Source organism: Cognatishimia sp., from assembly GCF_049116455.1.
Lineage (GTDB): Bacteria > Pseudomonadota > Alphaproteobacteria > Rhodobacterales > Rhodobacteraceae > Cognatishimia.
Window position 1 is genome coordinate 518,489 of sequence record NZ_JAGDYW010000001.1, and the last position, 194,310, is coordinate 712,798.

The 194,310-nt window shown below is 53.2% G+C and carries 186 protein-coding genes and 1 tRNA gene (1 of these 187 running past the window's edge); 105 read left to right on the forward strand and 82 right to left on the reverse strand.

The features are described 5' to 3' along the window. The 5 genes in view from JXQ85_RS02520 to JXQ85_RS02540 are tightly spaced (at most 14 nt apart) and all read left to right on the forward strand, a layout consistent with a single transcriptional unit that may run on beyond the window. Positions 1-615, forward strand: the 3' portion of a protein-coding gene (locus JXQ85_RS02520; protein WP_421747275.1) for an NAD(P)/FAD-dependent oxidoreductase. It extends 597 nt beyond the left edge of the window; only the last 615 of its 1,212 coding nucleotides appear in the window; its start codon lies off the left edge, out of view; the stop codon is at positions 613-615. Further along, positions 615-1,388: an HpcH/HpaI aldolase family protein gene (locus JXQ85_RS02525; protein ID WP_421747276.1), complete on the forward strand. Its 774-nt coding sequence runs from the start codon at positions 615-617 to the stop codon at positions 1,386-1,388. Before JXQ85_RS02520 ends, JXQ85_RS02525 begins: the two co-directional genes overlap by 1 nt. Further along, positions 1,385-2,596 carry a pyridoxal phosphate-dependent aminotransferase gene (locus tag JXQ85_RS02530; protein ID WP_421747277.1) on the forward strand — a complete coding sequence of 404 codons (1,212 nt, stop codon included), beginning with the start codon at positions 1,385-1,387 and terminating at the stop codon, positions 2,594-2,596. Before JXQ85_RS02525 ends, JXQ85_RS02530 begins: the two co-directional genes overlap by 4 nt. A gap of 3 nt (positions 2,597-2,599) precedes the next feature. Continuing rightward, a complete protein-coding gene (locus JXQ85_RS02535; RefSeq protein WP_421747278.1) occupies positions 2,600-3,436 on the forward strand; it encodes an NAD-dependent epimerase/dehydratase family protein in 837 nt (278 codons plus the stop codon). Between the two features lie 14 nt (positions 3,437-3,450). After that, positions 3,451-4,158: an SDR family oxidoreductase gene (locus JXQ85_RS02540; protein WP_421747279.1), complete on the forward strand. Its 708-nt coding sequence runs from the start codon at positions 3,451-3,453 to the stop codon at positions 4,156-4,158. Between the two features lie 56 nt (positions 4,159-4,214). On the opposite strand, the gene JXQ85_RS02545 is transcribed toward JXQ85_RS02540, so the two are convergent. Then, the gene (locus JXQ85_RS02545; protein WP_421747280.1) at positions 4,215-5,105 is read right to left on the reverse strand and encodes a LysR family transcriptional regulator; all 891 of its coding nucleotides are present in this window, start codon (positions 5,103-5,105) and stop codon (positions 4,215-4,217) included. A gap of 144 nt (positions 5,106-5,249) precedes the next feature. On the opposite strand from JXQ85_RS02545, the gene JXQ85_RS02550 reads away from it, so the two are divergent. Genes JXQ85_RS02550 through JXQ85_RS02560 form a run of 3 tightly spaced genes read left to right on the forward strand, consistent with a single transcriptional unit; the run spans position 5,250 to position 9,245 of the window. Continuing rightward, positions 5,250-6,455, forward strand: a complete 1,206-nt coding sequence (locus JXQ85_RS02550; RefSeq protein ID WP_421747281.1) for an NAD(P)/FAD-dependent oxidoreductase — start codon at positions 5,250-5,252, stop codon at positions 6,453-6,455. Positions 6,456-6,483: 28 nt separating this feature from the next. Next, positions 6,484-7,869, forward strand: a complete 1,386-nt coding sequence (hglS, locus tag JXQ85_RS02555; protein WP_421747282.1) for a 2-oxoadipate dioxygenase/decarboxylase HglS — start codon at positions 6,484-6,486, stop codon at positions 7,867-7,869. Beyond that, positions 7,866-9,245 carry an FAD-binding oxidoreductase gene (locus JXQ85_RS02560; RefSeq protein WP_421747283.1) on the forward strand — a complete coding sequence of 460 codons (1,380 nt, stop codon included), beginning with the start codon at positions 7,866-7,868 and terminating at the stop codon, positions 9,243-9,245. Before hglS ends, JXQ85_RS02560 begins: the two co-directional genes overlap by 4 nt. 56 nt (positions 9,246-9,301) lie before the next feature. On the opposite strand, the gene JXQ85_RS02565 is transcribed toward JXQ85_RS02560, so the two are convergent. The 3 genes from JXQ85_RS02565 to JXQ85_RS02575 all read right to left on the reverse strand — a co-directional run bounded on the left by JXQ85_RS02565 (position 9,302) and on the right by JXQ85_RS02575 (position 11,410). Continuing rightward, entirely contained in the window at positions 9,302-9,823 is a 522-nt protein-coding gene (locus JXQ85_RS02565) for a CBS domain-containing protein (protein ID WP_421747284.1), read from the reverse strand. Between the two features lie 346 nt (positions 9,824-10,169). Then, complete coding sequence (gene nqrM, locus JXQ85_RS02570) at positions 10,170-10,403, reverse strand: (Na+)-NQR maturation NqrM (protein ID WP_421747285.1); 234 nt, start codon at positions 10,401-10,403, stop codon at positions 10,170-10,172. Positions 10,404-10,420: 17 nt separating this feature from the next. Next, on the reverse strand, positions 10,421-11,410 hold the full coding sequence (locus tag JXQ85_RS02575) for an FAD:protein FMN transferase (protein ID WP_421747464.1): 990 nt from the start codon (positions 11,408-11,410) through the stop codon (positions 10,421-10,423). 213 nt (positions 11,411-11,623) lie between these two features. Between JXQ85_RS02575 and JXQ85_RS02580 the strand changes: the two genes are divergently transcribed. From JXQ85_RS02580 to JXQ85_RS02610, 7 genes are all read left to right on the forward strand, one after another. Next, positions 11,624-12,967, forward strand: a complete 1,344-nt coding sequence (locus JXQ85_RS02580) for a Na(+)-translocating NADH-quinone reductase subunit A (RefSeq protein ID WP_421747286.1) — start codon at positions 11,624-11,626, stop codon at positions 12,965-12,967. A gap of 3 nt (positions 12,968-12,970) precedes the next feature. After that, complete coding sequence (locus JXQ85_RS02585; protein WP_421747287.1) at positions 12,971-14,170, forward strand: NADH:ubiquinone reductase (Na(+)-transporting) subunit B; 1,200 nt, start codon at positions 12,971-12,973, stop codon at positions 14,168-14,170. Further along, positions 14,163-14,969, forward strand: a complete 807-nt coding sequence (locus JXQ85_RS02590) for a Na(+)-translocating NADH-quinone reductase subunit C (RefSeq protein ID WP_421747288.1) — start codon at positions 14,163-14,165, stop codon at positions 14,967-14,969. Before JXQ85_RS02585 ends, JXQ85_RS02590 begins: the two co-directional genes overlap by 8 nt. Continuing rightward, complete coding sequence (locus tag JXQ85_RS02595) at positions 14,969-15,622, forward strand: NADH:ubiquinone reductase (Na(+)-transporting) subunit D (protein WP_421747289.1); 654 nt, start codon at positions 14,969-14,971, stop codon at positions 15,620-15,622. Before JXQ85_RS02590 ends, JXQ85_RS02595 begins: the two co-directional genes overlap by 1 nt. Further along, a complete protein-coding gene (gene nqrE / locus JXQ85_RS02600) occupies positions 15,622-16,230 on the forward strand; it encodes an NADH:ubiquinone reductase (Na(+)-transporting) subunit E (RefSeq protein WP_421747290.1) in 609 nt (202 codons plus the stop codon). The genes JXQ85_RS02595 and nqrE overlap by 1 nt, the downstream gene beginning before the upstream one ends. A 13-nt stretch (positions 16,231-16,243) precedes the next feature. Next, the gene (gene nqrF / locus JXQ85_RS02605) at positions 16,244-17,467 is read left to right on the forward strand and encodes an NADH:ubiquinone reductase (Na(+)-transporting) subunit F (RefSeq protein WP_421747291.1); all 1,224 of its coding nucleotides are present in this window, start codon (positions 16,244-16,246) and stop codon (positions 17,465-17,467) included. A gap of 122 nt (positions 17,468-17,589) precedes the next feature. After that, a complete protein-coding gene (locus tag JXQ85_RS02610; RefSeq protein WP_421747292.1) occupies positions 17,590-18,609 on the forward strand; it encodes a LacI family DNA-binding transcriptional regulator in 1,020 nt (339 codons plus the stop codon). 31 nt (positions 18,610-18,640) lie between these two features. Here JXQ85_RS02610 and JXQ85_RS02615 read toward each other — a convergent pair whose 3' ends face one another. From JXQ85_RS02615 to JXQ85_RS02635, 5 genes are all read right to left on the reverse strand, one after another. Further along, entirely contained in the window at positions 18,641-19,582 is a 942-nt protein-coding gene (locus tag JXQ85_RS02615) for a phosphoadenosine phosphosulfate reductase (RefSeq protein ID WP_421747293.1), read from the reverse strand. Next, positions 19,579-20,589: a hypothetical protein gene (locus JXQ85_RS02620; RefSeq protein WP_421747294.1), complete on the reverse strand. Its 1,011-nt coding sequence runs from the start codon at positions 20,587-20,589 to the stop codon at positions 19,579-19,581. The genes JXQ85_RS02615 and JXQ85_RS02620 overlap by 4 nt, the downstream gene beginning before the upstream one ends. Before the next feature lie 14 nt (positions 20,590-20,603). After that, positions 20,604-22,832 (reverse strand): glycosyltransferase family 2 protein, encoded by a 2,229-nt coding sequence (locus JXQ85_RS02625; protein WP_421747295.1) that lies wholly within the window; start codon positions 22,830-22,832, stop codon positions 20,604-20,606. A gap of 35 nt (positions 22,833-22,867) precedes the next feature. Continuing rightward, positions 22,868-23,920: a glycosyltransferase family 2 protein gene (locus JXQ85_RS02630; protein ID WP_421747296.1), complete on the reverse strand. Its 1,053-nt coding sequence runs from the start codon at positions 23,918-23,920 to the stop codon at positions 22,868-22,870. A 98-nt stretch (positions 23,921-24,018) separates the two neighbouring features. Next, positions 24,019-25,104, reverse strand: coding sequence for a zinc ABC transporter substrate-binding protein (locus JXQ85_RS02635; RefSeq protein WP_421747297.1), 1,086 nt, complete (start codon positions 25,102-25,104; stop codon positions 24,019-24,021). An 85-nt stretch (positions 25,105-25,189) separates the two neighbouring features. On the opposite strand from JXQ85_RS02635, the gene JXQ85_RS02640 reads away from it, so the two are divergent. From JXQ85_RS02640 to JXQ85_RS02650, 3 genes are read left to right on the forward strand one after another with little or no spacing between them, the layout of a single operon-like run. After that, positions 25,190-25,663, forward strand: coding sequence for a Fur family transcriptional regulator (locus JXQ85_RS02640; protein WP_421747298.1), 474 nt, complete (start codon positions 25,190-25,192; stop codon positions 25,661-25,663). After that, a complete protein-coding gene (locus JXQ85_RS02645) occupies positions 25,660-26,400 on the forward strand; it encodes a metal ABC transporter ATP-binding protein (protein ID WP_421747465.1) in 741 nt (246 codons plus the stop codon). Before JXQ85_RS02640 ends, JXQ85_RS02645 begins: the two co-directional genes overlap by 4 nt. Continuing rightward, complete coding sequence (locus JXQ85_RS02650; protein WP_421747299.1) at positions 26,393-27,190, forward strand: iron chelate uptake ABC transporter family permease subunit; 798 nt, start codon at positions 26,393-26,395, stop codon at positions 27,188-27,190. The genes JXQ85_RS02645 and JXQ85_RS02650 overlap by 8 nt, the downstream gene beginning before the upstream one ends. On the opposite strand, the gene JXQ85_RS02655 is transcribed toward JXQ85_RS02650, so the two are convergent. The 5 genes from JXQ85_RS02655 to serB form a co-directional block, all read right to left on the reverse strand. Continuing rightward, a complete protein-coding gene (locus tag JXQ85_RS02655) occupies positions 27,180-27,674 on the reverse strand; it encodes a DUF2478 domain-containing protein (protein WP_421747300.1) in 495 nt (164 codons plus the stop codon). The genes JXQ85_RS02650 and JXQ85_RS02655 overlap by 11 nt on opposite strands. 65 nt (positions 27,675-27,739) lie before the next feature. Next, entirely contained in the window at positions 27,740-28,519 is a 780-nt protein-coding gene (locus tag JXQ85_RS02660) for an isocitrate lyase/PEP mutase family protein (RefSeq protein WP_421747301.1), read from the reverse strand. Then, positions 28,516-29,580, reverse strand: a complete 1,065-nt coding sequence (locus tag JXQ85_RS02665) for a bifunctional transcriptional activator/DNA repair enzyme AdaA (protein WP_421747302.1) — start codon at positions 29,578-29,580, stop codon at positions 28,516-28,518. Before JXQ85_RS02665 ends, JXQ85_RS02660 begins: the two co-directional genes overlap by 4 nt. A gap of 106 nt (positions 29,581-29,686) precedes the next feature. Further along, positions 29,687-30,445: a TSUP family transporter gene (locus JXQ85_RS02670; RefSeq protein WP_421747303.1), complete on the reverse strand. Its 759-nt coding sequence runs from the start codon at positions 30,443-30,445 to the stop codon at positions 29,687-29,689. Next, entirely contained in the window at positions 30,446-31,324 is an 879-nt protein-coding gene (gene serB, locus JXQ85_RS02675; RefSeq protein WP_421747304.1) for a phosphoserine phosphatase SerB, read from the reverse strand. Positions 31,325-31,550: 226 nt separating this feature from the next. On the opposite strand from serB, the gene JXQ85_RS02680 reads away from it, so the two are divergent. The 3 genes from JXQ85_RS02680 (at position 31,551) to JXQ85_RS02690 (ending at position 35,096) form a co-directional block, all read left to right on the forward strand. Continuing rightward, entirely contained in the window at positions 31,551-32,696 is a 1,146-nt protein-coding gene (locus JXQ85_RS02680; RefSeq protein ID WP_421747305.1) for a phosphoserine transaminase, read from the forward strand. 92 nt (positions 32,697-32,788) lie between these two features. Further along, on the forward strand, positions 32,789-34,384 hold the full coding sequence (serA, locus tag JXQ85_RS02685) for a phosphoglycerate dehydrogenase (protein ID WP_421747306.1): 1,596 nt from the start codon (positions 32,789-32,791) through the stop codon (positions 34,382-34,384). 91 nt (positions 34,385-34,475) lie between these two features. Then, positions 34,476-35,096: a hypothetical protein gene (locus JXQ85_RS02690; protein WP_421747307.1), complete on the forward strand. Its 621-nt coding sequence runs from the start codon at positions 34,476-34,478 to the stop codon at positions 35,094-35,096. 348 nt (positions 35,097-35,444) lie between these two features. Here the strand turns inward: JXQ85_RS02690 and tdh are convergent, their stop codons facing one another. The 6 genes from tdh to JXQ85_RS02720 all read right to left on the reverse strand — a co-directional run bounded on the left by tdh (position 35,445) and on the right by JXQ85_RS02720 (position 41,841). Beyond that, positions 35,445-36,473, reverse strand: a complete 1,029-nt coding sequence (gene tdh / locus JXQ85_RS02695) for an L-threonine 3-dehydrogenase (protein WP_421747466.1) — start codon at positions 36,471-36,473, stop codon at positions 35,445-35,447. A gap of 26 nt (positions 36,474-36,499) precedes the next feature. Continuing rightward, on the reverse strand, positions 36,500-37,687 hold the full coding sequence (locus JXQ85_RS02700) for a glycine C-acetyltransferase (RefSeq protein ID WP_421747308.1): 1,188 nt from the start codon (positions 37,685-37,687) through the stop codon (positions 36,500-36,502). Positions 37,688-38,065: 378 nt separating this feature from the next. Continuing rightward, positions 38,066-38,629, reverse strand: a complete 564-nt coding sequence (locus tag JXQ85_RS02705; RefSeq protein WP_421747309.1) for a helix-turn-helix domain-containing protein — start codon at positions 38,627-38,629, stop codon at positions 38,066-38,068. 31 nt (positions 38,630-38,660) lie between these two features. Then, positions 38,661-39,440 (reverse strand): peroxide stress protein YaaA, encoded by a 780-nt coding sequence (gene yaaA, locus JXQ85_RS02710; RefSeq protein WP_421747310.1) that lies wholly within the window; start codon positions 39,438-39,440, stop codon positions 38,661-38,663. Between the two features lie 30 nt (positions 39,441-39,470). Continuing rightward, positions 39,471-41,507, reverse strand: a complete 2,037-nt coding sequence (gene recQ / locus JXQ85_RS02715; RefSeq protein WP_421747311.1) for a DNA helicase RecQ — start codon at positions 41,505-41,507, stop codon at positions 39,471-39,473. Positions 41,508-41,583: 76 nt separating this feature from the next. Then, positions 41,584-41,841, reverse strand: a complete 258-nt coding sequence (locus JXQ85_RS02720; protein ID WP_421747467.1) for a YggT family protein — start codon at positions 41,839-41,841, stop codon at positions 41,584-41,586. A 161-nt stretch (positions 41,842-42,002) separates the two neighbouring features. Between JXQ85_RS02720 and JXQ85_RS02725 the strand changes: the two genes are divergently transcribed. From JXQ85_RS02725 to arfB, 5 genes are all read left to right on the forward strand, one after another. Next, entirely contained in the window at positions 42,003-42,566 is a 564-nt protein-coding gene (locus tag JXQ85_RS02725) for an acyl-CoA thioesterase (protein ID WP_421747312.1), read from the forward strand. Between the two features lie 65 nt (positions 42,567-42,631). Further along, complete coding sequence (locus JXQ85_RS02730) at positions 42,632-44,005, forward strand: MFS transporter (protein ID WP_421747313.1); 1,374 nt, start codon at positions 42,632-42,634, stop codon at positions 44,003-44,005. Continuing rightward, positions 43,981-44,901 (forward strand): penicillin-insensitive murein endopeptidase, encoded by a 921-nt coding sequence (gene mepA, locus JXQ85_RS02735; protein WP_421747314.1) that lies wholly within the window; start codon positions 43,981-43,983, stop codon positions 44,899-44,901. Before JXQ85_RS02730 ends, mepA begins: the two co-directional genes overlap by 25 nt. Continuing rightward, positions 44,874-45,764 carry an esterase-like activity of phytase family protein gene (locus JXQ85_RS02740; RefSeq protein ID WP_421747315.1) on the forward strand — a complete coding sequence of 297 codons (891 nt, stop codon included), beginning with the start codon at positions 44,874-44,876 and terminating at the stop codon, positions 45,762-45,764. The genes mepA and JXQ85_RS02740 overlap by 28 nt, the downstream gene beginning before the upstream one ends. 379 nt (positions 45,765-46,143) lie before the next feature. Then, positions 46,144-46,563: an alternative ribosome rescue aminoacyl-tRNA hydrolase ArfB gene (arfB, locus tag JXQ85_RS02745; protein WP_421747316.1), complete on the forward strand. Its 420-nt coding sequence runs from the start codon at positions 46,144-46,146 to the stop codon at positions 46,561-46,563. A gap of 33 nt (positions 46,564-46,596) precedes the next feature. Here the strand turns inward: arfB and JXQ85_RS02750 are convergent, their stop codons facing one another. Further along, entirely contained in the window at positions 46,597-47,301 is a 705-nt protein-coding gene (locus tag JXQ85_RS02750) for a hypothetical protein (RefSeq protein WP_421747317.1), read from the reverse strand. Further along, positions 47,273-47,575 carry a hypothetical protein gene (locus JXQ85_RS02755; RefSeq protein WP_421747318.1) on the reverse strand — a complete coding sequence of 101 codons (303 nt, stop codon included), beginning with the start codon at positions 47,573-47,575 and terminating at the stop codon, positions 47,273-47,275. The genes JXQ85_RS02750 and JXQ85_RS02755 overlap by 29 nt, the downstream gene beginning before the upstream one ends. Positions 47,576-47,762: 187 nt before the next feature. Between JXQ85_RS02755 and JXQ85_RS02760 the strand changes: the two genes are divergently transcribed. The 3 genes from JXQ85_RS02760 to JXQ85_RS02770 all read left to right on the forward strand — a co-directional run bounded on the left by JXQ85_RS02760 (position 47,763) and on the right by JXQ85_RS02770 (position 50,202). Continuing rightward, complete coding sequence (locus tag JXQ85_RS02760; RefSeq protein WP_421747319.1) at positions 47,763-48,206, forward strand: hypothetical protein; 444 nt, start codon at positions 47,763-47,765, stop codon at positions 48,204-48,206. Positions 48,207-48,338: 132 nt separating this feature from the next. Then, positions 48,339-48,971, forward strand: coding sequence for a ribonuclease HII (locus JXQ85_RS02765; protein WP_421747320.1), 633 nt, complete (start codon positions 48,339-48,341; stop codon positions 48,969-48,971). Between the two features lie 121 nt (positions 48,972-49,092). Continuing rightward, complete coding sequence (locus JXQ85_RS02770) at positions 49,093-50,202, forward strand: site-specific DNA-methyltransferase (protein ID WP_421747321.1); 1,110 nt, start codon at positions 49,093-49,095, stop codon at positions 50,200-50,202. A gap of 210 nt (positions 50,203-50,412) precedes the next feature. On the opposite strand, the gene JXQ85_RS02775 is transcribed toward JXQ85_RS02770, so the two are convergent. Beyond that, the gene (locus JXQ85_RS02775; RefSeq protein WP_421747322.1) at positions 50,413-51,021 is read right to left on the reverse strand and encodes an enoyl-CoA hydratase/isomerase family protein; all 609 of its coding nucleotides are present in this window, start codon (positions 51,019-51,021) and stop codon (positions 50,413-50,415) included. Further along, positions 51,018-51,770, reverse strand: a complete 753-nt coding sequence (locus JXQ85_RS02780) for an SDR family oxidoreductase (protein WP_421747323.1) — start codon at positions 51,768-51,770, stop codon at positions 51,018-51,020. The genes JXQ85_RS02775 and JXQ85_RS02780 overlap by 4 nt, the downstream gene beginning before the upstream one ends. A 130-nt stretch (positions 51,771-51,900) precedes the next feature. Here JXQ85_RS02780 and JXQ85_RS02785 point away from each other — a divergent pair, with 130 nt between their 5' ends. The 3 genes from JXQ85_RS02785 (at position 51,901) to JXQ85_RS02795 (ending at position 55,676) form a co-directional block, all read left to right on the forward strand. Then, the gene (locus JXQ85_RS02785) at positions 51,901-53,409 is read left to right on the forward strand and encodes a hypothetical protein (protein WP_421747324.1); all 1,509 of its coding nucleotides are present in this window, start codon (positions 51,901-51,903) and stop codon (positions 53,407-53,409) included. Between the two features lie 151 nt (positions 53,410-53,560). Beyond that, positions 53,561-54,907 (forward strand): TldD/PmbA family protein, encoded by a 1,347-nt coding sequence (locus tag JXQ85_RS02790; protein WP_421747325.1) that lies wholly within the window; start codon positions 53,561-53,563, stop codon positions 54,905-54,907. Then, positions 54,894-55,676 (forward strand): 3'(2'),5'-bisphosphate nucleotidase CysQ, encoded by a 783-nt coding sequence (locus tag JXQ85_RS02795; protein WP_421747326.1) that lies wholly within the window; start codon positions 54,894-54,896, stop codon positions 55,674-55,676. The genes JXQ85_RS02790 and JXQ85_RS02795 overlap by 14 nt, the downstream gene beginning before the upstream one ends. Here the strand turns inward: JXQ85_RS02795 and JXQ85_RS02800 are convergent. Further along, the gene (locus JXQ85_RS02800) at positions 55,673-56,416 is read right to left on the reverse strand and encodes a glutamine amidotransferase (RefSeq protein WP_421747327.1); all 744 of its coding nucleotides are present in this window, start codon (positions 56,414-56,416) and stop codon (positions 55,673-55,675) included. The genes JXQ85_RS02795 and JXQ85_RS02800 overlap by 4 nt on opposite strands. 140 nt (positions 56,417-56,556) lie before the next feature. Between JXQ85_RS02800 and JXQ85_RS02805 the strand changes: the two genes are divergently transcribed. Together JXQ85_RS02805 and lpxK are read left to right on the forward strand one after the other, a co-directional pair. Continuing rightward, the gene (locus JXQ85_RS02805) at positions 56,557-57,774 is read left to right on the forward strand and encodes a 3-deoxy-D-manno-octulosonic acid transferase (RefSeq protein WP_421747328.1); all 1,218 of its coding nucleotides are present in this window, start codon (positions 56,557-56,559) and stop codon (positions 57,772-57,774) included. Then, positions 57,774-58,784, forward strand: coding sequence for a tetraacyldisaccharide 4'-kinase (gene lpxK, locus JXQ85_RS02810; RefSeq protein ID WP_421747329.1), 1,011 nt, complete (start codon positions 57,774-57,776; stop codon positions 58,782-58,784). Before JXQ85_RS02805 ends, lpxK begins: the two co-directional genes overlap by 1 nt. Before the next feature lie 35 nt (positions 58,785-58,819). On the opposite strand, the gene JXQ85_RS02815 is transcribed toward lpxK, so the two are convergent. Further along, positions 58,820-59,476 (reverse strand): DsbA family protein, encoded by a 657-nt coding sequence (locus JXQ85_RS02815; RefSeq protein ID WP_421747330.1) that lies wholly within the window; start codon positions 59,474-59,476, stop codon positions 58,820-58,822. Positions 59,477-59,490: 14 nt separating this feature from the next. Continuing rightward, complete coding sequence (locus JXQ85_RS02820; RefSeq protein WP_421747331.1) at positions 59,491-59,991, reverse strand: DUF721 domain-containing protein; 501 nt, start codon at positions 59,989-59,991, stop codon at positions 59,491-59,493. 86 nt (positions 59,992-60,077) lie between these two features. Between JXQ85_RS02820 and mutY the strand changes: the two genes are divergently transcribed. The 4 genes from mutY (at position 60,078) to JXQ85_RS02840 (ending at position 64,959) form a co-directional block, all read left to right on the forward strand. After that, positions 60,078-61,139, forward strand: a complete 1,062-nt coding sequence (gene mutY / locus JXQ85_RS02825; protein ID WP_421747332.1) for an A/G-specific adenine glycosylase — start codon at positions 60,078-60,080, stop codon at positions 61,137-61,139. Positions 61,140-61,202: 63 nt separating this feature from the next. Beyond that, positions 61,203-62,336 carry an alkane 1-monooxygenase gene (locus tag JXQ85_RS02830; RefSeq protein ID WP_421747333.1) on the forward strand — a complete coding sequence of 378 codons (1,134 nt, stop codon included), beginning with the start codon at positions 61,203-61,205 and terminating at the stop codon, positions 62,334-62,336. 146 nt (positions 62,337-62,482) lie between these two features. Beyond that, a complete protein-coding gene (locus JXQ85_RS02835; RefSeq protein WP_421747334.1) occupies positions 62,483-63,805 on the forward strand; it encodes a mechanosensitive ion channel family protein in 1,323 nt (440 codons plus the stop codon). After that, positions 63,802-64,959, forward strand: coding sequence for a TIGR03862 family flavoprotein (locus tag JXQ85_RS02840; protein WP_421747335.1), 1,158 nt, complete (start codon positions 63,802-63,804; stop codon positions 64,957-64,959). Before JXQ85_RS02835 ends, JXQ85_RS02840 begins: the two co-directional genes overlap by 4 nt. A 5-nt stretch (positions 64,960-64,964) precedes the next feature. On the opposite strand, the gene JXQ85_RS02845 is transcribed toward JXQ85_RS02840, so the two are convergent. The 4 genes from JXQ85_RS02845 to leuS all read right to left on the reverse strand — a co-directional run bounded on the left by JXQ85_RS02845 (position 64,965) and on the right by leuS (position 70,016). After that, complete coding sequence (locus JXQ85_RS02845) at positions 64,965-65,849, reverse strand: SRPBCC family protein (protein ID WP_421747336.1); 885 nt, start codon at positions 65,847-65,849, stop codon at positions 64,965-64,967. Positions 65,850-65,939: 90 nt separating this feature from the next. Next, positions 65,940-66,965 carry a DNA polymerase III subunit delta gene (gene holA / locus JXQ85_RS02850; RefSeq protein WP_421747337.1) on the reverse strand — a complete coding sequence of 342 codons (1,026 nt, stop codon included), beginning with the start codon at positions 66,963-66,965 and terminating at the stop codon, positions 65,940-65,942. Then, positions 66,962-67,459 (reverse strand): hypothetical protein, encoded by a 498-nt coding sequence (locus tag JXQ85_RS02855; RefSeq protein WP_421747338.1) that lies wholly within the window; start codon positions 67,457-67,459, stop codon positions 66,962-66,964. Before JXQ85_RS02855 ends, holA begins: the two co-directional genes overlap by 4 nt. Further along, positions 67,446-70,016, reverse strand: coding sequence for a leucine--tRNA ligase (gene leuS, locus JXQ85_RS02860; protein WP_421747339.1), 2,571 nt, complete (start codon positions 70,014-70,016; stop codon positions 67,446-67,448). The genes JXQ85_RS02855 and leuS overlap by 14 nt, the downstream gene beginning before the upstream one ends. Positions 70,017-70,186: 170 nt before the next feature. Here leuS and JXQ85_RS02865 point away from each other — a divergent pair, with 170 nt between their 5' ends. Further along, positions 70,187-71,446: a glycosyltransferase gene (locus tag JXQ85_RS02865; RefSeq protein WP_421747340.1), complete on the forward strand. Its 1,260-nt coding sequence runs from the start codon at positions 70,187-70,189 to the stop codon at positions 71,444-71,446. A 16-nt stretch (positions 71,447-71,462) separates the two neighbouring features. On the opposite strand, the gene JXQ85_RS02870 is transcribed toward JXQ85_RS02865, so the two are convergent. Next, positions 71,463-71,966, reverse strand: coding sequence for a DUF3576 domain-containing protein (locus tag JXQ85_RS02870; protein WP_421747341.1), 504 nt, complete (start codon positions 71,964-71,966; stop codon positions 71,463-71,465). A gap of 291 nt (positions 71,967-72,257) precedes the next feature. Between JXQ85_RS02870 and JXQ85_RS02875 the strand changes: the two genes are divergently transcribed. Next, complete coding sequence (locus JXQ85_RS02875) at positions 72,258-73,082, forward strand: porin (RefSeq protein ID WP_421747342.1); 825 nt, start codon at positions 72,258-72,260, stop codon at positions 73,080-73,082. Between the two features lie 109 nt (positions 73,083-73,191). Next, positions 73,192-73,845 (forward strand): YggS family pyridoxal phosphate-dependent enzyme, encoded by a 654-nt coding sequence (locus JXQ85_RS02880; RefSeq protein ID WP_421747343.1) that lies wholly within the window; start codon positions 73,192-73,194, stop codon positions 73,843-73,845. Here JXQ85_RS02880 and JXQ85_RS02885 read toward each other — a convergent pair. After that, positions 73,836-74,336: a L,D-transpeptidase family protein gene (locus JXQ85_RS02885; RefSeq protein ID WP_421747468.1), complete on the reverse strand. Its 501-nt coding sequence runs from the start codon at positions 74,334-74,336 to the stop codon at positions 73,836-73,838. The genes JXQ85_RS02880 and JXQ85_RS02885 overlap by 10 nt on opposite strands. A 5-nt stretch (positions 74,337-74,341) precedes the next feature. Beyond that, a complete protein-coding gene (ribA, locus tag JXQ85_RS02890) occupies positions 74,342-75,433 on the reverse strand; it encodes a GTP cyclohydrolase II (protein ID WP_421747469.1) in 1,092 nt (363 codons plus the stop codon). Between the two features lie 161 nt (positions 75,434-75,594). On the opposite strand from ribA, the gene JXQ85_RS02895 reads away from it, so the two are divergent. From JXQ85_RS02895 to JXQ85_RS02915, 5 genes are all read left to right on the forward strand, one after another. After that, positions 75,595-76,281 (forward strand): response regulator transcription factor, encoded by a 687-nt coding sequence (locus JXQ85_RS02895; RefSeq protein ID WP_421747344.1) that lies wholly within the window; start codon positions 75,595-75,597, stop codon positions 76,279-76,281. A 255-nt stretch (positions 76,282-76,536) separates the two neighbouring features. Then, positions 76,537-77,325 carry an exodeoxyribonuclease III gene (locus JXQ85_RS02900; RefSeq protein ID WP_421747345.1) on the forward strand — a complete coding sequence of 263 codons (789 nt, stop codon included), beginning with the start codon at positions 76,537-76,539 and terminating at the stop codon, positions 77,323-77,325. A gap of 74 nt (positions 77,326-77,399) precedes the next feature. Continuing rightward, entirely contained in the window at positions 77,400-78,314 is a 915-nt protein-coding gene (gene trxA / locus JXQ85_RS02905; protein WP_421747346.1) for a thioredoxin, read from the forward strand. 27 nt (positions 78,315-78,341) lie between these two features. After that, positions 78,342-78,977, forward strand: coding sequence for an LON peptidase substrate-binding domain-containing protein (locus tag JXQ85_RS02910; protein WP_421747347.1), 636 nt, complete (start codon positions 78,342-78,344; stop codon positions 78,975-78,977). Next, on the forward strand, positions 78,974-79,156 hold the full coding sequence (locus JXQ85_RS02915) for a Trm112 family protein (protein WP_421747348.1): 183 nt from the start codon (positions 78,974-78,976) through the stop codon (positions 79,154-79,156). Before JXQ85_RS02910 ends, JXQ85_RS02915 begins: the two co-directional genes overlap by 4 nt. Before the next feature lie 3 nt (positions 79,157-79,159). Here the strand turns inward: JXQ85_RS02915 and JXQ85_RS02920 are convergent, their stop codons facing one another. After that, complete coding sequence (locus JXQ85_RS02920; protein WP_421747470.1) at positions 79,160-80,410, reverse strand: UbiH/UbiF/VisC/COQ6 family ubiquinone biosynthesis hydroxylase; 1,251 nt, start codon at positions 80,408-80,410, stop codon at positions 79,160-79,162. A gap of 48 nt (positions 80,411-80,458) precedes the next feature. Here JXQ85_RS02920 and JXQ85_RS02925 point away from each other — a divergent pair, with 48 nt between their 5' ends. From JXQ85_RS02925 to JXQ85_RS02940, 4 genes are all read left to right on the forward strand, one after another. Next, the gene (locus JXQ85_RS02925; RefSeq protein ID WP_421747349.1) at positions 80,459-81,787 is read left to right on the forward strand and encodes an amidase; all 1,329 of its coding nucleotides are present in this window, start codon (positions 80,459-80,461) and stop codon (positions 81,785-81,787) included. A gap of 121 nt (positions 81,788-81,908) precedes the next feature. After that, positions 81,909-83,087, forward strand: a complete 1,179-nt coding sequence (locus JXQ85_RS02930; protein ID WP_421747350.1) for an aminotransferase class I/II-fold pyridoxal phosphate-dependent enzyme — start codon at positions 81,909-81,911, stop codon at positions 83,085-83,087. Positions 83,088-83,102: 15 nt separating this feature from the next. Beyond that, a complete protein-coding gene (locus JXQ85_RS02935; RefSeq protein WP_421747351.1) occupies positions 83,103-85,967 on the forward strand; it encodes a DNA translocase FtsK 4TM domain-containing protein in 2,865 nt (954 codons plus the stop codon). A gap of 91 nt (positions 85,968-86,058) precedes the next feature. Next, positions 86,059-86,676 (forward strand): LolA family protein, encoded by a 618-nt coding sequence (locus JXQ85_RS02940; protein WP_421747352.1) that lies wholly within the window; start codon positions 86,059-86,061, stop codon positions 86,674-86,676. Positions 86,677-86,715: 39 nt separating this feature from the next. Here JXQ85_RS02940 and JXQ85_RS02945 read toward each other — a convergent pair whose 3' ends face one another. Then, positions 86,716-87,303: a lytic transglycosylase gene (locus JXQ85_RS02945; protein WP_421747353.1), complete on the reverse strand. Its 588-nt coding sequence runs from the start codon at positions 87,301-87,303 to the stop codon at positions 86,716-86,718. A gap of 224 nt (positions 87,304-87,527) precedes the next feature. On the opposite strand from JXQ85_RS02945, the gene hspQ reads away from it, so the two are divergent. Further along, entirely contained in the window at positions 87,528-87,854 is a 327-nt protein-coding gene (gene hspQ / locus JXQ85_RS02950) for a heat shock protein HspQ (protein WP_421747354.1), read from the forward strand. A gap of 13 nt (positions 87,855-87,867) precedes the next feature. On the opposite strand, the gene ggt is transcribed toward hspQ, so the two are convergent. From ggt to JXQ85_RS02965, 3 genes are read right to left on the reverse strand one after another with little or no spacing between them, the layout of a single operon-like run. After that, complete coding sequence (gene ggt / locus JXQ85_RS02955) at positions 87,868-89,445, reverse strand: gamma-glutamyltransferase (protein ID WP_421747355.1); 1,578 nt, start codon at positions 89,443-89,445, stop codon at positions 87,868-87,870. Positions 89,446-89,491: 46 nt separating this feature from the next. Further along, complete coding sequence (locus tag JXQ85_RS02960) at positions 89,492-89,974, reverse strand: ATP-binding protein (protein ID WP_421747356.1); 483 nt, start codon at positions 89,972-89,974, stop codon at positions 89,492-89,494. Then, positions 89,971-90,309: an STAS domain-containing protein gene (locus JXQ85_RS02965; protein WP_421747357.1), complete on the reverse strand. Its 339-nt coding sequence runs from the start codon at positions 90,307-90,309 to the stop codon at positions 89,971-89,973. The genes JXQ85_RS02960 and JXQ85_RS02965 overlap by 4 nt, the downstream gene beginning before the upstream one ends. A 189-nt stretch (positions 90,310-90,498) precedes the next feature. Here JXQ85_RS02965 and JXQ85_RS02970 point away from each other — a divergent pair, with 189 nt between their 5' ends. The 6 genes from JXQ85_RS02970 (at position 90,499) to JXQ85_RS02995 (ending at position 99,048) form a co-directional block, all read left to right on the forward strand. Further along, positions 90,499-91,671 (forward strand): thiolase family protein, encoded by a 1,173-nt coding sequence (locus JXQ85_RS02970; protein ID WP_421747358.1) that lies wholly within the window; start codon positions 90,499-90,501, stop codon positions 91,669-91,671. A 72-nt stretch (positions 91,672-91,743) separates the two neighbouring features. Next, complete coding sequence (locus tag JXQ85_RS02975; RefSeq protein ID WP_421747359.1) at positions 91,744-92,211, forward strand: GAF domain-containing protein; 468 nt, start codon at positions 91,744-91,746, stop codon at positions 92,209-92,211. Positions 92,212-92,355: 144 nt separating this feature from the next. Next, complete coding sequence (locus tag JXQ85_RS02980) at positions 92,356-92,928, forward strand: helix-turn-helix domain-containing protein (protein ID WP_421747360.1); 573 nt, start codon at positions 92,356-92,358, stop codon at positions 92,926-92,928. Positions 92,929-93,092: 164 nt separating this feature from the next. After that, positions 93,093-95,540 (forward strand): GcvT family protein, encoded by a 2,448-nt coding sequence (locus tag JXQ85_RS02985; RefSeq protein WP_421747361.1) that lies wholly within the window; start codon positions 93,093-93,095, stop codon positions 95,538-95,540. Continuing rightward, positions 95,537-96,499 carry a GlxA family transcriptional regulator gene (locus JXQ85_RS02990; protein WP_421747362.1) on the forward strand — a complete coding sequence of 321 codons (963 nt, stop codon included), beginning with the start codon at positions 95,537-95,539 and terminating at the stop codon, positions 96,497-96,499. The genes JXQ85_RS02985 and JXQ85_RS02990 overlap by 4 nt, the downstream gene beginning before the upstream one ends. A 98-nt stretch (positions 96,500-96,597) precedes the next feature. Then, positions 96,598-99,048 carry a GcvT family protein gene (locus JXQ85_RS02995; RefSeq protein ID WP_421747363.1) on the forward strand — a complete coding sequence of 817 codons (2,451 nt, stop codon included), beginning with the start codon at positions 96,598-96,600 and terminating at the stop codon, positions 99,046-99,048. A gap of 3 nt (positions 99,049-99,051) precedes the next feature. On the opposite strand, the gene JXQ85_RS03000 is transcribed toward JXQ85_RS02995, so the two are convergent. Further along, a complete protein-coding gene (locus JXQ85_RS03000) occupies positions 99,052-99,372 on the reverse strand; it encodes a hypothetical protein (protein ID WP_421747364.1) in 321 nt (106 codons plus the stop codon). A 153-nt stretch (positions 99,373-99,525) separates the two neighbouring features. Here JXQ85_RS03000 and rarD point away from each other — a divergent pair, with 153 nt between their 5' ends. The 3 genes from rarD to JXQ85_RS03015 all read left to right on the forward strand — a co-directional run bounded on the left by rarD (position 99,526) and on the right by JXQ85_RS03015 (position 101,843). Beyond that, positions 99,526-100,413 carry an EamA family transporter RarD gene (gene rarD, locus JXQ85_RS03005; protein WP_421747365.1) on the forward strand — a complete coding sequence of 296 codons (888 nt, stop codon included), beginning with the start codon at positions 99,526-99,528 and terminating at the stop codon, positions 100,411-100,413. 37 nt (positions 100,414-100,450) lie between these two features. Beyond that, a complete protein-coding gene (locus JXQ85_RS03010; RefSeq protein WP_421747366.1) occupies positions 100,451-101,104 on the forward strand; it encodes an RluA family pseudouridine synthase in 654 nt (217 codons plus the stop codon). Between the two features lie 88 nt (positions 101,105-101,192). After that, the gene (locus tag JXQ85_RS03015; RefSeq protein ID WP_421747367.1) at positions 101,193-101,843 is read left to right on the forward strand and encodes a peroxiredoxin; all 651 of its coding nucleotides are present in this window, start codon (positions 101,193-101,195) and stop codon (positions 101,841-101,843) included. 68 nt (positions 101,844-101,911) lie between these two features. On the opposite strand, the gene pnp is transcribed toward JXQ85_RS03015, so the two are convergent. Together pnp and JXQ85_RS03025 are read right to left on the reverse strand one after the other, a co-directional pair. Further along, a complete protein-coding gene (gene pnp, locus JXQ85_RS03020; RefSeq protein WP_421747368.1) occupies positions 101,912-104,053 on the reverse strand; it encodes a polyribonucleotide nucleotidyltransferase in 2,142 nt (713 codons plus the stop codon). Positions 104,054-104,227: 174 nt separating this feature from the next. Continuing rightward, positions 104,228-104,557 (reverse strand): ArsR/SmtB family transcription factor, encoded by a 330-nt coding sequence (locus JXQ85_RS03025; RefSeq protein WP_421747369.1) that lies wholly within the window; start codon positions 104,555-104,557, stop codon positions 104,228-104,230. A gap of 58 nt (positions 104,558-104,615) precedes the next feature. Here JXQ85_RS03025 and JXQ85_RS03030 point away from each other — a divergent pair, with 58 nt between their 5' ends. Continuing rightward, positions 104,616-105,965 carry a pyridoxal phosphate-dependent decarboxylase family protein gene (locus tag JXQ85_RS03030; RefSeq protein ID WP_421747370.1) on the forward strand — a complete coding sequence of 450 codons (1,350 nt, stop codon included), beginning with the start codon at positions 104,616-104,618 and terminating at the stop codon, positions 105,963-105,965. 55 nt (positions 105,966-106,020) lie between these two features. Here JXQ85_RS03030 and rpsO read toward each other — a convergent pair whose 3' ends face one another. From rpsO to rbfA, 7 genes are all read right to left on the reverse strand, one after another. Further along, positions 106,021-106,290 (reverse strand): 30S ribosomal protein S15, encoded by a 270-nt coding sequence (gene rpsO, locus JXQ85_RS03035; protein WP_421747371.1) that lies wholly within the window; start codon positions 106,288-106,290, stop codon positions 106,021-106,023. A gap of 132 nt (positions 106,291-106,422) precedes the next feature. Continuing rightward, the gene (locus JXQ85_RS03040) at positions 106,423-107,367 is read right to left on the reverse strand and encodes a calcium-binding protein (RefSeq protein ID WP_421747372.1); all 945 of its coding nucleotides are present in this window, start codon (positions 107,365-107,367) and stop codon (positions 106,423-106,425) included. A 90-nt stretch (positions 107,368-107,457) separates the two neighbouring features. Next, entirely contained in the window at positions 107,458-107,724 is a 267-nt protein-coding gene (locus tag JXQ85_RS03045; protein WP_421747373.1) for a DUF5665 domain-containing protein, read from the reverse strand. Positions 107,725-107,743: 19 nt separating this feature from the next. Continuing rightward, positions 107,744-108,250: a DUF1643 domain-containing protein gene (locus tag JXQ85_RS03050; RefSeq protein ID WP_421747374.1), complete on the reverse strand. Its 507-nt coding sequence runs from the start codon at positions 108,248-108,250 to the stop codon at positions 107,744-107,746. Then, entirely contained in the window at positions 108,247-109,164 is a 918-nt protein-coding gene (gene truB / locus JXQ85_RS03055; RefSeq protein WP_421747375.1) for a tRNA pseudouridine(55) synthase TruB, read from the reverse strand. Before truB ends, JXQ85_RS03050 begins: the two co-directional genes overlap by 4 nt. 100 nt (positions 109,165-109,264) lie before the next feature. Further along, positions 109,265-109,993, reverse strand: coding sequence for a phosphodiester glycosidase family protein (locus tag JXQ85_RS03060; RefSeq protein WP_421747376.1), 729 nt, complete (start codon positions 109,991-109,993; stop codon positions 109,265-109,267). Then, entirely contained in the window at positions 109,990-110,415 is a 426-nt protein-coding gene (gene rbfA, locus JXQ85_RS03065; RefSeq protein WP_421747377.1) for a 30S ribosome-binding factor RbfA, read from the reverse strand. The genes JXQ85_RS03060 and rbfA overlap by 4 nt, the downstream gene beginning before the upstream one ends. 84 nt (positions 110,416-110,499) lie before the next feature. Between rbfA and dapB the strand changes: the two genes are divergently transcribed. Further along, positions 110,500-111,309 (forward strand): 4-hydroxy-tetrahydrodipicolinate reductase, encoded by an 810-nt coding sequence (gene dapB / locus JXQ85_RS03070; RefSeq protein WP_421747378.1) that lies wholly within the window; start codon positions 110,500-110,502, stop codon positions 111,307-111,309. Between the two features lie 27 nt (positions 111,310-111,336). On the opposite strand, the gene JXQ85_RS03075 is transcribed toward dapB, so the two are convergent. Together JXQ85_RS03075 and JXQ85_RS03080 are read right to left on the reverse strand one after the other, a co-directional pair. After that, the gene (locus JXQ85_RS03075; protein WP_421747379.1) at positions 111,337-111,714 is read right to left on the reverse strand and encodes a DUF983 domain-containing protein; all 378 of its coding nucleotides are present in this window, start codon (positions 111,712-111,714) and stop codon (positions 111,337-111,339) included. A 132-nt stretch (positions 111,715-111,846) separates the two neighbouring features. After that, positions 111,847-112,032: a DUF1674 domain-containing protein gene (locus JXQ85_RS03080; protein ID WP_421747380.1), complete on the reverse strand. Its 186-nt coding sequence runs from the start codon at positions 112,030-112,032 to the stop codon at positions 111,847-111,849. Between the two features lie 89 nt (positions 112,033-112,121). On the opposite strand from JXQ85_RS03080, the gene JXQ85_RS03085 reads away from it, so the two are divergent. The 7 genes from JXQ85_RS03085 to JXQ85_RS03115 all read left to right on the forward strand — a co-directional run bounded on the left by JXQ85_RS03085 (position 112,122) and on the right by JXQ85_RS03115 (position 120,772). Further along, the gene (locus tag JXQ85_RS03085) at positions 112,122-113,390 is read left to right on the forward strand and encodes an RsmB/NOP family class I SAM-dependent RNA methyltransferase (RefSeq protein ID WP_421747381.1); all 1,269 of its coding nucleotides are present in this window, start codon (positions 112,122-112,124) and stop codon (positions 113,388-113,390) included. 126 nt (positions 113,391-113,516) lie between these two features. Continuing rightward, positions 113,517-115,259 carry a heparinase II/III family protein gene (locus JXQ85_RS03090; protein ID WP_421747382.1) on the forward strand — a complete coding sequence of 581 codons (1,743 nt, stop codon included), beginning with the start codon at positions 113,517-113,519 and terminating at the stop codon, positions 115,257-115,259. A 15-nt stretch (positions 115,260-115,274) separates the two neighbouring features. Continuing rightward, positions 115,275-116,864 carry a bifunctional phosphoribosylaminoimidazolecarboxamide formyltransferase/IMP cyclohydrolase gene (purH, locus tag JXQ85_RS03095; RefSeq protein WP_421747383.1) on the forward strand — a complete coding sequence of 530 codons (1,590 nt, stop codon included), beginning with the start codon at positions 115,275-115,277 and terminating at the stop codon, positions 116,862-116,864. Positions 116,865-116,978: 114 nt separating this feature from the next. Further along, positions 116,979-117,449, forward strand: a complete 471-nt coding sequence (lspA, locus tag JXQ85_RS03100) for a signal peptidase II (protein WP_421747384.1) — start codon at positions 116,979-116,981, stop codon at positions 117,447-117,449. Positions 117,450-117,499: 50 nt separating this feature from the next. Beyond that, the gene (locus JXQ85_RS03105) at positions 117,500-118,015 is read left to right on the forward strand and encodes a DUF3035 domain-containing protein (protein WP_421747385.1); all 516 of its coding nucleotides are present in this window, start codon (positions 117,500-117,502) and stop codon (positions 118,013-118,015) included. Positions 118,016-118,118: 103 nt separating this feature from the next. After that, positions 118,119-119,480 carry a M16 family metallopeptidase gene (locus JXQ85_RS03110; protein ID WP_421747386.1) on the forward strand — a complete coding sequence of 454 codons (1,362 nt, stop codon included), beginning with the start codon at positions 118,119-118,121 and terminating at the stop codon, positions 119,478-119,480. After that, positions 119,477-120,772, forward strand: a complete 1,296-nt coding sequence (locus JXQ85_RS03115) for a M16 family metallopeptidase (RefSeq protein WP_421747387.1) — start codon at positions 119,477-119,479, stop codon at positions 120,770-120,772. Before JXQ85_RS03110 ends, JXQ85_RS03115 begins: the two co-directional genes overlap by 4 nt. A gap of 40 nt (positions 120,773-120,812) precedes the next feature. Here JXQ85_RS03115 and JXQ85_RS03120 read toward each other — a convergent pair whose 3' ends face one another. The 3 genes from JXQ85_RS03120 to deoC are packed head-to-tail and all read right to left on the reverse strand — an operon-like array spanning position 120,813 to position 124,831. Further along, on the reverse strand, positions 120,813-121,490 hold the full coding sequence (locus JXQ85_RS03120) for an NAD(P)H-binding protein (protein ID WP_421747388.1): 678 nt from the start codon (positions 121,488-121,490) through the stop codon (positions 120,813-120,815). Further along, positions 121,487-123,832, reverse strand: coding sequence for an aldehyde dehydrogenase family protein (locus JXQ85_RS03125; RefSeq protein ID WP_421747389.1), 2,346 nt, complete (start codon positions 123,830-123,832; stop codon positions 121,487-121,489). The genes JXQ85_RS03120 and JXQ85_RS03125 overlap by 4 nt, the downstream gene beginning before the upstream one ends. Before the next feature lie 6 nt (positions 123,833-123,838). Continuing rightward, complete coding sequence (gene deoC / locus JXQ85_RS03130; RefSeq protein WP_421747390.1) at positions 123,839-124,831, reverse strand: deoxyribose-phosphate aldolase; 993 nt, start codon at positions 124,829-124,831, stop codon at positions 123,839-123,841. Positions 124,832-125,014: 183 nt separating this feature from the next. Here deoC and JXQ85_RS03135 point away from each other — a divergent pair, with 183 nt between their 5' ends. From JXQ85_RS03135 to JXQ85_RS03150, 4 genes are read left to right on the forward strand one after another with little or no spacing between them, the layout of a single operon-like run. Next, entirely contained in the window at positions 125,015-125,968 is a 954-nt protein-coding gene (locus JXQ85_RS03135) for a metal ABC transporter solute-binding protein, Zn/Mn family (protein ID WP_421747391.1), read from the forward strand. A 24-nt stretch (positions 125,969-125,992) separates the two neighbouring features. Next, the gene (locus tag JXQ85_RS03140; protein WP_421747392.1) at positions 125,993-126,796 is read left to right on the forward strand and encodes a metal ABC transporter ATP-binding protein; all 804 of its coding nucleotides are present in this window, start codon (positions 125,993-125,995) and stop codon (positions 126,794-126,796) included. A 1-nt stretch (position 126,797) separates the two neighbouring features. Further along, positions 126,798-128,003 (forward strand): metal ABC transporter permease, encoded by a 1,206-nt coding sequence (locus tag JXQ85_RS03145; protein ID WP_421747393.1) that lies wholly within the window; start codon positions 126,798-126,800, stop codon positions 128,001-128,003. Further along, positions 128,000-128,926, forward strand: coding sequence for a metal ABC transporter permease (locus JXQ85_RS03150; protein WP_421747394.1), 927 nt, complete (start codon positions 128,000-128,002; stop codon positions 128,924-128,926). The genes JXQ85_RS03145 and JXQ85_RS03150 overlap by 4 nt, the downstream gene beginning before the upstream one ends. On the opposite strand, the gene JXQ85_RS03155 is transcribed toward JXQ85_RS03150, so the two are convergent. Then, a complete protein-coding gene (locus JXQ85_RS03155) occupies positions 128,923-129,390 on the reverse strand; it encodes an Lrp/AsnC family transcriptional regulator (protein WP_421747395.1) in 468 nt (155 codons plus the stop codon). The genes JXQ85_RS03150 and JXQ85_RS03155 overlap by 4 nt on opposite strands. 149 nt (positions 129,391-129,539) lie before the next feature. Here JXQ85_RS03155 and JXQ85_RS03160 point away from each other — a divergent pair, with 149 nt between their 5' ends. The 6 genes from JXQ85_RS03160 to JXQ85_RS03185 all read left to right on the forward strand — a co-directional run bounded on the left by JXQ85_RS03160 (position 129,540) and on the right by JXQ85_RS03185 (position 136,845). Further along, complete coding sequence (locus JXQ85_RS03160) at positions 129,540-129,974, forward strand: universal stress protein (RefSeq protein ID WP_421747396.1); 435 nt, start codon at positions 129,540-129,542, stop codon at positions 129,972-129,974. Between the two features lie 24 nt (positions 129,975-129,998). Further along, positions 129,999-131,555, forward strand: coding sequence for an alanine/glycine:cation symporter family protein (locus JXQ85_RS03165; protein WP_421747397.1), 1,557 nt, complete (start codon positions 129,999-130,001; stop codon positions 131,553-131,555). A 114-nt stretch (positions 131,556-131,669) separates the two neighbouring features. Further along, positions 131,670-133,568, forward strand: coding sequence for a DNA mismatch repair endonuclease MutL (gene mutL, locus JXQ85_RS03170; RefSeq protein WP_421747398.1), 1,899 nt, complete (start codon positions 131,670-131,672; stop codon positions 133,566-133,568). Then, positions 133,568-134,866, forward strand: a complete 1,299-nt coding sequence (locus JXQ85_RS03175; RefSeq protein ID WP_421747399.1) for a DNA recombination protein RmuC — start codon at positions 133,568-133,570, stop codon at positions 134,864-134,866. Before mutL ends, JXQ85_RS03175 begins: the two co-directional genes overlap by 1 nt. A gap of 82 nt (positions 134,867-134,948) precedes the next feature. Beyond that, complete coding sequence (locus JXQ85_RS03180; protein WP_421747400.1) at positions 134,949-135,275, forward strand: DUF3775 domain-containing protein; 327 nt, start codon at positions 134,949-134,951, stop codon at positions 135,273-135,275. A 112-nt stretch (positions 135,276-135,387) separates the two neighbouring features. Beyond that, positions 135,388-136,845, forward strand: coding sequence for an NAD-dependent succinate-semialdehyde dehydrogenase (locus tag JXQ85_RS03185; protein WP_421747401.1), 1,458 nt, complete (start codon positions 135,388-135,390; stop codon positions 136,843-136,845). A 68-nt stretch (positions 136,846-136,913) separates the two neighbouring features. Here the strand turns inward: JXQ85_RS03185 and gyrB are convergent, their stop codons facing one another. The 7 genes from gyrB to mutM form a co-directional block, all read right to left on the reverse strand. Next, the gene (gene gyrB, locus JXQ85_RS03190; RefSeq protein ID WP_421747402.1) at positions 136,914-139,331 is read right to left on the reverse strand and encodes a DNA topoisomerase (ATP-hydrolyzing) subunit B; all 2,418 of its coding nucleotides are present in this window, start codon (positions 139,329-139,331) and stop codon (positions 136,914-136,916) included. Between the two features lie 158 nt (positions 139,332-139,489). Beyond that, positions 139,490-140,590: a DNA replication/repair protein RecF gene (gene recF, locus JXQ85_RS03195; RefSeq protein ID WP_421747403.1), complete on the reverse strand. Its 1,101-nt coding sequence runs from the start codon at positions 140,588-140,590 to the stop codon at positions 139,490-139,492. Between the two features lie 58 nt (positions 140,591-140,648). Next, positions 140,649-141,767, reverse strand: a complete 1,119-nt coding sequence (dnaN, locus tag JXQ85_RS03200; protein WP_421747404.1) for a DNA polymerase III subunit beta — start codon at positions 141,765-141,767, stop codon at positions 140,649-140,651. 170 nt (positions 141,768-141,937) lie between these two features. Next, positions 141,938-143,353: a chromosomal replication initiator protein DnaA gene (gene dnaA, locus JXQ85_RS03205; protein WP_421747405.1), complete on the reverse strand. Its 1,416-nt coding sequence runs from the start codon at positions 143,351-143,353 to the stop codon at positions 141,938-141,940. Positions 143,354-143,836: 483 nt separating this feature from the next. Further along, a complete protein-coding gene (gene rpsT, locus JXQ85_RS03210; RefSeq protein ID WP_421747406.1) occupies positions 143,837-144,100 on the reverse strand; it encodes a 30S ribosomal protein S20 in 264 nt (87 codons plus the stop codon). A 302-nt stretch (positions 144,101-144,402) separates the two neighbouring features. Continuing rightward, entirely contained in the window at positions 144,403-145,179 is a 777-nt protein-coding gene (locus JXQ85_RS03215; protein WP_421747407.1) for an enoyl-CoA hydratase, read from the reverse strand. Between the two features lie 64 nt (positions 145,180-145,243). Next, on the reverse strand, positions 145,244-146,095 hold the full coding sequence (mutM, locus tag JXQ85_RS03220; RefSeq protein WP_421747408.1) for a bifunctional DNA-formamidopyrimidine glycosylase/DNA-(apurinic or apyrimidinic site) lyase: 852 nt from the start codon (positions 146,093-146,095) through the stop codon (positions 145,244-145,246). Between the two features lie 146 nt (positions 146,096-146,241). On the opposite strand from mutM, the gene ubiE reads away from it, so the two are divergent. Together ubiE and ubiB are read left to right on the forward strand one after the other, a co-directional pair. Next, positions 146,242-146,994: a bifunctional demethylmenaquinone methyltransferase/2-methoxy-6-polyprenyl-1,4-benzoquinol methylase UbiE gene (gene ubiE / locus JXQ85_RS03225; RefSeq protein ID WP_421747409.1), complete on the forward strand. Its 753-nt coding sequence runs from the start codon at positions 146,242-146,244 to the stop codon at positions 146,992-146,994. A gap of 1 nt (position 146,995) precedes the next feature. Next, the gene (ubiB, locus tag JXQ85_RS03230) at positions 146,996-148,528 is read left to right on the forward strand and encodes a 2-polyprenylphenol 6-hydroxylase (RefSeq protein WP_421747410.1); all 1,533 of its coding nucleotides are present in this window, start codon (positions 146,996-146,998) and stop codon (positions 148,526-148,528) included. A gap of 135 nt (positions 148,529-148,663) precedes the next feature. On the opposite strand, the gene dapA is transcribed toward ubiB, so the two are convergent. Further along, positions 148,664-149,539, reverse strand: coding sequence for a 4-hydroxy-tetrahydrodipicolinate synthase (dapA, locus tag JXQ85_RS03235; RefSeq protein WP_421747411.1), 876 nt, complete (start codon positions 149,537-149,539; stop codon positions 148,664-148,666). Positions 149,540-149,690: 151 nt separating this feature from the next. Here dapA and JXQ85_RS03240 point away from each other — a divergent pair, with 151 nt between their 5' ends. Continuing rightward, complete coding sequence (locus JXQ85_RS03240) at positions 149,691-151,631, forward strand: lytic transglycosylase domain-containing protein (RefSeq protein ID WP_421747412.1); 1,941 nt, start codon at positions 149,691-149,693, stop codon at positions 151,629-151,631. Here JXQ85_RS03240 and JXQ85_RS03245 read toward each other — a convergent pair. The 3 genes from JXQ85_RS03245 to mnmD are packed head-to-tail and all read right to left on the reverse strand — an operon-like array spanning position 151,628 to position 153,939. Continuing rightward, positions 151,628-152,368, reverse strand: a complete 741-nt coding sequence (locus JXQ85_RS03245) for a sulfite exporter TauE/SafE family protein (protein ID WP_421747413.1) — start codon at positions 152,366-152,368, stop codon at positions 151,628-151,630. The genes JXQ85_RS03240 and JXQ85_RS03245 overlap by 4 nt on opposite strands. Positions 152,369-152,377: 9 nt before the next feature. Beyond that, positions 152,378-153,253, reverse strand: coding sequence for a DMT family transporter (locus JXQ85_RS03250; RefSeq protein WP_421747414.1), 876 nt, complete (start codon positions 153,251-153,253; stop codon positions 152,378-152,380). After that, positions 153,250-153,939 carry a tRNA (5-methylaminomethyl-2-thiouridine)(34)-methyltransferase MnmD gene (mnmD, locus tag JXQ85_RS03255; RefSeq protein ID WP_421747415.1) on the reverse strand — a complete coding sequence of 230 codons (690 nt, stop codon included), beginning with the start codon at positions 153,937-153,939 and terminating at the stop codon, positions 153,250-153,252. The genes JXQ85_RS03250 and mnmD overlap by 4 nt, the downstream gene beginning before the upstream one ends. An 82-nt stretch (positions 153,940-154,021) precedes the next feature. Here mnmD and JXQ85_RS03260 point away from each other — a divergent pair, with 82 nt between their 5' ends. Then, the gene (locus tag JXQ85_RS03260) at positions 154,022-155,056 is read left to right on the forward strand and encodes an NAD(P)/FAD-dependent oxidoreductase (RefSeq protein WP_421747416.1); all 1,035 of its coding nucleotides are present in this window, start codon (positions 154,022-154,024) and stop codon (positions 155,054-155,056) included. Positions 155,057-155,135: 79 nt separating this feature from the next. Here the strand turns inward: JXQ85_RS03260 and JXQ85_RS03265 are convergent, their stop codons facing one another. From JXQ85_RS03265 to JXQ85_RS03275, 3 genes are all read right to left on the reverse strand, one after another. After that, positions 155,136-155,678: an NADPH-dependent FMN reductase gene (locus tag JXQ85_RS03265; RefSeq protein ID WP_421747417.1), complete on the reverse strand. Its 543-nt coding sequence runs from the start codon at positions 155,676-155,678 to the stop codon at positions 155,136-155,138. Positions 155,679-155,917: 239 nt separating this feature from the next. Continuing rightward, positions 155,918-156,571, reverse strand: a complete 654-nt coding sequence (locus JXQ85_RS03270) for an OmpA family protein (RefSeq protein ID WP_421747418.1) — start codon at positions 156,569-156,571, stop codon at positions 155,918-155,920. Positions 156,572-156,709: 138 nt separating this feature from the next. Further along, positions 156,710-157,561 carry a methylated-DNA--[protein]-cysteine S-methyltransferase gene (locus tag JXQ85_RS03275; RefSeq protein WP_421747419.1) on the reverse strand — a complete coding sequence of 284 codons (852 nt, stop codon included), beginning with the start codon at positions 157,559-157,561 and terminating at the stop codon, positions 156,710-156,712. Between the two features lie 132 nt (positions 157,562-157,693). Between JXQ85_RS03275 and nth the strand changes: the two genes are divergently transcribed. Next, entirely contained in the window at positions 157,694-158,338 is a 645-nt protein-coding gene (gene nth, locus JXQ85_RS03280; protein WP_421747420.1) for an endonuclease III, read from the forward strand. Continuing rightward, a complete protein-coding gene (locus tag JXQ85_RS03285; protein ID WP_421747421.1) occupies positions 158,335-159,321 on the forward strand; it encodes an adenosine kinase in 987 nt (328 codons plus the stop codon). The genes nth and JXQ85_RS03285 overlap by 4 nt, the downstream gene beginning before the upstream one ends. 45 nt (positions 159,322-159,366) lie before the next feature. Here JXQ85_RS03285 and JXQ85_RS03290 read toward each other — a convergent pair whose 3' ends face one another. Both JXQ85_RS03290 and JXQ85_RS03295 read right to left on the reverse strand, forming a co-directional pair. After that, positions 159,367-159,771: a DUF3052 family protein gene (locus tag JXQ85_RS03290; protein ID WP_421747422.1), complete on the reverse strand. Its 405-nt coding sequence runs from the start codon at positions 159,769-159,771 to the stop codon at positions 159,367-159,369. Between the two features lies 1 nt (position 159,772). Further along, complete coding sequence (locus tag JXQ85_RS03295; RefSeq protein ID WP_421747423.1) at positions 159,773-160,591, reverse strand: sulfotransferase family protein; 819 nt, start codon at positions 160,589-160,591, stop codon at positions 159,773-159,775. 148 nt (positions 160,592-160,739) lie between these two features. On the opposite strand from JXQ85_RS03295, the gene JXQ85_RS03300 reads away from it, so the two are divergent. Together JXQ85_RS03300 and JXQ85_RS03305 are read left to right on the forward strand one after the other, a co-directional pair. Beyond that, entirely contained in the window at positions 160,740-162,317 is a 1,578-nt protein-coding gene (locus JXQ85_RS03300; RefSeq protein WP_421747424.1) for a DUF5928 domain-containing protein, read from the forward strand. A 74-nt stretch (positions 162,318-162,391) separates the two neighbouring features. Beyond that, entirely contained in the window at positions 162,392-162,577 is a 186-nt protein-coding gene (locus JXQ85_RS03305; RefSeq protein ID WP_421747425.1) for a zinc-finger domain-containing protein, read from the forward strand. A 31-nt stretch (positions 162,578-162,608) separates the two neighbouring features. On the opposite strand, the gene JXQ85_RS03310 is transcribed toward JXQ85_RS03305, so the two are convergent. Next, a complete protein-coding gene (locus JXQ85_RS03310; protein WP_421747426.1) occupies positions 162,609-163,268 on the reverse strand; it encodes a histidine phosphatase family protein in 660 nt (219 codons plus the stop codon). A gap of 203 nt (positions 163,269-163,471) precedes the next feature. On the opposite strand from JXQ85_RS03310, the gene fdhF reads away from it, so the two are divergent. Then, positions 163,472-166,246: a formate dehydrogenase subunit alpha gene (gene fdhF, locus JXQ85_RS03315; protein WP_421747427.1), complete on the forward strand. Its 2,775-nt coding sequence runs from the start codon at positions 163,472-163,474 to the stop codon at positions 166,244-166,246. 69 nt (positions 166,247-166,315) lie between these two features. Here the strand turns inward: fdhF and JXQ85_RS03320 are convergent, their stop codons facing one another. Continuing rightward, complete coding sequence (locus tag JXQ85_RS03320) at positions 166,316-166,564, reverse strand: WGR domain-containing protein (protein WP_421747428.1); 249 nt, start codon at positions 166,562-166,564, stop codon at positions 166,316-166,318. A gap of 218 nt (positions 166,565-166,782) precedes the next feature. On the opposite strand from JXQ85_RS03320, the gene JXQ85_RS03325 reads away from it, so the two are divergent. Beyond that, the gene (locus tag JXQ85_RS03325; protein ID WP_421747429.1) at positions 166,783-167,655 is read left to right on the forward strand and encodes a LysR family transcriptional regulator; all 873 of its coding nucleotides are present in this window, start codon (positions 166,783-166,785) and stop codon (positions 167,653-167,655) included. A gap of 221 nt (positions 167,656-167,876) precedes the next feature. Here JXQ85_RS03325 and JXQ85_RS03330 read toward each other — a convergent pair whose 3' ends face one another. Together JXQ85_RS03330 and JXQ85_RS03335 are read right to left on the reverse strand one after the other, a co-directional pair. Next, the gene (locus JXQ85_RS03330) at positions 167,877-168,584 is read right to left on the reverse strand and encodes a response regulator transcription factor (protein WP_421747430.1); all 708 of its coding nucleotides are present in this window, start codon (positions 168,582-168,584) and stop codon (positions 167,877-167,879) included. Further along, entirely contained in the window at positions 168,581-170,500 is a 1,920-nt protein-coding gene (locus JXQ85_RS03335; RefSeq protein WP_421747431.1) for a PAS-domain containing protein, read from the reverse strand. Before JXQ85_RS03335 ends, JXQ85_RS03330 begins: the two co-directional genes overlap by 4 nt. Positions 170,501-170,694: 194 nt before the next feature. Between JXQ85_RS03335 and JXQ85_RS03340 the strand changes: the two genes are divergently transcribed. The 9 genes from JXQ85_RS03340 (at position 170,695) to JXQ85_RS03380 (ending at position 182,606) form a co-directional block, all read left to right on the forward strand. Further along, a complete protein-coding gene (locus JXQ85_RS03340) occupies positions 170,695-172,668 on the forward strand; it encodes an AMP-binding protein (RefSeq protein ID WP_421747432.1) in 1,974 nt (657 codons plus the stop codon). Between the two features lie 90 nt (positions 172,669-172,758). Beyond that, a complete protein-coding gene (locus JXQ85_RS03345) occupies positions 172,759-173,577 on the forward strand; it encodes an ABC transporter ATP-binding protein (RefSeq protein ID WP_421747433.1) in 819 nt (272 codons plus the stop codon). A gap of 32 nt (positions 173,578-173,609) precedes the next feature. Then, a complete protein-coding gene (locus tag JXQ85_RS03350) occupies positions 173,610-174,596 on the forward strand; it encodes a branched-chain amino acid ABC transporter permease (RefSeq protein WP_421747434.1) in 987 nt (328 codons plus the stop codon). Between the two features lie 46 nt (positions 174,597-174,642). Continuing rightward, on the forward strand, positions 174,643-175,719 hold the full coding sequence (locus tag JXQ85_RS03355) for a branched-chain amino acid ABC transporter permease (protein ID WP_421747435.1): 1,077 nt from the start codon (positions 174,643-174,645) through the stop codon (positions 175,717-175,719). A gap of 73 nt (positions 175,720-175,792) precedes the next feature. Then, positions 175,793-177,070, forward strand: coding sequence for an ABC transporter substrate-binding protein (locus JXQ85_RS03360; RefSeq protein WP_421747436.1), 1,278 nt, complete (start codon positions 175,793-175,795; stop codon positions 177,068-177,070). A 63-nt stretch (positions 177,071-177,133) separates the two neighbouring features. Then, positions 177,134-177,958: an ABC transporter ATP-binding protein gene (locus JXQ85_RS03365; RefSeq protein ID WP_421747437.1), complete on the forward strand. Its 825-nt coding sequence runs from the start codon at positions 177,134-177,136 to the stop codon at positions 177,956-177,958. Between the two features lie 61 nt (positions 177,959-178,019). After that, on the forward strand, positions 178,020-179,240 hold the full coding sequence (locus JXQ85_RS03370; RefSeq protein WP_421747438.1) for a phenylacetate--CoA ligase family protein: 1,221 nt from the start codon (positions 178,020-178,022) through the stop codon (positions 179,238-179,240). Positions 179,241-179,363: 123 nt separating this feature from the next. Continuing rightward, positions 179,364-180,992 carry a peptidoglycan-binding protein gene (locus tag JXQ85_RS03375; protein WP_421747439.1) on the forward strand — a complete coding sequence of 543 codons (1,629 nt, stop codon included), beginning with the start codon at positions 179,364-179,366 and terminating at the stop codon, positions 180,990-180,992. Between the two features lie 630 nt (positions 180,993-181,622). Next, positions 181,623-182,606, forward strand: coding sequence for a Hint domain-containing protein (locus JXQ85_RS03380; RefSeq protein WP_421747440.1), 984 nt, complete (start codon positions 181,623-181,625; stop codon positions 182,604-182,606). Between the two features lie 96 nt (positions 182,607-182,702). Here the strand turns inward: JXQ85_RS03380 and ykgO are convergent, their stop codons facing one another. Both ykgO and JXQ85_RS03390 read right to left on the reverse strand, forming a co-directional pair. After that, positions 182,703-182,828 (reverse strand): type B 50S ribosomal protein L36, encoded by a 126-nt coding sequence (gene ykgO / locus JXQ85_RS03385; RefSeq protein WP_012177066.1) that lies wholly within the window; start codon positions 182,826-182,828, stop codon positions 182,703-182,705. Between the two features lie 72 nt (positions 182,829-182,900). Further along, positions 182,901-182,975, reverse strand: a tRNA-Val gene (locus JXQ85_RS03390). 151 nt (positions 182,976-183,126) lie between these two features. Here JXQ85_RS03390 and JXQ85_RS03395 point away from each other — a divergent pair. Further along, complete coding sequence (locus JXQ85_RS03395; protein WP_421747441.1) at positions 183,127-183,987, forward strand: N-formylglutamate amidohydrolase; 861 nt, start codon at positions 183,127-183,129, stop codon at positions 183,985-183,987. Here JXQ85_RS03395 and JXQ85_RS03400 read toward each other — a convergent pair whose 3' ends face one another. After that, positions 183,988-185,241 (reverse strand): DNA polymerase IV, encoded by a 1,254-nt coding sequence (locus tag JXQ85_RS03400; RefSeq protein ID WP_421747442.1) that lies wholly within the window; start codon positions 185,239-185,241, stop codon positions 183,988-183,990. Between the two features lie 90 nt (positions 185,242-185,331). On the opposite strand from JXQ85_RS03400, the gene JXQ85_RS03405 reads away from it, so the two are divergent. After that, positions 185,332-185,715: an NUDIX domain-containing protein gene (locus JXQ85_RS03405; protein ID WP_421747443.1), complete on the forward strand. Its 384-nt coding sequence runs from the start codon at positions 185,332-185,334 to the stop codon at positions 185,713-185,715. An 11-nt stretch (positions 185,716-185,726) separates the two neighbouring features. Here JXQ85_RS03405 and pyrF read toward each other — a convergent pair whose 3' ends face one another. From pyrF to JXQ85_RS03420, 3 genes are all read right to left on the reverse strand, one after another. Next, positions 185,727-186,449, reverse strand: coding sequence for an orotidine-5'-phosphate decarboxylase (gene pyrF / locus JXQ85_RS03410; RefSeq protein WP_421747444.1), 723 nt, complete (start codon positions 186,447-186,449; stop codon positions 185,727-185,729). A gap of 89 nt (positions 186,450-186,538) precedes the next feature. Beyond that, a complete protein-coding gene (locus JXQ85_RS03415) occupies positions 186,539-186,814 on the reverse strand; it encodes a hypothetical protein (protein WP_421747445.1) in 276 nt (91 codons plus the stop codon). A gap of 45 nt (positions 186,815-186,859) precedes the next feature. Then, positions 186,860-187,129: a hypothetical protein gene (locus JXQ85_RS03420; RefSeq protein ID WP_421747446.1), complete on the reverse strand. Its 270-nt coding sequence runs from the start codon at positions 187,127-187,129 to the stop codon at positions 186,860-186,862. Positions 187,130-187,341: 212 nt separating this feature from the next. Here JXQ85_RS03420 and clpB point away from each other — a divergent pair, with 212 nt between their 5' ends. After that, entirely contained in the window at positions 187,342-189,957 is a 2,616-nt protein-coding gene (gene clpB / locus JXQ85_RS03425; RefSeq protein ID WP_421747447.1) for an ATP-dependent chaperone ClpB, read from the forward strand. A 39-nt stretch (positions 189,958-189,996) separates the two neighbouring features. Here the strand turns inward: clpB and JXQ85_RS03430 are convergent, their stop codons facing one another. Beyond that, positions 189,997-190,620 carry a 3'-5' exonuclease gene (locus tag JXQ85_RS03430; protein ID WP_421747448.1) on the reverse strand — a complete coding sequence of 208 codons (624 nt, stop codon included), beginning with the start codon at positions 190,618-190,620 and terminating at the stop codon, positions 189,997-189,999. Positions 190,621-190,786: 166 nt separating this feature from the next. On the opposite strand from JXQ85_RS03430, the gene JXQ85_RS03435 reads away from it, so the two are divergent. The 4 genes from JXQ85_RS03435 (at position 190,787) to msrQ (ending at position 194,099) form a co-directional block, all read left to right on the forward strand. Next, positions 190,787-192,274 carry an FMN-binding glutamate synthase family protein gene (locus tag JXQ85_RS03435; RefSeq protein WP_421747471.1) on the forward strand — a complete coding sequence of 496 codons (1,488 nt, stop codon included), beginning with the start codon at positions 190,787-190,789 and terminating at the stop codon, positions 192,272-192,274. Positions 192,275-192,373: 99 nt separating this feature from the next. Beyond that, on the forward strand, positions 192,374-193,276 hold the full coding sequence (gene msrP / locus JXQ85_RS03440) for a protein-methionine-sulfoxide reductase catalytic subunit MsrP (RefSeq protein WP_421747449.1): 903 nt from the start codon (positions 192,374-192,376) through the stop codon (positions 193,274-193,276). After that, complete coding sequence (locus JXQ85_RS03445; protein ID WP_421747450.1) at positions 193,273-193,494, forward strand: GDCCVxC domain-containing (seleno)protein; 222 nt, start codon at positions 193,273-193,275, stop codon at positions 193,492-193,494. Before msrP ends, JXQ85_RS03445 begins: the two co-directional genes overlap by 4 nt. Further along, on the forward strand, positions 193,491-194,099 hold the full coding sequence (msrQ, locus tag JXQ85_RS03450) for a protein-methionine-sulfoxide reductase heme-binding subunit MsrQ (protein ID WP_421747451.1): 609 nt from the start codon (positions 193,491-193,493) through the stop codon (positions 194,097-194,099). The genes JXQ85_RS03445 and msrQ overlap by 4 nt, the downstream gene beginning before the upstream one ends. The last annotated feature ends 211 nt before the right edge of the window (positions 194,100-194,310 follow it).

Sequence of the window (194,310 nt, forward strand, 5' to 3'; positions counted from 1 at the left end):
GTCGAAAGCGTGACTTTGAAATCAGGTGAGGTGATCGCTTGTGGTCAGCTGCTGAATGCGTCTGGCCCACGAGCGGCGCGCACAGCTCAGATGGCTGGAATCGATGTGCCGGTTGAACCACGCAAACGATTTTCTTGGATTTTCTCCGCTGAAAAACCGCTGGACCGCGATTTGCCACTGACCATTGATCCTTCGGGCGTCCACGTGCGTGAAAATGGCGGTGGGACGTATCAATGTGGGGGACACACGGATTTCGATCCCGCAGTAGATTTTGATGATTTCGCCATGGATCACAGTCTTTGGGAAAGCCACGTTTGGCCAATTCTTGCGACCCGAATTCCGCAGTTTGAAGCCATCAAAGTTCAATCCGAGTGGGGTGGGCATTATGCAATGAACACCTTTGATCATAATGCTATTCTTGGGCCGCATACGGGTGTCGAGAACTTCTTTTTCCTGAATGGTTTCTCAGGTCATGGCCTGCAGCAAGCACCTGCAATGGGGCGCGGTACGGCTGAGATCATGGTGCATGGCACCTATAAGACGCTGGATATGACGCAGTTCCATTTCGACCGTATTCCGGCTGGCCGTAAGATCATTGAAAAGGCGATCATCTGATGAAACTCGCGCAAAACGCATTTCTGCAAGCGCTGGGCCGAGGCGAAAAGCAGATTGGTCTTTGGGTTTGCCTATGTAGCAACTTGGCAGCAGAGGTCACTGCACCGGCAGGATATGATTGGGCACTAATTGATATGGAGCACAGTCCAAATGACTACAGCTCTGTGCTCAGTCAGCTTCAGGTGTTTGCGGCCAGTGACACAACGGCGCTTGTCCGGGTGGAAACTAACGATACGATTGCCGTCAAACGCTTGCTGGATTTAGGTGCATCGGGGCTTTTGTTCCCGATGATCCAATCCGTTGAAGAAGCTGAAAAAGCAGTTGCCGCGACCCGTTACCCTCCGCATGGTGTCAGGGGCGTGGCGGGTGCAACGCGGGCCACAAAGTTTGGACGCGTGAGCGATTACATTGACCGCGTTCACGAAGAAACGGCAGTTTTGCTGCAATTGGAAACAAGGGCCGCAGTTGCGCAGGCCGAGGCCATTGCGGATGTGGATGGTGTGGATGGTATATTCTTTGGCCCCGCTGATATTGCCGCCGACATAGGCAAGATTGGCAAGCCAATGGACCCAGAAGTTTGGTCGTTGATCAAACCCGCAGCACAGGCATTGATTGCCAAAGGAGTGCCTGTTGGGACGTTTGCACTTGATCCAAAATTTGCGACGGAGTTGCTCAACGAAGGGTTCTCTTACGTTGCCTGTGGTGTGGATGCCTCGTTGTTGGCCAAAGCATCTGATGCTTTATTGGCGCAGATCAAGGGTGGTTTGAAATGAACTATGTGTCTTCTCGCCTTGATCCAGTGAAACCCTCAGCGTCAGCTTGGGTCAGCCAAGCCGCCAAAGAGGCAAAAGCGCGCGGCGAAGATGTAATTGATCTTGGATTAGGTGAGCCTGATTTTGATACGCCTGCTCATATCGTAGAAGCAGCGCACCAAGCGGCTCTGCGGGGTGAAACGCGCTATCCTCCGACCAATGGCACCTTGGAAATGCGACAGGCTGTGGTCGATAAACTGTCGCGCGAAAACAATCTAACTTATGCCGTGGATGAGGTAATTGTCTCCAATGGTGCTAAGCAGGTTTTGTTTAACGCGATGATGGCGACGCTGGAACCGGGGGATGAAGTTTTGATGTGCGCCCCCTATTTCGGGCAGTACAAAGACATCGTTCTAATCCTTGGCGGCGAAGCTGTGGCTTTGACTTGTCCGGCTAAAAACGGATTTCGGCTCACGCCGGAACAGTTGGAGGGTGCGATCACGCCAAAGACACGCTGGATCATGTTGAACCTGCCGTCCAATCCAGCGGGTGCGGTTTATTCGGATGACGATTTGCGAGCGTTGGGGGCCGTCTTAGAAAACCATCCTAATGTGCTGATCCTGTCGGACGAAATATACGAACACATCCTATTTGATGGACGAGAATTCTTGTCTTTCGCCGCTGCCAATCCTTCGCTCAAGGATAGGGTCTTAACGGTCAATGGTGTTTCAAAGGCCTATGCGATGACCGGCTGGCGTATCGGTTATGGGGCTGGCCCAAAGGCCTTGATCGCAGCCATGACCAAGGTGCAAAGTCAGATTTGTTCTGGAGCCTGTGCCATTGCGCAGGCCGCGGCTGCGGCTGCCCTCAATGGTCCGCAAGATGACGTGCGCCGGTTCCGCGATGCTTTTGAAGCGCGGCGTGACTTGGTTGTGGATCGGGTTGCAAAGATTGACGGGCTTACTCTTGAGCCACCCGGGGGCGCGTTTTACGGATTGATCGGCTGCGCTGATTTGATCGGTGCTGTGACCCTAGAAGGTGAAACACTCATGAATGACGCGGATGTCACCGCCTATATCTTAAAGGATGCGGGTATTGCCGCCGTTCCGGGTAGCGCTTACGAGCTATCCCCATTTTTCCGAATATCTACCGCTGCTTCGATGGATGTTCTTGGGCAGGCGATGGACAGAATCGCCACGTCTATCGCCAAACTTAAAAGAAAGACCTGACCTATGAAAAAACTTGTTCTTACCGGTGCTGCTGGCCGCCTAGGGTCCTATCTGCGCGAACCTTTGACGAAGATGTGTGATGAATTGGTTTCGACCGATATCGCCGACGATATTGGCGCTCTCTATCCGGGCGAAACCTATGCCAAGGGTGATTTGGCCAGCCTAGACGACATGATGCGCGTGCTCGAAGGTGCAGATATGGTTGTTCATATGGGTGCCTACGCGGATGAAGGCCCGTTTGAAAAATTGCTCGGCCCTAACTTTGTCGGCGCATACAACATTTGGGAAGCAGCTTATCAACGTGGCTTGAAACGAGTTGTTTATGGCAGTTCGATCCATGCGGTTGGGATGCACCCGAAAAACGAATTTATCGGTACGGATGCGCGTCATCGCCCTGATACGTTTTATGGGTTGGCCAAATGTTTCGCTGAAGATCTCGGTTCGATGTATTGGGATAAGCGCGGCCTAGAAAGCGTTCACATGCGTATTCTGTCTTGTGCACAAGTCACAAATGCACGCGCGCTTGGCTCTTGGTTGTCCTACGACGATCTGATTCAGCTTGTGCAGCGCAGCATTGATGCGCCGGTCACTGGGTTCTCAGTTGTTTATGGCGTGTCCAACAATGACCGTGTTCCAGTCGACAATGCGAAAGCCAGCTTTTTGGGGTACCGCCCGAAGGACAATGCTGAGCAGTTTGCCGAGCAAATTTTGGCAGAAACAGAACCGATGGATAATCAAGATCCCGGCAATATGTGCCACGGTGGTCCATTTGCATCCGTCGAATTGGGCAACAGCGGTGTTGCGACAATGAACATCATCGACGACAGCAAGAAAACCTAAAGGGGAGATCCGCAATGTCAGATCAAAAAGTTGCACTCATCACCGCTGGAGGCTCAGGCATGGGTGCTGATAGTGCCCGAGCCCTCGCTGCCGACGGGTTCAAAGTTGGTATTCTGTCGTCTTCAGGAAAAGGCGAAGCCTTGGCCAAGGAGCTGGGTGGCGTCGGAGTGACCGGGTCCAACAAATCCGAAGCGGATCTACAGAACCTTGTGGACGCCGCAATGGATCAATGGGGACGTGTTGACGTGTTGGTCAATTCTGCAGGGCACGGGCCACGTGCCGCAGTTTTGGAACTGACGGACGAAGATTGGCACGAAGGTATGGAAGTTTACTTCCTGAATGCCGTGCGCTCATCGCGTTTGGTGACACCGATTATTCAAAAACAGGGCGGTGGGGCGATCATTAATATTTCTACCTTTGCTGCATTCGAGCCCAATCCTGTTTTCCCAACATCGGGTGTCATGCGTGCAGGCCTTGCTGCCTTTACCAAATTGTTCGCTGATAAATACGCAGCAGAAAATATCCGAATGAACAATGTTCTGCCGGGTTTCATCGACAGTCTTCCTGAAAAGGAAGAGTTTCGCTCAATGATCCCGATGGGCCGTTACGGCAACTCGCTGAACGAAATCGCCAGCGTCGTCGCATTTCTTGCGTCCGATGGTGGTGCTTATATCACTGGACAAAATATCCGAGTGGATGGCGGTATCACGCGCTCTGTCTAGCCGCGTTCACTGTGAATAAGCACAAAGCGCTGCCAGCCTTTTGAAGGTTGGCACGCTTATTTATTTTCGATTGATGCAAGCCAATCCGAGAAATGCTGTTTCGGGCCATGGTCCGAGGTGCTTTGCGGCCAGACCAAGTAATAACTCCCGATGCTTATCAGTGGCAGATTGGAGATCGGGACCAGGGATCCAGCCTCCAGTTCATCTTGGATCAGATATGAAGGAATAAGCGCTGTTCCCAATCCATGAGTCGCGGCTTGGATCATTGACGCAAACTGATCAAATAACATGCCATGCCGCGGCGCGTTTTTGATGCCTTGTGCCGCGGCCCAAAGCTCCCATGCATTTGGCCGCGTATCCAGATGTAGAAATGATGTTTGGGTCGGCCAATTTTCGTCTTCAAAATTGATCATTGCTGCCCGTTCTGGGGACGCGACCGGAATGACTGTTTCTTCCATCAAATGTTGGTAATGCACGTCCGGCCAATCCATCTGACCAAAGTGGATCGCCGCATGAAAGGGCTCTCGTGCGAATTCAAATGGCTTCAGGCGTGTGCTGAGGTTCACCGTCACTTCGGGGTGTTTTGCGACGAAATCAGGCAGTTTCGGTGCCAGCCAGCGGACGCCAAATGCTGGCAGGATGGCCAGGTTCAACTGACCGCCTCCAGGGTTTGCCTTAAGACGCAAACTTGCAGTGCTGATCTCATCCAAAGCCCTGCGAATGTCGCGCGCGTATTCTCGTGCAGCGGGCGTGAGAGTGATGCTTTTACGCTCTCTCACGAACAGAGAAATATCTAAGTATTCTTCTAAAGCTTTTAGCTGCCGGCTTACTGCGCTTTGAGACAATCCAAGGCTTTCCCCGGTTTGCGTGACATTGCCGGTGCGTTCAAAGGACTCCAATGCACGTAGGGCTGAAATCGGGGGGTGGAACCGCTTGGGAGAAGGCATAGGTATGAGGTTTCTGCATATGTTATGGCTTTAAATCGTTTCCCACGCGCCGATAATTTTGTCAAATTGCCTTAGCTGCGACGATTGGTATTTGAAATCTGCATTTATCAACTCGTGTGCGAGAACCAGTTTAAAGGCAAGTACATGCTGCAAGCAGCGAAGCATCAAACCTATGACGTTGTCATTATAGGCGGAGCTATCATGGGGTCGTCTGCGGCCTGGTTTCTGACCAAACAACCTGGTTTCCAAGGTCGAATTTTGGTTGTGGAACGTGATCCGAGTTACGAGCAATGTTCTACCGCTCATACCAATAGCTGCATGCGCCAACAATTTTCGACAACGCTGAATGTCAAAATCAGTCAGTTCACGGCTAAGTTCATAAAGAACCTAACTGAACACATTGGAGACGCGCGGGTTCCTGAACAGACCATCCAGAATTTTGGTTACCTGTACCTTGCCGACAATGAAGATTTTGCTGATCGCTTGCGCGCGCAGCGGGACATTCAGGTGGATGCGGGTGCCGCTACACAGTTGCTAACACCAGATGAAATCGCCAAGCGTTACCCATTTTATCAGTTGGATGACATTCTGCTTGGATCAATTAATCGCAAGGACGAAGGGTATTGGGACGGGGGCGCAGTATTTGATTGGCTCCGTCGATCTGCCCAAGATCGCGGCGTTGAATACATCGCAAACGAAGTGGTCGATATAACCAAAGACGCCGCCGGTTCGCGTGTCGTCAGCGTGACGCTTGCGTCAGGTGATGTGATTTCTTGTGGCAACTTGGTCAACGCCTCAGGTCCACGTGCAAATGCGACATCCAACCTGGCGGGTATTGAGTTGCCAGTTGAGCCTCGCAAGCGGTTCACGTGGGTTTTTACTGCAGAACAACCCTTAGATCAGGACCTGCCACTGACGATTGATCCATCCGGCGTGCACGTGCGCCAAGACGGTCCAAAGACCTACATGGCCGGTTGCGCTCCTGAGATTGATGTTGCTGTGGATCCGACAGATTTTGCCATGGATCATGCGCTTTGGCAGGATCACGTCTGGCCGATCATCGCGACGCGTATACCGCAGTTTGAAGCCATCAAAGTTGTGACGGAATGGGCCGGGCATTATGCCTATAATACCGTTGACCAAAACGCTATTTTGGGACCTCACGCACAGCTGAAAAACTTCTTCTTTATGAATGGTTTTTCGGGGCATGGTCTGCAACAAGCGCCGGCCATGGGCCGAGGTATCGCCGAGTTGTTGACCTATGGTGGCTATCGCACGCTTGATCTTTCAGAGCATGGTTATGATCGAATTCTACACAATCGTCGCGCGGTCGAAGACGCCGTAATCTGACGCTATTCACTTGCCGGAGTTAATCCCTATGACCTCTTTCCGCAGTCCCAACGCAATTCGGGCAGATTTTTCCTCAGCCATGTCGATCATGTATCGCGAGGAAGTTCCTGCATATGGGCAATTGATGACAATGGTTGCGGAGGTGAACGCGAACGTTTTGCGCAGCGACGCTGCTATTGCGTTGAATATGACACCAGAAGAGGACACTTCTCGGATCAGCGAAGAACGCCATGGCGCCATTCGGTTGGGCACAGAGGCCGAGCTGGCGATGATGGCGAGGGTGTTTGCCGTAATGGGGATGTTTCCGGTGGGTTACTACGACCTCTCCGTTGCGTCGGTGCCCGTGCATTCGACCGCCTTTCGTCCCATCGAAAGATCAGATCTCGCGGAAAATCCGTTCCGCGTTTTTACCTCCTTGTTGCGGCTAGAGCTGATTGAAGATGAAGACCTGCGCAGGACCGCTCAGACCACCTTGGAGCGTCGCCAGATCTTTTCAGACAGCGCAATTGCGCTGACGGAAAAAGCTGAACAGCAAGGTGGATTGAGCCCTGAAGATGCTCAGTCCTTTGTGACAGAGATATTAGAAACTTTCAGGTGGAACATTGACGCTTGCGTCAGTGCAGAAACCTTTGCCGCGCTCATTGCTTCGCATCGGTTGACGGCGGATGTGGTGTCTTTCAAGGGACCGCATATTAATCACCTTACGCCACGCACATTGGATATCGATGCCGCGCAGTCAGAAATGGTGGCGTTGGGCTTGCCAGCAAAGGCGGTTGTGGAAGGGCCACCGACACGCAAGTGTCCGATTTTGCTGCGTCAAACTGCATTTAAAGCGCTTGATGAATCCATTCGTTTCCCAGATCAGAAAGGTGGTTGGGTCAAAGGCCAGCACACCGCACGGTTTGGTGAAATCGAACAGCGTGGCGCAGCGCTGACACCAAAGGGCCGTGCGCTATATGATCAGCTGTTGGCTGAAACACGGGCTAAAATCCTGCCTGATGCCAACGGTGACAACGCGCAAGAGTACGAAGCGACTCTGCGCAAGACTTTCGAAGCTTTCCCAGATGATTGGCGCGCGCTTTATGATCAGGGCCTCGCCTATTTCAAAATCTCAGTTAACCCAGAAATCGAAGTCCCTGCTTCACTTGATGTTTCGGATCTTTTGGATGCCGGAGTGTTTTTACTTAGCCCGATTATTTATGAAGATTTCCTTCCGGTGAGCGCCGCAGGTATTTTCCAGTCAAATCTGGGGGACGATGCGCGCGATAATTTACAGGCACAGTCCAGCAAAGAGCAGTTTGAGCGAGCGCTCGGCGGTTCGGTTGCTGATGAATTTGCGCTTTACGATGCTATGCAAGACGCTGCGCTTCAACACAGCCTTGCGACCTTGCAAACTAGCGGTTCAGGTCAATGACGCTTCGCCCCCCAGTTGGGATCGAGGTAATCACCGAGCCTTCTGATATGGTGCCTTATCTGAATGGGGTGCGCGGGGAGCAGGGGCAAAGCCCCTTTGTGTTATGTCCAACTTCGACAGAGCGGGTACAACAGTGTGTGCGCCACTGCCAAGAACAGGGCATCGACTACGTTGCGCAATCAGGAAATACCGGACTTGTTGGTGCATCAGTGCCAGATGACAGTGGCAGTACGACTGTTCTTAGCCTTAGCAAAGTGCGTGAAGTTTTTGAGCTTGATGTCGCCAATCGGTCTGTAAGGGTAGGCGCGGGTTTGCTGCTGTCTGAGCTCAATACGCGCCTTGCACAGCATGATCTATTCTTTCCAATTGATCTGGGTTCAGATCCAATGATCGGCGGAATGGTTGCGACAAACACCGGCGGAAGCCGGTTCCTCAGATATGGTGATGTGCGGCGCAATGTGTTGGGATTGACCGTTGTGTTGAACACGCCTCAGGCTGATATTTTGACTCTTGGCAGCCCTCTGCGAAAAACCAATATCGGGCCGGATTGGAAGCAAAATTATATTGGCACTTTTGGATGGTATGGTGTGATTACCGAAGTCACTCTGAATTTAGAGCCAACCGTCAAAGAACAGGCCACGGCGCTGGTTGTGCCTAAGAACGATACCGACATGTTGGCAATTCTTCAGTATCTAGAAACGCGGGTTGGCCCGCTTTTGTCCGCATTTGAATTCATGTCGGAACCCGCGATGCGGCATACGTTTCATCATATATCGTCTTTGTCGAACCCATTCGCGCAAGGCGTTATTCCTAAAACTGCGCTTTTGGTTGAATTGTCACGCACAACCAAAGGTGCTTCCTGGGACGTCCCCCTTGATGATGTTTTGCAAGCCGTGCTGATGGAAATTTGGGAACAGGCCGAAAGCCCGATCGACGATGCACTGTTTGGCCGCCCAGAAGAGATTTGGGCCCTGCGCCACGGCTTGTCTGAGGGCGTGAAATCTGCAGGTCCACTGATCGCTTTTGATTTGGCCTTTACCCGAGATCAGGTCGCACATTTTAGGCATTCCATGCAGGTGTTTCTTCCTCAGGCCTTCCCTAACATCGAAATCTGCGATTTTGGGCACCTCGGCGACGGAGGGCTTCACTTCAATCTAATCAAAACCGATGGTCCCTGTCTGCCAACATTCGAGCAAGACTTGCGGGATTGGGTCGTGCAAAGAGCGGTTGAAGATTTCGGGGGTAGTTTTAGTGCCGAACATGGAATCGGGCCCAAAAACCTGCGGTATTTCGCGCGTTATGCTCCGCTTAATGCCGATCAACTATACCGCCAGAGCGAAGTCTTGCGCTTTTCTCCGAGCGCCGCAGTGACCTGACTAATTGCAGCGGGCCGCCTTCTTCGGCCCGCTCAATGGCTTTGTAATCTGGAAACTTATCCGACGATCAGTTGTTTAAGCTGCAACGCCTCAAGTTCCAGTGCGGTCAATCGATGATTCACCACGTCACCGATTGTGATCATGCCGATCAAACCTGAGGCATCGGTCACCGGAACATGGCGAAAACGACCTTTGGTCATCATTTGAAGCGCGGAAACAAGTGTTTCCTCAGGCGAGATGGTCTGAACATCCTTCGTCATCACCTCTTCCACCTTATGGGGAAGTGTGCGACCGGGCGTATCTGCCAATTTCCGCACAATGTCGCGTTCAGACAAAATGCCAACCAGGGCACCATTTGCATCCGTGACCACAACTGCACCAATCCGTTTGTCTCGCAGTACTTCGACAGCGTGACCAATCGTGTCTTGCGGACGAATGGAATAAATCGCATTGCCTTTCTGTCCAAGTATGTCGCCGACTTTGGCGTCGGCTGTGGACAAGTTGGTGTTTGTAGACTGGCTTACGGTCTTGTGACCGGTCTGGTCACCACGATTTGCGGCACGATAGGATGTTGGCATTCAGGGCGGTCCTCCTTGATTAAGTCTTTCGACCATGACATCTAGCCTACTGCTAAAATCCGATTTGGGAAGCCTTTGCTGTGAATGAACTTGCTCTAACCCCGCTGATTGCAACGAGTCTTTTTGTTCTGGCATGCCTTTCAGGCTTTCAATATCGCCGGGTTTGGAAGGCTGAAGGGCCGCGCTGGAAGCTCTGGATTTATGGCTTGTTTGCCGGCGTTACGCTGCTTGTTTTGGGTTTTGTACCCATGGATACTGGCGTTTAAATCTACTTAAATACTCTTGAGTCAAAAAGAAAAAGCGCCTCGTGAGGCGCTTTCAAACTTTGTGATTTTTAAGCTTAGTTTTAGTCGGCGTTCATCTCGTCAAGCATCTTGCGTGCCCGTGGGCAGGCCAAACGTTCGCGCAGCGGGCTATCCGGATCGATCTCTTTCTTGCAAACAAGGCAGTGATCCGCATCCGCGATCGCATTCAATCCACCGCAGCTGCCTTTGATGGTTTTGCCCATAAGCATCACGCCAAGCGCCATGCCCGTCATAACCAGCAGAAGAAGACCGAAGGTGAATGCGAAAGTTGCCACGATGAAGTCCTTTGAGCTTACGCCTGTAGAGCCGCGAAGGCCGCGCTTGGCGTTGTTACAAAGCCGTTTTGCGCAGAATCAGCGTCGCGATCAATAAACAAAACTGCGAGGTCGCGTTCATAGGCGATTTCAAGGCCACGCTCTGTGCCCAGGACCAGCATCGCAGTCGCCCAAGCGTCCGCCAACATCGCGTTTTCAGTCAGAACAGTCACGGAGGCGGTTTTGTGTGTCACAGGGCGACCCGTTGTGCCGTCCAGAATATGAGAATAGCGTACGCCGTCTTGCTCAAAGTAGTTCCGGTAGTCGCCAGATGTCGCCATACCGTGGTTGGAAACGCTGACAACCTGCTGAACACCGCGGTCGTGTGCTACTGGTGTTTCGATACCAATCTGCCATGGCATGCCATCTGGGTTCAGACCTGCAGTATAAAGGTCGCCGCCGATTTCGATCATGTAGTCTTTAATGCCGAAGCTCTCGATAGTGCGGGACACCTGGTCAACACCAAAGCCTTTGCCGATCGCAGAGAGGTACACTTCTGTATCAGGCTGCAGCTTTTGCAGAGATCCACCTGCAACACGCAAAGTGTTTGAGTGACCAGTTGTGCCCATCACTGACGCAATTTGAGCATCGGTAGGCGCTGCGGTTTTGGTTTGGCCTGCGCCAAAACCCCACAGATCGATCAGACCGCCGAGGGTCACGTCGAAGCGACCATCAGATGCAACGTGCACGTCCTGTGCTGCTTGCATCACAGACGCCAGCTCAGAAGACACGGCGAAAGGCTGTGTAGATGTGGATGCATTGAAACGAGAGATTTCGGAACCTGCATCCCAGTTAGACATCTGTGTGTTAACCTGAGCGAGGCTCGCATTGATCGCGGCCTGCAGCTCTGTCTTGTTCACAGATTTGGAATGATCGATGGCTGCTACAGAATAGCTGGTGCCCATTGTGAAACCTGTCAGCTCCAGAATCGACCAGCCTTTTTTACAAGCGGCCAGTGCGAGTGGCATAACAAGGAAGCTACGGCGCGAAAATAGAGGCTGCGAAGTCACGGTTTTTATCTCCAAGAGATGAGGAATTGATGGTCTAGATTGAGTTGAGGGGCTTGTGAGCCGTTTTTGGGACCGTTTCAACAAAAAAATTTCAAAAAATGGCCAAAAAGACCTTCCCGTGCGCGTCCCTTCCGCGCATAAGACCCCAAAAATGGACGGGACTATATCATCGTGCAAAAGTTCACATGTAAAAAAGGTCTAAACGTTCCAGTGCTGGGTCAACCAGAAGGCGCTATAGGGGATGCTCCTTCGGTCGGTACAGTGGCGATACTGGGCGCAGACTATATCGGTTTAAAACCCAGATTGGCTGTAAAAGAAGGCGATATCGTTGGGGCAGGTGCTCCGATCCTTGCCCACAAAGACACGCCAACTGTTCAGGTCACCTCTCCGGTCTCTGGCCGCGTCAAAGCAATCAACCGCGGGGCCCGTCGAGCACTGGTCAGCGTTGAGATTGAAATTGATGATTCTGCAGCCTCTGCAGTGGACTTTTCGGGGGTGGGTAATAATGAGACTCGTGAGGGCCTTGTTGAGAAACTTTCTGTCTCTGGCCTTTGGACTTCGTTCCGCACACGTCCCTATTCGAAAGTCCCAGATCCAGAATCACAACCAGCCGCAATCTTTGTAACGGCGATTGATTCTGAGCCTCTTTGTGGCAATGCCGCAGAGATCATCAACGCAGATGCGGACGCTTTCGCAAAAGGTCTGGCGGCGATCACCCTATTGACTGAAGGCAAGACATATCTATGTCAGGATCCAGATGCGTCGATCCCAGGTGCGGATATCGATGGTGTTGAGGCCGCTGGTTTCACCGGTCCACACCCAGCCGGTCTGGCGGGCACGCACATCCACTTCCTACAGCCACCAACTGCAAACACATTTGTATGGACCATCGGGTTCCATGACGTGATATCGATCGGCAAGCTGCTTGAGACCGGCACATATGATGCGTCCCGTGTCATCGCGCTGTCTGGTCCACTTTGTGCCAACCCACGTTTGGTGCGCACGGTAGCCGGTGCATCCATGGCCGAGTTGACTGCAGGCGACATCTCTGGTGATGCGTCAGTACGAATGATTTCTGGTTCGATCCTGAGCGGTCGTATGGGCGCGGGCGAAACCGCCTACCTTGGCCGTTACGCGCGTCAGATCACTTTGATCGAAGAAGACAATAAGCAAATCCCACTGGGTTGGATCCGTCCAATGGCATCTAAGTATGCCATCCAGCCAGTTCTGGGATCTGCATTCTCCAAAAAGTTCTATGCGCTGACATCCAACCTGAACGGTGGACGTCGTGCGATGGTGCCAACAGGTACCTTCGAAACTCTGATGCCGCAGGATTACCTGCCAACCCAACTGCTGCGTGCGATGCTGGTCATGGACACAGATCAGGCACAGGCGCTTGGCGCATTGGAACTGGACGAAGAAGACCTTGGTCTGGTCGGATTTGCCTGCCCCGCTAAGTATGAATATGGCATCGCCCTGCGCGACTGTCTCACCAAGATCGAGAAAGAGGGCTAAACAGTGGGCCTACGTAATTTCTTCGACAGGATCGAGCCGCAGTTCACCAAAGGCGGCAAGTACGAGAAGTACTTCCCCATCTATGAGATGGTGGAGAGCTTCCTTTACACTCCGAAAACTGTCACTACCGTCGCGCCACACGCGCGATCTTATGTCGATATGAAGCGGATCATGACCTATGTGGTCATCGCGACGATCCCTTGTATCCTTTGGGGCATGTATAATGTTGGCTTCCAGACCAACGCAGCGATTGCTGAGCTGGGTGCATCCGGCTGGCGCGCATGGATCCTGGAAACACTGGGCATCGGCTTTAATGCTGCGAACCCGTTGGCCAACATCGCCCACGGTGCCTTGTACTTCTTACCGATCTACATTGTGACACTGGTTGCCGGTGGTATCTTCGAAGTTGTCTTCGCAACCGTTCGCGGTCATGAGGTCAACGAAGGTTTCCTGGTTACTTCCATGCTTTACGCGCTGATCATGCCAGCTTCCACGCCTCTGTGGCAGGTCGCATTGGGCATCATCTTTGGTGTTGTGATTGGTAAAGAAGTCTTTGGTGGTACCGGTAAGAACTTCCTGAACCCAGCCCTCACGGGCCGTGCGTTCCTTTACTTTGCTTACCCAGCACAAATGTCTGGCGACACAATCTGGACACCGGTTGATGGTTTTTCTGGCGCGACAGCGCTGTCCGTTGGTGCATCCGAAGGATACGCCGCTCTGCCAGAGCGTGGGCTGGAATGGTCTGACGCTTTCTTTGGCATGATGCAGGGTTCCATCGGTGAGACATCCACGCTGGCGTGTATGATTGGTCTGGCCTTCTTGCTGATCACCAAGATCGCAAACTGGCGACTGATTGTGGGTTGTTTGGGCGGCATGATTGCCTTTTCCAGCCTGCTCAATCTGATTGGTTCTGACAGCAACCCAATGTTCGCGATGCCTTGGTACTGGCACCTCGTGATTGGTGGTTATGCCTTTGGTCTGGTCTTTATGGTGACCGAGCCTGTGTCAGCGTCCCATACCAACGTCGGCCGTTATATCTACGGCGCGTTGATTGGTTTCATGGTTGTGATGATCCGTGTGATCAACCCGGCTTTCCCAGAAGGCATGATGCTGGCAATCTTGTTCGGCAACGTCTTTGCACCTTTGATCGACTACTTCGTAGTTCAGGCAAACATCAAACGTAGGGCGAAACGCAATGTCTGATAATTCCGAGAACAAGGGCTTTATCCGTCGCTTCCTCGACGCGCCCGCTGATTCCGTAGGCAAGACCGTCTTTGTGGCTGTTGCGCTGTGTCTTGTGGCATCGATGATCGTATCCGCAACTGCGGTTGCGCTGCGTCCGACACAGGAAATCAACAAGCAGAAAGACAAACAGGTCAACATTCTGCAGGTTGCGGGTCTGTATGATCCAGCTGTGGATGTGACCGATGCATTCGGCAAGTTTGAACCGCAGGTTCTGGAGATCGAAACCGGGACTTTCACTGACAAATTTGATGCAGCAACTTTTGATGATCGGGCATCTGCTGATAATCCAGAGACCTCTATCGAGTTGGATGAAGATCCAGCCGGCATTGGTCGTCAGTCCAAATATGTGACTGTCTACCTACTGCGCGACGACGCAGGAGAGTTGGACAAGGTGATCCTGCCGATTCACGGCTACGGTCTTTGGTCCACGCTTTATGGCTTTATCGCTCTGGAAGAGAACGGCAACGACATCTTTGGTCTGCAGTTCTACAGCCATGCTGAAACACCAGGTCTGGGCGCAGAAGTTGACAACCCACGTTGGAAATCCTTGTGGAGCGGCAAGAAACTGTCTGATGACAACGGTGATCTGCAGATCACTGTTGCGAAAACAGCCACAGCTGCTGGTGCCGACTTCCACGTTGATGCGCTGGCCGGTGCGACACTGACCTCCGTTGGTGTCGATAACCTTGTCCGTTTCTGGATGGGTGAAGAAGGCTACGCTCTGTTCCTTGAAAACCTGAAATCGGGAGATCTGTAATGGCCCAAACCAAAAGAGATATGCTGGTCGACCCATTGGTCGACAACAACCCGATTACACTTCAGGTTCTGGGCATTTGTTCCGCGCTGGCGGTGACATCTTCCTTGCAGGTTGCTTTGGTTATGACCATCGCGGTGACATTTGTGACGGCCTTTGCCTCTATGTTCATCTCGATCTTGCGAAACCAAATTCCGGGTTCGATCCGGATCATCGTGCAGATGGTGATCATCGCCTCATTGGTGATCATCGTGGATCAGTTCCTGAAAGCCTACGCCTTTGAGATCTCCAAAACCCTGTCGGTTTTTGTCGGTCTGATCATCACCAACTGTATCGTGATGGGCCGCGCAGAAGCCTTTGCGATGAAGAACCCACCGATCGACAGCTTTATCGATGGTGTTGGTAACGGTCTGGGCTACGGCATCTTGCTGCTGGCTGTAGGCTTTGTACGCGAACTCTTCGGTGCTGGCTCATTGTTTGGTGTGACCATTCTGGAAACCGTGAACAACGGTGGCTGGTATGTACCAAACGGTATGTTGTTGCTGCCACCATCTGCTTTCTTCGTGATCGGCCTGATCATCTGGGCAGTCCGCGCCTGGAAGCCTGCACAGGTCGAAGATCGTGAATATAAAATTCAATCCGTGGAGGCGCACTGATGGAAGCGCTGCTTTCCCTCGCCGTAAAGGCCATTTTCGTTGAGAACATGGCGCTGTCCTTCTTTTTGGGCATGTGTACGTTCATCGCGGTTTCTAAAAAGATCTCCACGGCCATCGGTCTGGGTATCTCGGTTATGATCGTGCAAGCTATCACGGTTCCGGCCAACAACCTGATCCTAACCTACCTTCTGGCACCGGGCGCGCTGGCTTGGGCCGGGTTCTCCGAAGTTGACCTGACCTTCCTTGGTCTGATTTCCTATATCGGCGTTATCGCCGCGTTGGTTCAGATTCTTGAGATGGTTTTGGATAAGTACTTCCCGCCGCTTTACAACGCGCTGGGTGTTTTCCTGCCGTTGATCACAGTGAACTGTGCGATCCTTGGTGGCTCGCTCTTCATGGTAGAACGTGATTACAACTTTGTTGAATCCGTGACCTATGGTGCGTCTTCTGGCTTTGGTTGGGCACTGGCGATCACTGCGATGGCTGGTATCCGCGAAAAGCTGAAGTATTCCGACATTCCTGACGGTTTGCAGGGTCTTGGCATTACCTTCATCACAGCGGGTCTGATGGCGATGGCCTTCATGTCCTTCTCTGGCGTGAAACTTTAAGGGAGCTGAGACATTGGAAACCTTTAGCCTTGGCATCATCCTATTCACGCTGATCGTTCTGGCGCTAGTCACAATCATTCTGGCCGCGCGTTCGAAACTAGTCTCGACCGGTAACGTCAACATCACGATCAACGGTGAGAAAACCGTATCTGTCCCAGCAGGCGGCAAGCTGCTGCAAACGCTGGCAGAGCAAAAACTCTTCGTGCCTTCCGCCTGCGGTGGCGGTGGTACCTGCGCTCAGTGTCGTGTGAAAATCCACGAAGGTGGCGGATCTATCCTGCCAACTGAAGAGGGCCACATCACTAAGCGTGAAGCGGCTTGCGGCGATCGCTTGTCTTGTCAGGTGGCTGTTAAGCAAGACATGAAGATCGAAGTCCCAGAAGAAGTCTTCGGTGTGAAGAAATGGGAATGTACCGTTAAATCCAACGACAACGTTGCGACCTTCATCAAGAACTTGGTTCTTGAGCTTCCAGAAGGCGAAGACGTGAACTTCCGTGCGGGTGGTTACATTCAGATTGAAGCGCCTGCGCACAAGTTGAAATACACCGACTTTGACATCCAAGAAGAATATCGTGCGGATTGGGATAAGTTTAACGTGTGGCAGTATGATTCCACCGTGTCCGAACCTATTGAGCGCGCCTATTCCATGGCGAACTACCCGGACGAAAAAGGCGTGATCATGCTGAACGTCCGCGTTGCCTCTCCGCCTCCGGGATCAGTTGGCATCCCAGCCGGTCAGATGTCTTCCTATATCTTTAACCTGAAGCCAGGTGACAAGGTGACGATCTCTGGTCCGTTTGGTGAATTCTTTGCACGCGAAACCCAAAAAGAGATGGTCTTTGTGGGTGGTGGCGCCGGTATGGCACCAATGCGTTCGCATATCTTTGACCAGCTGAAACGCCTTGAGAACCGTGATCGTAAAATCACTTTCTGGTACGGCGCTCGGTCTAAGAAAGAAATGTTCTTCGTCGAAGATTTCGACAAGCTGGCAGAAGAGTTCGACAACTTCGAATGGCATGTTGCGCTGTCTGATGCGCTGCCAGAGGATGATTGGGGTGGCCTAACCGGCTTTATCCACAACGTTCTGATGGATGAATATCTGAAGGATCACCCGAACCCAGAAGATTGCGAATACTACATGTGTGGCCCGCCCATCATGAACCAATCCGTGATCAATATGCTTGTGGAAATGGGTGTTGATCGCGAAGACATTATGCTGGATGACTTTGGCGGATAAGAATTAAAAGGGTCAGAGCTATGCTCTGGCCCTTTTTCTATTTTAAGGCAGACCTTTGGTCGCGCTTGTAAAAACCAAAATTGTCGCGATAACATAGCGCTAACAATCAAAGGATGATTTTTGTGGCCACAGACGACAACCGCTCCCTGACATTGCGCGATGTATCCGAAGCTTCTGGCGTATCTGAAATGACCGTCAGCCGGGTGTTGCGAAACCGTGGAGATGTGTCGGAGGCCACGCGTCAACGTGTCCTTAAGGCATCGAAAGAGCTGGGTTATGTGCCCAACAAGATCGCCGGTGCACTCGCCAGCCAGCGCGTGAACTTGGTTGCCGTGATCATCCCATCCCTGTCCAACATGGTTTTCCCTGAGGTCCTCAGTGGTATTAGCGAAATCTTAGAAGACACCGAATTGCAGCCTGTGGTTGGCGTGACGGACTACCTTCCTGAAAAGGAAGAAAAAGTGCTCTACGAGATGCTGTCATGGCGTCCATCCGGCGTGATCATAGCTGGCCTTGAGCATTCAGATGCAGCCAAAGCCATGATGCGCGCCGCAGGTATTCCTGTTGTTGAAATCATGGATGTCGATGGCAATCCTGTCGATTCTGCAGTGGGCATTTCACATCGTCGTGCCGGTCGCGAGATGGCGAAAGCGATTATCAAAGCAGGCTACAAAAATATTGGATTCCTTGGCACCAAAATGCCGCTGGATCACCGCGCCCGTAAACGCTTTGAAGGATTCACCGAAGCCCTCGCCAAAGGCGGCATCGAAGTGCAGGATCAAGAATTCTACTCCGGTGGCTCTGCTCTGGCCAAAGGTCGTGAGATGACCCAAACCATTTTGGAACGATCACCGGAACTCGATTTTCTTTACTACTCCAATGACATGATCGGCGCGGGTGGCCTGCTTTATCTCTTGGATCAAGGCATCGACGTGCCCGGCCAGATTGGCCTTGCGGGTTTCAACGGTGTCGAACTTTTGCAAGGCCTTCCACGCAAACTGGCCAGCATGGACGCATGCCGTCGCGAATCCGGCCGCAAAGCTGCCGAAATCATTGCGGCGCGCGTGAATAACGAACCCTGCGAAGCCATTGTTGAATTGTCTCCGAAAATCGCATTTGGTGATACGCTTAAACGCCGGTAAAGCTTTAGCGCTAAGGGGCCGCGCCCCTTGCTCATCCCTGCCGTTTTGCGCGCCATTTCCGTTGTTTTTCCAGCACTGCTTGGGCACGTTGTAGCGCCTGCCGGAATTTGGGTCCACGCCTGCGGCTAAGAACAGCTTCACAGAAGTAAGCCGTCAGGTCAGGGCGCCCACGGCTTTCTACGATCTCCAACAATTCTCGCATAAATCGACCACTATCGCGGCGCTTTCGCATCAGCGCATAAAACCGCGGTTTTGTCAGTGTGCCGTCCACGCAACCATCGATCACATCCTTGAGCACGCCCATCTGTAACCAAAGCGAGGCCATGCGGTGACCTAAAAATCGGCATCGAAATTTGGTTAAATTATCACCGCTAAACAGGGTGGCGTGCATTGCGTCCTGCGCCATGCGCGGGTCGTAAAAGAGATAGGCGTCTTTTGCAGATTTCAAACCATCTGGCGCGTAGCCATATCGCCCGTGAAAATTGCGTCGCCAAGCTTTGACATAACGGGTTTCCCAAGGGGCGATTTCGCGACACAGAGTGGCTTGTGGTGCGATCATGATCACAGTGGCACCCGGTGCAGCCGCACTCAATGCCGCCGCTGCATAAGCCCCCATTGAAGCCCCATAAAACACGACTTTCTTAAACTGCTCGAAAAATCCTTCGTCTCGGAGGCGATCAAAGAAGTCAAACACAGCTTCGTCGCGATACCAAGTCCAATCATGCGCCATCATGCCCAGCATCGACCAGCCACGACTGGTGACAAATCCATAGCCCCAAGGCATTCGGTCATCGGTGAAATTATAGACGTGATCGAGGTTTTCAAAGGTCACGATTAAGGTGTTACCGCCTTCGACAAACAGCGCGGTGTGTTGCTCACCCAGCTCTTCATAAAAGCCATGTTCACGGCCCATTTCTTTTAAAGACGCGCGCCAGTCGCCCTGCGTAACTTCGGCTGTAACCGTCTCACTCATGAGTTGGTGCTTTCAAAAATTCGCGTGGCATTGGAAACCAGATGTGCCCGCCATTCACGAATTTGCTTGGGGTCGAGGTTGTTGTTTTTAGCCAGTTGTCGGATCGGCTCAACGCCCTTAAGCGCCTCGACAGCTATACGAGCGCGGAATTCAGGATCGCTGGATTCGCCGCTGATTTTGGTCTGAGGGCCAGGGATCGGGGCAGAGTTAGGATCAATGCCATGTTTGGCGATCAAACCCTCCATAAAAGAACCGCGTCGTGGTGTGTTGTTCTCTTTTTCCTGCAAACGAGGCTTCATGCGGCGGGCCCAGAAATGTACGCCACGTGTTGCCTCATCAAAATTATCCTCGGGCGTAAAGCGACTGACGATCATATGGTTTCGATGCTTGAATGACACTGGGTAGAAGGCCGAAACGGGTTCGGCGTATTTGATTTCTCCAGTCTGCTGCAAGGCCCATGTGACAGCAGCCGGTCCGGTAAATCCCCATTCTTGTTCTGTCATGTGAACCGGGTTGCCAGCGTCCTTGGCGGCTTGCAATTCACGTTGCTGCCACGGCTTCAACCATGGCCCAATAGGGAATTCGTCCTCAAAGAATTTAAGAAGCAAAGCCAAAGCTTTACTGTTCTTCGGTAGGCCTAGAACGGCGTTGCAAACCAAGCCCTCTTTTTCCCAACCAAACACTGATTTTCGGCGATAGTTGAACGGGCGATAGCAATAGACATCTGCATCAACCCAGATTTTATCGGTCTTTTTCAGCAGGTTTAAACGCCAGATATCCGCATGAATGGCAGGGCTGCCGGTGCGCTTATGGCGTAGCATCGGTTCGCCTGGATAAATATCTGCTGCGTCGCCTGCTTTTACGCCAGCCGGCAAGTTATCGAGCGGCTGATAGCTGTAAAGCGTGATGTCATGGCCTGCATCTGCGAAGCTTTTCAAACAGAGCTGTTCCAGCCAGCTCAGCCGGTCCCCAATCCAAAGGCTCGCGATTTCTGGAAGATTTGCCATACTCATGCCCCTCACTAATGCGCCGTCGTTTTTTGTCGGTCGACGGTGAAAAAGAAATCATCCGGATGATCGCGCAACGCAACCTCATCTGGGATGACATCTGGACCTGCGAGAAACACATTCGCGCCGAAATGCGGTAGCTGCTTTGACAGCCGCTGCATGCGCTCTCCGGTTAGGTCCTTGTAGAATTTTGCGTAGTTGTCCGTGGCCTTCAGCGCGTCAATCTTTTCACGATGCGCAGCCACACATTTTGCATGCATTGCGGCGATTTCGGGATCGGCCAACAACCGGTCCATTTCAGCCTTTAATGCAGGCATCATCCGTTTGATTGAATGATCTTGGTCAACGTTGTGGTTCATGCGGAACCAGTAGGCGAGGCCCTGATCACGGTCGACGTGGTTTACCCGGCCCCGATCACGTTTCACCAGAAAGCTCTCTGCAGAACGCACCGCATAATGGTTCAGGCTGACAAGATCATAACCAACTGTAGATTGAGTGGACCGCCAGGCATTGCGAAAGAACTCTTTTGGCATTGGCTTGCCTGACCCGTTGACCCAATGGATGTCTTCCCAAAGCTGCGGGTTAAGCCCCTTTGGTCGATGCACGCCCAGCTTTTTAAAGAGCCCAATATTGCGAAATAGCGTCTTAAAGCCCCACGCCTGATGCGGCTTGCGGGTCATTTCATGCGCGCATCGTGTGTAGTCGTCGATGATGGGGTGATCGCTGAATTCATGGATGTCGGAATTGCCAAACAGCCGCCATGTCATCGAGATCATATTGGCGTCGCCCACGGCCTCAAATAGGGCCTTAAGGGTTCCATCGCCCGCTTTGATGTTGATGAACTCATCCACATCCATGCAGATGACCCAATCGGCATTTTTAATGATATCTTCTTTTTCGCCCGCCTGAAGAGCTGCATGTTGCGGTTTTAGCCCCGTATCGCGGAAAGGGTTATCGCGGTGTTGGACGATGCCTTTGGCCTGCAGCAAATCGTGGAACTCATCAGTGCCATCCGTACAATCATTGGTGAAGACCATGAAGTTCTCGACACCGATTGCGCGGTGATAGGCAATCCATTCTAGAATGAACGGACCTTCGTTTTTCATCGTGGTGATGATGGTCACAGAATTTTTGCTGGGATCAACCTTTGGCGCTTTTAGAACAGGCATACGCACAGGTTGATGATCAAACCGGTGCTTGGCCATTTTGATCAACGCATTGTCTTCGATCAGTGAGGTTTTCGGCACGATCCGCGAGACACTGTCGACTGGGTGACGCAACCCCATGAAACGCATGAAAGGCGCGGGTGTGGACATATTCACCTGCGCGCCCACCACGCGGATGAACCGCCATGTGACGTCATCGCCAGTATTGCCGGGTGCAACGCACCAGCGCATTCGCGGTTTGACCGCATCAAACTGACGGCAGATGTGATCGGCGAAATGCACCTGGTCATCGTCGCGCACGCGCCAAGGATAAACGTGGTGACCTTCGAGAGCGACGACGCCCTCTTTCTGGGCTCGGTTAAATACGGTGTCTTTACCTTTGGCCACTAAAAGATCGGTGACATCCAACTGCGCCACAGCGCGCGCTTTGTTGAGAAACCGATGCCGCAGGAGTTCAAAAATACCCAATTGCCCTAACGGAGAGGTCCATGCATCGCTTTCGGGAACCTCCATCCGATCTTTACCCGGCGCATCTGGGGCAGAATAGGGATGCTGTTCTGCCGGCATATCGGGTTGGCCAAGTGGTGTATTGAACTGAAGCAGGACCACTTGCTTTAGCCCTTCGATTCCTCGGATGCCCTTTTTTAGAGCCTGTTTATAGTCTCTAACTTGGCCGGGTTTGGCGCGATCTACTATCAGCGCCGCCTCAAGGCCTTGCGTTTCTACGTGCCAACGCAGCCAATCCAAAGTCACCTCGGCGCTTTGGTAATTGCGAAAAGCCAAGGCTGTATTGAGCCCTTCAAACAACTCCAACTGTGGCTCTGACAGCGTAAGTTTTTCTTCACGTCCATCGATGGTAAATCGCGGCTCACCCACGCCGACGGCCTCTACGATAAGGGCGTCCCCGACTGTGCGCAGCCCATCAAAAACCGTGCCAGTTCCGGGTGTCATTTCGCGAAGATCGTGGCCCGCAGCAAAGAATATACGCCCGCCAGTTCCCGACGCGAGTGCATCCAGAACGATAGCGGATCCAATGCGCTGATGCGCAATCCGGATGTGATGAAAGGCGGCCTGCATTGGCTTTTTGTACCTGTCATGCCCTTAACCGGGCTTTAATTTTCACTGCTCTTCTGGGCCTCGTGATACCACGAGATCAGCTGTTTTTGCAAATTTTCCGGGACCATGGCGCTGCTGCCTGCGGTCACGATCTGTGTAAGCAACTTATGCGTGTCGGGATCTTTGACCAGCTCAGAAAATCGCTCTTGATGCCAAAGAACGGCGGCATCATGCAATGCCGCAACGCCTGGTAGGTTCATCAGTTTGTCGTACTGCTCTTTGGTGGCTGGGCGCATGGCGCTGATCGATGTGTCTTCGACCGTGTTGAAGTTCCGCTCCACCCAGTAGTTTAGCCCAACGTCCTTTTTGCGATTGGGCAAACCGCGCGCACGTTTGACCAAGAACCCCATCGCGGATTTTATCGCATAGTGGTTCATATCAACAAGATCGCGGCCCACCGGCAATCCAAAGGTCGAAATTCGCTCCCCAGCCATGGCGAAATCTTGCGAAAGAAACTTGCCGGACCCATCCACCATGATTGGGCGGCGCGCCTTCATGATGTCTTTTTGTTTGGGGCGGTGCACGCCCAACATGTTGAAAGGTCCTGTTGGTTTGAATAGAGTTTTGATTAGGCTGGCTGCGACCGGATATTTAGCGTCATCTGGGATGGCGCGTGTGAACTGTTCCGTCACAGGCGCATCCCGCATGTCAAAGACGTCATTGTGCCCAAAAAGCCTCCACTGCATCACAATCGCGTCGGCTTCGGGAGAGACGGCTGAAATCAGGTCTTCGAAACGATGATTGCCCACGCGGATGTTCACGAATTCATCCACATCAGAGACTAAGATCCAATCCGCTTTTTTTCGTAGAGGATGTTTCCAAGCATCTTTTAAAGCCTGCCACTGGATCGATTGCCCCGAGGTTTTTTCATGGGGGATATGGCGCAATATGCCAGCCATCTGCAGGGCTTTTAGCAGCTTATCTGTGCCGTCAGAGCAATCATTCGAATAGATCAGAAAATCAGTGACACCCGCAGCGCGGTGATGGGCGATCCACTCCAGCAAATAGGGCGCTTCGTCCTTGACGGTAGTGATGCAGAGAATGCGCAACGGCTCGATCCTGTTTTTGAGAAGAGCCTATCATGCTGCGCCGCAATGAACAGCGGCGCAGTATGGTTTTTCATAAGTGAGTCCCGAAAGCGACAGGCTTAGCTGAGGCAGCCGGAAACCCTGTCAGCGAGGCCACGCAGCCAAGTTGTGTACAGCGCAGGACCTTGTGGGATGCTAGTTGCCAACGGGTCGAGAATACCGGTGTTGGTGCCTTCTGGAGCGACCGCTGCAACCAAGTCATCATTAAACTGAGGCTCTGCAAAGACACAGGTGATGCCGTGCTCTTTGATCGCTTTTTGCATCTCGACCAGGCGTGCTGCACTCGGAGGTGTGGCGTCGGACAGATGCAAAGCGCCGGAAACGTGCAGATCGAAGGCCTCTTCGAAGTACTGGTAGGCATCGTGGAAGACCACGAAACGCGCGTTATGTAGAGGAGCCAGCTGCACCGTGATCTCTTCGATGGCGGCTTCGATTTCGGTCGCTCCGACTTCGGCGTTCATTGCGTAGAGTTCCGCATTTGCAGGGTCAAGTTCTGCCAATTCAGCGGCAATGGCTATCATCCAAACAATGGCGTTTTCCGGTGCTAGCCACGCATGCGGGTCGGTGCCGTCATGATTGTGATCATCGTGGCCCGCGTGATCGTCGTGCTTCTCTTCATCATGCGCATCATGGTGTTCATCATGTTTGTCTTCATCTTGATGGTCCTCGTGCTTTTCATCATGGTGATCGTCGTGTTGATCTTTGTGATGATCGTCATGCTTTTCGTCATCGTGACCATGTTTGTCATCGTGATCATCGAGCGCGTCATGGTCATCATGATCTTTGTGCTCGCCAAAAACGGCCTCTTCCCGGAAGTCCAGCAAATGGGTGCCGTCTGTATGCAGCAGCTCAAGTGAATGCGCTTTTGACGCCAGTGTCTCAACGGCACCTTCAAGCCAAGGGGTCAAGTCTTCGCCCATCCAGATCACCAGATCAGAGTCCTGCAATGCGCGCGCTTCGGATGGCCGCAAGGAATACCCATGCGGAGAGGCACCCTGCTTCATCAAGAGTGCTGGCTCGCCAACGCCCTGCATCACGCGAGCTGCCAAAGAATGAATCGGCGCGATATCTGTAACGACAGATGGAACTTCGGCTTGCGCTTGGCTTGCCAAAAGGCAAATAGCGGTCATAGTCCGATAGAACATTGTGCTCTCCACGTTATGGTATAACAATCGCATTGCCATTACCGGATGTGTTACAATATATCAATAGGGGCTGATGGAGGCGAGAATGGCTGAGCACGGTTTTGATCATCACGACCACAATCACTGTATTTCGACAGGGTTGGAGGTGGCTGAAAAGCACTGTGCAGATGCCGGTGTTCGATTGACGCCTGTCCGTCGCCGTGTGCTGGAAATCCTGCTGCAAGAGCATCGCGCTATGGGGGCATATGACATTCTGCCGATCCTTGCCCAAGAAGGGCTGGGTAGTCAGCCGCCTGTTGTCTATCGCGCTTTGGAGTTTTTACAGGCCAATAAGTTGGTTCATAAAGTCGAACGTCTGAATGCGTTTATTGCCTGTTCACATCCAGGCAGCGACCATGTGCCTGCGTTTATGATTTGTCGCGATTGTTCGAAAGTTGTCGAAACACAGGGTTCGACGGCCGCTGGTCTGACGGCCGCTGCGCAGGATGTCGGCTTTTCGGTCGAAGCGACCGTGATCGAAGCAGAAGGCCTTTGCCCGAACTGTCAGCCAAGCGCATGACCGTGTTATCGACTAAAGATATGAGCGTCCAACTAGGCGGCCATGTGGCATTGCGGAATGTGGATTTTCACATCTCTTCCGGTGAGATCGTGACGATTGTCGGGCCAAATGGCTCGGGAAAATCGACCCTGCTCAAGGCATTAATCGGGGCTGTTCGCCCCACCAAAGGCCAAGTCTCCCGAAAGTCGGGCCTGCGGATTGGCTATGTTCCGCAAAAGCTGCATATCGACCCAACCCTACCAATCACCGTGCGGCGTTTCTTATCGTTGCCGCGCCACCACTCGGCGGTCGCGATCGACAAGGCTTTGGCACGCGTTGGTGCGCATGATCTGAATGATAAGCAGATGTTTGCACTTTCGGGTGGGCAATTTCAGCGTGTACTTCTAGCGCGCGCGTTGTTGGAAGATCCTGAGATTTTGATTCTGGATGAACCGACCACCGGATTGGATCAGCCGGGATCTGCTGCGTTTTATACTTTGATCGAAGACATCCGTCGCGACACAGGTGCTGCAGTATTGATGGTCAGTCACGAATTGCATGTGGTCATGAGCGCCTCGGATCGCGTGATCTGCCTGAATGGCCATGTCTGCTGTCACGGCGCCCCTGACATTGTGGCCTCGGCCCCGGAATACCGCGCGCTCTTTGGGTCCGGCACAGGCGGGGCCTTGGCACTTTATCGTCATGACCACGACCACAGCCATGAGGTCGATGATCACGAGGGCTGCACACATGCTTGATGATTTTATGGTCCGCGCCACATTGGCTGGGATTGGTGTGGCTTTGGCAGCGGCGCCTTTGGGGTGCTTTGTTGTTTGGCGACGTATGGCCTATTTCGGCGATGCAACGAGCCACGCGGCTATCCTAGGCATTGCGTTGTCCTTGGCGCTGTCACTGTCTGTCTTTACAGGCGCATTGGCGGTAGCACTTGTGATGGCGCTGACTGTGTCGGCGTTGTCGGGCAAAGGCTATGCGATGGACACGCTACTCGGCGTTATGGCGCATTCGGCCCTTGCGATTGGTCTTGTGGCCGTCAGTTTTTTGCAGGGCGTGCGGCTTGATCTGATGGCCTATTTATTTGGCGATATCCTGTCGGTGTCCAAAACCGACCTTCTGATTATATGGGGTGGTGCCGCGCTGGTCATTGCTTTGATGACCTTCCGGTGGTCTCCTTTGCTGACAGCCACACTGAACTCAGATTTGGCCATGGCAAGTGGTGTGAACCCAAAACGCGAGCAATTGATCCTGACAGTCTGTTTGGCCGTTGTTGTGGCAGTTGCCATCAAAGTTGTCGGCGTGTTGTTGATCGTCGCGATGTTGATCATCCCAGCAGCAGGCGCGCGCCCTTTGGCGCGAAACCCTGAAAGCATGGCGGTTATTGCAGCTGTGTTTGGTGCGTTGTCAGCAATCTTGGGGCTGCGCATGAGCTTGATTTACGACACGCCAGCCGGACCAAGCATCGTCTGCGTCGCGGCGGGTCTGTTTGTATCGGGGCTTATCTTAGGGCGCTTTCGCGTGCCTAACCGCTGAACCAATCGGCGAGGGCTTCGGGCGTTGGCGCAACGAATTTAGCTGTTCCGCCTGAAAACTCTTCAAAGGCTTCGCGGTTCAAAGCGTTGACGCCACATAAGACCGGTACGTCTAGGGCCATGGCCTGACCAATTGTATCACGGAACCCGCGTCCGTTGGCCTCGTGTTTGCCAAATTTGTTGAGCACAAGCAGTGCCACGTCAGAGTTCAATCGATTGCCAACTTCAGTCACCGATGTTTCCAGTGCGTCAGGGTCAAGGCGGCAGCCTTTGGCTTCACGCCCCAAATCCTGAGAAATGCGAATGGTTGGTCCGTCGGGCAGCACCTCGACGTCCATATCACAGAGCGGGCAATCGTCCCGGTCCGTGTTAACTTGAACCACACCCACAACATGGGTTCCGCGCGCCATTTCTGCTTTGGCGAAACGATAGAGGACTTGATCCAGATCCCCTTTGCCTTCGGTCATGGTGTAGGCGATTTTCATGAGTGAGCATTCCTTGGTTTGCGCCACATATAAGACCTGTGGCGCAAATTGCACGTGGTTGGGTGTTATATTGATGATCTTACATAGCGTGCGGCGAGATCTTCCATAGCCTGCTTAAAAGGGGCTGGGCCGTGGCTGATACGGGCCACCCCAAGGTCCGCAAGTTCTGCAACGGTTGGGCTATTTGCGCCTACCATTACATTTACAGGAATCTCAGATTCCTCACAAAGTTTGCCGATAAGGTCTGGATCAGTAAGGCCTGGTGCAAAGAATCCACTCGCGCCTGCTTCCGCGTAGGACTGAAGGCGCTCCAGGGCCTGCGGCATGAGACCTGCATGCCAATCCAAGTTTGTTTCTTTCAGGAAGATGTCGGTGCGCGCATTGATGAAAAGAGGGATGCCATAGGCCTCGGCCGCTTCGCGCGCGGCTGCGATACGTTTGGCCTGCTCATCCTGTTTGTGCAGCCCTTTGCCACCGATCACCTGATCTTCAAAATTGATCCCCACAACACCTTGCTTCATGGCTAAGGTGACATTGGTGGCCACACCTGTTGGGCCCGTGGCATAGGCGCCTTCAAAATCTAGCGTGACTGGCAGGTCGACTGTTTTACAAATGCGCCGCGCGGTCATCAATGCAATCTCTAGCGGTAGCTTTTCACCGTCATTGAATCCCTGTGCTGCTGCCACAGACCAGCTGCCGGTTGCAATCGCGCGCGTGCCAGCCTGCTCAATGACTTTGGCTGATCCCGCATCCCAAATATTGTAAAGCACCAACGGGTCCCCCGGTTGGTGCATTTCAGCAAAGTTCTGCGCCAATTCTGCCTGTTTAGAGACTGTATCTGTCATGCTGCGGGCTTATCCTTATATTGTCGTTCCAGCTCGATCAGTCGTTGTTTACGCCACAGCCCTCCGCCGTAGCCGGTCAACGATCCGTCCGCTCCTATGACGCGATGGCAGGGAACGATCAAGGCAATCTGGTTCGCGCCATTCGCGCGGGCAACCGCCCGCACAGATGATGGGCGCCCGATGGCTTGTGCGAGGTCGGAGTAGGACCGCGTTTGGCCCGCTGGGATGGTGCGGAGCATGTCCCATATTTCTTGCGTAAAAGCGGAACCATGATAGGCCAGATTGACATCAAATGTGTCACTATTCCCGCTGAAAAAGGCCTTAAGTTCTGTTTCGAGCTTATCGGTAATATCAAACCGTCCGAACCCCAGAGAGCCCTTGGCATATACCTGCAATGCTTTCAGCGATTTTGGCAGTGCCTTGCGGTCGATAAACTCCAGGAGATGCAGCGCGTATTTATCGCAAACGGCCACCATTGGCCCTAGCGGTGTGTCGATGCAATCAGCGCGCAGCAGTGCATCTTGAGCAAAGTCACTTGGATTCTGGCCGAGAAGCTTGGCAAAGGCAGATCGGAAGGCACTAGGGCTTTCAAAACCTGCATCAAGTTGAGCTTCGATCACCGGCCCCCCTTTGGCGAGCGTTGTGAATCCTTCGCGCAGTCTTCGTTGCCGCGCCATTTCCAGAAAGGTCATACCAAAATGTCTTTTAAAGGCGCGCCGCACGGTCGAAGCATCCAGGCCCAGTCGAATAATGTCTCCCTCACTCCAGCGATAGGTTGGGCGCTTTTCGAGGGCCTCTAGCAGAGTTTGAATCACCGGTTCAGCTGCAGCCATTGGCGCAAGCGGGTGGCATCTTTTGCAGGGGCGAAACCCTGCTTCGATGCAGCCACCGACGGAGTCGAACCATTGGCAGTTTTCTGGCTTAGGTTTGCGTGCAGGGCAGGTGAGGCGGCAGAAGATACCAGTGGAGGTCACCCCGACCCAAGCTCGACCTTCATAGCTGTCGTCTCGGGTGCACAGGGCGGCGTAAAGCGTATCGGAATCAGGTAATTTAAACATCATGCGCAAAGCTTAATCCGAGTCGCTGCACTCTTGCGTCTGAAATCGGGCGTCGATGTAATTTGTGATGATTTTTTGGGTATTTTTGCCAAAAAGAAAAGAATGCAGCTTAGATCAAATCCCAAAGGAGTTTGGCGGCCATTGCGAGCGTGGTGAACACCAGAAGTGGCTTGATCAACCGCGCGCCGATTTTCTGTGCAAGTGATGCGCCAAGACGTGCGCCAAAGATCTGCGCGACACCCATGGCGAGCCCGGTCATCCACCAAGGCGTGGCAACGACTGCAAAAGCTAGCAAGGCACCAGCGTTTGAAGCACAGTTCAGCAGTTTTGTATGGGCTGTCGCTTTGAGGATGCCGTAGCCGGCGAGGGACACAAAGGCGAGCATGAAGAAACTGCCTGTGCCGGGACCTAGCAGCCCATCATATGCGGCGATCAAAGGCACCATGCTGGCCGAAAAGATCATGGGCGACATGCGGCGCTCTTTATCTTCGTCGTTCAGGCCTCGTTGCAAGGCGAAGAACAGGGCGACGCAAACCAAAAGAACAGGTAAGATTAGCCGTATGATGTCAGTTGGCAGCTGCGCGACCAAAAGGGCGCCTAGAATTGAGGCGAAGAATGAGATGGTGGCAGGCACGATTTGCGTGCGAAGGTCCACATGGCCGCCGCGGGCATATGAATAGGCAGCGGTGGCAGCACCAAAAAAACCTTGGATTTTATTGGTGGCCAGCGCGGTCAAGGGTGGCACACCCGAGAGCAGCATCGCGGGAAGAGCGATCAAACCACCGCCACCTGCTATGGAGTCGACAAAGCCTGCAACAAACCCTGCTGCAATCAAAATGAGCAAGACTTCGGTGCCGACTTCAAACATTTAATCGGCCACGAATTCTGATTTGGCGTAGCCCTGGATATAGAGCAGCGCTGTCAAATCGCCGTGGTTGATTTTGACCTTACATTTGGCCTGCAAAGCTGGTTTGCCATGTAGCGCCACGCCTGTGCCTGCGTTTTTCAGCATCAAGAGGTCATTCATCCCATCACCAACGGCCAGCACATCGGTTGGGGTGATGCCCAATTTCCCGGTGATCTCGTTCAACGCTTCGAGTTTGGCTTCTTGGCCTAATATGGGACGCACGACTTTGCCTGTGAGCTTGCCATCTGCGATTTCAAGTGTGTTTGCGCGGTTTTCGTCAAAGCCGAGTTCTGAAGCTACTTTGGCAGTGAAAGCGGTGAACCCACCGGACACCAGCGCACCATAGCCACCATTGGCTTTCATGGTTTGCACCAGCGCTTTGCCGCCGGGCATAAATTTGATACGGGTTTTCAGAACGTGATCGATGATGCTTTCGGGCAGGTCTTTCAGAAGGCCCACGCGCTCATCAATCGCGCCTTCAAAATCCAGCTCGCCATTCATGGCCTTGGCGGTGATCTCAGCTACGCGTTCGCCAACACCGGCTTCGGCAGCGAGTTCATCTATACATTCTTGTTGGATCATGGTGCTGTCCATATCCGCCAGCAGCATTTTTTTGCGTCGACCTTCGATGGGCTGAATGATCAGGTCGATTTGTTCAGCCTGAAGCGCTTGCCAGACGTCTTCTGCATTGTCCGGAACTTGTGCAATTGAAAACTCCGCAGCTTCGCCAGTTGCCAGCCATTGTGCGTCCCCGCCTCCCCAAGCGTTGCGGAGGTTTTCTACGGTTGCAGCGTCCAAGGCGGATGTAGCTGGATTGGTCAGAAGCGTGGCGATATACATGTCGCTGTCCTTTATCAGAGGCCTTCTTTGCCCCTTACCGCAGCCACATTGCAATTACCACCCGCGCTTTATCTTGTTTCCGATAGGAGACATGGCGCGACATAATATGTCGAGAAACCACAGTAAAACGCCATTTTCACTGTTGTCCGAGTCAGCGGCGCCAACTATTTCCGGCGGTGGGACACCTCTCCCCAACGAGAGGCATTTATCTGTAAGGATACCAGCAATGGCTACTCAGCAACCGGCAGCGCGCCCGGCAAACCCGCGTTTTTCTTCTGGCCCATGTGCCAAACCCCCTACATTCGAATTGTCCAAACTGGCAGGCGCCCCACTGGGTCGCAGCCACCGCGCAGCTGTTGGCAAAGCCAAGCTGAAGGATGCCATCGAAGGCACCCGCGAAGTTCTGGGCATCCCCGCTGACTATAAAATCGGTATCGTTCCTGCGTCTGACACGGGCGCGGTTGAGATGGCTCTGTGGTCCCTTTTGGGTGAACGCAAAGTAGAGATGCTGGCATGGGAATCATTCGGCGCAGGCTGGGTGACTGATGTTGTCAAACAGCTGAAAATCGACGCTGAAGCGAAAATCGCAGATTACGGTCAAATCGTTGATCTGGCCTCTGTCGATTTTAACAACGACGTTGTTTTCACTTGGAACGGCACCACTTCTGGTGTGCGTGTTCCAAACGCGGATTGGATTGCGGCGGACCGTGAAGGCCTGACCATCTGTGACGCGACATCTGCCGCCTTTGCGATGGATCTGGACTGGGACAAGCTGGATGTGACCACATTCTCTTGGCAGAAAGTTCTGGGTGGCGAAGCGGCTCACGGTGTGATCGTTCTGTCCCCACGCGCGGTTGCACGTTTGGAAAGCTACACTCCTGCATGGCCACTGCCAAAGATCTTCCGCATGACCAAAGGTGGCAAGCTGATCGAGGGTATCTTTACCGGGGCGACCATCAACACGCCGTCCATGCTGGCGGTCGAAGATTACTTGTTTGCACTGGATTGGGCACGCTCTGAAGGTGGCCTGAAAGGTCTGATCGCGCGTGCAGATGCAAACGCACAGGCTGTGTTTGATTTCTGCGATGCCAACGACTGGATCGCAAACCTGGCAGAGGATGATGCAAATCGTTCCAACACCTCGGTTTGCCTGAAGTTTACAGATGTGCGCATCAAAGACGGTGCGGCGTTTGCGAAGGCGGTTGCAAAACGCCTAGAGGCAGAGAGCATCGCGTTAGATATCGGTGCATACCGTGACGCGCCAGCAGGTCTGCGTATCTGGTGTGGCGGTACTGTCGAAACTGCTGACATTCAAGCCATGCTGCCATGGCTCGCATGGGCCTTCGAAGCTGAAATCGAAGCACAAGCTTAAAGGAGTGCCGGGCTGAAGCCCGGCCTACCGAAACTTCACCGAATTGTAGGCCGGGCTTCAGCCCGGCACCCCGACAAAAAAGGACCTAACCCATGGCCCCTAAAGTACTTGTATCCGACAAACTGTCTGAAACCGCTGTCCAAATCTTCCGCGATCGCGGCATTGATGTGGATTTCATGCCAGAGCTTGGAAAAGATAAAGAAAAACTGGCTGAAATCATTGGTCAGTACGACGGTCTTGCGATCCGTTCCGCGACCAAAGTCACGCCAACCATTCTGGAAGCAGCCACCAATCTGAAAGTGGTAGGCCGCGCCGGTATCGGGACGGACAACGTCGATAAGGAAGCGTCTTCCAAAAAAGGTGTGATCGTTATGAACACACCTTTCGGCAACATGATCACCACGGCAGAGCACGCAATTGCGATGATGTTTGCAGTTGCGCGCCAAATCCCAGAGGCGTCTGCGTCCACCCACGCTGGCAAATGGGAAAAGTCCAAGTTCATGGGTGTTGAGCTGACCAACAAAACGCTTGGCGTGATTGGTGCAGGTAACATTGGTGGCATCGTTTGCGACCGTGCCCGTGGCCTGAAGATGAAAGTCATCGCGTTTGATCCGTTCCTGTCTGAAGAAAAAGCGGACAAAATGGGCGTTGAGAAAGTTGAATTGGACGAACTGCTAAGCCGTTCTGAATTCATCACTTTGCACGTGCCGTTCATTGCGGGTGTCACAGAAAACATTCTGTCTGCTGAAAACCTTGCGAAAACCAAAAAAGGTGTTCGTATCGTGAACTGTGCCCGTGGTGGTCTGGTTGACGAAGCGGCGCTGGCTGAATTGCTGAAGTCTGGCCACGTTGCTGGTGCGGCGTTTGATGTGTTTGCTGAAGAGCCTGCGAAAGAAAACCCGCTGTTCAATCTGCCTAACGTTGTCTGCACACCGCACTTGGGTGCGGCAACCACCGAAGCGCAGGAAAACGTTGCACTGCAAGTGGCCGAGCAGATGTCCAACTACCTGCTGACTGGCGCTGTCGAAAACGCATTGAACATGCCATCCGTGACCGCAGAAGAAGCGAAAGTCATGGGCCCATGGATCAAACTGGCGGATCACCTTGGTGCCTTTGCTGGTCAGATGACTGACGAGCCAATCAAAGCCATCAACATCCTCTATGATGGTGTTGTTTCCGAGATGAACCTTGAGGCGCTGAATTGTTCCGTGATTGCCGGGATCATGAAAAAAGCCAACCCAGACGTGAATATGGTTTCCGCACCAGTTATCGCGAAAGAGCGTGGCATTCAGATTTCCACCACTAATCAGGACAAATCTGGTTCCTTCGACGGCTATGTCAAAGTGACCGTTGTGACTGATAAGCAAGAACGTTCTGTTGCTGGTACCGTGTTTTCAGACGGCAAACCGCGCTTTATCCAGATTAAAGGCATCAACATCGACGCCGAAGTTGGTTCGCACATGCTCTACACCACCAACGAAGATGTTCCTGGTATCATCGGTACTCTGGGTCAGACTATGGGCGAGAACGGTGTGAACATCGCGAACTTCACATTGGGTCGCTCCGAAGTGGGTGGCGGCGCGATTGCTTTGCTTTACGTGGATGCAGAAGTGCCAGAGCCAGTGCGCCAAAAGCTTTGTGACACGGGTATGTTTAAACAGGTCAAAGCACTGCAATTTGACGTTTAAGTCGAATTAAATCGATAGCGAAAGCCGCCCTTTCCGGGCGGCTTTTTGCGTTATAGAGTGTGCGTATTTACGTGATTTGATTGCAGTTATTATGATTTATTTATTTTTGTCGCCTCAAGTTTTTAGCCGCGCATTGCCTATGTTACTTGTTCCAATGGGCGTTTTGATCGCCAACTATGGTTGGACACCGCCAGACTCTATCTATGTAGGTGATCTGGCAACTTGGGTCATTTTTGCATTTCTGCTCGGAATCGCGATGTGGAATCAGGATCGCATAAATCAATCCTATAGTTCTCATTGGATGTTCTTGCCGATCGTTGGAATGTACAATGGATTTACGTTCGGTCTTGCGATGGTGCTGGTTTTGGCGGGGAGTACGACGCCGAATGGTGCCATCGTTCTATTCTTCATTTTTGGCATTCCTTGGGGCGTATTTGTTGCTCAAAAAGTATCTCTGAATTCTGACAGAGAGCCACTGGATGACACAAAATTAAAGCCAACTTTATTGCACCTGATTGCGGCTATCGGATGCTTTATTCTAACCGTATCGGGATTGCTGGACGTCGGTATTGGTGGAGCGCTCGGGTTTCAATTTTTAGTTTTGCTACCAATTCACCAATCCATGGATCTGGATCCCAAAGAAGAGAGTTTGCGTAGAGGCCTGTATTTTGCAGGAGGGATACTATTAATTGGGTATAGCTTTGTAACTTAGAGCTAGATGGACCCAATGAGCTTTGGTCTTATTCCAGTTCGGATTCCGTTAACCCCACTTTAACCAAACATCCCGGTTTCTGCCGCATTTGGCACAAGGTTTCGCTCCACCCAAACCTGCACGGTCAGGTTGTGGGGGCGTGCAAAAGCAATAGGTGACACATGCAGAAAGCACGTCAAATGCAAACAGCAACTCAGGCTTCCGGCGCGTTCGAGAAGTTTATGCATGCTCAGAAAGAGCAAACTCCAAGCATGATCCGTTTGATTAACGGTATCGGAGAATCGACGTTGTTCAAAAAGTTCAATTACTGAACGAATTCCGGCGGGCCAAGGCCCGCCGTGGTGATTCCTAAGTCCAATTCAAAACGACTTTTCCGGATTGTCCGGATTTCATCGCAGTAAAGCCGTCGCGGAAGTCATTCACATTGAACTCATGTGTAATGACCTTGCTGACATCCAAGCCATTTTGCAGCATCGCAATCATTTTGTACCAAGTCTCAAACATCTCGCGGCCATAGACGCCTTTGATTGTGATGGCTTTGAAAACGATCCGGCTCCAATCCACGGGGGATTTGCCTGGCGGAATGCCCAGCAGGGCGATTTTACCACCCATCACCAAAGCATCGACCATCTGATCCAATGCTGCTTGGCTGCCGGACATTTCCATGCCTACGTCAAAGCCTTGGTTCATACCAAGTTCAGGAATGACGTCGCGCAGATCTTCTTTGGTGACATCCACAGGGCGCACTGTCGGCACCACGTGTTCCGCCAGTTTCAAGCGATCGGGATTGACGTCAGTGATCACCACATTGCGCGCACCCGCATGACGCGCGACGGCGGCCGCCATGATGCCAATTGGGCCAGCGCCAGTTATCAATACGTCTTCGCCTAGCAAATCAAAGCTGAGTGCGGTGTGGACAGCGTTGCCCAGCGGGTCAAGGATCGCACCGATTTCATCCGGGATGTTGTCGGGTAAAGGCACAACGTTGAAGGCAGGCAGTTTCATGTACTGCGCGAACGCCCCTTGCACGTTTACGCCAACACCGCGCGTGCCGGGATCGAGGTGGAATTTACCTGACCGGCTTTGGCGACTGTCATATTCGATCAGATGGCCTTCACCGGAACAGCGTTGGCCAATCTTCAGCCCTTTGACGTTCTTACCCATTTCGACGATCTCACCGGCAAATTCGTGGCCAGTGATCATCGGGGTCGGCACAGTGTGTGCGGCCCATTCATCCCAGTTCCAGATGTGAATGTCGGTGCCGCAGATGCCGGTTTTGTTGACCTTGATCAGCACTTCGTTGTCCGCGATTTCCGGCACCGGGGCCTCGACCATCCACAGACCTTCTTCTGGATGGGATTTCTCTAGGGCGCTCATTTGGTTCGGGCGTGCGAAATGTGCGTTCATGTGAGTATTCCTAATTCTCTGCCGACTTTGCCAAAGGCCGCAAGCGCGCGGTCGAGTTCGTCTTTCGTGAGGGCCGCGTTCATCTGGGTGCGGATCCGGGCTTGGCCGCGTGGCACCACTGGGAAGAAGAAGCCAGAGACATAGACGCCCTCTTCATAGACTTTGGATGCAAAGGCCTGTGCCAGCTTTGCGTCACCCAACATTACGGGGATGATAGGGTGCTCGCCTTCAAGCAGGTCGAAGCCTAGTTCAGTCAGGCCAGCGCGCCAGTAGTTGGCATTTTCAAACAGTTGTTTGCGCAGATCACCGCCTTCTTCGACCAAGCGGATAGCTTCGAGGCCAGCGGCCACGATGGATGGCGGTAGGGAGTTTGAAAACAGATATGGACGTGCGCGTTGGCGCAGCAGGTCGATCACGGCTTGTGGGCCAGCGATGTATCCACCAATTGCGCCACCCAGAGCTTTGCCCAGCGTGCCGGTCAGGATGTCGACGTCCACACCGAAGTGATCTGGCGTACCTGCGCCTCGTGGACCCATGAAACCTGTTGCGTGGCAATCATCTACCATCACTACAGCGTCATGTTCCTTTGCGATGCGAGTGACCTCTGGCAGGTTCGCCAGATACCCATCCATCGAGAAAACACCGTCGGTGGCGATCATGATATGACGCGCGTCAGCCTCGCGGGCTTCTTTCAGCTTGGCTTCCAGATCAGCCATGTCATTGTTTGCGTAACGGTAGCGTTTTGCCTTGCACAGGCGAATGCCGTCGATGATCGAGGCATGGTTTAGGCTGTCTGATACAATTGCATCTTCGGGTCCAAGCAGCGGTTCAAACAGGCCGCCATTGGCGTCAAAGCAAGCGGCAAAGAGAATGCTGTCGTCTTTGTTTAAGAACTTAGCGAGGCGCTGTTCTAATTCGCGGTGAATGTCTTGTGTGCCGCAGATAAAGCGGACAGAGGCCATCCCGAACCCTTTTGGGTCCATCACGTCTTTTGCAGCTTTGATCAGGTCAGGGTGATCCGCAAGGCCGAGATAATTGTTGGCACAAAGGTTGATCACTTTGCGATCACCCACGGCAATTTCACCCCCTTGTGGGGAGGTGATCATTCGCTCGCGCTTCATCAGACCTTCGGATTCGATTTGTTCCAAGGTGGTGTTGATATGCGCGATAAACCGATCAGACATGGGGCTCTCCTATTCATTTGCGACAACTTCTACCATCTTGGATGAATTTCCGAAATAGAGGAATGCACTATTGCGGAAATTATCCGTGATGACGGAAGATCTGATCTTTAGACATGACTATGGGGCCGGGTGGGTCGGTTTCGGAGGCCTGTAAACGACACTTTGGTGTGGGGTTCACGTCAAATCAGTGCTTTACGAGAGAAAATTGTCCGCAAAATCACCGTCCGTTTCCGTTTGGAAACACCGCAGTATCCGTATGCAAAAGTATTCTTTTTCAGCGGGTTACACCGAAACAACCTATGGGGTGATTGCGCGCCAATGTATGCAAAAGTTCACTGTCGCAAATGGCACATTTCAAAGGTGCCATAAGGCAGTGGGCTATGCGTTTTGAACCACCAACAAGGCGCGCGCCGGACCACTGATCGCTTCGATGCGATGTGGCACATCCGCCGCATAGCGTGCGGTATCGCCAGTGCCGACCTCTTCGGTCGCGTTGCCAGAAACGACTCGGACACGCCCTTCAATAACCGTCAGATGTTCTCGGGTGCCCCGCGAATGGGCCTTGCTATCCAACTGACCGTCACGGGAAAACCGCAGGTCATAAAGCTCGTGGTGCCCAGCGTCTTCGGGTGGTGAGAGAATACGGATGTTGCAACCTTCACCACGGTTCTCGATGGAGGGCGTGTTGGCGGCACGTAGAACTTCGACGCGATCCGCTGTTTCGCCGTCTTCCAAAAGCCCCGCGAAATCCACCTGCAGCGCGCGTGTCAGGTTCCAGAGCGTTGCAATCGTCGGGCTGCTTTCGCCGCGTTCGATCTGGCTGACCATCGAGCGGGATACGCCTGAAAGTTTGGCAACCGCATCTAAGGACAGGCCTTGCGCACGACGGGCTTCTTTCAGGCGGGCCGGAAGAAGGTTTAGGATTTCGCTATCGGTGTTCATGCCACTGACCTGCCCGCTTGTAGGGATGGTGTCAACTTTTTGCGTCAGGATAGTCGCGCAAGAAGACCCATTTGTCGCCTTCGCTCATGTCCGGTTCAAAGGTATATCCACCTAGATCGAAGTTCTTAACGTCTTCGGCATCTTTCAAACGATTTTGAACAATATACCGGGCCATGCTGCCGCGCGCTTTTTTTGCAAAGAAGCTGACGATTTTTGGCTTACCGTCTTTGAGTTCCATAAAGACAGGCGTGATTACGCGCAGCTTCAGAGCCTTTAGATCGACCGCCCCAAAATATTCCTGAGAGGCGCAATTCACCAAAGTGTCGGTGCCAAGCTCTTCGGCCTGCTCATTCAGGTTTTTTGACAGTGTATCACGCCAGAACTCGTAAAGGTTCTTTCCGCGACGGGTTTTCAGCCGGCTGCCCATCTCCAACCGATAAGGCTGAATCGCATCCAGCGGGCGTAGCACACCATAGAGGCCAGAAAGGATGCGCAAGTGATCCTGCGCCCAAGTCATCTCGTCTCGATCCAGCGATTTGGCTTCAAGCCCAATGTAAGTGTCACCGGCAAAAGCATACACGGCCGGGCGAGTGGCGTAGGCGTCAGGTTCCATTTCGAAGGCTTTGAAACGGTCGCGGTTCAGCTTGGCAAGATCTGGGCTCAGGTCCATCAGCTTTTGCAAATTGCCCAGCGTCAGGTTGCGTGCGGTTTTCACCAGCTTTTCGGCTTCGTCATGCAGAGCCGGAGTGGTTGTTTCGGTTGCAACAGGATCCCAATCCAGGCGCTTGGCCGGGGAAACGACGACTAACATGGCTGCTCCTTCACCTCTGGTGAGAAATACTTAATCCGCACTCTGCAAGACGTCCAGAAAAGCCGACGCAAATCGTTGTGAACGTTTGTCCCCGAGGAGCCGTTGCATCGCAGCTTCGTCGCTGGGTCGCATTTCAGCAACCTTTGCTAAAAGGGAAGCAGAGCAGGTCAAAGGCTTATCGATGCCCTCAGGACCACGTGCGAGATCCGCTTGGGCTTCCAGAAGGCGATCATAGACCCCTGCGGCCTGTCGACCGGCAAGTTTGCGACGGCTTGGGTGTACGGCTTCCGCTTCGCCATTGATGACCTCTAAAAAAGCGTCGCCATAGCGGTCGAGCTTCTTTGCACCAACGCCACCAACCCGTGCCATGTCGTCGAGCGACGAGGGGCGTGTTTCGGCCATTTCAATCAGAGTGCGGTCGTTGAAGATAACATAGGCCGGGACTTTGGCGGCTTCGGCCAATGCGCGGCGTTTAGCTTTGAGGGCTGACAAAAGCGGCGCATCTTCTTCGTTCACCATGGCTTTGACCGCGGGGCGGCGGGTCGCTTTGCGAATGCTATCTTTGCGCAACTGTATGGAAGCTTCGCCGCGCAGGATTGGCAATGCATCATCGGTCATGCGCAGCGCGCCATGGCGTTCAGGGTCTGGGCGGATCAAATCATGTCCCATCATTTGACGGAACACCGCCTGCCACTGGCGTTTGTCGAATTCTTTCCCAACACCAAACGTCGGCAGCGCATCATGCCCCTTTTGGCGCATGCGGTCGGTGTCATGGCCCAAAAGCACATCGATCAAATGACCAGAGCCAAACCATTCCCCAGTGCGTAAGATCGCCGAAAGCGCCTTACGCACCCCTTCCGTACCGTCAAACACCTCGGCTGGCGTGTCACATAGGTCGCATTTCCCGCAGGTGACTTGGGTTTCGCCAAAGTACCGCAACAAAGTCGAGCGGCGGCAATGCAGAGCTTCGGCCAATCCTAGCAAGGCATTCAGGCGGGCATGGTCGGCAGCGCGGCGTTCTGGTGGTGCGAGTCCTTCGTCAATTTGAGAGCGACGCAGGCGGATGTCTTCGGGGCCAAACAGCGTTAGGGTTTCGGCAGGTGCGCCGTCGCGCCCGGCACGGCCAATTTCCTGATAGTAGCTTTCGATGGATTTCGGCAGATCGGCGTGGGCGACCCAGCGAATATCAGGCTTGTCGATGCCCATGCCGAAGGCAACGGTGGCCACCACAATCAATCCGTCCTCGCGCTGAAAACGTGTTTCGACCCAACGGCGATCATCCGGGTCCATGCCACCATGGTAATGATCCGCGGAATGCCCCGCATCGCGCAAAGCTTTCGCCAAAGCTTCGGTTTTGGCGCGTGTGCCGCAATAGACGATGCCCGATTGCCCTTTGCGGGCGGCGGCAAAATCAAGGATTTGTTTGCGCGGACTGTCTTTGGCCCCAAAGGCAAGATGGATATTGGGGCGATCAAAGCCGTGCAGGAAAGTTTCAGGTGTTTCCCCTTCAAAGAGGCGTTGAATGATCTCTTCTTGGGTTTCTTTGTCGGCCGTCGCAGTGAAGGCTGCGACAGGCACATCCAGAGCGCGGCGCAATTCTCCGATGCGCAAATAGTCTGGGCGGAAGTCATGGCCCCATTGGCTGACGCAATGGGCTTCATCGACGGCAATCATCGAAACACCTATGCGGCGCAACATGCCAAGGGCTGCGCCAGAGGCCAGGCGCTCTGGCGCGATATACAAGAGCTTCAGGCGACCGGTTTCGATAGCCTCCCAGACAGCGGCTGTTTCTTCTTCGGTATTACCGGAGGTCAGAGCGCCAGCTTCAACGCCAGCCTCGCGCAGCGCACGCACTTGATCGCGCATCAAGGCAATCAGTGGGGAGATCACAACCGTGATCCCATCGCGCATTAATGCGGGGAGCTGATAGCAAAGCGACTTACCGCCGCCAGTAGGCATGATCGCTAAGACGTTTTGACCTGCGGCGACGGCATCCACGATCTCTTCTTGGCCGGGGCGAAACCCGTCAAACCCAAAGATGTCGCGCAAAAGCGATGCGGCGGCCATGAAATTTCCTGCGATGAAGTCTGCTCTTTAGCAGGAAATGAATCACATACCGCCGGTTGCGGCAAGGTTAATGGACTTAGAAAAAGATCCCAGGCACGACAAAATCACGCAGCCAGATCACAAGAATGAAGACCACCAATGGAGCCAGGTCCAGCGGGTTGGTATTTGGCAGGATATTGCGAACCGGGCGATAGATCGGCTCCAGCAGGCGGTTCAACCCGTACCAGATTTGGCTGACCAGCTGCTGATGCAGGTTCAGGACATTAAAGTTGATCAGCCAGCTCATGATGATGTGGATCAACATGATGAAGAACACTGCATTCAGCACGAGCATAAAAAGGGCACCAATTGCGGCCACGGCGATCACTCCTTTGATTTCCTGGGCACACAGTTAAGCGTCGCGACGTCAAATCACAAGATGCCGCGAGGTCATGCTGAGTCATCAGTTGACCTGACCCATGGTCAATCTGACTTACTGGCGATAGGAGATCGCCCATGTACCCGTATCTACGCATGATCTGGGGCTGGCAACGCGCCAAAGCCCTGCCGAAAATGGCTATTGATGCCACTCATGTGTCCAGCCATCGCTGCTGGCCACAGGACATCGATATGTGGATGGAGCTGAACAACGGGCGCACCCTGACGATGTATGACCTTGGCCGCATCCCGATGGGTGTGCGTGTCGGGCTGATGGATGCGCTCCAGCGCAAAGGCTGGGGGCTGACCGTTGCTGGCAGCGTTGTGCGCTATCGCCGCCGTATTCGGCCGTTCGAAAAATTCGAAATGCGCAGCCGGGGTCTGTTTTGGGACGATAAGTTTTTATATGTCGAGCAGTCGATTTGGAAAAAGAACGGTGAATGCGCAAACCACGCGGTGTTTCGGACTGCTGTCACAGGTAAGTCGGGAATCGTGAATCCAGAGCTTGTTGTCCAAGAGCTAGGGTACGAAGGCGCGTCGCCAGTGGCGCCAGAGTGGGTCAAGCAATGGCTCAAAGCCGAGGACATGCGCCCGTGGCCTCCGATGCAGGACAGTTTTGAATTGGCCAAGAAGGCGGCTTAGTCCGACGAAACACTTGCGAAGTTCACAAGCCCCTGTCTAAGTCGTCTTAGTTATCGGGGACTGTCATGACCGCATCATCAACTGCTTTATCTACCAAACGCCGCATCTGGGGTTGGTTCTTTTTCGACTGGGCCAGCCAACCTTTTGCCACGCTTTTGTTGACCTTTATTTTTGCACCCTACGTGAAAGAGCTGATGGGAAGCGGAGCCGCTGCACAGGCGGCTTGGGGCTGGGGCGTAGGTCTTGCTGGGATTGTGATTGCTTTGATGGCGCCAATTTTGGGGGCGGCGGCAGACAGTTCTGGTCGGCGCATGCGCTGGATCTGGCTGTTTTCACTGATGTATGTGGTCGGCTCGGCGGGGCTTTGGATGGCCGCACCTGACAGTTTTAATTTGACCCTAACATTGGTGTTTTTTGCGATCGGTCTCTTTGGGATGGAGTTCGCAACGATCTTCACCAACGCTATGCTGCCCGACTTGGGCACGAAAGAGGAGATCGGCCGAATATCAGGCAACGGTTGGGCTTTTGGCTACCTAGGTGGGTTGATTACGTTGATCATCATGCTCGTGTTTTTGGCTGAGAATGCAGAAACCGGTAAAACCATGCTGGGGCTTTCGCCGGCATTTGGTTTACTGGATGGTGCTGCGCGCGAAGGTACGCGGGCCGTCGGGCCTTTGACCGCAATTTGGTTTGCAGTCTTTATGATCCCTTTCTTCCTTTGGGTGCGTGATGCGCGGCCTGCATCAGGTCAATCGATCACAATGACCCAGGCGCTGGGTCGTGTGAAAACCACGGTGCGCAATCTGCCTCAAACGCCGTCTCGATTTGCCTATTTGGGCAGTTCAATGTTCTACCGGGATGGGCTTAACGGCATCTATGCTTTTGGCGGGATCTACGCGGCGGGTGTGTTGGGCTGGAGCGTACCTCAGGTGGGGCAGTTTGCGATCCTTGCGATTATCTCTGGTGCGGTTTTCGCCGTCATTGGCGGCCGCATGGATCAACGGCTTGGCCCACGTCCGGTGATTGCATTTTGCATTTTAGTTCTATTGGCTGTCTCGGTTTCGATTGTCTTTATTTCGCGTGAGGGCGTTTTGGGGCTCGCAGTATCAGAAACGTCAAAGCTACCTGACATAGCCTTTTATGTGATCGGTATCTTGATTGGCGCCGCTGGGGGCGTCGTACAATCCGCAAGCCGAACCATGATGGTCCGACAGGCAGATCCTGCGCATATGACGGAAGCCTTTGGTCTTTATGCTTTGGCAGGAAAGGCCACGGGTTTCATCGCGCCTTTGTCGATTGGTATTGTGACCTCGATAAGCGGAAGCCAGCAGATTGGCATTACTCCTTTGATCGTTCTCTTCCTTTTAGGGTTTGTCCTGTTATTCTGGGTCAAACCAGAGGGGGACCGAGCAGAATGGGACGCATCCTCGCAGCCATAGGCCTATTGGCCGCTCTTACGGCGTGTAAGTCCGAAACAGAAACGACGCGTGTGTCGACGCGGCAGGCGATTCCTGCTGCGATGCAGGGCGTTGAAGCCAAACAGTTGTTCGGCGCGCATCAGCAGGGATCGGCGCAATCGTCGGTGCCATTTGGCAGCTATGCTAAGGGCTGTATGGCCGGTGGTGCTATGCTGCCAGAAACCGGGCCAACATGGCAGGCGATGCGCTTGTCGCGGAACCGGAATTGGGGTCATCCAGAGACTGTTGATTTCATCCAAAAGCTATCTGCCAAAGCAGCGCGTCAATCCGGCTGGGAAGGCCTTTATATTGGCGACATCAGCCAGCCGCGGGGTGGGCCGATGCTGACAGGGCACCGGAGCCATCAGATTGGTATGGATGTTGATATTTGGATGCTGCCGCCCAAACGTTTGGACCTAACACGGGCCGAGCGAGAAGCGATCAGCTCGATCAGTATGCGTCGATCTAATGGGGCCTACGTAAACAGCAGCTGGACCAAACAGCATCATGCTATTTTGAAAGCGGCGGCTCAGGATCCACGAACGGCGCGCATTTTTGTCTTTCCAGGTGCCAAGGTGCAGATGTGCAAGGATGAGAAGGGCGACCGCAGCTACTTGCGCAAAATTCGCCCATGGTGGGGACACCACTATCATTTCCATGTACGCCTAAGTTGCCCAGATGGGGCAGCGGGTTGTGTTAACCAAGCGCCACCGCCGGCAGGGGATGGTTGCAAAGATGCTGAAAGATGGGTTCATGACATTTTGAACCCACCGCCCCCAAAACCGCGCGATCCAAATGCGCCCAAGCCAAAACCTCGTAAAGAACTGACCATCGCGGACCTGCCCAACCAATGTATAAACGTATTGCAATCGCGTTAGGCGCAGCTTTGGTTATTGGCTGGCAAGTCAGTGCCACGCCCAAAGGTGCAGCCCAGTTGGTATCTGCTGTGAAATGGGATCAATCCGAGGATTGGTTTGGCGGATTTTCAGCCATTGAAGTGACGCCTGATGGTGCCGAATTTACGGCACTGACGGACAGCGGAACATTGGTTGCAGGCTCGTTTTTGCGAGACGATGGTGTGATCCAATCCGTCCAACATGCGTCATTTGAGGCGGTTCAAGATAAGCAGGGTGTGATCAAAAAGGAATATCAACGTGACACGGAGGGCCTTGCGATTAACGCCGAGGGACGCCGTTTCATTTCCTTTGAAGGACGCCATCAGGTTTTTGCCTACCGCAAATCGGGCGGGCGCGGCACCGCGTTAAAACGCCATGCGGATTTTCTAAAAATGGAGCGTAATGGCTCGCTTGAGGCGCTGGCGATTGATGAACAAAACAGGCTTTATACCCTAGCGGAAACGCCAACGGATGCATGGGATGATTTGCCTGTTTACCGGTTCGAAAATGGACGCTGGGCGCAGGCTTTTACGATTTCTGCACGAAATGGGTTTAGACCTGTGGGGGCGGATTTTGGCCCGGACGGGCGGTTTTATCTGCTGGAAAGGAAGTTCAATGGGATTGGCTTTCGGACGCGGGTTCGACGGTTTGATGTTTCAAGCGGGCAGGTGACAGGCGAAGAAATGCTGTTGCTCACAGGGACAGGCACCCATGACAACCTAGAAGGGTTGGCGGTTTGGCAAGATGGCGATGATGATGTGCGCCTGACGATGATCTCGGACGACAACTTTTTGTTTTATCAACGCACCGAGGTCGTTGAATACAGGGTCCCCTCTGAACTTTAGTGGGGCCCGTCATTTGATTGAAAGCGGTTCAATGTAACCGCCGGATTAAGCCGTGCTTAAGCTCTGGTTAATCTTATGGCGATACGCAGCATTTTGCGAAACCTTCACAAAAAACCACATGATTTTGTTTTGACATACAGAAATTCTGTGGCAGGCTGAAGGTACGCGAAATTATTGAAAGGAGGTGCCCATTGTCTAGAGAAGGAATGGAGAACGGTGTCGGAACAGTTTGGGAGGATTGCAGTTAGGGCAAACCTTAACTGACTTAAGACCCAAATTGGTGACCGCCTAACCGGCGCACCTCCTCAAATCTCGAAGGGCTGTTCCCGCGCGTGGAACAGCCCTTTTCGTTTGCCCTTAAATCGATCATTCTGCCCCCATGCTTGAGATCAATGAGACCATCACAATTCAGGATTGGGAACTGACCGAACAGTTCGTGCGCGCCTCTGGGCCGGGTGGTCAGAATGTGAATAAAGTTTCGACATCGGTTGAGTTGCGCTTTGAGGCTGAACGATCTCCGAGCCTAACCCCTCAGGTGAAAGCGCGGCTTCGGAAGTTGGCAGGTCGACGCTGGACCAAAGAGGGTGCGTTGATCATCCAATGTGATGAAACCCGCAGCCAAGCCCGCAATCGCGATTTGGCCCGTGAAAGACTGATCGAGTTGATCCAGAAAGCGCTGCACAAGCCCAAACGCCGAATTGCCACCAAACCGACCTATGGCAGCAAGCAGCGGCGCTTGAAGTCTAAAAAGGAACGCGGAGAAGTGAAGGCGCTGCGCGGGAAGGTGCGGGATGATTGAACTTAGCTTGTGCTGCGGACGCGGGCCTCTGTCTTAGAGAACCTTAATCACGTCCTTATCGATTCCCAGCATATAGCCTCGCCGCGCAATGTTCTTCACCAACAACTCACTAACCATCTGATTGCCTAAACTGTCCCGCAACCGTTTGATCCGCGTGGCTCCGGCTGCTTCTTCACAGTCGGATTCGATCTTGCCAGAAATCATTGCCTCGATTGCAACACCGGTCATGACCTCATCATCCATGCGGGCCTCTGCCAGAACAGACATGGTCTCCATTGCCGCATCGGTCAGTTTAAAGCCCATGTTATTCAGATAGACCTTTTTCTCGTCCCGGCTGATCAGCAGAGAGTTCACCTGAATGCCAGACCGTTCAATCTGCGCCATGCGACGGTTCATGGTGATCAACATCACCAGAAAGATCAGCGCGGCAATCATCATACCGGTGGCAAAGATCAGCAGCACAAAGATCACCATGCGGTAGCTCGACAAGATTTCTGCAAAGCTGGTGCCGGACTGGGCGAGAATTTCCAAAAGCTTCAACTCGGCCTGCGTGGTTAGATCGTCGTTTTCAACAAACAGATTTTCCACGCGGGCATTAAAGGCATTTGCATCTGGCAGGGTCAGCAGAAGCACCGCGCCCGCACCAAGCAAAATGGCCACGATGGCGATGATGCCAAGCGTGACCACGCGGCTGCCGATCTGGCGGGCCTCAATAGCGGAGGTAGAATGCTCCTGCATCGGCTTTCCTTCCTTCAAGTCCGGATTGATCAAAGACTGACAGAACATTCAGCAAAACCCAACCATCTGATGCCAGACGGGGTTTGAGTTGCTGTTGTGCGTTTGCCTTTTTGCAAGCGCCGCTGACCTCGGCGACGCCGTAGTGCAGGCGCAGAGGGTCATTCTGTTTGGCTTTGTAATCCGCATAGCAATCCTGAGCCATTGCGGGCGTCGCGAGGCTCAGGCCCATTGAAAGGCAAAGCGCGGAAAGCGTTATGATGGCGTGTTTTCTCATGTCAATCACTCTGCTGTGAAATGGTGAGATATTCAATAACAACAGGCGTTTCGGGTGCTGTTATTGGATAACAAGGGGGCGTTATTGCCTGACTTTTGTGGGGTGGGCCAGTGTGAGTTCATCACCTTCGCCACCTGTTCTGAACTTTGGCGAGTACGGAATCACTTCACACGAAAGGCATTGCGCCATGTCACGTACCTTTATCAAATCGATCCTGATCGCCGCAGTGACGGTGACTGGAATTTCTCTAGCAACCGCATCTCCTGCGAAGGCTGGCAATGATGACCTCGCAAAGTTCCTGTTCGGAGCGACCGCGCTGATTATTATTGGGAAAGCTATCAGCGATTCCGATGCAAAAGCAGCACCGGTCTATAAACCCAAACCTGTTAAAAAGCCGAAGCCGGTCTCGCGTCCACATCGCAAAGCGTTGCCCGCGTCATGTTTGCGTGTTCATCACACATGGGAAGGCCGGATTCGGATGTTGGGTAAAAAATGCCTGCATAACAACTATCGCCATGCGCACCGCCTGCCAGAGCACTGCCGTGTGAAAGCCCGCACCGATAATGGTGTGCGTCGCGGCTACCACGTCAGATGTCTGCGCCAAGCGGGTTACTATTTGCAATCTAGCTAATTTGATGTCGAGCACAGAGCGGCCTGATTGCATCCCCAGATAAATCGAAACCGGCTGCTCTGAGAAACCGACGCCCGTCCCGGCGTCGGTTTTTTCTTGCGAGCTGGTTGGCTATGCGCTTTGTGGGTGGCCATGACAAAGCCTGATTATGAATTAGAAAAGCTCGCGATTTTCAGAGGGGCGACCTCTGTCGTGGGTGTCGACGAAGTTGGACGTGGGCCCTTGGCCGGCCCGGTGATGGCCGCCGCTGTGGTTCTGGACCCCGACCGCATTCCTGAGGGGCTGAATGATTCTAAGAAATTGGGGGTCAAACGCCGCGAGACGCTCTATGAGCAGATTTTGGAAGTGGCTGATGTTGGCTTTGGCGAAGCCTCCGTCGAAGAGATAGACGACATCAACATCTTGCAAGCCAGCTTATTGGCCATGCAACGGGCTGTTCATGACCTAAGGTCTTTACCGGATTATGCGTTGGTGGATGGCAAATTTATCCCGAAAGGCCTGAACATTCCTGCCGAAGGAATTGTGAAGGGGGATGCAAAAAGTGTTTCAATTTCAGCGGCTTCGATTGTGGCGAAAATAAGGCGCGACCAAATGATGGAGTCCTTGGCGCAACAGTTTCCCGGATATGGGTGGGAGAGAAACGCCGGATATCCGACGAAAGAGCATCGCGAAGCTATCCACAGGCTGGGGATAACACCACATCATCGGCGTTCATTCAGACCCATACACAACATATTGTATCAAGGAAAAAACATAACATCCTGATTCAAAATATAAATTGACCTCGAATCCAGTTTCGTTGATCCTGTGGATAACCAAAGAGCGCATAAGCGCCAGGTTGCAAAAAATGAGCGGAAAAATCCGCCTACTCTACTGAGGCAGTAACATGACGAAACCTAAGAAAAAGGGCGCGGCAGCGCTCCCTTTAAACACGATCCTTGGCGGCGATTGCATCGAAGTGATGAACAGTCTGCCGGAAAACTCCGTCGATTTGATTTTCGCGGATCCTCCCTACAATTTGCAGCTCAAAGGTGATTTGCACCGTCCGGACAACTCCAAAGTGGATGCCGTTGACGATGAGTGGGATCAGTTTTCGTCCTTTGCGGCCTATGACAAATTCACCCGTGAATGGCTCGCGGCGGCACGTCGTCTGCTGAAGCCAACCGGTGCGATTTGGATGATCGGCAGCTACCACAATGTGTTTCGCATGGGGGCCGAGCTACAGAACCAAGGCTTCTGGATTTTGAACGATGTGGTCTGGCGCAAGTCCAATCCGATGCCGAACTTCCGCGGCAAGCGGTTTACCAACGCACATGAGACCATGATTTGGGCGTCCAAATCTGAAGGATCCAAGTATACGTTCAACTATGATGCGCTGAAGGCCCTGAACGAAGGTGTTCAGATGCGGTCTGACTGGGTGCTGCCAATCTGCACAGGTCATGAGCGTTTGAAAAACGAAGATGGCGAAAAAGCACATCCGACGCAAAAACCAGAGAGCTTGCTGCATCGTGTTCTGATTGGTTCGACCAATCCGGGTGATGTGGTTCTGGATCCATTCTTTGGCACGGGTACCACAGGTGCGGTTGCAAAAATGCTGGGCCGTGAGTTCATTGGTATTGAACGCGAAGAAGCTTATCGCGAAGTGGCTGAAAAGCGCATCAAGGCGATCAAGAAATTTGACAAGGAAGCTCTGGAAGTTTCCACATCCAAAAGGGCGCAACCGCGTGTCCCTTTTGGTCAGCTCGTCGAGCGCGGCATGCTGCGTCCTGGCGAAGAACTGACATCGATGAACGGCCGCTACAAAGCGAAAGTGCGCGCCGACGGCACGCTCGTTGGCAAAGACGTTAAAGGGTCAATCCATCAAGTTGGGGCAGCCTATGAAGGCGCGCCAAGCTGTAATGGCTGGACCTATTGGACTTATAAGAAAGAGGGTAAGAAGGTTCCTATCGACCTTCTGCGTCAGGAAATCCGTGAGGAAATGGCGCGCCCAAACTAAGCCTTCAGTAGACAGGATACCTATGGCGGGATGCTAGTCATCCCGACCATGAACCGAGGTACCGCCGGTGCCTGTGGACTGACTTACACAAGGCATCATACCTTGCCCCGCCATTGGCGGGGCTTTTTTGGTTGTTGGGATTTAGGGGCTTTGCCCCTCTGGTACGCAGCGCCATTCACCCAGAGTATTGGGGCAAAGAAGGAAGACCTATTAGCACATGGATTTGATACCCAGAGCGATCTCCAGTGGGGCATTGAGTGTATCTTCGACCAGAGTTCGAGCTGTAGGCATCAGGTCATCGGGCGCAACTATGCGGTCAATGAGGCCAAAGCTTAGAGCATCATCAGCGGGAATTTTCTGACCCCCCATCAAAATAAGTTTTGTTCGGGCGGGGCCAATGAGCGCACTCATCCGGATCGGATCAGACGGTTGGGGCAGAAAGCCGAGTTTCATGACCGGATAAAAGACCTTGGTCGTTTGAACGGCGATCCGTAGATCACACGCCAGCGCAAGCCCATTTGCCCCACCGGCGAGAGTCCCGTTGAGCGCCGCAATCGTCATGCACGGAAGGTTTGCAACCGCTGTTGATAGTCGCTCCCACACCGGGCTGGTCGCGAGTCCTTTACGGGCTTCATCCAGGTCCGCACCCGCGCTAAAAACCTTTCCTTTGCCTGTGAAAATTACAGCGCGCGCTTCCGCGGCGTGCTCGGCGATGTCGGCCAGAGTGGAAAGCATCTCCTCGGTTAGAGAGTTCGCTTTTTCAGGGCGGTCAATGGTGACAATCCAAAGCCCGTTGTCTTCTTTGTCGAGGTGGATCAAATCAAGCCAGCCTTCTGTCGGATGGTTTCGTCCCGTAGGCTGATTTCTGAGCCGCACTGATCGTCGGCTTCGCGGCTGCACATCCACAACAGGGTTTTGGCAGGCCATTCGGGTGGTACGTGGTCTCCCCATTCGAGCTCTGACACCGGGTTCATGCCACTGGCTTTGATATCACGCTGCATTTGCGTTGCGACGGTCCCTGGGGAGAGGCTAATCGCGCGGATCCCTTTGGCATGTGCTTCGTTGTGAATAGTGTGGGTGAGCATCAAGGCCGCGGCTTTCGAGGCGCAATATGCTCCCCAACCTTCATAGGCCGTTTTGGCAGCGCCCGAACCGATTGTTAGAATTGTACCGCCCCCATTTTCAATCATCCATGGCATCGCGGCGCGCATGCCGTTGAACACACCTTTCACGTTCACATCGAGCAAGTGGCCCCATTCTTCTGGGTTGGCTTCAGACAGATGTGAAATAGGGTCTAACAAGGCCGCATTGTTGATCAGAACATCGATCCCACCGAAGGTATCGACACAGGCCGCCACAGCTTTTTCCATTTCCCAGAAGCGGCTGACATCACAGGGAATCGCAATCGCTTTGGGACCGATTTCAGCGGTGAGGTTGGCAATCGCTTCCTCGCTACGTGCCACAAGCGCTACATTTGCACCAGCATCGGCGAAAACTCGCGCGGTGGCCGCGCCAATGCCGCGGCTGGCGCCCGTGATCAGTACGGTTTTTCCCTGCATATCGGTCATTGTGACCTCCTGAAATTGGATTTGGCACATTGGTAGCCATGGGATTTGCATTGGTCTACCCCTTGCCCCTTGACCCGGCGGGGTAGAGTCCCGAAGTTTAATAGGAAATTCATTTTGGGAAGGGTTCGGGATGTCTCGTTGGACTCAATTAAGTGGGGCCACCGCGTTGGCCTGTGTTTTTACCGCAAGTGCCAGCTTTGCTGATGTGACAGGCCAAGAGGTCTGGGAAGACTGGAAGGCCTACATGCAGGATGTGGGCTATGCCGTGACCGGCACCGAAAGCCGATCCGGTGACACATTGACTGTCGCCGATGTTGTGATGTCCATGGATGTGCCTGACGCCGAAGGCACCGTGGCGATGAAAATGCCAGAGCTGACATTCACCGATCATGGCGATGGGACGGTTTCTGTGGGAATGCCCGAGCTTTCGACTATGGAGATCGATGTCGAAGGCCCGGATGGCGAAGTTGTAGATATCACAGTGGCAATGACCATGACCGGCATGTCGACCATCGTATCCGGCGATCCAGAGAATATGACTTATGCCTACACGGCATCGGGTCTGGCCTTTGAGCTTGCTGATTTCAACGTCGAAGGCGATGCGCCTGATGATCTGCAAGTGGTGATCAGCATGGACAATCTTGTGGGTCAGTCGACAATGATAGTCGGTGATGTACGCGAAGTTGATCAGTCGATGACAGCTCAGGGCATCAATTACGAATTGCGTGTTGTGGACACCGCAGAGGACGCGAACGTTGTGATGACCGGCGCGCTAGATGGGCTGCAGTTCAGTGGCGGCGGAGTCATACCGGTCGGTGTAGATCCAGAAGACACAGTGGCCTTCTTTGATGCCGGCTTTGCCATGGATGGCACCTTCCGTCAGAACGGGTCGACCTTTCAGATGACAGTGGTCGAAGATGGCCAGCCGATGAATATCGAGACCTCCTCTGGTCCAGGTGAACTGGAAGTGGCGTTCTCCGGTGACGGTGTTGAATATCTGGGCGGAAGCACTGATTTGTCTGTGAACCTTGCTGGGGGTGATATCCCATTCCCGGTTGCTTTCCAGATGGAAGAGATCGGGTATGAGTTTGTCATGCCTTTGTCGGCTTCAGAAGAAGAGCAAGATTTTGCGCTGGGTCTGACATTTGGGGGCCTGTCGGTTCCAGAAATGCTGTGGAACATCTTTGATCCATCCGCAATTCTACCGCGCGATCCTGCGACCGTTAGCTTTGCGCTAGACGGTAAAACACGTCTCTTCAAAGACCTGATCGATCCGGCAATTGAGGATAGCGAAGAATTCCCAGGTGAACTGACTGCGCTGACATTGACCGATTTGGTTGTTGAAGTTGCAGGTGCAGAATTGACCGGTAGTGGCGATTTCACCTTCGATAATTCCGATTTGGATAGCTTTGACGGCATGCCACGCCCAATGGGCGCTGCCGATTTCCGCCTACTGGGCGGCAATGGCTTGCTGGATAAGGTCATCGAAATGGGGTTTGTTGGCCAGGAAGAGGCTATGGGCGCACGTATGATGATGGGTCTGTTTGCAACACCTGGACCCGCTGAAGACGAGTTGAACTCTCGGATCGAAGTGAACGAGCAGGGCCATGTTTTGGCCAATGGTCAGCGCTTGAAGTAAAACGCGTATTATTCACGCGAGGGCCGCCCAATGTGATTTTGGGCGGCCCTTATTGTTTCTGTTGGGTGGCAAACCTTGCTTTGGCTCCTTGCGCGGTCTACCTGAATAGAAACGATCCTCGTCACTTCATCGTAGGATCAAAGGAGGCGGGATGACCCAGAACTTAGATGACCTGACCAGCCAGTTGATCGATGCTGCAAAACGCGCTGGCGCGGATGCGGCAGATGCGATGGCGTTGCGCGGTACGTCGGTGTCAATTGATGTGCGTGGTGGTGCGCTTGAGCACGCGGAACGCTCTGAAGCCACTGACATCGGCCTTCGGGTGATGATTGGCAAACGTCAAGCCAATGTGTCTGCCTCTGATACCCATCCAGAAACCATTCGCACGATGGCTGAACGCGCTGTCGCAATGGCGAAAGAAGCACCCGAAGATCCCTATGTGGGTTTGGCTGATGCAGCACAATTGGCAACGCAGTGGGATATTGAGGCCTTAGAACTGGCCGATCCTACTCCGGAACCTGATCCTGAGGCTCTGCAGGCTGATGCTGCTGCTGCGGAGGCTGCAGCACTCGAAGTTGCAGGAATCTCACAGGTTCAGGCTGCTTCTGCGGGCTATGGTGAAACGCAGGTTCAGTTGGCGGCAAGTAATGGTTTTTCGGGAGCCTATGCACGTACGGATCGCGGCACATCCTGTGTCGCCATCGCGGGTACTGGTGCCGAGATGGAGCGGGATCACGACGGGGATGGCCGCATTTTCCAAGCCGATTTGCGCGACCCTGAGGAAATTGGGCGCAGTGCTGCAGAGCGTGCCTTGGCACGCCAAGGTGCCAAGCAACCCCCAACCGGAGCCTATCCGGTTCTGTTTGACGAACGTATTTCGAGTTCATTGATTGGCCACTTGCTTGGTGCAGTGAACGGCGCCGCGATTGCGCGCGGATCATCTTGGTTGTTGAACGCTTTGGGCGAGGATGTGTTGCCAAAAGGGATATCGTTGATCGAAGACCCCTATCGCGCACGTGTGTCCGGGTCTCGGCCATTTGATGCGGAAGGCTTGGCCACCCAGCGTCGTGCCATCGTAGATGATGGCACACTGACAGGATGGACATTAGACTTGGCCAATGCGCGCAAATTGGGCCTCGAAAGCACAGGGAATGCGGCGCGTGGCGTTGGTGGTCCACCGTCTCCGAGCACCTGGAATGTGGCTCTGACCCAAGGCCAAAAGACGCGAGAAGATCTGATCAAAGATATGGGAACCGGCTTACTGGTGACCTCGATGATTGGTTCGACCATCAACCCGAATACTGGCGATTATTCACGTGGCGCGGCAGGTCTTTGGATCGAAAATGGCGAGATCACCTATGCCGTCAACGAATGCACGATTGCTGGCAATCTGCGCGATATGCTGCGCAGCATTGTGCCAGCCAATGATGCACGGGGGCACCTGTCGCGCGTGGTGCCGTCTTTGCTTGTCGAAGGAATGACCCTTGCCGGGCAATGATTACTCAGCCGACCTACAGCTTTTAATTGAGGCCGCCCAAGAGGCGGGCCGAATAGCGACGCCGTATTCGAATGCGGACCCAGAAATCTGGGACAAGCCTGATGGGGCCGGGCCAGTGACAGAGGCTGATTTAGCGGTCAATCGCATGCTTGAGGCTGAGTTGAAGGCAGCAAGGCCTGACTATGGCTGGTTAAGTGAAGAATCTCCTCCGGACAGCGACAGACTGCATAAGGATCGTGTGTTCATCGTGGATCCGATTGATGGCACGCGTAGCTTTATTGAAGGCAGCCAAACCTGGGCACATTCAATAGCCATAGCAGAAAAAGGGAAAGTCGTTGCAGGGGTCGTATTTCTGCCATTGCGGAACAAAATGTACACTGGGGCTTTGGGTGCCGGGGCTGCGCTGAACGGTGAGCCGATGCAGCCAAGCGACCAATCTGATCTGGCGCGGGCTTCAGTCTTGGTTGCCAAGCCTGTGATGGAAGAACGCAATTGGACGGTGTTGCCAGATTTTAAGCGCAGCCATCGCCCATCCATAGCCTACCGATTATCATTGGTGGCCGAAGGACGATTTGATGCCATGGTCACACTGCGCCCCTCATGGGAGTGGGATATTGCGGCTGGCAATATCATTGTGCAGGAAGCTGGGGCTCATACTTCTGACAAAATGGGTGTCGCGCTGCAATTTAACAATCCTGATCCGCGACAGGCGGGAATGTTGGCCGCGAATGCACCTTTACATCGCGAGGTGCTGGGCGCTTTGCGTTAGGCTGATTGCTTATAGCGCTCAACAAAGTTGCGCAGAATTTTTTCTGGTGCGTATACGTTTGCAGCCCGGCACATGTCGACCAATGTCGAAGCTTCTTCCGGTGGGAAATAGCCCTTGTGTTTGTAGATCCCAATGCGAACTTCAAATTCACCGGCATCCGCTTCTGGATGAAACTGGGTCGCATAGACGTTTTGGCCATAGCGCACCATTTGATACGGGCAGCTCGGGGCCGACACGAGGTGTGTGCAGCCTTCAGGCAAATGTTGCATTGCTTCTTTGTGGCCCACGAAGGCCTCAAATGAGTGTGGCAATCCAGCCAAGACTGGATCAACCTTACCCTCACTCGTCAAAGAACAATCTGCCGTTCCAACTGGTTCAGAATAGTTTTCTTTGTTCACGACTTTACCCAGGTGATGCCCCAAAACACCGATGCCATAGCAGCATCCAAGGAAAGGAAAATCACGTGCGGTGATATCAGGCATTAAGTTGAGAATAGCCGCTTCAATTTTGGCTTCGATCTTGGTTTTCTGTTCAGGAGCGTCACTGACACAGCCTGGGCCACCCCCGACAATGACACCGGAATAATCGTCCAGTCGCAATCCTGAGGGCAAATCTTCTTTGTTCAACTGTATGCGATGCGCATTCTGTTCAAACAGGCCAGCTTTCGCCAAGATGGCAGCATATTCGCTATCGCTGGCTTCTTGTTCCGGGCGTAATTGCAGGATTAGAAATGGCTTCATCTTCAGGCTCATATATTTGGTGTTGAATTGGTGCCTGATCCGAAAAGCAAGGTCAACGGGGCAGGATGCCTCTTGTGGGGCATGGGCGAAGTCCATAGTTTGGCAGATATTCACGGCACGCCCGGTATAGTCGAGACTTCATGGCCCCTTCGCTTTCCCTGACAACCTATCTGACTTTGGCTCGCCGAGAGCCGCTGATGTTTCAGCCCGAGGTTTCGCCACGCCTTGGGGCCGCGTTGGTTTGGTTGCACTGTGCGGATGCGAAGAAGGTAATGCCGTTGGTACAATTGGGCGTAAGGCTAGCGGCACAGCGCGAGGACGCGCAGGTGTTGCTAACACTTCCTCATGGCTCAAAGGCTCCGGATGATCTGCCAAACGAAGTGATCGTTTGTAAACCACCATCCGAAAACCCGGCCGATGTCGCAAAGTTCCTAAATCACTGGCAACCTGCCGCGATGATATGGGTGGGGCCGGGGGTTCGTCCGGCTTTGATCTATGGGGCACAGCAGCAAAAAATTCCGATGGTTCTGGTTGATGCCGATCAAATCGAACTGGATATCAAAGGACGGCGCTGGTTGCCGGATTCCCTTCGCGCGACGTTGCAAATGTTTGACTGTATTTATGCGCGCAATGTGCCAGCATCGCAAAAACTACGTCGTCTTTTGGGGATCGCAAGCCCTGTGGAAGACAGCGGGCCATTACTCGATGACAGCCCACCTTTGGACTATTCAGAGACTGATTTGGAAGACTTGGGGGATGCCCTAAAAGGCCGCCCCGTTTGGTTGGCGGCGCGGGTTCAAGTCAAAGAACTTGAAGCAGTTTTTGCGGCGCATCGCGCAAGTATCCGTTTGTCGCCTCGTATGCTGTTGATCATTGTGCCTGATACCCCTCAGGATGCCGGGGCCGTGCTTTCTGCATGCGAAGAACAAAGCTGGCGCGTGAGCCTATGGGACAATGGTGAAATGCCGGATGAGAAAACCCATATTTTGCTTGCTGAAGATGCCGCGGAACTCGGGGTTTTTTACCGGATTGCCCCAATGAGCTTTCTGGGGAGCTCGCTGTTTTCAGGCCTTGGCGGACGAAACCCTTACGAACCTGCGGCCCTTGGGTCAGCTGTTCTTTATGGACCAAGTGTGCGCCACCACTTAGAAGCCTATTCTCGACTTGCCAAAGCTGGGGCCGCGCGGATCGTCAAGGACGCAGATACGCTGTCTGCATCGGTCACAAGCCTGATTGCACCTGATAATGTCGCTAAAATGGTACATGCAGGTTGGGAGGTCGTTTCTGAAGGCGCTTTGGTGTCAGATAGGATCATCTCGCAGATGAATGCTGCAATGGACGAGAAAGGAGCGCCTTGATGCGCGCACCTGATTTTTGGCAAAGTCCACCCGAACGGCCGGGTATGAAAGCTCGAATGCTCGCACCTTTGGGTGCCCTTTATGCGCAGGCCACTCGACAGCGTGTCTCAAAGCCTGCTGAATTCAAAGCAGATGTGCCAGTGCTTTGCATTGGCAATTTGAATGCAGGTGGGACGGGTAAAACGCCGACCACGATTGCCTTGCTGCAGCGCCTACAAGCGCGCGGGATTGAAGCCCATGTCGTAACGCGCGGATATGGGGGCTCTCTTGATGGGCCAATTCAAGTCGATGAGCGGAGCCATAAGGCAGCTGAAACTGGGGATGAGCCGCTGTTGCTGGCCGCCTTTGCACCCACCTGGGTCGCGAAAAATCGCCAAGCAGGTGCTGCCTTGGCCCAAAAGAATGGTGCACAGATCATTCTGATGGACGATGGGTTTCAAAACCCGTCATTGCATAAAGATGCATCGATCATTGTGGTCGATGCGCAGCGTGGTTTTGGCAATGGGCGCTGTATCCCCGCCGGCCCGTTACGAGAGCCCGTTGCCACCGGATTGGCGCGGGCAGATCTTGTGTTGTCGATTGGGTCAGAAGCCGCCCAATCGACATTTTCTAAAACATGGGGCTCGCAGATTGCTTTGCCTCACGCGAAAGCAAAATTGACACCGCTACAAACTGGTATGGATTGGACAGGCACTCCGTTTCTGGCCTTTGCCGGGATTGGCTATCCTGAAAAGTTTTTCCAAACGCTTCGAGGTCTTGGTGCAACGCTTTTGCAAACCCATGCATTAGATGATCATCAGCCTTTGACGAGCAGTTTGTTGACGCGCCTGGATGCGGATGCACAACGACTTGGAGCGCAACTGGTGACAACGGAAAAGGATGCCGTGCGTTTGCCACCAAATTTCCGGTACCGTGTATTGACTGTGCCAGTCCGTCTGGAGCTTGCAGATTGGGCACCGATTGATGCTCTCTTGGAGCGCTTGCTGCCAAAAGAAAACGCCCCCGACTAAGATCGAGAGCGTTCATCGTTAAATTGATGTTTGATTTACAGAAGACCGTCCAACACGCCTTTCATGTCTGAGTAAGACATGTTGCTGTATTTTGTGCCATTGATCATGAAGGACGGGGTGCCGGTCACATCGTCTTTGGCGGCATTGCTTTGGTACCAAGCCACCAGATTTTGTTGCCAATCTTCGTCCTGCAGACAGGATTGAATTTCCGCGTCCTGCAGGCCAGAGATGCGCCCGATTTTGCGGATCGCATCTGCAATCGCAACTGGATCACCCGCACGCGCCCAATCGGATTGGGATTTCATCAACAGGTCTGTGATACCAAAGAAACGCTCTTGCCCACCGCAACGAGCGATTTGAGACGCCCATAGGCCAAAACGATCAAAGTAGACTTCGCGGAAGATGAATTTCACTTTGCCCGTGTCGATGTAATCCGCTTTCAGCTGTGGATAGGTGTTTTCATGAAAGCTTGCGCAATGGGGGCAGGTGAATGACGCGTATTCAATCATTGTGATTGGCGCATCGGCGTCACCTAAGATCATTTCTTGGATGCCTGAAGTGTCAGCTGTCGCGGTGTCGGTGGATGCAGCTGCTGTTTCTGCCACCGCAGGTTCGCTGCTTTGAGAGAGGTAGAACAGACCACCGCCAACCCCGATCAAAAGGGCGACTGCAATTGGGATCAAACGGTTCATTAGACAGGAATTCCTTAGGTTTTGGATTTCGATAATACGTTGGAGGCGAGTTTTTCAAGCGCATCGCGCAAGCCTGTATCTTGGACAGGTGCTGCCATCTCTTGGGCTTCACGCACGACCTGCGCGCTGGGCTGTGGTTTCTCAGGTTTTGGCTTATGTGCAAATTGGGCCTGGCCTTCAGTAAAGCCCGTCGGTGCGGTCTGAGTGATCCGCATGCGCGTGATCGCGTTATAGCCATACGTAGCATTCACCCGCTCGCGTAGCTTTTCCTTTTGCATTTCAAGCATAGGCGCTTGAGCGCCGGTGGTTAGTAAAGTCAACGTGGCCCCGAATCCTTTGCGACCGTATTTGACATCAACCGGTTTGCAAATCGCTGCAGTGTCTTCGCCAACGATTTCCGCCCAATGCGTCAGCACACGTGTGACAGCAAATCCACGTGTTTCGCCCGTCTTGCGAATGCGGTCGCGCAACAGGGTCGATGTCCGTTGAAAGCCTTTGTGTGACGATTTTCGCATCTGGGGCTTGCATCCTTTCGTTCCGCGCTATTCTAAAGCGCATAACCGCCATGACCAGAGTCAGTTTGTAACCGAGGGTATAACAGTTGCGTGAACAGCCAAAAGCCGCTGATTTGCTAGAATGGTACGATCACAACGCCCGCAAGATGCCTTGGCGCATCAGCCCGGCGGATCGCAAGGCGGGAGTCATGCCGGACCCCTATCGAATCTGGCTCTCTGAAATCATGCTCCAACAAACGACCGTTGCGGCCGTTAAGGACTATTTCTTGCGCTTCACCAAGCGGTGGCCCACAGTTCAGGACCTAGCTGCAGCCAAAGATGCAGATGTGATGGGCGAGTGGGCCGGCCTGGGGTATTACGCCCGCGCCCGTAATCTTCTTAAATGTGCCCGTGTGGTTTCAATTGACCTAGGAGGAGTGTTCCCGGATCAATATGACGCTCTGATTAAGCTACCGGGTATTGGGCCCTATACCGCCGGAGCAGTCAGCGCCATCGCCTATGATCGCGCCTCGACTGTCGTAGATGGCAATGTCGAACGTGTGATGGCACGGCTTTATGATGTGCACACTCCGCTGCCTGCGTCAAAGCCAGAGCTGACCGATTATGCTGCGGCACTCACCCCGCAGCAAAGGCCGGGAGATTATGCACAGGCCGTGATGGACCTTGGTGCTACGATCTGTTCTCCGAAAAATCCGGCCTGTGGCATTTGCCCATGGCGGGCCCCTTGTAAAAGCCGGCGTGCTGGAACTGCTGCTGAATTGCCTAAGAAGACCCCAAAAAAGCCTAAGCCAACCCGATTTGGCACGGTATATCTTGCACGTCGCGTGGATGGGGCAATTTTGCTGGAACGGAGACCGGACAAGGGATTGCTTGGCGGGATGCTGGGTTGGCCGGGATCTGACTGGCAAGAAGGTGAGGCGCCGGATCATGCTCAACCAATTCGCGCCGAATGGAAAACCCTGAACACAGAAGCGCGGCACACCTTTACGCATTTTCATCTGCGTTTGATCGTGAAAACCGCCTTGGTACCGATGGATCGCGCACCAAAACAAGGTGAATTTATGCCTCAAGCCGAATTCAAACCAAGTGAATTACCCACAGTCATGCGCAAGGCCTTTGACTTGACGTTAGCCAATACTGACAATTGATCCAGACTCGTTTGCACCCCATGATGCCAAAAAACATGTGTGATCGAGCAGAGCGGAACCGCCATGACAGATGATATTCCAGCCGCAAACCTCAAAAGCGCTTTGCCGTTTTGGCTCCCGCTTTTGTTACTTCCTTTGGTTTGGCTTAGTGCATTTTTTGGCGGTTGGTGGTTGCTGTGCGTGCCTTTGGCGACCTGGTATCTGTTTTCCATTCTGGACGCCCTCACAGGGCTTAATTTGGAAAATCTAGATCCCAATACACCTGATTCAGCGCTAAAATGGCATCGGTTTGTCACCCTGATTTGGCCCCCATTGCAATTTGTAACGTTGTTTGGAGTGATGGCCTATGCGCTGAATGCCCCACATCTCGGTACGCTTGAGATCACTGGTCTTTTCTTTGGTGTTGGCGTGATGACAGGCACGGTCGGCATCAACTTCAGCCATGAACTTATGCATCAACGTAATAGTGTAGAACGCTGGCTGGGGGATATTCTGCTGTCTATGGTGCTTTATTCCCATTTTCGCAGCGAGCACCTGTTGGTGCATCATCGATATGTTGCAACCCCAAAGGACCCAGTCACAGCGCGCTACAATGAAGGGTTTCACCGGTTTTTCCCGCGCGTTTTAAAACAGTCAATGATCAGCTCATTTCAGGCTGAGCAGAGTTTGTTGCAGCGTACGCAATTGCCATGGACCTCGCTCAGAAATCCATTTTTTCGGTATTGGTCCCTACAGGCATTCATGCTGTTCTTGGCCCTGATCATTGGCGGTTGGGCTGGGCTAGGGCTGTTTCTACTGCAAGCCTTTGTTGCTGTGTGGCAGCTGGAATTGGTCAATTACGTCGAACACTACGGCATGACCCGTGAGCACCTTGGTGATGGCAAATATGAACATGTGAAGCCACATCACAGTTGGAACGCGGCGCATAAAGCTTCTAATTGGCTGCTGATCAATCTGCAGCGCCATTCGGATCACCACTACAAACCAGATCGTCGTTTTCCACTCTTGCAGAACTATGCCACCGACGAGGCACCGCAACTGCCCTATGGCTATCCGATCATGACCATGGCTGCGATGGTTCCACCGATCTGGCGCCGGGTTATGAACCCTAGAGTGCGCGCATGGCGGCAGCAATATTATCCGCATGTCACCGATTGGCTGCCCTATAAAAACGCCACCAACCCCTTGCCGCGCTAGTCATTTATATTGGTGAAATCACCTAGGGGTGAATGGTGCAGCTGAAAGTTTCACCGAGAGTGGCAGGCCCCCTATTTTTCTTGAGCTTTCATTGCAGATTGGGCATGAGAATACGATAGGTGGGGTAAACGTCGAAGGGTGCGGGTATGGAAAATCAACCAGAGATCGTGGTTCAAATGTTGGACTATTGGAATCAGGGATTAGCCATCGCAAAGGAATGGCTGCTCAGTCCGGCGGCTTGGTCACAATTTGCGCTTCTGGTTGGTGCCTTTCTGGTGGCTCTTTGGGTGAGCCGTCGCCTGAAACCAATCCTGACAAAACTGTTGTCCCCTGAAGCTGAAAACCAATCCATTTTCGCCAAAGCTCGCCGGTTTGTTCTGCAATTTGTGCCATTGGTGCTGCCGCTTGTTGCCTTTGCGTTAATCGGAGTAGGCGAAAATATCACGCGCAGCATATTTGGCTCAGGCGCAGTCATCGCATTTGGGAAACGTGTATTCCTATTCCTTGCAGTGCGTATTCTCGTAAAAGAAGTGGTGCAGGATTCTTTCCTGAAAGTGCTTGGAAAGTACCTGTTGATCCCTCTGGCGGCCGTCTACGCATTGGGGCTTCTTGGCCCAGTGATGGCCAAGTTGGATACTACTGTCATTCCTCTTGGTAACCTTAGCTTCTCACTTCTGTTCCTTGCGCGATTTGCCATTGTGGGTGGCGTTATCTTTTGGCTGGGTCGCTGGTCCAATACGCAATCTACCGCTTTCATTAAGAACCAATCCGAGATGCGCCCGGCGATGCGTGAGTTGGCGCTCAAAGCCAGCGAAATCGCGATTTTCGGCATCGCCTTCCTCTTGCTGATGAACATCATGGGCATCTCACTGACCTCACTCGCTGTGCTCGGTGGCGCTATCGGTGTCGGTCTTGGTTTTGGTCTACAAAAGATTGCCAGTAACTTTATCTCAGGCGTGATCCTGCTTTTGGAAGGTCAGGCCACTGTTGGCGATTACGTCGAACTTGATGGCGGCGAAGCGGGCACCATCGTGAAAATGACCGCCCGGGCCGCGATCCTAGAGACCTTTGATGGGCGCTGGATCGTCGTGCCCAACGAGGATTTCATCACCACACGTGTCGTGAACTTCTCTGACAGCGGATCGGCCAATCGCTACGAAGCACTGTTTTCAGTCAGCTATGACACCGACATCAATAAGGTGCCTGCAATTATTGAAGCTGCCGTTGCAAAGCTTGATTTTGTGTTGGATGACCCGGACGGGCCAGATTGTGAACTGCGCGGGTTTGGCGATTCTGGCATCGATTTTGCGGTGGAGTTCTGGGTCAACGGGATCGATGACGGCAAAAATAAATTCACGCCTAAGGTGCTTTTCGCAGTTTGGAATGCGCTGAAAGACAATGGCATCGAAATTCCTTATCCACATCGTGTGGTGGAATTCAAAGGCCAAGTGCCAGACCTTTCAAAATGAAAACTGCCTTGATCATTGGGGCTGGGCCCGCTGGGCTGATGGCGGCTGATGCCCTGTCAGCAGCGGGTCATCGGGTGACCATTGCTGAGGCCAAGCCCAGCGTTGCACGAAAGTTTTTGATGGCGGGAAAGTCAGGTTTGAACCTGACCAAAGACGAGCCGCTTGAACAGTTCTTGGAGGCCTACGAAGAGGCGCGTGAAAAACTGACTCCGATGATCTCTGCCTATGGGCCAGCTGAAGCTACTCAATGGGGCGAAGGCTTGGGACAAGAGATGTTCTCTGGATCCACAGGGCGCGTCTTTCCAAAAGTTATGAAAGCCTCCCCACTGTTGCGAAATTGGCTTGCGAAATTGGCAAATCAGGGCGTTCAGATTAAAACGCGCCACCGTTGGGTTGGTAGCGATGATGGATATATCTTTGAAACGCTGGAGGGGCGTGTCACACTCTCTGCAGATGTTATTGTACTGGCATGTGGTGGTTCTAGTTGGGCGCGCTTAGGGTCCGACGGGGGCTGGGCCGAAAATGTCGACGTGCCAATAAAGACAATCAAACCCACGAATATGGGATTTGAAGTTGCTTGGTCGGATCACATGGAAAAGCACTTTGGCCAACCCGTAAAAGGCGTGCGCTTGATCGCAGACAAACACCAAAGCCGGGGTGAGTTTGTTATCTCTGAAACCGGTATTGAGGGTGGCGGCGTTTATGCTGTGTCTCGATACGTCCGGGACGGCGCCGCGCTGATAGTCGATTTGTTTCCCGATTTAACCGAAGGTGAGATACGCAAGCGTATGGATGCCCCACGGGGCAAAGCCAGTTTTGCCAATCACCTGCGCAAGCGCCTGAAACTGGATCCTGTGAAGCAAGCTTTGCTGATGGAGTTTGGACGGCCATTGCCCGACGATATTGCGCCATTGATGAAAGCGTTGCCGATTTTGCTGCAAGGCACACGTCCAATGGATCAAGCGATCTCGACAGCCGGCGGGTTGTCGTTTGATGCGCTGGACGAGACCCTGATGATAAAATCCCAACCCGGCGTTTTCGCGGCAGGCGAAATGCTGGATTGGGAAGCGCCGACTGGTGGCTATTTATTGACCGCTTGTCTTGCAACCGGGTTATGGGCGGGACAGCGCGCGTCCGAATGGCTGGCGCGCTGAATAAACTAGATCGCCTTTTCCATCCGGTCCGCCCAGCGATCTCCCAACCGTTCAAGTAGCCCGCTGAATTTTGAGGGGGCCAATTTGTTAAACATGGCGCGCGCGAAGGCATTGCCTTTGGCTTTGACAAAGATCTCGATCAAAAATTCGCTGTCAGTGCCTTCGCCATTGACCGACCAACGCCCCTGAACGGTTTCGAATGGATAGGGGTAGCTGTCCGCTTCGGTGTGCACCGTAAATCCATAGAGGCGCCCTTCTTCATAGAGATCACAGGTTTCCGTCCAGTTCTCCCCATGGGGTCCATAACACCTGCGCTGCATACCTATCGCATCCCCTTCGATCACCTCGACCTTCGAGATATTGTCGGCCACATCGGCATAAGCAGGATGGTCATTGATGATCTGCCATACGACATTCTGGGGCGCTTTTACTTTGCGGCGTGTTGATGCGACCAGTGTCCCCTCGTCAATCGCGAAGGTCACATCGGTCGTGGCGGGTTTGATGCCTTTCGCACCCCGATATTGCCCAAGTGCGAATATCATAACGAGGGCTGCGACGCTCCAGAGGACCCAAAGACCTAAGGTGGTGAAGGATTCTGCATAAAGCCAGGTTAAGACTGCTGTCCCCACAATCCAGCCAAGATCGGCCTGAACAATTTGCATTGTCCAAAATCGCGATAGGCGAGGGTGTAGTGCGATACTTCCGACAATGAGCGCAAAGCTCAGTAGTCCAAGGCCCATTAAGCGCAGAACCAAAGGCATCCAATCTGGGGATGCATACATTAGCAAGCCCGCGATCGGAGCAGCTGCTGAAAGGCAAGTTATGCCAGTCAGAATGGAAAAGGACGCATTGGCCAATAGAAATTTGCGTGCGGTGGCTTGGTCAGACATAGATGTCTCCTCTTGCAGAATTACAGCAAGAGTGGCGCATCAGACGGAATGATCTCAATTACCTATAGGGTAAGGAAAATGCAGATCTTTTCAGCGGCGCGCCAGCATGGCAAGGCGCAGCAGGGCACGTTCGACAAGGGCCATGGCTGGTGCGTTTTGACCGGCGCTGCGCAGTTGCAGATCAGTATCGGTCAAAATGGTCAATGCCTGTTCCAGTTTGGGGGCTCCCCAACCGGAAGCCTGTCGCACCATACGGTCGCGTCTGGGGCCGAAGATTGGTGGGCGCATGCGGGAAATACCCTGCGATGCGCCGCCAGGATCAGAGGCAGCAGTATAGAGCGCGCGGAAATGGCGGGTGGCACCAATGCAAAGCCCGACGGGCTGGGTGCCTTGGGCCTGAAGCTTCGACATAACAGGCCCAATTTCCTGCGCGCGGCCTTCTGCGACAATGTTCAGCACGTCGTCCAATGCGGCCTCGGTTGAGGTTGGTGCGCAGGCCGACACATCGTCTGATGTTGCGGGAGTTGCGTCGTCATGTTTGTAAAGTGCGAGCTTTTCCAACGTTTGCCTGAAGTCGCCAGGATCGAGCTCTTTGGACAAGTTTGATAGATCGGTCATCGCCTCGGTGTCGATTTGGCTTAGACCCGCTTTGGCCAGCTCGGCTTCGATCTCTTCCCGGCTGGGGGGATCGTTGTAAATGCCGACGGCATAGGCATTGTTGTGCCCTTCAAATGCTTTGCGAATTTTTGAAGAGGCTTTGAGTTGACCTGCAGAGACAATGATCTGCGCATCACCAGGTGCCCAGTCTTCAAGTGCTGCGAGGATTGCAGGGGCTGCTGTGTCTGTTGTGTCTTCGACAAATGCCACACGTGGGCCCGGGAAAAAGGATACGGATTTGATCGCATCAACCAAACGTGCCGGATCCTTGCGTAGCTCAGCACCTGGAATGCGGGTCAGGCGCATCTCTTCTTCGCCTTGAGGGCCGATAAGGGCGGCGATGACCTCTTGGCGTTTAAGTGCGACGCGCATCGCGTCGGGACCGTAAATCAAAAGGCCGGTTCGGTCCGGATCGGGTTTGCCGAAATAACGGCTGGCGTCGCGAGCGTTTAATTTCATGCGGGCAGAATGTCTGAACTGGCGATGATTTCCGTGGCAATCCGGTCTGCAAGAATGATCATCAGCCGTCGGCGCGCATCACGTCGCGACGCCAATTCGGACACCGTGGTACCTGTGGTGGAGTAGCCAGTGAAGCTATCGACCTTACCAGAAAGCAGAACTTCTTTCGTGGAAAGATCGCGCAAGGCGTAGGTGCCTGCGCCAATGACTTCTTTCCGTGTGGTGCGGTTGTCCGAAGTTAAGGCAACGCCCTCTTCGCGGATATCCAAAGCCACGGAAAGTCCAAAGCGCGCATTGTCTGCAGCACCGAGGCGATGCTCCAACTGGCGCACCAGTTCAAACTGATCTTCTGTTTTGGGTTCATCCACCAGAATGGCGTTGCGCAGCCGAGTGGCTGCGCTGTTCGGCCCATAAACCGGTTCAAATCCGCAAGCCGCCACAAAAGGCAAGCTTGCGGACATCAAGAGGACCGAGCGGCGATTAAATGACGACATTCACAATCCGACCAGGGACAACAATCAACTTTTTAGGCTGGGCCCCATCCAGCACTTTGACCACAGCTTCCTGCGCCAGCGCCAGTTTTTCAACCTCTTCCTTTGGCATGTCCTTCGGAACGCTGATTTCCGCGCGGCGTTTGCCGTTAATTTGGATTGGCATAGTCACGCTGGCCTCAACCAGCATTGCCTCATCCGCCACCGGCCAAGGAGCATCCACGACCAGACCTTCGCCTCCTTGATGCGCCCAGATATCTTCCGCCAAGTGTGGCGTCATCGGGGACATCAGTTGCGCAAGCGTCATAATTGCTTGCTTCTGCGCCGCAGCGCCCGCTTTGGATTTGTTTAGTGTCGCAGTGAAACCATAGAGTTTCGCGATGGCTGCGTTAAAGCCGAAGCTTTCGACGCCCAAAGTGACGTCACGAATTGCCTTGTGCATTTCGCGCAGCAGGTCTTCGTCGCCTTGGCCCTTTGCTTCTGGGTCCATCGCGCCGATCTTGTCACAAAGGTTCCAGACGCGGTTCAGGTGTTTGTGCGCGGCTTCTGCGCCGGATGCAGTCCATTCAACGTCGCGCTCTGGAGGGCTATCAGACAGAACAAACCAACGTGCCGTGTCGGCGCCGTAAGCAGAGATGATCGCCAGCGGGTCGACCACGTTGTTCTTGGATTTGGACATTTTCGCCGAAGGAATCACGGTGACCTTCTCACCGGTTTCCTTGACAATCGTTTCACCGTCGCGCTCTTCGATTTCATTCGGATAATGATAGATCGCGCGGCCGTTGTCGTCCGTCCGTTCAGCATTTTTGTAAATCGCGTGAGTCACCATGCCTTGGGTAAAGAGCGCATCAAATGGCTCTTTTGCAGTATCAGGCAAATGGCCGGTGATATTCATAGCCCGCGCAAAGAAGCGAGAGTAAAGCAGATGCAAAATCGCGTGCTCGATGCCGCCGATGTATTGATCCACGTTCATCCAGTAGTCAGCGTCCGCCATATCGGTTGGCGTTTCGGCGCGTGGCGCTGTGAAGCGTGCGAAATACCAAGAGCTGTCCACGAATGTGTCCATCGTGTCGGTTTCGCGTTGTGCTGGCTTGCCGCAGTTCGGGCAAGTGCAGTCACGCCATGTCGGATGGCGGTCCAGTGGGTTGCCCGGAACCGAGAAGTCGATGGCTTTGCCGTCTTCATCGTAAGGCAGTTCAACTGGCAGGTTTTCTTTCTTTTCAGGAACAACGCCGCAGTCATCACAATGGACAACCGGAATTGGACAGCCCCAGTAGCGCTGGCGCGACAGGCCCCAATCGCGCAGTCGGAACTTGGTCACACCTTCGCCCCAGCCCGCTTTTTCGGCTGCATCAACTGCGGCATTCACAGCTTCTTCGCCGGTAATCTCGCCTGCAGCGCTGAAGCCTTTGACGTAGTTCACCTTGTCGGTTTTACCTGGCACGTAGGCGCCTTCAACAGCATCACCATTGGCAGGTTCAAACACGGGAATGATTGGCAGGTCGTATTTGGTCGCAAATTCAAAGTCGCGATCATCATGTGCCGGACAAGCGAAGATCGCGCCTGTGCCGTAATCCATCAGGATGAAGTTCGCGATCCAGACCGGCAGTTCCCAATCGGGATTAAGCGGGTGCTTCACGCGTATGCCGGTGTCGTAGCCCAGTTTCTCGCCGGTCTCGATGGCTTCCTCAGTGGTGCCACCTTTGCGACATTCCGCAACAAAAGTCGCGACCTCTGGATTGTCCTTTTCCAATTGCTTGGCAATTGGGTGGTCAGGCGAGATGCCAACAAAGGACGCGCCCATCAGTGTGTCTGGACGGGTGGTATAGACATCAATCGGCGCTTCGCCATCAGTGCGCTCAAAACCAAACTGTAGACCGCGCGATTTGCCGATCCAGTTTTCCTGCATCAGGCGCACCTTGGCGGGCCAGTTCTCCAATCCATCAAGCGCCGACAGCAGTTCGTCCGACATGTCAGAGATTTTAAAGAACCACTGAGTCAGCTCGCGGCGTTCAACCAATGCGCCAGAGCGCCAGCCACGGCCGTTCTCAACCTGCTCGTTCGCCAAGACGGTCATATCAACCGGGTCCCAGTTCACCACTGCGTTTTTGCGGTAAACCAGACCTTTTTCCAACATATCGAGGAACAACGCCTGCTGCTGGCCGTAGTATTCGACGTCACAGGTTGCAAACATGCGCGACCAATCAAGCGACAGGCCCAGCGGCTTCATCTGATCAACCATCGTGTCGATGTTGGAATAGGTCCAATCCTTCGGGTGCCCGCCGGAGGCCATTGCCGCGTTTTCCGCAGGCATGCCAAACGCGTCAAAGCCCATTGGGTGTAGCACATTGTGGCCGGTCGACATCTTATAGCGCGCGATCACGTCACCCATGGTGTAGTTGCGCACGTGGCCCATGTGCAACTTGCCAGAGGGGTAAGGGAACATCTCGAGCACGTAGTATTTCGGCTTGTTTTCATCGCGCACGGCTTTGAAGGTGTCAGCCTTATCCCAGGCTGCCTGCCACTTTGCTTCGATCTCTGCGGGGGTGTAGCGCGTCATGCGGATGTACCCTTTTGTTAATGTCTTTGCCCTACGCTGTGGGGCTTGGTCGCGAAGGTGATAGGCCGCAGGGCCCGGTTGGTCCAGTGCAATAGGGAAAAATTGCGGTTTCGCAGTGTGAAAGGACGTGACTATAACGGTTGGAAACCGATTTCAGGCGTGTGATCTTAATGAACATCCTTTTCATCCATCAAAATTTTCCAGGGCAATTTAAAAACCTTGCCCCTGCCTTGGCGGCAAAAGGTCATCGCTGCGTAGCACTGACTTTGCGAGTGAAGGAGGCCACACGCTGGCAAGGCGTGGATGTACTGCCTTATTCTATTCGCCGTCAGCAGGGCAGTGAGACCCATCCGTGGCTGCAGGATCTTGATACCAAAGTCATACGGGCAGAGGCATGCATGCTTGCGGCGCAGGACTTGAAGGATCGCGGGTTCCATCCAGATATCATCGTTGCTCATCCCGGCTGGGGAGAGGCCATGTTTCTGCGCGACGTTTGGCCTAAGGCCCGCATCGGCCTTTATTATGAGCTTTTTTATCAAGGGGAAGCTGGCGATATCGGTTTTGATCCAGAATTCCCGAAACCAGCTGGGTCGCATGATTCTTTGCGCCTGCGGCTGAAAAATCTAAACAACGCCCTGCATTATCCGCTCGGGGATATGGCAATAAGTCCGACACAATATCAGGCCAGCACTTTTCCACAGAAGTATCAGGACCGGATTTCGGTCATCCATGATGGTATCGACACAGCTCAAGCGGCTCCGAATCCTGACGCGTTGTTTCAGGTCAATGACGCGTTGTTATTGACAACTTCCGATGAGGTCGTGACCTTCGTGAACCGCAATCTGGAGCCTTACCGCGGTTACCATGTTTTTATGCGCGCTTTGCCAAACCTATTAAAACAACGTCCGAATGCGCAGGTCGTGATCGTTGGCGGAGATGGGCATTCATATGGGACTGCCGCGCCAAGGGGACAGTCTTGGAAGCAGATTTATATTGATGAGGTGCGCGGTCAGATCTCGGAGGCGGATTGGCGGCGTGTGCATTTTGTTGGCAAGCTGCCTTATGAACGGTTCATCAGCATGCTGCAGGTGGCCACTGTGCATGTTTACCTGACTTACCCATTTGTTTTGTCATGGTCGTTGTTAGAAACGATGAGCATAGGTGCGCCCATTGTAGCGAGCGATACAGCACCTGTCCGCGAAGTCATTCAGCACGATCAGACCGGGAGGTTGGTGGATTTCTTTGACCAAGACGCGCTTGTTTCAGAGATTTGCGATCTGCTGGTCAACCGAACCGCTCGCAGCCGTTTAGGGGCAAAAGCACGCGATTTGATTGTCTCAAAATACGATCTTCAAACGGCTTGTTTGCCGCGCCAACTGGAGTGGATCGACGTTTTGGCTGCGTCGAATCCCGGTGGCACAGAAATCTAGAGTTTTCCGAGAGGCTTCAGAAGCGCCCGTCACGAATGCGTAGCTGGCGCGCGCGTGCCAGAATCGCGTCTTCGACGGCCCGGACAGTGCTGTCAGCAACGGCGCGTCCGTTACGTTTTTGTAATGACACATGCAGAGAGCGCGCATCGAGCGCCGGATCACGCACCAAAACAGTGGCACGATAAGATTGACCGCCACCGGGAGGTGTCCCGAAGCCGGTTGTGATCACGCCTGAGAATGGATCGATAGAATCGACTGGAAGGAAATCGAGCACTTCGAGTGAAGCAGCCCAAATGTACTTGTTCACCTTAACGGTGATGTCGGTATTATCTTTCTTAAAGATATCCCAGATTGTCGTGCCGCGTTCTTGAACTGGAATCGCACGATTTGTCGGGTCGGAACTGGCACCATCTTGTCCGTAAGAATCGGAATTCCCACCTCCGCGCAAACTGCCACAGGAGACAAGTGCGCCTAGTGCGACACTAAGAATCGTCAGTTTTGCAGCGGATTTAATAGTCATGATAATGCCCAATATGCCCAGTTCTGTACCGTCCTAGCTAAGCTAGCATGGCAGAGCAAGGTTTTTTGCCTATGCTTATATAACGTATGTGATGTGCGGGAATGGGCGGTAACCTGCCAAACTTTCCCTCTGGTTACGGTAAGTGTGACAAACATGCATCAAATTTTGGGCGCAATGTCGGCGACGTGTTTGCCGTGCTTGCAAAGTACCCCCGAAAAAAGCGAAACCCTCGTCATACCCTTTCCGGATGATCCGGGCTGGGGCAGAATTTTGAAATCCGAGGGATAGACTATGAAAAAAGTTCTCTTCGCTTCCACCGCGCTGGTTATGACCGCAGGTGTTGCAGCAGCTGAAATCACCATCACTGGTGAAGCAAACATGGGTCTGAAGCATGACGGCACAGACACAACTGTTCACAACGAAATCGACTTCAACGTTGTTGGCACTGGTGAAACTGATGGCGGCCTGTCTTTCGGTGCGTCCGTTGATCTGGACGGTTCTTCCGACGACTCCGTAACTACTGTTGGTACAGTTTCTGACGCAGAAGTATTCGTTGCGTACAACGGTCTGACACTGACTGTTGGTGAAATCGGCGAAGCAGCTGACCAAGGTGGTCTGAAAGACGTTGGCTACGATGGCATCGGCATCGACAACATCGCAGAAATCACTGATGGTCTGGGCTTCGGTTCTCACGACGTTCGTGTTGACTACGCATTCGGCGACATCAAAGTTGCAGCTTCCGTAGACTCTTCTAACGACGACTGGGCAATCGGTGGTTCTGCTTCTTTCGACGCATTCTCCGTAGCACTGGGCTTCGGTGAAGCAGCTGACGAGCAGTACACTCTGGTAACTCTGGGTTACACATCTGGTGCGATCTCCGCGAACGTATTCTGGAACACAGACGATGGTGCAGCAGACGACGGCATGGGTGTCGATGTTTCCTACACAACTGGTGACGTTACTGTAACTGCTGTTTACGCAGACGCTGGCGCAGCTGGTGACGGTTACGGTATCGGTGTTGCATACGATCTGGGCGGCGCTACCCTTGCTGGTGGTATCGGCCAAAACGCTGCAGACGACACTGTTGCTGACCTGGGTATCTCCTTCAAGTTCTAATTCTTAGAACTAGAAGCTACCTATTTAGGGCGGGTCTTCGGACCTGCCCTTTTCTTTTGCCTGCAATTGATGTTTTGTGCGCCTCAATTGAAATTCACGGGCTCCGCATATGTCTCTTTCTGAAATCCAATCCCGCATTCATAAGGCTGAGGCCGCTGCAGGTGGTGTAACGGGCAGCACGCAGCTGATCGCGGTTTCCAAAGTGCAGCCGAATGACCGCGTTGAAGTAGTTTTGAACGAAGGCCATCGCCTGTTTGGTGAAAACAAAGTGCAGGAAGCGGCGGGGAAGTGGCCAGCTTTCCGCGAAACCTTCCAAGACACTAAAGTTCACCTGCTTGGACCTTTGCAAACCAACAAAGCCCGCCAAGCTATGACCTTGTTTGAGGCCATCCATTCAGTCGATCGTCCAAAATTGGCGACGACTTTGGCGCGATTAGCTCAGGAATTTGGGAACTGCCCGGATCTTTTCATTCAGGTGAATACCGGCGAAGAGGAGCAAAAATCGGGTATTCTGCCTCTGAACGCAGATGATTTCATAGCCGAATGTCGCGCGTTGGATTTGCCGGTCGTCGGTTTGATGTGCATCCCACCTGCAAACGAAGAAGCCAGTTTGCATTTTGCTTTGCTCAAAAAGCTCGCCGAGCGAAATGGTCTTGAAGGGCTGTCTATGGGAATGAGCGGCGATTTTGAAAAAGCTGTGGCCTTGGGCGCAACTCATGTTCGTGTTGGATCTGCCATATTTGGTGAACGCGACTACGGCTGAGCGGCTAAACCCTCTGGAACCGTCACTACGGTGCCAAGCTGAATGTGTTCGGCGATCCAGCGCAGATGATCTCGTCTAAAGGCGATACAGCCTTCAGTCCCAAACCCGGGGCGTCTCCACTGGTGAATAAAGATCGCAGAACCTTTGTCGGGCGTTGCCTTTGGCCAGTTGTAATCGGTTGTCAGAACGAGGTCATAGAGCGGATCAGCTCGGCGCAGGACCTCATGGCTTTTGGCATAGGGGCGGCGCACCAAAGTGTTGTAATCAACGTCTCCGCTATGATCTGACCATAAATCCATGGTGCCGATTGGGCGCGCCCAAGGCTGAGGGGCCGAGATGCGATCGGGGCGATAAAGCATTCCAACAATACGGTGCTGGCCTGTTGGTGTTGCGCCATCGCCTTCCCGTTTATCTGTTTTAATGCCGCCTTTTCCGATCACACAAGGAAAATGGCGACCCATAAAGCGAACGCCCGTTGGTGTCAGCACCATTTCACTCACAGCAGATGCCCAGACTTTGCGGCCTTTGTTGCCAAGTAAGCTCTATTGAATTCGTTTTCGCCGACCTTCAATTCCACTCGCTCCGCGACTTTGATGCCGGTGTCTTCCATCATTTTGATCTTGCGGGGATTGTTGGTCAGTAGGCGCACATCGCTAAACCCAAGTTCTTTGAGTATGTTGGCACCAATTCTGAAATCTCGCTCGTCATCTTCAAAGCCAAGCCGGTGATTGGCTTCAACCGTATCGAACCCTTGATCCTGCAAGGAATAAGCGCGCATTTTATTGGCCAGCCCAATCCCGCGCCCTTCCTGATTGAGGTAGAGCAACACGCCGTGACCCTCTTGGCCCATCTGCGCCAAAGCGGCATTGAGCTGGGGGCCACAGTCGCATTTTAGTGATCCAAGAATATCCCCGGTAAAACAGGCGGAGTGTAGTCGCGCCAATACCGGCTGGCTGCGGCAAGGTTTACCGATTTCGATGGCGTAGTGTTCTTCGCCGCCGTCTTCAGGGCGAAAAATATGTAGTCGGCTCGCTTCAGCTGCCTGGATCGGCAAGCGGGCGTTGACCACCGAATTCATTGGGCTGGAGGCTAAAAGAAGGTCTTCGGCTTCTTCCTTTGGAATCACCGTCAATCCGTTATCCAATGCAAATTGTGCTGCGTTTTCGATTGGGAGCATTACCACAGACGGTAACAATTGCGCAGATTTCACCAAGTTCAGCGCCATTAAATGTAATGAAGCCCCCCCGGTGCGTTCCGACTTGAAGGGGCCTTTCATCGGCGTTTTCAGATCGTCTGCTGGGTCAGACACGCAGCGCACCCAGTCTGTTGAGGCATCTCTTGGCATCAGAATCCGTGCTAGATCTGCGTCATAGGCACGCGCTTTTAACGTCTCAGCACGGCGTGCCGTTAGAACTAGCACCAATTCGTTTGACAGGGATTTCGCTGATGTAAGCCTTTGATCATCAAGCGTTTCTGACGCGAGAGCCAGAAAGGCTTGTGTTTCATCCCGTACCAGGATCGGCACCCCCATGCGCAAATCTGCGCGGGCGCGGGCCAGGCGTTCCAGAATGTCAGGTGCAAAATTCATGCGATCCTCAATGTGCGTCAGCGCGCCAGATGTAGCTGTTTTTGTAGCAATGTGAAACATTTCCACACGCATTTACACGACGGCGTGAATTTATTGCAGCATACCTTGAGAATGCCACCTTCGGCGCGCAAGTGTTAGGAAACACAAAACGGAGACGCCCGATGGGACAGCTCAAGAGAATTCTGCTGGTAGACGATGATGACGATCTGCGCGAGGCACTATCAGAACAATTGGTGATGACCGAAGACTTTGACGTCTTTGAAGCTGGCAATGGCAGCGACGCCATGGCGCGCGCCAAAGAGGGTTTATACGATCTTGTGATCCTTGATGTCGGCCTGCCTGATACTGATGGCCGCGAACTGTGCCGCCTCATGCGCAAGCAGGGCGTCAAAAGCCCCATCTTGATGCTGACCGGGCATGACACTGACGCAGACACCATTCTGGGTCTCGACGCTGGTGCAAATGACTATGTGTCTAAGCCGTTCAAATTCCCTGTTCTTTTGGCTCGTATTCGCGCTCAGCTGCGTCAGCATGAGCAAAGCGAAGATGCCGTATTCACGCTTGGACCATATACGTTCAAACCTGCCACGAAGATGTTGGTGACCGAAGATGATCGTAAAATTCGTCTAACCGAAAAAGAAACCAACATTCTTAAATTCCTTTACCGCAGCACCGATGGTGTCGTCGCGCGCGATGTTTTGCTGCATGAGGTCTGGGGCTACAATGCGGGTGTAACCACCCATACATTGGAAACGCATATCTACCGCCTGCGTCAAAAGATTGAACCTGATCCTTCGAATGCACGCCTGCTGGTCACCGAAAGTGGTGGTTACCGACTGGTGTCGTGACAACCGCTGGATGAGTCGCCTTTGCAACACCATTTATTAAAAGAATCTGGTTATGTTGACTTGGCAAAGGCACTCATGGCACCCATGTAGGTGACATAAGAGATCCCGTGCATATCCGGGTAATGATATGTACCTCCCTGTTGGACTGGTCCGGACTTGTTCCGGACCTCTTTTTTTCCGCAAAATTCGGTTTGATCTGGCGCTGCAGTTTGGGTTTGTTTAACCTAGCACAAATCGTGAACTTTGGAGCGCGCCATGTCTTTTACCCTTGCCACTTGGAACATCAATTCGGTTCGTCTGCGTGAGCCAATTGTGTTGAAACTTATGGGTGAAGAGGCGCCGGATGTACTGTGTCTTCAAGAATGTAAAAGCCCTGTGGATCTCATTCCACTCGAGGGGTTTCGCGCGCTTGGCTACACCCATATGGTTGCGCGTGGACAGAAGGGGTACAACGGGGTTGCGATCCTGTCTAAGATCCCGATGGAAGAAGCGGGTAGCGAAGATTTCGCACAGCTCGGTCATGCCCGCCATATTGCGGGCAAGCTTGAGAACGGTGTGACCATCCACAACTTTTACGTGCCAGCCGGCGGCGACAAGCCCGATCGTGAGATCAATGAGAAATTTGGTCAGAAGCTCGATTACCTCACAGACATGCGAGATTGGTTCAAAGCCGAAAAACCTGAAAAATCTATTCTTGTCGGGGATTTGAATATCGCTCCGCGCGAAGATGATGTCTGGGACCACAAGAAACTACTGAAGATTGTGAGCCATACCCCGATCGAGGTCGAGCATTTGGCGGAAACACAGGACGCTGGGAATTGGGTGGATGTAACGCGGCAGGATATTCCGGAAGGCCTGCTTTATAGCTGGTGGAGCTACCGCGCTAAAGATTGGGATGCCGCTGATAAAGGGCGGCGCTTGGATCACGTTTGGGCCACAGCTGATATATCAAATGCTGGTCATTCAAGCCGTGTTCTGCGCGATGCACGCGGCTGGGAAAAACCTAGCGACCACGCGCCAGTCTTTGCGACCTTTGACCTCTGAGTGATCTGCCACCTTGGCAGACCGGGGATTAGGGGCCATATAAGGCGCAAGTATTAATTTGGGGATGAACGACCATGTTCGAACTTGGACAGGGCGCCGAAGCGCCAGCGGATGATCTGATCAAAGATGTGAGCGAGGCGACCTTTATGCAGGACGTCGTTGAGGCTTCACAAAAAGTCCCTGTCATCGTTGATTTCTGGGCGCCATGGTGTGGCCCGTGCAAAACTCTGGGCCCTGCTCTTGAGGCCGCTGTGACCAAAGCCAAAGGCGCGGTCAAAATGGCGAAGGTCAACGTCGACGAAAACCAGATGATCGCAGGTCAAATGCGTGTTCAGTCCATTCCGACTGTCTTTGCCTTTTTCAAAGGTCAGCCGATTGACGGTTTTCAAGGAGCGGTTCCTCCAAGCGAGATCGAAGAGTTTGTGGAGCGAGTCGTTAAGCAGGGTGGCGGCGAAGCGGATGATGGTCTTGGCGAAGCTTTGGAAGCTGCCGAGGAAATGCTTGAGCAGGGTGCTATCACGGATGCGGCGCAAACCTTTGCGGCGATCATTGGCGAAGACCCAAATAACGCTGTGGCTTTTGCTGGGCTCGCACGATGCCACCTTGCATCTGACAATGCAGACGAAGCCGAGGCTGTTTTGAACGGCGTACCAGCGGAAATCGCGGATGCTGCAGAAATCGAAGCCGTGCGTGCGCAGATCGAATTGGCACGTCAGGCTGCAAATGCGGGGCCTGTTGCTGAATTGCGCGCGGCGGTCGAGGCGGATGTTGCAAATCATGAAGCGCGCTTTGACCTCGCTCAGGCGCTGCATGCGGCTGGTGAAACCGAAGCTGCCGTGGATGAATTGCTGGAATTGTTCCGTCGTGACCGAGAGTGGAACGATGGCGCTGCGAAAACTCAGCTGTTCACAATTTTCGATGCTTTGAAGCCAGAAGATACGATCGTTTTGAATGGCCGTCGCCGCCTGAGCTCTATGATATTTGCCTAATCGGCGCGACACGCTAGACTTTCAGGCATGTTCAAAGCCGCTGACCTACCCGATATGCTGCCGGTGTTCCCCTTGCCGGGGGCATTATTGCTGCCACGGGCGCGCTTGCCGTTGCATATTTTCGAGCCGCGGTATTTGGCCATGCTGGATGATTGCCTGAAGACCCGGGATCGCTTGATCGGCATGGTTCAACCCCTGCCGCAAAATGATGCCAAGCTCCATATGGTTGGATGCGCAGGGCGTGTGTCTCAGTTCTCAGAAACGGACGATGGGCGATATATGATCACCTTGGCGGGGGTCTCTCGGTTTAGGGTTTTGCGTGAAGAATCTGGGTTTCAAGCCTATCGCCGCTGTTTGGTAGATTGGCAGGATTATGATCGTGATCTTGGGGCGCATGAACAAGATACGGATTTCCAGAGGGCAGGATTTCTCTCCCTGCTGAAGCGGTACTTTGATACGCAAAATCTGTCGACCGATTGGGAGACATTGAAAGAGGCTGATGATGAAATGCTGATCAACTCGCTTGCGATGTTGCTGGAACTGCAGGTTGAGGATAAGCAGGCATTGTTAGAGGCAAAATCACTCGCGGAACGTCGCGCGATTTTGACCACACTTTTGGAATTTTCGCTGCTAAGCGGCGATGCAGAGGATCGGATGCAATGAGCGATACCGGAACATTTGACCCAAAAATGCTGGAAACTCTGGTTTGCCCGCAAACGCAAACCCGTTTGGAGTATGATGCAGCAGAGCAAGTGTTGGTCTCGAAAGCGGCTTCTTTGGCTTATCCGATCCGCAACGGTATTCCGATCATGTTGATCGATGAAGCCAAGGAACTGGACTGAATCCTACCGCATCAAAGAAGGCAGATCGCCCGTCAATCCCGCAGCTTCGCGGATAAAGGCGCGACGCGCCACAGGCATGCGATTAATCACACCAAGACCGATATCACGCCCGAACCGCAGCAGAGGATTGTCGTTCGAGAAAATCTTGTTGCTCAGGTCCGTGGCCGCCACAAGTGTCTGGGTATCAAAGCGGCGCCATTCTTCGTAGCGCTTGAGCACAAGCTCGCTAGAGATGTCCTCCCCACGCTGACGCGCATCAAACAAGACATCAATCATTGCCGCTACATCGCGCAGACCAGCGTTCAGGCCCTGGCCCGCAATTGGATGCATTCCATGAGCTGCATCTCCGACCAAAGCAACGCGCTCAGCTACGAAATTATTCGCAACAGTCAGGCCGAGTGGGTAGGTAAATCGCGCTCCTGCTAAGGAAATATCCCCGAGAAAATCACCAAACCGTGGCTTAAGAACTTCTATGTAGTTTTCATCGCTTAACCCTTGGATGGCTTGCGCGGTTTCATCTGTTTCCGTCCACACGATTGAACTGCGATTGCCTGGTAGCGGGAGGATCGCAAGCGGCCCTGGCGGCATAAAGAATTGATGCGCGATGCCCTTGTGGGGCAGCTCGTGCTCAATGGCGCAGACCAATGCGGTTTGCCCATATCCCCAGCCGGTGCGTTTGATCCCTGCACGTTTGCCAACGCCACTTTGTCGACCATCACAACCAATCAAGAGCTGGGCGTTCAAGGCTTTGCCTGATTGCAGTGTGACCGTCACGCCATCTGCAAATATATCCTGTGCGATCACGCTATCTTCGTTGATTGTTGTGATCTGCGACTCTGATTGAACCGCTTTCAGGAAGGCGCGATAGAGGTAGCGGTCTTCGACCATAAAACCCATCGGGCCTTCTTCTAGCTCCGCATGATCAAAGTGCAGAAAGAAAGGGGAGGGGCCGTCGCCTGCGCGGCCATCGCTGACTTTGATGTCCAGCATGGGTTGAGCATCCGCAGCGACGTCACCCCAAACATCAATCGCATCGAGCAACCGTTTGGATGCAAGCGCCAAGGCATAACCGCGCCCGTCGAAATTGCTTTCAGCGCGCGCGCGGGTCGGTCGCGCATCAACCATAGTCACTGAAAATCCTTTTTGGGCCAGGCCCAAAGCCAAGGCGGGGCCGTTCAGACCTCCACCTGCAATGACGATGTCGCTATCAAATTCCATAATCTTCAATATGGGAATGTGTTTCGGATTGTCCATGCGCATAAGGGTCGCTACCGTTTGAAAATCGTGAGGACGGAGCAGATCATGTTTGACTGGTTGAAAATGAGTGCAGCAGAGCTGGGGCGCGGCATCGGTGACGGTGCCATTGATCCGGTGGCTTTGACGCAGGCGTTTCTGGGTGCCATCGACAGTCATGATTTGCGGGATCGCATCTATGCCCAGGTGACACACGAACGTGCACTAACAGAAGCAGAAGCAGCTGCAGAGCGCGCACGAGCAGGGCAGCGCTTGTCTCCTTTGGACGGTGTTCCTGTCAGTTGGAAGGATCTTTTTGATACAGCGGGCGTGGCAACAGAAGCAGGCTCTGCCTTGCTGAAAGATCGCGTTCCAGAGGCCGATGCAGAGGTTGTGAAAATTGCAACGCAACTTGGGTTGGTGTGTTTGGGTAAGACCCATATGTCTGAACTTGCCTTTTCCGGTCTTGGGTTAAATCCCATTACCGCGACGCCGCCTTGTGTAAACGACGCAGGTGCCGTGCCGGGTGGGTCCAGCTCTGGCGCCGCTACATCGGTGGCTTTTGGATTGGCGCCGATGGCGATTGGGTCCGATACCGGTGGATCGGTACGTGTTCCATCTGCATGGAATGATTTGGTGGGCCTGAAAACAACTTGGGGTTTGGTCTCTAATGCGGGATCCGTGCCGCTATGCCCTAAGTTTGATACTGTTGGTCCCCTATGCCGAACCGTTGAAGACGCCGCTTATGCGCTTTCTGCTTTGACCGGTAATCAGGTGGTTGATCTGAAAGCGGCGCGCATCGCTGGCAAGCATTTTGCTGTGTTAGAAACGATCGCTTTAGATGATGTCCGCGAGACGCCATTGGATGCGTTCAATTCTGCTGTGGCACGTCTTGAGGCTGCTGGTGCAATCATTGATCGCATTCAGGCTCCGGAAGTTGAGTGGGCCATGGGTTTGACCGGAACGCTGTTCACCGCAGAGGCCTACGGCACTTGGAAAAGTGTGATTGAGGCCAATCCTCATTTGATGTTTGCTGAGATTCTCGAACGGTTCCGTTCAGGCGTGCATGTAGGGGGCGCTGATTATGTGGCAGCTTGGCAAACCTTAGAGAAAGCGCGCGACAGGTGGCATGCCCGAGTCGCTGGATATGACGGAGTTTTATGCCCCACAACGCCAATCATGCCGCCAAATCTGGAGAGATTGCAAAGCGATCACGAGTATTACGTGACTGAAAATATACTTGCGCTGCGCAATACAAGAATTGGGAATCTGCTGGGCCTGTGTAGCGTGTCCTTGCCGACCGGCACACCAAGTGCTGGATTGATGATTTTTGGGCAACCCTTTGGAGAAGCACGGCTTTTGCGCACCGCGTCTGCAGTGGAGCGCGGCTTGGCGTAATGCTCGGCTGAAATGCCACAACTTGCGGAATCGTCACGGTTTTTCTGGACGAAACTCGCTTGTTTGGGTAACTTATCCCCAAACGGGGCGTGAATGATCCCGACAACTGAGGCAGTTTTAGATGTTTCCCGAGCGGTTTTCGAACCTTCCGGCTTATGCGTTTCCGCGCCTGCGGAGCCTTCTGGATTCTCATGAACCAGGCGGTCCAGTGGTCCATATGACCATTGGGGAGCCGAAACACGCCTTTCCAGCGTGGGTTACAGAGGTGATCACCGAAAATGCCGCTGAATTTAATAAATACCCAGCGAACGACGGAACACCCGAACTGCAGCAGTCGATTGCCGATTGGATTAATCGTCGATTTGAAGTGCAGATAGATCCAGCGATACAGGTGATGGCGTTAAATGGTACGCGTGAGGGGCTCTACAATGCTTCGATGGCGCTGTGCCCGGAAACCAAAAACGGCGAAAAGCCTGTGATTCTGGTGCCGAACCCATTTTACCAAGTTTATATGATTGGCGCGATTTCGGTGAATGCCGAACCGCGTTTCTGCGCGGCAACTGCTGATAACGGCTTCATGCCCGATTACACGCAATTGCCTGAGGATGTGCTGAAGCGTGTGGCGATCGCCTATGTGTGCTCGCCGTCCAATCCACAAGGTGCGATTGCATCACGTGACTACCTCGCAAAGCTGATCATGCTGGCTGAGAAACATGATTTCAAAGTCTTCGCGGATGAATGCTATTCCGAAATTTACCGGGAAGAAAAACCACACGGGGCTTTACAGGTTGCGCAAGAGCTTGGTGCTGATCCGGAACGTGTTGTGATCTTCCACAGTCTTAGCAAACGCAGCAACCTGCCGGGCTTGCGCTCTGGTTTTGTCGCAGGCGGTCCTGAAACGCTGAAACATATAAAACGTTTGCGCGCCTATGCCGGTGCACCCATTCCGCTGCCGCTGCAGCGCGCATCAGAAAAGGTTTGGGCAGACGAGGTTCATGTCGAAGAAAACCGCCGCCTTTATGCGGAAAAGTTCGACATTGCTGACGAGATTTTCGCCGACATCCCTGGGTATATGAAACCTCAGGCCGGCTTCTTTTTATGGCTCCCTGTAGAAGACGGGGAGACCGCGGCTCTAAAGCTCTGGAAAGAGACGGGCGTGCGCGTGCTGCCAGGTGCGTACCTTAGTCGCGATGTAAACGGGGAGAACCCCGGAAAACCATATATTCGGGTCGCTCTTGTGGCTCCAAAAAACGACGTAAAGGCGGCGCTGATCACTCTGCGTGACTGCCTTTACCAATAAGTACGAGGTGTAACGATGGCATATCAGGCACGTGGACGCGACCCGCTGCTCGACAGCAATACGCAAGCCATTCTGGAAAAACGCGGCAAAGAGTTGATCGGCATTTGCCTGATCCTCGTCGGGTTGATGGCTGCGGCGATGATTGGATCGTACACACCGGATGATCCAAATTGGATGTCAGCCACGGACGCCCCCGTTCAAAACTGGATGGGCCGTTTGGGCGCGTCGATTTCTGCACCTTTGTTTATGATCATCGGCTGGGGCAGCTGGGGAGTTGCGTTGGTTGCATTGGCTTGGGGCCTTCGGTTCGCGCTACACCGTGGCGAAGAACGCGCCGTTGGCCGGGCTGTTTTTGCGCCCATCGTACTGGCGCTGTGCTCTGTTTATGCGGCAACTTTGGTACCCAACGATAGCTGGACCCATTCCTTTGGTTTGGGTGGCCTGTTCGGTGATACGGTATTAGGTGCATTGCTGACGATCCTCCCGGTTGGGGCCTCGATTGGCTTGAAAATCATGTCTTTCCTGATGGGTTTGGGCGTGCTTGCCTTGATGCTCTTTGTGATGGGTTTCACCCGTTCCGAGTTGAATTGGGTTGGCCGTTTCCTGATGATTGGTATCATTGTTACCTACGCCAACCTTATGAACTTGATGGGGCGTGGTGCGACGGGTGCGGTCAGTGCTGCGCAAGCCATGCAAGAACGTCGCAATGAACGCAAAGCCCAAGAAGCCGCGATGCAAGACGCGTGGGCGGATCAAGTGGCTAAAGATCCAATCTATGAAGAACCGCTGATTGAAGCAGCGCCGGAACCAGAAGAGCCACAACGCCCATCGCTTTTGGCGCGTGTGCCAAGCTTGATCAAACGCCCAGACCCAATGCCTGAGCCTGAATTGGTCGAACAAGAACCGGTTGCGCATGTGAGCGAAGAACCGGGCGATGACCGGATCAAGGCGAAGATCAACGATGTTATTAAAAACCGTATTCGCAGCAATAAACCAACCTATGCGCCTGATCTTGCACCGGTTACCAAAGGCATGGGTCGCGGCCCTGATCCCCTGGTTCTACAGCCGGGTGCTGACACTGGAATGCGTGCTGAACCACCATTGACGGCGCCTGCGGTGAACACCCACGCGGACATCGTTGCGCCGCACCCTGAAGAAATCTTCGCGCCCTATGTTGAAGCTGATGTTGAGCCCGTTCAGGCACCCGTTGTGCCAATTCAACGCACAGTTCCGCAGGCACCTGTTGCGCAGCAGATCCCAACGCCTGAACCGAAAAAAGTTGTGCAGAACCCGGTTCGTAAGCCTGTTCAGCAATCCGCCCGTGCCAAAGCCGAGGCACAGCCACAGTTGGCTTTTGACGAAAACGCAGCTCAATTTGAACTTCCGCCACTGAATTTGCTTGCCAGCTCAGAAACCATTGAACGCCATGTATTGAGCGATGAAGCGCTAGAAGAAAACGCGCGTATGCTTGAAGCTGTGCTGGATGACTATGGCGTCAAAGGCGAGATCGTTTCAGTGCGTCCGGGTCCGGTTGTCACCATGTATGAACTGGAACCAGCGCCGGGTTTGAAAGCGAGCCGGGTGATTGGTCTATCCGATGATATCGCGCGCTCCATGAGTGCTTTGTCTGCACGTGTGTCGACCGTTCCGGGTCGATCAGTCATTGGTATCGAATTGCCAAATGACAAACGCGAAATGGTGGCCTTTCGCGAGATCCTGTCTTCGCGTGAATATGAGTCCTCGAACCGCAAATTGCCACTGGCCTTGGGTAAGGACATTGGCGGTGATCCGATTGTCGCGAACCTCGCCAAGATGCCTCACTTGTTGATTGCCGGTACAACCGGTTCCGGTAAATCCGTAGCGATCAACACGATGATCCTGTCGTTGCTTTATAAGCTGACGCCAGAAGATTGCCGCATGATCATGATCGACCCTAAGATGCTGGAACTGTCGGTGTATGACGGCATTCCGCACCTACTGTCTCCGGTTGTTACCGACCCTAAAAAGGCGGTTGTGGCCCTGAAGTGGACGGTCGGCGAGATGGAAGATCGTTACCGCAAAATGTCCAAAATGGGTGTGCGGAACATTGACGGCTACAACAGCCGCGTTGCAGATGCGCTTGCCAAGGGTGAGACATTCAGCCGGACGGTTCAAACTGGATTTGATGATGAGACTGGCGAACCAGTCTTTGAAACAGAAGAGATCATCCCAGAGAAAATGCCATATATCGTCGTGGTTGTTGACGAGATGGCTGACCTGATGATGGTGGCGGGCAAAGAGATCGAAGCCTGCATTCAGCGCCTTGCGCAAATGGCGCGTGCCTCTGGCATTCACATCATCATGGCTACACAACGTCCGTCTGTAGACGTGATCACCGGTACCATTAAGGCGAACTTCCCCACTCGGATTTCCTTCCAAGTGACCTCGAAAGTCGACAGCCGCACCATCCTAGGTGAAATGGGTGCAGAGCAGCTTCTGGGCATGGGGGACATGTTGTACATGGCGGGCGGCGCCAAGATTACGCGTTGTCACGGTCCTTTTGTGAGCGATGAAGAAGTCGAAGAAATCGTGAACCATCTTAAGTCCTTTGGCGAGCCAGAGTATGTAGGTGGTGTTGTAGATGGCCCTGCGGATGAGAAAGCAGGCAATATTGACGCGGTGCTTGGTCTGGGTGGTAATACCAACGGCGAGGATGCGCTGTATGATCAGGCCGTTGCGATTGTGGCTAAGGATCGCAAGTGCTCAACGTCCTATATTCAGCGCAAACTTTCGATCGGATATAACAAGGCCGCTAAACTGGTAGAACAGATGGAAGACGAAGGCGTTGTGTCCTCTGCCAACCACGTCGGGAAGCGCGAGATTTTGATTCCGGAACAATAACCGGGCGGGAACCGGCGAGTTTTCACCGAAACACAGATTCCTGATGAAGGGCGGGCTAGCACCGCCCTTTTTTCGTGCCTACATTAAGCGCATGAAACACTTAAGCTTTCTGATCGCCTCGGGCCTTGGGCTTGCGATGGCGGGCTCGGCCTCAGCTGACAAGCTGACGCTTGATGAAATTTCCGCGTATCTGCAAAGGATTGGCGCGGCCCAAACCAGCTTTACGCAGATCAACGAGGATAACTCGATTTCCACCGGGACCTTGATGATCAAGCGTCCTGGCCGCGCGCGCTTTGAATACGATCCGCCTGAGGCTGCGTTGGTCATGGCTGGTGGCGGCCAAATCGCGATCTTTGATCTGAAATCCAATGAGCCGCCAGAAAACTATCCGCTGCGCAAAACACCTCTGTGGGTTATCCTTGAACGCAATGTGAACTTGAAAAATCGCGATATGGTCGTGGGCCATTCTTACGACGGTGAAGTCACGACCGTGCGCGCATTGGATCCAAAGAACCCGGACCGCGGTGCAATTGAAATGCACTTTGCCGACAACCCGGTTCGATTGAGCCAATGGGTCATTCAGGATGGATCAGGATCTGAAACAACTGTTGTGCTTGGTGATTTGGATCATAGCGTGAAGCTGGAAAACAAACTTTTCAATATCACCCGTATGACCAATATCGTCGCGCCTGAACGAGATGATGATTAAGAGATCAGGAAAAAGGGGCCATTAAGGCCCCTTCTTAAATCAGCGATAGCGACGGCAATTGGCCAGTTGGCCTTGATAGGTGTCAGCGCGTGCGGCCACTTCGTTCGAGACACGCAACAGCCAGCTTTTGCTTTTGTAGCTGCCCCGCGCATAGCCAGTATGGCCTTCGTGATAGGCAAGGTATTGGTTGCGTGCATCGCGCAACGAAATACCGTTCTTTTCGCGGGTCTGGTTCATGTACCATCCCATGAAATCGGTCGCGTCAAAGATATTATCGCGGTCAGCACCATGTCGGCCTGTCGCGCGTTTATATCCATCCCACGTGCCATCCAGCGCTTGAGCATAGCCGTAAGCCGAACTTTGTCTGCCCATCGGCAGAACGCCCAGCACATAGCGATGTGGGGTGCGCGCGCGCGCTTTGAATTTGCTTTCTTGATAAATCGTCGCCATCTGCACATGGGCAGGCACACCCCAGCGACGCTCGGTTGCCTTAAAGGCGCGCGCGTATTTCGGGCGTTGGTTTAAAATCGAACAGGCGTCGTTCAAGTTTCGGGGCGCCGAATTGTTCCCGCTGCTGCACGCGGCAACCAGGACAAGGACAATAAGGGCGCGAAAGTGTCTGCTCATGGGCCTCTCGCTATGTTTCTTTATTTTCCACAATCATACGCGTTTTTACGTATTTTTGAAATCACATTCGCGCAGGTTGTGCTCGAAATCGGCGGTGCTCTGCCGGAATTTGCAAATTCCTAGAAATCTAGTTGGTTCACAGACTGTTTCCATGAAATTGGCCTGCCTCAAATGGACAAAATGTCCTTGAAAGCGATAGTCTGGACCGGTAGGGGCTTCGACTTATGAATACGGCATACGCGAAATATCATCTTGGCCAAGTGGTCCGTCACCGCAAACATCCGTTTCGCGGAGTGGTTTTTGATGTCGACCCAGAATTTTCAAATACCGAAGATTGGTACGATGCGATTCCTGAGGATAGCCGGCCCCGCAAGGAGCAACCGTTTTACCATCTTTTGGCCGAAAACGATCAAAGCTACTACGTGGCGTATGTGTCAGAGCAAAACCTTGTGGCCGATTATTCGGGCGAACCCGTAGATCACCCAGATATTAGTGATTTGTTTGGTCCATTCGAAGATGGCCAATACCCTCTGCATTTCAATATGAATTGAGCGAGACGGGGGGTTAATACCCCAACGCGCAACCGTCCTTGCGTGGATCCGATCCGCCTTCTAACACGCCTGAAGCATGCATATAGATTGCTTGTGCTCCGCCGATTGCCGTAGGTGGCGCTGAAATTTTGTGCCCAAGCTGTTCTAACTTTTGGATAACTTTTGCATTGAAAGTATTTTCAAGCTGCAGCGTTCCATCGGTTGCAAAGGCCCTTGGTGCATCGATCGCAGTTTGCAGGTCCATGCCGTAATCCAGCATATTTGTCAGAAGACGCGCATGACCCGTTGACTGATATTGCCCGCCCATAACGCCGAACGGCATGATTGGCTTGCCGTTGCGCGCCAGCATGCCCGGGATGATGGTGTGCATTGGGCGTTTGCCCGCCGAATATTCGTTTGGATGACCTTTTTCCAAAGTGAATCCCGCACCGCGATTGTGGAATAGAATACCAAATTTATCACTGGCGATACCTGATCCGAAGGTATGAAAGATCGAATAAATCAAGGACACCGCCATCCGATCCCGATCCACGACGGTGATATATACCGTGTCCTTGTGGACGGCTTCTGAAATTGTGGTCGCAGACGGCATCGCCAGTTTCAGATCAATTAGTCCCGCTAGTTTTTTGGCAGTCTCGGGCGACAACATATGGTCCAGACGATCCATATGGTTGGTATCAGAGAGGAACCGATTGCGGGTATCATAAGCCAGTTTTGTTGCTTCGGCCTCGATATGTGTGCGTTTGGTTCCAAACGGATCCAGAGACGCCAAATCAAAATGCGAGAGGATATTTAGCAATAAGTTTGCCGTCGCACCTTGGCCATTGGGGGGATGCTCTAACAAATCATGGCCTTTGTATGAGCCCTGAATCGGATCGGTTTCAAAGGCGCAAATGTCCTTGAAATCGTCCATCGTGTGAACGCCGCCTAAATTGCGTAGGCTATCAACCATGTCCTGCGCGACTTCTCCTTCATAAAACGCAGCGCGCCCCGATTTGGCGATGCGGCGCAGCACTTCCGCTTGTTGCGGCGCTCGAAAGAGTGCTCCTACCTTTGGAACGGCGTTTTGATTTAGAAAATAGCGCTGGCCTGCACGGTTTAAGTTTTTGGCGCCCTGTAGCCAATCAAAGGCAACACGCGGAGCAACTGGCACGCCTTCATCCGCATAGTGGATTGCTGGCGCAAGCACAGCATCCAGGCCAAGCCTCCCCCACTTATCTGACATTTTGCAAAAAGCGTCGACCGCTGCAGGGATTGTAACTGCTTCGGGTGCGCGTTCAGGTACGGCGGCACATCCTTGGTCTCGGAGCGCAGAAGCCGCCGCTGCCGCGGGAGCAGACCCGCTGCCATTCACCGCAACCACGTCGTTATTTCTGGCAGGCGAAATCAGCGCAAAGCAGTCTCCGCCAAGACCCGTCATTTGAGGTTCACAAATTCCAAGCACCACAGCGCCAGCAATGGCGGCATCCATTGCATTGCCGTCACGTTTCAGAGTGTCGATTGCAACCTGTGCCGCAATTGGATGAGACGTTGCGCACATTCCATTTTGCGCAAATACAGCTGACCGGCCTGGTTTGTGAAAATCGCGCAATTTACCCCCCATAATTGTGGGGATGGTATCGGAGAACAATTAAAGATCAATGCGTAGTTTCTGGTACGGTATATGGGATTTTGAAGCTGACCATATTGGTTTCTTCAACGCGTAAATACCTTAAGTTTTGAGTTAAGCTGCGCACAAGCGACCACCCCCATCCTCCTTCGGGGAGGTCAGAGACCCTTGGTCCAACTGGCGGCATAATACCCGCTGGCGGGGTGTTTCCGGGCATTGCGCAGCCGTTGTCTTTGCACATGACATGCAGGGCGGTTGAAGTTTCAACACATTGGATATCAAACCAGCCATCCGACATATCTGCTTGCGCATGTTTCACAACATTGTTCAGAACTTCGGCAATCACGATTTCAGCTGAAGAAACATTGATAGCTGCAAGCTGCGCCTCAACTAAGCGGTATTTAATATATTGGAGGGCGTCGCGCACATCGTACAGCGTGGCGCCGACAGCGCTGCGGAAATGGATCCGAGCGGATTTCACAGGGTGGGCAGTGTATGTTGTTGCATTCACACTTCTTCCTCCGCAAATGCATCGCTTAGCGTTTTGTGAATTGCAAAAATCGTATCCAAACGTGTCAATTGAAAGACCTTAGAAACCGTCGGCGTAAGCGCCACGAGCTCCAGAGATTTTCCATCGGGTAACTGCTTCATCGACCCAACAATTGCGCCTAGGCCACTGGAATCCACAAAATCAACGCGCTGCAAATCAAGCACAATGCGATCAAGTCCATGATCTGTGGCTTGCCGCATCGCGTCCTTAAATTGCAAAGCGACAGCCGCATCAATGCGATCAGCCTGCACCGAGACGATAAGTGTGCCGCAGCGTAATTCCTTATGCAGTTCCATAACCGCATCCTTCTAATTGTCTGGATTTGCAGGATATTCGCAAATCGTTACCAATTTCTAAGCGACGTAGCGTAGTTTTACGGGGTGGTATCCAAAGCCCGATCCGTTGCGTAAATCAGGGGAAAGCGCCTCAAGGCGTTGGCAATTCAGGATTTTCCGTCAGGTGGACACGGAAATATGGAGGATTTGATGAAAACTGTTGTTATTGCAGGGGCTGCGCGTACTCCGATGGCGGGCTTCCAAGGTGAATTTGATGGCGTGCCAGCAGCCAAGCTTGGCGGTGCGGCAATCCAGGGGGCTTTGGCTGACGCAAAGGCTGATACTGTGGACGAGGTCTTGATGGGGTGTGTCTTGCCGGCGGGGCAGGGGCAGGCCCCTGCGCGCCAGGCAGGGTTTGAAGGTGGCTTAGGTAAAGAAGTACCTGCGACCACGCTGAATAAGATGTGCGGATCAGGCATGAAAGCAGCAATGATGAGCTTTGATCAGATTGCCTTGGGCCACGCTGATGTGATGCTCGCAGGCGGCATGGAAAGCATGACCAATGCGCCCTATGTCTTGCCGAAAATGCGCAATGGCGCGCGCATCGGGCATCAACAAGTCGTGGATCACATGTTCCTTGATGGTCTGGAAGATGCCTATGACAAAGGGCGTTTGATGGGCACTTTCGCAGAAGATTGCGCGGAAAGCTTTCAGTTTACGCGTGAAGCGCAAGACGCCTATGCCCTGAAGTCTCTGTCAAACGCGATTGAAGCACAAAAGTCTGGCGCATTTGATGGTGAAATCACGCCGGTCACATTGAAAACCCGCAAAGGCGATGTCGAAATATCGGTGGATGAACAGCCTGGTAATGCGCGTCCGGATAAAATCCCAAATCTTAAACCTGCCTTTCGCAAAGATGGGACGGTAACTGCAGCGAATTCCTCATCGATTTCTGATGGTGCGGCGGCTTTGGTTTTGGCCTCGGAAGACGCAGCGCAGGAAAAAAGGTTAAACATCCGTGCGCGGATTGTCGGCCATGCGTCGCACGCACAGGAACCAAACCTATTCACAACTGCTCCGGTGCCCGCGGCGCAAAAATTGTTGGATCGCATCGGCTGGTCAAAAGAAGACGTCGATCTTTGGGAAATCAACGAAGCTTTTGCCGTGGTGCCCATGGCCTTCATGCACGAGATGGGGCTGAGCCGCGATATCGTCAATGTAAACGGCGGTGCTTGCGCATTGGGCCACCCGATTGGAGCTTCGGGTGCACGGATCATGGTGACGCTTTTGAATGCGTTGGAAAAACGTGGTCTTAAACGTGGCATTGCTGCGATCTGCATCGGTGGCGGTGAAGGCACGGCCATTGCAATTGAACGCGTTTAAGCGCGGCAATCCTTCAAATTGACCTTCGGGGCGAAGCGCGTAAAAGACTGCTTGGCCCCAAAGGAGCAACTTATGACCGTCAATTACTCAGAGCTTTCTCAGACGATCCGTGCCTTGACCGAAGGTGAGACCGATGTCGTATCTTTAATGGCGACTGTGGCTTGCGAAGTGCATCATGCGGATGAGCGGTTTGACTGGACCGGGTTCTACCGTGTTGTGGCGCCTGAACTTTTGAAAATTGGGCCATATCAAGGTGGGCATGGCTGTCTTGTCATCCCATTTTCGCGCGGTGTTTGCGGGGCTGCCGCAGCGACGCGTGAGGTTCAACTGGTGGATGATGTCGAAGCCTTCATTGGTCACATTGCCTGCTCGTCTTCGACCAGATCTGAATTGGTTCTTCCCGTTTCAAATGCGGCAGGAGACCTTTTGGGGGTCTTTGATATCGACAGTGATCAGGTCGCGGCATTTACGAAAAGTGACGCTGAAAACCTCTCGCTGATTCTATCTGAAACGTTCAAAAATGCGAAGCTCTCGATCTGAGACCTGCTGCAAGCTTCCATTTACGACACTAAAAAATCCATTTTAGGCAGCCACTTGCCCTTACGTGAAAAAGGGCTTTGAATTTTCATAGATCTGTCGCACGATGAAAATCTGATCGAATTTTTCATCAACGACGGTAGGCCCATGCTGCAAAGCCCCTCCTCTTTTGCGAAATCCCTTGGCGCAGACCTGCGGGCGCTGCGCAAGGCGCGTGGGATGACCTTAGCAGAGATGGCGGATCAGCTAGGGCGTTCAGTCGGTTGGCTTAGCCAAGTCGAACGTGACAAATCCGAGCCTTCGATTTCAGACCTTCAATCCATTGCAAAATGTGTCGATGTGCCAATGTCGATGCTGTTTGGCCAGAACAATGTGCCAGCCGAAGAGCTGGGATATGTCGTGCGCGAAGGATCGCGCCGCCCAATTGGATCGAAAGATGAAGGCCTGGTAGAAGAATTGCTGTCACCCGACCTGACGGACGACTTTGAAATGGTGCATTCCACCTTTCAACCGTATTCGCGCCTGAAAGAGCGGATTTCTCGACCCACGCAAGAGGTTGGATATCTGATTTCTGGCCAATTGCACCTGACCATTGGTGAACGAGAATTCCACATTCGTGCCGGTGATAGTTTTCGCATTCGTGGTGAATCCTATCTTTGGAAGAATCCGTACAACGTTCCGGCGGAGGCCATCTGGGTCATCGCGCCGCCCGTTTATTGAGGTCAACCCATGCGCTTGACCCCAATCCCGCATACGCACTCCATCCGACTTCATGACGCTGGTGTGCGGACTTCCTCTTTGCCTCCGAGGTTGATGACCTCTTTGGCAAAGTTCAAACCTACGAAATCAGGGACGCTGTCCCTCAGTCTGAATGAGAGAATATAATGGCTGATTTCCCAAAAACCGCACGTGTGGTGATTATCGGCGGCGGTGTCGTCGGTGTATCCACGCTTTACCACCTGGCGAAAGCCGGTTGGACCGATTGTGTGCTGATCGAAAAGAACGAGCTGACTGCTGGTTCGACATGGCACGCAGCAGGTAACACCCCGAACTTCGCGGGATCCTGGGCGGTTATGAACATGCAGCGTTACTCGCTGGAAATGTACCGCACCTTGGCAGACGATGTTGATTACCCAATCAACTACCACGTTACTGGCGCGATCCGTCTGGCGCATACCAAAGCCCGGATGCAGGAATTTGAGCGCGTAGCTTCCATGGGCCGTTACCAAGGCCTGCAAATGGATATGCTGGAGCCGCATCAGATCCAGGACTACTACCCATTCATGGAAACCCATGATCTGGAAGGCGCCCTGTGGGATCCGCTGGACGGCGACATCGACCCAGCTCAGCTGACCCAAGCGATGGCCAAAGGCGCACGTGACCTAGGTGCAAGCATCCAGCGTTTCTGCCCAGCGACTGGCGTAAGCCAAGACGGCAACGGCTGGATCGTTCACACTGAAAAGGGTGACATCAGCTGTGATATCGTGATGAACGCTGCTGGTTACTATGCGGCACGTGTTGGTGAGTGGTTCAAACCATTTGGCGGTCGCGACGTACCTTTGACAGTGATGTCTCACCAGTACTTCCTCACTGAAGAGATCCCAGAGATCAAAGAATGGACTGTTGCCAACGGTGGCGGCCACTTGCCAATGATCCGCGACGTGGACACCTCATACTACCTGCGTCAGGACAACTATGGTCTGAACCTCGGTCCATACGAGCGCAATTGTAAAGCGCACTGGATCACCGAAGACGACCCAATGCCACATGATTTCTCGTTCCAGCTTTACCCTGACGATCTGGATCGTTTGGAATGGTATATCGAAGATGCAATGGCACGTGTGCCTCTGCTGGGAACTCAAGGTGTTGGTCGCGTGATCAACGGCCCAATCCCTTACGCACCGGATGGTCTGCCAGTCATGGGTCCAATGCCAGGTGTTAAAAACGCCTTTGAAGCACACAGCTTCACCTTCGGTATCGCGCAAGGCGGTGGCGCTGGTAAAACCATGGCAGAATGGATCATGCACGGCGAGACCGAGTGGGACATGTGGGCGGTTGATGGCCGTCGTTACACAGACCACGCGGATTCCGATTTCAGCCTCAAAAAGGCTTTGGAAACTTACGGCCACGAATACGCGATGCACTACCCGCATCACGAATGGCCTGCGGCACGTGACAAGAAACTGTCCCCGAACCACGAGCGTCTGGTTGCTGATGGCGGCCAAATGGGTGCGTACAACGGTTGGGAGCGTGCAAACTGGTTCGCAAAAGACGGCGACGACACTTCTGAAGAAGGTACAGAAACTTGGGCACGTGAAGGCTCTTGGACTGCACGTGTGAAAGAAGAAGTTGAAGCGGTGCGTGATGGGACTGGTGTCATCGATATGTGTGGCTTCTCTCGCTACACATTGAAGGGCGAAGGTGCTGCTGAATGGCTGCGTCGTACCGTTGCGGGCGCGCTGCCAAAAGTTGGCCGCATGAACCTAGTGTACTTCTCCGACACCCGTGGTCGCATCCTGACAGAGATGTCATGTATCCGTCATGGCGATGATGACTTCACTCTGATGACAGCGGCTGTGGCGCAATGGCACGATCTTGATCTGCTGCGCAACAACCTGCCATCCGGTCTGGAGCTGACTGACGTATCCAAAGAGTTCACCACAATGCTGGTGACTGGCCCAACCTCCCGCGAAGTTCTTTCCGGCCTGACTGATGCAGACCTTAGCACCGGCTGGCTGAGCCTGAACACTGGCAAAGTAGCGGGTCACGATGCTCTGCTGGCACGCGTCAGCTTTGTAGGCGAACTCGGCTGGGAAGTTCACGTTGCAACCAAGAACGCGGCAGAAGTCTACACCGCGATCCGCGATGCAGGCGCGACACCGTTCGGTATGTTTGCTCTCGACTCCATGCGGATCGAAAAAGGCTACCGCACTTGGAAAGGCGACCTGTCCACCGACTACACCATGTTCGAAGGTGGTCTGGGCCGCTTTGTGCGCCTGAACAAGGAGCAGGACTTCCCTGGCAAGGCGATACTGGCTGCTGAAGCAGAAACAGGCTCTAAGAAGGGTTTTGTCACTCTGGTTGTGGAAGCGCCATTCGCAGATGCGCCTTACATGTCCACTGTTTGGAAAGACGGCGAAGTTGTTGGCGAGACCACATCTGGTAACTTTGGCTATCGCGTGAACAAATCCATCGCGCTGGGTGTGGTACGTTCGGACTTGACAGAACCGGGTACTGAGCTTGAAGTTGAGATTTATGGCGAGCGCTGCAAAGCGGTTGTCCAGCCAGATCAACCTCTGTGGGATCCAGAAAACGAGCGACTACGCGCATGAACGGAGTCGGGCATATCACGGCCGTCGACGTTGTAGTCGCAGATGGATTCGTCCTAACGGAACTTGCGGGCGTGGTGGATACACTGCGCCTTGCAAACCGCGTGAGCGCCCTACCTGTTTTCGAATGGAAATACCGATCCGCCAATGGCGGGCCGGTAAACTCTAGCAGTTTTGCATCGGTGCAAACAGAAGCCTACGAAGATCGCCCGGATGCGGACTACCTGTTCGTCATCGGCAATGCTGACCCAGATTGCCCGGCTTTGGCGTTGAAAAAGGTGATTGATCGCTACACCAATCGTCAAGCAACGGTCTTTTTGCTGGCTGAGGCCGCAAGTCGTTTCATCAAAGACAGTGGTGATAAAATTGTGTCCCACACCACCCATTGGGAAAACACCGAATTGATGCATGAGCGCGGCAGCATGATCGAAACCGGTCATGCCATCGCAGCTCGGGACGGGGGCATTGTGACCTGCGCCGGCATGGGCACCACCTACGACGTGACCCTTGCGATGATTGGCCAACATGTTTCGCCTGCATCGAAAATGGCTGTAGCGAACATTCTGCTACACGACAAAATCCGCGACTTTTCAACGTCGCAACCTTTCTCAGGCGCAAAGGGCACCGTGACCGGGGATCGTGAGCTCGACCAGTGTATCGAGATCATGCAAGCCAATATCGAAGACCCGCTGCCGATTGGTGAGCTGGTCAAAGTCCTCAGCCTGTCCAACCGGTCTTTGGAACGCAAGTTTCGTCTACACCTGAACACGACGCCAAACCGTTTCTATCGCGAGCTGCGTCTGACCAAGGCAAACAACCTACTTCTGAACACCACAATGTCGGTGCGTGACGTCGGGCTAGCGTGCGGGTTTAGTAACGGATTTTCGGGTCTTTATAAGAGCTTTTACGGCATCACACCGGCGGTTCTTCGCAAGCAGCGTCGTAGCTCTCAGAAACTGTGAATTCTTGGGGGAATTTCCGTCATTTCAGTCGGAAATAGTACATTTCTTTTTCCCGACTCGTGTCAGCAATGACCTAAGAATTCAAAGGATCACGAGTCATGAGCGATATTCCAGCAAAAGCACGTGTTGTCATTGTCGGCGGCGGCGTCATTGGGTGTTCGGTAGCCTATCACTTGGCTAAAAAAGGGTGGAGCGATGTGGTTCTGCTTGAGCGTAAACAACTGACGTCCGGCACGACCTGGCATGCGGCCGGTTTGATTGCGCAGTTGCGCGCCACAAAAAACATGACAAAGCTCGCGAAATACTCGCAAGAGCTGTACGGCACATTGGAAGAAGAAACAGGTGTTGCGACTGGCTTTAAGCGCAACGGGTCGATCACTGTTGCTCTGACAGAAGAGCGCAAAGAAGAGATCTACCGTCAGGCCGCCATGGCGCGCGCCTTCGGTGTTGAGGTTGAAGAAATCTCAAACGAACGCGTGAAAGAACTTTACCCGCACATCAATCTTGAGGGCATCAAAGGCGCGGTTTACCTGCCGCTTGATGGCCAAGGTGATCCAGCCAACATCGCGTTGGCATTGGCGAAAGGTGCCAAGCAAAACGGTGCGTTGGTGAAAGAACGCACCAAAGTCACAGCCTTCGTGAAAGATGGCCGCAAGGTCACTGGCGTTGAGTGGGAATCTGATGACGGGTCCGCATCCGGCACTATCGAATGCGACATGGTTGTGAACTGTGGCGGTATGTGGGGTCGTGAAGTTGGCAAGATGGCCGGTGTGAACGTGCCTTTGCAAGCCTGCGAGCACTTCTACATCGTGACTGAAAACATCGAAGGTATGACACAGCTGCCTGTCCTGCGTGTGCCTGACGAATATGCATACTACAAAGAAGATGCGGGCAAGATGCTGCTGGGAGCCTTCGAACCAGAAGCCAAGCCATGGGCCGTCGACGGCATCCCGTCTGACTTTGAATTTGACCAGCTACCAGAAGATTTCGACCACTTTGAGCCGATCCTTGAGATGGCGGTTGAACGCCTACCTCTGTTGGCAGAAGCGGGTATTCACACCTTCTTTAACGGCCCTGAATCCTTCACACCGGATGACGCCTACCACCTCGGCCTTGCACCAGAGATGGACAACTTCTGGGTAGCAGCGGGCTTTAACTCCATCGGTATTCAATCCGCAGGTGGTGCAGGTATGGCGCTAGCAGAGTGGATGGACACCGGCGCGCGCCCATTTGATCTGGGTGACGTTGATATCGCGCGGATGCAGCCATTCCAGGGCAACACCAAGTATCTGGAAGAGCGTTCTCGCGAGACTTTGGGTCTGCTGTTCAAAGACCACTTCCCGTTCAAGCAAAAGGAAACCGCGCGCGGTGTGCGCCGGTCACCGCTGCATCACGAACTGCTGCAGAACGGTGCCGTCATGGGCGAGTTCTCTGGTTGGGAACGTGCAAACTGGATCGCGGATGCGGGTCAGAAAGCGGAATACGAATACAGCTGGAAGCGTCAGAATTTCTTTGACAACGTAGGGCGCGAACACAAAGCGCTGCGTGAAAACGTGGGCATGTACGACATGTCGTCCTTCGGTAAAATCCGCGTTGAAGGCCCAGATGCAACGGCCTTCTTGAACTACGTAGGTGGCGGTCAATACGATGTGCCTGTTGGCAAAATCGTATACACTCAGTTCTTGAACCACACTGGCGGTATCGAAGCTGACGTCACCATCACGCGCCTGTCGGAAACAGCTTATCTGGTGGTCACACCTGCGGCGACCCGTCAGGCCGACCAGACATGGATGATGCGCAATAAGCGTGACTTCAACGTGGTCATCACCGACGTCACAGCTGGCGAAGCTGTTCTGGCCGTCATGGGGCCAAACTCCCGCAAACTGTTGCAAATGGTTTCCCCGAATGACTTTTCGAACGACGTGAACCCATTCGGCACCGCACAGGAAATCGAACTGGGCATGGGGCTGGCACGAGTCCACCGTGTGACCTACGTGGGTGAGCTGGGCTGGGAGGTCTATGTGTCCTCCGATATGGCCGGCCACGCGTTTGAAACCCTCTGGGAAGCAGGTCAGGATCTGGATCTGAAACTTTGTGGCATGCATATGATGGACACAGCTCGGATCGAAAAGGGCTACCGTCACTTCGGTCACGATATCACCTGTGAAGACCATGTGGTTGACGCCGGTCTGAGCTTTGCGGTCAAAACCGACAAGCCAGAGTTTATTGGCCGAGAAGCTGTTCTGGAGCGAAAGGAAACCGGCCCTCAGAACCGCCTGTTGCAGTTCAAACTCACCGAGTCCGAACCACTGCTCTATCACAACGAGCCAGTCCTGCGGGATGGTGAAGTGGTAGGCTACCTGACCTCTGGTGCATATGGACACCATCTGGGTGCATCCATTGGCCTGGGTTATGTCCCATCCGCTGGTGAGAAAGCGGCCGACGTCTTGGCCTCGACTTACGAGATTGACGTTATGGGCACACGTGTAAAAGCCGAAGCCTCGCTGAAGCCAATGTACGATCCAAAATCCGAACGCGTGAAAGCGTAAGGATCAAGACCGCCGCATCGGCCCCTCGGGCCGGTAGCGGTCCATGACCTCATCTAGCAGGCGGTTGGTAATCTCTGGATTTTCCGCCTGCAGACATGGCAAAAGCACTGCCTTATTGGCTTTCTGTTTTGCCCCACTCGGATTGTGATTGCGATCAGGCCTAACATCGCTGAAGCAAGCTACAAATACTTCCTCAGATACATTCAAATCCGCCGCGATCTGATCGGTCGGGCGTTTACCGCGCTCTAGTGTTTCCGACGTGGCAACTGTTGCTAGACTAAGGCCGCCGAGTAGGAAGATTGCAGGAATGGTTAAAAGGCGCATGGGTATCTCCGTCATTGTTCAATGGCATGTTCAAGTGTTCAACGGGGCCATCACGGATTTCCGTCGCAGGTATCACGAAAAATCATCATTCGGGTTGATGACGGACTGGGTCATTGGCGATTAGGTAGAGGTGTAAACGATTGGATTTTTAAGATGACCCAACAAGATCAAGACACACCGCGCGGACTTGTGCTTGCCATCACGGCCTATGTGCTGTGGGGTTTTCTGCCGCTCTACATGAAGTTGCTTGCCCATGTGCCAGCAGTCGAGATCGTAGCGCACCGGGTGATTTGGTCTATTCCTGTTGCAGGCGCGGTGCTGCTGATTCTGCGCCGAACCAAAGATTTGCGCGAGGCGGTTCGTAACCCGCGCATGTTGGCCATGGGATGTGTGACGGCGGCGCTGATCTCTGTGAATTGGGGCATCTATGTTTATGCGATCTCGATCGAGCGTGCGGCTGATGCAGCGTTGGGCTATTATATCAATCCACTTTTTTCGATGTTCTTGGCCATAGTGCTGCTCGGGGAGCGACCAACCAAGATGCAGGTTGTGTCGATCTTGATTGCAGCAGCTGCCGTCCTTGTCCTCTTCATCGCCGCCCCTGCGCCGCCATGGATTCCGCTTGGATTGACCCTCAGCTGGGGTTTTTATGCATATTGTAAGAAATCACTGCCAATTGGTCCAAACCAAGGGTTTTTGCTCGAGGTTCTTATCCTGTCAGTGCCCGCTGCGGGGTATCTGATGTATCTTGGAACGTCAGGAGAAGGGGTTTTCCTGGCAAATGCGCGCGACACTTGGATTTTGCTTGCGGCCGGAGTTGTCACAGCCGTTCCTTTGATGATCTATGCGAATGGCGCGAAGCTGATCCGTCTGTCGACCGCCGGTATCCTGCAATATATCGCACCGAGCATGATCTTCATCATCGCGGTCTTTTTGTTCAACGAAGAACTTGATCAAAGCCGCATGATTGCCTTTCCCATGATTTGGACGGCTTTGATGATCTATTCGATAAGCATGGTACGCCAAATGCGGCGTCGGTGATCTTGTTCCTAGGCGCAGGGGAGGCTATCCCCACCCTATGAGCCAGATCACGCCTTATGACCCGCCGATGGACCCTTTGGATATCCTGCATGAGGATGGCCATGTGATCGCTGTGAATAAGCCCAGTGGGTTGCTTTCAGTACCGGGCAAGGGCCCAGATTTAGCAGATTGTCTGATCAAGCGGGTACAGGCGGTCTTTCCCGATGCGCTTTTGGTGCATCGTTTGGATCGTGATACTTCGGGTGTGATTGTCTTTGCACTAAACGCGCATGCACAGCGCAGCCTGTCGATGCAATTTGAAAAACGCACGACAAAAAAAACATATGTGGCGCTGGTCGAAGGCAGGGTTGCTGAAAAGACTGGGACCGTTGACTTCCCGCTGATCGTAGATTGGCCCAATCGGCCGTTGCAGAAAGTCTGTCACGAGACGGGGAAACCTGCCGCCACAGATTGGCGGGTGCTTAAGCAAACAGATGAATTGACCCGCGTGCGCCTATCTCCGAAAACGGGCCGAAGCCATCAATTGCGCGTCCATATGTTGGCCATCGGGCACCGCATTCTTGGGGATCCCTTGTATGCGCCTGAAACTACGGATGTTTACCCGCGCCTGTTGCTGCATTCCGAAGAGCTGCGCATCAACCATCCTGAAAGTGGTAAAGGGCTCAGCTTCCGCGCAAAGGCACCGTTTTAAGATCCTCGGCTGAAATCTCGAATTGACCCTTGCACCCGGCGCTCAGCAAGCACAGGTTATAGGCGAAACCAATTCACGGGAGGCCACCATGGGGCTTAGAATTAACGACGTCGTTCCAGATTTCACCGCAGAGACCGACCAAGGAGAGATCTCCTTCCACGATTGGATCGGCGACAGCTGGGCCATTTTGTTCTCACACCCCAAAGACTTCACTCCTGTCTGCACAACGGAATTTTCAGCAGTTGCTCAGCTGTCAGATGAATGGGCTGCGCGCGGCACTAAAGTGATTGGTGTTTCCGTCGATGGTGTTGAAGAACACAAAGGCTGGAAGAAAGACATCGAGGCTTATGGCGATGCGCCTGCAGGGTTCCCGATTATTGCTGACGGTGAACTGAAGGTTTCCAAACTCTTTGATATGCTTCCTGCCGAAGCGTATTTACCAGACGGTCGTACGCCTGCTGACAGCGCGACTGTTCGGTCTGTGTTTATCATTGGGCCAGACAAGCAGCTGAAACTGTCGATGACCTACCCGATGACCGTTGGCCGAAATTTTGCAGAAATTCTACGCGCGTTAGATGGTCTGCAAATGTCAGGCAAAGGTGTTGCGACTCCAGCGAACTGGGTACCGGGCGAGGATGTGATTATCCCACCTGCGGTTTCCAACGAAGATGCAAAGGCGAAGTTTGGTGAGTTCGAAACCATCTTCCCTTACCTACGCAAAACCAAAGCGCCTGAGTAAGAAACGGTACACTCCTAATAAAAAAGCCCCGCATTTGCGGGGCTTTTCCATTTCTAGAAAGAGACGGATTAGTCTTCTTTCTTTTCTTTCTTCTCAGGAACGACTTCTTCGCCGGTTTCCTGATCAACCACTTTCATGGACAGGCGCACTTTACCGCGGTCATCAAAGCCGAGCAGTTTCACCTTAACTTCTTGACCTTCTTTCAGAACGTCAGATGGGTGGTTCAGGCGGCGGTTTTCGATCTGGGACACGTGTACCAGACCATCGCGCTTGCCAAAGAAGTTCACGAAAGCACCGAAGTCTACGATCTTTACAACCTTACCAGTGTAAATCGCGCCTTCTTCTGGCTCTGCCACGATTGCGTGGATCATGTCATAGGCTTTCTGGATGGACTCACCATTCGGAGATGCGATTTTGATCACACCTTCGTCGTTGATGTCGACCTTAGCACCTGACACTTCAACGATCTCACGGATCACCTTACCGCCAGAACCGATCACTTCACGGATCTTGTCGGTTGGGATGTTCATGGTCTCGATGCGAGGTGCGTGAACAGAGAAGTCAGACGCGCCAGACAGCGCTTTGTTCATCTCACCCAGGATGTGCAACCGGCCGTCTTTCGCCTGCGCCAGCGCCTTTTCCATGATTTCAGGTGTGATACCTGCAACCTTGATGTCCATCTGCAAAGAGGTGATGCCGTTTTCGGTACCTGCCACTTTGAAGTCCATGTCGCCGAGGTGGTCTTCGTCACCCAGGATGTCGGACAGGATCGCATAAGACCCGTCGTCTTCCAGGATCAGACCCATCGCAACGCCAGCAACCGCAGATTTCAGCGGAACGCCCGCGTCCATCATAGACAAGGAGCCACCACAAACGGATGCCATAGAGGACGAACCGTTGGATTCTGTGATCTCGGATACAACACGAACAGTGTATGGGAAGTCAGTTGCCGCTGGCAGAACTGCCTGAAGCGCGCGCCATGCCAGTTTACCGTGACCGATTTCACGACGGCCTGGGCCACCAACACGACCAACTTCACCAACAGAGTATGGAGGGAAGTTATAGTGCAGCAGGAAGTTGGAGCGGAAGTTGCCGTGCAGCGCGTCGATGATTTGCTCGTCATCGCCTGTGCCCAATGTGGTCACAACCAGACCCTGAGTTTCGCCGCGTGTGAACAAGGCAGAACCGTGGGTCCGTGGCAGGAAGCCAACTTGGCTTTCGATCGCGCGAACAGTTGTTGTGTCACGACCGTCGATACGCTTACCTGTTTTCACAACGTCGCCGCGCAGGATGCCAGCTTCCAGCTTTTTCATTGCGGAACCAAGGTTCGCGTCTTCCAGTTGCTCTTCGTTCAGCGCTTCTTTGATCGCTGTACGTGCTGCGGAAACGGCAGATGTACGCTCTTGCTTGTCAGTCAAAGCAAATGCTGCGCGCATTTGCTCTTCGCCAGCTGCTTTCACCGCTTCGTAAAGCTCGGTGTACTCAGGTGGTTGGAAGTCAAATGGCTCTTTTGCACAATCTTCGGCCAGATCAATGATCAGGTCGATGACTGGCTGGATTGCTTCGTGTGCAAATTTCACCGCACCCAGCATTTCAGCTTCGGTCAGTTCGTATGCTTCGGATTCAACCATCATGACGGCATCTTTGGTTCCAGCGACAACCAGATCCAGACGTTGGTCTGGGTTGTTGCGCAGGTCCTGCATGTCGTCGACTTGTGGGTTCAGGATGTATTCGCCATCTTCAAAGCCAACACGTGCTGCACCGATTGGGCCCATGAATGGCGCACCGGAAATGGTCAGCGCTGCGGAAGCCGCAATCATCGCAACCATGTCTGGGTCGTTGACCAGATCGTGGGACAGAACAGTACACATGACCAGCACTTCGTGCTTGAAGCCATCCACGAACAGCGGACGGATCGGACGGTCGATCAGACGGGCTGTCAGTGTTTCTTTTTCAGTTGGGCGCGCTTCGCGCTTAAAGAAGCCGCCAGGTACTTTACCAGCAGCGTAGTATTTTTCTTGGTAGTGCACGGTCAGTGGGAAAAAGTCCTGACCTGGCTTTGGTGCCTTTGCAAAAGTTACGTTGGCCATGACGCTGGTTTCGCCCAAAGTGGCGATTACGCTGCCATCAGCCTGACGGGCAACTTTACCCGTTTCCAGCGTGAGGGTTTCTTCCCCCCACTGCATCGATTTCTTTGTTTCTGTGAACATCATCGTATCCTAATTGGGAGCTCTCCCGGCCCTCCGGGTCTCCCGTTTTGCATGGTGGCCCCATTGCCACCGACCTCATCTATCTTTCTTTCGCGTGCCGAGGCCCTGCACTCGTCTCAGATACCAAGCGCCATACAGGAGTTTTACGTCTTTGGGAAGCGATATGGCGTGCGGTTAAGGTGTGTGCTTGGAGGCGTCGCAGAGGATTGAGCCCAGACTGGAAAGGGCGGACGCCTGAATTTTGTAGAAGACCCAGTTTTTAATCTTTTTGGAACTCACAAGGCCCGCAGTTTCTAGCGTTCGCATGTGTCCGGTGACCGTTGGTTGGCTGAGGCCAGTCTTGTCGGTGATAAAGCCAACGCAGACGCCATCCTCGATTAAATTGCCATCCCGCTGTGGAGGGAAATGCGCTGTCGGGTCCAGCAGCCATTCGATGATCTGTGCCCGGTGCGGATTTGACATCGCGCGCAGCATCGGAAGAGCATCTAAGATTTGGGTAGGCATATAGGTTTTTTCCTATATAGATATTATTCAATATAGATTCGATTATAGGGAAGATGCCATGAATGAACTTGAGTTGCTACAACAAGCGGATCAATTCGCGCGTGCCTACACTGCACTTACCGAGTATCGTCCGTCCTATCCCAGTGAAGAGTCCATTCGCGATCTTGATCGTCTTAACGAACAGCTCACTCAGACAGGACACTCTGCTCTATCGACATTGGAACTTATGAATACAGTTGCAGGAAGCGCGACCGTAGCGTCAAACGGGCCACGATATTTTGGCTTTGTCCTTGGCGCGAGCTTGCCTGTGGCGGCTGCCGCGGATCGCCTGGCTCTGGCTTGGGACCAATGTGCATCCAGTGCGGACAGTGCGCCGGGTGTTCATGCACTCGAAACGCAGGCTGCAAAGTGGGTCTTGGAAATTTTAAAGCTTCCCGAACAATCGGCCGTCGCTTTCGGGACCTCTGCAACCGCATGCGGACTGAGCTGCATTGCTGCCGCCAGAGCGGAACTTCTGGCCCGTATAGGTTGGAACTATGTTGAAGAAGGTCTTGTCGGTGCGCCAGATATTCGGGTCGTTGTTTCCGATGTCGCGCATGTGACCATCAAGAAAGCGCTGCAAATCCTTGGGTTTGGATGGAACAATGTCATAAAAGCTAAAACCGACGAGTTTGGCCGGATTGTTCCGGAAAGCCTGCCTGACCTCGATGATCAGACGATCCTTATCTTGCAGGCAGGGGAGGTGAATACGGGTGAATTTGATCCCTTCGACCCACTTATCCGAATGGCGCATGATGCAGGTGCTTGGGTACATGTTGACGGTGCTTTTGGCCTTTGGGCACGCAGCACATCTCGGCTGAGCCACCTAACAAATGGAATTGACGCGGCTGACAGCTGGACGACGGATGGACATAAGTGGCTGAACACTCCCTACGATAGCGCTATGGCGATCTGCCGCGATCCGCAGGCTTTGGCGCGGGTGATGAATAGCGATGCGGTCTATTCCAGCGCGTCTGCGGATTCCCAAAAAAACCTGACGTTGGAGTTTTCACGCAAAGCACGTGGCGTGACTGTTTGGGCAGCATTGCGAACACTGGGCCGCGACGGGGTGGCGCGCATGGTCGAGCAGCACCACGTGCAGGCGCGGTTTGTGGCGGAGCGGCTGACTGCAGCCGGATTTGAAGTGCTTAACCGTGTGGTATTGAATCAGGTGCTGGTACGAGGGTTTGATGACGTTGCCACACAGCGCATCGTTGCCGCAGTGCAAGCATCTGGTCGGGTCTGGTTCGGTGCTACGGTTTGGAAGGCGCGCCCTGCGTTTCGGATCAGCCTGTCGAGTTTTCGTACGAAAGAACGTCACATTTTGGAATTGATTGATATCCTCGAGGCAATTGGTCCTCGGGGTTAAACAAAAACACCCGCTCGAGCGAGCGGGTGTTTCTTTAAGCCGGAATGTGAATTCCTTAGCGACGCAGGCCCAAACGTTTGATCAGGTCTGTGTAACGAGCTTCTTCTTTGCCTTTCAGGTAGTCCAGCAGCTTACGGCGCTGAGCAACCATTTTCAAAAGGCCACGGCGACCGTGGTTGTCTTTTTTGTGGGTTTTGAAGTGCTCTGTCAGTGTCGCAATGCGGGAAGACAGGATCGCAACTTGAACCTCAGGGGAACCAGTGTCGCCCTCTTTGGTTGCGAATTCTTTCATCACGCGGTTTTTTTCTTCAACAGTAATCGACATCGGGGTCTCCTATTCTAAGGGTTTTGGGCACAAGCCGGGATGTCGTCCAGCAGAGTCCATGGAGCAACCCGTGATTCCTTTGGATTCACGAGAAGATGGGCGCGTATAGGCCCTATTTTAGGGGATTGGAAGTTAATTTTCTATCTCACCGGGTTCGGAACGCAGCACGGTTACCGCCTCCGCCTCCACATCGCCACCGCCTTCTAAGGTGGCAAGCGTCTCTCCGTCGACCTGAAGATAACCAATGGTTGGGTCATTTGGATCGGTTAGGATTGAAACCACGCTTTCAACCCCTTCGGGCAATATAACCACAATTTGGTCTTCGGCGGGATCGAAATCCTGCCAGACACTCGGATCGGCATCTGTGTTCCACAGACCAAACACACCTGTATCTACACCTTCACCTCCATTTAAGACGTCACCAGCACCAGCGATGATCACGTCATTTCCGCTCCCTCCGTTTAAGAAATCTAATCCGTCCTGATCTCGGTCGTTGTCATCCAACGCGGTTCCAACAAGCAGATCATTCCCCTCGAAGCCAGACAGGGTGTCAGAGCCAATACCCCCAACCAGAGTGTCATCGCCGTGACGGCCGGCAAGCCAGTCATCTCCGAGATCACCATGTAGGATGTCGTCTCCAAGGCCACCATTCAGGCTGTCCTCACCATCACCACCAGATAGGGAATCGTCTCCGTTAGCGCCGTTCAACTGATCATTGCCAGTATTTCCAGCTAAGACGTCGTCATCACGGCCGCCATCAAGGGTGTCGGACCCTGCGCCCCCCACAAGCGAATCGCTTCCCTCATCACCAAGCAGCCAATCGTCCCCTGCTTGGCCCGAAATGTTGTCATTACCTGCATACCCGTTGATTTGGTCTTCGCCATCGGATCCAGACAGCGTGTTGTCGCCATCATCGCCGGGGATGATCGAACTACCGCCGGTCGTCCCACCGGATCCCGCACCACCATCTTCGGTGTCGTCGTCTATTGGATCATTGTCGTCATCTGTTGTGTCGCTCACGCTGACGAGCGCCGCACCCATTGCCATAACGCCAAATATACTGGCCAATAACCACATCACCCCGCCCTTTCCCAAAGCTCATGAATGACATCACGTTAGGCAGAAGGGGTAAACGAATAGCTCGTCAAATGGTTAACGCCGCTCGAATTATTGCGACAATTCGATTTGTTTTACGATTTGCGCGGCCCAGTCGCCGACAAGAGGAAGGAATTCGAACTGGCTGACCCACCAAGCCAAAAGCGAGACCAATAGGGATGCGCCCAACACGGTCCCTAGGCCAAAGGCTAAACCTCTCGCAAATTGAAACATGATCATGCGCCAAACCGAATTCTGAACGCGGATAAAGCGGTGGTTGTTTAACCGCGCCACTTCTTCGGTCAGTTTTGCAATGGCGGCTTCGGGTGTGTCCGACATGGTATTCTCCCGGATTCAATCAGCGCCATAACTCAGGTTGTTGAGCATATGGCACGTATAGGGGATGCCGAGGGTGACCTTCTTTTGTCAAGCCAAAATGGCTGAGTGTATAGCCCGCAGTAGCTAGGACCTGATGGGTGTTTGGCCCCTGTTCTAAATGCGCGCCATGCACGCCCCAAGCGGCAAGGATGGTGTCAGCCCAATCGCAAGAGGCTTGCAAAATGCGTTGATTGTCGGGCCCTTCTGGTGCGGGATGTTTGCGCATTTTGTGCGGGTGGGTTTCTCGTAGCGCAAAGATGTTCACTGCGCGGAACCCACCGAATCCCAAGGCCCTTGCACGTCGCTCACAGCGTTCGATCGTTGCGTCGTTCTGAACTTCCGTTGCTTTTGATGGATTCAACATGATGTACAAAAGCCTTGGGCTTTCTACATCCCAAACGCGCGTCAGCGCATAGCGGTAGGTCTCGCAGTCAGAATAGAGCGCTTCGGATTCAGCATCCCCTTTCTGAAAGCGGCGTGTGATCATGTTGCTTCAGGGAGTACGAAAACGCGGTTCGGGTGTAGCTCACCCGACTTAAATTCGCCAATCGCGACGGGAACGCCTTGGTGGCTGACCCAGCAGGTTTCGCCGTATTCTAGCCCGTCTGCAATCACCATCGCGGGGTTACCGTTGCGCAAGCGCACAGCGGCTTCGGCGGCGCAGGTGGTTTCGGGAATGCCTTCTAGGCCTGCTGTTAAGGGGAGGAGATGCTGATCCAACTCTGGCGTTTTAGCGAGCGCATCAATGGTTTCGAGGCTGAGTCCGTTTTCGGCCTCAAATGGGCCGGACCAAACGCGACGCAGCTCGCGCACGTGCCCAAAACAGTCAAGGGCTTCCCCAAGGTCGCGCGCGATTGAACGTACGTATCCGCCTTTCCCACAGGTCAGTTCCAGCAACACATGATCCGTGTCCTCACGGTCCAGCATAATCAAGCTTTCCACCCAAAGTGGGCGGGCAGCGATTTCGACATCTTCGCCATCGCGCGCAAGCTTGTAGGCGCGTTGCCCGTCGATTTTAACGGCGGAGAATTTTGGAGGGACCTGCTGAACCTCGCCAACAAACTGCCCAAGTGCGGCTTTGATGTCGTCATCTGACGGGCGTAGATCCGAGGAGGAAATCACCTCGCCTTCGGCATCATCCGTATTGGTCGCCTGACCAAGACGCACAGTGAATTCATAGCTTTTGAGCGCATCTGTGATGTAGGGGACGGTTTTGGTGGCTTCACCCAAGGCAACCGCCAGCACACCTGTCGCTTCAGGATCCAGTGTCCCCGCATGGCCTGCCTTTTTTGCGCCAAACGCCCAGCGCACCTTGTTGACCACCGAGGTCGAGGTAATCCCCGCCGGCTTATCAATAATCAACCAACCCGAAATGTCGCGCCCTTTACGTTTGCGGCCCATGCCATCCTCGATTTTGCAATGTGTTTCGAATTGCGCGGCCTATAGAATGACATCCATTTGGTCAATTGGCCAAGCACATCATGGATGATAACGCGAATTCTTATTCTACAACGCCGATGATCGGACCCATCCAAAAGCCAGGATCATTACGATTGATAGAGGGGGCGTAAAGGCGGCTCACACGACCATCTAAAAATAAGGCTTGAGGCAGATCCAAGGTGTCGCGGAAAAACCGTGCGAATTCATGGAAGTTCACACCGTTTTCCGATTTCACAAAAACTGTCTGGCGGCCATCAGCGCTGGTGCCAACACCATTCCGGATAAATTTCGAAGTGCTGTTTGCGATGAACTTAGGATGCAGTGTGCCGTCGATGACCAACATGGGGCCTGATTGCGTGGCAAACCGGCACTCTTTTGGTTGCGCTTCAAAGGCTTTGGCTTCGATGACATCGGCACGGCCGTCGCGAACGCAAAAGACTCCGTTTGGGACCAAGCCAAAATTACCTGGACCCGCATTTGGATAGAGCTTTTGACTCTGTGTGCCGTCCTCCACGTAATAGCCGACTGGGCGGCGATCTGGGTGATACATGCCGCCATTCATGGCAAAGGAAAGCGTTTGGGTTTCTTCCAATTGCTGTTGGACCACGTCGAAGTGGCCTAAGATGCGATCTGTTTTATCACGCAGAAATAAGCGTATGTCGGACTGTGCGCTGTCCACTTCGCAGACGGTATAACGATTGCCTTCAAAGGTCTCATCGGTACAGGACACTGCCGCAGCAGCCATCGGCCAGATAGCAAGCGTTGCTACAAGGCCGAGGATGGCTTTCATGCGCTGTCCTCATCGTCGACATCAACATTGGCTTCCACATCCCGCTGTACGCGTGCATCGCTTAGGATGCGACGGGTTTCATCCATCTGATCGTAGGTCTGATCCAGTTGGAAACGCAGCTCGGGCGTGTGCTTGAGGCCTAGCTTTTTACCGATCATTCGGCGTAGCTCGTAGGTGTTCTTAGACAGAAGTTTAAGAACGTCCTCTTTGCCTTTACCACCCAGTGGCAGCACATAGACAGTTGCAATGCGCAAATCAGGGGAGGTACGCACCTCGCCGACAGTGATCGACATGCGGTTCAGATCCGGATCGTGAATGTCACCACGCATCAGAATTTCGGACAGTCCACGCCGAATGGTTTCGCCGACGCGCAACTGACGCTGAGACGGGCCCGCGTCGCCATTAAAGTTATTCTTAGCCATAGGCATCCCTTATGCGCTTTCGGCCCCTTTGCCAAGCGCGGCAGATTGCAGTAAAGGCTGGGCCATACCGAATAGGAGATAAAGATGGAAGACCTTCCAGGTATTGTGATTACTGGCGCTTCAGGCCGCATGGGACAGATGTTGATCAAGACCGTGATCGAAAGCGACAATGCCAAACTTGTCGGTGCTGTCGAGCGTAAGGGTCACGATTGGGTGGGTCAGGACGTTGGCGTCGCTATGGGCGGTTCCGCGCTGGGCGTAACCGTCACAGACAAACCTTTGGAAGCTTTTGCCAAAGCACAGGCTGTGATCGATTTCACCGCGCCGTCCGCGACGCTTGAATTCTCGAAACTGGCGGCTCAGGCGCGCGCTGTGCATGTCATTGGGACAACCGGCATGAGCGATGAAGAGATTGCCCAATTGGAACCGGCGTCCTACCACGCGGTGATTGTGCGTGCTGGGAACATGAGTCTTGGTGTCAATCTACTGACACTACTCACCAAAAAAGTTGCTGAAGCCTTGGATGACGATTTCGATATCGAAGTGATCGAGGCGCACCATCATCATAAGGTCGATGCACCGTCGGGGACGGCTTTGATGTTGGGTGAGGCAGCGGCCGAAGGGCGCGGTGTCGATCTGAACGAAGTGTCAGATCGTGGCCGTGACGGCATTACTGGAGCACGCAAAAAAGGCGATATCGGCTTCACTGCCATCCGTGGCGGCTCTATTATCGGAGAGCATGATGTTTTGTTCGCAGGAGCGGGCGAAAATATCATTCTGCGTCACGTTGCAACGGACCGCGCTTTGTTCGCAAAAGGGGCTTTGAAAGCTGCGCTTTGGGGCCAGGATAAGATGCCCGGTCATTACAACATGCTGGATGTGCTGGGGCTTTAACCCCAGCAATACGGCTTGGATAGAGGCTTAGCGCTTGTCAAACCCGTGCATGCGCTTAGCCCATTGATAGGCCACAATGAGGGCTTTGAACCGTGGCAAAGCCAGCAATGACACCACGATCGCAATCGCACTGATCACCAAGGCCATTGTCAGTGGATCCGGGCGCCAGAACTCCCACATCATTGTCAAAGAAAAGATCATGACTTTACCAACCAGCAGAATGGTTAGGTAGGCAGGGCCATCATCGGCGCGATGATGATGTAGCTCTTCATGGCACACCGAGCATTCGTCGTGCACTTTGAGATAACTGTGCAAAACGTTACCTTCACCGCATTTCGGACACTTCAGGGCCAAGCCATTTTTCAGGGCCGGTGCTAGCGGGCGGTTTGAGATTACTTCAGTCATAGCGCATTCCATCTGTTCGCACATGGTGTTCCATAAGGAAACCTAGGATGGCATATCATCAACTTCAATTTTGAGACCTGCGACCTAGGCGCACGGTTGAGCTGCGGACATGGCTCCCTTGAGCGCATTGCATCAGAAATCGACAGCGATGCCCTTCTTTTCCCAGTCGCCAAAGCGCACTGGCTCTGGGCCATCGCGCCCTCCGAGCTCTGGCGCAAGCCCAAGATCTTTGGCCTTCTTGCGGCGCTCTTCGGCTTCGGCCAAGGCGCGTTGTGCTGCGGGTGGCAGATCCGAGATTTGCTTTTCAGATTCACTCATAGAGCGCCTTCCTTTCCAATCACCCCCTTGATATACGCCCCCATCCCATATGGACAAGGCCCATTGGGCAAACGAAAGGGTTCCCTTAGATGGCGCAAACAGGCGTTCAAGCGCGGCGGTCAGCCGTATACCTGCTGGATCAGGTGATTGGCGAAGGTCGTCTTTTGTCCGAGTGTATCGCCGCGGGGGCACTAGATCGTCTGCAGCCTGCAGAACGCGCAACTGCACAACGTTTGGCAATAGACACCCTGCGTGGCTTGGAGCGTGCGGACCGTATGCTGCAAAGGCATCTTAAGAAATATCCACCTTTAACAGTGCGCAATGTATTGCGGGTTGCAACAGTCGAGCTGTGCCAAGGCGGCGCTGCCCATGGCATCGTCAATAGTGCGGTTTCGATAGTAGGCGCGAACAACCGGACTGTGGCCATGAAAGGTTTGGTCAACGCCGTACTGCGCAAGGTTGCAGCTGCCGGTCCAGATGCGTGGAACATTTTACGTATCCCGCGTTTGCCGAAGTGGATTCGGGAGCCCTTGGTGATGGCATATGGTGGCGAAGCTGTGCAGGCGATGGAAAAAGCCCATTTTGAAGGTGCGCCTTTGGATTTAACAGCAAGAGGTGACAGAGGCGCATTGCAGCGTTCTCTTGGTGGTCAGCTGCTTGAGACAGGCTCTGTTCGTCTGGACGATTCAGGGCAGGTTTCAACGATGCCCGGGTTCAAAAAGGGCAGCTGGTGGGTACAGGATGCAGCGGCCGCGATTCCGGTTCAGGTTTTGGCGCCTAAAGAAGGCGAATCTGTCCTTGAGCTCTGTGCTGCGCCGGGCGGTAAGACCATGCAATTGGCCGCAGCTGGTGCAAAAGTTCGCGCGGTGGACAGCAATAAGCATCGCATGGAACGGGTGCGTGAGAACCTAAAACGGACCAAACTTGAAGCAGAATTGGTTGTCGGTGACGCGCTGGTTGAAACCGGAGCTTGGGATGCGATTTTGTTGGATGCGCCTTGCTCGGCGACAGGTACGATCCGGCGTCACCCAGACCTACCGCATGCCAAGGATGGCAGCGACTTTGCAGGGCTGTTTGATCTGCAAGCTGCGACGCTGGACAACGCTTTGGACATGCTAAAGCCAGGTGGTCGTTTGGTTTATTGCACTTGTTCACTGTTGCCAGACGAAGGTGAATGCCAAGTCGAAGATGCTTTGGCGCGCCATTCCAATATTCAAACCGACGTTGAAGCGCTGCGCCTTCCGGGTATCGATGAGGCTTGGTTTACCGAAGAAGGTGGATTGCGTCTGCGGCCTGATTATTGGGCGGACAAAGGTGGCATGGACGGTTTTTACATCGCGTGCTTGGTGAAAACCTGAGGCTCAATATTTAGCTGCATCAGCAAATTTCAGCGCAGGGCTCCCCTTGCGATTGAATCGGTGACTTTGCCAAAAAGGACAGCTACACTCTGCTCAAACGCCACAAGAGCGTAAGAGGCAGAGTGAATGCTCAATCCAAATAGCCCCAGTTCGCGCTACACTAGCGCCATGCATCGATTGCATGCTCGGCTAAGTACATTGGCGCGGCCAGCGACGTTGTTTACGTCTATGCCAGAGCCCCGCACCATTGGCGTTTTCGCCAAGGGCCGCCAGCTTTTGGCGGGCAATTTTCTATTTGCCGGGCATCTGATTGTTGCACCTGAAACGTCGATCTGGGACTTGCAGGCACCTGACGCCGAATATGAACAAGAACTCCACGGCTTTGCTTGGCTTGATGATTTGGCCGCAGTTGGCGACACGGCCGCACGTCAAAAAGGTCAGGCTTGGGTCTGGCGTTGGATTGAACGGTATGGTCGCGGCCGAGGGCCAGGTTGGACGCCAGAGCTTGCTGGCCGTCGATTGATCCGCTGGATCAACCACGCAATCTTGCTGCTGCAAGGACAAGACAAAGAACAATCAGATGCCTTCTATCGCTCACTCGGCCAGCAGGTCATTTTCCTGAGCCGTCGTTGGCATGCGACTGCACCGGGATTACCTCGTTTTGAGGCTTTGACTGGGTTGATCTACGCGGGGCTCGCCCTTGAAGGCATGTCCGAACATGTTGATCCAGCATTGAAAGCTCTGGCGAAGGAATGTCAGCGTCAAATTGACGATCAAGGCGGACTGGCGACGCGAAATCCTGAGGAACTGCTTGAGGTTCTCACCCTTTTGACTTGGGCACGTGTGGCGCTTGAAGATGCGGGACGCGAACCCAGTGAGACACATCGCACCGCTATCCAGCGTATCGCACCGACGTTGCGTACCCTACGCCATGCGGATGGAGGGCTTGCCCGATTCCATGGAGGCGGTCGTGGAATGGAGGGGCGCTTGGACGCAGCTTTAGCAGCGTGCAAAGTCAAGGATCGGCAGCCAGATGGACAGGCCATGGGTTATGCGCGCCTGTCTTCAGGCCGCACCAGTATCATTCAAGATGCTAGCCAACCGCCACTCGGTGAGAATTCACTAAATGCACATGCATCCACGCTGGCCTTTGAAATGACCAGCGGGCGTCGGCCTGTGATTGTAAATTGCGGGCCCGGAGATTCCTTTGGTGAAGAGTGGCGCCGGGCAGGGCGCGCGACGCCTAGCCATTCAACTCTTTCACTCGATGGGTTTTCATCTGCACGACTTGGCGAAAGCGGCAAAGGCTGGCGCGAAGAACAGTTGATTGATGCGCCGAGCGATGTGCCGGTTCAGCTAAGCAGTGCGAATGATGGTTTGCGTCTGGAAAGCGGTCACAACGGGTATGTCGCGACGCATGGTCTAACGCATGCGCGAACATTAGAGCTGACCTTTGATGGGAGAGGCCTTGCCGGCGAAGACTTATTGTTGGCGTTGGATGACAATTCAAAACGGCAATTTGATCGCGTGATGGACGCCAAAAATCTGCAAGGTATCCCTTATCAGGCCCGATTCCATTTGCATCCAGAGGTCGATGCTGCGGTCGATTTGGGTGGGGCAGCCGTTTCGATAGCGCTGAAAAGCGGAGAGATCTGGGTCTTTAGGCACAATTCAGGCGCGAATCTGAGCCTTTCTTCGTCCGTTTACCTCGAAAAAGGACGATTAAAACCGCGTGCGGCCAAACAGATCGTTTTATCCGGCGTCGCAATGGAGTATGCGACCCGCATCCGGTGGTCACTGTCAAAGGCGCAAGAAACGTCGATTGCCATTCGTGACTTGAACCGGGATGAGCTGGACCTGACACACTGATTGGACTTCGACCTGATGACCGACCTGACTCCTATTCGCCGCGCATTGCTTTCTGTATCTGACAAAACCGGGCTGATCGAGCTGGGCCAAGCGCTGGCTGCGCGTGGCGTTGAACTGCTCTCAACCGGCGGCTCTGCCAAGACGCTGCGCGACGCAGGTCTAACCGTGGTGGATGTGGCCGACGTTACTGGTTTTCCAGAGATGATGGATGGCCGCGTGAAAACTCTGCACCCAAAAGTGCACGGTGGTTTGCTGGCGCTACGGTCTAACCCGGCGCATGTGGCGGCCATGGAAGAGCACGGCATTGGCGGCATCGATCTTCTGGTTGTGAACCTTTATCCGTTTGAGGCCACAGTGGCTGCGGGTGGTGATTATCAAACCTGCATCGAAAATATCGATATTGGCGGTCCTGCGATGATCCGTGCGGCATCCAAGAACCACGATGATGTTGCCGTGATTGTTGACGTTCAAGATTACGATGGCTTGCTGGCAGAACTCGAAGCCAACGATGGTCAGACAACTTATGCTTTCCGTCGCAAGCAATCTCAGATCGCATATGCACGCACTGCAGCTTATGACGCGGCTGTGTCCAACTGGATGGCTTCCGCGATTGGTGAAGAAACACCACGTCGTCGCGCGGTTGCAGGCGAGCTGGTTCAGACGCTTCGTTATGGTGAAAACAGCCACCAGCAGGCTGCGTTCTATACTGATGGCTCTGGTCGTCAGGGTGTGGCTACAGCGACCCAGTTGCAGGGCAAAGAACTGTCTTACAACAATATCAACGACACGGATGCGGCGTTTGAACTGGTCGCGGAATTTGATCCCGCAAATGGCCCAGCCGTTGCAATCATTAAACACGCAAACCCATGTGGCGTAGCGGTGGGTGACACTCTGGTTGATGCTTACCAAAAGGCTTTTGATTGCGACCGGACATCAGCCTTTGGCGGTATCGTTGCTTTGAACCAGCCGCTGGATGCCGACACGGCCACTAAGATCACTGAAATCTTCACTGAGGTTGTGATCGCGCCGGGTGCGTCTGACGCAGCTAAAGAGATTTTTGCAGCAAAGAAAAATCTGCGTCTGTTGCTGACCGATGGCCTGCCAGACCCGCGCAAACCGATCATAGCTTACAAGCAAGTCGCAGGCGGCATGTTGGTTCAAGACAAAGACGTGGGTTCTGTTGCCGTAGAAGAGCTGAAGGTCGTCACTAAGAAAGCGCCATCCGACGAACAAATGGCGGATCTGCAATTTGCATGGAAAGTCGCGAAACACGTGAAGTCCAACGCAATCGTTTACGTTAAGAATGGCGCGACCGTTGGCGTGGGCGCTGGCCAGATGTCTCGTTTGGACAGTGCAAACGTTGCTGCAGCGAAAGCGCAGCGTATGGCTGCAGAGCTGGGCTTGGACGAAAGCCTCGCAAAAGGGTCTGCAGTGGCATCCGATGCCTTCTTCCCATTTGCAGACGGTCTATTGGAAGCTGCTGCAGCCGGTGGCACCTGCGTGATTCAGCCGGGCGGTTCGATGCGCGATGATGAAGTGATCAAAGCGGCAGATGAAGCGGGATTGGCAATGGTCTTTACAGGCATGCGCCACTTCCGCCATTAAGATATGTTAACAACGGCCCGTCCGGTGACGGTCGGGCCAAATGGCTCCCAGCAGAGGCGCAAAGCCCAGCCAGGGATCGCAACGTCGGGGTGACGTTTAGAAAGGACACGAGTGATGAAACTCGTATTTTGGGCAGGCTTTTGGGCATTCCTCGTTGATCAAGCGAGCAAGTATCTTGTGGTGCATACACTTGATTTGCGTGAAGTTGGTCAGATTGAGGTGTTTCCACCATTTCTGAATTTCCACATGGCTTGGAACCAAGGAATCAATTTTGGCCTCCTGGCGGATAGTTCTGATCTGGCGCGTTGGATATTGATTGCCATCGCCATTTTGATCAGCGGTTTCGTTTACTATTGGGTGTCCAAGGATCGACCGGGTAAACTGGGTTTGATAGCAGGGGGCCTACTGATCGGTGGTGCGCTTGGTAATGTTGTGGATCGCTTGCTTTATGGCGCTGTCGCGGATTTCTTAAATATGTCCTGCTGCGGGTTTGTGAATCCCTACGCCTTTAATGTCGCTGATATTGCGATCTTTGCCGGTGCGCTGGGTCTTGCCATTTGGGGTGGACCTAAAAAGCAGGCGTGACGTCGGCTGCATGATGGGTTAAAGCTTGGCGAAACGGCAGGAGTTTCTCAATGCGCGTGTCGCGAGCGGTCATTTTCGGATTTGCCTTATTGGTGTCAGCCTGCGCGAACGAGCGCGGTATTCGTGTATTGTCTTCTGATGATGCAGGGCCTGATGAGTTTTCAATCATTCCAACCAAGCCATTAAGTCAGCCTGAGAATTATGCCTCTTTGCCAACACCGACACCGGGTGGCGGCAATCTCACAGACCAAGATCCGCAAAATGATGCGGTGGTGGCCCTAGGTGGTCGTGCGCAAGCAACGCCAGATACCGGAACTTTTGCTTCTGGAGATGCTGCCTTAGTGAGCTATGCTGCGCGGAACGGTAGCGGCGGTGGTATTCGTGAACAACTGGCAGAAGATGACGAAAAAGTGCGTGGCCGTTTCTCACGTTTTACAGGGTGGCGACTGGCCAAACCTGACCGCTACAACGAAGTGTACCGGTTTTATCATTTGAACGCCTATGCGGAGCTTGCCCGTTGGCGTGCTGCAGGTGTCAAAACACCGACGGCCCCTCCACCACAATAAAACATTCAGACTTCGCTAACGTTTGCCTCACAAAGATGTTTGTGGGGTTGAACGTGCCTGCGCGCAGCGTAACTATTTAAACAATTGATTTGAGGAGACACCGATGCAGCGTTTGCTGAAGTTGGCCGGGGCTATCGCCCTTGTCGCATTGCCCCTGAAAGCTCAGGAAATGGTCACGGATTTCACGCTGGATAACGGCATGCAGGTTGTCGTGGTCGAAGATCACCGTGCCCCCGTTGTGATGCACATGGTCTGGTACAAGGCAGGTTCGGCAGATGAGAAACCCGGTGTTTCTGGTATCGCGCATTTCCTTGAACACTTGATGTTCAAAGGGACCGAAAACCTTGAGTCGGGTGAGTTTTCAAAAGTTGTCACAGCCAATGGTGGCCGCGACAATGCTTTCACCAGTTTTGATTACACGGCTTATCACCAGCGCATTGCGTCGGATCGCCTAGAGTTGATGATGCAGATGGAAAGTGAGCGCATGGTCAATCTGCGCATTCTTGAAAGTGATGTGCTGACCGAACGCGATGTCATCATCGAAGAGCGCAATCAACGCACCGAAAACAGCCCTGGCGCACTGTTTCACGAGCAACGCAATGCCGCACAATATATGAACCACCGTTATGGCGTGCCGATCATTGGCTGGCGCCATGAGATGGAGACTCTCGATAAGCAAGACGCGTTGGATTTTTACGAAACCTTTTATGCGCCCAATAACGCTATTTTGGTTGTCGCCGGTGACGTGAACCCTGATGAAGTGAAGGCGCTGGCGGAAACGCATTATGGTGTGATCCCTGCAAACCCAGATTTGCCAGAACGCCTGCGCACACAAGAACCACCGCAGCTATCGGCGCGCCGGATGGAGTTTCGAGATGCGCGTGTAGCGCAGGAGTATGTTACCCGGTCTTACCTTGCTCCTGAACGTGATCCTGGTGATCAAAAGGAAGCAGCTGCTTTGACGATGTTGGCGCAGGTTCTTGGCAGCGGGCCAAATTCAGTTTTGGCAGAGAAGCTGCAGTTTGGCACCGAGCAAGCTGTCTATGTATCAGCCTTCTACAGTGGTGTGTCATTGGACGACACAACCTTCGGTCTGGTGATCGTACCGTCCCAAGGGGTGTCGTTAGGCGACGCCGAGGCTGCGTTGGATGGGGCAGTCCAAGACTTTTTGCGTGACGGCGTAGAGCCTGAACATCTTGAGCGCATCAAGATGCAGCTGCGGGCCGAGCAGATTTACGCACGAGATTCGGCAGATAGTGTCGGAAATCGATATGGTCGCGCTCTGACCTCTGGCCTCACAGTCGATGACGTTCGGGCATGGCCTGACCTGCTGCAAGCTGTCACCGAAGAGGACATCTTTGCGGCTGCCGAACGTGTATTTGATGTGAACAAATCAGTCACCGGCTGGCTTATGCGCCCTAAAGCGCCAGAAGCACCGGCTGCTCAAGAAGAGGTGAAACAATGATCCGTCGTACCCTTGCGGCTCTTGCCGTCCTTATGGCCTTTCCTGCGCAGGCTGAAGTTGACATCCAAGAGATCACCAGCCCCGCTGGCGTGCAGGCCTGGTTGGTGGAAGAGCGCTCCATTCCATTTGTGGCACTTAATGTCTGGTTTCAGGGCGGCGGCACCTTAGATTTGCCCGGCAAACGCGGCGCTACGAATCTGATGGTTGGCTTGCTTGAAGAGGGCACCGGCGAGATGAACGCGCAGGACTTTGCGCGCGAAGCAGAGCGTTTGGCGGCATCGTTTGACTATGAAGCTTATGATGATGTTGTCGCCATTTCGGCTCGGTTTTTGACCGAGAACCGAAAGGAAGCGATGGCGTTGCTCAGAAAATCTATTGTTGAACCTCGCTTTGATCAGACTTCAGTAGATCGTGTGCGCGAGCAGGTTTTGTCGATCATTCGATCTGATGCGAAAGATCCGGATCGGATTGCCAGCCAGACTTTTGATGCGCTGGCTTTTCCCGATCACCCCTATGCGACCTCTTTGAATGGGTCCGAAGTAAGCGTCACTAGCCTGACACGAGATGACATCGTCGACGCGCATCAAAACGCGATGGCGCTGGGCAATGTTATAGTGTCAGCGGTCGGAGATATTTCCGGCGAAGAATTAGGTGAGCTTGTCGATGACTTGCTGAACGGGTTGCCGGCAGAAGCTGCGGTGCTTCCAGATCGGGCGAACTACCAGCTCGAAGGTGGTCAGACGGTGATCGACTTTGCAACACCGCAATCTGTTGCGATATTTGGACACGAAGGCATTACGCGAGATGATCCAGATTTCTTTGCCGCTTACGTTTTGAATCAGATCCTTGGTGGTTCGGGGTTTGACAGCCGTTTGATGGATGAGGTGCGCGAAAAGCGTGGCTTAACCTACGGAGTGAGTTCATTCTTGGTCGCGAAAGATCTTGGCGAGCTTTATCTTGGCCAGGTGGCGTCGGCGAATGATCGGATTGGGCAGGCAATTGAGGTCATCAAGGATGAGTGGAAACGCATGGCAGATAATGGTCCCACAACGGGAGAACTGCTGCAGGCCAAAACCTATCTGACCGGGGCTTATCCCCTGCGTTTTGATGGCAATGGGCCGATCGCAAATATTCTGGTTGGGATGCAGATGGACAATCTGCCTATCAACTATATTGCGACACGCAATGACAAGGTGAATGCAGTTTCGATGGAAGACATCAAGCGCGTGGCGAAACGCATCCTGCGCCCAGAAGACCTGCATTTTGTGATTGTGGGACAGCCCGAGGGATAAGCTCGGGCAGCGTTTGATCAGCGCCTCGCGCGTCTTTGACTTATCGCGTCAGTCTCTGAAAATCATCCCATTCGAGGATTTCGACTGGCTCACCGATTTCAGTTAGATTTCGCGCAAAGGCTGCCCCGAGTGTAGCAACTTTGACGCCGCGCATGTGGCGTAAAGGACCGCTCAAAATCGGGGCGAGCTTTGGCCAAACGGCAAGGGTGATGGCCTGGCCGACGCCGTATCTATTGTTTGGGGTCAGGATCATGCTGGGGTGAAAGAGGCTCAGCCGTTCAAAGCGCATGGCCTTCAAGGCATCCTCTAGCTGGCCCTTGCTACGTAAGAAAAAGCTCTTGGATTTTGGGTTTACTGCGATCGAGGATAGCAATTCAAAATGCAGGACACCTGCTGCTTTACAGGCCTCACCGTAGGCAATCACCGCATCCCGATCAACGCGTAGAAAGTCTTCTTTGCTGACTGAAGAAACCGCACCGACTCCGAGCGTGCAGATGGCGATTTCATGTCCCACAAGAAGGTGCGCATATGTCTGCGGATCAAGCGGGTCGACGATGTGTTCGACGAACTTGTCAGATTGAACCGCAGTAAAAGGACGACGCGTGAGCACCGTAACTTTTGCAATCTCGTCCATCAAAGCCAGTTCGCGCATGGCCTCGCTGCCAACCGCTCCGGTCGCACCAAGGATCACTACGTTTCTGCTGGACGAACTGTTCATTCGCCGTATGGGATCCAGATGTTTTTGACTTCTGTTCCGGCTTCAAGGAACTCTTTGCCCTCTCCATCCGCGCCCATCCAGTCTCTCGCCTGACCGTTGTTAACCCATGTGCGTTTCAGATTGCCCGCGCTTGCACCTTCGATCACGCCGGAAATGTCGCTGCTTGAGAAACTCCAGACGGCATCGACGTTCAGGTGATCTGCAAGCGTTTTTGCAAGCTCTGCATGGTTGCCGGACAGGATGTTCACGACACCTGCGGGCACATCAGAGGTTTCCAGGACCTGATAGAAGTCCAGCGCCGCCAGAGGATAGGCCTCTGATGCGGTTAGAACCACGCGGTTGCCCATTGCAATTGCAGGGGCCATTGCGGAGATGAGGCCTAATAGCGGTGCTTCGTCAGAACAGATCGCGCCAATCACGCCTACCGGTTCTTTCATTGCCAAGGCAACACCACGGATCGGCACGCCATGTGCTTGGCCATCGTATTTGTCCGCCCAAGCCGCATAGGTAAACAGACGCGAGATCGCGGCTTGAACCTCTTTATCGCCGCCCTTTTTGCCGGTCAGCGTATCAATGCGGCTGGCAAACTCGTCTGCGCGTGCAGAGAGGTTTTCGGCGATATAATATAGGATCTGCGCACGCAGGTGGCCTGTGGTTTTCGACCACGCCTTTGCACTCGCCGCAGCCTCGACTGCATTGCGAATGTCTTTGCGATTCGCAATTGGGGCTTGGCTCAGAAGTTTGCCATTCTTTGCATAGACATTTTGGGAATATCCGCCATCTGGGCGGGCTTGTTTCCCGCCAATATAAAGCTTGGCGGTGCGATCCAGCGGATCAACAGGTCCGTCCTCACCCGTAAAAGCTTCGACATTAGAAAGGGTTTTCGCAGCCGCGATTGGCTTGGTGTACGCCGCCAAACCTTCCCAGCCACCCTCGCGGCCAAAGCCGCTTTCGCGCACGCCGCCAAACCCGGCAGCGGCATCGAAGAGATTGGTCGCATTGACCCAAACAACACCAGCGGTGAGTTTTGGCGCAATATCAAGCGCGAGGTTTACGTTTTCTGTCCAAAGCGTAGCCGCGAGCCCGTAGCGCGTATTGTTGGCGATTTCGACGGCTTCACCCGGTGTGCGGAAGGTCATGGCGCAAAGTACCGGGCCAAAGATTTCTTCCTGCATCAGCTTGGAAGCTGTTGAAAGGCCAGTGATCAATGTCGGTGGATAGAAGCAGCCTTCAGCTGGTACGGTGCTGTTCGCACGGTAGACCTCGCCATCGTCATTGCTATCGACCAAGTCGGTGATGGTTTTCAACTGAACCGGATCAACTACGGCGCCGACGTCGATGCATTTATCCAGTGGGTTGCCAATACGCAGCCCATCCATGCGCGCCTTCAGTTTTGAGTAAAACTGATCTGCAATGCCTTCTTGCACCAGCAAACGAGAGCCAGCGCAGCAGACTTGACCTTGGTTGAACCAAATCGCGTCTACCAGTCCTTCAATCGCGCTGTCGATGTCAGCGTCTTCGAAAACGATGTAAGGTGACTTGCCGCCCAGCTCTAGGGTCAACGTCTTGCCTGAACCTGCAGTGGCTTCGCGGATTTTGCGACCGACAGATGTTGAGCCGGTGAAGGCGATTTTGTCGATGTCGTTGTGGTTGACGATCATTTCGCCAACAGCACCGTCACCTGTGACGATGTTCACAACGCCATTTGGCAGGCCCGCTTGGCGACAGATGTCAGCGAAAAGCAGCGCGGTCAGGGAAGTGTATTCAGCCGGTTTCAGAACAACCGTGTTGCCCATCGCAATGGCTGGCGCGACTTTCCAGGCCAGCATCAGCAGTGGGAAGTTCCATGGGATGATCTGCCCGCAGACCCCAAGTGCTTCGCGGTCTGGGAGTTCGCTGTCCATCAGTTGGGCCATGCCCGCGTGATAGTAGAAATGACGATGCACCAATGGAATATCGATGTCGCGGCTCTCGCGAATTGGTTTGCCGTTGTCGAGCGTTTCAAGAACAGAGAACAAGCGACTGTGTTTTTGCACCAAGCGCGCAATCGCGTAGAGATAACGCGCTCGGTTGTGACCCGGCAGTGCTGCCCATTTTTTTTTCGCAGCACGCGCTGCTTTCACAGCTGTATCAACGTCATTTTGGGTGGCTTGGGAAAGCTGCGCCAGCACCTCACCATTCGCTGGGTTCTTGCTGTCAAACCCTTCGGACGCGTCGGTGAACTTGCCATTGATAAAATGCCCAAAGCTTGAACCCTGATCCACCAGCCACGCCAAAACATCAGCAGCAGATTCCGGGGCAGGGCCATAGTCCATGGTTTCGAAGATTTCTTTGACGGTCATTGTGTCTTATCCCATCGCATGGCGGTAGCCCGCCGAGTATTTGCCGGTCACGTGGTGCTCTAGTTGGCGTTCAATGTCGCCAAGCAGAGAAGAGGCCCCAAAGCGGAATAGATCAGGCTGCAACCAACGGTCGCCCAGCTCGTCTTTGATCAGCGATAGGTAAACCAGCGCGTCTTTGGCTTTAGAGATGCCACCTGCTGGTTTGTAGCCGACACGGAAGCCAGTGCGTTCATAATATTCGCGGATCGCACGGATCATCACAAGAGATACGGGCAGGGTCGCATTAACGCTTTCCTTGCCGGTCGAGGTTTTGATGAAGTCAGCGCCAGCCATCATGCAAACAAGAGACGCCTTATAGACATTGCGCAAAGTACCAAGCTCACCAGTCGCCAAGATCGCTTTTACATGAGCATCGCCACAGGCCTCGCGGAAGGCTTTCATCTCGTCATACAGCGCTTGCCAGTTGCTTTGAAGCACATGACGACGTGTGATCACGATGTCGATTTCTGCCGCACCAGCAGCAACCGATTGGCGGATCTCTTCGACGCGCAGATGGAAGGGGGACAGGCCTGCAGGAAACCCGGTGGAAACGGCGGCAACAGGAATACCCGTGCCTTCGACTGCAGTCACGGCGGTTTCGATCATGTCATGGTAGACACAGATCGCGCCGGTGGTAAGGCCGGACATATCTAACGCTTGCAACAATTCTTCGCGCACGGGCTGTTTTGCCTTGGCGCAAAGCCGCTTCACGCGGCCTTCGGTGTCATCACCGGCGAGGGTGGTCAGATCCATCAATGAAATGGCTTTCAATAGCCAAGCGGCCTGATGGTCTTTTTTCACCGAACGACGCCCAGGCAAAGTCTTTGCACGGCGCTCAATGGCAGATGTGTTGGCTTGAACGGCGCGAACCCAATCAAGGTCGAGCTCCATGCCGGGATTACGCGGCTCAACAGCTTGTGGTAGCTGATGGGTCGCGTCTTGCTGGATTGTTGTTTGCATGACGGTCTCTAAGCTTAGATCGCTGCCAATTTTTCATGCAGCATTCAATATTACAAGACGTTTCAGGTCGATTCTGGTGATTATTTGTCCATTTGGTAAAATTAACTTGCGAATAATTCTCAATTGCGTTGACTTTGTTGCGAATAATTCTCATATTCAGTCGCAAGAAGAAGGAAGCCCGAAATGCGATTCTCTCGCCGATTGTTCATGACTGTTGCCGCGGCTGTTATTGCGGCCCCTGTGTACGCTGCTGAGAAGCTTAGCGTTGTGGCCACAACTGGCATGATCGCAGATGCGGCGCGTCAGGTGGGTGGCGAACTGGTGGATGTGCGAGGTTTGATGGGGCCGGGCGTTGATCCACATGCGTATCGGCAAACCCGGACTGACATCGTTGCAATGACGCGTGCGGATTTGGTGCTGTGGCACGGTCTCTACCTTGAAGCGCAGATGGAAGATTTCTTTCATGACCTCGGAGCAAAGCGTCGTGTTGTTGCTGTCGCCGAAGGGCTGCCGAAAGAGGTTTTGAAAGGTCATGACGACTACGCGGATAAATTTGATCCGCATGTTTGGATGGATCCCGAATTGTGGTCCTTGGTGGTTGCTGAAGTCCGCGATTCATTGATTGAACTGCAGCCTGAATCTCAAGTTGTGTTTGAAGCGAACGCGGCTGCGCATCTCGCTGAAATTGCGAAACTGTCCGGCTATTCCAGCAAGGCAATGGCTACTGTGCCTGCAGAGGCGCGTGTCTTGCTGACAGCACACGATGCCTTTGGGTATTTCGGATCAGCTTATGGTTTTGAAGTGCTCGGCATTCAGGGAATTTCCACTCAATCAGAAGCTGGGCTCAATCGGATTAGCACGCTGGTGGATATGCTCGTCGATCGTCAGGTTTCGGCGATCTTCGTTGAAAGCTCTGTTTCTGATCGCAATATCCGGGCCTTGATCGAAGGCGCGGCAGCGAAGGGTCACGAGATCAAAATCGGTGGCGAGTTGTTCAGCGACGCGATGGGCATCGAAGGCACTTATGAAGGCACCTATGTGGGCATGATTGACCACAACGTCACGGTGATCGCAGACGCGTTGGGCGGTGATGTCCCGATGCGCGGTATGCAGAACAAACTCAGCGCCGGGTCTTAAGGCCTACTTGGGAGGAGAGCGATAATGACATTGGCATTGGCGACAGAGCAAGGCGTTGTGACCACTGATCCAATTTCGGAAAGCCCTTTGGCCATCCGCGGTATGACCGTGTCTTATGGTGAAAAACCGGCTGTGTTTTCCACTGATATGACAGTTGCCGAGGGTGCAATGACTGCAATCATTGGACCAAACGGCGCTGGAAAATCGACCCTATTAAAGGCTGCTTTGGGTGTCATCAAGCCGTTGGCTGGCCAAGCGACGGTCTATGGTGCGTCGTTGAAAGCGCATCGCAACCGCATTGCTTATGTACCCCAGCGCGCCAGCGTCGATTGGGATTTCCCAACCCGCGTTTTGGATGTGGTGATGATGGGGCTCTACCGAGAATTGGGCCTGTTGCGCCGCGTGCGTGCGCGTCACACAGAAAAAGCCTTGGCCTGTCTTGATCGCGTAGGCATGGCGGATTTTGCCGACCGGCAGATCGGACAGCTTTCAGGTGGGCAGCAACAACGTGTATTCCTGGCGCGCGCTCTGGCGCAAAATGCCGACCTTTACCTGTTGGACGAACCTTTTGCTGGTGTGGATGCGGCCACAGAAAAAGCTATCATTTCGGTGCTTAAATCGTTGAAGGACGAAGGTAAGACAGTTGTTGCGGTGCATCATGATCTCGCAACGGTGGCTGAGTACTTCGACAATGTGTTTTTGATCAACACGCGCAAAGTAGCCGAGGGGTCAGTTGCAACGACGTTTACTTCTGAAAACCTGAGCGCAACATACGGTGGCCGTTTGGCGATGGCGCAAATCGATCAGCTGGACCTTGCGGCGGGTTGATATGTGGCTTGAGGCCCTTTTTCTACAACTTGGATATAACGCGACTCTGGTAACCCTTGGCGCGATGGCCTTGGGTGTTGCTGCGGGTGTCACGGGAACGTTTCTGTTTTTGCGAAAACGCGCGCTGGTCAGCGATGCGATCAGCCATGCGACCCTTCCCGGAGTTGGGCTTGCCTTTATGATCATGGTCGCCTTTGGCGGCGATGGCCGCAGCTTGGTCGGGTTATTGCTCGGTTCTGCGTTGTCTGCCGGCTTAGGGCTGCTGTGTATTGGGTGGCTGACCAAATACACGCGCCTTGCCGAGGATGCGGCCATTGGGGCTGTATTGTCCGTTTTTTTTGGCTTTGGCGTGGTCTTGCTGACCATAATTCAGAATTTCAGCGCTGGCCGACAGGCCGGGCTTGAAGGATTCCTGTTGGGTTCGACCGCAGGCATGCTGTGGAGTGATGCAGTTGTCATAGCCATCGGCGGGGTGGCAGCGCTTGCCATCGTGATAGCGATGCGCCGCCCGATGACGTTGGTCGCATTTGATCCTGAATACGCAGCAGCGCGCGGCCTAAATGTCGACCGCATTGATCTTGCAATTATGGGATTGGTCATGGCGGTTACTGTGATTGGTCTAAAAATTGTTGGTCTGATCCTGATTGTCGCCATGTTGATAATCCCACCGGTTACAGCTCGGTTCTGGAGCGAACGCACTGATCACGTCGTGCTTTTGTCTGGTGTGCTGGGTGGTATAGCAGCCTATCTCGGAGCCGCGATTTCTGCCGCAGCACCCGCTTTGCCGACGGGTCCGATCATTGTTTTGGTTAGTTTCGCTTTCTTTGCCATCTCGATGCTCTGCGCGCCGAAGCGCGGGGTGTTGGCGGCCTTTCTGCGTCACCACCGATTTCAACGGCGTGTACATATGCGTCAGGGGTTGCTTGCGCTGGCGCAGGGTCAGCCCATTTACGAAGGCTATACGCTGCGCCTTTTAAGATCATCAGGCTTGGTCCAAGCAGATGGGGTTGCTACCGACACTGGCAAAGCGCGTGCCGCAAAGGCTTTGCTCGATGAAAAGCGCTGGGAGCTGGTGCGGGCCGATCAGGCCATGGAAGGGGCTGCTGCATTGTACGATGGTTTGCGAGGACTAGAGACGGTTCTAACCGCGGACCAGATCGCTGAGATCGATGCCAAGTTGGGTGGACCAACGGGAGTGCCTGCATGAGTGGTGCAGAATTTGTTCCCTTGAGTTTGACGCCTCTTTTGATTGGTGTTTTTTCTGCGATTGCCTGTGCGCTTCCCGGTAATTTTCTGGTGCTCCGGCGCCAAGCTTTGATCGGAGACGCAATCAGCCATGTGGTTTTGCCGGGAATTGTTGTGGCCTTTTTGATCACAGGAACGGTTAGCGCTTGGCCTATGATGATTGGCGCCGCCATCGCCTCGTTGATTGCTGTGGTTCTGATTGAAGCCATCCGCCGTCTTGGAAAAATCGAGGCGGGTGCCGCAATGGGTGTGACCTTTACCGCAATGTTCGCAGGAGGTGTTTTGTTGCTTGAGCAAACAGACACATCAAGCGTGCATCTAGATGTCGAGCACGCGCTCTATGGCAATCTTGAGAGTCTTATTTGGTTGGATGCGATCGGCTGGTCGAGCCTTTATGATCTTGATGCATTGGCGGGCCTTCCACCTGAACTTGGTCGGATCTTTGTAACGCTAATTGGTGTGTCGCTGTTTGTTTGGCTGTTTTGGCGACCTCTAAAAATTTCTACCTTTGATCCGGGATTTGCTGAGGCCGTGGGTATTTCAACCGGCAAGATGGGTTTGGCTTTGGTGGTCATGGCAGCGGTTGCCGCAGTCGCGGCCTTTGATGCCGTCGGATCGATTATAGTGATCGCGATGTTCATTTGCCCGCCCGCGGCTGCCCGGATGATGACCAATCGACTGGGGCGTCAGATCGTTTGGTCAGTGACCTTCGCAACCATCAGTGCCGTATTTGGATACGTACTGGCCGGTTATGGTCCGCTATGGCTGGGTGCCAATCACGCGGTCAGCGCGGCCGGGATGATCGCCACCGTGTCTGGGCTGATATTGGCAATGACTGCGATTGTAGGGCCCTGCCGAAAACGTGGTGGCGCGCCTCTAGTTTAGGCGTCTAAGCCTTCCATATTATAGCCACGGAATTCTTTCGCGGTCCTCAGGCTCAACATGGTTTTCGTATGTAGGATTGCTGGGATCTTGGCCAAGCGATCCATCAGTACGCTTTCATAACTTCTGGAGTTTGGGGCCGCGACGCGAATCAAGTAATCAAACTCCCCGGTGATCACATGGCATTCTAAGACGTCATCAATGCGAGCGATGGCTTCCTCAAATGCATCGAAATCTTCGCGACCGTGAGACTTCAGTTTCACCTCGATAAACACTTGAATATGAAGGCCAACTGCCTCTCGATTGACCTGTGCTGCATAGTGGGAAATTTTCCCTTCGCTTTCCAGAATTTTCACCCTTCGGTGACAGGCTGAAAGAGATAATCCGACCTTCTCGGACAGGTTTGCCATCGAAATCTGGCTATCTTTTTGCATAATGGAAAGTATTTGAACGTCTATTCTGTCCATTGAAAAATTTCCTGATTATATCCGTTTCACCCGGTCAATTTTCGAATATTTCCCGATATTATGCAAACTAAAAAAAATATTGTACGCTCATTCCGGGTAAAATGCCCAAGCGCCGTAATGGCGCCTCATAATAATAAGGGAGTGACACCATGTCCGAAAAATTTGCCGTTGGCTTTGACGGTAGCGGTGCAGCTAAACGCGCACTTGAATTCGCAATCGGGCACGCAAAGGCGCACGGGGGATCGGTCGTACTTATTCATGTTCTTGAATGGTCACCTTATTCTTTCCTGACACCAACAGAGTTGGAAGAACGCCATAAGCGTCGCCAAGAAGAATTGGATCGTGCGGAAACCGCAGTTATGAAACCTGTGCTTGATGCATTGGATGACAGCGGTGTTTCGGTCGAAACCGTTATCAAATATGGCCACATTGCCGATACGTTGAATGAAGTTGCAGCCGCAAATGGCGCAACACAGATCGTCATCGGCCGCAACGGTCATAGCGGCATCGGAAGCCGTGTCTTTGGTTCGGTTGCGGGCCATTTGGTGCAAACCGCACCAGTACCTTGCACCATCGTGCCATAACATAAACGAACAGGGACAATGATCATGACATCCATGATGACGCGCGCAGCTATGGCTGCGACAGCGCTAATGTTGGCGGCGATGCCAGCTTCTGCGCAAGGCATTGACCAAAAAATCAACGAAGTCTTTGCGGCTTCCACAGGTTGGTTTGTTGGATTTATCTTCTCTCCATTCCCAGGCACAACGTTCCCTTGGATCGTGGCTTGGCTGGTCGTCGCGGCGACCGTCTTCACACTTTACTTTGCGTTTATTCAGTTGCGTGGCTTCCGCCATGCGATTTCGCTGGTGAAAGGTGACTATTCTGACCCGAACGATGCGGGTGAGGTAAGCCACTTCCAAGCGCTCGCAACTGCGCTTTCAGGGACAGTCGGCCTCGGTAACATCGCGGGTGTTGCTGTTGCTGTCGGTATCGGTGGTCCGGGTGCAACCTTCTGGATGATTCTTGCGGGTCTGATGGGTATGGCATCCAAATTCACCGAGTGTACGCTGGGTGTGAAATATCGTAACGAATACCCAGATGGCACCGTTTCTGGTGGCCCAATGTACTATCTAACCAAAGGCTTCGCAGAACGTGGCTTGCCGGGCGGTAAGATTCTTGCCGTTATGTTCTCCATCTTCTGTATCCTTGGTGCATTGGGCGGCGGCAATATGTTCCAAGCCAACCAAGCTCACGCACAGATCACCAACGTAGTTGGCGACTATCCAGGCGTCATCACGGGCGTCATCTTTGCGGCAGTTGTATTTGCCGTGATCGTTGGTGGCCTTCAGTCTATCGCGAAGGTGACCGAAAAAGTCGTGCCAATCATGGGCATTATGTACGTGGTGACCGCGGTCGTGATCTTGCTGCTTAACTTCGACAAAATTGGTTGGGCGTTCGGTCAAATATTTGAAGGTGCCTTCACGGGCCTTGGCGTTGCCGGCGGTATGGTTGGGGCCTTGATCCAAGGTTTCAAACGCGCGGCATTCTCAAACGAAGCAGGCGTTGGTTCTGCGGCGATTGCTCACTCTGCGGTACGAACCAAAGAGCCAATCACCGAGGGTTACGTTTCTTTACTAGAGCCGTTCATCGATACTGTGGTGATCTGTACAATGACAGCGTTGGTGATCATCATCACAGGTCAACTGCTTATTGATCCAGCAACCGGCAACTACATGTTGAACGAAGCGGGTACTGCAATCGCAACCGTTGACGGCAACGGTGGCGTAGCACTGACATCTGCAGCGTTCTCTGCATCTTTTGGTGGCTTCAAGTACATCTTAGCGCTGGCCGTGATCCTGTTTGCTTTCTCCACCATGATTTCCTGGTCTTACTACGGACTGAAAGCATGGACTTTCCTGTTTGGTGAAAGCAACGGTTCTCAGCTGTTCTTCAAAGTGATGTTCTGCTTCTTCGTGATCGTTGGTGCATCAGCATCTTTGGGTCCGGTTATCGACTTCTCAGACGCTGCGATCTTCGCAATGGCGGTTGTGAACGTTGTTGGCCTCTACTTCCTGATGCCAATCGTAAAACGCGAGTTGGAAGGCTACCTCGGTCGCCTGAAGTCTGGCGAGATCAAGAAATTCGGCACCCCAGCTGAATAAGCTGCTTGCACTTGATCAGGGAAAAGGCCGGAGATTTCTCCGGCCTTTTTTCTTGTTTTGTTCTTTCTGCTTTGCGGTGGCAGAATCGGCGTCATTTATGCTAGATTTGGCGTTATGTTAGTGGAAGACCGCAAAATAAGCGAAAATCAGCCCGTAATTCGTCAATTGGACGAAGGCGCGATCAACCGGATCGCGGCAGGTGAAGTTGTCGAGCGCCCGGCGAGCGCTGTGAAAGAATTGGTGGAGAATGCCGTCGACGCCGGTGCGACCCGTGTGGAAATCGCAGTGGCCGCTGGTGGTAAAACTCTTATCCGTGTCACGGACAATGGTTGCGGTATTTCTGCTGAACAATTGCCTTTGGCACTGAGCCGGCATGCGACGTCGAAAATCGACGGAAGCGATCTGCTGGACATCCACACCTTTGGCTTCCGTGGGGAGGCCCTACCTTCATTGGGTGCGGTTGGCCGGTTGAGCATCACCTCTCGAATGAAAGGGCAGGATGCTGCTAGCATTTCAGTCGCAGGGGGCGAGATCAGCCCTGTGAAACCTGCGGCCTTGGGGAAGGGCACTATCGTTGAGTTGCGGGATTTGTTTTATGCGACACCCGCGCGCCTGAAGTTCATGCGCAGTGACCGGGCTGAAAGCCAGGCGATCAATGATGTGGTGAAACGGCTTGCGATGGCAGAACCATTTGTGGGCTTTACGCTGCGCGATGTGACAGGTGGCGGTGACGGGCGTGTGACCTTCCGCGCGGATGCAGAAAGTGGTGATCTGTTTGATGCGCTGCATGGTCGGCTGGCTCGCATTCTAGGGGCTGAATTCGCTGAAAACGCTCTGCGGATTGATGCAGATCGTGAGGGCGTTAAGCTGATCGGATATGCGGCGCTGCCTACATATTCTCGTGGGTCCAGCACAGCGCAGTATCTGTTTGTGAACGGGCGCCCAGTCAAAGACAAACTGTTGATGGGCGCTTTGCGCGCGGCATATTTCGATTTCTTGTCGCGCGACCGACATCCGGCGGCAGCCTTGTTCATTGATTGTGATCCACAGCTGGTCGACGTGAACGTGCATCCTGCAAAATCCGAAGTCCGTTTCCGCGATCCGGGTCTGGCGCGCGGATTGATTGTTTCTGCTTTGCGTCATGCTTTAGCTGAAGCCGGGCACCGGGCTTCAACTACGGTTGCAAATGCCACTTTGGGGGCAATGCGCCCTGAACCATCAGGACCAGCGCGCGTTTATCAAATGGACCGTCCGTCTTTGGGGGCGCGTGTTGCCTCGTATCAGGCGCAGTCACCTCAACCACTAAGTCCATATCAGGCACCGGGTCTGGCGGAGTCACCCGGTGCTTGGGACAATGCTCCCGGCGCGCCGCTTGTTGAGGCGCCTGTGTCTGGCCGAGTGGATGATATTGAGGCACCCGCGGAACTGGCGCAAAACCCGTTGGGTGCTGCGCGCGGTCAGGTGCATGAGAACTACATCATTGCACAGACCGCTGATGGCATGGTGATCGTGGATCAACACGCGGCTCATGAGCGGCTGGTCTATGAAAAGTTGAAGCGGCAAATGGCTGAAAACGGCGTTGCCGCGCAGGCGCTTTTAATCCCTGATATTGTGGAATTGTCCGCCGGTGATTGTCAGCGCTTGCTGGCACAGGCCGAGGCGCTCTCTGGAATGGGTTTGACGATTGAACCCTTTGGCGGGGATGCGATCGCTGTGCGCGAGACCCCAGCCATTCTCGGTGAAGTAAATGCCCGCTCAATGATTTTGGACGTTCTGGATGAATTGGATGATCAGGGCGAAAGCATGCTGGTGCAGGCCAAGATCGAGGCAATCTTAAGCCGAGTGGCCTGCCACGGATCGATCAGATCTGGTCGACGCATGCGGGCTGAGGAAATGAATGCACTTCTGCGCGAAATGGAAGCCACGCCGCATTCTGGCCAATGCAACCATGGTCGCCCCACCTATGTAGAACTCAAACTGGCCGATATTGAGCGGCTGTTCGGACGGACGTGATGGATTTTTCTGATCCGCAAATTCAGATGTATCTGCTGATTGCAGCTGGGCTATTGATTGCGCTGATCCTGTTGATGTTGCGGTCGGTACTGCGGCAATCGTCGGGTGCGAGCCAGCAAATGGTGATGCTTGCGCAGCGTGTGGATCAGCTCTCTTCTGGCCAAGACCAGCTTGGCGGCAGCTTGACAACCGTTGTTCAGAACCAGGCGCAGGGGCAGAACCAGATCACCAACCTGATGGAGCAACGCCTGGGCGAGGTGCAGTTGAACCTGCATGAGAACCTTTCAAAAGTGCAGCGCCGCACAGGCGAGAACCTCGCAACAATGCAGCAGCAGATGTCTGATAATCTCGCGACCCAGCAGCTGAAGATGCAGGAAAACCTAGCCAATATGCAGATGCGGACAAACCAGTCATTGTCGGAACTGCATGAAAAGATGGGCCAGAGCTTGATGGGCAACGCCAAGCAAACAGCGACTTCACTGACGCAGTTGCAGGAACGTCTGGCGACCATAGACAAGGCGCAAGAGAATATCACTAAATTGTCGGGTGATGTTCTGAGCTTGCAGGATATTCTTAGCAACAAACAGACGCGCGGTGCTTTTGGGGAAATTCAACTGAACGACATAGTGGGCAAGGCTTTGCCGCGGGATAGTTATGCGTTGCAGCATACTTTGCCAAACGGCAAACGTGCGGACTGTCTGATCCATTTGCCAAACCCTCCAGGTCCAATTGTGATCGACAGTAAGTTCCCTCTTGAGGCCTATGAGGCGATGCTGGCGTCTGAAACAGAGGCGGAGCTGAAGGCAGGCATCCAGGCGTTCAAGATCTCGGTGCGTAAACACATCAATGATATTTCTGACAAATATATCATCGAAGGTGAAACCGCCGATGGAGCGCTGATGTTCCTGCCGTCTGAAGCCATCTATGCCGAATTGCATTCCAAGTTTTCTGACCTTGTTCACGAAGGCTTTGCAAAACGCGTCTGGATCGTCTCTCCGACCACCTGCATGGCGACTCTCAATACCATGCGCGCGATTTTGAAAGACGCACGGATGCGCGAGCAGGCCGGAGAGATTCGTAAAGCACTCCGTAATCTACACCGCGACGTTGAGTTGGTCGGCGAGCGCGCAGGTAAGTTGGAAACTCACCTCCGTCAGGCCAATGAGGATGTCAGTGGCATTCTGACCGCCGCATCACGCGCCGGTAAGCGGGCGCATCGGTTGGATAATTTCGACTTTGAAGAACTGGCTCCTGAGCATCCAAATGTTGTTCCTCTGACAAAACAACCGGGTGAATAGGCAGCTGTGCGCCGGCTTGAGCAAGATCAAAGCATACATGTGATAGACTAGGGTAGTGTGGCACTGTGAAAGGAGCCGCGATATGCTTGAAATTACACCATGGAAAGTTGCACAGGTTGCTCTGATGGCGCGCGAATTGGACCGTGCAGAGGGCGAACTGCGTGGGTTTTTTGAACGTCTGACAGACGATGAGATGATCGATTTGGTTGCGATTATGTGGATCGGGCGCGAGAGTTTTGAACCCGGTGATTTGGTCGAAGCCCTTAAGACAGCGCGTGATGAGCGCACCACTCCGTCTGCTGATTATCTGCTAGGGACACCGCATTTATCCGATCACCTTGAAAACGGGATGGATGCGCTTGGGGTTTCGCTTGTGGATGCCGAAGGCGATCTTATGTCTGGCCATTAATACCCTGTATTGGGATTATTCTGGTTGATTTGCCCAATGTGACGATTGGGCATTTGATGTTAGGTGCGTGATGCGAGAAGCTGCGCCGAAGCTTTTTGCATGCGAGGAAATAATGCTGAATCTGAAAGATGCCTCTCTGTTTCGCCAAGCGGTTCCTGTGGGGACACGTTGGATTGAAGCCAATCCAGAAACGGATGCTGCAATTTATAACCCGTCCACGGGTGCTCTGATCGGTCACGTGCCAAACCTGGGCGCTGCGGAAACTGAAGAGGCCATCGCTGTCGCCGAAGAGACGCGCCATGCCTGGGCTGCGCAAACTGCAAAGAAACGCAGCGCGGTCATCCGCCGTTGGTTTGAGTTGTTGCAAGAGAATGCGGATGATTTGGCGACAATCCTGACCGCAGAGCAAGGCAAGCCGTTTAATGAAGCCAAAGGTGAGATTGGCTATGGTGCGGGCTTCCTTGAGTGGTTCGCTGAAGAGGCGCGCCGGGCTTACGGTGAAACCATCCCATCCCCAGTTGCGGATCGTCGCCTTGTGGTCATCAAGCAGCCCATCGGTGTTGTTGCAGCGATCACGCCTTGGAACTTTCCAAATGCGATGATCACTCGCAAAGCCGGGCCTGCCTTGGCGGCGGGCTGTTCTATGTTGCTGAAACCTGCGCCGCAGACGCCGTTTTCAGCGATCGCTTTGGCTATCTTGGCTGAACGGGCCGGTTTACCAACTGGTTTGTTCTCTTTGATCACCGGGGATGCCGTTGCGATTGGCGGTGTCATGACTGCCAGCCCAATTGTGAAAAAGCTGACGTTCACGGGATCAACAGGTGTTGGTTCGTTGTTGTACAGTCAATGTGCGCCGACTGTGAAAAAACTGGGTCTTGAGCTTGGCGGCAACGCGCCGTTTATCGTGTTTGACGATGCTGATTTGGACGCGGCTGCTGAAGGAGCGTTGTGGTCAAAGTTTCGCAATAACGGCCAGACTTGCGTCTGCGCAAACCGCATCTATGTGCAGGCAGGAGTCTATGATGCCTTTGCAGAGAAATTCGCGAAAAAGGTGGCAAGCCTGAAGATTGCAGATGGCTTTGAGGATGGGGCGCAAATCGGTCCGCTGATCGATGAGAACGCTGTAGTTAAAGTTGAGCGTCATATCTCTGATGCTGTGTCTAAAGGCGCATCCGTCGCAGCCGGTGGTCAGCGCCATGCGCTGGGTGGATTATTCTTCGAGCCAACCATCTTGCGAGATGCTACCGAAGACATGGTTTTTGCGACCGAAGAAATATTTGGGCCAATTGCGCCGCTCTTCAAGTTTGAGACTGAAGAAGAAGTCGTCGCAGCAGCGAATGACACCGATTATGGTCTGGCCGCATACTTCTACTCACGCGATATGGCACGCAGCTGGCGTGTGAGCGAGGCACTTGATTATGGCATGGTCGGAGTCAACGCCGGTGTTATAGCCACCCATGAAGCGCCATTTGGTGGAGTGAAGATGTCAGGCCTTGGCCGCGAAGGCGCGCGTCAGGGCTTGGATGAATTCATGGAAGAAAAATACATCTGCATGGCTGGTGTTTCGTAAGCCAAAGTCATTTCAGTCAAAGAAAAAGCCCGCCAGCTGGCGGGCTTTTTTTTAATTATGAGGGTCGCTTAGAAGTCGAGATTTTCAACACTCAGCGCATTCTTCTGAATGAACTCACGGCGTGGCTCTACGACGTCGCCCATCAGCTTGGTGAAGAGGTCATCCGCACCAGCCATGTCTTCGACTTTCACCTGCAGCAATGTGCGAGCATCTGGATCCAAAGTGGTTTCCCACAGTTGGTCCGGGTTCATTTCGCCCAGGCCTTTGTAGCGCTGTAGTGTCAGGCCGCGTTCGCCCTCGGCCAAGATAGCTGACATCAGATCTAGAGGGCCGTGAATGATCTGTGTGCGATCTTTGCGGGACAGGGATGCTGCGACGCCGTAAACTTCTTGCAGGCCTTGGGTAAAGCTGCCGGTTTTGCGGGCCTCACCTGAGCGCAGCATTGGGCCATCCAGAGTACGCACTTCTTCGACGCCACGCAGAATACGCGCAAGCTTCATGCCGTGATCTTGGGTGATGCGGCCCTGCCAGCCTTGTTCGTATTCCAACGCGATCAAGTTAAGGCGATCTGCGACCTTGTCGGCCACGCCTTGAAGGTCAGATTCCACAGCGCCGGGAACGAAAGCCCCCGCAATGGCGGCTTGTTCTAGAATATGGCGTGGATAATGAGTTGGGAAAGCGTCCAGCACGCGTTTCAACTGACGCGCTTCGGTCACGATCCGAGCAAGGTCAGCGCCAACGATCTCCTCGCCGGACCCTAAGCGCAGCACAGCACCTTCAACACCTTGAGTGACCAGATAGTCATCCAGCGCGGCTTGGTCCTTCAAGTAAACCTCGGATTTACCTCGGGCGACTTTATACAGTGGAGGTTGCGCGATGTAGAGGTGACCGCGTTCGATCAGCTCGGGCATTTGACGGTAGAAGAAGGTCAACAGCAGCGTCCGAATGTGCGCACCATCGACGTCCGCATCGGTCATGATCACGACCTTGTGGTAACGAAGCTTATCAACGTTGAATTCATCGCGTCCGATTCCGGTACCAAGCGCCATCACGAGGTTGCCGATTTCCTGAGAGGATAGCATCCGATCGAAACGCGCGCGTTCGACGTTCAAGATTTTACCACGCAATGGCAGGACAGCCTGCGTACCTCGATCACGTCCGGTTTGGGCCGATCCGCCGGCAGAGTCACCCTCCACCAGGAAGACTTCGGTTTTAGACGGGTCTTTTTCAGAGCAATCTTTGAGTTTGCCAGCGAGGTAGTTCACATCCATCGCCGTTTTGCGGCGGGTCAGCTCTCGGGCCTTGCGCGCGGCTTCTCGCGCCATGGCGGCTTCGACGATCTTGCCAACAATGATTTTGGCCTGTGCCGGGTTTTCCTCGAACCATTCAGACAGTTTTTCGCCCATCAGGCCTTCTACGGCTGGGCGAACCTCAGATGAGACAAGCTTGTCTTTGGTCTGTGATGAGAACTTTGGATCAGGAACTTTGACCGACAGGATGCAAGTCAGGCCTTCGCGGGCATCATCACCCGTAAAGTTGATCTTTTCTTTCTTCGCGATGCCGCTTTCTTGGGCGTATTTGGTCAGCGTTCGGGTCAATGCACCACGGAAACCTGCCATGTGTGTACCGCCATCGCGTTGCGGAATGTTGTTGGTAAAAGGTAGAACATTTTCGTGGTAGCTATCGTTCCACCACATCGCGACTTCGACACCGATGTCGTCTTTTTCGCCGTTCACGTAAATCGGTTCTTCCATCATCGCCGTCTTGTGGCGGTCGACGTATTTCACAAACTCTTTGACGCCGCCGTCATAGTAAAGCTCGGTCTTTAGCGGCTCAGCCGGGCGTTCATCTTCAAGGATGATGCGTACACCAGAGTTTAGGAACGCCAGTTCGCGTAGGCGTTTTTCCAGCGTCTCAAAGGAGTATTCGAGATTGGAGAATGTGTCGGTCGAGGCTAGAAAGCGGACTTCGGTGCCAGTGTGGTCGCCCGCTTCGCCGATGATCTTCAAGTGCTCCGTGGTTTCGCCGCCTTCGAACTTAGCAAAGTGTTCTTTGCCGTTGCGCCAGACCCGCAATTCCAACCAGTCCGACAGCGCGTTCACAACAGAGACACCCACGCCGTGTAGACCGCCGGAAACCTTGTAGGAATTGCTGTCAAACTTACCGCCAGCGTGCAGCTGAGTCATAATGACTTCGGCTGCGGAAACGCCTTCTTCAGGGTGAATGTCCACCGGAATTCCGCGCCCGTTGTCGCTGACTGACACAGAGCTATCGGCGTGGATTTTGACGGTCACATAGTCTGCGTGTTTCGCCAGAGCCTCGTCAATTCCGTTGTCGACAACCTCATAGACCATATGATGCAGGCCCGAGCCATCATCGGTGTCACCGATATACATGCCCGGACGTTTCCGGACAGCTTCCAAGCCTTTGAGAACTTTAATAGAATCCGCGCCATATTGCTCGGGGTTCTGCGCGTTGTCGCTCATATGTTGAGGTCCCTTATTCTTTCAGGATTTTATACCTTTTGTGACGGGGAATGTCACGTCGTTGGGAGGAAAAACTGGGCGGGGAATTGCGCGTGTTTCAAAGGCATTGAGGGCAGCTCAAAGCGTTGGAAATTTTGAGTATTTCTGCAAAAGAGAAATTACGATGCAGCGCTTTGAGAAATACCGTTTTCTTCGGTGATCTCGAGGTATTGACCGCGGTCGCCGAGCGCGTCGAATAGGCTCATTTCTGTTCCAGTCATCCAGGCCTGCGCACCGAGGTCACTGATTTCATCATAAAGCGCGGCGCGGCGGTCTGCATCAAGATGGGCGGCGACTTCATCGAGCAAAAGAATCGGCGGCGTGCCGATTTGTTCTGCCAGAGCGCGGGCATTGGCAAGGATGAGAGATATCAGAAGCGCCTTTTGTTCGCCGGTGGAGCAATCCGCCGCTGGGACGCCCTTGGCAATGTAGGCACCATAGAGATCGCTACGATGTGGCCCGACAAGCGTGCGCCCAACCATGATGTCGCGTGGGCGGCTTTCAGCGAAGGCCTCTTTGAAATCGGCCTCGGTGGTTGGAATTGCGCCTTCGGTTTGTTGAATTTCTAGTTCTGCAATTGGGAAGGCAGTCTGAGTCTGCTCTTGAGCTTTGGTAAGGTGCTCGACTGTCTTCGTGCGATTGGTATGAATCTTGGAGGCAGATTGGGCCATTTGATCTTCGAGTGCACGGTACCAATGGGCGTCGCGAATTTGCTCTTTCAGCAAACGGTTCCGTTCGCGCATGGTTTTTTCATAGGTCAGCGCGGCTTCGGCATGATCAGGGAAAAACGAAAGAGCAGTGCGGTCTAAAAAACGGCGACGCCCTTCTGCACCTTCAATCCAAAGACGATCCATGGCTGGAATTAGCCAGATCACACGACAGAGTTCCCCAAGGCGCGTTTGTGGTGAGGCCTTGTCGTTGATCTTCACCTGCCGTGGCGCGCCTTCGTCAGACCAGGTCTCGATCTCTTGTGTCCCGACTGTTGCTTGCAACATGCCCTTGAGTTTCCAACCTAGAGCCTCCGGGCGGCGGGTCATGTCCTGTGCACTGGCGCGACGAATGCCACGGCCTGGCGAGAACAACGAAACGGCCTCTAAGATGTTGGTCTTTCCAGCACCATTGGGGCCGTAGAGCGCTACAGGACGTGCATCGCAGTCGAATTCGCTGAGTTTATGGCTGCGAAAGTGGCTGAGTGTGAGTTTGGTTAGAGCAAGAGTCATAAGGCCCCCGGCAGATATGCGGAGGCCTTAAAGAATTTGGATATGCAGAAAGCGCCGCTCACACACGCATCGGCATGACGACGTAGACAGCAGTTGTGTCATTGCCTTCACGCATCAAGGTTGGGTCGCCGGCGGAGTTGAACATGAAGACTGCGTTTTCACGATCCACCTGGCTTGCAATTTCCAGCAAATATTTGGCGTTAAAGCCGATTTCCAGACGTTCATCACCATAGGCCACGGCGAGCTCTTCTTCAGCGGCACCAGAATCAGGTGCATTCACCGACAGGATCAGACGATCTTCATCAAGGGCCAGCTTTACAGCGCGAGAACGTTCAGAGGAAACGGTCGCGACCCGGTCAACGGCTTGTGCGAATTCGGATGCATCTACTTCAAGGCGGCGGGTGTTGCCTGCTGGGATCACACGTGTGTAATCCGGGAAGGTGCCGTCGATGACTTTGGATGTCAGCGTGATGTCTGGTGTCGCAAAGCGGACTTTGGTTTCGGATACAGACACAGCGATGTCCATTTCATCGTCGTCCAGCAACTTGCGCAGCTCGCCAACGGTTTTGCGCGGAACGATCACGCCCGGCATATCACTTGCACCATCTGGCAGGTCGGAATCGATCCGTGCGAGGCGGTGACCGTCAGTGGCCACGCAGCGCAGAACTTTGCCACCGTCTGCGTCAGACACATGCATATAGACGCCATTCAAGTAGTAGCGGGTTTCTTCGGTCGAGATCGCGAACTTTGATTTATCAAACAAGCGGCGAAGTTGGGCTGCATTTGCTGTGAAGTTGCAGGCGTATTCGGATGACGCCATCACAGGGAAGTCTTCTTTCGGCAGGGTCGCCAAAGAGAAATTAGAACGCCCTGCTTCGACGGTCAGACGCCCAGAGGTGCCGTCGTCGGTCAGCGTAACCAAGGCCCCGTCTGGCAGCTTCCGCACGATTTCATGCAAGGTATTTGCAGAGACTGTTGTTGCACCTGCACGTTCTACTTGCGCAGCAGCTTTGTCGACGACTTCGATATCAAGATCGGTTGCGCGGAATTGAACCGTATCGCCTTCGGCTTCGATCAGAACATTGGCGAGAATTGGGATTGTGTTGCGCCGCTCCACAACGGATTGCGCCTGAGATACTGCCTTCAGCAGAGTGCCACGTTCGATGCTGATCTTCATCTCTTATTCCTCCGACGTGCGGGCGAGGTCCCGGGGAGATCACAGTAGCTGCTTCCGCCCTCGGCTCAAGCCCTTTTTGTCTTTTTCAATCGTTATTTAAAGGGCGTCAAGCGCCAGACAGAAAAGCGGGCCACAAAGGACCCGCTTAGATGTTCATTTTTGCAAAACTGTTACGCTTCAAGCGCACGACGCAGCAATTCCAGATCTTCAGCGATCTGACCATCAGAGCTGCGCAGTTCTTCGATACGGCGCACACCGTGCATCACTGTGGTGTGGTCGCGGCCTCCAAAGCGGCGTCCGATTTCCGGTAGACTGCGGCTTGTCAGCTGCTTGCAGAGGAACATGGCGACCTGACGTGGGCGCGCAAAAGTACGAACACGTTTTGGGCCGATCATATCGCTGAGGCGAATGTTGTAGTGTTCTGCGACGCGACGCTGGATTTCTTCAACGCTGATTTTGCGTTCTGATGCGCGCAATACGTCAGACAGACAGTCTTGTGTCAGGTCCATTGTGATTTCGCGACCCACAAGGGATGCAAAAGCGAACAGACGAGTCAGAGCACCTTCTAGGACACGCACGTTTGTTGAAATGCGGTGGGCAAGGAATTCTAGAACCCCATCTGCGATCATAAGATCAGGATATTGGCCGCGATATTGCTCGACTTTGCTTTGCAGAATGCCAAGGCGCAGTTCGTAGTCGGTTGGATGCAGATCAACAACCAGACCACATTGCAAACGCGAGCGTATGCGGTCTTCCATGTCTTTGATCTCACCTGGCGCACGATCGGCAGAGATGATGATCTGTTTGTTTTGATCGACCAGGGCGTTGAAAGTATGGAAGAATTCCTCTTGCGTGGAGTCCTTTCCGGCAATGAACTGAACGTCGTCTACCATCAATACGTCAACCGAACGGAAAAGTTCTTTGAAGTCCATCATCTTGCGATCACGCAGCGCTTGCACAAAACGGTACATGAATTGTTCTGCGGATAGATAGAGGACGTTTAGATCTGGGCGCTGGGTTTGCAGCTCCCATGCGATGGCGTGCATGAGGTGCGTTTTACCAAGGCCAACACCGCCGTATAGGAATAGTGGGTTGAAGGAGACAGGGCCACCTTCTGCCACGCGGTGTGCCGCTGCATTGGCCAGTTCGTTTGGTTTGCCAACGACAAAGCTGTCAAAGGTGAAGCGCGTATCAAGTGGAGCACCTGGTAGCGTGTCTTTGGAACCCGCAAAACCTGTTGCATCGGCGCGTTTTGCTGTCGCGCGTGCTGATGGCTTTGCTGCATGCCCAGATGTCGAAGGGGCTGCGATACTAGACGCTGCTGCGCCGTTTTTATTTGCTGCTGCGCGGCCAACTTTGAAGTGTACACGTTGTACTTCTTCGCCTGCCTGCGTCAGTTGGTGAATGATCAGGTCCCCAAAGTTTTGAGAAACATAGTTGCCAATAAAGTTGGTTGGCACCGTAAATGTCGCCACACCGTTGGACAATTCAGCCAGCTGAAGTGGCTCGATCCAAGCTTTATAGTTGTTTTGCCCAACTGTTTGTAAAAGGTCTTGCTGAAGAGACCCCCACTGCTCCTGTTTCATCTGTCCCCGTTTCTGCGCCTTGCCTTGTGGGGCGCATGCCCCGTCTTTTCGTATTCCTCGATTCTCAAAGTCCAACGGGTTGCACCAACGGCCGATAGGCCCAAGACAAATCTTTCCCGTCAGGAAAAGTCCCCACTTTTCCTGTGATCTATCTTTCCGCACTTATGTGCGCGTTAATGCGTTTAGGCTATGACGCCTCGCAGCTTCCCCAGACACGCATCCCACCGATAAGAATCGAGCGTGTCTCCTGTGGGTTGTAACTGCAAGCTGTTCCTCAGTGTAATGCTGAGTGACGCCGGCCCCCCGATGTGACGATATGAATCGCACTTACTAAGCTAGCAATATCGTCGGTGGCCCGGCAACAGATCTTCGATCTTGACTCTGAGATTCAATAAAAAGAATCTCTTTAGTCTCATTATTGGGCATACAAAAAAGGCGCATCCGAGGAGGATACGCCTTATTTTATTACCGTCTGGTAAAGGTTTAGCCGAGTGCTTTGACGCGCGCTGACAAGCGGGAAATCTTACGGGACGCTGTATTCTTGTGGAACACGCCTTTGGTCACGCCGCGCATTACTTCTGGTTGAGCTGCCTTGAATGCCTCTGCAGCTGCTGCCTTGTCGCCGGACTCGATTGCTTCTTCTACATTACGTAGGAAAGTACGGATGCGGGAGCGGCGTGCTTTGTTAACTGCAAAGCGGCGTTCATTCTGACGGGCGCGTTTTTTCGCCTGTGGTGAGTTTGCCATGAATCTCAGACCTTTATTTCATATTCGTTCAGTTGCGAGCGCGTGCATAAACACCAAACAGGTCCGTCCAGTTTCCCGGATCGATTCTTGCCTAAGCGGGCATCACGCGCATGTATGACGGCGGTCTATACAGTCATCCAAAGGGATTGTGAATAGTAAAAGCACAGGCTGAGCTTTTGCAGATGCAGCACGATTTTGAATTGCGAATAGTTGTTTCGAGAGAATCACATTGCGTGCCGGACGAAACAAAAAACCGCCCCAGAAGGGCGGTCATTTGATTCTTTGGCGAAGAAAGATGCCGCTTACTTGTCGCGGAACTGCGCTTCGCGTTTTTCTTGGAACGCTGCCATGCCTTCTTTCTGATCCTCTGTTGAAAACAGGGAATGGAACAAGCGGCGCTCAAACAGGATGCCTTCAGATAATGTGGTCTCGTAAGAACGGTTCACAGCTTCTTTAGCGGCCAGGCTTGCGATGATCGATTTTTCAGCGATCTTTTGTGCCGCGCCTAGCGCCTCATCCATCAGCTTCTTGGTAGGAACCACGCGCGAAACCAAGCCAGAGCGTTCAGCTTCGTCGGCATCCATGAAACGCCCTGTAAGGTGCATATCCATCGCTTTGGATTTTCCAACAAACCGGGTCAAACGTTGCGTGCCACCGATTCCTGCAATCACACCGAGGTTAATTTCAGGTTGGCCGAATTTGGCCGTTTCAGAAGCAATGATGAAATCACACATCATCGCCAATTCGCAGCCACCACCCAGCGCGTAGCCAGACACGGCGGCGATGATTGGTTTGCGGGTATTTGCAACGGCATCGCCCTCAGCGGCAAAGAAGTTTGAAAGAAACATGTCCACAAAGGACTTTTCAGACATTTCTTTGATGTCGGCGCCGGCGGCGAAGGCCTTCTCGGAACCGGTCAGAACAATGCAGCGTACTTTGTCGTTTTCATCCGCGTCTTTCAGCGCAGTTGCAAGCTCACCAAGCAATTGGGAGTTCAGCGCGTTCAAAGCGTCCGGGCGATTTAACTTGATCAGTGCTACGTGATCTTCAACTTCGACGATGATCGTCTCAAAAGCCATGTATCTGCTTTCTGTTGTTTCTGGTCAGGGACGATTCCTTACCATTTGAGGGGGGCGGATCAAGCTATCTTTGGCATTGCGGACAATAGAAGGATGAGCGTCCGGACTGTGTGATTCGGGTGATTTCACCCCTGCAGTCAGGGGCGCGACAGGGTGCAGTTTCACGCCCATAGACATCGAAAGAATGCTGAAAATATCCAAGTTCTCCATCGGCTTGGCGGAAATCCTTTAGCGAAGATCCACCGGCGGAAATGGCCTCGACAAGGACCTCTCGGATGATCGGGACGAGGCTGCGAATGCGCTTTTCAGAAATTGTGTTTACGTGGCGTTTTGGCGAGATTTTTGCTCTGAAAAGTGCCTCGCAAACGTAAATATTGCCCAGTCCGGCGACGATTTTTTGATCTAAAAGGGCGGATTTGATGGGCGTTTTGCGCCCCGAGAGCTTCTGGGCGAAGTAATCTTCATGAAAATCATTGCCCAAAGGTTCAGGGCCAATCGAAGCCAAAAGCGGGTGGTCTGCGGCTGTCGCTGTATCGAGTAGGTCCATCGCGCCAAAGCGTCTTGGATCGTTGAAAGTCACACGCGCGCCGTTATCCATATGAAAGACAACATGATCGTGTTTTTCAGGAGCAGGATGGTCGTGTAGGAATTGGCCCAGTGGATCGCCAGAAATCAACATCCGCCCGGACATTCCGAGATGGACCAGAAGTGTTTCGCCGGTCGATAAATCAGCGAGGATGTATTTGGAGCGCCGACGCAATGCAGACACGCGCGCGCCAGTCAGCCGCTCTGACATACGCTCAGGAAACGGCCAACGCAGGTCGGGTCGATTAACATCTGCTTTCGCGATCACCCCATTTTCCATTGCTGGCTCAAGGCCGCGGCGGACGGTTTCGACCTCTGGTAATTCTGGCATGCTAGGCCCCTTCATTCATGCGTTTTGCATAGCTAAAGGGATTCGCCTTATGGGGATAGTGTCTGGCTGAATGGCGCGCGATTCAACGCATTGTATGGGACGGCAGGGGGCTATATGTAGAGCGAGACAAAAGAGGTGGCAGCGCTATGACAAACACGGATGAAAACACCACGCATTTTGGGTTTGATACCGTTCCAGAGTCCGAAAAAGCTGGACGTGTTCAGGGTGTATTCAATTCTGTGGCCAGCAAATATGACGTGATGAATGACGTTATGAGCATGGGCATTCACCGCATCTGGAAAGATGCGATGATGGATTGGCTGGCGCCGCGTCCGGGGCAGAGGCTGCTGGATGTCGCGGGTGGTACCGGCGATATTTCTTTCCGCTTTCTGTCACGCGCTGGTGAAGGCCATGCAACTGTTTGCGATCTGACCGCGCCGATGCTGGTTGAGGGCCGTAAGCGGGCCGAAGCTGAGAAGATGTCCGGCAGCCTGGATTGGGTGACAGGCGATGCGATGTCCTTGCCGTTCCCAGACAATACCTTTGACGTTTATACCATCAGCTTTGGTATTCGGAACGTTACTCGCCCTCAGGAGGCGCTAAATGAGGCCTACCGTGTATTGAAACCCGGTGGCCGTTTGATGGTGCTGGAATTCAGCCAGCTGCCAAGCCCTGCTATGCAATGGGCATATGATCGATATTCCTTCAATGTGATCCCCGAGATGGGCAAGATTATCGCGGATGACCGTGATAGCTATCAGTATCTGGTGGAATCAATTCGAAAATTCCCGGATCAGGATACGTTTCTCGACATGGTTAAAACCGCAGGCTTCGCAAATGCGAAATACCGCAATCTGACTTTGGGTATTGCTGCACTCCATTCAGGTTGGAAAATCTAGAATGCGCGGACCTCACAATATTTGGCGTCTGATCCGCACAGGCGCCACTTTGGAACGCACGGGTGCCATGGGCGTCGTGCTCGAAGCGTTCAACGCTCCGAAACCTTTGCGTTTAATTGCGCGTACAGTCGTTTGGCCGTTCCGATGGATTGGTATTAAGGGCGACCAAAGCCTGCCACCAGTTGTGCGTGCGCTGAATGCACTCGGGCCGGCGTATATTAAGTTTGGACAGGTGCTGTCCACGAGACCTGATGTGGTTGGCGGCGAATTGGCCAATCAAATGCGGGTTTTGCAAGATAAGCTGCCCCCATTTTCCATTGAGCAAGCCAAACAAGCGGTAGCTGCAGAGTTGGATCAGTCTGCGGATGAAATCTATTCGGAATTTTCAGAACCTGTTGCTGCTGCGTCTATTGCTCAAGTGCACAAGGCACGACTGGCCGAAACTGGCCAGGTCGTTGCGGTTAAGGTGTTGCGTCCAGGTATCGAGCGCGCATTTCGCAAAGACGTCGATGCTTTTTACTTCATCGCAAGTTTTGCAGAATTATTTTTGCCCGGGTCGCGCCGCCTGAAGCCCACCGATGTGGTCGAGCACTTTGACGGTGTCGTTACTGGGGAACTCGACCTGCGACTTGAAAGTGCTTCAGCCAGTGAGTTTGCAGCCAATACAGCCAATGATGCCGGTTTTCAGGTCCCAACAATTCTGTGGCAGCATTCTGGACGCCGTGTGATGACCATGGATTGGGCCGAAGGTGCCCGCATGGGGGATAACGCTGCGATTGATGCGGCTGGTCACGATCGCCATGCGCTAGGCAGCCGCGTGCTAGAACTGTTCCTAAGCCATGCGCTGCGTGACGGATTTTTCCATGCGGATATGCATCAAGGCAATCTGAAGGTTGCTCCGAATGGTGACATCATTGCCTACGATTTCGGCATAATGGGCCATATCGATGAATACACGCGCCGGGTCTATGCGGAGATTCTGTTTGGTTTTATTCAGCGCGATTACCAACGTGTCGCTGAAGTGCATTTTGAGGCGGGCTATGTGCCAGCCAATCGAGACGTAGACGAATTCGCACGCGCTTTGCGTGCTGTTGGTGAACCCATCTTTGGTATGGATGCCACCAAGATCTCCATGGGGCGTTTGCTGAACTACCTTTTTGAAGTGACAGAGCGCTTTGGTATGGAAACCCGCACCGAGTTGATCTTGCTGCAAAGGACCATGGTAGTCGTCGAAGGGGTTGCTCGGTCTTTGGATGAGACGATCAACATCTGGGACGTCGCGAAACCAGTGGTTGGCGACTACATCAAAGACTCCATCGGACCCAAAGCATTGGCGAACGACCTCTGGAAGACAGCGAAGGTACTGGCTCGCTTTGGCCCACGTTTGCCAGGGCTGGTAGAGGACGCGTTGATTGCACAGGTTGCTGCGGAAGAGAAGCGGCCTACAAGGCTCTGGCCATTGCTTGCGCTTAGCGCAGTCTCTGGCGGTGTGGTTGCGGTTGCTGGGACATATGCAGCGTTGGTTTTGTTTTAACCACACAAGCGGCGGGAGGAAGGTCGATCTTTGTTGATCCCTCATCTGCCCGCCGGATTATACCCGACGCCCTTCGTGGAAACAAAAAAAGCCCCGGCAATGCCGGGGCTTGGTATTTTGAGTGTTGCGCGATGATCAGTCGATCAACCCAGCATGCCGCATTGCTGCGTCAATCTGTGCCTTTGTGCTGTCCAGCAAACCAGTCAACGGCAAGCGGACTTCTTCGCTGCACAGACCCAATTGGGACATCGCGTATTTTACGCCGACCAGACCTGGCTCGACAAAGATCGCTTCATGTAGCGGGAAGAGACTATCCTGCAGTTCAAGCGCTTTAGTATAGTCACCAGCCAATGTTGCCGCTTGGAACTCTGCGCAAAGACGTGGTGCAACGTTTGCTGTGACCGAGATGCAGCCTTTGCCGCCTTGGGCGTTAAATGCCAAGGCGGTGCCGTCTTCGCCAGACAGCTGCACAAAATCAGGGCCGCAGGTCAGGCGCTGTTGGTTCACACGATTCAAATCGCCGGTTGCATCTTTGACGCCGACAATACGTGGCAGCTTTGCTAGCTCGCCCATAGTCTCTGGAGCCATATCGACAACGGAACGGCCCGGGATGTTGTAGATAATGATTGGTAATTCGCAGCAATCATGCAGGGCTGTGAAATGAGCGATTAATCCGCGTTGTGTCGGCTTGTTGTAGTAAGGCGTCACCACCAGTCCGGCATCCGCACCGGCTTTTTCAGCAAACTTCATGAGGCGGATGGCTTCGATTGTATTGTTGCTTCCGGCGCCTGCGATCACAGGAACGCGGCCCGCAGCAGCACGAACAACCTCTTCGATGACTGTTTCGTGCTCTTCGTGGGTCAACGTTGGGGATTCGCCAGTCGTGCCGACGGGGACAAATCCATTTGTGCCTTCGCCGATGTGCCATTCGACCAGCTTCTTCAGCGTTTCAAGATCCAGCTCGCCGTTCTTGAACGGCGTGATGAGTGCGGGAAAAGACCCTTTAAACATAACACGCTCCTTTGTTTTGCGTAGCTGGGCGAAACGCCCGGTAGAAAGTCGCGCGGAACCTAGCGGGATCATGCCGGTTTGCCAAGATTGTCATTGGCGGATTGCTCTGCGCGGACTTATGTTTGGGTCATATCCTTTGTCGTGCAGGAAAATGCAAGTGATACGAATTCTTTGGGTTCTTCTTTTGACGCTGTTTATCGCCGATTCTGTGGCGGCACAGTCTCTGTCTAAAGCGATGGATGCCGTTCGTGCCAAGGATTGGGCCGAGGCCGAGCGTCTGGTGCGGCGGCAAGATGATGTGGTGAAAGACATTGTTGAATGGCACCGCCTGCGTGCTGGCGAAGGAACCGCACGCGAGGCGCAAGCTTTCTTAGATCGCCGCGGCGATTGGCCGGGGCTGCCTTATTTGCGGCGTCAAATGGAGCAAAGCTTTGAGGGCGCATCCACATCCCGCGTGGTGGCCTTTTTTGCAGACCAAGATCCGAGAACGGCAGAAGGTGCCTTGGCCTATGCTCGGGCATTAGCGGCGCAGGGAAAACGCGGGGCCGCAGAAGCAGAGATTGTTCTGGCGTGGCGCACTATGTCCATGTCTGACGCTTTGCAGGCAGAATTTTTGGCGGACTACGGGCGTGTCCTTAAGAAACACCATGAAGCGCGTTTGGATTACGCGCTCTGGAAAGGCTGGAAAGAAAACGCGCAACGGATGTACCCGTTGGTCAATGAAGGCTGGCGCAGATTGGCGGCTGCGCGACTTGGTCTACGTCAGGACCGGACCGGTGTTGATGCTTTGATCGAGGCCATACCTTCGCGCCTATCCAATGATCCGGGTTTGGCTTACGAACGTTTTCAATGGCGTGTTCGGAAGGGGCGTAGCGACTCTGCAATCGAATTATTGCTTGCGCAAAGCAAAGAAGACCGTTTGGGTGAGCCGCTACCTTGGGCCGGTCGCCGACAAATCTATGCGCGCAGTGAAATGCGAGCGGGCCGGTATAGTCGTGCTTATGCGATTGCGTCATCACATGGCCTTGTCGAGGGAAGTAAATACGCTGATCTCGAGTGGCTCTCGGGCTACCTTGCCCTAAGATTCTTGAACAATCCGAAAACAGCGCTGCAGCATTTTGTGCGCTTTGAGCAGGCTGTAGCGACCCCGATTTCATGGGGACGTGCCGGCTATTGGATTGGTCGAGCCTATGAAGCGATGGGCGATAAGGCCTCCGCGCAGCGCGCTTATACGGGTGGTGGTCAATATCAGACAAGTTTCTATGGGTTGCTGGCAGCTGAGAAGGCTGGCGTTGCGCTGAAACCTCAGCTTGCAGGTGTTCGAGCAACGGATTGGCGCGGCGCTCCGTTTACTCGCTCATCTGTGCACCAGGCCGCATTGGCATTTCTGAAAGCGGATGAGCTGTGGTTGGCAGAGCGTTTCTGGACGCACCTTGCTGAAACGCAAGATCGCGGAACAATGGCTCAGATGGGACAGATGGCGATCGATATGGGGCAACCCCATATCGCGGTCATGCTGGGCAAGCGGTTTATCAAGTTCGGGCAGACCATTCATGCGCCATATTACGCGCTGCACCCTATGGCGAAGCGGCGTGATCTGAATGTTCCTGCGGAGATGGCATTGGCAATTGCGCGGCGTGAAAGTGAATTTGACCCAGCTGTCGTTTCTGGGGCGAACGCACAGGGGTTGATGCAAATTCTGCCTGGTACAGCTAAGCAGGTGGCAGGCGCACTCGGCATTTCCTATTCTAAGGCACGACTGTTGAGCGATCCCGATTATAATGTGACGCTGGGTACGGCCTATCTTGCAGGTCTGGCCGAAGAGTTTGATGGCAATGTCATTATGGTTGCAGCGGGCTACAACGCAGGTCCAAGTCGTCCAGCTCGTTGGATGAATGAACGTGGAGATCCGCGGCGGCGCGGTGGCATGGACATTGTGGATTGGATTGAACACATCCCGTTTAGCGAAACACGCAACTATGTGATGCGGGTTGCTGAAAGCCTGCCCATCTATCGGGCTCGATTGGGCAAAAATCCTTTGCCTATTCCATTTAGCAAAGAGCTGGTTGGGCGCAGCTTGCTTTCAAATTAGATCGCCATCTGAAGCAGGATCGCGACGCCTGATGCAAGCAACAGCCACAGGATTAATGCTTTGAAAGCTGCATCCGAAGTGCGTTTGAAAACCCAAAGTCCCAAAAGTGTGGACAGCAAGGTTGCTGGGAATGACAGAACAGCAAGTTTAATTACATCAATCGTGATCATGCCGAAACTCAACATGCTGACAAGTGCGGCGCTTAAGATCAACAAATTGAACGGCTGATAACGTGCGCGTTGGTCTTGTGGTGTCAGGTTCTGCAATTGGCACCAAATCAAAGGCAATGGGCCTGCCAACCCTGCCAGTCCCCCAAGAATGCCACCTGCCACGCCGACCAATCGCTCACGATATAAAGGTTTAGGTGGCAGTTGAACCTGCCGAGATGATCCGAAGATTTTCCACATCGCGTAGGCAATCAGGAACACGGCAACGAAACTTTTGATGACAGTTGGTGGAATTACAAACAAAGCGAGTGTGCCGACAGGAACGCCAAGCAAGCCGCCAGAGATTAAGGGCCATGCTTTATGAAATGACACATGGGCCGAAAGCCGTGCCAGTCCGATCAATTGACCCGCCATCGCGCTGATCACGATCAAAGGCGGAACGAGTTCAAACGGAAGAACAGCGAACCAAATGCCCGACGCAAACAGCGCTGTACCAAAGCCTGCAAAGCCATTGATAAAGCCGCCTAAGGCTGCGCCTGCCAAAAGCCCAAGGATCAGAGTGATGTCCATGGTGTTTGATTAGGGTTGCTTTTGCGCAACCTGGCGCTCACGCCAAAACACAAATAGGCCAGCGGTCACGATAATCGCAGCGCCGATCGCCACATTCAGGCGCACGGTTTCAGTGTAAATTAAAACTCCGAAGCCCGCCGCAAACGGCATTTGCAGATAGGCAAATGGCTGTACCGCACTGGCCTCTGCAACCTCATAAGTTTTGATCAAAAGCCAGTGCCCAAAAATGCCTGTAAGGCAAAGAACGATCATCCACAGCACATCCGGCTGCGCCAACATCTGCCAGTGGAATGCCCCGACTATCGTCATCACCATTGCGCCGATAACGCCTATGTAAAGAAAGCTCGTCGTGGCACTGTCGTGTAGCCCAGCAATTCGCGTTGTCACGCCATAAAGCGCAAACATTGCAGCCCCCAGCAGCGGCAGCATCGCCCATGGTGAGACAACCCCGAAACCGGGGCGCACAATGATCAATACTCCGACAAAACCAATGAGGACGGCACTCCATCTGATCCAACCGATTTTCTCTCCTAAAATCGGGCCGGACAATGCAACGATGATCAGTGGATAGCAGACAAAGATTGCGTGGCTTTCGGTGAGGCCAAGATAAGTGAAGGCTGCCACCGTTACGCAGATTTCTAGAGGTAATAAAATGCTTCTAAACCACTGGACCGCGGGGCGGTTAGATTGGAAGTTTTGCCGAATGCCGCCGTTTCTATGAGCAAGGATCAAGGCAAATAATGCAAAGGTCCAGAACCTGACCATGACGATCATGAAGACGTTAAATTCCGCTGCAAGATGCAAAGAGATCGCGTCTTGGGCAGCAAATACAAAGGATGTCACAGACATGAGCACAAAGCCCAAGGTGTTGTTTGGGCTGCTCATTCTGAAACCGTTGTTATCGGTTTGGTGGCAATGGTCATATGCCGTTTGCGGCCAAAGCCTGACACGCGTTCAATCTCAAACCCAGCATTTTCCAAGTTTCGCCTGACAAACCCCGCGGCAGTATAGGTTGCCGCTGTGCCACCTGCTTTGGTGTGCTTACCGACTTCGGACATCAGTTTTTCATCCCAGAGCTCAGGGTTTTTAGCGGGTGAAAACCCATCGAGGAACCAAGCGTCTGCTTGCCAGTCTTCTGTGCTTAAGGTCTCGCGCGCGTCGCCTAGGATCACGCGGGCATTGATCCCTTCTAAGGTTGATAGTGTCTGATCGACCGACCAAGCTTCACAAAGGCGCTGAGCGTAATCGGCGACCTCAGGGAAGGCGTTAAGCGCGCGTGCCATTTCCTCAGCGGACATTGGAAAGGCCTCAAAGCTTGTAAAAGTTAAAGGTGTCGTGTGACCTGCAGCGTCCCATGCGCGCCACGCGGCAATTAGATTTAATCCAGTCCCAAAGCCCAATTCGGCGATATGAAACCCCGGTGCAAACCGATCCGGTAGGTTGTTCCCAGCCAAAAAGACATGCCCTGTTTCGTTCAACCCGTGTTCAAGGCTGAAATACGGATCATCAAACTTGGTCGACACCGGGATCAAGTCGTCTCGCCATTGCAGTTTTGCTGTCTGGTCGCTCATTCAGCTATGCCTTATTAGATGAGGTCTTCGGGGTGCTTCGGCGCACGATGGACAGCTTTGAGCAAAGATGAAGGATTTGGCAATGGTTGATGTCACCGTCATGGGTGCGGGCGCGTTTGGGCTGTCTGTCGCTTGGGCCTGCGCGAAACGTGGGGCCAAAGTGCAGGTGATTGATCCCATCGGCGTAGCGGCCGGCTCTTCTGGCGGTATTGTCGGTGCATTGGCGCCGCATACTCCCGAGAACTGGAACCCTAAGAAAGCGTTTCAACTTGAAAGCCTGTTGATGGCTGAAGCGTTTTGGAGCGAGATTGAAGAGGTGAGTGGCTTGCCAACCGGTTATGGCCGATTGGGGCGATTGCAACCCATCGCTGACGAACGCGCGATGGCACTTGCCCTGCAGCGTGTAGAAACGTCAAAGACTTTGTGGAAAGGGCTTGCGCAGTGGCAGATCCTTTCGGCTGAAGATGTAGGGTCTTGGGCACCACAGTCGCCTACTGGAAAGTTGATCCATGACACGCTGAGTGCCCGTGTTCATCCAAGGCTAGCGTGCCATGCTTTGGCAAAGGCCCTTACAGCCAATGGGGTTTCTATTTCTCCCTCTGGTCGGCATGAAGGTATGACAGTTTGGGCGACTGGCTGGGAGGGTCTTAAAGAACTCTCCCAACACCATCACAGAATGGTTGGGAATGGTGTGAAAGGGCAAGCGGCTTTATTCCAATTGGATCGACGAAACCAACCGCAGCTTTATGCGGATGCATTGCACATTATTCCTCATGCTGACGGGACGGTGGCCCTTGGGTCGACCAGCGAGCGTGAATTTGACGATCCTAGTTACACGGATGCGCAATTGGATGACGTGATTGAACGCGCTATCAAAGCGATGCCAGCGCTGGCAAATGCTCCGGTTCTAGAGCGCTGGGCGGGCGTGCGCCCTCGGGCCCGCAGCCGCGCACCGATGCTTGGTGTGCACCCGTTTCGATCAGGGGCGTTTGTCGCCAACGGTGGTTTTAAAATTGGGTTCGGGATGGCGCCCAAAGTTGGCGAGGTCATGGCTGATTTGGTTTTGGAGGCAAAAGACGGCATTCCCGTTGACTTCAAGCCACAGGCATCCCTTTAAAAAACCGGTCCAAGCAATGTGCTGTCTGCCTATGTATTTGATTGGCACTCGGCCAATGGTTCAACGTGCACTCTAGATTTTAAGTTCGCGCGATTTCTTTTTTCAGTGCATCCATGAGGCGTTGCACAGAGGCTTGGTATCGCTCTGAAGTCAATCGGCCCTTGTCGTCAAATTCCTTGGCAGCACCGGCAATCGCCACTTCACTTGCAGGCACAATGCGCACGCCAAAGGGAGTCATCACTGTGCGCAACATGGTCTGCGCGCGCAGACCACCGGCGCGTCCCGCGGCGGCACTCATCAAGGCCACAGGTTTGTCCGCCCAAGGATTCGGTTTTTTACGACTGACCCAATCCAGAGCGTTCTTAAGGGCTCCAGGGATAGCGGCGTTATATTCCGGAGTTGAAAGGACAATTCCATCTGCAGCTTCGATCTGATCTGCGAGGAGGATCACCGCGTCCGGCAGACCATCGCGATCCTCATCATCTCCATTATACAGCGGAAGGTTCAGATCGGCAGTCACGAAATGAGTGGGTTCCAATAAGCGCACGGCTTCGTGAACAAGCTTTGTATTGACCGACTCTTTACGCAGCGATCCCGATATTCCCAGAATATTTGTCATCATCTTCTTTCATCACAACAACTTAAAGGCACGATGACCCAAGTGGCCCGAGCACTCAAGCTGGATGAGCGCACAGGCGATGTGCATAAGATCAAAGGGGAGGCTTTGGCGTAATTACAGAGCGAAGTGATCTGCCAAGGTCTTGAAACTTAATATCTTCTTCACCTGAGCGCGTCCCAACGAAAAAGACCCGCACCATTGGCACGGGTCTGTCTTTTCATGTGAAAGCGTGGGCCAAGCGATCAAGCGTTTGGCAGGATCACAATCTCGACGCGACGGTTCTGCGCCCGACCCTCAGGGGTTAGGTTCGAAGCAACAGGTTGATCTTCGCCGCGGCCAATTGCGTCGATCCGGCCGAAGGGCACTCCGGCATCCAATAGGACATCCGCAACTGCTTCGGCGCGACGTAGGCTGAGGCCCTGATTGTAGGAGGCGTCACCAACGTTGTCGGTGTGGCCAAGAATCTGGATCGTTGAATTCGGGTAGGCCAAAAGGTTGCCTGCAATCGACCGTAAGTCGCGCTGTAGATCACTGCGCACCAAGCTGCTGTCGGTCGCAAACAGGATGTCCTGCGGGAGTGTCACAATGAGGCGGTCGCCTGTATTGGTGATTTGGACGTCATTATTGCCAAGATCACGGCGAAGATCAGCTTCTTGTTTGTCCAAATCGTTGCCGACAAGTGCGCCAACACCGGCGCCAATCGCGGCTCCGCGAACTGCGCCACCTGCTTTGTTGTCTGAAACAATCGCGCCGAAAATACCACCAACCGCGGCTCCGATCGCTGCGCCTTGTTTCGTATTTGTGCGGTCGATGCCTGCGTATTCCGGGTCAGTACATGCGCTCAGCAAAAGCGTTGCGCCGAGGGTCAGGCCAATAGTCAGTTTTGCTCGAGTCATAAGTGCCTCACTCAATTAGGTCCGTTCAGGCGGACGTTTAGTATCTGCACAGAGTCTGCGCCCGCCACGCCTGTGCAGCAAGGGGAAATACGCGAGGATTTGCCCAATTCGCTGCGGATCGGCGAGGTTTGGCCGGTTTTATTGGGTGAATCGTTCTGTACGCGCGCTTTCATACGCCAGCATTGCGCGTTTTACCGGCAGGCCCCAATGATACCCACCAAGGCCACCGGTTTTGCGCAAGGCGCGATGACATGGGATAACCCAGCTGATCGGATTGCGACCAATAGCACTAGCGACGGCGCGCACGGCTTTGGGGCGGCCAATATTATCAGCTATCTCAGAATAGGTGCTGACCTGGCCTTCTGGTATAGAGACAAGCGCCTCCCAGACCTTGATTTGCAACGCGCTGCCCATGAGATAAAGCGGTGTTTCACTTAGGGCCTCTGGCCCTCCAAAAACAGACAAAGCCAAAGGGCGAATGGTCATCGGGTCCTCGATGAATGTTGCCTTGGGCCAGCGCGCAAGCATGTCGGCCATTGCAGGTTCTGCGCCGGTTTCAGATGCAAAAGCAATACCGCAAATACCTTTAGGAGTGGCCATGACCAATGCCTCACCAAAAGGGCTTTCACACCATCCCCAGAAGATCTCGAGTCCCTCGCCACCGCGTGCATATTCACCGGGGCTCATGGCCTCCCAGCGTTGAAACAAGTCGTGCAAACGTCCGGTGCCCGATAAGCCAACGGACTGGGCGGTTTCCAGTGTTGTAAACCGCTCGCTCAGCAGGGCTTTGGCGTGACCGAGGGTGAGGTATTGTTGTAATTTTTTAGGAGATACCCCAGCCCATTTTGAGAATAGCCTTTGGAAATGTGCCGGGCTCATGCCCATGTTTGCGCTCAATTCGTCTAGGGTCATGGACTGTCCACCCTCATCGATCAAATCAATCGCACGGCGAATGACGCCGTAATGATAGCTTTGTTCCATGTCCGTCATGTTGCTCTCCTTGCAATCAATCTAGGATCTATGTCGACTACAATCGACCCGAATACTGCGGTTTTGCTGGCTTGGCGTTGAAATTTTTCAGCGACCGCCGTAAGCCCTTTGAGCGAAAAGAGGCAGGACACCATGGCCAAGCAGCTAGACTACCATACGATCCGAGAGATTTTCACACGCTTTCGAGATGATGCCCCCGAACCCAAGGGAGAGCTTGATCACGTCAATGCCTACACCCTTGTCGTGGCCGTTGCCCTCTCAGCGCAGGCTACGGACAAAGGGGTTAATCGCGCCACAGCCGAATTGTTTAAAATCGCCGATACGCCGCAAAAGATGTTGGAGCTGGGCGAAGAGGCTGTGATTGATCATATCAAAACCATTGGTCTTTACCGCAACAAGGCCAAGAACGTGATGAAGTTGTCAAAAATCTTGGTGGAAGAGTATGGCGGCGAAGTGCCAAACTCTCGGGCCGCGCTAGAAAGTCTTCCAGGTGTCGGACGTAAAACTGCCAATGTGGTGTTGAACATGTGGTGGCAATTCCCAGCGCAGGCGGTGGATACGCATATTTTTAGGTTTGGCAATCGATCAGGCGTGTGTCCGGGCAAAGACGTTGTCGCAGTTGAACGGTCGATCGAAGATCATATTCCGGCAGATTTCCAATTGCATGCGCATCACTGGATGATATTGCACGGCCGTTACACCTGTAAGGCACGAAAACCCCTTTGCGGCACCTGTTTGATCCGCGATCTCTGCATGTTTGAGGAAAAGAACCTATGAGTAAGTATCAGGTTGTCGGCATCGGCAACGCCATCGTCGATGTGATCAGCCAGTCTGACGACAGCTTCTTGGACCTGATGGGCATCCAAAAAGGCATCATGCAGTTGGTCGAAAAAGAACGCGGCGAGATGCTTTATGGCGCGATGACCAATCGTGTTCAGGCGCCCGGTGGATCTGTTGCCAATAGCCTAGCAGGTTTGGGCAACCTGGGTCTAACGACTGCGTTTATCGGTCGCGTAAATGATGATGCGCTGGGCAAGTTCTATGCGCAGGAAATGGTTGCCGGCGGCACAGATTTCCCGAATGCTCCTGTGTCAGGGGATGATCTGCCAACCTCTCGGTCCATGATTTTTGTTTCGCCCGATGGTGAACGGTCGATGAATACATACTTAGGTATTTCCTCGGACGTTGGTCCTGATGATGTGGCTGATGACGTTGCCGGGCAGGCTATGATCCTCTTTCTTGAGGGGTATTTGTATGACAAGCCAAAAGGCAAAGAAGCCTTTGAACGTGCCGCAGCGCTTTGCAAAGCGGGTGGCGGCAAGGCTGGGATTTCCTTGTCGGATCCATTCTGCGTTGATCGTCATCGCGCAGATTTCCGCCGTTTGGTGCGTGAACTCGACTACGTGATCGGCAACGAGCACGAGTGGAAATCGCTATATGAAACGGATGATCTGGAGTTGGCATTGGAAACAGCGGCATCAGAATCCGGACTGATTGTCTGCACGCGTTCCGGTCAAGACGTCGTGTTGGTACAGGGCGCAGAACGTGCCTCGGTTCCTGTGAATGAGATCGTACCTGTTGACGCCACCGGTGCTGGTGATCAATTCGCGGCAGGGTTCTTATACGGTTATGCAACGGGCCAAAGTCTTGAAACCTCTGGCCGCATGGGCTGCGTCGCTGCGGCTGAAGTCATTAGCCACTTTGGCGCGCGCCCTGAAACGGATCTAAAGGCGCTCTTTCGAAATGAAGGGTTGCTGTAACAGATGACGCCTATGCAGGGCCAAACCGGGCTAAGGCCCCGGTACTCAGCGTAGTTCTTTGCGGATCACCAATTTAAGGCCGGACCAGGTTGAGTCCACCGCACAGACTTTGGTGTCGACCAGACCCAATGGTAACGCGACTTCACGGATCACATCTTCGGTCACAGTTGTCGGGACTTTGCTGGCCTTTTTAGGCCAGCTGACCCAGATCATACCGCTGCGATCCATTCGCTCGAGGATCTGTGGAAGGCTTTTTTCCAGTACGTTTCTGTCAGTGCAAAAGAGATGCGCGAATGCGCAGCCAGAAAATGGTTCCGTTTTCCAAGAAATATCAGGCGCGCCGGGTCCCAGTAAAGCGAGGTAGTTTTCGGGCGCATCGATCAAGACGCCCGAGATATCAGTTTTAATCCCAAGTTTGAGATAGAGCGGGCGACCTGAGGTGCCCGCCACATCAATCTCCGAGTTTGGCGTGGATTTCATCCAAATCGATTTCGCCGATCGGCTTTTTGTTTGCTGGGTTTTCAAAATCGTATTTGAACAGTTCGAAATCGCGTTTGTAGATTTCGTAGACCAGATGCATGGATAGGTCGTCAAAATAGTCTTCGACAGGATGCGCGCGTTTTGGGCCGTGTCCTTCGGATTCATTAAAACGGGGAACGTCTGACAAGTCGATCGCATGTTGTACATCGATGTTGTCTAAGACGCCCTGCATGCCCTCGTTGAATTGTTCGGTCCAAAAGATTTTGTCGTAACGCCCGCCATTCACGATGAACGTCGATACGTGACCTGAGGTGGCAGACCAGTGAATGTCTGGGTCCATTGGGCGGCGCCAGCGAATGGTGTCCCGCGCGAACAACAGAAAGCGGCGGAAGCTTTTGATTTGATCAAAGTCTTCTTTACCGTCGTCACCGCCGACTTCGATGCCATATTTTTGAATGAGCATCGGAACCAGATTGCCGCGATAGCGTTTTCCGTTGCGTTGAATGCCACAGATTTTGTCAAAGAAAGAGCTAAGAATACGCGTGTAAGGATTTCTGACGCATGTGAAAGAATAGGTGTCACCCGTACGAACCACATCCGTGATCGAATTCTTGCTGCCATCTTGGGCCCATTTGTGAAGCCCATCCTTTGCATCGTGAATATCGCCGTCGAAGTATTCTCCGTTGTCGGAATAATACATAATCTGACCGATAGTCGAGCACGCGCACTTCGGCACAACGCGGTACACAACACTCTGACTTTCTGTCATCCAGGTGCCCGGGAATCCCATATTATATGCCTCCGGCTGTCGGCGACCTAAATTCTTTGGGTCACACACTTATTTATTCTTTAAAAAAGCAAATTATCGCGGTTTATTCAATCTATGTTCACCTATAATAGGTAAACAATCGGGTTAAAACAGGGTTACAGTTTCCGCAATGGCAAAGATCGCATTTATCCTTCTCTGCCACAAAGATCCTGAAGCGATCATTCAGCAAGCGGAACGTTTGACAGCCACGGGCGACTGTATGTCGATCCATTTCGATGCCCGGGCAAAGCCGGAATATTTCAAGCAAATTCAAGAGGCTCTGGGTGATAATCCCAATGTGACCTTTGCTACGAAGCGCATCAAGTGCGGCTGGGGCGAGTGGTCTTTGGTGCAAGCGACACTCTACGCCATCGAGGCAGCCCTGCGTGATTTTCCGCGCGCCACGCATTTTTACATGCTGTCTGGTGACTGCATGGCGATCAAAACCTCGGAGTTTGTACACGACTATCTGGATGACCACGATTGCGATTTCATCGAGAGCTTCGACTTCTTTGAAAGTGACTGGATCAAAACCGGCATGAAAGCCGAGCGTTTGATTTATCGGCATTACTTTAATGAGCGCGAGAATAAGAAACTGTTCTATGCTTCTTATAATTTGCAAAAGAAACTGGGGCTGTCGCGTGAAATTCCAAGTGATATTCAAGTTCAAATCGGCAGTCAGTGGTGGTGCCTGAGGCGTCCAACAGTTGAAGCTGTCATGGACATGGTGAAGTCGCGTCGAGATGTGGTTCGGTTTTTTAAAACCAGCTGGATTCCAGACGAAACGTTCTTTCAAACCTTTGTCCGCCATTTGATCCCATCGGATGAAATCAACACACGTACGCTAACGTTTTTGATGTTCACCGATTATGGAATGCCTTTGGTTTTTTACAACGATCACTATGATCTGTTGCTCAACCAAGACTACTTATTTGCCCGTAAGATTAGCCCTGAAGCAGTCGAGCTGAAAGAACGGCTTGGCAAACTCTACGCTGCCGAAGGCGTGGAGTTTAAAATCTCGGGCGAGGGGCCAAGCCTATTTAAATTTGTTACGGGCCGCGGGCGCGTTGGTCGTCGGTTCGCAAACCGGTTTTGGGAAACCGAGGCTACGCTCGGTCGTGAGCGCGAGCTGATGATTTTGGTTTGCAAAAAGTGGCATGTGGCCAAACGCATGATGGGTAAGATCAAGCAGGAAACCAACATTCCTGCGATCGATTATCTTTTCCAAGAAGAAGATACAGAGCTTCCAAATTTGGGAGGCATTCAAACCACCATCGAAAAGCGTACACGGCATCGGCGCGCGCTTATTCGGATGTTGTTTGACTATTTCCAAACCAATCGCATGATCATCTGCATGGATCCTGGGTCAATCGACCTGCTGCATGATTTCTATAATGATCGCTCCACCACGCGGGCCTTGGAAGTCCAGTGTGACTATTCTGAAGATTATTTGAAGGGGCATGCTAGCCGGATTGGCTTGGCAGGAGAGCAAACTCCGCAAGAAACCTTCAAACGTATTCTTCCGACGATCAAGCGTGACATTGAAGACGAAAGTGACGCGATCCGAGATGCGGATTTCGAAAATTATGGGCGTATTCGCGAAGTGGATGAAATAGGCGACTTCCTGCAGCCCATCATGAATTTCTTATCCGTGAGCGAAGACAAGGCGCGCGATATTGCGATGACGCCACATCTATTTGCCGATTGAGCGCGGCTCTTGCCCGCACGGCGGCTTTCCAGCATAGTCCGGCAAGCAAATAATATCAGCTAAGGACAGGCCACATGTCGATTGAAGCCCCAGAAACCAAAGTTGTGGATAGCTATCGTATCGCCTGTGACGGCGGTGATGGTGCTTTGGGGCATCCACGCGTTTGGTTGAGTATCCCGCGAGAGACTGGTGTGGTTGAATGCGGTTATTGCGACTGCAAATACATCCACAAAGATTTCGCAAAAGATGATGCCGCCTAACATTGGCGACATCGTCAAAGTGCGGAAATCTCTAAATATATGTCATGGCCTCGCGGCGCTCTGCCGCGTCTAAATGCGGAACTGCATTAAACTGCGTTACGTGCCTACGTCCCGCAATGGGCTGCCACGTATGTACAGAGGTATTAAGCGTAGCCAAGCAAGTCTGTGTCCAAGACTGTAAATCAAATCCGAGGCTATGACGCATGGCCGTGCTGATGAACCCTCCAGATGTGACAACCAAAGCGGGCCCATCTCCGGCCGCGATATCGTCCATCACTTCAGCCACTCGTTGAAAGAACCCTGCACAGGATTCGCTAACATCATCGAGTTGGTTTGCTTCCCATCTTTCCAGCAACTCACATAGCAGGATTGCGAAGTCTTCCTGCGTTTGTGGATCAACCGCGCCGAACTGACGTTCATATGCAGCACGCAATGAATAGTATGGAAACTCATTCAACCGCGCATCTTGAGTTAAAGACCCAAAACGAGTTGCGCCTAAACCTTCGGCGGTTTGGATGTGGCGCTTCATGGTTCCGCTGTAGATACGGCTGAAGTCCTGACCGGCTTGCTCAAAATGCTCGCCTAGCCATTTCGCCTGCTGATGCCCGAGGTCGGAAAGTTGATCGTAGCCCGCTTCATCTGTCGCTGACGCGTTGGCCTGTCCATGCCGGATCAAAGTCATATGTGTCATGTCGCGCTCCTGTTGCGGGTTTCGTAGAGCCCTGGAAGGTCTCCGAAAAGGGGAAATTTGCAGGTTCGGAAAAATGTTCGCCATCGGAAATTTGCGCCTCACTTTTGCTGCTGGTTGGCGCGAAAACACCCTTTGGCGTCGCGAAAGAAACCTTTGTGGCAAGGCGGGATGCGGTAGATTGGGGGTCAATGATGGAGTCTTCGATGTCCGAGCAAGTCACATTCACTCTGGATGGCCAGCAAGTGACCGCCGAAAAAGGCGAAACAATTTGGGAAGTTGCCAATGGCCGGGGGCTGGTGATTCCTCACCTGTGCCACAAGCCAGCACCGGGTTACCGCCCTGACGGCAACTGCCGCGCTTGCATGGTGGAAATCGAAGGCGAGCGCACATTGGCGGCCTCCTGCATCCGCGAACCTGCTGACGGCATGGTTGTAACAACCAATTCTTCGCGCGCCGAAACTGCGCGAAAGATGGTTGTTGAGATGCTGGTGACCGACCAGCCAGAACGCGAAGAAGCGCACGACAAATCTAGCCACCTTTGGGATATGGCGGATTTGAATGGTGTGTCTGAAAGCCGTTTCCCTAAAATGGAAGCTGGCCACATCCCGTTGCTGGACGACAGCCATGTTGCGATGAAGGTAAACTTGGACGCCTGCATTTCCTGTAGCCTTTGCGTTCAGGCCTGCCGTGAAGTTCAGGTGAATGACGTGATTGGGATGGCTGGTCGTGGTCATGATGCCTATCCAACGTTTGATATTGCTGACCCAATGGGCGCGTCTAGCTGTGTGGCCTGCGGTGAATGTGTGCAAGCCTGCCCAACGGGCGCCTTGATGCCTGCAGCCGTGGTAGACGAAAACCAAGTTGGCGACAGTGCCGATTTTGATAGCGAAACCGAAAGCGTCTGCCCGTTTTGTGGTGTTGGCTGTAAAGTCAGCCTGAAGGTCAAAGACGGCAAAGTGAAATATGTTGAGGGTATCAACGGGCCTGCGAATGAAGGCCGGCTTTGTGTGAAAGGTCGCTTTGGCTTTGACTACATCCACCACCCGCACCGTCTGATAAAACCACTTATCCGCCGTGATGATGCGCCAGCCAAAGGGTTGAACGTCGATCCGGGTGATTTGTCTACGCACTTCCGTGAAGCGACTTGGGAAGAGGCACTGGATCTTGCAGGCGAACGCTTGAGCGAGCTGCGCGATCAAGATCCAAAATTCGTGGCGGGCTTTGGTTCTGCTAAATGCACAAACGAAGAGGCTTACCTTTTCCAAAAGTTCATCCGTCAGGGTTTTAAGCACAACAACGTCGACCACTGTACACGCCTGTGTCACGCGTCTTCCGTTTCCGCGCTGATTGAAAACGTAGGCTCTGGTGCGGTGACCGCGACCTTCAATGAGATCGAAAACGCGGATGTGGCGATCATCATCGGCGCGAACCCTATTGAAAACCACCCGGTTGCAGCGACCTATTTCAAACAGTTCACTAAACGCGGCGGCAAGCTGATCGTTATGGATCCACGTGGTGTGGGCATGCGGCGCTTTGCGGCTGAAATGCTGCAGTTCCGCCCGGGTGCCGACGTCTCGCTGTTGAACGCGATCATGAACGTCATCGTTGAAGAAGAACTTTACGACAGCCAGTACATCCACCGCTGGACAGAAAACTGGGAAGCCGAAAAGGAACACCTTAAGGGCTTTACCCCAGAAAAGATGACCGAGATTTGCGGCATCGAGCCGGATCAAATCCGCCGTGTGGCGCGCATGTTTGCGGGTGCAAACGCTGGCCTGATCTTTTGGGGCATGGGGGTCTCTCAGCACATTCACGGTACAGATAACTCTCGCTGCCTGATTTCGCTGGCGCTGATGACCGGCAATGTTGGTAAACCAGGCGCAGGCCTGCACCCATTGCGTGGTCAGAACAACGTGCAGGGTGCGTCAGATGCGGGTCTAATCCCGATGTTCTTGCCGGATTACCAGACAGTGACCAGCGACGACGTACGTAAAAGCTTTACCGATGTTTGGGGCGGCGGAGATTTCTCTGACGAGAAGGGCCTGACCGTCACCGAGATTGTGGATCAAGCCTATGCGGGCAACATTAAGGGCATGTATATTCAGGGTGAAAACCCGGCGATGTCTGACCCAGATGTCGAACACGCCCGCGATGCCTTTGCCAAACTAGACCTGATGATCGTGCAGGATATCTTCCTGACTGAAACCGCGAACTATGCCGACATCATCCTGCCAGCCTCTGCGCTGTATGAAAAGAACGGTACGGTCAGTAACACCAACCGTCAGGTGCAACGTGTGCGCCCAGCAGTAACCCCTCCAGGGGATGCGCGTGAAGATTGGTCGATCACCGTTGATCTTGCGAAACGCATTGGTCTGCCTTGGGATTATCAAGACGTGTCCGAAGTCTTCGCCGAGATGAAGCTCAATATGAAGAGCCTCGACAATATCACTTGGGAACGCCTGAAAACCGAGACCGTGACCTATCCGTCTTTGAGTGAAACAGATCCGGGACAGGCGATTGTATTTGGCGATGGTTTCCCGCGGGATGAAGGCCGTGCGCGCTTTACGCCAGCATCTGTGATCCCACCAGATGAAGCCCCAGATGCAGAGTATCCAATGATCATGACCACAGGGCGTCAATTGGAACACTGGCACACCGGATCCATGACCCGTCGGTCCATGGTGCTGGATGCTGTTGAGCCCGAAGCCAACTGTTCATTGAACCCGCGGACGCTGAAACTGATGGGCGTCGAGCCCGGTGATATGATCCGTCTGACCACACGTCGTGGTTCGATCGAAATCATGGCGCGCGCGGATCGTGCTATTGCACAAGATATGGTCTTTGTCCCATTTGCCTACGTGGAAGCTGCAGCAAACGTGCTGACGAACTCGGCGATCGACCCTTACGGCAAAATCCCAGAGTTTAAATTCTCTGCAGTCCGCGTCGAAAAAATTGAAAACCAAGTGGCTGCGGAATAAGCGGCCCCTTTTTCATTTTTCCAAAAATGACCCCGTCGGCGGCATCTGTGATGTCCACCGGCGCGGGGCTCATACGACAGCGACTGCCCGATCCAGACGTGCATACCCACGGCGCTGCGCCCGGCGACGCCTACGATCTGCTTCCAAAGAGGCCTCTCTGAGATTGGAAAACGTGGTGCGCGCTTCGCTGGCTTTACCACCAGCAATGCCCCATTCGGACATGACTGCAATATTATCAAAAAGGTCGTAGGCAATTTCGACCCGGTAAAACCGAGCCCGTCTTGCCTTGCGTTGGCGATAAAGCAAACAAATAGACATGTGCCGCCGTATTCCCCCGTGTTCCCTTCTAACAGCTACCGCGCTCGAATCGCCGAATCAAGAGTCTCACGGATTGGACCTGCTGACGAAAACCGGCAGCGAGATCACTAATACCACTTATCTATAAGGCCATTCCCTTGATGTGGCAGTCTTCATACTTAGGTAACAAAAAAATTACACAGGCTCGCACTGAGACTTGTGTGTGCTTGGAGTAAAAGATGTCAGCACATTGGGATGATCTAAAAACAGTCATGCATTTGGTTCGCGGTGGTTCACTTGCGAATGCGGCCGACGCTTTGGGCGTATCTTATACGACCGTGGCGCGACGTGTGAAACGCGCAGAGGATGATCTGGGTATTCAATTGTTCGATCGGCTTGCGGATGGGTATCAGGCCACAGAAGCAGGCGAAGTGGTTGCACGTAAAGCGGCTGCGATGGAAACCGAAGAGCTGGATCTGTTGCGCAATCTCGTAGGCGCTGAACAAATAGTATCTGGCCATCTGACGATCACCGCGCCTCAGCTATTATGCTCCACGCACCTCATTCCCGTCTTTAAAGAATTCACAGAACGTTATCCTGAGGTGGAACTACACGTGCGCTCTGACAGCGCTTTGCTGGACCTCAACCGCCGAGAAGCCGATTTGGCTATTCGGGTGAGCGATGCACCAGGGGATAGTTTGACCGGGCGTGTTTTAGCGCGTCAGGAAAGTGTAGCTTTTGGGAATGCAGAATGGGCTGACAAAATCGCATCAAATCAGAATGCTCCGGTGTCATGGATTGTGCCTGAACGTATTCCCCCTGCTTTCAAAAAATACATCCCGGAGCTGCCGAATGAACATGTCATTTTAAGATCTGATGATATGGTGACCATGATAGAGGCCGCACGAGCAGGGATGGGGGTCGTGATGTTGCCGACGTTTCTTGGGCGGAATGCACTGGATCTGGTTGAATTGCCGATCTGCAACGTGATGCCTTTCCCAGATATTTGGGCCGTGGCACATCGTGACATCTGGCGTTCTGCGCGTGTTGCAGCCTTCCGTGAAATTTTAATCCCGCATTTTAAGAAAAACGCGCATTTGTTTGTGGCTTAAAGAAAAGGCCCTCGCTGGATCTAATCGCAGCGAGGGAGTGGGAGTTGACTTTCCCCGGTACGTTACTGAGGCAGACGGCCCGAGATTTCCGGTCTTGGAAGAGGAAATGAGTCAGAGATCTCCGATATCTGACAAATACACCAATATGGCGAGTAAATCTAGATGTAGTGCTTAAATCCTGAATTCGGACCTTATATTGGGCATATTTCCGCCACCCAAGCCTATAGCCAGATGACATCCCCGAGGAAAATATACCCTGCGCCGTAGATGGTTTTTATCAGGCGCGGGTTTTTAGGATCCTCGCGTAGCTTGGTTCTTAGACGCGAAATGCGAACGTCCATGGCGCGATCAAAGCTTTCACCTGCGACGCCGCCCAAAGTTTCTTGCATCTGTGCTCGGCTGACCAAGCGTTTAGGGCTATCTAAAAAGAGCCTTAAGACTTCGCCTTCGGCATGGCTAAAAGGTGTTTGGGCTCCACTGTCGTCTTCCAGCAAGTAGCCATCAAAATTCGCAGTCCACCCATTGAATGTCGCGACATTGGATTGCGAGGTGTTGGGGGCAACTTTTTCTTTACGCAGGTGGGCACGCACACGGGCAACGACTTCTGCTGGATCAAAGGGTTTGATAATATAGTCATCGGCTCCAAGCTCGAGGCCCGTTACGCGATCTTGAACCTGTGCGCGGCCCGAGATGATGATCACCACCGCGCCTTGTTCCAATGCAAGCCGATGCACCAAGGTCAGACCGTCTTTGTCAGGAAGGCTCAGATCAACAAGACAAACATCAGGCACGGATTGGCGTAGGCTCGCCTCAAACTCTGTTGCGCGCGCAAAGCTTTTCGTGCGGAACCCAGCTTCTTCTAAGGCTTCGGATAAGATGAGGCGAATTTCGGGTTCGTCATCCAGAATTGAAACGAGTGGCTCGTTCATGCGTCATCCTCGGGTGATAGAAACCTAAACAAAGCTTCTGAGGTAAAGGGTTTGCGAATGATCGGCGCGCGCGCTGCGCCTTGCATATACAACGGGTGACTCTGGTCTAAGCTAGTCATGAGATAGATTGGCAGGGCGTGGTGTTTTACCTTTTCAACAAGATCGACACCCGTCGCTGAACCCTCGACTTTGATGTCAGACAGGATCATGGAAATGCCTGGCACGTGATCCAACAACATTAAGGCCTCATCGACACTTGTGGCTTCGACAACCAAATAGCTATGTGCGATCAGCATTTCCCGGATCTGCCCACGAAGTTCAGGGTTATCCTCGACCAAAAGCGTGAGGCCAGGTGTAGGATCCGCGCGAATGCGACGCAGCGGTAGGCGCAATGTCACTCGTGCGCCTCCGGTAGGGACATTGGTAATGCGCACTTCGCCGCCTACCATTTTTGTCATGTCGTAGACCATCGACAAGCCAAGTCCCGAGCCCTCGTTGCCCTTTGTTGTGAAGAACGGATCAAAGGCCTTGGATAAGGCGTCTTCTGAAAATCCGTGACCGGTGTCAGTCACAGATAGCTGCAGCCAAGTGTCTTTTACGATCGCGCTGTGTAAGCAGATGTTACCTTGTCCTTTGCAAGCGTCGCGTGCGTTTAGGATCAGGTTCAAAAGACTGTCTTGAAGCATGCCGGGATCAAGTAAAAGCTGTTCCTCCGGAAGGTCGTTTTGCACAACCAACTCGATATTGTTTGGCAGGCTTGGGCGAGCCAAAGTTTGGATATCTGACAATAGGTCTCCAACAATCAACGCCTTCATTTGGGGTGTGCGCGGGCTTGTCATATTGGCCAGCCGATTAAGTAATGATCCCCCTCGTTGCGCAGCCGTCAAAGTCCCTTCAACCAATTCCAGCGCACCCAATGGTAGGCTCATTTTTTTCATTTTACCCTGCATGCCCAGAATGATCGTCAACAGATTTGAAAAATCATGGGCCAGACCGCTGGTCATCTGCGCTGCGATCTCGCGGCGGCGGGTTTGTTGCAGAGCTGCACGGGTCTGCGTTTCCTCGGTGATATCCATCGAGAGAATATAGGCACCTCGATTTTCTCCAACCTCGCTATCAGGTGTTAAAGCAAGCCGAATGCGACGCGTGCTCATGGGATCATTAAACTCAAAAACCGTGGGCGCCCCGTCGAGTGCTGCGGTCAGGTGAGGCGCAATGATTTCATAGGTATCCGCACCAAGAGTCTCGCCGATATGGGCGTTGACGATGTTGCTGGGACGGCCCGGCATCACGGCAGATAGGCGGCGGTTGGAATAGGTGTACCGGCGATCCGGGCCAACATGCGCGATATGCGCAGGCATCATTTCAGCTGTTAGGCGCATGCGCGCCTCACTCTCAGTGATTTGTCGCTTGGCTTCTTCCAGCGCAATAACAGTGCTTTCCAGTTCACGGTTTGCGCCCGAAAGCTCTTCGGCATAGCGGATCAACTGATCAGAGAGTTCTTCGGATTTTGATCGCAGTAGTTCTTCTTGACGTTTGGCGCGCGTTATATCGGTGTAAACGGCAATCCAACCACCATCCGGCAATGGGCTGCCTTCGACACTGATCCAGCGGCCATTGGATCTTTCGCGCTCCAGATAATGCGGTTCAAAGGTTTTTGCGAGTTCAACACGTTCGCGGACCATCTGGTCTATTGTGCTATCGTTTCCGTATTCGCCGCGTTCTACAAGATGTCGAATAATGTCTTCGAATTTCGCGCCTGGCTTCGTAAGCTTTTGAGGTACCTCAAACATTTCACGAAACTTGGCGTTGGCGACCACCAAGTTCAGGTCGCTGTCGTAGATCGATAGCGCTTGCTGAATCAGGTTCAACCCGGCCATTGTCATGGACTGTCTGGTGTCGCGATGAACTGACATTGTGTCCTCCTCCCTAACGGCTAGCATCTGAATGTAGCGCTCGAAAAGGGTGAATTACGCACTGTTACAATTCGTAAGGTTTGAGAAATGATCCCGAAAAAGTTGACGGGCTATGATGGTATCGCACCTAATGAAATGGGGGAATCGCAATCGCGATTCAGCTCACGATTGTGGGCCTTAGGGAGGAATTTAAATTGACTAAGTCGTCAAAGGCGACCGATGGGCTTGCGTCCATCCCCGCGCTCTTAAAGCGAAATGTCGAACAGTTCGGCAGTAAAACCGCTTACCGAGAGAAAGAATTTGGAATCTGGCAGACCTGGACCTGGGCTGAAACCGAGCAAGAGATCGAAGCCTTGGCGCTGGGTCTATTGAACCTTGGTGTGGCTGAAGGTGACTTTGTCGCCATCATTGGCCGCAACCGTCCGTATTTCTATTGGGCTATGGTTGCTGTTCAATCCATCGGCGCAGTGCCGGTACCAATGTATCAAGACAGTGCTGCGGAAGAGATGGCGCATGTTCTGGCAAACTGTGGCGCGAAATACGCCATCGTGGATGACCAAGAGCAGGTGGATAAGGTCATCGATATCCGCGACCAGCTGGATAGCTTTGAGCATATGGTCTATGTGGATCCGCGTGGTTTACGTAAGTATGATCACAGCCAGTTGCATGAATACACACATGTGCAAAATCAGGGCCGAGCGGCTTATGATGAGTTTATCGGTGAGCTGAGCAAGCGTCGTGATAAGCTGAACCTCGATAGCATCTGTGTGATGCTTTATACGTCAGGTACGACAGGCAAACCCAAAGGTGTGGTTCTATCGAACCGCAACATCATCAAAACGGCAGAGAATTCCAGCCACTTTGATCATTTGCGCAAAGACGAAGAGATCTTGGCTTATTTGCCTATGGCATGGGTTGGGGACTTCATCTTCTCTATCGGCCAGGCCTACTGCACAGGCTTTACCGTAAACTGCCCTGAATCGGTTGAAACAATCGCTACTGATCTGCGCGAAATTGGACCAACCTATTTCTTTGCGCCGCCTGCGGTTTTTGAAAAGCATCTGACCGAAGTCATGATCCGCATGGAAGATGCGGGTAAGTTCAAACAATGGCTCTTCCACCGCTATATGGGTCACGCCAAAAAGGTTGGCCCTGCGATATTGGACGGTAAGCCTGTCAGCTTTACGGATCGCTTGAAGTACAAGCTGGGTGAACTGTTCGTTTATGGCCCGCTGAAAAACACACTGGGCTTCTCACGTATCCGTGTCGGCTACACAGCTGGTGAGGCCATTGGGCCGGAACTCTTTGATTTCTATCGCTCTTTGGGTATCAACCTGAAGCAGCTTTATGGTCAAACAGAAGCCTCGGTGTTTATCACTGTTCAGCCTAATGGCGAAGTACGTGCGGATACTGTTGGCGTGCCTGCGCCAGATGTTGAACTGCGCATTGAAGACAGTGGTGAGATTTTCTATCGCTCACCAGGGGTCTTTGTAGAATATTTCAACAATCCGGACAGCACGGCCTCGACCAAAGATGCCGAAGGCTGGGTCGCTACAGGGGATGCAGGCTTTATCGATGATAAATCCGGTCACCTGCGCATCATCGACCGGGTGAAAGACGTGGGCAAATTGGCCGATGGTTCGATGTTTGCGCCAAAATATGTCGAGAACAAACTGAAGTTCTATCCAGACATTTTGGAAGCTGTGTTGTTTGGCAATGGCAAGGACCGCTGTGTCGCGTTTATCAACATCGACCTTACAGCGGTCGGCAACTGGGCAGAGCGTAACAACATTGCCTATGCGTCCTATCAGGAATTGGCAGGCCACCCGCGCGTTTTGGATACCATTCAGTCGCACGTTGAAGCGGTCAATCAGTCTGTTGCCGAAGATCCGATGCTATCTGGATGCCAAATCCACCGCTTCCTTGTTCTGCACAAGGAGCTGGATGCGGATGACGGAGAGATGACCCGTACGCGTAAGGTACGTCGCCCGATCGTGGAAGAAAAGTTCGCTGATCTTGTGTCGGGTCTTTATGACGGCTCTCCTGAAATCAGCACCGTAACCGAAGTGACCTATGAGGACGGCCGTAAGGGTAGCATCAGTGCCACGCTTTCATTGCGTGATGCGGCTGTGGTGCCGGTCGTTGAACACAAAGTGGCAGCGGAGTGATGGGAATGACAAAGCGACGCTCGGTTGCACCATCGCCCCGCCCGCCATCCCTCAATGGGATTGAAATTAAGACTATGAAGGAGGTGCATCATGCTTGATGCCTCTGACAGCTATGTCACCGAAGACGGCCGTACCATCGGCAGCGTGGTGATGGAGATGAAAAACATCACCTTGCGATTTGGCGGTGTGGTGGCGATCCAGGACATCAGCTTTGACATTCGTCAGGGTGAAATCCGCGCCATCATCGGGCCGAATGGAGCTGGTAAATCCTCGATGCTGAATGTCATCTCGGGGTTTTATAATCCGCAAGAAGGGCAGGTTTACTACAAGGGTAAACTGCGCCCGCAGATGCGCCCCTACAAGGTCGCGCAGCAAGGGATTGCTCGGACGTTCCAGAACATCGCCCTTTTTGAAGGCATGACAGTTTTGGACAACATCATGACGGGCCGACTGCATCACACCAATTCAGGTATTTGGGCGCAAGCCCTTTGGAAGGGTAAGGCAGAACGCGAAGAAGTTGCCAATCGGGAAGTGGTTGAAAAAGTCATCGACTTTTTGGAAATCCAAGCCATCCGTAAAACACCTGTTGGCCGTTTGCCTTATGGCTTGAAGAAACGTGTCGAGTTGGCGCGGGCCTTGGCTGCTGAGCCTTCGATCCTGCTGCTCGATGAGCCTATGGCAGGCATGAACGTCGAAGAAAAAGAGGACATGAGCCGCTTTATTCTGGATGTGAATGACGAATTCGGCACCACAATTGCTTTGATCGAGCACGATATGGGCGTCGTAATGGACCTGTCGGATCGCGTGGTCGTAATGGACTACGGTAAAAAGATCGGCGACGGCACACCTGATGAGGTGCGCAACAATCAGGACGTCATCGACGCCTATCTGGGGGTGTCTCATGACTAAGCGAGTTCACTTGAATTTAGAGGGGCGTTACGATGTCTGATCAACTGATTTTTGGCATGGAAGTGTTCTTAAATGGCCTGATGGCCGGGGTGCTTTATGCGCTTGTCGCTTTGGGGTTTGTATTGATCTACAAAGCCTCTGGAATCTTTAACTATGCACAAGGTGTGATGGCGTTGTTCTCAGCGTTGACCCTTGTAGGGATCATGGAGGGGCAGATCCCCTTTGCCCATCTGATCAATGCGATATTTGGGACGGAACTCCACCATTTTGGCTGGCATGTGCCTGCGTTACTCGCAATTTTGCTCACGATGGGTGTGATGGTCCTTCTGGCGATCTGCGTTCAGAAATTCGTCTTCCGTCATCTTGTGGGCCAAGAGCCGATCATCCTTTTCATGGCCACCATTGGTTTGGCTTACTTCCTTGAAGGTGTCGGTGACATCATGTGGGGATCTGAGATCAAGAAGCTCGATGTTGGTCTCCCGCAGGGCATCAACTTAGCCATCGATGATGCGACATTCGGTATTTTTGGATACGGGTTCTTTATCGACAACCTCGATTTAGTTGCGACAGTGATTGCAGCCCTTCTGGTTGGCGCATTGGTGATCTTTGCCCAGTATACCAAACAGGGTCGGGCGATGCGCGCCGTGGCTGATGACCACCAGGCAGCTCTGTCTGTAGGTGTCTCCCTGAACTTCATCTGGGTCATGGTTTGGTCCGTCGCAGGGTTCGTCGCGCTTGTCGCTGGGATCATGTGGGGCACCAAATCTGGCGTGCAGTTCTCGCTGTCCCTGATCGCTCTGAAAGCCTTGCCGGTTCTGATGCTAGGCGGTTTCACCTCAATCCCTGGCGCCATCATTGGTGGCTTGATCATCGGCGTGGGTGAAAAACTGTTTGAATTTGCGATTGGCCCGCTTGTCGGTGGCGCAACTGAAAACTGGTTCGCCTATGTGCTTGCGTTGATCTTCCTCGTGTTCCGCCCGCAGGGCCTCTTTGGGGAGAAGATCATTGAACGTGTATGACCCCAAATCCGTGACCTTCACCCCAACCTCTGTGGAGTTTTGAGAGATGTTCTATCGTGAAGCGGGCGATTTCAAAACGTCCTATGCAGAAGACAACCAGACCTTTCCGATCAAGTTCGACCGGTTTCGGTATTACGCGGTCCTGTTCGTTGGCTTTGCCATCGTTCCGTTCCTGATCAATGACTACTGGGTCAATGCGATCTTCCTGCCATTCCTAATCTATTCGATTGCGGCGATCGGGCTAAACATTCTGACCGGTTATTGCGGTCAGGTTAGCCTTGGTACCGGCGGTTTCATGGCTGTTGGCGCTTATGGTTGCTACAAGCTGATGACTGCTTTCCCGGAAGTTAGCATTCTGATCCATGTGATCCTTGCGGGCGGAGTAACCGGCCTGGTCTGCGTGCTGTTTGGTCTGCCATCGCTGCGGATCAAAGGCTTTTACCTCGCGGTGGCAACCCTTGCGGCACAGTTCTTCCTTGTATGGCTCTTTAACCGTGTGCCGTGGTTCTACAACTATTCGGCTTCCGGTCAGATCAACGCGCCTGAGCGCACGATCTTTGGCATCGAAGTTACGGGACCAAACACAGAAGCTTGGGCGACCTACTTGTTCTGCCTTGTGATCCTCACGGTGTGTGCGCTGATTGCTCGTAATCTGACGCGTGGCATGCAAGGTCGCCAGTGGATGGCTATCCGCGACATGGATATCGCCGCTGAAATCATCGGGGTGAACCCGCTAAAAGCTAAGATTTCAGCCTTTGCAGTCTCTGGTTTCTTTGTTGGTATCTCAGGCGCCTTGTTCTTCTCGGTCTACCTAGGCGCGGTGGAAGTGGGCGAAGCCTTTGGCATCAACAAGTCTTTCCTTGTGCTCTTTATGATCATCATTGGTGGCCTTGGATCGATCTTTGGTAGCTTTGCCGGTGCGGCCTTCCTCGTCCTATTGCCGGTTCTTCTGAAGAACTTGCTTGTCGGTACTTTGGGCTGGCCAACTGACCTAGCAGCACACCTTGAATTCTTAATTATCGGCGCGCTGATCATTACGTTCCTCGTCGCCGAGCCTCATGGCCTCGCCCAATTGTGGCGCGTTGCCAAGGAGAAACTAAGGCTCTGGCCCTTCCCGCACTAAGGCGGGGCCAAAGCCAACCAATAAGGGGGGAGGAGCCCCTGAATATCGGACAAACCAATGGGAGGAGAACCCGATGAATAAACTAACAACAATTGCAGCTGGCGCCTTTTTGGCAGCTACCCCTGCGCTGGCAGACCTGGTGATCCCAGATCTGAGCTACCGCACAGGTCCATATGCTGCCGGCGGCATTCCGTTCTCTGATGGCTACCAAGATTACTTCACTCTGTTGAATGAACGTGATGGCGGCATCGGTGGTGAATCCGTTCGCATCGTAGAATGCGAAACCGGTTTCAACACTGAGAAAGGTGTTGAGTGCTACGAGGCGACCAAGGGCGAAGGCGCGTTGGTCTATCAACCGCTTTCAACCGGCATCACCTATCAGTTGATCCCGAAAGCCACGGCAGACGGCATTCCTATTCACTCAATGGGTTATGGCCGGACATCTGCAAAGAACGGCGAAGTGTTCCGTAATGTCTTCAACTATCCTGTGAACTACTGGGATGGTGCTTCGATTGCCGTGAAACACCTTCTGGATGAAAACGGTGGTAGCCTGGACGGCAAGAAAATCAGCCTGATCTATCACAACTCTGGCTACGGCAAAGAACCGATCCGTACTCTGGAAGCTCTGGCTGAAAAGCATGGCTTTACTTTCAAAGCGCTGGCGGTTGACCATCCAGGCCAAGAGCAAAAGTCGCAATGGCTACAAATTCGTCGCGAAAAGCCTGACTATGTTCTGATGTGGGGTTGGGGCGTGATGAACCAAGTCGCGATCCAAGAAGCCGCAAACATCCGTTTCCCAATGGATAAGTTCCTCGGCGTTTGGTGGTCTGGTGCGGATCATGACGTTTTGCCTTCCGGTGAAAAATCTAACGGCTACAAAGCGTTGAACTTCAACGGTGGTGGCGAACTGCCTGTGCTGGCTGAAATCCAGTCTATGGTGGCAGATAAAGGCCTGGCCGCAGGCGACGGATCAAACATCGGTAACGTGATCTATCGTCGCGGTCTTTATGCCGCGATGCTTGCACAGCTTGCGATCGAAAAGGCGCAGGAAATTCATGGCGTAAGCGACATCACTCCAGCGATGATGCGTGACGGTATGGAAGCCCTGGAAGTGACCAATGCCCGTATGAACGAGCTTGGTGCGCCAAATATTGGTCCAGAGTTCGCAGTGTCTTGCGACAACCATGGCGGCCCTGGCACTGCGGTTGTTCAGCAGTGGGACGCAGCAAATCAAAGCTGGAACGTAATCACTGACTTCATCTCTTCAGATGCTGACGTGATCAAACCACTGATTGATGAAGATTCTGCCGGCTACGCCGATGAGAACAACATCACTGCTAGCTGCAGCTAAACCGATCTGGCCCGGCTGCCTTAGTGGCCGGGCCCACCCTTCTTGAGACCAGAAAGAGCCAATATGTTCGACGCGGCCCCAAATGATGAAGCCCTACTTGAGGTCAACAATATCGAGGTGATCTACAATCATGTGATCCTCGTTCTAAAAGGTGTCAGCCTCACAGTCCCCAAAGGCGGGATTACTGCCCTACTTGGTGGGAATGGCGCAGGAAAAACAACGACGCTTAAGGCGATTTCAAACCTGCTGCATTCCGAGCGCGGAGAAGTGACCAAAGGGTCTGTTTCTTATCGCGGTGATCGTGTGCAGGACCTTGACCCGGCGGCGCTGGTGAAGCGCGGAGTAATCCAAGTGATGGAAGGCCGTCACTGTTTTGAACACCTGACCGTTGAAGAGAATCTTTTGACAGGTGCCTACACGCGCACCGACGGCAAAGCCGCCGTCCAGAAGGACCTCGAAATGGTCTACCATTATTTTCCACGTCTGAAAGAGCGCCGCAAATCGCAGGCTGGCTATACCTCAGGCGGTGAGCAGCAAATGGTTGCCATGGGTCGCGCATTGATGAGCCGCCCAGAAACCGTATTGCTGGATGAACCCTCAATGGGGCTCGCGCCTCAGCTTGTGGAACAGATTTTCGAGATCGTGAAATCCGTGAATGAAAACGAAGGTGTGACCTTCTTGTTGGCTGAACAAAACACCAACGTCGCACTGCGCTATGCACATTATGGATACATACTGGAATCTGGCCGCGTTGTGATGGATGGCCCTGCAGCCGAACTGCGCGAGAACCCAGACGTGAAAGAATTCTATCTCGGTATGTCTGATGATGGCCGAAAGTCTTTCCGTGATGTGCGTTCTTATCGTCGCCGGAAACGTTGGCTCAGCTGATCCTTTTTAACCCAACAAACGCTTAGCCCATCGGTAATGAATCTAAACGAAAGACTAATTTATGAGCCGCTATTTTGATCAGCTGGAAACGCGCTCTTCGGACCAACGTTCTGCCGATAACGCAGAGGCGTTGTCGTCCCAAATCGCGCGCGCGAAAGTCCTTGCAGGCTATTCTGCGGCCTATGCCGATGTAGATCCGACCTCCGTTAAAAGTGTTGAGGATCTGGCAGACCTTCCAGTGCTTCGCAAATCTGATTTGGTGGCGGCTCAGAAAAAGCAAAGACCTCTTGGTGGATTTAATGCGCGGCCGGCAACAAACTTTGAACACCTGTTTCAATCTCCAGGCCCAATCTATGAGCCTGGTGGGACAGGGAAAGATTGGTGGCGAATGGGGCGTTTTCTGCACGCTTGCGGGATCGGTACAGGAGATGTTGTTCAAAACTGCTTTGGATATCACCTGACGCCGGCTGGGATGATTTTCGAAAATGGTGCAAGAGCTGTTGGTGCAGCGGTTGTACCTGCAGGGACCGGTCAAACTGAGTTGCAAGTCGAAGCCGCAGCTGCCTTAGGTTCAACGGCCTATGCCGGTACGCCGGACTATCTGAAGGTAATCTTAGATAAGGCAGACCAACTTGGAACGGCACTACAATTCAAGAAAGCTGCAGTGGGTGGTGGGGCGCTTTTCCCCAGCCTTAGAGCCTACTACGAAGATCGCGGTATCGCTTGTCTTCAAAGTTATGCCACTGCGGATCTCGGAAATATTGCTTATGAAAGCGGAGCCAAGGAAGGCCTGATTATCGACGAGCATATCATTGTAGAAATCGTCACGCCGGGTACGGGAAATCCAGTTGCACCCGGGCAAGTTGGCGAAGTTGTTGTGACGACGCTTAACCCTGATTATCCGCTGGTCCGTTTCGCGACAGGTGATTTGTCTGCGGTATTGCTGGGGGAAAGCCCCTGTGGGCGCACAAATACTCGTATCAAAGGGTGGATGGGGCGAGCAGACCAAACCACAAAGATCAAAGGCATGTTTGTGCGTCCTGAACAGGTCGCAGCATTGGTCGCGCGCCATGATGATGTTGCCAAAGCCCGAGTTGTGGCCAGCCGTGAAGGCGAAGCGGATGTCATGACTGTGCAGCTTGAAACCGAAGCCAACAATGAGGCGGGTTACCTTGATAGCGTCATTGGGCTTTTGAAGCTAAAGGGGCGCATCGAGTTGGTTGCCCCGGGAACTCTGCCAAACGATGGCATCGTGATCGAAGACCAACGCAAATACGATTGAGAAGATTACCTCCCCTGGGCGCTAAATTGCGGGATTTTTCCCGTTTTTTAGCGCCACTTTGTTTTTAGCCTGATTCTGCGCCACACTATGCGCAGGGATGCTGAAACAATTGTGGAGGGGCTTATGCGCTTTTTCTGTATGGCTTTGGCCATTGTTCTTACTTGGCTGAGCGCGCCGGCGCAGGCCAAAGACCTTGCGCTGGTGATTGATCAGCAAGACCACCGGCGCCTCCCGGATTTACGACAAGACAGTCGGATGCGCACCATGCTAGTCGCGCTCGAAGAGGCCGGATTTGACGTGACCTTGGCCGAGGACGCCACCGTCGGAGAATTGAGGGCCGCTGCTTTTGCATTGGATGCAGAGGCGCACGCCGACGTTGATCGCATCATTGTTTTGGTGCGCGGGCATCTTGTCACTAACGGTCTACAAACTTGGGTTCTGGGCCAGGGCAGTGCAACGCCTGACCGGTTTGATATCGGCAGCAAAGGCTTGGATCTTGGTCTTTTTGACCAGAGCTTACAGCAAGCAGCGGGCCGCGCGATTATAGCCATCGTTGATGACCCGCGTCCGTTGAGTAATTTAAGCGATCTGACTGCGGGATCTGCAAACACTCCGCTTGGACAAGGCATCACTGGACTAACAGGGGACAGCGCCGAAGTGGCGCGGTCATTGGATGCTTTGTTGAAAGATGGCACCTCGACTCAACAGGTCTCTGAACTGGAAGGAGGCGCGCGTCTTTCCGGATTTATTTCGCGTACGGTCACCTTCACCCAGCCCTCAACTGCCACCGAACCAAGCAGTGACTTTGGAGAAATCGCTTATTGGAGTGCGGTCCGAGACATCGGAACCCCTGAGGCGTTAAACGCTTACTTGGGGCGCTATCCAAACGGCGCTTTCGCTCGTGATGCGAGGCGTCAGCTTGAAGCACGTGTGCAAGACCGCGAAGCGCGCGTTAAAGCGGCTGAAACGGCTATGGGCTTAAACCGGGATCGCCGTCGTTCGATCCAGCGTGATCTGGCATTGATTGGATATGATCCACGCGGGGTGGATGGTGTGTTTGGGCCGGCCACGCGGCGGGCCATCGCCGCTTGGCAATCAGATCAAGGGCTCGAAACCCATGGATACTTGGATCGCGACCAACTCGGTTTGTTGCAAGATACTGCTCTCAGGCGCGCGGCCGAACTTGAAGAAGAGGCGCGTCGACGCCGCGAGATCGAAGACGCACGTGATCGGGCGTTTTGGCAAGAAACAGGATCGCGTCGAACTGAGAATGGCTATCGCCGATATCTAAGATCCTTCCCTGACGGCATTTATGCCGATATCGCGCGTGAGGAGATCGCTGCGATCGAGGAAGAACGGCGCGCCGAATTGAATGCACAAGAACGGGAAGCCTGGGAAATTGCTCAGAACGCCAATGACATTGAAGGTTATCGTCAGTTTTTAAGTGCTTTCCCGAACGGAGAGTTTGCTGACGTTGCGAAGGCTCGGATCGAAGAGCTAGATCGTGATAGTGAAAATCAAGAAGCGGCACGTCGCTTTACTGCGATAGAGCAGGCTGTTGCCGGAAACACGGCTGCGCGGTTGCTGATTGAGCGTCGTTTAAGCGATTTGGGTCTTAAGCCTGGTTCAATTGATGGACGGTTTACCAAAGAAACGCGTCGTGCGCTTCGTAGATTCCAAAAAGCGCGGCGGCTGGAAGTGACTGGATATGTGAACCAGCCAACCATGGTGCAGCTGTTGTTGGGACGTTAACCGGCTTTATCTAAGCGGTACTGTATTGGCAGAATTGAGGGCTCCTTGTGACGCTTGTCGCTACGTTTCATCCCTAGTCAGGTGGAAAGCTCTTTTCATTGCATAACGCAGACGAAGAAGTCGGACTGCAGAATGTATAGTGAAAAGAGCAGTTCTGACGGCGACTGATATCGATAAAATCTTGGCCATCGAGCCAATGATAAAAACGTTTCAGTGCAGATGCCAAGTATCGCGATCCAGAAGGGGCAGCTTGCGCTGCGCCAGATTAGAAAAGATGGCAACCCCAGCCGAAGTTGCACCATACTTTGCAGCCGGTACGTCCTTAGAGACAGCTGAAGGGTCTCTGCATATCGAAACCGTAAAAGCAGGGATGTCTGTTCGGACTGCATCTGGCCATTTGGTTCCAGTGCGCGACATCGTTTCTTTTGTATTTTGTGGGGCCTATTTCCGCCTTAATTCAAACATATTTGGCGGGTTTTTTAGGCGAGTTTCTGAGGAGCTTTCATATAAAATTCTCGTAAGGAATTGATTTTAATGAGTTATTTAGGTCTAATTTTTGCCTTAATTTGGCTTTAATCTTTGTGGCAAGCGGCGGAAGAAATCCGATCCGTACAGGGGCACAGAGCAGTTATGCCAACCACTTACACAGACCAGTTTTGGATTCTGGATCCATTTGCACCACCTGCAGCCGGAACAACTTTGGAAGTGCAGGTATATGATTTGATCGACCAAGATGACGACGACGATATCGGTCGGCGTGGTGGAGACTCAATCAACGGCGTGGATGTTCGGCGCTCTTACCCTGGCGATGTTGTGACCGTAACCCTCGCAGATGGGTCGACAGTTTCGATCACCGGAACGACCTTTTACCTTGCCAATGGTGTTGAGGTTTTCACCCCGACGGATGGTTCGGTTCTACAAGATGCGACCTTTGTAAGCTCGAGCTTTACGACCACCCAAGGCGATTTAGATGTAAACACAGATCTCGGACCACCTTGTTTAACGCAGGGTGCGTTGGTGAAAACCAGTGTCGGAGAGCTTCCAGTCGAGGACTTGCGACCTGGTATGGTGGTGATCGGGCTTGATGGACGGAAGCTGGTTTTGCGCGTTGTTTTGAAAACCAGCATCAGTGCCCGCGATATGCAGGAAAATCCCAAGCTTTATCCAGTACGCATTGTGGCCGGGGCACTTGGCAATGGGTTACCTAACCGAGATTTGATTGTATCCCGACAGCACCGGATGCTGGTGAATGCGCCAATCGTGAAGCGCATGTTCGGGTATGAAGATGTGTTGATGGCCGCGATCAAACTCACTGAAATTCCGGGCATTTTTGTGGATCAAAGCCTAACTTCTTTGACCTATTCTCATCTGGTGTTTGATCAACACGAAGTCATCTTTGCTGAAGGGGCTGCCACAGAGAGCCTTTTTACAGGACCTGAAGCATTGCGTAGTGTTCCTGTAGACGCGCTGACAGAGCTTTTAACGTTGTTCCCGGACCTTCAGACTCAGCCGGATATGAGTTTGCCAGCATGTCCGATCCTTGAGGGCGGTGCGCAAAAGCAATTGGCGGGGTATTTTGCGACTCGTGTTCAGCCAGTTCTGCAACGCACTTAAATTCGTCGTTTACGTACAACCAGACAAAAGAAAAGCCGCTCTAAAATAGAGCGGCTTTCTAAATCTGCCTTTAAGGCGTCGTTAAACCAAAATGGCTTAACCCTGACGTGCCTTAAAGCGACGCTGCGTTTTGTTGATCACATAAACGCGGCCCTTACGGCGCACAACACGGCAGTCGCGGTGACGCTGCTTTAGCGAGCGGAGCGAGTTCTTGACCTTCATGGCAATATCCTCATTTCGCGGCGCGACGTGCGCCTAGTTAATCGGGCACCCCGGAATGGGGCAGTGAATTCATGGTGGGCGATACAAGGATCGAACTTGTGACCCCTTCGATGTCAACGAAGTGCTCTACCGCTGAGCTAATCGCCCATGACACCTTTGCGAGCCTAGCCCTTTTAAGAAAAAAGGGCGCGGAAATCCGCGCTGGTGGAGGCGTCTATAAAAGGAGTCGTAGGGGGGATCAAGAGCTTTCGACAAATATCTTTTTTGCGCTATGCTTTATTTTGAAGAAGGAATGTAAATGCCTGCACGCGCGTATAATCTGGCTCGACCAAAACAGCTGACTTCGGCGGTTGTATTTGCTTCTCCGCATAGTGGCAACGACTACCCTGATTGGTTTCTGCGTCGCTCGATTTTGAATGCGCGCAGCATTCGCAGTAGCGAAGATGCCTTTGTAGACAGGCTATTTGAGCCAGCCACAGACTTTGGTGCTCCGTTTTTAAAGGCAGGTGCTCCGCGCGCATTCATTGACTACAACCGCAGTCCCGATGAACTGGACCCTGCTCTCATCGCCGGAATTCGCGCGGTTGGTAACAATCCTCGAGTCGCCTCAGGGCTTGGAGTGATTCCTCGCGTAGTATCCAATGCACGACCGATCTATCGTGGTAAACTGCGTATAGATGAAGTCGAAAACAGATTGCAGAACTATTGGCACCCCTATCATCGTACCCTGCAGGGCTTGTTGGACGAATCTCGCATGCAATTTGGTCGCGTGGTTTTGTTGGATTGTCATTCGATGCCGCGTGAAGCATTGGAAAGTACAAAGCTTAAAGGTGGCACACGTCCAGACATCGTTCTGGGCGATCGGTTTGGCGCCTCTGCTCATCCGGAAATTGTTGATGAGATTGAAGCGGCCTTTGAACGTGCGGGCTTCTTGGTCTCAAGAAACACACCTTTTGCCGGGGCATATGTCACCCAGCATTATGGCCGCCCATCACGACACCAGCATGCGGTTCAAATCGAAATTGATCGCTCTCTTTATATGAATGAGGCCAAAATTGAACCAAGTGCTGATTTTGAAGCCTTCAGGAATCGATTGCGAGATGTGATCTCTGACATTTCTGCCATAGGTGGACGTCGCCAAAGGATCGCTGCGGAGTAGCTAGCGAAACCCGCGACCTTTTTGAATCGCATCAGCTCCAAATCGTTTGCGGATTTGATCAGTCGCACGTTCGGCTTTGCGTCGTTGCGCGGCTTTTGGGTCAAGGAGATCCCCGCTTAAATCAGCGATGCTGTCGTCCACAATGTCCGAAATTCCAACGCCAATCAGCCGGTAGGGGCCTTCATTGCCAACCTGATCAAACAAACCCCGGGCAGTCTGGTAAATCGTATCTGCCATTTGCGTGGCGTCGCGTAGGCTGATGCGGCGAGAGATCAGCGAAAAATTCGCGCGCTTTAGCTTAAGATTAACCACGCGTCCGGCCTTGCCCTTGGCTTTCGCGCGATCCGCGACCTGCTCGCTGAGGCGCCAAATATGACCGTCCAGCAATTCGCGGCTGCTGGTATCTTCAAAGAAGGTGGTTTCCTTACTGATGCTCTTCACCGGCTGGCGTGCAGAGACCTTGCGTTTGTCCTGACCGCGCGCCAGATGCCACAATCGAAACCCCATCGACCCAAACCGATCTGACAGCTCTCGCTGGTCCCATCGCAAGAGATCGGCAAAGGTATGAATGCCAGCACGATCCAACGAATCCTGGGCAGCCGGTCCGACGCCCCAAATCAACCGCACCGGTTTGTCACGCAGGAAATCGTCCGTTTCGGCTTTACCAATCACCGCAAATCCCTGTGGTTTATCCAGATCAGATGCGACCTTGGCGAGGAATTTATTGTGGCTAAGGCCTATGGACCCCGTGACACCGACCTCGTCTTTCATCCGTTTCACGAGACGGGCAAGCATGACTGCAGGTGGCGCATTGTGTAGTTTTGCAGTCCCGGTGAGATCGATGAAGGCTTCATCTAAAGAAAGCGGTTCAATCGACGGGGACAGTTCGTCCATCAACGATCTGATTTGGCGGCTGGCTTCGGCATAGGCGTTCATGCGCGGTTTAACGACCACCGCATCGGGGCAAAGTTTTAAGGCTTGGAACATGGGCATCGCAGATCTGACACCTCGGATGCGTGCAACATAACAAGCAGTGGAAACCACACCGCGTTTGCCGCCGCCAATGATGACGGGCTTATCTGCTAGTTCCGGATTGTCGCGCTTTTCGACACTTGCATAGAATGCATCACAGTCCATATGCGCTATAGATAGATCAAACAGCTCGTCATGGCGCACGATGCGCAGGCTGCCGCAATTTGGACAACGGCGCACGTCGGTAGCTTCAGAGAGGCAGTCTCGACATAAAGCGGGCATAGCGGGATCAGGTTCGAGGTTTCAAAAGTGTCAGAGGTTCCCAGCATAGCATTTGCCCGCGGCGCGCACAGCCAGTTTTACGGGGCGAAGGTGACAGTCTTTGTCGGCAGCCAGATTATCACGATCCTCAGAGATGATATTCCGACCATCCCTATGCCAAATCATTGGGATTTACCTGGTGGTGGTCGTGAAGACGACGAAAGTGCGTGGGATTGCGCTGCGCGCGAATGTGTTGAAGAAACTTCTTTATCTCTCACGGCATCTGATTTGTTGTGGGGACGTATCTATGCAACGGGTCCGCGAATGAATTGGTTCTTCGTGGCGAAAGTTGATGCAAGCATGGCCAAGGACCTGGTGCTTGGTGCAGAAGGGCAGGGGTTACGGCTTATGTCTGTTGACGACTATCTTACCCACCCAATGGCCGTGCCGCATTTTCAATCGCGGTTGGCCGACTGGGTGAGTGGAAATATTTGATGTGCGGTGTCTTAGTGGTTTGGACGAACCGCTTGAACCGAGCTGAGTTCTTGCACAATCGCTTCGGCCGCCGCGCGTGGATTTTCTGAGCGCCAAACAGGGCGACCAACAACGATGTGATCCGCGCCATCAGCAACAGCATTCGCTGGTGTCGCAACACGCTTTTGGTCACCTAAATCGGCACCTGCCGGGCGCACGCCGGGCGTAACGATCAGCTTACCATCCGCTTCTGGTAGGGCCCGGATCAGTGCCGCTTCTTGTGGGCTTGCGATCACGCCGTCTGCGCCTGCAATAAAGGCATTGCCCGCGCGTTCTTGAACAAGGTCTTTGATGTCACCGTCTTTGATCAAAGCGCCGTTTAGATCCTGGCGGTCTAGAGAAGTCAAAATGGTGACCGCGAGAATTTTCATGTCTTTGCCAGATGCACCTTCTTTGGCGGCTTTCACCACATAGGGGTCGCCGTGCACTGTTAAAAAATCTAGATCAAACTGTGCCAAACCCCGAACCGCGTTTTCAACAGTGGCACCAATGTCAAAAAGCTTCATATCTAGGAAGATTTTCTTGCCATGCTCTTCCTTCAATTCGTTGGCGAGTGCCAGACCGCCACCAGTGAGCATGCCAAGGCCAATTTTATAAAAAGACACGGCATCGCCGATTTGTTCGGCCAGTTTTAAACCTTGAATGGCGTTTGGCACATCAAGGGCTACGATCAGGCGGTCGTCGGCTTTGGTCATCGGGAGGCTCCGGTCTATGGCTATGGCAAGAAATTGGCTCTGTCTATGCGGCGCCGATCTTCTTTTCAAGCAACCATTCGGCATGGAATTTACAATCGGATGACCCTTTGGGGCGGTTTTTGGGGGAGAGCGTGTTCTTCGATAATCAGTTTACCCGTACGGTGTTCAGGCATCCGTTTGATTTGTCGAATGGCGTCGCGTGCGATGGCGGCGTTGGCATGTCTGCGGCTAAGGCCTTTCGATAGAGAAATTGAATATTGGATCTGTACGCGCTCTCCGGCAGTGCCGTGCACACAAACCGACCCGGTGCAAGTGCGGTCGGGCAGCATCGATTGAGAGAGAAGTTCAACGTGTATGATTTTCATGGTGCCTCCGAAATCGCACCATGACAGCGAATGGTTAAAGCGAACCTACGCGAATTCAGGCATATCTAAGTTTAAATCGCCTGCAATTTCCAATTCCACATCGCCAGACCGAATTTCCGGCAATTGATTGATCTGTCGAACCACACTTTGAGCGATGAGCCCTTCTAGATCCTCGCTTGCGGTGATCTGTGTATCGGGAATTATATCTCTGAACTGGACGATGTGATCGCCCGCATGAACACATAGAACAAAATCATATGCGTTATCGTCCAGTGTCCGTTCAAATTTAATGACAGTGATCTTTGAGATAAGCATGATGTGTCCTGCAGCCTTCGGTTGTATTGTTTTGCCGTGTTAGGTCGTGCGAAATCAGAGAGAAAATTATGCTATATTTCCCCACAAACCTGTCTTCGAAGGGTTGAAGCAGGGGACTAAAGGGGCCAGATTAATTCTGAGGCCCACAAACGGGGCGTGCCGCAAAGCGGGCGCATATCCGGATCCGGGCGCTTATAAAAAGGAGAAAGGCCATGGACTTCAACAAGTTCACGGAACGGTCGCGCGGATTCGTACAAGCCGCACAGACCATCGCGATGCGGGAAAATCACCAGCGGGTGATGCCCGAACATATTCTAAAAGCATTGCTGGATGATGATCAGGGGCTGGCGTCCAATCTGATTAAACGCGCAGGTGGAGCGCCCCATCGTGTGGTCGAAGCCTTAGATGCCGCTATGGGCAAAATACCCAAAGTTTCCGGGGATGCCGCCCAGGCCTATATGGACAATGCAACAGCGAAAGTTCTGGGTGAGGCCGAGAAGGTCGCCAAGAAAGCGGGCGACAGCTTTGTCCCAGTTGAACGCATTTTGATGGCTTTGGCTTTGGTGAAGTCCAAAGCGCGCGAGGCCTTAGAGGTGGGTGCTGTGAATGCGCAGGCTCTGAACGGAGCCATCAATGATATTCGTAAAGGTCGGACTGCGGACTCTGCTTCGGCTGAAGAAGGCTACGATGCGCTCAAGAAATACGCTCAGGATCTGACAGAGCGCGCACGCGAAGGCAAAATCGATCCGATCATTGGACGCGATGATGAAATCCGGCGCGCGATGCAGGTTTTGTCCCGTCGAACCAAAAACAACCCGGTTTTGATCGGGGAACCGGGCGTGGGCAAAACCGCGATTGCCGAAGGCCTTGCCTTGCGCATCGTGAATGGAGATGTGCCGGAATCACTGCGCAACAAACAGTTACTTGCGCTGGATATGGGTGCATTGATTGCGGGCGCGAAATACCGGGGTGAATTTGAAGAACGCCTGAAAGCTGTTCTCACCGAAGTTACGGAAGCAGCCGGCGATATTGTGTTGTTCATAGACGAGATGCACACGCTTGTTGGCGCAGGTAAGACCGACGGTGCCATGGATGCGGCCAATCTGATCAAGCCAGCATTGGCCCGCGGAGAACTGCACTGTGTAGGCGCGACCACATTGGATGAGTATCGCAAACACGTCGAAAAAGACGCAGCTTTGGCGCGGCGTTTCCAGCCTATCGTGGTTGAAGAGCCAACGGTCGAAGATACAATTTCGATTTTGCGGGGCATCAAAGAAAAATATGAACTCCACCATGGTGTTCGAATTTCCGATTCCGCATTGGTGTCCGCGTCGACACTGAGCCACCGCTATATCACCGACCGTTTCTTGCCTGATAAAGCCATCGACCTTGTGGACGAGGCTGCAAGCCGGTTGCGCATGGAGGTCGACTCTAAGCCTGAGGAGCTGGACGCTTTGGATCGTCAGATCCTGCAGCTGCAGATCGAAGCCGAAGCCCTGCGTCTGGAAGATGATGCTGCCTCAAAAGATCGTTTGGAAAAGCTAGAGAAAGACCTGGCGGATTTGCAGGACAAGTCCTCCGAGATGACCGCCCAATGGCAGGCGGGTCGGGATAAGCTTGCGTCTGCGCGGGATATCAAAGAACAGCTTGATCACGCACGGGCCGAACTTGATATCGCAAAGCGCGAGGGCAATCTTGGTAAAGCCGGTGAGTTAAGCTACGGCGTTATTCCGGGTTTGGAAAAGAAGCTTGCCGAAGCGGAAGAAACCGAAGGCGATATGACCGTTGAAGAAGCTGTACGCCCCGAGCAGATCGCTCAGGTCGTGGAGCGCTGGACGGGAATTCCAACGTCGAAAATGTTAGAAGGCGATCGTGAAAAATTGCTGCGGATGGAAGATCAACTGCATAAGCGAGTGATCGGCCAGGGGCAGGCGGTCACGGCTGTGTCTAATGCCGTGCGCCGTGCACGCGCTGGGCTGAATGATGAAAATCGTCCACTTGGCTCGTTCTTGTTTCTTGGGCCAACCGGCGTAGGTAAAACCGAACTCACCAAAGCGGTTGCAGATTTCCTGTTTGATGACGACAGCGCGATGGTGCGCATTGATATGTCTGAATTCATGGAGAAACACGCGGTTGCCCGTCTGATCGGTGCGCCTCCGGGCTATGTTGGATATGACGAGGGCGGTGTGTTGACCGAAGCCGTGCGCCGTCGCCCATATCAGGTTGTTCTGTTTGACGAGGTCGAAAAAGCCCACCCGGATGTCTTTAACGTGCTGCTGCAGGTGCTGGATGATGGTGTTTTGACGGACGGACAAGGTCGCACAGTCGATTTCAAGCAGACCTTGATCATTCTGACCTCTAACCTTGGGGCGCAGGCCCTTAGCCAACTTCCAGAAGGGGCGGATGTTTCTCAGGCCAAGCGGGATGTGATGGATGCAGTGCGTGCGCATTTCCGGCCCGAGTTCCTGAACCGTTTGGATGAAACCATCATCTTTGATCGCCTTGCGCGCAAAGATATGGATGGGATCGTCGACATCCAATTGGAGCGGCTGCGCAAACGTTTGGCGTCACGCAAAATCGAGATTGCGTTGGATGATGCCGCCCGCAAATGGTTGGCGGATGAAGGCTATGATCCGGTCTTTGGCGCACGGCCTTTGAAGCGGGTGATCCAGCGCGCGGTGCAAAACCCGCTTGCTGAGATGATCCTGGCTGGCGATATCAAAGATGGTGTGATCGTGCCCATCAGCGCGAATGAAAATGGGCTGATGATCGGCGACCGCCTAGGAACATCAAATGCGTCGCGGCCAGACGATAGCGTCGTGCACTAAGTTAACGGCGTGAAATATGTTGAGAGAATGGGCCGGGTTTTACCCGGCCTGTTTTTTGAAATCAAAGGCCAGTTGTTGAGGTTTAAGCGGAGGGATCAACTTACCCAATTCTACGCCCATCGCCTCTTTGGCTTTTAGAACCACCTGCGCCGAAGCCCGTGCATCTTCACCCGCATCGTGGTGATGGAAGCTTAGCCCCAAGACCTTCTTGAGGTTGCCAAGGCCGTGACCGCCGTTGCCCTTTAGCTCTGGCCAAGCCTTGCGTGCGATGACGACGCTGTCTGACCAATACCAAGGCGGCGGAGGGATTTGATATAGTCGGCAGGCTGCTGCGATGGCTTTTTCATCAAACCGACTATGTTGCACCAAAGGATATTGCGCGAGAAACGGTGCCAGCACTGGCCATAACTGCGGAAATGTTGGCGCATCTCTGACTGTGTTTGCACTGATCCCATGCAGCTCGGTGTTAAATGGCGCAAATTCTGTTTGCGGATTTACATAGCACGACCAAGTCTGCACCGACCCATCCATGGCCGCACACCCTAGGCCAATTTGGCAGATGCTTCCGTGTTCTCGGCTGGCTGTTTCCACGTCCAATGCGACAAAGCGGAAACTCTGCTTCGCCAAAGGCGACATGAGGTGCGTGAGATTGCTGTTTGCCATAAAGAAGTGATCTCGCCTCTACTGCCAAAGGTCAATGCAGAGTTTTTGGCTAGGGCTACATTTTGGGTGTCGGCTTGCTGTCCGGATTGTGACTTGCGTCCTGTGACGCAACATCAGAACCTATCTGTGGTGAAACACAGGATGGGTAAGAAAAATGCAAATGAGCATGGATAGCACAATCGACCTTTTGCAAATTCTAGCTTTGCTATTTGTCTGTGTGATCGGCCTTTTGGTCTTGCTGGCGCTTGTCTTGTTTGTGATCGACCGCACGCAGACCGGGGACGCCGTTCGCCGAAATTATCCTGTGATTGGGCGGTTCCGTCATATTTTTTCCGAACTAGGGGAGTTCTTTCGGCAATATTTCTTTGCGATGGATCGAGAAGAAATGCCGTTTAACCGTGCGCAACGCGATTGGGTGTCACGCACGTCGCAAGGGAAAAGCAATACGATTTCTTTTGGTTCAACCCGCAATATCAACGCCACTGGTACGCCGATTTTTGTGAACGATCCCTATCCTCCGCTGGATGATCAGTTTGCCGCCAGCGAGGCGCTCTTGATCGGTCCAACTGCTCGGACGCCCTATATTGCGCCGTCTTTCTTTAATCTTTCTGGCATGAGCTTTGGCGCTCTTTCCAAACCCGCGGTGCAGGCCTTATCGCGCGGATGTAAAGACGCGGGGATTTGGATGAACACCGGAGAAGGCGGTCTTTCTCCGTATCATTTAGAAGGCGGCTGTGACGTGGTTTTCCAAATCGGAACAGCGAAATACGGTGTGCGCAATGAAGATGGTGGCCTGAGTGATGAAAAGCTCCGCGAAGCAGCTGCGCATGACAATGTCCGCATGTTCGAGTTAAAGCTGGCCCAAGGTGCCAAGCCTGGTAAGGGCGGTATCCTTCCGGGTGAGAAAGTGACCGAAGAGATCGCAAAGATCCGAGGGATCAAGGTCGGAGAAAGCAGCCTGTCCCCCAATCGTCATCGCGAGATCAGCAATAATCAAGAGCTCTTGGATATGATTGCTCATATCCGAGAGGTCACAGGCAAACCTGTTGGAATCAAGATCGTGATGGGGTCCCCTGACCACACACGCGCATTGTTTGAGGCCATAGCTGAACATGGCGCAGATGCCGCACCTGACTTTATCACCATCGATGGTGGGGAAGGGGGCACCGGTGCTGCGCCAATGCCGTTGATGGATTTGGTTGGCATGACCATCCGTGAGGCCCTTCCGCGAGTCGCAGACCTGCGTGCGGAATTTGGCCTGACGGAGCGCATTCGATTGATTGCCAGCGGTAAGCTGATCAATCCGGGCGATGTGGCTTGGGCCTTGGCTGCCGGGGCTGATTTTGTCGTCTCTGCCCGTGGCTTCATGTTCTCGCTGGGCTGTATTCAAGCGCTTAAATGTAGCAAGAACACCTGCCCCACCGGGATCACCACCCATGATCCACGTTTTCAAAAGGGCTTGGTGCCAGAAAGCAAATATCAACGGGTGGCACATTACGCGAAGGGCATCGTGAAAGAAGTTGAGGTGATTGCGCACTCCGTAGGCGTCAGCGAACCGCGAAAGCTGCGCCGTCAACATGTGCGCTTGGTTCAGGACACAGGGCGTTCAGAGCTTATGAGCCGCGTGTATCCGGAGGTTAAGCGCACCTTTTAAGCGCAATTGTTACAATCATCCCACCTTATCGTTATGCGATGTGGTTTGGCTTGCTTGGATCGGGGCCCTACATCACTCTTATGAAAACAGGAGTGATTGATGGCCCACCGTTGGAAAAATGATCTGACACGCGATGACGTAACCCCTTATGACGCTTTCCTGAACAGGCGGCAGTTGATGGGTGGCTTCGCGGGGCTTGGCCTTGCCGCGATGGCAGGAACCAAGGCGCAGGCCGCAGATCTTGAGCCCAACACATGGGAAGAGATCACCACATATAATAACTTCTACGAATTCGGCACTGGCAAAGACGACCCAGCCAAGAATGCGCATCGCCTGACCACGTCGCCGTGGTCTGTCACCATTGATGGCATGGTAGACCGCCCTGGTGATTACAAATTCGAAGAGATCATGGCCGCGATGACCATCGAGGAGCGTATCTATCGCTTCCGCTGTGTCGAAGCATGGTCAATGGTTGTGCCATGGAATGGCTTTGAGCTGAAAGATCTGCTGGATCTGGCCGGCGTGCAAGACGGCGCAAAATACGTCTCGTTTGAAACACTTTATCGCCCAGACGAAATGGTAGGTCAGAAATACGGTTCTTTGGATTGGCCATATGTTGAAGGTCTGCGTCTTGATGAGGCCCTGCACCCTTTGACTATGATGGCAACCGGTATCTACGGTAAAACCCTTCCCAACCAAAATGGTGCGCCGATGCGTTTGGTCGTGCCTTGGAAATACGGCTTTAAGTCCATCAAATCGATTGTGAAAATCTCAGTGACTGACAAAGAGCCACCTACCAGCTGGAATAAGGCAAATGGCCGGGAATACGGGTTCTATTCAAATGTGAACCCAGAGGTGGATCATCCGCGGTGGTCACAGGCGACAGAGCGTCAGATTGGCGGCGGTCTGTTTGCCAAGCGCATCCCGACTTTGATGTTCAATGGCTACGAAGAAGAAGTTGCTGGCCTGTATGAAGGCATGGACTTGCAGAGGTTCTTTTGAGCCAAGTAGTCCTTATATCGCGGCTTACTTGCCCTGCTTGCGCGCATGAAGAGAACCTGACCATGCCAACGGATATGTGTCAGTTCTTTCATGAATGTTCAGCCTGTAAGCAGGTAATCCGGCCTAAGGCCGGGGATTGCTGCGTCTATTGTTCGTATGGCTCGATCCCTTGCCCTCCAATCCAACAAGGTGATGACTGCTGTGGAGTGACGTCATGATCGACAAATTTAACACTGGGATACGCAAAGTTCCCGCTTGGACTATCTATGTGATCGGCGGCCTCTATCCGTTCTGGCTTCTGTGGCAAGGATTGTCGGGTGGGCTTGGTGTTGATCCTGCCAAAGCCATGGAGCACCTGCTCGGTGAGCGCGCGCTACAACTTCTGATTTTGGGGTTGGCGATTACCCCCATGCGCAAGCATCTTGGAATCAACTTGATCAAGTTTCGCCGCGCCATTGGTGTGTCTGCCTTTTTCCTTGTCTTCGCGCATCTCTTGGTTTGGCTTGTGTTAGATGTGCAGCTTCTTGGCCAGATTTGGGCGGACATCATAAAACGGCCTTATATCACGATTGGTATGCTGGCCTTTGTCTTGATGTTGCCCCTGGCTGTGACTTCAAACAACTGGTCGGTCCGCAAACTTGGGCGCCGTTGGCGCAGTCTTCATAAGGTGACCTATGGTGTCTGCCTACTTGGCGGTTTGCATTTCGTCATGCTGGCTAAGGGCTTTCAGCTTGAGCCTCTTATGTATCTCGGAACAGTGATCATTCTTTTGATGCTGCGCCTGAATCTAAACAGTTTTTCAATTGCTCGGAATCGCGCCTAAGAATCTCTGATCAAACAAGATTCTGGGGAGTCGCCCTTGGAATCGTATTTGCAGCGATTCCTACCATAATGCTGTATTTGGTATATATTGGCTGCTGGGCCACATAATATAGGAGCGCCGCCAGTCGGCGCTCTCTGTGTTTTATCTGTTAGCGTTCGTCGTATCTGATTTGATTGCTTCTCCGAGGTCCTCCCACCTCATTTAACCTATT

What these genes read in the sequence shown, in the direction of transcription:
- ubiB (WP_421747410.1), top strand. Translation starts at nt 146,996, where the DNA reads ATGCGCGGACCTCACAATATTTGGCGTCTGATCCGCACAGGCGCCACT.
- arfB (WP_421747316.1), top strand. Translation starts at nt 46,144, where the DNA reads ATGCTTGAGATCAATGAGACCATCACAATTCAGGATTGGGAACTGACC.
- mepA (WP_421747314.1), top strand. Translation starts at nt 43,981, where the DNA reads ATGGGACGCATCCTCGCAGCCATAGGCCTATTGGCCGCTCTTACGGCG.
- rpsO (WP_421747371.1), bottom strand. Translation starts at nt 106,290, where the DNA reads ATGTCGATTACTGTTGAAGAAAAAAACCGCGTGATGAAAGAATTCGCA.
- JXQ85_RS02990 (WP_421747362.1), top strand. Translation starts at nt 95,537, where the DNA reads ATGAACGGAGTCGGGCATATCACGGCCGTCGACGTTGTAGTCGCAGAT.
- JXQ85_RS02840 (WP_421747335.1), top strand. Translation starts at nt 63,802, where the DNA reads ATGAAAACTGCCTTGATCATTGGGGCTGGGCCCGCTGGGCTGATGGCG.
- JXQ85_RS02875 (WP_421747342.1), top strand. Translation starts at nt 72,258, where the DNA reads ATGAAAAAAGTTCTCTTCGCTTCCACCGCGCTGGTTATGACCGCAGGT.
- JXQ85_RS02530 (WP_421747277.1), top strand. Translation starts at nt 1,385, where the DNA reads ATGAACTATGTGTCTTCTCGCCTTGATCCAGTGAAACCCTCAGCGTCA.
- JXQ85_RS03135 (WP_421747391.1), top strand. Translation starts at nt 125,015, where the DNA reads ATGCGATTCTCTCGCCGATTGTTCATGACTGTTGCCGCGGCTGTTATT.
- recF (WP_421747403.1), bottom strand. Translation starts at nt 140,590, where the DNA reads ATGACTCTTGCTCTAACCAAACTCACACTCAGCCACTTTCGCAGCCAT.
- JXQ85_RS02910 (WP_421747347.1), top strand. Translation starts at nt 78,342, where the DNA reads ATGTTCAAAGCCGCTGACCTACCCGATATGCTGCCGGTGTTCCCCTTG.
- JXQ85_RS02790 (WP_421747325.1), top strand. Translation starts at nt 53,561, where the DNA reads ATGACCCAGAACTTAGATGACCTGACCAGCCAGTTGATCGATGCTGCA.
- JXQ85_RS02560 (WP_421747283.1), top strand. Translation starts at nt 7,866, where the DNA reads ATGACGCTTCGCCCCCCAGTTGGGATCGAGGTAATCACCGAGCCTTCT.
- JXQ85_RS02660 (WP_421747301.1), bottom strand. Translation starts at nt 28,519, where the DNA reads ATGACAGATACAGTCTCTAAACAGGCAGAATTGGCGCAGAACTTTGCT.
- tdh (WP_421747466.1), bottom strand. Translation starts at nt 36,473, where the DNA reads ATGAGCGCCCTAGAGAAATCCCATCCAGAAGAAGGTCTGTGGATGGTC.
- rbfA (WP_421747377.1), bottom strand. Translation starts at nt 110,415, where the DNA reads ATGGCTAAGAATAACTTTAATGGCGACGCGGGCCCGTCTCAGCGTCAG.
- JXQ85_RS02615 (WP_421747293.1), bottom strand. Translation starts at nt 19,582, where the DNA reads ATGAGTGAGACGGTTACAGCCGAAGTTACGCAGGGCGACTGGCGCGCG.
- trxA (WP_421747346.1), top strand. Translation starts at nt 77,400, where the DNA reads ATGTTCGAACTTGGACAGGGCGCCGAAGCGCCAGCGGATGATCTGATC.
- JXQ85_RS02705 (WP_421747309.1), bottom strand. Translation starts at nt 38,629, where the DNA reads ATGAACACCGATAGCGAAATCCTAAACCTTCTTCCGGCCCGCCTGAAA.
- JXQ85_RS02595 (WP_421747289.1), top strand. Translation starts at nt 14,969, where the DNA reads ATGGCCCAAACCAAAAGAGATATGCTGGTCGACCCATTGGTCGACAAC.
- mutM (WP_421747408.1), bottom strand. Translation starts at nt 146,095, where the DNA reads ATGCCAGAATTACCAGAGGTCGAAACCGTCCGCCGCGGCCTTGAGCCA.
- JXQ85_RS02740 (WP_421747315.1), top strand. Translation starts at nt 44,874, where the DNA reads ATGTATAAACGTATTGCAATCGCGTTAGGCGCAGCTTTGGTTATTGGC.
- JXQ85_RS03320 (WP_421747428.1), bottom strand. Translation starts at nt 166,564, where the DNA reads ATGTCTATTTGTTTGCTTTATCGCCAACGCAAGGCAAGACGGGCTCGG.
- JXQ85_RS02830 (WP_421747333.1), top strand. Translation starts at nt 61,203, where the DNA reads ATGACAGATGATATTCCAGCCGCAAACCTCAAAAGCGCTTTGCCGTTT.
- rpsT (WP_421747406.1), bottom strand. Translation starts at nt 144,100, where the DNA reads ATGGCAAACTCACCACAGGCGAAAAAACGCGCCCGTCAGAATGAACGC.
- JXQ85_RS02690 (WP_421747307.1), top strand. Translation starts at nt 34,476, where the DNA reads ATGATTTATTTATTTTTGTCGCCTCAAGTTTTTAGCCGCGCATTGCCT.
- JXQ85_RS03050 (WP_421747374.1), bottom strand. Translation starts at nt 108,250, where the DNA reads ATGATCACACGCCGCTTTCAGAAAGGGGATGCTGAATCCGAAGCGCTC.
- ubiE (WP_421747409.1), top strand. Translation starts at nt 146,242, where the DNA reads ATGACAAACACGGATGAAAACACCACGCATTTTGGGTTTGATACCGTT.
- JXQ85_RS02645 (WP_421747465.1), top strand. Translation starts at nt 25,660, where the DNA reads ATGACCGTGTTATCGACTAAAGATATGAGCGTCCAACTAGGCGGCCAT.
- JXQ85_RS02940 (WP_421747352.1), top strand. Translation starts at nt 86,059, where the DNA reads ATGAAACACTTAAGCTTTCTGATCGCCTCGGGCCTTGGGCTTGCGATG.
- JXQ85_RS02750 (WP_421747317.1), bottom strand. Translation starts at nt 47,301, where the DNA reads ATGCAGGAGCATTCTACCTCCGCTATTGAGGCCCGCCAGATCGGCAGC.
- pyrF (WP_421747444.1), bottom strand. Translation starts at nt 186,449, where the DNA reads ATGACCAAAGCCGACGACCGCCTGATCGTAGCCCTTGATGTGCCAAAC.
- JXQ85_RS03285 (WP_421747421.1), top strand. Translation starts at nt 158,335, where the DNA reads ATGAGTAAGTATCAGGTTGTCGGCATCGGCAACGCCATCGTCGATGTG.
- JXQ85_RS03435 (WP_421747471.1), top strand. Translation starts at nt 190,787, where the DNA reads ATGGATAGCACAATCGACCTTTTGCAAATTCTAGCTTTGCTATTTGTC.
- lspA (WP_421747384.1), top strand. Translation starts at nt 116,979, where the DNA reads ATGAAACTCGTATTTTGGGCAGGCTTTTGGGCATTCCTCGTTGATCAA.
- dapA (WP_421747411.1), bottom strand. Translation starts at nt 149,539, where the DNA reads ATGTTTAAAGGGTCTTTTCCCGCACTCATCACGCCGTTCAAGAACGGC.
- JXQ85_RS03345 (WP_421747433.1), top strand. Translation starts at nt 172,759, where the DNA reads ATGCTTGATGCCTCTGACAGCTATGTCACCGAAGACGGCCGTACCATC.
- JXQ85_RS03265 (WP_421747417.1), bottom strand. Translation starts at nt 155,678, where the DNA reads ATGATGACAAATATTCTGGGAATATCGGGATCGCTGCGTAAAGAGTCG.
- JXQ85_RS03270 (WP_421747418.1), bottom strand. Translation starts at nt 156,571, where the DNA reads ATGACTCGAGCAAAACTGACTATTGGCCTGACCCTCGGCGCAACGCTT.
- JXQ85_RS03115 (WP_421747387.1), top strand. Translation starts at nt 119,477, where the DNA reads ATGATCCGTCGTACCCTTGCGGCTCTTGCCGTCCTTATGGCCTTTCCT.
- nqrE (WP_421747290.1), top strand. Translation starts at nt 15,622, where the DNA reads ATGGAAGCGCTGCTTTCCCTCGCCGTAAAGGCCATTTTCGTTGAGAAC.
- JXQ85_RS03030 (WP_421747370.1), top strand. Translation starts at nt 104,616, where the DNA reads ATGAATGAACTTGAGTTGCTACAACAAGCGGATCAATTCGCGCGTGCC.
- JXQ85_RS03040 (WP_421747372.1), bottom strand. Translation starts at nt 107,367, where the DNA reads ATGTGGTTATTGGCCAGTATATTTGGCGTTATGGCAATGGGTGCGGCG.
- JXQ85_RS02760 (WP_421747319.1), top strand. Translation starts at nt 47,763, where the DNA reads ATGTCACGTACCTTTATCAAATCGATCCTGATCGCCGCAGTGACGGTG.
- JXQ85_RS03360 (WP_421747436.1), top strand. Translation starts at nt 175,793, where the DNA reads ATGAATAAACTAACAACAATTGCAGCTGGCGCCTTTTTGGCAGCTACC.
- JXQ85_RS02730 (WP_421747313.1), top strand. Translation starts at nt 42,632, where the DNA reads ATGACCGCATCATCAACTGCTTTATCTACCAAACGCCGCATCTGGGGT.
- JXQ85_RS03310 (WP_421747426.1), bottom strand. Translation starts at nt 163,268, where the DNA reads ATGACACATATGACTTTGATCCGGCATGGACAGGCCAACGCGTCAGCG.
- JXQ85_RS03300 (WP_421747424.1), top strand. Translation starts at nt 160,740, where the DNA reads ATGGCAAAGATCGCATTTATCCTTCTCTGCCACAAAGATCCTGAAGCG.
- dnaA (WP_421747405.1), bottom strand. Translation starts at nt 143,353, where the DNA reads ATGAAACAGGAGCAGTGGGGGTCTCTTCAGCAAGACCTTTTACAAACA.
- JXQ85_RS03370 (WP_421747438.1), top strand. Translation starts at nt 178,020, where the DNA reads ATGAGCCGCTATTTTGATCAGCTGGAAACGCGCTCTTCGGACCAACGT.
- JXQ85_RS03430 (WP_421747448.1), bottom strand. Translation starts at nt 190,620, where the DNA reads ATGGCAAACAGCAATCTCACGCACCTCATGTCGCCTTTGGCGAAGCAG.
- JXQ85_RS03420 (WP_421747446.1), bottom strand. Translation starts at nt 187,129, where the DNA reads ATGCTTATCTCAAAGATCACTGTCATTAAATTTGAACGGACACTGGAC.
- JXQ85_RS02800 (WP_421747327.1), bottom strand. Translation starts at nt 56,416, where the DNA reads ATGAAGCCATTTCTAATCCTGCAATTACGCCCGGAACAAGAAGCCAGC.
- JXQ85_RS02725 (WP_421747312.1), top strand. Translation starts at nt 42,003, where the DNA reads ATGTACCCGTATCTACGCATGATCTGGGGCTGGCAACGCGCCAAAGCC.
- JXQ85_RS03150 (WP_421747394.1), top strand. Translation starts at nt 128,000, where the DNA reads ATGAGTGGTGCAGAATTTGTTCCCTTGAGTTTGACGCCTCTTTTGATT.
- JXQ85_RS02900 (WP_421747345.1), top strand. Translation starts at nt 76,537, where the DNA reads ATGTCTTTTACCCTTGCCACTTGGAACATCAATTCGGTTCGTCTGCGT.
- JXQ85_RS03375 (WP_421747439.1), top strand. Translation starts at nt 179,364, where the DNA reads ATGCGCTTTTTCTGTATGGCTTTGGCCATTGTTCTTACTTGGCTGAGC.
- hspQ (WP_421747354.1), top strand. Translation starts at nt 87,528, where the DNA reads ATGAATACGGCATACGCGAAATATCATCTTGGCCAAGTGGTCCGTCAC.
- JXQ85_RS02870 (WP_421747341.1), bottom strand. Translation starts at nt 71,966, where the DNA reads ATGACTATTAAATCCGCTGCAAAACTGACGATTCTTAGTGTCGCACTA.
- JXQ85_RS02700 (WP_421747308.1), bottom strand. Translation starts at nt 37,687, where the DNA reads ATGTCTGATCGGTTTATCGCGCATATCAACACCACCTTGGAACAAATC.
- JXQ85_RS03325 (WP_421747429.1), top strand. Translation starts at nt 166,783, where the DNA reads ATGTCAGCACATTGGGATGATCTAAAAACAGTCATGCATTTGGTTCGC.
- JXQ85_RS02565 (WP_421747284.1), bottom strand. Translation starts at nt 9,823, where the DNA reads ATGCCAACATCCTATCGTGCCGCAAATCGTGGTGACCAGACCGGTCAC.
- hglS (WP_421747282.1), top strand. Translation starts at nt 6,484, where the DNA reads ATGACCTCTTTCCGCAGTCCCAACGCAATTCGGGCAGATTTTTCCTCA.
- JXQ85_RS02525 (WP_421747276.1), top strand. Translation starts at nt 615, where the DNA reads ATGAAACTCGCGCAAAACGCATTTCTGCAAGCGCTGGGCCGAGGCGAA.
- JXQ85_RS02935 (WP_421747351.1), top strand. Translation starts at nt 83,103, where the DNA reads ATGGCATATCAGGCACGTGGACGCGACCCGCTGCTCGACAGCAATACG.
- mutL (WP_421747398.1), top strand. Translation starts at nt 131,670, where the DNA reads ATGTTAGTGGAAGACCGCAAAATAAGCGAAAATCAGCCCGTAATTCGT.
- JXQ85_RS03140 (WP_421747392.1), top strand. Translation starts at nt 125,993, where the DNA reads ATGACATTGGCATTGGCGACAGAGCAAGGCGTTGTGACCACTGATCCA.
- JXQ85_RS03250 (WP_421747414.1), bottom strand. Translation starts at nt 153,253, where the DNA reads ATGAGCAGCCCAAACAACACCTTGGGCTTTGTGCTCATGTCTGTGACA.
- JXQ85_RS03185 (WP_421747401.1), top strand. Translation starts at nt 135,388, where the DNA reads ATGCTGAATCTGAAAGATGCCTCTCTGTTTCGCCAAGCGGTTCCTGTG.
- deoC (WP_421747390.1), bottom strand. Translation starts at nt 124,831, where the DNA reads ATGCAAACAACAATCCAGCAAGACGCGACCCATCAGCTACCACAAGCT.
- JXQ85_RS03415 (WP_421747445.1), bottom strand. Translation starts at nt 186,814, where the DNA reads ATGAAAATCATACACGTTGAACTTCTCTCTCAATCGATGCTGCCCGAC.
- msrP (WP_421747449.1), top strand. Translation starts at nt 192,374, where the DNA reads ATGGCCCACCGTTGGAAAAATGATCTGACACGCGATGACGTAACCCCT.
- ykgO (WP_012177066.1), bottom strand. Translation starts at nt 182,828, where the DNA reads ATGAAGGTCAAGAACTCGCTCCGCTCGCTAAAGCAGCGTCACCGCGAC.
- dnaN (WP_421747404.1), bottom strand. Translation starts at nt 141,767, where the DNA reads ATGAAGATCAGCATCGAACGTGGCACTCTGCTGAAGGCAGTATCTCAG.
- JXQ85_RS02535 (WP_421747278.1), top strand. Translation starts at nt 2,600, where the DNA reads ATGAAAAAACTTGTTCTTACCGGTGCTGCTGGCCGCCTAGGGTCCTAT.
- JXQ85_RS02620 (WP_421747294.1), bottom strand. Translation starts at nt 20,589, where the DNA reads ATGGCAAATCTTCCAGAAATCGCGAGCCTTTGGATTGGGGACCGGCTG.
- JXQ85_RS02545 (WP_421747280.1), bottom strand. Translation starts at nt 5,105, where the DNA reads ATGCCTTCTCCCAAGCGGTTCCACCCCCCGATTTCAGCCCTACGTGCA.
- JXQ85_RS03245 (WP_421747413.1), bottom strand. Translation starts at nt 152,368, where the DNA reads ATGGACATCACTCTGATCCTTGGGCTTTTGGCAGGCGCAGCCTTAGGC.
- JXQ85_RS02930 (WP_421747350.1), top strand. Translation starts at nt 81,909, where the DNA reads ATGTTTCCCGAGCGGTTTTCGAACCTTCCGGCTTATGCGTTTCCGCGC.
- JXQ85_RS02670 (WP_421747303.1), bottom strand. Translation starts at nt 30,445, where the DNA reads ATGTTTGAAGTCGGCACCGAAGTCTTGCTCATTTTGATTGCAGCAGGG.
- JXQ85_RS02805 (WP_421747328.1), top strand. Translation starts at nt 56,557, where the DNA reads ATGGCCCCTTCGCTTTCCCTGACAACCTATCTGACTTTGGCTCGCCGA.
- JXQ85_RS02820 (WP_421747331.1), bottom strand. Translation starts at nt 59,991, where the DNA reads ATGCGAAAATCGTCACACAAAGGCTTTCAACGGACATCGACCCTGTTG.
- JXQ85_RS02785 (WP_421747324.1), top strand. Translation starts at nt 51,901, where the DNA reads ATGTCTCGTTGGACTCAATTAAGTGGGGCCACCGCGTTGGCCTGTGTT.
- JXQ85_RS03215 (WP_421747407.1), bottom strand. Translation starts at nt 145,179, where the DNA reads ATGGCTTTTGAGACGATCATCGTCGAAGTTGAAGATCACGTAGCACTG.
- mnmD (WP_421747415.1), bottom strand. Translation starts at nt 153,939, where the DNA reads ATGAGCGACCAGACAGCAAAACTGCAATGGCGAGACGACTTGATCCCG.
- JXQ85_RS03355 (WP_421747435.1), top strand. Translation starts at nt 174,643, where the DNA reads ATGTTCTATCGTGAAGCGGGCGATTTCAAAACGTCCTATGCAGAAGAC.
- JXQ85_RS03085 (WP_421747381.1), top strand. Translation starts at nt 112,122, where the DNA reads ATGGCGCAAACAGGCGTTCAAGCGCGGCGGTCAGCCGTATACCTGCTG.
- JXQ85_RS02720 (WP_421747467.1), bottom strand. Translation starts at nt 41,841, where the DNA reads ATGCTCGTGCTGAATGCAGTGTTCTTCATCATGTTGATCCACATCATC.
- JXQ85_RS03350 (WP_421747434.1), top strand. Translation starts at nt 173,610, where the DNA reads ATGTCTGATCAACTGATTTTTGGCATGGAAGTGTTCTTAAATGGCCTG.
- JXQ85_RS03025 (WP_421747369.1), bottom strand. Translation starts at nt 104,557, where the DNA reads ATGCCTACCCAAATCTTAGATGCTCTTCCGATGCTGCGCGCGATGTCA.
- JXQ85_RS02640 (WP_421747298.1), top strand. Translation starts at nt 25,190, where the DNA reads ATGGCTGAGCACGGTTTTGATCATCACGACCACAATCACTGTATTTCG.
- JXQ85_RS02755 (WP_421747318.1), bottom strand. Translation starts at nt 47,575, where the DNA reads ATGAGAAAACACGCCATCATAACGCTTTCCGCGCTTTGCCTTTCAATG.
- JXQ85_RS02880 (WP_421747343.1), top strand. Translation starts at nt 73,192, where the DNA reads ATGTCTCTTTCTGAAATCCAATCCCGCATTCATAAGGCTGAGGCCGCT.
- JXQ85_RS02975 (WP_421747359.1), top strand. Translation starts at nt 91,744, where the DNA reads ATGACCGTCAATTACTCAGAGCTTTCTCAGACGATCCGTGCCTTGACC.
- msrQ (WP_421747451.1), top strand. Translation starts at nt 193,491, where the DNA reads ATGATCGACAAATTTAACACTGGGATACGCAAAGTTCCCGCTTGGACT.
- JXQ85_RS03305 (WP_421747425.1), top strand. Translation starts at nt 162,392, where the DNA reads ATGTCGATTGAAGCCCCAGAAACCAAAGTTGTGGATAGCTATCGTATC.
- JXQ85_RS03295 (WP_421747423.1), bottom strand. Translation starts at nt 160,591, where the DNA reads ATGGGATTCCCGGGCACCTGGATGACAGAAAGTCAGAGTGTTGTGTAC.
- JXQ85_RS03010 (WP_421747366.1), top strand. Translation starts at nt 100,451, where the DNA reads ATGAGCCAGATCACGCCTTATGACCCGCCGATGGACCCTTTGGATATC.
- JXQ85_RS02965 (WP_421747357.1), bottom strand. Translation starts at nt 90,309, where the DNA reads ATGGAACTGCATAAGGAATTACGCTGCGGCACACTTATCGTCTCGGTG.
- truB (WP_421747375.1), bottom strand. Translation starts at nt 109,164, where the DNA reads ATGGGCCGCAAACGTAAAGGGCGCGACATTTCGGGTTGGTTGATTATT.
- JXQ85_RS03155 (WP_421747395.1), bottom strand. Translation starts at nt 129,390, where the DNA reads ATGGACAGAATAGACGTTCAAATACTTTCCATTATGCAAAAAGATAGC.
- JXQ85_RS03105 (WP_421747385.1), top strand. Translation starts at nt 117,500, where the DNA reads ATGCGCGTGTCGCGAGCGGTCATTTTCGGATTTGCCTTATTGGTGTCA.
- pnp (WP_421747368.1), bottom strand. Translation starts at nt 104,053, where the DNA reads ATGTTCACAGAAACAAAGAAATCGATGCAGTGGGGGGAAGAAACCCTC.
- JXQ85_RS02925 (WP_421747349.1), top strand. Translation starts at nt 80,459, where the DNA reads ATGTTTGACTGGTTGAAAATGAGTGCAGCAGAGCTGGGGCGCGGCATC.
- JXQ85_RS03110 (WP_421747386.1), top strand. Translation starts at nt 118,119, where the DNA reads ATGCAGCGTTTGCTGAAGTTGGCCGGGGCTATCGCCCTTGTCGCATTG.
- purH (WP_421747383.1), top strand. Translation starts at nt 115,275, where the DNA reads ATGACCGACCTGACTCCTATTCGCCGCGCATTGCTTTCTGTATCTGAC.
- JXQ85_RS03080 (WP_421747380.1), bottom strand. Translation starts at nt 112,032, where the DNA reads ATGAGTGAATCTGAAAAGCAAATCTCGGATCTGCCACCCGCAGCACAA.
- JXQ85_RS02920 (WP_421747470.1), bottom strand. Translation starts at nt 80,410, where the DNA reads ATGGACAATCCGAAACACATTCCCATATTGAAGATTATGGAATTTGAT.
- JXQ85_RS03275 (WP_421747419.1), bottom strand. Translation starts at nt 157,561, where the DNA reads ATGACGGACATGGAACAAAGCTATCATTACGGCGTCATTCGCCGTGCG.
- gyrB (WP_421747402.1), bottom strand. Translation starts at nt 139,331, where the DNA reads ATGAGCGACAACGCGCAGAACCCCGAGCAATATGGCGCGGATTCTATT.
- JXQ85_RS02765 (WP_421747320.1), top strand. Translation starts at nt 48,339, where the DNA reads ATGACAAAGCCTGATTATGAATTAGAAAAGCTCGCGATTTTCAGAGGG.
- JXQ85_RS02915 (WP_421747348.1), top strand. Translation starts at nt 78,974, where the DNA reads ATGAGCGATACCGGAACATTTGACCCAAAAATGCTGGAAACTCTGGTT.
- JXQ85_RS02895 (WP_421747344.1), top strand. Translation starts at nt 75,595, where the DNA reads ATGGGACAGCTCAAGAGAATTCTGCTGGTAGACGATGATGACGATCTG.
- JXQ85_RS02980 (WP_421747360.1), top strand. Translation starts at nt 92,356, where the DNA reads ATGCTGCAAAGCCCCTCCTCTTTTGCGAAATCCCTTGGCGCAGACCTG.
- JXQ85_RS02815 (WP_421747330.1), bottom strand. Translation starts at nt 59,476, where the DNA reads ATGAACCGTTTGATCCCAATTGCAGTCGCCCTTTTGATCGGGGTTGGC.
- JXQ85_RS03000 (WP_421747364.1), bottom strand. Translation starts at nt 99,372, where the DNA reads ATGCGCCTTTTAACCATTCCTGCAATCTTCCTACTCGGCGGCCTTAGT.
- JXQ85_RS03365 (WP_421747437.1), top strand. Translation starts at nt 177,134, where the DNA reads ATGTTCGACGCGGCCCCAAATGATGAAGCCCTACTTGAGGTCAACAAT.
- JXQ85_RS02635 (WP_421747297.1), bottom strand. Translation starts at nt 25,104, where the DNA reads ATGTTCTATCGGACTATGACCGCTATTTGCCTTTTGGCAAGCCAAGCG.
- JXQ85_RS03165 (WP_421747397.1), top strand. Translation starts at nt 129,999, where the DNA reads ATGACATCCATGATGACGCGCGCAGCTATGGCTGCGACAGCGCTAATG.
- JXQ85_RS02835 (WP_421747334.1), top strand. Translation starts at nt 62,483, where the DNA reads ATGGAAAATCAACCAGAGATCGTGGTTCAAATGTTGGACTATTGGAAT.
- JXQ85_RS02865 (WP_421747340.1), top strand. Translation starts at nt 70,187, where the DNA reads ATGAACATCCTTTTCATCCATCAAAATTTTCCAGGGCAATTTAAAAAC.
- JXQ85_RS03175 (WP_421747399.1), top strand. Translation starts at nt 133,568, where the DNA reads ATGGATTTTTCTGATCCGCAAATTCAGATGTATCTGCTGATTGCAGCT.
- JXQ85_RS02845 (WP_421747336.1), bottom strand. Translation starts at nt 65,849, where the DNA reads ATGTCTGACCAAGCCACCGCACGCAAATTTCTATTGGCCAATGCGTCC.
- JXQ85_RS02985 (WP_421747361.1), top strand. Translation starts at nt 93,093, where the DNA reads ATGGCTGATTTCCCAAAAACCGCACGTGTGGTGATTATCGGCGGCGGT.
- JXQ85_RS02680 (WP_421747305.1), top strand. Translation starts at nt 31,551, where the DNA reads ATGGCTACTCAGCAACCGGCAGCGCGCCCGGCAAACCCGCGTTTTTCT.
- leuS (WP_421747339.1), bottom strand. Translation starts at nt 70,016, where the DNA reads ATGACGCGCTACACCCCCGCAGAGATCGAAGCAAAGTGGCAGGCAGCC.
- JXQ85_RS02945 (WP_421747353.1), bottom strand. Translation starts at nt 87,303, where the DNA reads ATGAGCAGACACTTTCGCGCCCTTATTGTCCTTGTCCTGGTTGCCGCG.
- yaaA (WP_421747310.1), bottom strand. Translation starts at nt 39,440, where the DNA reads ATGTTAGTCGTCGTTTCCCCGGCCAAGCGCCTGGATTGGGATCCTGTT.
- JXQ85_RS03400 (WP_421747442.1), bottom strand. Translation starts at nt 185,241, where the DNA reads ATGCCCGCTTTATGTCGAGACTGCCTCTCTGAAGCTACCGACGTGCGC.
- recQ (WP_421747311.1), bottom strand. Translation starts at nt 41,507, where the DNA reads ATGGCCGCCGCATCGCTTTTGCGCGACATCTTTGGGTTTGACGGGTTT.
- fdhF (WP_421747427.1), top strand. Translation starts at nt 163,472, where the DNA reads ATGTCCGAGCAAGTCACATTCACTCTGGATGGCCAGCAAGTGACCGCC.
- JXQ85_RS02540 (WP_421747279.1), top strand. Translation starts at nt 3,451, where the DNA reads ATGTCAGATCAAAAAGTTGCACTCATCACCGCTGGAGGCTCAGGCATG.
- JXQ85_RS02855 (WP_421747338.1), bottom strand. Translation starts at nt 67,459, where the DNA reads ATGTCGTCATTTAATCGCCGCTCGGTCCTCTTGATGTCCGCAAGCTTG.
- holA (WP_421747337.1), bottom strand. Translation starts at nt 66,965, where the DNA reads ATGAAATTAAACGCTCGCGACGCCAGCCGTTATTTCGGCAAACCCGAT.
- JXQ85_RS02625 (WP_421747295.1), bottom strand. Translation starts at nt 22,832, where the DNA reads ATGCAGGCCGCCTTTCATCACATCCGGATTGCGCATCAGCGCATTGGA.
- JXQ85_RS03015 (WP_421747367.1), top strand. Translation starts at nt 101,193, where the DNA reads ATGGGGCTTAGAATTAACGACGTCGTTCCAGATTTCACCGCAGAGACC.
- JXQ85_RS03060 (WP_421747376.1), bottom strand. Translation starts at nt 109,993, where the DNA reads ATGAAAGCCATCCTCGGCCTTGTAGCAACGCTTGCTATCTGGCCGATG.
- JXQ85_RS03180 (WP_421747400.1), top strand. Translation starts at nt 134,949, where the DNA reads ATGCTTGAAATTACACCATGGAAAGTTGCACAGGTTGCTCTGATGGCG.
- lpxK (WP_421747329.1), top strand. Translation starts at nt 57,774, where the DNA reads ATGCGCGCACCTGATTTTTGGCAAAGTCCACCCGAACGGCCGGGTATG.
- JXQ85_RS03125 (WP_421747389.1), bottom strand. Translation starts at nt 123,832, where the DNA reads ATGACCGTCAAAGAAATCTTCGAAACCATGGACTATGGCCCTGCCCCG.
- JXQ85_RS03120 (WP_421747388.1), bottom strand. Translation starts at nt 121,490, where the DNA reads ATGAACAGTTCGTCCAGCAGAAACGTAGTGATCCTTGGTGCGACCGGA.
- JXQ85_RS02995 (WP_421747363.1), top strand. Translation starts at nt 96,598, where the DNA reads ATGAGCGATATTCCAGCAAAAGCACGTGTTGTCATTGTCGGCGGCGGC.
- JXQ85_RS02885 (WP_421747468.1), bottom strand. Translation starts at nt 74,336, where the DNA reads ATGGTGCTGACACCAACGGGCGTTCGCTTTATGGGTCGCCATTTTCCT.
- JXQ85_RS03395 (WP_421747441.1), top strand. Translation starts at nt 183,127, where the DNA reads ATGCCTGCACGCGCGTATAATCTGGCTCGACCAAAACAGCTGACTTCG.
- JXQ85_RS02665 (WP_421747302.1), bottom strand. Translation starts at nt 29,580, where the DNA reads ATGATGTTTAAATTACCTGATTCCGATACGCTTTACGCCGCCCTGTGC.
- rarD (WP_421747365.1), top strand. Translation starts at nt 99,526, where the DNA reads ATGACCCAACAAGATCAAGACACACCGCGCGGACTTGTGCTTGCCATC.
- JXQ85_RS02970 (WP_421747358.1), top strand. Translation starts at nt 90,499, where the DNA reads ATGAAAACTGTTGTTATTGCAGGGGCTGCGCGTACTCCGATGGCGGGC.
- JXQ85_RS02780 (WP_421747323.1), bottom strand. Translation starts at nt 51,770, where the DNA reads ATGACCGATATGCAGGGAAAAACCGTACTGATCACGGGCGCCAGCCGC.
- JXQ85_RS03075 (WP_421747379.1), bottom strand. Translation starts at nt 111,714, where the DNA reads ATGACTGAAGTAATCTCAAACCGCCCGCTAGCACCGGCCCTGAAAAAT.
- JXQ85_RS03045 (WP_421747373.1), bottom strand. Translation starts at nt 107,724, where the DNA reads ATGTCGGACACACCCGAAGCCGCCATTGCAAAACTGACCGAAGAAGTG.
- JXQ85_RS03145 (WP_421747393.1), top strand. Translation starts at nt 126,798, where the DNA reads ATGTGGCTTGAGGCCCTTTTTCTACAACTTGGATATAACGCGACTCTG.
- clpB (WP_421747447.1), top strand. Translation starts at nt 187,342, where the DNA reads ATGGACTTCAACAAGTTCACGGAACGGTCGCGCGGATTCGTACAAGCC.
- JXQ85_RS03380 (WP_421747440.1), top strand. Translation starts at nt 181,623, where the DNA reads ATGCCAACCACTTACACAGACCAGTTTTGGATTCTGGATCCATTTGCA.
- serB (WP_421747304.1), bottom strand. Translation starts at nt 31,324, where the DNA reads ATGTATATCGCCACGCTTCTGACCAATCCAGCTACATCCGCCTTGGAC.
- JXQ85_RS03260 (WP_421747416.1), top strand. Translation starts at nt 154,022, where the DNA reads ATGGTTGATGTCACCGTCATGGGTGCGGGCGCGTTTGGGCTGTCTGTC.
- ribA (WP_421747469.1), bottom strand. Translation starts at nt 75,433, where the DNA reads ATGAATTTTGCACCTGACATTCTGGAACGCCTGGCCCGCGCCCGCGCA.
- nth (WP_421747420.1), top strand. Translation starts at nt 157,694, where the DNA reads ATGGCCAAGCAGCTAGACTACCATACGATCCGAGAGATTTTCACACGC.
- JXQ85_RS02650 (WP_421747299.1), top strand. Translation starts at nt 26,393, where the DNA reads ATGCTTGATGATTTTATGGTCCGCGCCACATTGGCTGGGATTGGTGTG.
- JXQ85_RS02590 (WP_421747288.1), top strand. Translation starts at nt 14,163, where the DNA reads ATGTCTGATAATTCCGAGAACAAGGGCTTTATCCGTCGCTTCCTCGAC.
- JXQ85_RS03335 (WP_421747431.1), bottom strand. Translation starts at nt 170,500, where the DNA reads ATGTCAGTTCATCGCGACACCAGACAGTCCATGACAATGGCCGGGTTG.
- JXQ85_RS03160 (WP_421747396.1), top strand. Translation starts at nt 129,540, where the DNA reads ATGTCCGAAAAATTTGCCGTTGGCTTTGACGGTAGCGGTGCAGCTAAA.
- JXQ85_RS03330 (WP_421747430.1), bottom strand. Translation starts at nt 168,584, where the DNA reads ATGAACGAGCCACTCGTTTCAATTCTGGATGACGAACCCGAAATTCGC.
- serA (WP_421747306.1), top strand. Translation starts at nt 32,789, where the DNA reads ATGGCCCCTAAAGTACTTGTATCCGACAAACTGTCTGAAACCGCTGTC.
- JXQ85_RS03240 (WP_421747412.1), top strand. Translation starts at nt 149,691, where the DNA reads ATGCAAGTGATACGAATTCTTTGGGTTCTTCTTTTGACGCTGTTTATC.
- JXQ85_RS02655 (WP_421747300.1), bottom strand. Translation starts at nt 27,674, where the DNA reads ATGAAAATCGCCTACACCATGACCGAAGGCAAAGGGGATCTGGATCAA.
- JXQ85_RS03090 (WP_421747382.1), top strand. Translation starts at nt 113,517, where the DNA reads ATGCTCAATCCAAATAGCCCCAGTTCGCGCTACACTAGCGCCATGCAT.
- dapB (WP_421747378.1), top strand. Translation starts at nt 110,500, where the DNA reads ATGGAAGACCTTCCAGGTATTGTGATTACTGGCGCTTCAGGCCGCATG.
- JXQ85_RS02575 (WP_421747464.1), bottom strand. Translation starts at nt 11,410, where the DNA reads ATGCCACTCGCACTGGCCGCTTGTAAAAAAGGCTGGTCGATTCTGGAG.
- JXQ85_RS02550 (WP_421747281.1), top strand. Translation starts at nt 5,250, where the DNA reads ATGCTGCAAGCAGCGAAGCATCAAACCTATGACGTTGTCATTATAGGC.
- JXQ85_RS02770 (WP_421747321.1), top strand. Translation starts at nt 49,093, where the DNA reads ATGACGAAACCTAAGAAAAAGGGCGCGGCAGCGCTCCCTTTAAACACG.